Origin of the sequence: Lysobacter sp. H23M47, assembly GCF_015209765.1 — a bacterium.
Classification (GTDB): domain Bacteria; phylum Pseudomonadota; class Gammaproteobacteria; order Xanthomonadales; family Xanthomonadaceae; genus Novilysobacter; species Novilysobacter avium.
In genome coordinates, this window is sequence record NZ_CP063658.1 from 798358 (window position 1) to 1023493 (window position 225136).

Genomic DNA, 225136 nt, shown 5'->3' on the forward strand with positions numbered 1-225136 from the left:
CGCCCAGCTGGGCGACATTGCCCGTGGCGGTTACGTGCTGCGCGACGGCGGCGCCGACCCGGAGCTGATCCTGATCGCGACCGGCTCGGAAGTCGGCCTGGCGATGAAGGCGGCCGAGGAGCTGGGCGACGCGGTGCGCGTGGTGTCCATGCCCTCCACCGACGTGTTCGACCGTCAGGACGAGGAGTACCGCGAATCGGTGCTGCCGCGTGGCTGCCGCAAGCGCGTGGCGATCGAGGCCGGGGTATCGGACTTCTGGGCCAAGTATGTCGGCCTGGATGGCGCCGTGATCGGCATCGACACCTTCGGCGCGAGCGCACCGGCGGACAAGCTGTTCCCGCACTTCGGGTTCACCGTCGACCACGTGGTACGGGCGGCGCGCGCGCTGGGCTGAGGTCTGCCACGGGTACCGGGCGCCACTTGCGCGGTCCTACAACCCGTCGGCAGGCGATTCCAGTTGCAATGGCGTGCAAAGATAACGGCGACCGCCGGCACCTGCCGGGGGCAGGCGGCCGCCGCGGATGTTTACCTGGAGCGAGGGATACAGCAGCTTGGGCGCGGCGAGGCCGGCATCGCGCTCGGAGCGGACCTTGCGGAACGCCTCCAGCGAGGTGTCTGCTGAAAGCAACCGGTTGTCGCTGCGCGATTCCTCCACGGTGACGCTGGCACGTCGCTCGCGTCCTTCCGGTGGGTAGTCGTGGCACAGCCACAGCACGGTGTCTCCCGCCAGCGCGTGCAGGCGCGTGATGGACGCGTACAGCTGATCGATGCTGCCGCCGGGAAAATCGCAGCGCGCGGTGCCCAAGTCGGGTGCAAACAGCGTATCGCCGACGAACACGTTGTCGCCAATGCGATAGCTCAGGCTGTCGGCGGTGTGGCCGGGCGTGGCCATCACCTCGATTGACAGCGCGCCGGCGCTGAACACTTCGCCGTCGGCGAGCAGCCGATCGAACGCGTCCGCCAGCGCGGGGTCGGCGCGGTCCATCCCGAACACGGACGAGAAGTGATCCTGCACCGAGGCGATGCCGCTGCCGATGGCGACGGGAACGTCCAGCCGCGCGTGCAGGAATGCGGCCGAGCTTAGGTGGTCCGCGTGGGCATGGGTCTCCAGGATGAAATGCACGCGCAGATCGTTGGCGGCAATGAACTCGAGCACGTCGCGCGCTGAATCGGTCCGGATCCGGCCCGAGCTTTGGTCGTAGTCGAGCACCGGGTCAATCACCACCGCATCGCGGCCCTCATGGACGACGTAGGTCCAGGTGCCGGTCGACTCGTGGAAAAACGGTTCCACCTGTGGCTTGGAAGTCATCGGCTCTCTCCGTTTGGGGCGGCGTCCACGGCGCAGAAGATCCCGTGCAGGGTGTCGATGATCTGCCGTGCGGGGCCGTCGCTGAGCGAGTAATAGATGGTTTGCGCGTCACGACGGGTGTGCACCAGCCCGTCCGCGCGCAGAAGCGCGAGGTGTTGCGACAACGCCGACTGGCTCAGGTCGAGCTGGTTGTTGAGCTCGCTGACCGATTGCTCGCCACTGACCAGCATGCACAACAGCATCAGGCGGTTCTCGTTGCCGAGGGCCTTCAACAGCCGCACCGCGTCGCCTGCGTGGCTGCGCATCGCTTCCGGATCGATCGCGGCCATGGACTCGGTAGCCTCGGGCATTCGTGCCGCGCGCATCGACTGCTGAGTCAACGCGTCGTCACCGGCAGGCCGGCGTCGGTCCATCCGGTGATGCCGCCGCTGATCGAGCGCACGTCGGTGAAACCCATGCGCTGCAGGCTCACTGCGGACAACGCGGCGCGGCCGCCGGTCCGGCAATACACCACGATCGGGCAGGACTTGGAGGACAGCGCCGGGTCGCTGACATTGGCGACGGCGGGGTGGGCGTCGACCTGGAATTCGAGCACTCCGCGCGGGATGTTGATTGCGTCCTCGATGTGGCCGGTCTGGTATTCGGCCGGTTCACGGACGTCGATCAGCACCGCGCTGCGCCGATTGGCGGCCAGATCGCTCGGTGCGACTTCACGGATCTGCTTGCGTGCTTCTTCCACAAGCTGGTTGGCGGTCACATGCATGACAGGACTCCTGGGGATGGCACGCCACTATATCACTTGACGCTAATATAAGTAAAAGCTAATGTAATGACATAGCCGCCGCCGTGGGCACCCGCCCGGGCCGGATCGAGAAGGAGGGACCGATGAGCATCGAACGTGCCGTTTCCGCATTCGCCGGCGTGATGATTCTGATCAGCGTGCTGCTGACCCAGCTGGTATCGCCACACTGGTGGTGGCTGACCGCATTCATCGGCTTCAATCTGCTGCAGTCCAGCTTCACCGGGTTCTGCCCGGCCGCGATGGTCATGCGCAAGCTTGGCGTCGGCAGGAATGCCGGGGGCGAGAGTTGCCCACGTTGAGCCGGCTGGCGACCAGCCACGCCCGGCGCGTCAGCATGGTGATTGCCAGCGCGATGCTGGCAACACTGGCGGCGTGCGGCGGAGAGTCGGCGAGTCCGGAGCGCGCAACGCTGCCCGAGCTGCCGACGTTCATCGTCGCCGCTGACGGTGACGGTGCCAGCCGCAGCTGGGACGGCGTCGTGGAAGCCGTGCAGCAGGCGGAGCTGACCGCGCAGACCGCCGGACGTGTCACTGCAGTCAATGTCGACATCAATGATCGGGTGGCCGCCGGTGACGTGCTGTTGCGCCTGACCGCGGTGGAGCAGCAGGCGGGGGCGAACACCGCGCGAGCGCAGTTGCGTGCCGCCGAGGCCGCAGTTGCCGAGGCCACTGCCAGTTACCGGCGCCATGCCGCATTGGCCGATGACCAGTTCGTGTCCAAAGCGCAACTGGACCAGGTGCGGGCCGCACGCGACAGCGCGGTGGCGGCACGGGATTCCGCGCGCGCGCAACTCGCCCAGGCGGGCCAGCAAACCGAATACACCGTGGTACGGGCGCCCTTTGCGGGCGTGGTCGACGCGCGTCGGGTGGAACCGGGCGAGAGCGTTGCTCCCGGCCAGCCATTGCTGGCGATCCATGCCCCGGGGGCGCTGCGGATCCAGGTCCAGGTGCCACAGTCCGACGCCGCAGCGATCCGCGCCGCCGGACGTGCCCAGGTGCAGCTCGCCGATGGCCGCGCGGTCGATGCGGCTGACGTGGCCGTTTACCCGGCCGCCGATCCACTCACCCACAGCGTCGGGGTGCGGATAACGCTGCCGGAACTCGACGATGCGCCAACGCCCGGGGTGACGGCCAAGGTGGTCTTCCCCATCGCCGGCGCGAAGGGCGCGGCACCCATCAGCATTCCCCGATCGGCAATCGCCCAGCGCGGCGAACTCAGCATCGTGTACGTGCTCTCGGGCGACCGGCTTGTGCTGCGTCAGTTGCGTCTGGGGCGCCGCAGCGGTGAGAGCGTCGAGATCCTGGCCGGGTTGAAGGTGGGCGACGAGGTCGTGTCCGACCCGACCCGGGCGGTACAGGCCGTCGCGGCGCAGCGCCGCGCCGACGGGGGCTCCAATGACTGACAACGCTTCCCTCGCGCCGGCGAGGCTGGGCCTGTCGGGCTGGCTTGCCGCGAAGTTCCAGGCCAATCCGCTGACGCCGATCCTGGCGATCCTCGGCCTGTTGCTGGGCGTGGTCGCGGTGATGATCACGCCCAAGGAGGAAGAGCCGCAGATCGACGTCACCATGGCCAACGTGTTCGTGCCGTTCACCGGTGCCAGCGCGCGCGATGTCGAGCAGCTGGTCAGCTCGCCGCTGGAACAGAAGCTTTCCGAGATCGAGGGCGTCAAGCACGTCTACTCGATCAGTCGCCCGGGCATGGCGGTGCTGACGGTCGAATACACCGTCGGCGTCGAGCGCCAGGCTGCGATCGTGCGCCTCTACAACCAGGTGTTCTCCAACCAGGACTGGCTGCCACCGGGCCTGGGGGTCGGCCAGCCGCTGATCAAGCCCAAGGGCATCGACGACGTCCCGGTGATGGCGCTGACGTTGTGGACGGACGACCACGACCGCAGCGCGACCGACCTGGCGGAGGTCGCCCACACCCTGGAAACCGAACTCAAGCGGGTGTCCGGCACTCGGGACGTCTACACCCTGGGCGCGCCCGATCGCGTGGTCGCGGTCACCCTCGATCCCGCCAGCCTGTCGGCGCACGGCCTGACGGTCAATGATCTGATGCAGTCCCTGCAGGCGGCCAACGCCGTGCGGCATGTCGGCGAGCGCGTCGGGCCGGAGGGCGCCATTCCGGTCACGGCCGGCGAGTTCCTCGTGGACGCCGACACGGTTGCCGGGCTGGTGGTCGGGCTGCGCGAGGGCAATCCCTTGCGCCTGTCGGACGTCGCCACGATCCATGCCGGCGGCGACGTCGCCAGCCGCTACGCGTGGCATGGCACTCCGGCTGGCCAGGAGGGTCCAGCGAGCGCGATCGTGCCTGCGGTGACCATCGCGATTGCCAAGAAACCCGGCAGCAACGCCTCCGACATCACCAACGGCATCATCAAGCGGATTGCCCAGCTCGAGGGCGAGGTGATCCCGGAGGGCGTGAACGTCAGTGTCACCCGCGACAACGGCCGCACCGCCAACGACAAGGCGCAGAAGCTGATCCAGAAGCTGGTCTTTGCCACTGGCTCGGTGGTGTTGCTGATCCTGTTCGTGCTCGGCTGGCGCGAGGCGCTGGTGGTGGGCAGCGCGGTCGTGCTGACCCTCGCCCTGACCCTGTTCGCGTCCTGGGCGATGGGCTTCACCCTCAACCGGGTGTCGCTGTTCGCGCTGATCTTCTCCATCGGCATCCTGGTGGACGACGCCATCGTGGTGGTGGAAAACATCCACCGCCACATGGCGTTGCCGGGCCCGGACGGGAAGCCGCGAACGCTGTTCCAGGCCATTCCGCCAGCGGTGGACGAGGTCGGTGGCCCGACCATCCTGGCCACCTTCACCGTCATCGCCGCGTTGATGCCGATGGCGTTCGTGTCGGGCCTGATGGGGCCGTACATGCGGCCGATCCCGATCAATGCCTCGGTGGGCATGTTCCTGTCGCTGGCGATCGCGCTGATCGTGACCCCATGGCTGTCGCTGAAGCTGCTGCGCCGGCACGCACCGGATGCGCGCGATGTCGCGGCGGCCGGCACTGGCGCAACCCCTGCGCTTGAGCCGGAGACCTTCCTGCACCGCTGGTTCGGCACACTGATGAACCCCTTTCTGGACCCGCATCGGGGCGGCGGCCGGCGCGGCTGGCTGTTTGGCGGCATGGCATTGCTGGTATTGGCAGCGGCATCGCTGGCCGTCTTCCAGCTGGTAGTGATGAAGATGCTGCCGTTCGACAACAAGTCCGAATTCCAGGTCGTGGTCGACATGCCCGAGGGGCGGACCCTGGAGGACACCAACGCCGTGCTGGTGGAACTGGCGGCCACCCTGGACGACGTGCCCGAAGTGCTCGATTACCAGGGCTACGCCGGCACCTCTGCGCCGATGAACTTCAACGGGCTGGTGCGCCAGTATTTCCTGCGCAGCGGCAGCAATGTCGGTGACCTCCAGGTCAATCTGGTGGACAAGCACGAGCGCAAACGCCAGAGCCACGAGATCGCCCGAGAGCTGCGACCGGAGCTGGCCGCCATCGGCGAGCAGCACGGCGCGTCGGTCAAGGTCGTTGAAGTGCCTCCGGGGCCGCCGGTGCTTTCGCCGCTGGTCGCCGAGGTCTACGGACCGGACTACCAGCGCAGCCGTGAGATTGCATTGGCACTGGCGCAGCGCTTCCGCGCCACCACGGGCGTGGTCGATGTGGATACCACTGTTGAAAGCGATGCGCCGCGCGAGACGCTTGTGATCGACCGCGCCCGCGCCGCTCGCCTGGGCGTCCCCCAGTCGGCGATTGCCGACGCGCTGCAGGCCACGGTCAGCGGCATCGACGCGACCTGGGTCCACGACGGCGCGTCCAAGTATCCGCGGCCGGTGCGCCTGCGCCTGCCGGCTTCCGAGCAGGCGGACGTGGGTCGCCTGCTGGCGCTGCAAGTCCGCGGCGGCGAAGGCCAACTGGTGCCGCTGTCGGAGCTGGTGAGCGTGCGCACAGACCAGTGGGATGGTGCGATCCACCACAAGGACCTGCTGCCGGTGGTGTACGTGACCGGTGACGAGGCGGGCAAGCTCGACAGCCCCCTGTATGGGATGTTCGACCTGGTCGGTCAGCTCAACCGCGATGAGGTGGACGGTCAGCACCTCGCACAGACCTTCATCTCGCAGCCGCCGGATACCAGCGATTTTGCGATCAAGTGGGACGGCGAGTGGCAGATCACCTACGAGACCTTCCGCGACATGAGCATCGCCTACGCCGCCGGCATGGTGCTGATCTACCTGCTGGTGGTCGCGCAATTCCGCAGCTATCTGGTGCCGCTGGTGATCATGGCGCCCATTCCGCTGACCGTGATCGGCGTGATGCCCGGCCATGCCATCCTGGGCGCCCAGTTCACCGCGACCTCGATGATCGGCATGATCGCGTTGGCCGGCATCATCGTGCGCAACTCGATCCTGCTGGTGGATTTCATCAACCACTCGATGCACGGGGGGCGCTCGGTCGAGCAGGCCGTGGTGGATGCCTGCGCGGTGCGTGCAAAACCCATCCTGCTTACCGGTGCCGCCGCGATGATGGGAGCGTTCTTCATCCTCGATGACCCGATCTTCAACGGGCTGGCGGTGTCGCTGATCTTCGGCATCCTGGTCAGCACCGCGCTCACGCTGGTGGTGATTCCATTGCTGTACTACACCCTGCTGCATTGGCAGCAGCGAAAGGAGGACCACGCATGATTTCTTCAACCACCGACAACGCACCGGAGGCGGTGCTGGTTGTCTGCCCCCATTGCCATTCACCCAACCGGGTGCCGGACGCTCGACTGGCCGAGGCGCCTTCGTGTGGTCGCTGCCAGAAGCCGCTGTTTGACGGCAAGCCGGTGAGCCTGGGAGTGGATCATTTCACCGCCCACATCAGTCGCGGCGGCCTTCCCGTGCTGGTGGATTTCTGGGCGCCCTGGTGTGGCCCCTGCAAGGTGATGGCGCCGCAGTTCGAGCTCGCCGCCGCCGAGCTGGAGCCGCAGGTGCGCCTGGCCAAGGTCGATACCCAGAGCGAGCCCACCCTGGCCCAGCAGTACGCCATCCGCAGCATTCCCACCCTGGCCCTGTTCAAGGGCGGCCGGGAGCTGGCGCGGCAGGCCGGGGCGATGTCGGCGGCGGACATCGTGCGTTGGACGCGGCAGCACCTGCCGGCGTGAAGCGCGTCGCGCAGACGGGACAGATGGCGGCGATGGGGCCATCATCGACCGATGTTCAGCGAGGACGAATTGAAATGAAGCAGCCGTTTTGCAATGCCGTGGCGTTCCGGGCCGTCACCATCGCCGTGCTGACGGCGGTTGCGATGAGCGCCTGCGGTTACGGCGATCGTGTCGACGCGGCGGACGCTGCCGTACCGGTCCAGGCGTCCGCGAATGCGGGCGACACCACTGCGGATCCGAACGACGCGGTTTCCACCGACGCGACACCCGATGCGCCGTCACTGGAGGCGGCGATTTCCGGCCTGCACCAGCCGCGTCCCGGCCTCTACACCGCAGGCCAACCGGAGGACACGGCGTGGCAGGCGGCCGCCGAAGACGGCGTCACCACGGTGATCAACCTCCGGCCGGCGGCCGAGATGGGCGAGCGCGACGAGGCGACCGAGGTCGCCGCCGCCGGGATGGCCTATCACCAGCTTCCGGTCGCCGGCGCCGGGGACATCAGCATGGCCAACGCCATCGAACTGCGACGCCTGATCGATGAGTCGCCTGGTCCAGTGCTGGTGCACTGTGCGTCCGGCAACCGGGTCGGCGCGTTGCTCGCGCTGGGGGAAGTGGAGCGCGGCGCTGTCACAGCCGAGCAGGCGTTGGCCTTTGGCCGCAGCGCCGGACTGGCCAGCCTGGAGCCGCGCGTGCGCGAAGTGATCGAAATCACCCACGCGGAAGCCTGCAAGGCCGACGCCAGTTGCTGATGCGTCTCCCGTCCGCGGACGACTTGGCGAAAGCTAGCGCGCCGCCGGATTGAAGATCTCGTTGAGCACGATCGCCAGGCGTGCGCCACCCAGACGCAGTTGCTGCTCGGCTACGGGCAGCGAGGACTGCACGTAGTCATCACTGATCTTGCGATCCTGCGGATAGAATCCCGGCTCGACAACGATCGTGCAGGACTGCTCCGCCCATGTCGCGGCGCGGGCGATCAGCGGCTCGGGCTTCAACTCCACGGTCGGTGAATCCAGGGGTGCGGCGCGCAGCCGCTCCAGATATTGCGCGTCATCCAGCCTGTTCGTGCCCAGCAGACCGCTGTCCCACAGCTGGTGCAGGTTGCTGCCCTTGCCGTTGAGATTGACCTGATAGGTGTTGCCGCCCTTGTCTTCGGCGTGGCCGGCGTGCAGTGGCTGGTGGACGTCGCCGACGAAGTGCACCAGGAACTTCAGCGCCTGCGTGCGGGTGGCCAATGACAGGCTCTCGTCTGCCAGCAGCGCCGCCTGGGTCGGGATCGCTGCGACCACGCAATTGCCCTCGGGGCAGTCGCGCGGCGCCTCATAGACACACTGGTCGCCCCCGATGTTGACGTAATGCCAGGCCGCGCTGAGTCGTCCCAGATCCGGGTCAGACGCGCGCAGACGGTCGGCCCAGTTCGCGACGCCGGGCAGGGTGGGCTCGGGCTCGTCGTGCAGCAGCGGCGTGATCCGCGCCTGCGATTGCGGGGTGAGTCGTTCCCAGGCCAGCTCGGCGACCAGACGGTGGCCCTGCGGTCCCCACGCAGAGGCTATCGAGGGTGCAAGGAGAGCGAGGGTGACGATACCGGTACGGAGGGTGCGGGACGCGAAAGATGTATTCATGGGCGACAGGATATCTGCAGTGGAACGGAAGGGCCGCCATGCCGCCTCGCCGACAGCCGCGCGGCCCGGTTAGCCGAAGTCGCGCTTTCGCTGCAACGGCCGGCTCCAGCGCGAATGGGCTAAAATGGGGGGCTTTATTCCCACACGTGCCCGTCAGGAGCCCTGCAATGGCGATCAAGGTTGGTATCAACGGTTTTGGCCGTATCGGACGCAACGTCCTACGTTCGGCGATTGAGAATTTCGGCGACGACATCGAAGTGGTCGCGATCAACGACCTGCTGGAGCCGGATTACCTGGCCTACATGCTGCAGTACGACTCCGTCCATGGCCGCTTCAAGGGCGACGTGAAGGTCGACGGCGAGAACATCGTGGTCAACGGCAAGACGATCCGCCTGACACAGGAGCGTGACCCGGCCAACCTGAAGTGGGGCGAGGTCGACGTGGACGTGGTGATCGAATCCACCGGCCTGTTTCTGACCAAGGAAACCGCGCAGAAGCACATCGACGCAGGTGCGAAAAAGGTGATCCTCTCGGCACCGTCCAAGGACGACACGCCGATGTTCGTCTTCGGAGTGAACGACAAGACCTACAAGGGCGAGGCGATCATCTCCAACGCCTCGTGCACCACCAACTGCCTGGCCCCGGTGGCCAAGGTGCTCAACGACAAGTGGGGCATCAAGCGTGGCCTGATGACCACCGTGCACGCGGCGACCGCGAGCCAGAAGGTGGTCGACGGCCCGTCCAACAAGGACTGGCGCGGCGGCCGCGGCATCCTGGAGAACATCATCCCGTCCTCCACCGGTGCGGCCAAGGCCGTCGGCGTGGTCATCCCCGAGCTCAACAAGAAGCTGACCGGCATGAGCTTCCGCGTGCCGACCTCCGACGTGTCGGTGGTCGACCTCACCGTCGAGCTGGAGAAGGGTGCGACGTACGAGGAGATCTGCGCGGAGATGAAGTCGCAGTCCGAAGGCGCGCTGAAGGGCATCCTGGGCTACACGACCGACATGGTCGTCGCCACCGATTTCCGTGGCGACACCCGCACCTCCATCTTCGATGCCGGCGCTGGCATCGCGATGGACGACACCTTCGTCAAGCTGGTCGCCTGGTACGACAACGAGTGGGGCTACTCGAACAAGTGTCTGGAGATGGTCAAGGTGGTAGCGAAGTAAGCCGCCGCACAGCCGTTTTCTGAAATAAAAAGCCGGGCATCGCGCCCGGCTTTTTATTGTGCCTGCAAAATCCTGCGCGCAGACCCCTGTACTCGGAGTCCGGCGCGACGCGGCGGCACCCAGCGGTTTTTTGCGACTACCACTCGCGCTTCAGCAACGGGAGCTTGTTGGGGACGCCATCCCACTTCTCGGCATCCTCCAGCGGCTCTTTCTTGCGGTCGATCACCGGCCACAGCGGCGCCAGTTCGGCGTTGATGGCGAGGAAGTGCTCCTGGCCGAGTGGCACGTCATCCTCGGGATAGATCGCGCCGACGGGGCATTCATCAACGCAGAGGGTGCAGTCGATGCATTCATCCGGGTCGATGACGAGGAAGTTCGGTCCCTCGTGGAAACAATCGACCGGGCATACCTCGACGCAATCGGTGTGTTTGCAGTTGATGCAGTTTTCAGTAACGACGTGGGTCATGGGACTATTCCAATCGTATTGCTTCCGGCAGGGCCATTGTCTCGCGGATCGAACATCGCTGCCCCTGACATGGATCAAGGCGAGGGTGAGGCCGCGTGCGGACAATTGTCGCCATCACCCCACCATATGGAGTCAGTACCAATGATCCGCAAGCTTTCCGCTGTTGCCCTGTTTGCCGTTGCCGGCGTGTTCGCCCTCCCGGCGATGGCCGCCGACTGCGCCGCCACGGTCGACAGCACCGACGCGATGCAGTTCACGACCAAGACCCTGGAAGTGCCCGCGTCGTGCAAGGAGTTCAAGGTCACCCTGAAGCATGTCGGCAAGCTGCCCAAGAACGTGATGGGCCACAACTTCGTGCTCAGCAAGCCGGCTGACGTCAATGGCATCAACGCCGACGGCATGAAGGCCGGCGCCGACGCCAACTACGTCAAGGCCGGCGATTCGCGCGTGATCGCCGCCAGCAAGCTGATTGGCGGCGGCGAGTCCACCTCCGTCACCATCCCGGTGGCAAAGCTCAAGGCGGGCGAGGACTACACCTACTTCTGCTCCTTCCCCGGCCACGCCGCCCTGATGAAGGGCACCTTGACTCTGGCCAAGTAAGCCACCATCTGTAAGGAGGGCGGCCGTGGCGGTCGCCCTTTTCCGTTTCCGGGATCCAGGCTCCGCTCATGTCACGCGAAACCACCCAACTTACCGAGCAGCAGTTGTCCGATCTGGTCGATCGCTTCTACGACCGGATCCAGGTCCACCCGACACTGGGGCCGGTCTTCAACGCCGCCGTCGACGACTGGCCGGCCCATAAGCAACTGCTGACCTCGTTCTGGTCGTCGGTTGCGCTGGGCACGCGCAGCTACCGCGGCAATCCGATGGCGCAGCACCGCGGGCATGACATCCACGCGGGCCATTTCGACGAGTGGCTGGCGCTGTGGCGCGAAACCGCGGATGAAGTCCTCGACGCCGAACATGCCGCCCTGGTCCACGAGTACGCCAAACGCATCGGCCGCAGCCTGAAGTACGGGCTGGGCCTGCAGGAAGGCGTGCGATCACTCGAGCTGCCGATCGTCGGAGGCTGAGCCACACCCGCCCTGTCCCACAGGGCCGGAATGCAAACGCGGCCCTGCGACGGACTCACGGGTTGCTGCACGTTGTGGCGTCCGCCCCGCCTGCAGACAGCAGCGGTGACACCGGCGTGGGCTCGCCCTCGGCATTCAGCGCGACCATCGTGAAGCGTCCCCGGGTCGCCAGCAGCGCCTCCCCCGAGTGCAGGTCCTCGCTGTGCATTTCCACTTCGACCTGCAGCGACGTGCGTCCGGTTGCCACGATCCGGGCGACCAGTTGAACCAGCGCGCCCTGGTTGACCGCGGTATGGAAATCGACCTGCTCGGAGCGGGCGGTGACCACCGTGCAGCGGGCGTAGCGTGAAGCAGCGATAAAGGCGGCCTTGTCCATCCAGGCCAGTGCCTGGCCGCCGAACAGCGTGCCCAGGTGGTTGGTGTGGTCGGGGAAGACGATCTCGGTCATGCGCGCTTGGGTGGCGGGCCTGGTCGCGAAGTCGCCGGGCTGTGAACCCGGGAGCGAAGGGTTGGCGGCATCCCTGCCGCCGATCGGGTCGGTCCGTCTCCCCCTGTGGACTCCGCCACCTGTCGATGACCGTCCTGTCATCCCGTGGCTCCCTGCCGGTCCCGGCATTCCCTCGCCGGACGGCGCCTCCCTGTCGCCGATGCCGGCCCCATCCGTGGGGCGCGCGCATTCGTGGATCTTGTCGATGACTCTGGCATGAGGTTTGTGAAATGCATGGACAGAAGTCTCAAAATGCGGCGTCGAACGCCACCTCGCCCTCAACACCGACCTGATAGGCCGAGACGCGACGTTCGAAAAAATTGGTGACTTCCTGCACATCCTGCAGGGCCATGAAGCCGAACGGATTGGTCGCGCCAAAGTGCCGCGGCATGTCCAACTGGCCCAGGCGCTGGTCGGCGCAGTACTCCAGGTACTGGCGCATGTCCTTCAGCGAAAGCCCGGCCACGCCGCCGGACAGCGTGTCGCTGGCGAACTGCATCTCGCACTCCACCGCCTCGGTGAGCATCTCCACCACATCGCTCTGCAGGTCCTCGTCGAACAGGTCCGGCTCCTCTTTGCGTACGGTGCGGATGACCTCGAAGGCGAACTCCATGTGGCAGCTCTCGTCGCGGAACACCCAATTGGTGCCCGAGGCCAGCCCGTGCAGCAGCCCGCGCGAGCGCAGGTAGTAGACGTAGGCGAAGGCGCCGAAGAAGAACAGGCCCTCGATGCAGGCGGCGAAGCAGATCAGGTTGAGCAGGAACTGGCGCCGCTGCGCACGCGTCTCGATGCGCTTGAGGTCCTGGATGGAGTCGATCCACTTGAAGCAGAACTCGGCCTTGGCACAAATCGAGGGGATGTTTTCCACCGCGGCGAACGCCTGCGTGCGGGCCTTGTCGTCGGGCAGGTAGGTGTCCAGCAGGGTGAGGTAGAACTGCACGTGCAGCGCCTCCTCATACAGCTGGCGTGAGAGGTACATGCGCGCTTCGGGCGCGTTGATGTGCTGGTAGAGGTTGAGCACCAGGTTGTTGGCGACGATCGAATCGCCGGTCGCGAAGAACGCGACCAGTCGCTCGACCAGATGGCGCTCGGCCGGTCCGAGCTTGCCGCGCAGGTCGTTGACGTCCAGCGAGAAGTCGACTTCCTCCACCGTCCAGGTGTTGCGGATCGCATCGCGGTACATCGCGTAGAACTGCGGGTAGCGCATCGGGCGCAGGGTGAGGTCGAAACCGGGGTCGAGCAGGTGTTGGGTGGTCATGCGGATTCCTTGCAGATGCGGAGGGTGCGACCTGGCCTACTGGCAGGACTCGCAGCTCTCGGGGTTTTCCAGCGAGCAGGCGATCGCGTCGGCGTCTGGCGTCGGTGCGGAGGCGGGCGCCGGGGCGCTGACGGTGGACTTGGCGATCCGGGTCGCCGGCCGCGAGCGCAGGTAGTAGGTCGTCTTCAGGCCCTGCTTCCAGGCGTACATGTACATCGACGCCAGCTGGCCGATGTTCGGGCTCTCGATGAACAGGTTCAGCGACTGGCTCTGGTCGATGAAGGCGCCGCGGTCGGCCGCCATGTCGATCAGCGAGCGCATCGGCAGCTCCCAGGCAGTGCGGTAGACCTGGCGCAGCGTGTCCGGGATCGCCGTGATGCCCTGGATCGATCCGTCGGCCATCTTCACCGCGTCGCGCAGCTCCGCCGTCCACAGGCCCAGCGTCTTGAGCTCCTCGACCAGGTACTTGTTGATCACCAGGAAGTCGCCCGACAGGGTTTCGCGCTTGAACAGGTTGGACACCTGCGGCTCGATGCACTCGTAGCAGCCGGCGATCGAGGCGATCGTTGCGGTCGGCGCGATCGCGATCAGTAGCGAGTTGCGCAGGCCGTGCTCGCGGATGCGCGCGCGCAGCTCGTCCCAGCGCGCCGGATCGGACGGCGTAACATTCCACGCGTCGAACTGCAGCTCGCCGACCGAGGCGCGGGTGTCGCCGAAGGACGGGTGCGGCGTCTGCTCCACGGCCAATTCGCAGGAGGCGGACAGGGCGTGGAAATAGATCTCCTCTGCGATGCGCTGCGACAGCTCGCGGGCCGGCTCGGAATCAAACGGCAGGCGCAGCTTGAAGAACACGTCCTGCAGGCCCATCGCGCCCAGTCCGACCGGGCGCCACTTCAGGTTGGCGTGGCGGGCGGTGTCGATGGGGTAGAAGTTCAGGTCGATCACGCGATCGAGCTGGCGCACGGCCAGGCGCACGGTTTCGGCCAGCTTGTCGAAGTCGAACCGGGCCAGGTCGCCGGCGCTGCCGTCCTGCACGTGGTGGGCCAGGTTGATCGAGCCCAGGTTGCAGACCGCCGTCTCGTCCTGCGAAGTGACCTCCAGGATCTCGGTGCACAGGTTGGACAGGTGCACCACGTTGCCCTCGCGCAGCGTCTGGTTGCAGGCGCGGTTGGACTTGTCCTTGAAGTTCATCCAGCCGTTGCCGGTCTGGGCCAGCGTGCGGATCATGCGGGTGTACAGGTCGCGTGCCTTGACCTGTCGCGTCGCCAGCCCGGCCGCTTCGGCGACGCGATAGGCCTGATCGAAGGCCTCGCCGAACAGGTCGGTCAGCTGGGTGCCGTGGCGCGCCAGCACGGCCGGATCGAACAGCGACCACATCGCGTCGGCCTCGACCCGGCGCATGAATTCGTCGGGGATCCAGTTGGCCAGATTGAGGTTGTGGGTGCGCCTGGCATCTTCGCCGGTGTTGTCGCGCAGCTCCAGGAACTCCTCCACGTCGGCGTGCCAAGGCTCCAGGTAAACGCACGCCGCGCCCTTGCGCTTGCCGCCCTGGTTGACCGCCGCCACCGAGGCGTCCAGCGTTTTCAGCCACGGCACGATGCCGTTGCTCAGGCCATTGGTGGATCGGATCAGCGAGCCGCGCGAGCGCACCCGGCTGTACGACAGGCCGATCCCGCCGCTGAACTTGCTCAGCTTGGCCACGTCCATGTAGCGCCGGTAGATCGCCTCCAGCGAATCCTCCGGCGAGTCCAGCAGGAAGCAGCTGGAGAGCTGCTCGTGGGTGGTGCCGGCGTTGAACAGGGTCGGCGAGCTGGGGATGTAGTCCAGCTGGGCCATGCGACGGTACAGCGCCAGCGCGTCGGCAACGTCCTCGCTGAGCGCGCAGGCGATGCGCAGGAAGAACTGCTGCGGCGTTTCGATGACGGTGCGCGCCGTGGGGTGGCGCAGCAGGTAGCGGTCATACACAGTGCGCATGCCGAAATAGTCGAAACGGGCGTTGAGGCCGGTGTCGATCGCGTCGTTGAGCTTGCGCGCGTTGGCCTGCACGAAGTCCATCAGGCGCTGGTTGATCAGGCCCAGGTCGAAGCCGCGCTGGACGGACTGCGAGAACGCGTTGATGTCGATCGCCGCGACCTCCTTCTCGATGACGCCGGCAAGCAGGCGCGCGGCGAGCCGTCCGTACTCGGGCTCCTCGGCGGTGAGCAGGGCGGCGGTGCGGATCGACAGTTCGTCCAGCTCCGACGTGGTCGCGCCGTCGTACAGCCCGGAGATGGTGCGGGTGGCCACGCGCATCGGGTCGACCGCGTAGAGGTCCTGGCTGCAGCGGGCAACCGCGCGCACGATCTTGTTGAGGTCCACCGGCTCGCGGCCGCCGTTGCGCTTGGTCACCTGCATGCTCATCGCAGTGGCCGGCGGGGTGAGCGAAAAGCCCGGTGAGGCGTCCGGCTGGGCGGCGGTTGGCTCCACGTCGGCGTTGGGCGCCGCGAGGGTGTCGGGCTCCGCGGGTGCGGTGGCGAGGTCTGGCTGGGTCATCGAACAGCTCCGGTGCAGGGCGCACGGTCGTCGCCCTTCCCTCGAAGGTCGACGCGCGGAAGCAGTCCACGACACCGGCACCGCGGACAGGCGGCGTCGGACGGCGCGGCCATGCCCCCGCGGGCATCGGGTTTTCGTGAGGAGATCGCGGTGTCGTGCGGCGTCGATCCGACGCGCTCCCACCCGCCGCGTGGACGTGTGGCGACACCGGCCGTCTTCCCCCGAAGACTCGCAGGCCGGTCACCGCGCGGTGTGCTTCGCGCGGCTGTCGGCAGGTCTTCGGGCTCTGGACGCGGATGGCCGTGACCGGCCTTCCACCTACTGGTCGTCGCTTCCCAGGGCAGGGCGCCCCAGTGCAATGACGACGTTCGTTTCCAATTACCGCTGCGGGGCAGCGCCGGATTCCCACCGGCTTCCCGTTTTAAGCCAACCGCGAGGTCGGCACCGACGGGCACAACATAGTGGGGGCGACTGGATCCGTCAACACGACATGTGGGGTTTGGGCACGAATCAGTCGATCCGAGCACGCTTCCAATCGCCGCCCCGGCCCGCGACAATGCCGTCCTTCGCCAGCCGGCCATCGCGCCAGGAGTCTTCCGTGTCCATCCTCCGTATGTCCGACCTCGACCTTGCCGGCAAGCGCGTGCTGATCCGCGAGGACCTCAACGTGCCGATCGATGACAACGGTGCGATCACCTCCGACCAGCGCATCACCGCCGCGCTGCCGACCCTGCGCCTGGCGCTGGAGAAGGGCGCAGCGGTAATGGTGATGTCCCACCGCGGTCGTCCCACCGAGGGCCAGTGGAGCGAGGCGGATTCGCTGGCGCCGGTGGCGGCGCGGCTGTCGGACCTGCTGGGCATGGATGTGCCCCTGATCAAGGACTGGCTGGACGGCGTCGAGGTCGCCCCCGGCCAAATGGTGCTGCTGGAAAACTGCCGCATGAACGTCGGCGAGAAGGCCGACGACGAGGCGCTCGCCAAGCGCTATGCCGCGCTGTGCGATGTGTTCGTGATGGACGCTTTCGGTACCGCCCATCGCGCGCAGGCATCCACCCATGGCGTGATCCGCCAGGCCAAAGTCGCCGCCGGTGGCCCACTGCTGATGGCCGAGCTGGACGCGCTGGGCAAGGCGCTGCACGAACCTGCGCGGCCGCTGCTGGCCATCGTTGCCGGCTCCAAGGTCAGCACCAAGCTCGAACTGCTGTCCTCGCTGGTCGGCAAGGTCGACCAGCTGATCGTTGGCGGCGGCATCGCCAATACCTTCATCGCCGCGATGGGCCACGGGGTTGGCAAGTCGCTGGTGGAGATGGACCTGCTGGACACCGCCCGCCAGATCATCGACGACGCCAAGGCCCGCGGCGCGGACATTCCGCTGCCCAGCGACGTCGTGGTTGCGCCGGCCTTCGCCGCCGACGCCCCGGCCACCGTGAAGCCGGTGGACGCGGTCGGCGCCGACGACATGATCCTCGATATTGGGCCCGACACCGCCGCGCGCTACGCAGCGATGATCGCCAAGGCCGGCACCGTGGTCTGGAACGGCCCGGTGGGCGTGTTCGAGTTCGAGGCCTTCAGCCACGGCACGCAGACGCTGGCCGAAGCGATTGCCGACAGCGCGGCGTTCTCCATCGCCGGTGGCGGCGACACCCTGGCCGCAGTCGACAAGTACGGCATCGCCGATCGGGTGGACTACATCTCCACCGGTGGCGGCGCGTTCCTGGAGTTCCTGGAAGGCAAGGAGTTGCCGGCCGTAACCGCGCTGCAGGCGCGCAACTGAGCGATCCGGTGCCGCACCCCAGCCATATGCCGGGCGACGACCGGGCGAAGCCCACCCTGTTCTTCGACATGGACGGCACCCTGATCGACTCGGCGGTCGGCATCACCCGCTGCGTCGCCCACGCGCTGACACAGATGTCGGTGCCGGTGCCGCCGCAGGCCCAGCTGCGGCGCTGGATCGGCCCGTCGCTGCGGACCAGCTTTACCCCGCTGCTGCACGACCCGCTGCTGGTTGAGCGGGCCGTCGAGCATTACCGCGTGCGTTTCGAAAGCCATGGCTGGGCGGAGCACGAGATCTATCCCGGGATTGCCGAGGTGATCGAGAATCTGCACGCCGCCGGTCATCAGTTGGCCGTCGTCACCGCCAAGAACGAGCCGCACGCGCGCAAGATCGTCGAACACCTGCCGTTCGGCCACCTCTTCGATGACGTCATCGGAGCAACCGTCGATGGCCGGATCAGCGACAAACCCGACCTGATCAACGAGGCCCTGAGGCGCCTCGATCTAGCGCCGGAACAGTGCTGGATGATCGGCGACCGGCACATGGACATCGAAGGCGCCCGCCACCACGGCATGCGCAACATCGGGGTGCTGTGGGGCTTCGGTGGCGAAGCGGAACTGCGCGCATCCGGTGCCGGGCACCTTGCCCGATCGCCGGCCGAGATCCCCACCTTAATAGCGGGCTGAACCGGCGCAACGACGGAGTCCGGGCGGGGGGCGGCACCGACGATGAGCGATGTATCCCGATCGTGCTAGCGTCCACGGCTTGATCTTCAGGGAACCCAATTCAATGGCCGCGCTGCTGCGACGTACCAAGATCCTCGCCACCCTTGGCCCCGCCACCGACGCGCCCGGAGTGCTGGATGCGCTCATCGCCGCGGGGGTGGACGTGGTCCGGCTCAACTTCTCCCACGGCGACCCGGATTCCCACCGCTCACGCGCCGAAGCGGTGCGGGCCGCCGGGCAGCGCCTGGGACGGGAAGTCGGAATCCTGGTCGACCTGCCCGGTCCGAAAATCCGCATCGGCCACTTCGAGGAGGGCAAGGTCGTGCTGAGCGCGGGCGATCGCTTCGACCTGATCGCCCGTGAGGACGCCGCGCCCGGAACCAACCGCGAGGTCGGCGTCAGCTACCTCGGCCTGCCCGGTGATGTCGCGCCCGACGACGTGCTGCTGCTGGATGACGGCATGATGCAGTTGCGCGTCACCGCGGTCGACGGACAGCGCATCACCACCCAGGTGCTCAACGACGGCGAGCTGTCGGACCGCAAGGGGCTGAACAAACAGGGCGGCGGACTGTCACTGGGTGCGCTCACCGCGCATGACGCGGAGCTGATCGAGATCGCTGCGCAGATGGACGCGGACTTCATCGCGGTCTCGTTCTGCCGCACCGCCGAGGACATGCACCAGGCACGTCGCCTCGCCCGCGCCGCCGGCAGCGACGCCTACCTGGTGGCCAAGATCGAGCGCGCGGAGGCGATCGAGAACCTGGGCGACATCATCGATGCCAGCGACGTGGTGATGGTGGCGCGCGGCGACCTGGGCGTGGAGATCGGCGATGCCGAACTGCCCGGTTTGCAGAAGAAGATCATCCGCGAGTCGCTGGCCCGGCACCGGGTGGTGATCACGGCTACCCAGATGCTGCAGTCGATGGTGGAAAGTCCGATCCCGACGCGGGCCGAGGTGCTGGATGTCGCCAACGCGGTCATCGATGGCACCGATGCGGTGATGCTGTCGGCCGAGTCCGCCGCAGGCCGTTATCCCGTGCGCGCGGTTGAGGCGCTGGCGCGGATCTGCCTGGGCGCCGAGCGCCAGTTCGACCACGACACCGACTTCGAGGCCGCGCCGCGCAACCTGCAGCGCGCCGATCAGGCCATCGCGATGGCGGCGATGTTTGTCTCCGAGCACATCGGCGTGCGCGCCATCGTCGCGATCACCGAGTCCGGCGGCACCGCTGGGTTCCTGTCCCGGTTCCGCTCGCCGGTGCCGATTTTCGGCCTGTCGCGCCACCCGGGCACCCGCCGCAAGATGGCGATGATGCGTGGCGTGATCCCGCTGGATTTCGACAGCCGGGGCATGGACACCCGGGACGCGGTGCGCAATGGCGTGCGCATGCTCTACGACGCCGACCACCTGGCCGTCGGTGAGCGGGTCATCTTCACCAGCGGCGACCACATGGAGCATGAGGGCGCGACCAACACGCTGCGTCTGGTGCTGGTGGGCGATGCCGGCAGTTCCGAAGGCCTGGGCGAGCTTTGACCGTGTCAGCCTGTCTGGCTAGATTGCCGGGGAAGTAAACCTCTTTGACTCAAGGAAGATTGAGATGACAGGGAACTGGATAGTCCTTGGCGACGCCACCAGCAGTGGCGGTCGCATGATACCTGCACGCCGTTCACCGACGTAGACGGCAAAGGCGTATGCCGCAAGGGCGACAAAGCCACTTGCCCCCAACACAAGGGCGTGTTCCCGATTACGGGCGGCTACGACCCGACCACCATCATCGATGATCATGAAGTGGCCTTGCATGGCGCCACTCTCGCCTGTGGCTGCAAAGTTCTGTCTACCCAGCAGATGCGTGTGTTCCTGGATGGGGGCGGAGGTGCGGTCGCGGTGGGGTTCCCAGCAGCCGCCCAAGTGGCAACTGCGCTGACGCAAGCTGCCGCTAGTGGGTTGCTGCCGTACGACGAAGCTTTCGTCCTGATATCGGAGTTGACGGGTAAGCCGTTGGTAAATCGGCAATACAGATTGATCCGTATGGACGGCGCAATCGAAGACGGTACGACGGATGACGAAGGGAAGACTCACATAGCGACTTCGGACATGCCCGAAGGCCTGCACGTCGAGATAGGCGAGGAGAAGGTCGATGCCTAGCTTCAAGCACGTTGGTCAATCAACAACTTCCCCCGCTTCAAACTCGCAGCGCATGGTGATTCGAGTGCCCGCCTACGTAGATGACAAGGGCTATGTGCAAAATGCAGGGTTCACATTCAAGCCGATTCCCGCCCTCGAGAAGGGGGCGATCGATGGGCCGAAAGCCATCGTGCTGCATCGCACTGATTCGTACTCTGTCGATAGTGCCCTGCGGTCATTTCAAAGCGGCATAGGCACCCACTTCATCGTTGACAAGGATGGCACCGTCACTCAAACGGCGAGCCTGCTCAGGAGGACTGCCCGCGTGGGGAAAATAAAATCCCGGGCAGCGGAAGGTGGTAGCCCTGCCGGTGAAGCTGCCTTGATCAACGGTTGGGGGTGGGCGCCGACCAAGATCTACAACCATGAAAAGTCCAAGACCTATCCGGATCGTTATCCGATGAATCAAGACAGCGTGGGGATCGAAACGGTCGCCAAACATCGTGGTGAATCGGGATGGGAGGCACCAACTCCGGAGCAGTTGGCGTCCATTGCTACGATCATTCGCGTTTTGAAGGACGCATATGGCCTCGGAGAGAATGATGTTTATGAGCACGACAAGGTTTCGTACAAAACTGGCGGCGAAGGGACGGGTCTATACTCCGGCGACCCGATCGCATCACCCGGAATGCCTCCAGCCCTCGACTCCTCCTTGCCCGGACTGGAGGGCGTTGCGAACCGCTAGCCTGGTCGCCGCGACCAGCTTGTCGCTGCTGTCGTGCAGTTCTGCGCGTCCGCCTGGATTGGCCATCGTTGACGCGGGCCCCCAAGTCATCAGCGTTGCCCCGCCCCGTTACGATGGTCCGCCGGGCGATGCGCTGCAGGACGCCTGTCAGGCTTGGGAGCTGTCGGCGCAACAGGTTGAGCGCTTCTTTCAACTCAGCGAGCCATACTCGTCGAATGCCTACAGCGGGTTCTACCAACTGCCGTGCTCGGTTTCGGGAGAGCTTCAGGCCGAAGGCAAGGCCTGGACATTCGAGATCAACGGCGGTGGCACCGCAACATGGCGCGCGAAGGAGGAGACCCGCTACTGGGGATGCAGTGTCGAGGAATGCGGGCCACTCGTCTTGATGCCCACCGATTCCATGAATCCCGATGGTGTGGCTCAGCTGTGATTGACGGTAAGCCACTGTTTCGCAATGGCCTTTGCAGTGACCGCTGGCCTATACTATCGGGCTAACCCCGCCACTTCCTGCAGGAATTCCATGAGCATCGAACAGCTTGCCGACATCGCCCAGGCAATGGTCGCCCCGGGCAAGGGCATCATCGCGATTGACGAGTCCACCGGGACCATCCAGAAGCGTTTTGACGGCGTCGGTGTCGAGTGCACCGAGGAAAACCGCCGCGCCTACCGCGAGATGCTGCTTACCACCCCGAACCTGAGCCAGCACATCTCCGGCGCGATCCTGTTCGATGAGACCCTGCGCCAGTCCACCAGGGACGGCGTGCCGTTCGCCAAGGTGATGATGGACAACGGCATCATCCCCGGCATCAAGGTCGACAAGGGCACTCACGCCCTGGCCGGCTTCCCGGGCGAGGTGGTCACCGAAGGGCTGGATGGCCTGCGCGCCCGCCTTGAGGAGTATTACAAGCTGGGTGCCCGTTTCGCCAAGTGGCGGGCGGTGATCAACATCAGCGACGACATCCCGTCGGGTACCTGCATCGAAGCCAATTCCCACGCGTTGGCGCGCTACGCCGCGCTGTGCCAGGAGCAGGGCCTGGTGCCGATGGTGGAGCCGGAAGTGATCATGGACGGCAACCACGACATCGACACCTGCTACGACGTCACGGAAGTCACCCTGCGCTCGCTGTTCGGCTCGCTGTACGAGCACAACGTGATGCTGGAAGGCACCATCCTGAAGGCCTCGATGGTCCTGCCGGGCTCGACCTGCAGCGATACGGCGTCCGTCGAGGAAGTGGCTGCCGAGACCCTGCGCTGCCTGAAGTCCACCGTGCCGGCAACCCTGCCGGGCATCGTGTTCCTGTCCGGCGGGCAGTCCGATGAGGACGCCACCGCGCACCTCAACGCGATGAACCTCGCCGGCCCGAACCCGTGGCCGCTGTCGTTCTCCTACGGCCGCGCCATGCAGTCCGCCGCGCTGGCGATCTGGGCCAAGGACATCACCGGCAACATCGGCAAGGCGCAGGAGATGGTGTTCGAGCGCGCCCGCGCCAACGGCCTGGCCGCCCTGGGCGAGTGGAAAGCCTGATCTGACGGTCCAGCACGCGGTGGCCGAGGGTCGCCAACGCTGAGTCGACAACGCCGGCATCTGCCGGCGTTGTTGTATCCATCGCCACGGAGAGCGATCAGCAGGAGGGCGGGCTCACGGCAGGCCGGCCGCCAGCCACTCGTCGTCGGAGCCTTCGTTGATGTCCTCCATCAGGAAGGTGCTCAGGTAGCGCTCGCCGGTGTCGGGCAGCATCGCCAGGATCACCGCGCCTTCCTCGGCCCTGCGCGCGACGTCCAGCGCCGCGGCCACCGTGGCGCCGGCGGAAATGCCGACGAACACGCCTTCTTCCTGCGCCAAACGGCGCGCCGTGTCGCGGCCCAAGACGTCGTCCACCGGCAGGATCTCGTCGGCGATGTGCTGGTTCAGTACCTCGGGCAGGAAGTCGGGCGTCCAGCCCTGGATCTTGTGCGGCTGCCACGGATCACCGGCCATCATCGAGGCGCCGGCCGGCTCGCAGGCCACGATGCGGACCTCCGGGCGGGCGCACTTGAGCACCTCGCCGACACCGGTCAGGGTGCCGCCGGTGCCCCAGCCGCTGACAAACGCGTCCAGCCGTCGACCGGCGAAGTCCTGCAGGATCTCGGCGGCGGTCGTCTGGCGGTGCCAGGCGGGATTGGCGGGGTTGGCGAACTGGCTGGCGAGGAACCAGCCGCGCTCCTTGGCCAGTTCCGCGGCCTTGCGCACCATGCCGGTGCCGCGCTCGGCGGCCGGGGTCAAGATCACCTTGGCGCCGTAGGCCCGCATCAGCTTGCGCCGCTCCACCGAGAAGGTTTCCGTCATCACCGCCACGAACTTGTAACCACGCGCCGCGCAGACCATCGCCAGGGCGACGCCGGTATTGCCCGACGTGGCCTCGACCACCGTATCGCCGGGTTTCAGCACACCGCGCTTCTCGGCATCGAGGATGATCGCCAGTGCCAGCCGATCCTTGACCGAACCGCCAGGGTTGAACGACTCGATCTTCGCGTAGAGCTTGATCCCGGCCGGCGCCAGCCGGTGCAGGCGTACGATCGGCGTGCGGCCGATGGTGTCGAGGATGCTGTCATGGATCATCGGCCTTGCCTCCGCGGTTCTGCGCCCGCGTCCTGTGCGAATAAGCCACCAGCATGCGCCCGATCCCCGGCAATACCCCGTGAACAGCTGAAACACTGTATTGCACACGGCTTTGCCTGTTCGGCTGCTTGGCCGCCGCCGGGTCAACCAATGGCCCACGCGCGCGTTGCCAACCCCCACTAGACTTGCCGGTCGACCTGCACGCGGACGTCCCGCCGTCTGCGTTTACATCACCCGTTTGAACCTCCTCTGAGACAGCATGCGAATTTCCATCGGACCCCACGTGATCTGCGCCCTCTTGTTTGCCTTGGCGCTGACAGCGTGCGAGAAGGAGGCGGGGCAACCTCAACGCGCGTCCGCCGTCCCGGTGACCACTCAGACGGTGCGCATGCAGGAATGGAACGACACCGTGCAGGCGCTGGGGACGGTGAAAGCGCGCGAGTCGGTAACCATCACCGCCAAGGTCAGCGAAACGGTCCGTGACGTGCACTTTGACAGCGGCGACGTGGTCCAGGCCGGCGCGCCGCTCGTCACCCTCAGTGGCAACCAGCAGCAGTCCGCACTCGCCGAGGCGCAAGCCACCGCCTCCGAGGCGGACCAGATGTACCGCCGGATGGCCCAACTGGGCGAGCAGCAACTGGTGGCCCGCGCCACGCTGGAGACCCAGCGCGCCGTGCGCGACGCCGCCGTGGCACGAGTGGACCAGATCCGCGCCCAGCTGTCCGATCGCCAGATCCGGGCACCGTTTGCCGGCGTCCTGGGTCTGCGCCAGGTCAGCCCTGGCGCGCTGGTCACCCCCGGCACTGCGATCGCCACCCTGGACGACACCCAAAGGGTCTACGTCGACTTCCCGGTGCCCGAGCCAGCGCTGGCACACCTGGAGGCCGGGCAGGTCCTGCACGCGACCAGCGCGTCCTGGCCGGGCGAGACCTTCGATGGCGTGGTCCAGTTGGTGGACTCGAGGGTGGATCCGTCCACCCGTGCCGTGGTCGTTCGCGGCGAGTTCCCCAACGACAGCCGCATGCTGCGTCCCGGCATGCTGATGCAGGTGACCCTGGTGCGGCCGCAGCGACAGGCGCTGCTGGTACCTGAAATTGCCATCGTCCAGCTGGGCAACACGTCTTTTGTCTATCGCGTGCGCGACGACAGCACCGTGGAGCGCGTCGACGTGGTGGTGGGAAATCGCCGCAACGGCATGGCCGAAGTCGTCAGCGGCCTGGAGCCGGGCGATGAAGTCGTGGTCGACGGCACCGGCAAGCTGCGCGTCGGTGCGAAGGTGGAGGTGACGGAGACCTCAGAGGTCCAGGCGCCGGCGGCAGACACACCCGTGATTGAGGAAGCGCCTGGTGAGGCGGAAATCGAAGGCTCCGCCATCGGTCCCATCGGTGGTGACCGCAACGGCTCCGCCCCGGTGGTGGACGGCGCATGAGCATTTCCGATCTGGCCATCCGCCGTCCGGTGTTCGCCACCGTGATGAGCCTGCTGTTGATGGTGATCGGAGTGATGACGTTCTCGCGCCTCACCCTGCGCGAGCTGCCGGCGATCGATCCGCCGATCGTCTCGGTCAACGTGAACTACCCCGGCGCCTCGGCGGCGGTGGTGGAGACGCGTATCACCCAGGCGCTGGAAGACGCCCTGTCGGGCATCGAGGGCGTGGAGACGATCCAGTCGCGCAGCGTCAACGGGCGCTCCTCGGTCACCCTGGAGTTCACGCTTGATCGCGACATCGAGGCGGCCGCCAACGACGTGCGCGACGCGATCAGCAGTGTCGCCAGCCGGCTGCCCGACGAGGCCGATGCGCCCCAGGTGCGCAAGGCCGACAGCGATTCGGACACGCTGATCTGGCTCAACATGAGCTCCACCACGATGGACGCGCTGCAGCTGTCGGATTACGCGGAGCGCTACATCGTCGACCGGCTGTCGAGCCTGGACGGCGTCTCCCAGGTCCAGATCGGCGGCCGTCAGCGCTATGCGATGCGGATCTGGCTGGACAGCTCGGCGATGGCCGCGCGCGGCATCACCGCCACCGACATCGAAGCGGCGCTGCGCGCCGAAAACGTCGAGCTGCCGGCGGGCCGGATCGAGTCGGAAACCCGCGATTTCACCCTGCGCGTGGCGCGCCAGTACGAGAAGCCTTCCGACTTCGCCGAGATTCCCATCCGCGAGGGCAGCGATGGCTACGTGGTGCGCATCGGTGATGTTGCCCAGGTCGAACTGGCCTCGGCCGAGCGCCGCGCCTACTACAAGAGCAACGGCCAGCCCAACGTCGGTCTGGGCGTGGTCAAGACCTCGACCGCCAATGCGCTGGACGTGACCCGCGCCGCACGAGCAGAGGCGGTCGAGATCCAGAAAACGTTGCCCGAGGGCACCGACATCTTCGTGGCCTACGACTCCACGGTGTTCATCGACGAGTCGATCCGGCGCGTTTACCACACGCTGCTGGAGGCAATGGCGCTGGTCCTGCTGGTGATCTGGCTGTTCCTGGGCAGCTTCCGTGCCGCGCTGATCCCGGCGGTCACGGTGCCGGTGTGCCTGATTGCGGCCTTCATTCCGCTGTACCTGTTTGGCTATTCCATCAACCTGTTGACCCTGCTGGCGCTGGTGCTCTCGATCGGGCTGGTGGTGGACGATGCCATCGTGGTGCTGGAGAACATCCAGCGCCGCGCCGACCTCGGTGAGCCGCCGCTGGTCGCTGCGGTGCGCGGGACCAAGCAGGTCGCCTTCGCGGTGATCGCAACCACGACCGTGCTGGTCGCGGTGTTCCTGCCAGTGGGCTTCATGGAAGGCAATACCGGGCGCCTGTTCCGCGAGCTTTCGGTGGCGCTGGCCGGCGCGGTGGCGCTGTCGGCGTTCGTCGCCCTGACGCTGACCCCGATGATGTCGTCCAAGCTCGTGCGTGCGCGCACCGACGAGCGTTCCAATCCGATCCACCGCTGGAGCAACCGTCAGCTGACCCGCCTCAGCGGCGCCTATCAGGACTGGCTGGGCCGGCATGTCGGCAAGCGCTGGCTGGTGGGAGGCCTGATGCTCGGCGCGCTGGCGCTGAGCTACGGCCTGATCAAGCTGGTGCCGTCCGAGCTGGCCCCGGCCGAGGACCGTGGCTCGTTCTTCGTCTCCATCGTCGGCCCGGAAGGTGCGGGCTTTGACTACACCGTCGGCCAACTGGCCCAGGTCGAGGCGGTGGTCGCCGCCCACACCGGCGAGGACAAGGCGATCCGGCGCTACAACAGCCGCGCTCCCGGCGGCTGGGGCGCGACCGAGGAGATGCATACGGCCAACGTGATCGTGTTCCTGCAGGAATGGGACCAGCGCGACATGAGCACGGCCGAGGTCGCCGATTCGCTGCGCGCCGATCTGGGCAAGCTGACCGGCGTGCAGGCACAGCCGCGCGTGGGCGGCGGCCTGGTCGGCAGCCGTGGCCAGCCCATCCAGCTCGTCCTGGGCGGCCCGGAATATGCGGAAATCGCGCAGTGGCGCGACATGATGATGGAGAAGATGGAGGCCAATCCGGGCCTGTTCTCGGTGGATTCGGACTACAAGGAAACCCGCCCGCAGATGCGCGTGGAGATCGACCGCAAACGTGCGTCCGACCTGGGCGTCAGCGTGTCGGACATCGGCCATGCGCTTGAAACGATGATGGGCAGCCGCCGGGTGACCACCTTCGTCCAGGACGGCGAAGAGTACGACGTGCTGGTCCAGGCGGGTCGCGATGGGCGGGCCTCTCCTGCCGACCTGTCGGCGATCGAGGTGCGCGGCAAAGACGGCGTGCTGGTGCCGCTGTCCAACCTGGTGACCCTGTCGGAGCTGGCCGAGGCAGGCAGCCTCAACCGCTTCGACCGCATGCGTGCGATCACGATCACCGCCGGGCTGGCGCCGGGCTACACGATGGGCGAGGCGCTGGAGTTCCTCAACCAGACCGTCGCCACCACGCTGCCGGACTATGCGCAGGTCGCGTGGAAGGGCGAATCGCGGGAGTACCAGAAGGCCGGCGGCGCAGTGCTGCTGACCTTCGCGCTGGCGCTGCTGGTGGTGTTCCTGGTGCTGGCCGCGCAGTTCGAGAGCTTCATCCATCCCTTCGTGATCATGCTCACCGTGCCCCTGGCGGTGCTGGGCGCGCTGGTCGGTTTGGCGGTGACGGGTGGCACGCTCAACCTGTTCAGCCAGATCGGCATCGTCATGCTGGTCGGGCTGGCCGCGAAGAACGGCATCCTGATCGTCGAATTCGCCAACCAGTTGCGCGACTCGGGGCGGACGATCACCGAGGCGATCATCGAGTCGGCGGGCGTGCGACTGCGACCGATCCTGATGACATCCATCGCCACCGCGGTGGGCGCGTTGCCGCTGGTGCTCGCCGGCGGTCCCGGCTCGGCCAGCCGGGCGACCATCGGCGTGGTGATCATGTTTGGCGTGTCGCTGTCCACGCTGCTGTCGCTGTTCGTGGTGCCGGCGTTCTATGTCGTGCTCGCGCCGTTCACCCGCTCGCCGCATGCGGTATCGCAGGAACTGGACGCCCTGGCGGCGAAGACGCCGGAAGTCGGCGGACACGCCTGACGTCCGCAACCCCGGTCGATGTGACCGGGGTTTTTCGTGACGCCCGAATACGGTTAAGGTTCCACACTTGTCGCCGGCCACAGGCGGCGCGTCCAAGGCTCTGGGGAGACCGCACGTGGAAGACCTGATCAACCAGCTCAACGACATCCTGTGGAGCAAGGCGCTGATCGCCCTGTGCCTGGGCGCCGGCCTGTACTTCTCCATCCGCACCCGCTTCATGCAGGTGCGCAGTGTCCCGGAAATGATCCGGTTGCTGCTCAAGAACAAGAGCTCCGAAGCGGGCGTGTCGTCCTTCCAGGCCCTGGCCATGTCGCTGTCGGGAAGGGTCGGCATCGGCAACATCGCCGGCGTCGCCACCGCCATCGCCTTCGGTGGCCCGGGAGCGGTGTTCTGGATGTGGGTGATGGCCTTTCTGGGCGCCTCCACCGCCTATGTGGAGTCCGCCCTTGCGCAGATCTACAAGGAGAAGGATCCCAGCGGAAAGTACCGCGGCGGACCTGCGTACTTCATCGAGAAGGGCACCGGGCAGAAATGGTACGCGTGGATGTTCGCCGTGGTCACCATCGTGGCCACCGGCTTCCTGCTGCCCGGCGTCCAGGCCAACGAAATCGCCAAGAGCATTACCACCGCGTGGGGCGTAACCCCGGAAGTCACCGCCGCGTTCCTGGTCGTCGGACTGGGGTTCATCATCTTCGGTGGCGTGAAGCGCATCGCGCGCTTTGCCGAGATCGTCGTGCCGTTCATGGCACTGGCCTACATGCTGGTCGCACTGGTGATCCTGGCGCTGAACCTTGAGCAGGTACCGGCCATGTTCACCCTGATCATCAAGAGCGCGTTCGGCATGGAAGCCGGCCTGGGCGCCGTGCTCGGGCTCGCGATCGAATGGGGCGTGAAGCGGGGTATCTATTCCAATGAGGCCGGGCAGGGCACGAGTCCGCACGCGGCCGCGGCTGCCGAGGCCAACCATCCAGCGCAGCAGGGTTACGTGCAGGCGTTCTCGGTGTACGTCGACACCTTGCTGGTGTGTTCGGCCACGGCGTTCATGATCCTCTCCACCGGCATGTACAACGTTATCGGCAAGGGCGGGGAGATGTTCAAGGAGGCGCTGCCGGGCGTGGAGCCTGGCGCCGGATTCGCCCAGGCTGCGGTGGAGTCGATGCTTCCAGGCTACGGGGCAGGCTTCGTGGCGTTGGCGCTACTGTTCTTCGCCTTCACAACGATCATTGCCTACTACTACATGGCCGAGACCAATATTGCCTTCATCAACCGGAAAATCCACCGCCCCTGGCTGATCTTCGCCCTGCGCATCGCGATCCTTCTGGCGGTGATATTCGGTTGCGTACGCACCTCCAGCATGAGCTGGACGCTGGGTGACATCGGCGTTGGACTGATGGCCTGGCTGAACATCCTGGCGATCCTGTGGCTGCAGAAGCCGGCCTTGGCATCGCTGCGCGACTACGAGGCGCAGCACAAGGCGGGCGTCACCGACTACACCTTCGATCCGGTGGCGTTGGGGATCCGGCACGCCGAGTTCTGGGAGCGCCGGGCCAACGGCCTGGAGGATCTGCAGGCTGAAGCGCCCAACACCGCAGCCCAGCTCAACGACGGGAACCCAAGGTGACGGTGAATCCGTGGGGCGGGCGGGACCGCGGTAGCGGCCCGGGCAAGCCGCGTGGAGACGAGCCGCGACGTGATGGGGCGGGTCCGCACGATCGCGCGCCGAAAGCCCCGAATCCGTACGACCGGTCCGCGCGGGTCCAGCAGTCGACGCCGCCCACGCCGCCTGTGTCAGATGCGCAGGCGCCCGCCGGTGGCTGGCATGCCTCCAATCGGCCGGTCCGCGAGTTGCGCCTGCACGGTTTGAACGCGGTCCGGGCGGTTTTTGAGCGCCGCCCCGAAGCGATCCGCAAGGTGTATCTGACGCAGGCCAGGATTGCCTCGCTGCAGCCCCTTTTAAAATGGTGTGCGGCCAACCGCATCGGCTATCGCGTGGTGGAAGACGAGGACCTCAAGAAGCTCGCCGCCAGCTCGCATCACGAAGGCGTCGTCGCCGACGTGCTGCGCGCGGAGCCAGTGCCGCTTGTGGAGTGGCTGGGCCGGCTCGGCGAAGGCCCCCAGGGTGCGGTGTGGCTCGACGGGGTCGGTAATCCGCACAACTTTGGCGCGATCCTGCGCTCGGCGGCGCATTTCGGCATCGCCGCGGTGCTGCTGCCCGAGCATTCACCCCTGGCCCTGTCCGGGGCAGCCGCGCGGGTCGCCGAAGGCGGCGCCGAGGCGGTGACGCTGGTACGCCTGCCGGAAGTCGCCGAGGCGAGCTCCGCGTTACGCGAGGCCGGTTTCGGGCTGGCGGCCACCCTGGTCTCCGGTGGAAGCAACCTGTTTGCCACGCCACTTCCGCAACGGCTTGTCTACGTGCTCGGTGCTGAGGGCGAGGGCATGAACCGGACGCTTGCCGATTCGTGCGACCTGCGCCTGTCGATTCCCGGCAGTGGCGCGGTGGAAAGCCTGAACGTTGCCGCGGCGACCGCAGTGCTGTTGGCTACCTGGCGCCAACAGCACTGAAGTGAAGCGGTCCGTGCGAGCGAGCTAGTCGGCAGCGTCCGCCGCTTTCGCTTTGCTGCCAAAGTCGCCCTCGGCCGAGGCCGCCAGGTACGCGAACACCGCATAGGCGGCGACATTCTGCGCCAGTGCCTCGGGGTCGATCTTGTCGAAGGTGTCGTTGGGCGTGTGGTGGTAGTCGAAGTAGTCGGTGCCGTCCTGCATCAGGTTGCCCCAGGCGACGCCATCGCGCGCAAACGGGCTGACGTCCGGTCCCGGGCCGCCCTCACCGGGCATGTATTCGATGCCCAGCGGCGCAAGCGCCCTGGCGATCTGTTCGGCAGCCGCCTTGGCGTGCGCCGGAGCGGAGGTATCGAATCCGTAGATGCGGCCGGCCCCGAAATCACTCTCCGCCGCGATCAGGTGATTGCTGATCTGGTCAGCGTGCGCCTTTGCGTAGGCGTAGCCACCGTGCAGTCCCTGCTCCTCGTTGGCGAAGGCGATCACCCGGATGCTCCGGGCCGGACGCTGCTTCAGGTCGCCGATCAGCTTGCCCGCGGCCATGGTGATGCCAACGCCGGACGCATCGTCGATCGCGCCGGTGCCGGCGTCCCAGGAATCCAGATGGCCGCCGATCAGCACCACTTCATCGGGCAGGCTGCTGCCGGTCATCTCGCCGATCACGTTGTGTGAGGTGGCCTCGCCGTTCCAGCCGCAGTCCAGCGACAGGTTGACGCTTACGGGGCGTCCGAGTGCCAGCAAGCGGCTGAGCTGGTCGGCGTCGGGCAGCGACAGTGCGGCGGACGGAATCGGCGTCAGGCCCTCGTCGAACCGGGTGATGCCGGTGTGCGGCATGCGCTGGGAATCCGTGCCTGCCGAGCGCATCAGATAGGCCGATGCGCCGGCGCGGATTGCGGCGGAGGGACCGCGGCTGCGCACGCGCGAGCCGATACCGTAACCGCTGCCATCCCGGCTGCGCTCCATTTTCTGGTCGATGAAGGCGATCTTGCCGGCGAGAGAGCCTGGCTTGACGGCTTCCAGCGCTGCCAGGTCGTCAAAGCGCACCACCTGCGCTTCGACGGTGCCGCCTGGGCTGCCGCCAAGGGCGGTGAGCACCAGCGGCTGCGCATTGGCGCCGACCACGCGAGCGCTTTCGCTGCGTCGTTCCCATTTCGGGAAAGTGACCGGCTCGGTCCAGACCTTGTCGTAGCCCAGCTCGGCGAACTTTGCCTTCGCCCAGGCCACCGCGCGCGCGTCCGCCTCACTGCCGGCCAGCCGGGGGCCTACCTCGGTCGTCAGGGACTCCGTGATCCGGTAGCCCAGGTCGCTGTCCAGAGCCGTCTGCCGCAACGAAGGCGCAGCGCTGATCGCGGCGTCGGGGATGACGGTCTGCGGGGCATCCTGGGCGACGGCCACGCCGGTCAGCGAGCCGATGGCGAGGGTGAGCAGCAACGGCATGATTCGCATGCGGACAGTCCGGAAAACAAGGAAGCCACGAGCTTAGCAGCGCGTGGCCTCATTGCTTTGTGCCGCAAGTCACGCGCCGGTCGGGGCCAGCGCGCCGATGCCTCAGCGCTTCAGGGAGTCGCGGATCTCGCGCAGCAGGACCACTTCCTCGGTCGGCTCAGCAGCCGCCTCTTCCTCGGGCGGGGCGGCGTTGCGCATCCTGTTGTAGGTCCGCAGCATCAGGAAGATCACCAGCGCGATCAGCAGGAAATCGATGATCGTCTGGATGAATGCGCCGTAGGTAATGACCGGAGCGGCTGCTTCCTGGGCCAAGGCCAGGTTGGCGTATTCGTTGCCGTCCAGTGATACGAACAACTGGGAGAAATCCACGCCGCCCATGGCCATGCCGACCACCGGCATGATGATGCCATCGACCAGCGCGGTGACGATCTTGCCGAACGCCGCACCGATGACGACCGCGATCGCCAGATCAACAACGTTGCCACGAGCGATGAATTCCTTGAATTCGCTGGCCATGCCCATCAGCTTTTTCCTCAACCAGAAGCGGGATGGGTCGACTATAGACCCGAATCGCCGTCGGTCACTACACCACTGAGCTCAACGAGGCCGTCCAGGCGCGCAACGAACCGGTCGCCGGGCTGGAGCGCGCCGACACCCGCCGGGGTGCCCATGTAAACCAGGTCGCCCGCGCGCAGCGCGAACAGGCGCGACAGCTCGTGCAGGATCTCCGGCACGTTCCAGATCAGGTCCGACAGGGAGCCGTGCTGGCGTACGGAGTCATTCACCTTCAGGGTCAGCGTTTTTGCGTCCAGGGAGCCGACCTCCGCGGCCGGCACCAGGTAACTGACGGGTGCGGAGTGGTCGAATGCCTTGCCGGTGTCCCAGGGCAGGCCTTTTGACTTCGCCGCCGCCTGCAGGTCGCGCCGGGTCAGGTCCAGCCCCACGCCGTAGCCGAACACCAGCGCCTGAGCGTCGGCGACATCCAGGATGCCTGCGGGCGCATCCCGGCCGATCGCGACCACCAGTTCCAGCTCGTGATGCAACTCGGAAGTGCCACGCGGGTAGGGGACGACGCCATCGGTGACCAGGGCATCGGCGGGTTTGCAGAACAGGACCGGACGCCCGCGATCTGCCTTCGATGCCGGCGCGTCGGCGCCCATTTCCCGGGCGTGGTCGGCAAAGTTGCGACCCACGCAATAGATGCGGCGGACGGGGAAGTAGTTTTCGCCGTCCGCGCCCACGCGGACACGCACGGGTGCCTGTGGCGGAATGACGTCAACCATGGTCAGCGGGGTAGAGAGGTTTTGTCGACGACGCGGAACTCGCCTTCCATCACGTTCGGGTCGGCGCGACGTCCGGCGCTGAGGACCGTCGGTCCACGCTCGCGGAACAGGCGGACGAGCGTCCCGACGGCGAGCAGGGTGACCCCGACCACGGCGCCAAGGACCACCAGCGCCACCAGCACACCGAGCCCCAGCGCCCTCATCAGGAAGCGCAGCAGCCCGTTTCGGGGCGTGCGCGGCTCGAACGCGGCACGCATGCGCGACTGGAAGAACTGCTGGTTGAAGCGGAAGCTTTGACTGGTCATCTGGGGGATCGTGGCACAATGCGGCCGTTGGAGGGACAACCGATTATCCCGCGTGGAGTCGGCGGGTTTGTCACGGCTTCGTTAATCATGGTGTTGTCCGCCGGGTTTCGTACATACAGGGCCAGACTATGACCACCGCTGCACTGATCCACCTCGACCGGATCCCCGATGGCGGGTTCGCTGACGCCGCCGCGGACCTGCACGGCGACATGGAGCCGCTGGTGCTGTACCGCGACGGCAATGACGTGCGCGCCTGGGTCAATGTCTGTCCGCACGCCGGTCGCCAGTTGAATTGGGCGCCCGGGGAATTCCTCAAGAGCAAGGACGGCATGCTGGTCTGCGCTGCCCATGGCGCGAGCTTCGAGCTGCAGGACGGTGAGTGCGTTGCCGGCCCGTGCCGCGGCGAGTCCCTGCGCAGCGTCGATGTCGAAGTGCGCGACGGATCGGTCTGGCTCAGAACAGCAGGTTGACCATCAGCACCGCGACCAGGGTGTAGATCAGGGACAGCGGACCGCCTACCCGCCACAGCTCCTTGCTGGTGTAGCCCGCCGGACCGGTGACCATCGAGATCACCGGGTTGGACGCGGTCATGAAGTTGTTGGACGCAGAAAGCGCGATGATCAGCGCGAACGCCGTCGGGTTGCCGCCCGCGGCCAGTGCCAGGTTGATGCCCAGCGGCACCATCACGATCGCCGCGCCCACATGGCCGATGACCAGCGAGAACGCGGTCGTCAAAACGCCGAGCAGCAATTGCATCACCCAGGTCGGGGTGCCGTCGGGCAGCCGCTCGATGCTGTGCCCGGCGACCCAGGCGGCCGCACCGCTGGAATCCATCGCCCAGCCCAGAGGAATCAGGCAGGCCATCAGGAACACGGTTTTCCAGCTGATCGCCGCATAGGCCTCGTCGATGTGGATCACCCCGGCCAGCAGCATCCCGGCCACGCCGGTCATCAGCGCGACCGAGACCGGCAGCTTTGAGGACAGCGCCAGCAACATCGCCACGGCAAAGATGCCGAGCGCGATCTTGAGCTTGTGCGGACGCTGTTCGCCCTTGGGGTAGTCGGTCACGACCACGACATCCTTGCCCTTGGCAGCGTCGGCCAGGTTCGTCCAGATGCTGTGCAGCACCAGCATGTCGCCGGCGCGCAGCGGCAGGTTGCGGACGTCGTCGCGCAGCACCTTCTTGTCGCGGTTCACCGCCAGCAGGCTCAGGCCGAGCGACTTGCGCAGATGCAGGTCGCGCGCGGTCTTGCCGATGAACCTGGAAGTCGGCGGCACCACTGCCTCGGAGATGCCGGCCCGGCTGGGGTTGAACAGGTCGCCGAACACGCGCAGACGCGAGCTCATCCGCAGCATCTGGTTCTGGGCAAAGTCGGCAACCTGCTGCTTCGGGCCCATCGCGCCCAGCACGCTGCCTACCCATATGCGTGCATCCGCCGAAGGCGACACCCGGGCATCGTCGCGGGTCTTGATGGCCAGGATAAGCGGTGCATCGTGCAGGCTCTCCGCCTCGCCCAGCGGCATGCCCACCAGCGGGCTGTCCGCGCTGACGGTGAGCTCGTAGACATCGCCCTCGATGCCATAGGTGTTGGCAAAATAACTCTGCGTACGGGCCGGAGTCGCGCCCTTGCCGCCGCCTTCGTGCAGCCGATTGTTGCCATAGAAGCGGAAGTACAGCAGGCACACCGCGAGCATGGCCACGCCGATCGGAAACACTGCAAACATCTGCAGCGGCACCAGCGTCGCCGCGCCGGAGGGCAGGTTGCTGTTGGCGGCCAGCAGCAGGTCGTTGAGCAGGATCAGCGGCGAGGTGCCGACCATCGTCAGCGATCCGCCCATCACGATGGCGGTTGCCAGTGGCAGCAGCAGGCGCGGGAGGGTGAGCCCCGTGCGTGAGGAAAGCCGCGAGGCAACCGGCAGGTAGAGCGCCATGACGGCCGGGTTCTGCATCACCGAGGAGTTGATGCCGGCAACGGCTCCGGTCAGCATCACCAGCCGCTCCTCCATGCCATGCGCGCGGCGCAGCAGCCAGGACGCCAGGCGGTTGAGCGCGCCGGTACGGTCCAGCCCGGCGCCAAGGATCATCGTGGCGATGATGCTCATCACCGCGTTGGAGGAGAAACCGTTGAAGATCTCCTCCGGCGCCACCAGCCCGGACAGGCCCAGCAGCACCAGCACCACGAGGGCGACCACGTCGGCGCGGATGCGCTCGAAGACGAACATCACCATCGTGAACACCACCAGCGCGAGCACCAGTTTCATGTCGGTGGTGAGTGTCAGCGCGCTGTCGATGCCCTGGTCGAACACGTTGGTGGTTGCCCTGTCGGGTCAGCGATCCATCAGCAGCGATCGTAAATGAGGTCCCAGACACCGTGGCCGAGTTTCTGGCCGCGGGTCTCGAAGTGCGTTTGTGGGCGCCACGGCGGCCGCTCTACCGAACCGCGCTTGCCGGCGCGGTTGACGATGCCGGCAGTGGCGTCGAGCACGTCCCACATCTGCTGGGCATAGTCGTGCCAATCCGTGGCGAGGTGCAAGCGTCCCCCGGGCGCGAGCTTGCGAACCAGCAGCTCGGCGAAGGGTGCCTGGACCAGGCGCCGCTTGTTGTGGCGCTTCTTGTGCCACGGATCCGGGAAGTAGATGCGTACCTCGTCCAGGCTGCCGTCGGCAACCTCGTGGGTCAGCACCTCCACCGCATCGTGGTGGTAGACGCGCACGTTGCTTGCATCCGCGGCGGCGAGCGCGTTCAACAGCCGGCCAACGCCCGGGGCATGAACCTCGATGCCGATCAGGTCGCGTGCGGGGTCGTGCTCGGCGGCGAAGCGCAGCGCCTCGCCGTTGCCGAAGCCGATCTCGAGCACGCGCGGCGCATTGCGTCCGAAGATCGCGTCGAAGTCGCGCGGCTGGCCGGTGTAGTCGATGCCGAAGCGTGACCATTGCTCATCAAACGCGCGCTGCTGGGCCGGGGTGAACCGCCCCTGGCGCAAAACGAAGCTGCGGATCTGGCGGTGCCCTTCGCTGACGGTAAAGGGCTTGGCGGCAACCGATCTGGGGCTCGGAACGTGGGCGTCGGCTTGCGGCTTCTCGGGGTCCGCCATCAGTCGATGAGGCCGTCCACCGGGCTGGAGGCGCTGGCGAAGCGCTTGCGCGGAATGCGGCCGGCCTTGTACGCCGCGCGGCCGGCCTGGATCGCCAGTTTCATCGCGTGCGCCATCAACACCGGCTCGCGGGCGCCAGCGATTGCGGTGTTCATCAGCACGCCGTCGCAGCCCAGCTCCATCGCGATGGCCGCATCCGAGGCCGTTCCGACGCCGGCGTCGACGATGATGGGCACCTTCGCGTTCTCGATGATTTCCACCAGGTTCCACTTGTTCTGGATGCCCAGCCCGGAGCCGATCGGTGCCGCCAGCGGCATCACCGCGATGCAGCCGATTTCCTCCAGGCGCTTGGCCAGGATCGGGTCGTCGGAGGTATAGACCATGACGTCGAAACCGTCCTTCACCAGCGTCTCCGCTGCCGCCAACGTGTGCACCACGTCGGGATACAGCGTGCGCTGGTCGCCCAGCACTTCCAGCTTCACCAGATTGCGCCCGTCCAGCAGTTCGCGGGCCAGGCGCAGGGTGCGCACGGCGTCCTCGGCGTTGTAGCAGCCGGCGGTGTTGGGAAGGATGGTGAATCGGTCGGGCGAGAGCACGTCGAGCAGGTTGGGCTCGCCGGGGTTCTGGCCGATATTGGTGCGGCGGATTGCAACGGTGACGATCTGCGAGCCGGCGGCTTCGGTCGCGCGGCGGGTCTCGTTCAGGTCGACGAACTTGCCGGTGCCGGTCAGCAGGCGCGATGAATAGGAGACGCCGGCGATCACCAGCGGATCGGCGGCTTGAAGGTCGTTGACGTTGGGTGCGTTCATCCGGGGATTATCGCACCGCTCGCGCGCTGTGACCCGAGCATCCGGTCATGCGCTGTGGCACAGCTTTCCGGATCAGCCGCCACCAAGCGCGTGGACGATCTCGACCTTGTCGCCGTCGGCCAGTGTCCGACCGGCATGCTGGCTGCGCGGGACAATCTCGCCGTTGACCTCGACCGCGACACGGCGCTCGGCCAGCCCTTCGGAGGCCAGCAGATCCAGGACCGTCGTGGGTGCCGCGAGTGCGCGCGACTCGCCATTGAGAGTGATGTTCATCGGACCATTGTCGTGCGCGCGGACGCGGGAGGCCAGCGACCGGCTGAACGCCGTCGTTGGCGGATGTATCCTTGGGCGGCCCGGCGGTTGCGGCCGCTGAAACGACGCCATATCCAGGTCGCCGGCAGGATGCCGTTTCCCCTGACTTTCCCGATCGTCCGTTTGCAGGAGCTCGCCGATGAAACCCCTTCGTTCCGTTCTCGCCGTTTCGCTGGCACTGGCCGCCGCGCCCGCGCTCGCCCAGTCCGCCGCGCCGGCCAACTACACCCAGCCGTACTCGCAGACGATTTTCTTCGGTGACAGCCTGACCGACTCCGGGCATTTCCGGCCGGTGCTGGTGGGCGCGGTCGGTCCGCAGGCGGGGATCCTGGGCAAGTTCACCACCAACCCGTGGCTGGTGTGGTCCGAGTACCTGGCCGACATCTACGGCACCGACGCGAACGCGGCCAACCAGGGCGGCAGCAACTACGCCGTGGGCGGCGCCCGATCGGGCCAGGATGCGGTCGGGGCGCTGGGTTTCACCCCGTCCATGAGCACCCAGGTGAACACCTATCTGGCTGCCACCGGCGGTGTGGCGGATGGCAACGCGCTGTACACCGTGTGGGGCGGCAACAACGACCTGTTCGCCGTCGCTCAGGGCGCTCCGGTGCAGGCGACGATCGGTTCCGCGGTCGCCTCGCAGATCGGCGCGATCGGAGCCTTGCAGTCCGCCGGTGCCCGCTACGTGCTGGTACCGAGCATTCCCGACCTGGGGCTGACCCCGTCGGCTCGGGCGCAGGGCGCGGTGGCGCAGGGCCAGTTGACCCAGTTGGCAAGCGCCTACAACGACGCGCTTTATGGCGGCCTGTCTGCGAGCGGCCTGCGGGTGATTCCGCTGGACATGTTCCACCTGTTCCAGGAGGTGGCGGCCAATCCGGCCGACTTCGGTTTCACCAACATCACCGGGACTGCCTGCCAGCCGCAGATCAGCGCGCAGTCGGTGACCTGCCAGCCGGGCACCTATGTGACGCCGGATGCCGCGACGAGTTACGCCTTCGCCGATGGCGTACATCCCTCCGGCGCGGCACACGAGGTGATCGCCGACTACGCCACATCGATCCTGGACGCGCCGCGGCAGATGGCGGTGTTGACCCACTCGGCGGCAGTCACCGGGCGCGCGCGCGCAGACCGGGTCGCGGCGCAGGCCAGCGGCACCACGATGACCGACGGCAAGCGTTGGTGGGCGGACGTGCGCGGCGACTTCCAGCGCTACGACCATGGCGACATGTACGACGGTGCCGTTCCCGCGATGACGGTCGGCATCGACTGGCACAACAACGGCGTGACGTTGGGCGCCTTCGGCGGCTACGGCAAGGCCAGCCAGGACTGGGGCCGCAGCGGCGGCAGCTTCAACCAGAGCGAAGCCACTCTGGGCGGCTACATTGGCTGGGCGTCGACTACCGGTGCGTGGGTCAACGGCCAACTGAGCTACAGCCAGCTGGGCATGGACATCAAGCGCCAGGTCAACCTGGGCCGGTCCACCCGGATCCATCGCGCGGACGTGGACGGCAGCAATGTCACCGCTGGATTGAACGCCGGCTTCGAGTTCGGCGACGGCGCCCTGCGCCACGGTCCCGTGGTGGGCGTGCTCGCTCAGAAGATCCAGATCGACGGGTTTGCCGAAAGCGACTTGCAGCTCTCCACTTCGCTGGCGTATCCGGAGCACAAATTCGACTCGCTTATAGGCACCGCCGGCTGGCAGATGCGTTACGCCGCCAGCGAGCAGCTGCAGCCGTATGCGCGGCTGACCGTGGACCGCGAGTTCGAGGACGTGCCGCGCGAAGCCTTTGCGCGCCTGCAGTCGATGCCAGGCGCGGCACCCTTTGCGGTGCCCGGCGTGGCCTTCGACGACACCTACGGCACGCTTACCCTGGGCGCACGCACGCGATTAATGGGCCTGGAGACAAACCTGGGCACCAGCCTGACCGCCGGCCAGAGCGGCGGCAGCAACACCACGGTGTTCGCGACGCTCGGCGGAAACTTCTGACCGCGGATTCCCCGGGCGCCGGCAAACGCATTAAACTTTGCAGCACGCGGGTGTAGCTCAATGGTAGAGCTGTTGCTTCCCAAGCAACTGACGAGGGTTCGATTCCCTTCACCCGCTCCACATACGCGGCGGCCCGGTCCTGATGGACGGGGCCGCCGTTTTTATTGGTTCGTCATCTGGATCGGCGTTGGAGCGGAGAACGGGCATGACACTGCCGGTGGTGCTTGGTTGGCGCGAATGGGTGGATCTGCCTGGCCTGGGCCTGGACGGGATCCGGGCGAAGGTGGACAGCGGGGCGCGGACTTCGGCGCTGCACGTCGACGCGCAGTGGCGTTTTTTCGACGCCGGCCAGGCGTGGGTGGGTTTCCGGGTAACCCCCGGCGCGCACGGTACCGGAGCGGTCGAGGGCGCTGCGGTAATGGCGGATGAACGCGAGGTCACCGACTCGGGTGGTCACCGCACCCGCCGCGCGTTCATTCGTACCTCGCTGCGACTGGGCGGGATCGAGCGCGAGATCGAGATCAACCTGACCGATCGCCGGCGCATGCTGTTCCCGATGCTGCTGGGCCGAACCGCCATGGCCCGGGCCTTCACCGTCGATCCGGCACGGTCGTTCCTCCACGGGCGGCGGATCCTTGTTGCAACCGACGCTCCCAGCACCTCGCTACCGGCGCACCTTCCATGAAATTTGCGATCCTCACGCGCAATGCCAAGCTGTATTCGACCCGCCGACTGGTGGAGGCGGCGCGTGCGCAGGGCCACACCGTGCGCACGCTGGATCCGCTGCGCTGCTACATGCACATCTCCAGCGACGGATTTGCGATGCGCTACAAGAGCCGTCCCATTTCCGGGTTCCAGGTGGTGATCCCACGTATCGGCACTTCGGTTACCCGCTACGGGACCGCAGTGCTTCGCCAGTTCGAGCTGATGGGCACCCTCAGCATCAACTCCTCGGATGCAATCCTGCGTGCGCGCGACAAGCTGCGCAGCCACCAGATGCTGGCCGCGCGCGGCATCGGCATGCCGGTGACGGTGTTTGGCGACAACCCCGACGACACCGTCGACCTGCTGGAAATGCTCGGGCCGCCGCCGCACGTGATCAAGCTCAACGAAGGCACCCAGGGCGCCGGGGTGATGCTGACCGAGAAGCTGTCCGCCTCACGCGGCGTGATCGAGGCGCTGCGCGGGCTGTATGCGCAGTTCCTGGTGCAGGAGTTCATCCCGGAGGCCAATGGCGCCGACCTGCGCTGCTTCGTGGTCGGCAACAAGGTGGTCGCGGCGATGAAGCGGCAGGCACCGATCGGGGATTTCCGCTCCAACCTGCACCGCGGTGGCAGCGCGCAGGCCGCCAAGGCCACCCGCGCCGAGCAGGAGGCGGCGGTCCGTGCGGCGCGGGTGCTGGGACTGGGCGTCGCCGGCGTCGATCTGGTCCGGTCACACCGCGGACCGCTGGTGCTGGAAGTGAACGCCTCGCCGGGCCTGGAGGGTATCGAGAGCGTGAGCGGCGTGGACGTGGCGGGGGAGATCATCCAGTACGCGACGCATCGCTATCAGGCGCAGAAGGTCAAACCACGCGTGGTGAAAAACTTGACCGCGAAGTGAATCCGGTGAACATTGTGTGAACGTTGCTGATCCGCAGTTCGTCGGCAGCCAACATCAAAAACAGGGAATTGACAATGAAACGTTCCGCTTCACTCGCCGCAAGGATTGCGCTGCCGATGCTTTTTGCGATGCTCGCCGGGCCGCTGGTGGCTGCCGAGACGAGCGCGCCGCAGCCGCTCGATATCGAGACGATCGAGGATTTCAGCGTTTACGAGAAGGCGATCATCCATCAGCTCGACAACAGCAATACGTACGAGGAGATCACCCCCGAGCAGCGCAGCCGGGCGCTGACGTTGATGACAGAGATCAAGGCGATCATCGATCGCAGCGGGTCCATCGCCACGCTCCCGCCTCTGCCCCGGGTGGATGTATTCAATCGGCAGGAAGAGCTCAACCAAATACTCGCTCAAGCTGAGGAAGACAGTCGGGTGATCTGCCGGCGCGAGCGTCCCACGGGCAGCAAACTGCCGATCAACAAATGCATGACCCTGGCCGAGCGCCGCAAGACGCGAGAAGGCGGCAAGCAATATCTGCGCGAGATCATCCCGGCGGAAGGTCCGCTGGACCAGAGCGGAATGTAATAGCGATTTATTAACGCGTTTCTTAACAGTGACTTACGTTATCGCGCTGTAGCTTGGATTCACCGCAACAAGGCTTCAGGCGGTATCGGGGCAACAACCCTATTGACCCAGGCTCGGTGGCCCCGCGCCTGGGTTTTTTTATGCGGGCACGGCGCCTTCCAGGAGCAGAAGTTGGCGCTTGACCGGAAGCCCGCCGGAGAAGCCGGTCATGCTGCCGTCGGCACCCACAACGCGGTGGCAGGGGACCACAATTGGCACCGGGTTGCGACCCACGGCAGAACCGACAGCACGCACCGCGCCCGGATGTCCTGCGCGGCTCGCCACGTCGCCGTAGGTGACGGTCTGCCCATACGGAATCTGCGCCAGTGCCGCCCAGATATCGCGCTGGAACAAGGTTCCCTGCGGGGATAGCGGCAGGTCGAAACCGGTGCGCCGACCGGCAAAGTACTCGTCCAGTTGCGTTCGGGTCGCGTCCAGGGTCGGGTGCGAGCCCTCCTGCCATTGGGCGCCGCGGTTCACGGGGTGACGCGGTTCGCTGAATTCGATCAGGCGCAGCCCGTCCGCGTCCGCTGCGAGCAGAAGAGGCCCCACGGGGCTGTCGATGGTGGTGAATACGATCATCTCAGGAGCTTATCAGGGTGCGCCGGCCGCGATGCGCGCGCCGGGCTTGAGCGATTCCATCGCGCCGTCACCACCGTCGTTTGCCGCCGGTTCGACGTCCAATATGGACATCAGCAAAGGATAGACATCGATGTTGTCGAATGCCGGCACACGGGCGTTTTCGCGGAATGCCGGTCCGCGGGCCAGAAAGATCGCGCGCATCGACGGCAGGGCGGGATCGAAGCCGTGCGAGCCGCGGTTGGCGGTCCTGGAACGGGTCTCCAGCCAGGTGCGGCGCAAGGCGTCGTAGCCCTCGTGCATCTGGCAGACGATCGGCGGCACCCGGGGGTGGGTGCCGTAGTGCCAGCGCTCGGGAAGGTCACCCTTGCGCCAGCAGTCATAGTGTTCGTGCGCGCCCAGCAACTGCGATTCGGCCGCAGCGCTGCGACCGGGGCGGGGCGCGAATCCCACGGACTGGCCGGCGGTCACGAATTCGGCATCCGCGGGATCGACCATGTCCTCGATCACCACGAATTGGTCCGGCGTGACCGTTGCCATGCCATGGTCGGAAACCACTATCACGTTTAGCTCCCTCGTCAGGCCCAACGCATCGATACCGTCCAGCAGCCGGCCCATAGCGGCATCGACCTCACGGATGGCCGCATGCGCCTCCTCGGAATCAGGCCCGTTACCGTGCGCGGCGCTGTCGACGGCCTCGAAATACAGCGTGCTGAAACGGGGGCGGGTGGCCTCCGGTTCCGCCAGCCAGGCCAGCACGGTATCGACCCGGTCGTCCATAGGCATCTTGCCGTCGAACGGTTTCCAGTGGCTGGCCTGGACGCCGTCGATGGCGGCCTCCGAGCCGGGCCAGAACATCGTGCCGGCGCGCAATCCGGCCTTCTCCAAGGTGACCCAGATCGGCTCGCCCTGCCACCATTGACCGTCCGACACCGCCTCGCGGTTGCCCAGGCTGAACTTTCCCAGCTGCGGGTCGCGCATCGTGTTGTGGACGATGCCGTGGTGGTCGGGCCGCTTGCCGGTGACGATGGTGAAGTGGTTGGGGAAAGTCAGGCTGGGATAGGACGGTGTCATCCATTCCGCCTGCACGCCGTGCTCGCTGATGCGTTCCAGGTTCGGCGTCATGCCCAGCTCCAGATAGTCCGGCCGGAAGCCGTCCAGTGACACCAGCAAGACCTGCGGCGGCGGCGTCGTCGCGGCGGCATTGGGGTCGCCGTGGGGGAGTGAAGTACAGGCCAGCAGGGCCAGCGCGAAGAACGTCGTGAGTGCGGACCGGGCCGCGAATTTGAATGGGTGCATCAGCCCATCCTAGCGTCTGCACGCCGCGGTCGTGCGTGCCGGAAGTCCGTGTTTCCGCCGCGGGAAACCGCAGCCGGGCGCGATGCGATAATCCCGGTCCTATCGATTACCGACAGGGTTTGTCATGTCCAGTCCCGTGACCCACACGCGCACCGATCCCGGCCGCATCATCCGCTCCCCGCGTGGCAGCCAGCTCACCTGCAGGTCCTGGCTGACCGAGGCTGCGTTCCGGATGCTGCAGAACAACCTGGACGCGGAGGTGGCCGAGGACCCGACCAGCCTGGTGGTCTACGGCGGCATCGGCCGCGCCGCCCGCGACTGGGAGAGCTATGACGCGATCATCGCGTCGCTCAAGACGCTGGACGACGACCAGACCCTGCTGGTGCAGTCGGGCAAGCCGGTCGGTGTCTTCAGGACCCACGTGGATGCGCCGCGGGTGCTGATCGCCAACTCCAACCTGGTGCCGCACTGGGCGACCTGGGAGCACTTCAACGAGCTCGATAGGAAGGGCCTGATGATGTACGGCCAGATGACCGCGGGCAGCTGGATCTACATCGGCAGCCAGGGGATCGTGCAGGGCACTTACGAGACCTTCGTGGAAATGGGGCGCCAGCATTACGGCGGCAGCCTCAAGGGCCGCTGGATCCTGACCGCCGGGCTGGGCGGCATGGGCGGCGCCCAGCCGCTGGCCGCGAGCCTGGCCGGCGCGTGCAGCCTCAACATCGAATGCCAGCAGAGCCGCATCGACATGCGCCTGCGCACCCGCTACGTCGACGAGCAGGCCACCGATCTGGACGACGCCCTGGCCCGGATCGACCGATACACCAGGGCCGGCGAGGCCAAGTCCATCGCGCTGCTGGGCAACGCGGCGGTGATCCTGCCCGAACTGGTGCGTCGTGGCGTGCGCCCCGACGCGGTCACCGACCAGACCAGCGCGCACGACCCGGTGCACGGCTACCTGCCGATCGGTCTGACCGTGGAGGAGTGGCAGGAGGGACAGCGCGATTCTCCCGGCCGTATCCGCGACGCCGCGATGCATTCGATGCGCAAGCACGTCGAGGCGATGCTGGCCTTCCATGCGCAGGGCATCCCGACCTTCGACTATGGCAACAACATCCGCCAGATGGCGTTCGACGACGGCTGCAAGAACGCGTTCGACTTCCCCGGTTTTGTCCCCGCCTATGTGCGCCCGCTGTTCTGCAAGGGCATCGGCCCGTTCCGCTGGGTCGCGCTGAGCGGCGACCCGGAGGACATCTACCGGACCGACGCCAAGGTCAAGGAACTGATTCCCGACGACGCCCACCTGCACACCTGGCTGGATATGGCGCGCGATCGCATCGAGTTCCAGGGCCTGCCGGCGCGCATCTGCTGGGTCGGCCTCGGTCTGCGCGACAAGCTGGGCCTGGCGTTCAACGAGATGGTCCGCAACGGTGAGCTGAAGGCCCCGGTGGTGATCGGCCGTGACCACCTGGACAGTGGTTCGGTCGCCTCGCCCAACCGCGAGACCGAGTCGATGCGCGACGGCAGCGATGCGGTGTCCGACTGGCCGCTGCTCAACGCGATGCTCAACGTGGCCGGCGGCGCGACCTGGGTGTCACTGCACCACGGCGGTGGCGTGGGAATGGGCTACTCGCAACACTCCGGCGTGGTGATCGTCTGCGACGGCAGCGAGGCGGCTGACAAACGCATCGCCCGCGTCCTGTGGAACGACCCCGCGACCGGCGTGATGCGGCATGCGGATGCGGGTTACGAAATCGCCAGGGAGTGCGCGCGCGAGAAGGGCTTGGATCTGCCGATGCTGTAGCCCGTCGGGGTTTGTGTCGGGCTGTGGCCCGGGGCGCGTCGTGGGAGAGGCCGGCGCCGGTTAGGAACGCGCTTCGCTGATAGCGGAACGCGCGAATTACGCCGGGCGCGCACGCTCCGCGACGGCAGCCAGGGTGTCGGGCGTGATGTCCCATTGCTCCGGCGCGTCGTATTCGAAGTCGACCTTGATCTTGCCGGTGTCCCGGCGGATCCGCAGGATACAGGCGTCCCACGGCGCCTTGCCCGGGACGAGGGTCGCGGTACGCAACGCGTCGAACGTCTCGCCGATGGCGGGGTCGCGGGGCGTCGCGGCCTCGGCGGCAGCGCCGTCGTGGTAGCGGAAGCCGCTGAGGCGCCGTGCCAGCGCGCCGTCGCCGTAACGCGCGATCAGTGCATAGCCGTCCCAACGCCCGTCCGAGACCGCCGGGTCCGCCACCAGCAGTTGGCCGAGCCTGGCAATCAGTTCATTCCTGTCCATGCGAATACCCGTTCAGAGATGCGCGCCAGTCTGGCCTCAGGCCGTCGCTCTGTCGATCATCTCGTCCATGCCGGCACCGGCGATCGCGTCAAAGGCCTGGCCATCGGCGTTGGCGAAAGCGATCAGTGACGGGTCATAGACCACCGCGCCGCTGTCGGGATCGATGACCTTGTAGTCCACGTGGACCTCGTCGGGACGCTGGGACGTGCCGCCGACCAGTTCCACCTCGATCGACACCTCCATGCCCTTGGCCAGCCAGTCGCCCCATTCCTGCTCCAGACGCGCATAGGCACCGCGGTTGAACAGGCCGAACTGCGGAAACATGTTGACCGCGCCGTGCCCGTTGGCGAAGCGGTAGGCGATGATGTGCCCCACGTCGTCCGGCGTGCCCTTCATGTCGTTGTCCTTGCGGAAGCCGCTCTGCGCGTTGACCTCGATCCGGTCCGACGCGCGTCCCCGGCTGCTGGGCTCCCAGGTCAGGGTGGCTTCGGCGGAGGCCGGACGTCCTTCAGCGTCCAGCGTCCAGGTGATGTCGTTGACCTCGCCCGATCCGGCCTCGGTCACGGTGCCGTGGATCTCGTTGCCGTTGACCGTCTCGGCGAGTACCACCGTCGAGTCGGGGACCTTGCCGGTCAAAAGCATGCGCGAGTAGCCGCCCAGCTCGCTGCCCGTTGGATCGGCGAGCAGGGTCGTGTGGCGGGTGAAGTCCTGGCGGTCGGCGGGGTAGGAAGACGGCCCGCCGTCGCGCGGGGCGTCGAACAGGCGCTCCGATCCGCTCATGACCCGCAGCTTGCCCTTGTCGAGCATCTCCAGCGACAGGCGCAGGTCGCTGATGGACGCCAGCCCGTTGGCCTTGGCCAGCTCGCTGAAAGCCGGCTCCAGCGCGGTGCCGGCGTAGTCCTTGCCATGGATTTCGATCCGGGTCCGGTCGGGAATCGTGGAGGGATCAAACGGATTCACCGCACGCATCTGTTCGGGCGTCGCGTTCTCGTTGCGGAGGGTCACTTCGTAGCGCACCGGGACTTTAGTACTGCTGCCGTCCGGCGCTGCGATCGTCATGTCGGCCGTGGTCGTGTAAGTGGTGTTGGCGCCGCTTTCCCTGACGTCCTGAGTGCGCACCGACGCCTTGTCCAGATCGAAGCTCACCTCGGCCGGGTCGGCCGCGAGGATGCGCTTGTCCAGCCGCGCACCGTCACCGCTGTCGGGCCGGAGCGGGCACGGCAATCCGCGCAGGAAGCTGCCCCAGGGTTGCGCGGGCGACGGGAGATTCAGGCTGGGAGTGAGCGACATGGCGGCACGCTGGAAAGTGAGCGGGGCATTGCTCCGCTGAATCTAGCGTCCGCACTCCCCCAGCCGCCATTGGGGGAAACCCTTAAGCGCCGCCTGGCACTTTCCCGATTGGCGATTTTGTTGCGGGGTGCTTCGCGTTCGCACGCTTGCGTGTGCGGGGCTTCGCCGACGCGCCCGCACCCGGGTTGCCGGCGGCGGCGTCGAGCAGGCCGACCGGTTGCAGGCGCTCCATCCAGGTCAGTGCATCGGCATAGGCGAGGAAGTGCTGCAGGTAGCCGGGCGAGGTGTCGGCCATCAGCCGCATCGCGCGGTGGAGCAGGGCACTGGAATGTAGCGGGCCTGCGTCATCGAGGATCGGCGCCAGTGCCGCGCGCAACTGGCTTTCCGTGCGGATGCGGTCCCAGAGCTGGCGGAATTCTTCCAGCACGACCGGGGGTGACACCGTGGTGCTTTCCCTGTCTGTGGAGGTGGCGGAGTGGACCGCCCGTTTGTTTGCCTGGAGGTACTCGGACAGCCCGAGCAGGGTCCGTTGCGAACGGTCTGCGTTGGTCGGCGAGGCCGCGTGTGTCGCCGGCGTGGCAGCCACCTCGGCCGCCCGGGACTGCATGAGTTCCTCAAGCCTGGCCTGAAGCAGGGGTGCGACCGCTGCGTCTGCGAGGTCCAGGCGTCGCTGAAGTGCGGAGATCAGCGCGTCGCGCACACGGTTGGTGCGCGGGCGCTCATCGGGCAGCGGGTGGCCCTGCGCACCGGAGCGGGCAGCCTCAGTCGGCATCCGTGGCCGCGTCGGTTTTAGGCTTCGGGATCGGCGCAATTTCCACCCGCCGGTTCTTCGACCGCCCGGCTTCGTCCTCGTTGGAGCTCACCGGCTGCTCCGCGCCGAACGCGGCGGCAAACACCGATCGCGACGGCACGCCAGCGGCAATCAGGCCACGGGTAACCGTCATTGCGCGCGCCGCGGACAGTTCCAGGTTGTCGGCGAAGCGCATGTTGCTGTCCAGCACCGGCCGGTCGTCGGTGAAGCCGCTGACCATGAGCAGCTCGTCGCGCGATTGCAGGTACTCCGAGAGCGGTGCAGCCAGGCTCTGCAGCAGGTCGCGCCCCTCCGGCTGCAGGCGGTCCGAATTCAGCGCGAACAGGACGCTGCCACTGATGCCGATGCGGCCGTTGATCACCGTCACGCGGCCGCCGGCGAGCGGACCGGCCAGGGCCTGCTCCAGCGTCTTCAGCCGGGCTGCCTCGGACTCGCGTTGCCTGACGGTCTCGTCGAGCTGGTTGGACAGCTGGACCTGCATCGCGATCACGCCGGCCAGGATGAGCACGAACGCACCGAGCAGCACCGACATCAGGTCGCCGAAAGCCGCCCACGTCGTTGCAGTGGATTCGGATTCGAGCTCGATCTCGTCGCTCATGTCGGGGTCTTGCCGTGGGCGGGCGTGCCTGGCGTGCCCGCGAGTTGCTGAAGTTCACCGATGATCTGCTTCTGCGAGAGCATGCTCAGGTCGATCACCTCCCGCGCCTGCGCCACGTAATAGGCCAGTTGCTCGTCGCTGCGGGCCAATGAGGTTTCCAGTGCCGCCTCGATCTGCTCCAGGCGCCCGCCCAGCGCGTCGGTTGCGGAGCCGAATTGCTCGACCACCGCGCCCAGCACCTCGGCCAGGCTCGCAACTTCCACCGCGCCGCCACTGACCTGCGCGGCCGCGGCGCCGAGCGTGCCGGTCTGGGCGTCGACCTGCTCGCTGAAACGGGTGCCGACGCGTTCCAGCAGATCGGCCGAGGTGCTGACCAGCGCATCCACCGAGGTGCGCTGCTCGGTCGAGGCGTGGTTGACGGCGTCCAGCAGGGTTTCCAGGGTCGCCAGCAGCTGGTTGCGCTCCGCGAGCATCGCGTTGTCGCGCACGAGGCCGTCGGAAATGCTCTGGCGAAGTTCGGCGATGACCTCGGCCGCCGCCCGCGGCGCCTCGGCGGCGGTCTGCATCAGGCGGGCCACTTCGGCAATCGTCTCCTTCGCCTGCGCCTGCGCATGTTCGGCCATCTGTGCAGCCGTGCGGCCGAGGGTCTCGCAGATGTCCTTCTGCCGGTTTGCCGCATGCTCGCTGCTTTCGCGCCAACGGTTCTCCAGGCTGTCGTTCACAGCGGAGAGCGCGTCAGACCACTGCGCGAGGCGCTGCTGGTCACGGGATTCCAGCGCTGCCTGGGAGTCGTCGTGCGCCTTGCCCATTGCCTCGATCAGCGCCGCTGCACGCTCGTCGTAGGTCGCAGCGGCCGATGCCATGGCCTGCTGGTTGCTGGCCGCGAGCTGTTCGTTGAGCTCTTGCTGGCGCGCCAGGGCCGCGTCCCAGGCGTCGTCGCTGCGCTCGGCGCTTCGGTCCAGTCGTGTGGAGACGGTCTGGAGCAGGGCGCTCGTCTGTTGCTCAAACCCGGCCGTGAACTGCTCCAGCGAACCCTGCAGCGCGTGCACAAGGCCGTCGTTGGCAAGTTGTTGGCCGGCAGCGGCGTTCTGCCATGTGTCGGCGGCTGCCGAGGTTGCCGTTTGCAGGCTGGCGGACACACCGTCCAGCTGCCGCTGCACCGCATCGGTGACCGACGCCTGCAGCGCGGCATTGCCTCGGGTAACGTCCGCCAACGTGCTTTCCATCATCGGCGACAGCACGGCGCCGATACTGCGCGCACTTTCCTCCAAGCCGGCTTTCAGCGACTGCTCCAGATTCGCCGCCAAGCGCGCGTGGTGGGCATCGGCGCGGCTGTGGAACTCGTCCTGACTGGCCGACAGGCGCTCGCCGCTGGATTGCTGCAACTGCTGCAGGTTGGCACTCAAGGTGTCCAAGCGCTCGATCAGCGTCGGCATCAGGCCTGTTTGCTGTTGCAGCAGGCGGAACGCCTCCTCGCGCTGGTGGGCGTGCGAGTAGGGACGCAGCGTGCCGGCCAGTTGCAGGTCGAGCTGCTGCACTGCATGGACCCGCTCGCGGCGGCACAGCGCTGACAGCAGCCCCAGCATCGAGGAGGCTGCAACACCCGCGATCGAGGTGCCGAAGGCAAACGCCAAGCCGCTGACCGGAGCGCCCAACGACCCGCGGATGGCCTCCAGATCGGTCGCTCCCGCCAGCGCCAGTCCGGTGCCGCGCAGTGTCGCCATCATCCCCAGCAGGGTGCCGAGCATGCCGAGCAGCACCAGCAGACCCACCAGGTACGGAGTCAGCGCCGGTGCCGGCAGCGCGACGCGCTCGCCTTCCACGCGCAGGCGTACGGCATTGCGCAGGCTGTGGTGCAACCGCTGCAGCCAGCCGGACAGGTCGGACAACGCGGCGGCCGCATCGTCTGTGGCAGTCATCAATGTGACGGTGGCCTGTCGGTAGCGATGCAGCTCCAGCGCGCCGGCGACGTAGAACGCGCCGATGACAGCGGTGACCGCGAGCGCAGGCAGGTTGGAGCCGATGTAGCCCGCGCCAATCCACGCAACGGCGATCAGGCCTACCAGGAAGATGACAACGTAGAGCGCGTTTTTGTGCATTTGATCCAGCTATTGGTTGCGAAGGGCGGCCAGCAGCCCTTCGACGGGTTGAAAACGGATATCGAGCTCGGCAAGCAGGACGTCGCCCATGTCCTGGCGGAAGCGACCCAGCCACGCAGCGTCTTCCGGAGCCTGGGTCGATGGGAGGAGCGAGTCGCGCGACTCCACGGCGGCGTCTCGCAGGCGTTCAAAGTGCGCTGCAAGCAGCGCCTGAACCGACCCGAGCAGTGCGTGCTCGCGCGGGGTCAGGGTCAGTTCCATCACTGCGTCCACCTCCGCCAGACGCGCCATGTCGGCGGAGCCGGAAGCGAGCGTGTCACGCAGATGCCCGCGTAGCCGCCCGACTTCGGCCTGCATCGACTGTTGCAGGTCGCGGTAACGCTCACGGAGCGGGCCGAACTCTAGAGCCGGCTCATCCTTGGCGACGGCCGTCGCGCTCCGCGGGGGCGCCGACGCGGGCTCGGTCATCGCATGGATGCGCGCGACCAGGACCGCGCGAACCCGTTTGCATTCCTCGTGGTGGTCGTCGCCGGAAGCGCTCGAGGCGACATCGTGAGCCGACCGGCGGCCGTCCAGCGCCCTCGACAGCGCCACGGCACGGGTCCAGTCCAGCCATTCGCTGAGACGCTCGGAAAGGGATGTGCTGCTCGCGGCGGGCGCTGCGCTGGTGAGACCCGCCAGCAGGCGAATGAACGCCGGGCCCTGGAGCGGAGTCCGTTGAAGTGCCTTGGCCATCGTACGTCGCGGAAAACCGGCAATTTTACACGCGAACCACCCGACGCACTTCCGTGCGCTGTAGCTGTCGAGGGTTCCCGTCCCCCGCACAGGGATGACGGGACCTGGATTGGTCAGCTTGTATGCTCGGCAGACCTCCGTTGCACCAGATGCGCCGATGAGTGACTGGTTGAACAAGCACATCCCGATCTGGATCGACGCCCTGTCGCACCCCGGGCTCTGGTGGCAGGCGCTGGCGGTCGTGGCCGCGATGGTGCTGGCCTGGGCGGTGGACCGGCGCTATGACGCCTGGTTGCGTGGCTACCTGAAGACCGGGGACCACACGCGCGCCGGGCTGGTCGCTCTGGCAGCCAGCCGGCGCCTGGCGTTCCCGGCCGCGCTCTCGCTCGTGCTGGTGGTCGAGTGGGGGGTGTTCAAGCAGCTGGAGCTGCGCCACGCCTTGCTGTGGGTTGCGCTCAGCCTGTCGTTTGCGCTGCTTCTGGTGCGGCTGGCGGTGTACCTGCTGTCGGGCGCGCTGAAGCCGGGCTCGCTGCTGTCCGCCTCGGAGAATTTCATCGTCGCGGTGGTCTGGGTCGGCGTCGCGCTGCACCTGATCAACTGGCTTCCCAATGTGCTGGCAGCGTTGGACTCGGCGGCAATAACGGTCGGAACCACGCGCGTGTCGGCTTTGCTGGTGCTGCGCGCGGTGGCGGTCGCGGCGCTGGTGATGGTAATGAGCCTGTGGATCTCGCGCCTGCTGGAACGCAAGGTGCGCGATTCACAGCACCTGTCGCCCAGTGCGCAGGTGGGCATCAACAAGGTGATCAAGCTGCTGCTGTTGATCTTCGGCACCGTGGTCGCGTTGCAGGTGCTGGGGGTCAACCTGGCGGCACTGGCCGTTATCGGCGGCACGCTCGGCTTGGGCATCGGGCTCGGCCTGCAGCGCATCGTCAGCAACTTCATCTCCGGCTTCATCCTGCTGGTGGACGGCTCGATCAAGCCCGGCAACGTGATCACGGTGGAGGACCAGTCGGGCACCCGCTACGGCTGGGTCCATGAATTGCGCTCGCGCTACATCGTCATCCGCGACCGCGACGGCGTGGACACGCTGATGCCCAACGAGAACCTGATCATCAACCCGGTAATCAACTGGAGCTATGGCGGCGAGAGCATCCGGCTGAAACTGCCGATCCAGATCAGCTATGCCGATGATCCGGAACTGGCGATGAAACTGCTGGAGGAGTCGGCCAACGGGCAGGATCGCGTTCTCACCGACCCTGCGCCGGTGGCGCGCCTGCTGGGTTTCGGCGAAAACGGCATCGACCTCGATCTGCGCGTCTGGGTCACATCGCCGGAGCTGGGGATCAACAACGTCCGCTCCGACATCAACCTGGCGATCTGGCGGGCGTTCAAGGCGCACGGCATTACCCGGCCGCTGCCGCAACGCGAGCTGCGCATGCTGGAGGACGGCGCCGACTAGACGGGTGTCCGCGTTGCCCGACGCGCCAGGGTTACCATCGGCTACCCCTTTACTCGAAGCGACGGCGCCATGGCAGAGCTATCCGACTTCCCGATCACGACGCGCTGGCCGGCGCGCCATCCCGAGCGGATCCAGCTCTATTCCATGCCGACGCCCAACGGGGTCAAGGCCTCGATCATGCTGGAAGAGACCGGGCTGGACTACGAGGTCCACCTGGTCGACATCACCACCGGCCAGAGCCACACGCCCGAATTCCTATCGCTCAATCCCAACGGCAAGATCCCCGCAATCATCGACCCTGACGGTCCAGGCGGCAAACCACTTGGCCTGTTCGAGTCCGGCGCCATCCTGATGTACCTGGCGCAGAAGAGCGGTTGCTTTCTCCCTGCCGATGCCGCGCTGCGTTGGCAGACGATCCAGTGGGTGTTTTTCCAGGTCGGGTCGATCGGCCCGATGTTCGGCCAGCTCGGCTACTTCAAGAAATTCGCCGGCAAGGACATCGAGGATCCACGTCCATTGCAGCGCTACGTTGCCGAATCCAGGCGCCTGTTGGGCGTGCTGGATACCCAGCTGGAGGGTCGGACGTGGCTGGTGGGTGACGAGTACACGATCGCCGATATCGCCAGTCTGGGATGGGTCAACAGCCTGGTCGATTTCTATGGCGCCGGAGAGCTCACGGGGTATGCCGACTTCACTCACGTGCAGGACTGGCTTCAACGTGGTCTGGCGCGTAACGCCGTGCAGCGCGGACTTCAGATCCCGCCGGCCCCATAGCGTCATCGCACAACGACACGAAGGGTTCCGGGCGCGTGAAATCGCTGGAGCGTGGTGCTTGGGAGATTGGTCAGGCACTCTGCTGCGGCGCGCTATCCAAATTCCGGTCAAGGAGCGATCACAGGTGAGACGAATACTGAAATGGGCGGCGTGGATACTGCTCGCCGTTGTGGCAATTACCGTTGTGCTCTGGCTGGTATCGCGCTACCGCGGCCCGTCCGCGACGCAAACCGCGGCGCTGGCATTGATGCAGGACCGCGCGCCGTTGCCGCCGGGCGAAAATGCCTTTCCGGCGATCTGGCTTCTCGACTACGACGTGCCGCGCGAGCAGCTTCAAGCGGTTGCGGAAGCCGACGTTGCGCAATCAAGCGTGACGATGACGCCGGCGGGCGATGGGCTCGTTGTCGAATCCCAACGCGCGGCGTTGACCGGTTTTGAACAGCAGCGACCGTCGCGCGAAGACGCGCAACTGTTCTGCAACGGCGGCGACATCGATTGCCTGGCCAGGGTTCGTGCGGACCTGGGCGCCTACGAGGGTCTGATTGCGAGGCATCGCGGCTTGCTGGACCGCGTTGCGGCCCTGCAGGACTACGGGTATTACCGCAGCCCGCCATCCGCCCAGTCGCATGCGATGCTGCCGCCGCTGCAGCCGGCAGGCTACGAGCTCACTCGGGTCGCGTGGCAATTCGCCAACGGGGATGTGGATGGGGCGCTCGCTGGCGCTTGCAACGGAGTGCAGACCTGGCGACGCCTGGGTGCGAACTCGGACGCGCTGCTCATGCGCAGTGTTGCCGATGGCTACACCGATCGGTACATCCGGTTGCTGGCAGGTATGCTGAAAGAGGTCGGCCCGACCCACGAGCTGCCGACATCGTGCGCGACGGCATTCGCCGCACCGACGGTCGCGGACGCGTCTTTGTGCGAGGCGATGCGCGGCGAATTCGTCGTTTCCACCCACCACATCCGCCAGTTGGTAACTGACCCGGAAACAATCACAGGCAAGATCCCGGCTCCCTCGCCCAAGACGCTGGTGTGGGATCCGGACAAGTCGCTGGGGATTCTTGCAGAAGGCCACTCATGGGCGTGCTCGGAATCGACGGCCAGCAACCTGGTCAACGACGTCCGCGTGGATCATGGACAAAACCGCCAAAGTCTCTGGCGTCTCGAGTGCGTCGCCAACCCGAGCGGCTGCATCCTCGCCGATATCGCATTTCCGGCCTACTACAACTACCAGTGGAAGGCGCAGGACCACGCTGCGCGAATGGAGTTGATGGGCGCACTGCTGTGGCTGCGCACCAATGCCACGGCGGATGAGCCGCTTGAGCCCCAGCTGATGGCCTACTGGCAGCAGCACCGACGCGGCAACCGCGAACTCCGTCTTGCAGACGATGGGCGGACGGTTGCGCTGCAGCTGTACGCGGACGGCCCGGAGAAATGGTGGTCGCTGCCGCTCTTTCCCGCCGCCGAGTGAGCAGGGCGGAATCGGGAACCACGCATCAAAAAACGGCGGGCCGCCAGGCCCGCCGTTTTTGGTACATCGCCAGCGCGAGCGTCAGGAAATCGCGTGCTCACGCGCATCCAGCAACTCGAACTCCGACTCCGCCTTGTAACCTGCCGAGCGCAATTCCTCGGTATCGAAGTCATCGACGCTGATGGTCTCGATGGTCATCTCGCGCAGCGCCTGCAACTGACCGCGTTCGTCGGCGGTGATCCAGCCCTCGCGCACACCCTCGTCCAACTGTTCCGGGAAGGTCAGCGCTTCGATGTCGCTGTTCTTCATTGCCTTGAGGAACTTGCGCTCCACCGGTTCGGCCAGCACCACCGCGGCCAGGAAGCTGTTGATGCGGCCGGCGGGATTGTGCGCGGTCGGGCTCAGGTAGATGCCTTCGCCCATGCGGTCGCGCGCTTCGTTGGGCACCATCAACAGGGAGGCGGCGCGACGGCTGAGACGGTCGCCGGGCGGGGTCGCACGGCGTCCCAGAGGGAAGATCAGGGCCCACAGCAACCAGCCGACCGGGCGCACCGGGAAGTTGCGCAGCGCGTCCGACAGCGCCAGCTCGATCTTGTGCACGGCGTTGAGGATCGACCACGCCAGCAACGGCTGGTCCGCCTCTGGACGGGCCTGGTCCTCGTAGCGCTTGAGCAACGCACTGGCGATGTAGAGCTGGCTGAGCACGTCGCCCAGTCGTCCCGACAGCGACTCCTTGAACTTCAGCTTGCCGCCCAGGAGCAACATCGACGTGTCTGCGCATAGTGCCAGCGCCGCCGAATAGCGGTTGAGCTTGCGGTAGTAGCGGCGCGTGTACGCATCCCCCGGCGCCTTGCCGACGCTGGCGCCGGTGAGGCCGAACCACAGCGATCGCACGGCGTTGGAGATCGCGAAACCGATGTGTCCGAACAGGTTGCGGTCGAACTCGCGGACCTGCTCCGGACCCTCGGGCATCATCGCCGCCTTCATTTCCTTGAGCACCCACGGGTGGCACAGGATCGCGCCCTGGCCGAAGATCATCAGCGAGCGCGTCATGATGTTGGCGCCTTCGACGGTGATCGCGATCGGGGCTGCCTGCCATGAGCGGCCGAGGTAGTTCTTCGGCCCCAGGATGATGCCCTTGCCGCCGTGGATGTCCATGGCGTCCTGGGCGACCTGACGCCCCATCTCGGTGCAGTGGTACTTGGCGATGGTTGATGGCACGGCGGGGTTTTCACCACGCGCCACAGCCGCAGCGGTGGATTCCGACAGCGCGCTTATGGTGTAGGCGTTGCCGGCGATCCGCGCCAGCGCTTCCTGCACGCCCTCGAATCGCCCGATCGACAGACCGAACTGCTTGCGGATGCGCGCGTAGGCACCGGTTGCGATCGCGCCCATCTTCGCGCCACCGCTGGCGGTGGAGGGCAGGGTGATCGAGCGCCCGATCGACAGCACTTCGACCAGCATCTGCCAGCCCTTGCCGGCCTGCGCTTCGCCACCAATCAGCTGGCTCAGGGGAATGAAAACCTCGCGTCCATCCAAGGGGCCATTCTGGAACGGGCTGTTGAGCGGGAAATGGCGGCGGCCGATATTGATTCCGTCGGTGTCGCGCGGCAGCAGCGCCAGGCTGATGCCGATATCGCGCGTGTCGCCCAGGATGCCGTCCGGGTCATACATGCGGAAGGCCATGCCGATCAGCGTCGCGACCGGCGCCAGGGTGATGTAGCGCTTGTCGAAGGTCAGCTTGACGCCGACCACGTTGGCGCCGTTCCACTCGCCCATGCAGACGATGCCGAAGTCCGGGATGGAGGTCGCATCCGAACCCGCCCACGGACCGGTCAGGGCAAAACACGGAACCTCCCGGCCGTCCGCGAGGCGCGGCAGGTAGTGGTCCTTCTGCTCCTCGGTGCCGTAATGCATGATCAGCTCGGCCGGTCCCAGCGAGTTGGGCACGCCCACCGTCGAGCTCACCACCGAGGAGATCGAGGCCAGCTTCTGGATGACCTTGTGGTTGGCCAGCGCGGAGAATCCGAGCCCACCGTATTCCTTGGGCACGATCATCCCGAAGAAGCGGTTCTTCTTGATGAACTCCCACAGCTCCGGCGGCAGGTCGGCGCGGACGTGGGTGATGTCCCAGTCGTTGGTCATCGCGCACAAGTCTTCACACGGCCCGTCCAGGAACGCCTGCTCCTCGGCGGTCAGCGTGGGCGCCGGCTGGTCAAGGAGTACCGCCCAGTTCGGTCGACCCGAGAAAAGCTCACCCTCGAAACCGACCGTGCCGGCTTCCAGCGCCACGCGCTCGGTATCGCTCAGCGGCGGCAGGATCTTGGTGTAGAAGCCCAGCAGCGGCTTGGTGATGTACGGCAAACGGATCGCTGGCACCAGCAGCGGCACCGCAATCAGGGCGGTGATCAGCGCGACGATGGTCACGGCAACGGCGTTGGCGCCCAGCAGCGCGCATGCCACGAGGGCAGCGGCCGTCAACGCGACCCAGACCGGCAGTCTCAACCGGTGGTAGGCGGCGATGCCGGCAAGCAGCAGAAAAGCGATGAAGGGAAGGGCGATACTCATGATGACGCTCCAGCAGCGGTGCGACGGTGGGACTCAGGTTGGTTTGGACGCTGTGGGCGCTCCTGTGCAGGATGCGACCCAACAACATACGCTCGAGTATGGTGTTTGTCCCGCACGGCTGTCAACTGTGACGCACCAGAATAGTGGGCCTTCGCATACGGCTCCCGTCGCTGGCGTACGGTTGCTACACTCGCCCCCCTATGGCCACGTCCCCAGCAGCTTCCGCATCCAAGCCGGCCCGCGCCCGTGCCGCGCGCCTCAGTGCGACCGGCTGGGCTGAGGCTGCACTCGACCTCATCGCGGAGCAGGGGGTGTCGGCGGTGGCGGTGGAGCCGCTTGCCCGCCGCCTCGGTGTCACCAAGGGCAGCTTCTACTGGCATTTCCCGTCGCGCGACGCGTTGCTGGTCGCTGCGCTGGAGTTGTGGGAACGCATGGAGGAAGAGACCGTCTTCGGCCAGTTGGAGGCGGTTGCCGATCCGCGTGAGCGCCTGCGTGCGCTGTTCTCGATGGTTGCGCGCGAGTACAAGACGCACATCATCTACTCCGAGCTGCTCAAGGCGCTGGATCACCCGGCGGTGCAACCCGTCATCGGCCGTGTCTCCGAGCGCCGCCTGGACTACCTCACCGCTTCATTCCGCCAGGCCGGACTCGGCCGGGACGACGCCCGCAACCGCGCCCGCCTGGCCTATTCCGCGTACGTCGGTTTTCTGCAGTTGAACCTGCAGCTGAAACAGACGCGAATGCAACACGACGAGTTCGACAACTACGTCGAACACATGATGACGACGCTGATACCACCGACGGCTTGAAACCGGCTCGTCGGGAATGAGCGGACCTGCGTGAACCACATCCAGATCACGCCTCGCTGGAGGCGAACCACCAGTTGGAGACACTGCCCGTGAACGCATCTTTCATTGACATGTCCGCGCACGCGGGAAGCTCACTCCACTCACTCAACGAGTGGGTGGCGCAGGTTGCAGCGCTTACCCGGCCCGAAGCGGTGCAATGGTGCGACGGCAGCGATGCGGAGAATGATGCATTGACCGCCGCCATGCAGGCCGACGGCACGCTCATCAAGCTCAACGAGAAAACCCATCCCGGCAGTTGGCTGCACCGCTCCGATCCGCAGGACGTGGCGCGGGTGGAGCACCTGACATTTGTGTGTACCACTGACCGCGATGACGCCGGGCCGAACAACCACTGGATGTCGCCGGCCGATGCGCACGCGAAGATCGACGCGCTTTTCGACGGTTGCATGCGCGGCCGCACGATGTATGTCATTCCCTACTGCATGGGTCCGATCGACTCGCCGCTGTCGCGCTGCGGGGTCGAGATCACCGACAGCCCGTACGTCGTGGCCAACATGCGCATCATGACCCGGATGGGTGCACCGGCCCTGGCGCGGATCGAGCGCGAACGGCATTTCGTCAAGGGCCTGCACTCCACCGGCGAGCTGGATCCGGATCGGCGCTTCATCATGCACTTCCCCGAAGAGCTGGCGATCAAGTCCTACGGCTCGGGCTACGGCGGCAACGCCTTGCTGGGCAAGAAGTGCCACGCGCTGCGCATCGCCAGCCATCAGGCGCGCACGGAAGGCTGGCTTGCCGAACACATGCTGATCCTGGGCCTGGAGAATCCGCAGGGCGAAACCCACTACATCGCGGCCGCTTTTCCGTCCGCCTGCGGCAAGACCAACCTGGCGATGCTGATTCCGCCGGAGGGCTATCTCAAGGACGGCTGGAAGGTGACCACCGTGGGCGATGACATCTGCTGGATGCGCCCCGGCAGCGACGACCGCCTGTACGCGATCAACCCGGAAGCGGGCTTCTTTGGCGTCGCGCCGGGGACTTCGAAAAAATCCAACCCCAATGCGTTGGCGTCGATCCAGTCCAACACCATTTTCACCAACGTCGGCCTCACCGCCGACAACCAGCCGTGGTGGGAAGGCCTGGACGAAGGCGAACCGGTCACGGACTGGCGAGGCGAGCCGTACGACGCGACCAAGCGTCCGGCAGCGCATCCCAACTCTCGGTTCACCGTGTCCGCGCGCCAGTGCCCCAGCTATTCGCCGGAGAGTGAGAACCCGGTCGGGGTGCCGATTTCCGCGATCGTGTTCGGCGGACGACGGCCCTCGCTGGTGCCGCTGGTATTCGAAGCCCGCGACTGGACGCACGGCGTGCTGATCGGCGCGGCGATGGGCTCGGAAACGACGGCCGCAGCCACCGGCGCGGTAGGCGTCATGCGCCGCGATCCGATGGCGATGAAGCCCTTTTGCGGCTACAACTTCGCCGATTATTTCAGCCACTGGCTGGACTTTGACAACGGCAACAACAAGCTGCCGAAGATTTTCCACGTCAACTGGTTCCGCCGGGGTGCCGGAGGCGACTTCCTGTGGCCGGGCTTTGGCGAGAACCTGCGGGTGCTCGAGTGGATGATCGGCCGGGTGAAAGGAACCGCGGGCGCTGTGGAGACACCGATTGGCAACCTCCCGACCGCGTCCGACCTGAATCTGGAAGGCGTTGAGCTGAGTGGGGAGGCGATGGAGAAGCTGTTCGGCTTTGAGCGAACCGGCTGGCAGCAGGAGTTCGCCAGCATCGGCGAATACCTCGAAGAGTACGGCCCGCGGATGCCGCAGGCGCTGAGGGATGAGCAGCAGCGCATCGCGACCCTGCTGCAGGATTAGTGCAGACCGGCCGACCGGGCTCGGCAGGACGACGAAACCCCGGCATCGTCGGGGTTTTTACTGCTGCTGCAATACGCCATCAATACGCCATGTAAACGGCCCCGTTTCCGGGGCCGTCTGTTTACACACCAATGACCGATGTTTTGATCAGAAGCGCTGCACGTACTCCATGTAGAGGTACTGGGAGTCCGGGATGTCGTACTGCGGATCGAACGAATTGGCGAACGCCTGGAACGTCGTCGGCGCACGCTTCTTGAACACGTTGTTCACGCCCAGTTTGACGGTGCCGTCCCACGGCAGCTCGTAGCGCGCCTGCACATCGTGGTAGGTGGTTGCACCCAGCTTGTTGCGCGCCGCCAATCCATCGGCATCACGACGGGTATCGTCCGAGCAGAGACCGTCGCCCGGGAACGGGCAGTCCTCGACCAGGCTGGAGTAATAGCGGCTGATCCAGGTAACACCCAGATTGCCGTTGGTCCAATCCAGGGTCGCGTTGCCGCGCAGACGCCACTGGGGGTCGCGGTCAAAGTAACGACCGACCGCGCTTTCCACTTCCGAGTCCGAAGTGAACTGCGACTCCCACTGCGACATATACGACGCGCTCAATCCAGCGGTGAATCGTCCGTAAGCCGTTTCCGCCATACGGTAGTGCAGGTCCAGATCGTAGCCTTCTGCGTTGATCACGCTGAGGTTCTGCGGTCCCAACAACATGTAGTCGATCTGGAAATCGTTGGGACGGCGCGAGAACAGTGCGCAATACGCCTGGTCGCCCTGGGCGTAGCACTGGTCCAGGATGTAGGAAACCGACGGTGTGGCGAGGGCGTCCTTGATCTCGACACTCCACCAGTCCAGTTTGACCTCCAGGCCTTCCGCGTAGGACGGGCTGTAGACCAGGCCCAGGGTCTTCGAGGTGGACGTCTCCGGGCCGGCGTTGGGATTGCCGCCAAACGAGAACGGGAAGATCGTCTGACCGAAGTAGGCGTCCCCCGAGTTGGTCCGCTGGATGAAGTTCGCAGGCACCCCGTCCGCAAGGCAGTTGGCGGCAATGGTTGCGGTCCGGCCGCCGTAATCCGCCGAGCAGATGTCACCAAAGCTTTCATAGCTGTCCGCAAGTCCACGGAACAGGGTCTGGATGGGCGGTGCGCGGAAGCCCTCGGCCCAGCTTCCACGGACCAGGAGGTCGGCAAACGGTTTCCACTTGAAGCCGAACTTGCTGTTGGTCGTGTCACCGAAGTTGCTGTAGTCCGAGTAGCGCGAGGCCAGGCTGATTTCCAGCAGCTGTGCGCCAGGAACGTCGGCAAGGACCGGGATCAGGATTTCGCCGAAGATCTCGTTCAGATCGTAGGAACCGGCGGTAGCCTTGCGGCCGTTGCCCGAGGTGTAGCCGGCGGCAACGAAAGCGTCCGGGCGGTCAAAGCCGCTTTCCTTGCGCGACTCGATGCCGAGGGCGAAGCCCATCATCCCGGCGGGCAGTTCGAAGATATCGCCGGCGAGGTTTGCGGTGAAGCTCTCGCTGCGGTTCTGGAACGTGTCCTGCGCTGTGAACAGGATGTAGTCGAGCATCTCCTGGGTCACACCACCCGCTGGCGACAGCGGGTTGAACGGAACGCAGTCTCCGATCACGTTGCCCGGCGTTCCGCACTTGACTACGCCATCGCTGTCGAGGAACGACGGGCCGACGCCAGCGCGGACGTTGAGCATGTTGGCATCGCCGATCTGCGTGTCGTTCTGGTCAGACTTGTTGTACGCGTAGCCGATATCCCAGTTGAAGTACCGATCGGCAAAATTGAAGTTGCCTTCGAATCCGGCGTACGCGTGGAACGTCTTCACGTTCTGCTGGTAGACGCGAGCCTGCTCGGTAAGCCGGTGACTCCAGTTGACCTCGCGCCCATCCCCACCGTAGAGGGGATTATAGGGGTTGAAGTAGCTGTCGCCGCTCATGCCGGCATCGTTGCCGAACACTTCATCGCCGCCGTTGAGCGGGTAACCGGCGAGTTGCTGCTCCGAGCGCCGCTCGTTGTACAGCGCATCGCCGCGGAACGCGATCCTGTCGGTGAGATCGTAACGCCCCTTCAGGTACATCGCCGTACGGGTCTGCGGCGTAAGGAGGTAGTTGTCCTTGGCGTAGTTGTACGCGTACGCGCGGCTCCACGGAACGGTCTGGTCGATCCCGTAGCGCTGCTGGCCGTTGGGTCCGATGCCAACGGCATTGGGGGGGATGATGCTGAAGGTGCCGTCATAGTCACCGGTGGGACCGGCGTTCCAGATTTTGCCGTTGGACGAGTAACCGCTGAACATCGCCGAACCCAGACCGAAGACCGGGACGGCGGATTGTTCACGATCACCGGCCATTACGGCGCCTTCTTCGACGCGCGACAGGCTCATAACGATGTTGCCGCGCTCGCCGTTCGCGCCCAAGGTTGCTTCGATGGTCTTGCGGTCACCGTCGCCCTGGCTGTATTGGCCAATGTGGGTGCGGAATTCGGCGCCTTCGAAGTTGTCGCGGGTGATGATGTTGATAACGCCTGCAATGGCGTCGGAACCGTAAACCGAGGACGCGCCGTCTTTGAGTACTTCGATGCGCTCGACCACGGCGGACGGAATGGTGTTCAGATCAACGGTTCCGTCCAGCCCTGAAACCCACCGACGACCGTCGACCAGCACCAGGGTGCGCTGAGCGCCCAGGTTGCGCAGCGAAATGGTGGAAGAACCGTCACCGCCGTTGTTGAAGGTACGGTTGATCGATGGGCCTGCCGCGGAGATGCGGTTGAGCACTTCGGCCACAGACGTGACGCCCTGCTTCTCGATCGCTGCACGGTCGAGGACCAGCACGGGCTGGGAAGTTTCGGCGTCAACGGAACGGATGCGCGAGCCGGTGACTTCAATTCGATCAAGGGTGGTGGGGCTGGTGTCGGGGGGCGCGTCCTGTGCGAAAGCGGCGCCAGTAGCGGCCAGCGTCGTAGCACCTGCCACGAGCGCCAACGTGATTGCGTCGCGGAGTTGGGTGGTCTTGTAGGTCATGTGTGCCTCTCTCTCCAAGTGGGTCTTGGTAGCTGCCAAGGTCCCCGACCGAAAGCGCCAAGTGAACGGGCTCGTTCGGCAAGGTGAGTCGATCCTATAGTGGAATTGGAAAGAATTAAAGTCTTGTTAAGAAATCTACTGGCCTTTCCCGGAGTTTTGTCGGCAAGAATCGCGGTCGACATCCCAACGCAGAGGCGCGACGACATCCTCGACGCCCGAATCGGCACGCGCCATGCTGTGCGGGCGCGGCGTCAAAGCGACGCCCACGGACGAGTCCGCCGGGACGAGAGTGCGTCGTCAGCGAGACGGTTAAAAATGCTCGGGTAAGTAGCGGTTGCGGCCGGTTGAACACCGACGACCCGCGCTATCAGGGGAAGTTCGCGTCAGACCGGCTGATCGGCCTGCAGATTGCGCCTTAGAGGTCTTGCTCGTAGCGGACGTAGGGAACGGTGCCCTCGTCGGCGTCCGCGTTTGCCGCGAACGGATTGCTGCCACGGGTGATCTTCTCGGCGCCGACCGTCAGGCTGCCACTCCATGGGGTGCGCCAGGTCAGACCGATTCCGAGCCCTTCCCATCCGCCGGGCTGCGTGGGTGTATCCACGACGCGGCCTATGATGTTCGCGTCGAAGTCGCCGTACCCCGCACCCACGGTGAGGGTGCGGCTGCTCCAGCGGTCGGCGAGTGCTGCCGGGGCATCTCCGGCCGGAATCAGGCGTGCCCGCGCCCAGGTGCCACCAATGGACACGGTGGCTTCGCTGCCGATGTTCTGCTTGCCGTACACGGTCAGCGTGTTCTGGTTGACCTGGCTGCTGGGATTGCCCGGCGTCAGCCAGGCGGGCAGGGTGTCGCGGCTTTTGCCTACCGATACGCCGAAGCGCGTAGAGCGGTTGCCGATGCTGGTGCCGGCCGTCAGGCGTTCGTGGCGCTCATCGTCCATCGCGGCCAGCAGGCAGTGATTGGCGAGATTGCCTATTGTGCCGGCCAGGCCGCTGCTGCGGTCGCAGACCAGCCCGAGGGTGTTGCCACTCTCGAGTCCGAATGCGGCGTCCAGGGTTGTACTGCCAACACGCCAGCGCGCACCCGTGGAAGATGTTCCGGTTGGCTCCAGCAAAAGCAGGGCTTCCAGCTTGCCGCTGGTGTTGTTCCAGACCGGCAGGACGGTGGTGTCAGCGCGTTTGGCCTTCTTCGGCGACTGCGCATGCGCGCCCGCCGCCACGCCGAAGGCGAGGAGCAGGGTCAGCGACAGTTGGAAGAGGCGGCTATTCATGACACAGATTCGACCTGGCTGGGCAGGCTGAGTTCCCCCGTACTGGATCATCGATACTACGGTGTTTATGTTTCTTTAACAATCAAGATGGCGTGAAATCGTGGTCATTGCAACCGGTCCGGCGGAGCGACCTGCTGGGCATGGATATCGAGCAGATCCTGAATCCGGTCCCGGGTGAACCGGTAGTCCGCACCACAGAACTCACAACGTATCTGCGCCTCCCCATCATCCGCAGCCGCCATTGCCTCATCGCTCCCCAGCGATACCAGCATCGACTCTACCCGTTCAACCGAGCAGGAGCACGCGAACGACAAGGGCCGGTCGCCCATCATCTGGACACCATCCTCGTGGAACAGCCGGTTCAACAGTTCTTCGACCGGCACTCCCAGCAGTTCGTTACGGCCCAGCGTGTCAAAAAGGGCACCGGCACGGGTCCAGCCGTCCTGGTCACCTTCATCACCCGGGAGCTTCTGCAGCATCAGTCCTGCCACACGCTCGTCGTTGCCGGCCAGCAGCAGGCGCGTCGGCAGTTGTTCTGACTGGCGGAAGTGCCCTTCGAACGCATCGCCCAAAGAGTCGGCATCCAGCGCCACCATGCCCTGGTAACGGACGGGATCGCGCCCGCCCACAGAGGGGTTCTCGATCGTGATCGCCAGGACGGCGTCCTCGCCAAGATCACGCAGGTTGCCGGTGATGCCGCTGGCGTCGGGCGAATCGCCGCCCTCGTGTTCTGGATCCAGCCGGACGATGCCGCGCAGGGTTCCCGCCGATGTGCACTCCACGAACAAGGTCCGCAGCAGGCCGCTGCTGCGCAGTTGGACCGACAGCCGGCCGTCGATCTTGATGTGACCGGTGAACAACGCGGCAGCGGCGGTCGCTTCACCCAGCAATTCGACCGCGCCCGGTGCGTGTGCGGCGACATCAGCCATCAGCTTGCGGATGTGCTGCCATGTCTCCTGCAGGTCCACATGCGCGCCTCGCACCCCGGCGCGGTCGATCATGAAACGGGTAAGCCGGTCGCTGGCTGCGCCGGGCGTCAGATTTGGGGTATCGGTTGCTTGGGACATGGAATGCTCGCGTGACCGGGCACGTGGTCGATAATGCCGGCTAATTCGGGTTGACCATTCAAGGTGGGGGCGTGATGAGCAAGGCGCAAGACGGGGAACAGCCGAACGCCGGGCACCAATCTGAATCCCGGCCACGCAAGCGCCGGTGGCTGCGATGGGTGCTCGGGCTGCCCCTGCTCCTGCTGCTCGTCAGCGTGGTCCAGGTGGGTGCACTGCGGTTTTTGGATCCGCCCACCAGCGCTTTCATGCTGGCGCGGCAGATCTCGGCGTGGACCCGCGGCGAGGGAGATTTCCGCCTGTACTACGCGTGGCGAGACCGTGGCCACATATCCTCCAACCTACCGCTGGCGGTGATTGCCTCCGAGGATCAGCGCTTCGCCGACCACCACGGGTTTGATCTGGAAGCGATCCGCAAGGCGCGCGAGATCCACGAGGACGGCGGTCGTTTGCGCGGTGCAAGTACGATCAGCCAGCAAACGGCTAAGAACCTGTTCCTTTGGAGCGGGCGCAGCTGGGTCCGCAAGGGCCTGGAAGCCTGGTACACGGCGCTGGTCGAGCTGATGTGGCCGAAGGCGCGGATCATCGAGGTGTATGTGAACGTCGCCGAGTTCGGCGATGGCGTCTACGGTGCGCAGGCTGCGGCACAGAAATATTTCGGCAAGGACGCAGGCCAGCTGTCGGCGGCCGAGGCCGCGCGCCTGGCCGCGGTGTTGCCGAGCCCGAAGCGCTACAGCGCCGACCGGCCCGGTCCGTATGTCCAGCGCCGGACGCTACAGATCCAGCGGCAAATGCGGCAGATCGGCGGCCAGTCCTACCTCGATCAGTTCGAGTGAGGCACTCGCTGGATGCAGGGACGATGGGCGCAGTTGCCCATTGAGCATCCGGCGGTCGGCTACCATGCCGCGATGACCGTCCCTGCCAGTCCTGACAAGCACCTGACCCTTGTGGTGGCCGCCTTCAACGAGACGGACAGTCTGCCGTTGCTGCAACCCCGCCTGACCGGTGCGCTGGATGGCGTGCTGCACGACCACGGCATCAGCGGCGGGATCCTCTACGTCGACGATGGCAGCAGCGACGGGACATGGGCGGTGATGCAGGCGCTGGCGGCACTTGATGGCCGCGTCTCCCTGCTGCGCCTGTCGCGCAACTTCGGCAAGGAGTTGGCGCTGACCGCAGGCCTGGACCGCGTGGTCCGTGGTGCGGCCCTGATCCTTGACGCCGACGGCCAGGATCCGCCGGAGCTGGCGTCACAGTTCGTCGCGCTTTGGCTGGAGGGCTACGACGACGTCCACGGCACCCGCCTGGCGCGAGAGGGCGAGGGCTGGTTGAAGCGTGCCACGGCCCACGCCTTCTACCGGGTGATGGGGCGACTGTCCAAGACGCCCGTCCCAGCAGACACCGGCGACTTCCGGCTGCTGTCACCGCGCGCGCTGCACGCATTGGGACAGATGCGCGAACGTCACCGCTTCATGAAAGGCCTGTTCGGCTGGGTGGGCTTCAACCGCATCGCGCTGCCCTATCACCGCGGTCCGCGCGCCGCCGGCGAGACCAAGTTCAATTTCTGGCGTTTATGGAACCTTGCGCTGGAAGGCATCACCAGTTTTTCGACGGCGCCCCTGCGGCTGGCGACCTACCTGGGTCTGGCGACCGCTTTGCTGGCCTTCGGCTACGGCTCCTGGGTGATCGGGAAGGCCCTCCTGTGGGGCGACGCGGTGCAGGGCTGGCCGACCATGATGGCGGTGATCCTGTTCCTGGGCGGCGTGCAACTGATCGCCCTGGGACTGATCGGGGAATACCTCGGACGTCTGTACGAGGAGTCCAAGCAGCGCCCGCTCTACCTGGTGGATGCCTGGCAGCCGGCGGCGGGGGTATGCTCGGATCAGGCACCCGATATGGAAGGAGAGCGCCATGCGCAACGTAAGGCATCTGCTGGAAGCCAAATCCCCTGAGGTCTATGCGATCGCCCCGGACGCGCCGATGATCGATGCGATCCGGTTGATGGCGGAGAAGCGGATAGGGGCGCTGCTGGTCATCAAGGACGGCCGTCTGGCCGGAATCGTCTCGGAGCGGGATTACGCCCGCAAGATCATTTTGCAGGGCCGCTCCTCCAAGAGCACCGCGGTCTCCGAGGTGATGACCACCGACCCGCGCACGGTCGGCCTGGAGGATTCCGCGGAGCACTGCATGGCACTGGTGACCGATCAGCGTATCCGCCACCTGCCCGTCGTGGTCAACGACAAGGTTGTGGGGGTGGTGTCCATTGGCGACCTGGTGAAGGCGGTGATCGAGGACCAGCAGCAGGAACTGGTGCAGATGCAGCGCTACATCGAAAGCTGAGCCGCAGCGGCCGCGTCCACGCGGCTGCGCTCACTTGGCGTACTGGCCGCCGCAACCCGCGTCTTCACCCGGCCCAAGCTCCAGGGTGGCCAACAGGGCGGCGGGCGGCGCGATGCTCCCAAGCGCCAGTGCGATGGCCCCGCGCAGTCCCACGCGCTTGAGGTCCGGTCTGATGCCCGGATGCTTGAAGCTGCCGTCCACCAGCAGCGGCGCGCGGAAGGCGAGGATGCTGCGGTCCTTGGGACGCGGGCGGATAATCAAGTCCAGCTGTTCGTTCTTCAGATCTATGGTGCCTTCCCCCAGGAGCATGGTGTCGGTGGTGTCGAAGGCGAACGCGCCGGCGGTCATGGTGCCATCGGCCACCTTGAACTCACCGAAGGCGCAGCGGATCGGAATCAGTCGATCACCGGTCAGCTTGAACTTGATGATCTCGGCGATGTCGATGCCGGCCATTTCCATGAGCATGTTGCTGATCTTGCCGCTGCCCATGCCGATCTCGACCTGACCGTCGCTGCTGCCCAGCATCGCGGCGATCGAGTTGCCATGGCCGGTGAGGTCGACATGGCCGGAGATCTTGCCAATGGCGTTCTGCAGCGACTCCACCTTGGGCAGCATCCGGGACAGGTCCAGCCCGCGCACCTGCATTTTCGCGTGGGTGCGGATATCGGATTCGCGCGCGTCCATCCGCACCGTGGACTGGATCTTGCCGCCCGCGACGCCGAAGTCGAGCGGGTCAAGCACCAGCAGACCCGCATTCAGCGACAGGTGCGTGTTCATGTGCTCCAGCGGCAGGGAAGGTGCGTTGATGCGGTCGGCCTTCAGGCTGACGTCGGCATCCATCGCGCGCATCTTTTCCAGCTTGTAGGGGGTGTCGGGAAGCACGCGCTGGCGGGCTTTCATCTCCGCGGCTTTGGCGGTCAGTTCCGGGTTGCTGGTCTCTCCGGCACCGGTTTGCGGCGCGCCGCCGACCAACCCGGCCAGGTCGTCGAAGTCGAGCCGCTTGGAATGCAGATCGGCCTTCAGCAGCGGACGATCACCGCCAGTGGTGAAGGCTGCGCTGCCGGCAAGGTCGCTGTCGCCCACGGTTCCGCTGAACTTGTCGTAGTGCCAGGTGGTGCTGGATCCCTGGATGTCGCGGGTCAGCCGGCCCTCCAGGGTGTAGGGCGGGGTGGGCGGCAAGGCGACTCCGATCAGCGGATAGAGGTCGTCCAGATTCTTGCCTGACAGGTTGAGCTGGAGATCGAAATCGCGCATGCGAAGAGGGTCCAGCAGCGTCCCGCGTGCGTGGGCCTTGGTCGCGCCGGCCTGGGCGCGCGCGTCGATCTGGTAGGGCGACTCGACATCGCGCAGTTCCAGCGGCGACTCCGCGGTGCCTTCCACGGTGAATTCGTTGCCCCGCCACTGGCCGCCGCCCTTCACCTGGATCGGTGGTGCGTTGCCGGCCTCCTTGGCCGCCGCGCTGGTCACGCCCACCTTGATGTCGGTCTTGTCCGCCTCGTCGAGGAACACCAGCTCGCCACGGGAAATCCATACCCGCCGAAACTCGAGATTACTGTCGCCGCCGCCGCTGTTGCGCAGCTGCCAGTTGCCGCCGCCTTCCGGGTTGGCTTCCAGCGAGACGTGCGGTTGCGCCAGGCGCAGGTGGGGTATGCGCACCTTGCCGCGCAGGAGGCGCAGCAGGTCGATTGACAGCTCCAGCTGCTCGGCGCTGGCCATCTCGGGATCGCGCGCCCACTTGGCGTTCGCGAAGTGCACGTCATCGGCGCGGATTGTCGGCGTCCAGCCCAGGTCGACGTCGAGATCGCCCTTGATCCGGAACTCGCGTCCGGTGCGGTTCTCCACCTGGCGCTCGACCGGCCCCTTGAACCAGTTCCAGTCCCACAGCGCGACCAGCACGATCAGGCCAAGCACGACCACCGCAAGTGCGGTCCACCACGGGTGACGTCGGGGCAGCTGCCACCATTCGTCCGAGCCGGGTGCGCCTCTTGGGCCCGGCTCGGAATGGGGCGGGGTGGAACGCGGGGAATCGGGCATCGACGGGGTCGGGTGGCGTGGGATGGCCCAACCATCCGCACCCCACGGTAAAACGCCGGTGAAATGGCGTCGGCGCGGTTCAGGCCCCGGTGCGCGGTCGGGGCCCGAGCGCCGATGCGATCAGGTGTGGGCCTGCTCGCGGGTGGCCAGGAACTCCACGTCCGGGGCGCGCTCCTGCGCCAGCTGCAGGTTGACCCGCGTGGGCGCCAGATAGACCAGCTGGTCGGCGGCGTCGAGCGCGAGGTGGCTGGCGTTCTTGTCGCGGAACTCCTCCAGCTTGCGTTCGCTGGCGCAGCGGATCCAGCGCGTGGTGGAGATGCTGACCGGCTCGAAAATCGCATCCACGCCGTACTCGGCTTTCAGCCGGTAGGCGACGACCTCGAACTGCAGCACGCCGACCGCGCCCAGGATCAGGTCGTTGCTCATCAGCGGACGGAAGAACTGGGTCGCGCCTTCTTCGCTGAGCTGGGCCAGGCCTTTCTGCAGCTGCTTGAGTTTGAGCGGGTCGCGCAGGCGCGCGCGCCGGAACAGCTCGGGAGCGAAGTTGGGGATGCCGGTGAAGGTGATCGATTCGCCTTCGCTGAAGCTGTCGCCGATCGACACGGTGCCGTGGTTGTGGATGCCCAGCACGTCGCCCGAATAGGCGGTCTCGGCGATTTCGCGGTCGCTGGCCATGAAGGTCAACGCATTGGCCAGCTTGAGCTCCTTGCCGGTGCGCACGTGGAAGGCCTTCATGCCGGCGGTGAACTTGCCCGAACACACGCGCATGAACGCCACCCGGTCGCGGTGTTGCGGGTCCATGTTGGCCTGGATCTTGAACACGAACCCGGTGAGCTTCTCCTCGGTCGGATCGACATCGCGGGTCGTGGTTTCCCGGGGCTGCGGCGCGGGCGCGTTGTTGACGAAGAAGTCCAGCAGCAGCTGCACGCCGAAGTTGTTGACCGCCGAGCCGAAGAACACCGGCGTCTGTTCGCCGGACAGGTACTTCTCGATGTCGAACGGGTGGCTGGCGCCCTGGACCAGCTCCAGCTCGTCGCGCAGTTCGGCCAGCACGGCGGCGCCGATGCGCTGCTCGAACGCGGGATCATCGATCGATTTGAAGATCGTCGAATCCTGGCGGGTGAAATTACGCCCCGGCTCGTACAGGTGCACCTCGCCGGTCAGCAGGTGGACGACGCCCTTCAGGCGCTTGCCCATGCCGATCGGCCACGTCACCGGCGCGCACTGGATGTCGAGCACGCTCTCGACCTCATCGAGCAGCTCGATGGGCTCCTTGCCCTCACGGTCGAGCTTGTTGATGAAGGTCATGATCGGCGTGTTGCGCAGCCGGCAGACCTCCATCAGCTTGATCGTGCGCTCCTCCACGCCCTTCGCGACGTCGATCACCATCAGCGCGGAGTCCACGGCGGTCAGCACGCGGTAGGTGTCCTCGCCGAAGTCCGCGTGGCCCGGGGTGTCGAGCAAATTGACGATGCGCCCGTCGTAGGGGAACTGCATCACCGAGCTGGTCACCGAGATGCCGCGCTCCTGCTCCAGCTTCATCCAGTCCGAGGTGGCGTGGCGGGCGGCCTTGCGGCCTTTCACCGACCCGGCCATCTGGATCGCGCCGCCAAACAGCAACAGCTTTTCGGTCAGCGTGGTCTTGCCGGCATCGGGGTGCGAGATGATCGCGAACGTGCGGCGGCGCAGCGCCTGTTTGGAGACGTCGGATTTGCTGGAGACGTCGGATCTGGATGCGTCGGACATGGGCTTGGCGCGCACGGGCGCGCCGACAGAGCGGAAAGCCGCCAATTATAGGTGCTCAGCGCGCTGCCTATGCGCGAACCGCGGGCGATGGCCAGACGCAACCCCTCCAACCGGATATCAGCATTGTGACCGGGGTCCGGATGGCGCTCTAAAGCCGCCCGGCTTGCAGCCGTTATCTGGCATGGGCGGAGTGACCGCGCGACCTATTGTGGAGAAGGATCAGTGTTGATTGTGATTTCCGGCGGGGATGTCGCCCAGGCGAAGGAACTCGAAACCTCCCTGCGTGAATTTGGATTGGACTGGAGGATTGAATGTGTCCCCGTCAGTGACGCGGATCGCATCCAGTCACTGTCTCCCGACGTGTTCGTCGCCGAGGTGCACCCGCACAGCCCCGCCTTGTTGACACGTTTGCGCACGGACTGCCCGGACACCGTGCGGCTACTGCTGCTGGCGTCCGGCCAATGCGCGGACGCGCTGAGCGCGCTCGACTCGGCCCATCGCGTACTGACCAGACCGCTTGACGCTGGCGAGCTTGTCGACGCGGTGGAGAGCGTGACCGACCTGCGCTCGCTGCTCGACAACGAAGAGCTCAAGCTGACGATCGGTCGGATCGACTCGCTTCCGCCCGCGCCGCGCATGTACATCGAACTGGTGCGCCTGATGCGCAACCCCGACGTCAGCATGGCCGAGATCGCCTACGTGCTCTCCCAGGACCCGGCACTTGCCGCGAAAGTGCTGCGGCTTTGCAACTCGGCGATGTTCTCGGCCGGCCGGGAAATCACCGACATCCGCTCGGCCGTCACCCGCCTGGGGCTGGGCACGCTGCGGCAACTGGTGCTGGCCAGCGAAACCTTCGGGCAATCCGCGGGAGAGAGCGGGATCGATCGGGAAAGCATGCAGACGCGCGCCCTGGCGATCTCCCGTCTGGCGGGCAAGCTGCTCGCCGGACCCAGTGCGGACCTGGCCGTTACTGCCGGACTGCTCGCGGAAGTCGGGCTTCTGCTTCCCGGGATCGTCGACCACCTGGCCACAGACACCGATGAGACGTCCCCGGAATCGCGCCGGGCAGTCCGGGGTATGCCGAGGCGGGCGCCTACCTGTTGGGCCTTTGGGGCCTGCCGACACCGATCGTCGAGGCGGTCGCCCACCAGTTCCGTCCGCGACGCATGCGCTCCACCGGCTTCTGGGTGACCGGCGCGGTCCATGTCGCGTCGGCGCTGGTCAAGGGCATTCCGGTTGATGAGAGCTACCTGCATTCGGTAGGGATGCTGGACAAGCTCCCACAATGGCGCGCGATGGCCGAGCAGATGGATCAGGGGCTGAAGGCGGCTTGAGGCGGGGTAGTGTGGCCGAGGCAGCAGGTGTTGACAGCTCTGAAGCATCGTGGTAACTGGAAAATTCCCATCGGAAGGGTAAACAGCGTGCACGGACGCCGTAGGTTCTTGTTCGCCGAAAGAAAAGGAACTTCTTATGTCCGCAAATGGTTATGCGATGCGGCGGCTTGCTCTCGTTTTTCTTTGCCCATTCGTCCTGGGTTATGCCCACTCCGCTGTTGTGGCCCGAGCCCGAGTTCCGCCGACATACAATGGAACCTTTGTCACATGCAATGCTCCGACTCGATTGGTATCGATAGTTCGTGGCAAAGACAGTACAACGGCTCTCCAAACCATGCCCAGCGGCATCCGCGGAAAAGCCCTCCTGCCGGCGATGGAGAGTGCATTCGATCAGTACTGGGCGGCGGCGGATGGGTCGGCGGCGGTGGTGGCCACGTCCGTGCGATCCCCGGGGCTTATCCACCTGGTAACGTGGACGAACCGCCCGGTAGAGCTGGTGGGTGTGGTTCTGGACGTTGATTTCCAAAAGGATCAAGTGCTGGTCGCGACGGCCTTGGACGGAGACCGGGTACGCGTCCGTATATTGGACAGTCGCAGCGGGGATATTGTCGCAGACTCCATGCTCCATGATTCAATCGGGACCGATATCGGCTATTTTTCGATGCGCCTGACGGAAGACGGTCGGAGTTATTACTACATAAAATTCTCGGACGCGGGAGCTCGTGTAGTTATGATCAGGGATGTGGTTACGGGAGAGGTTGTCGCAACGTCTCCAGCCGGCATCGGTGATGTTGATGACGTATCCATGTTCTCGAAAAAACGTGGCATCCTCGCCGCCGGCGGAAAGGCATATCTGTGGGGGGAAGGGGCCCCGGAGATGGTTCGGCTCGAGCCGGCTATCGGTTGGATCAATGAAATTATCGAGCCCGGTGGAAGCGGGATATATGCGGTGCGGGGGCGCGCCGGATGGGGAGTAATTGACCCGAGGACTGCAGACTGGAAGCTCGTGGTTCCAGGCCTGGCGCAGAACCTGATGGTTGACTCCAGCTATTTGACTCACCTAAGTCTGGTCGGTGAAACACCCACATTGAGTGTTTACGATTTTTCAGGCGTCGATCCAAGGTTGGTACGCCGGATCGGGAGTAGTTCCGCTGTTCAGGGGGAGATCGCCTGTACAAACGCGTTCGGAATGATGATCAGCAGAGATGCCAAATTTAGCTGGCAGAAGGCCTTACCCATAGCGGTTCCGTAAAAGCCGAGTTGATGAGTATCAAGGAACGTACCATGACCGGAAATCATAGAAGTAGATTTTGCGTAGCTGTATCCGTAGCTGGAGTGCTTCTATGCCAAGCCACTGCCGGTGTCGTGGGGCACGCTGGATTGCCACGCTCCGCCAGCGGCGTGGCGATGAGTTGCGATCATCCGTTCAAAACGATCGCGGTTGTCCGCGCGAAGAGCGCTACAACCGTGTTTCAGTCCACACCCAAGGGGATCGCTTGGCAGGTGAAACTCCCACCAATGCAGAGCGATTTTGACCAGTACTGGATGGCCCCGGACGGCGACGGGGCCGTCGTGGCGGTCTCGATGAGCGATGGCGGCCGGGCCTACCTCGTTTCACCCAGTCACAAGCCCGTTGAAGTAGCGGGAGTGTTGAGCGCGGTTGATTTTCAGCCTGGGCTTGTACTCGTCGCCACGGAGGGAGATGCCCCGGGCATTCGCATCCGTGTTTTCGACCGAACAGACGGGGCGGTTGTCGGGGACAGCGTTGTCAAGGATTTTCCGGGCGACGGTTTCAGGCGCTTCCTGTTTCGGCTGACAGGTGACGGGAGGGCTTACTACTACCTGGGTTTAAACAAGACGGGCGGTGAGCTGCCGGTAGTCCGCAACGTGGTGGACGGGACACGCTACCCACTGGGTTTCGTTGTGCCCGGTCAGGTCGAGGACATGGTGCTGCAGTCCCTCGACAGCGGAGTGCTGGCCGTGTCAGGGAACGCATACGTCGTGAAAAACAACCAGGTGTCCAAAGTGCCAGCCAACAGCGCCGTCGGTTGGATAGACCAGGTAATGGAGCCCAACGGTAGCGCCATCCATGCGGTGAAGGGACAGCGGGGATGGGGTGTGGTGAATCCCGAGACCGGGGCCTGGCGGATGTCGGCGCCGGGTGGCGGTCACTTGTACGTCGGGGAAGCTGGCGTGGCGATGATCGACAATTCCAGTCGATCGGTTGGAATGACGAGCTACCAGTTTTCCGGTATGAAGCCCGCGAAAACATGGCCCCGTCGCCAGATATCCGGTGCTGCGCCCGAAATTGCCTGCGTGAACGTGTTCGGCGCCATGACGTACGAGAATGGCGAATTCATTTGGAACCGGTCCTTCTGAACTGATAGGCCTGCCTCGGACAAAAAAATGCCCGCAAATCTGCGGGCATTTTCTTTGCATTTCAGGCATTGGTTCTTCAGGTGGACAGCAACACGCGATTCATTCGCTGCACGAACGCGGCCGGATCGGGCAACGGCGCGCCGGCAGAGATCTCGGCCTGCTCCAGCAACAGGGTTGCAAGATCGGCGGCCTTGGCATCATCGCTTTCGGCCTCGACGCGCTTGAGCAGCGCGTGCTGCGGGTTGATCTCCAGGGTCGGCTTGCTCTCGGGCATCTGCTGGCCGGCTTCGCGCAGCAGGCGGGCGAAGTGCGGGGCCATGTCGAAATCGGCCAGCGCCAGGCAGGACGGCGAGTCGGTCAGTCGCGCCGATACCCGGACATCGCTGACCCGGTCACCGAGCAGGGTCTTCAGCCGGGCGACCAGCGGTTCAGCTGACTTGGCCGCCTCTTCCTGTTTGGCCTTGTCCGCCTCGTCCAGCGGAAGCTCGCCCTTGGCGACGTTCTGCAGCTTCCTGCCGTCGTACTCCGTCAGCGAGCCGAGCATCCACTCGTCGATACGGTCGGACATCAGCAGCACCTCGATGTCCTTGGCCTTGAACGCTTCCAGCTGTGGGCTGCCGAACGCGGCGGCATGGCTTTCCGCGGTGATGTACCAGATGGTGTCCTGGCCGGTCGCCATGCGGCCGATGTAATCGTCCAGCGACACGACCTGCTTGCCGGCCTCGCCCTTGGTGGACGCAAAACGCAGGAGCTTGGCGATGCGCTCGCGGTTGGCGTGGTCCTCGCCGATGCCTTCCTTGAGCGTGTTGCCAAAGGCCTTGTAGAAAGTGGCGAACTTCTCCGGCTCGTCGCGGGCCAGCGTCTCGATCAGGTCGAGCACGCGCTTCACGCAGGCCGACTTGATCCGGTCCAGCTGGCGGTTCTGCTGCAGCAGCTCGCGGCTGACGTTGAGCGGCAGGTCGTCGGCGTCGATCACGCCGCGCACGAAGCGCAGGTAGTTGGGCAGCAGCTCCTCGGCGGCGTCCATGACGAACACGCGCTTGATGTACAGCTTCAGGCCCTTGCGCTCGTCGCGTCCGCCCATCATCAGGTCGAACGGCGGCTGCGAGGGCAGGTAGAGAAGGGTGGTGAAGCTCTGGCTGCCCTCCACGCGGTTGTGGGTCCAGGCCAGCGCATCGTTGAAATCGTGGCCCAGGGACTTGTAGAAGCTCTGGTAGTCCTCGTCGCTGATCTCGCTCTTGGACTTGGTCCACAGCGCCGAGGCGGCGTTGATGGTTTCCCACTCCGGCGCGGCGCTGTCAGCTTTTTTGGTGTCCTCTGAGTCGCCGTCGTCGGAGGCATCGGCCGGCTTCTGCATCCGGATCGGGAAGGCAACGTGGTCCGAATAGCGGCTGATCAGCGAGCGCAGCTTCCAGTCGGCGAGGAATTCGTCCTCATCGGACTTCAGGTGCAGGGTGACGGCGGTGCCGCGCTCGGGCAGCTCGACGGTCTCCAGCGTGTACTCGCCCTTGCCGTCGCTTTCCCACTTCACGCCCTCGCTGGCCGGCGCGTCGGCGCGGCGGCTGAGGACGGTCACCTTGTCGGCGACCACGTAGGCGGAATAGAAGCCCACGCCGAACTGGCCGATCAGGCGCGCATCGGCCTTCTGCTCGTTGCCCATGGCTTCCAGGAACCGGCGCGTGCCCGAGCTGGCGATGGTGCCGATATTGGCAACCGCCTCGTCGCGGCTCATGCCGATGCCGTTGTCGGCGATGGTGATGGTGCGCGCGTCCTTGTCCCAAGTGATGTCGATGTGCAGGTCGCCCTCGCCGGCATTCAGCGCGGGGTTGGCGATCGCCTCGAAGCGCAACTTGTCGCAGGCGTCGGAAGCGTTGGAGATCAGCTCGCGCAGGAAGATCTCCTTGTGCGAGTAGAGCGAGTGCGTCACCAGGTGCAGGACCTGGGCAACCTCGGCTTCGAATTTGCGGGTTTCTGTCGTAGTGCTCATGCGTGGCTGTCCCTTGGCGCAAAACGGTTGACTGCCCTTCAGCTGGGGCGGCGCATGCACTAAATCAAGCCCTCGGGCTGGTTTCCGCGCGTGCGCGCAGCCGTGCGTGCACCGACGTGACAGGGGATGGCGCCGATTGGGCCAGTGCGTATCGTATCCACCATTGAGCCCATCGCGGTCATCGGAGCACACCATGACGCTCTCCGCCGGTCCGTCCCATTCGCGTCGCTGGCGGATAGCAGTCTGTCTGCTGTTGATCGCCGCGACAGCGTGGGGAGCTCTTGCGCTGTGGTATCCGTTGCATCTTGGTCCGGCGGTACGCGGCGTGCTGGTTGCCGGCTGGGTCGCGCTCGGCTTGGCCACACTTTCCGTAGTGTCTCGTCCAGACACGTGGGGTTCCCGCGCCGGCCGAACGTTGCTGGCCCTCTTCGCCGCCGGTTTCGCCCTGGTCCTCGGAAGCTGGCTCTCGCTGACTCCGCAACACGATCGCGAGTGGGCGGATGACGTATCCCGTTTGCTGGCGTCGGAGGTGGCGGGAGACCGGGTAACCCTGCACAACGTGCGCAACTTCGACTGGCGCACCCCGACGGACTACACACCGCGCTGGGAAACGCGTGAGTACGACCTTGCGAAGCTCGTGTCGGCCGACCTGGTGATGTCCTACTGGATGGGACCGGCGATCGCGCACACATTGGTGTCCTTCGGCTTCGAGGATGACAGCCGGGTGGTGTTCTCGCTGGAGATCCGCAAGGAGCGCGACGAGTCGTTCTCGGCGCTGGGCGGGTTGTTCCGCAAGTTCGAGCAGGTGATCGTGGCGGCCGACGAGCGCGATATCGTGCGTGTTCGCAGCAATGTCCGCCGCGAGGACGTCTATCTGTACCGGCTTGATATCCCGCCGGCGCAGTTGCGGCAGGTGTTTCGCGGCTACCTGCAACAGGCGGCTGCATTGCAGCACAGGCCGGCGTTCTACAACACGATGACCAGCAACTGCACCACGATCCTGTTCGTTCTCGCACGGCAGATCGCCCCGGGGCTGCCGCTGGACTACCGCTTGCTGCTGTCGGGCTATTTCGCCCGTTACGCCTATGACCAGCACGCACTGGTCCCAGGCCAGACCATGCAGGCGTTAAGGATGCGCGGACGCATCACCGAACGCGCTCGCGCCGCTGACGACGCCGTCGACTTCTCAGTCCGGATCCGTGAGGGCATACCGGGAATGCGAAGAACAGGCGAAATGGAGCGCACCCGATGAGAATTTCGACTGAACCCGGTTGGAAGGGCACCCTGGCACGGGTGATTTTCGCCTCCGCGCTGCTGCTGTCCATCGCCGGGTGCGCGATGGTCAAGGTCACCTCCCTTGGACCGCGCGACTACATCGCCATGAAGCGCGGCGACGTCCTCAGTTCCGGCAAGCTGGGCGATGTCAGCAAGGAGACCCTGCGGGTGGCAGGCATCGAGCCGGATGAATGCGCCAGGGATGTGCCGGAGTGCACGCAACGCCTCGAGCAGCTAAAGGGCCTGGAGGATGAGCGCCGAATCTCGGCGCTGGCGGAGATCTGGACGCAGCGCGCGATCGGGCTCACCCCCAAGAATCCGCAGGCCATTGACGAAGCCGCGTTGGCTGCGTGGCTGGAGGCGGCGCGCAACGCCTATGCCTATCTGTTCTTTACCGAGCGCAGCCCGGATGAGAGGGTGTTTGAGGACCGCCAGACGCAGGTCCGCGATTACTACAACTACGCCGTGCAGCAGATCGTCACCCAGCTTTTCGCGGGCTGGAAGGCGGATGCCGGGGTCACATTCGGACCGCAGGTGGCCGCGACGGTGGGCGAGTGGCGGATTGAAATGGACGACGAAGGTTTGCGACTGCCGGGCCATACCACCCAGGTGGAGGCCATGGTGCCGGCGTCCACGTTGCGTTTTGCAGGCCTTCGCAGCACCTATCGGCGTGACGGCTTCGGCGCCGAGATGGTCGCCCAGGTGCCGGCGCAGGTGTTGGGTGAGGTGGTCGCGCCGGCGGCCGCATCCGCTGGATCGTACGGCAGGCAGACGTCCGGAGGCGCGCCCGTGACGCCGGGATTCAGCGAAATGCCGTTCGCACCGGTGTCGGTACTGGTGCGCTTTGAGGGCGGCAACCTTGCACAGGTTTTGCACACCCGCAACGCCGTGGTCGAGCCGCACGATCCCTTCCGGGTGACCGGGATCGACATCGGTGGCCAGCCAATCCCGCTGGCAGCCAACTTCACGGCTGGATACGGGCTTTGGCTGGCGCGCTCGGGTTTCGCCGAGCAGGCGCTGCGATCGATGCTGGGGCGGGAGCGCGGCATTGATCGGCCGCACCTGTACCTGATGCAGCCCTACGATCCGCAGCGTCGGATTGTGCTGATGCTGCACGGGCTGGGCAGCAGCCCGGAGGCGTGGGTCAACGTCGCCAACGAGCTGACCGGGGACCGGCAGCTGCGGCAGCGGTACCAGATCTGGCAGGTGTATTACCCGACCAACATGCCGATTGCGTGGAACCAGGCGCAGATCCGCAATCTGATCACGGACACGCTCGCCCAATTCGATCCGGCCGGGGATGCGCCCGCCTCGCAGCACATGGTGCTGATCGGACACAGCATGGGCGGCGTGATTGCCCGCCTGTTGGTGTCCGCCAGCGGCGACCACCTGACCGATACCTTGCTGGACGAGCGTCGACTCAAGGGTGAACACGGCGCACGCCTGCGCCAACGTTTGCAGGCGATGCTGCATTTTCAGCCGCTGCCCAATGTCGACCGGGCGATCTTCATTGCGGCCCCGCATCGGGGTACCCCGGTGGCCAGTGGCCGAGTGGGACGTCTGATCGGCCGACTGGTCCGCTTGCCGGTTACGTTGCTGGAGCAGTTTGGCGAGGCGCTACAGGATCTGGCGGAAGGCCAGGGCGAAGATGCAAGCGTCGCCCGGAGCATTCCCAACAGCATCGACAACCTGCGCGATAGCGATCCATTCGTCCGCGCGGCCGCGGATCTGCCGATCTCACCACGGGTCCGCTACCACACCATCGTCGGGCAGGACGACATGAGCCTGCCCCTGGTCGAATCCAGCGACGGCGTGGTGCCCTACCGCAGCGCCCATCTGCAGGGCGCGCAGTCGGAGGAGGTGGTCCACTCGGGGCACAGCGTGCAGGAGACGCCGCAGGCGATCCTGGAGATCCGCCGCATTCTCCACGAGGAGGCTCTCCAGAATCACTGACTTGGATGGCGTCGACGTTGGCAACGGCAGCGCCCAGGGCGCGCCATCGACAGTGCCGCTCAGTCCGCGCAGGTGCCGAAGATCTTGTCGCCTGCATCCCCCAGCCCGGGCAGGATGTAGCCGCGCTCGTTGAGACGCTCGTCGATGGACGCGGTGTAGATTTCCATATCCGGGTGCGCCGCTTCCGCAGCCCGCAGCCCTTCGGGCGCGGCGACCAGGAACAGTCCCTTGATGCGGGTCGCCCCGGCGGCCTTGAGCATGTCCACCGTGGCGATCAGGGTGCCGCCGGTGGCCAGCATCGGATCAAGGATCAACGCTGTCCGGTCGTGCATGTTGCCGACCAGCTTCTCGTAGTAGGCCACGGCGCCCAGCGTCTCTTCGTTGCGCGCCATGCCGACCACGCTGACCTTGGCGGCCGGGATCAGTTCCAGCACGCCCGGCAGCATGCCGATGCCGGCTCGCAGGATCGGCACCAGGGTGATCTTGCGGCCCTTGATCCGCCGCACGGTAAGCGACGTTCCGGCCCAGCCTTCAATCTCGACCGCCTCGGTTTCCAGGTCCGCCGTGGCCTCGTAGGTCAGCAGGGTGGCCACTTCGGATGACAGCTCGCGGAAGGACTTGGTGCTGTTGTCGGCGCGGCGCATCAGCCCGAGCTTGTGCTGCACCAAGGGGTGGCGGACTTCGACAATCTTCATGTGCGGACCAGTGGCGGGAGTGTTGCAAGTGTGGCCCAAACGACTTCGCCGGATCCACGCGGTTTTGCGCGCAAAAAACACCCGGGTCCGGCCCGGGTGTCTCGTGGTTCCTCAAGCGGGCCGGGTCGGGCCGCGCCTGGCAGTGCGTTATCTGACCTTTTTGTAGACGGTCATGCCGAGCAGGAACAACACAACAGCAATCACGATCGCGGCGATGAACAGGAACTTGGCAATGCCCATCGCTGCGCCGGCCATGCCGCCGAAGCCGAGCACGCCTGCAATCAGGCCGATAACGGCAAATATGATGGCCCACTTGATCATTGGTTGGTCTCCTCGTCGTCGAGCGATTCCGGTGATCCGACCGTCATGGCCGATACCGCCGCTCCCGAAACCAACGCTACCGATGCGGATGTGCGATGCAGGTGAACAGGGGAGCATCCACTCGGCCACGTCTTGCACAGTGCGCGCTTTGCTGCCGGCGGCAAGCGTTTGATCGCACACTCCGTGCGGCTGGCGCTGCTGCGGTCAGGGCAGGCAAAATGTCCGAGCACCCGCAGGGGCGGGTTCGATCGCGTGTAGCGCGCGCCTTTTCCCGCTGCGTGCTGTGCAAAGCGACGCTGGACGTCGGTGGTAATACCGGTGTAAACGCTGCCGTTGCGGCACTCCAGCAGATAGACAAACCAGGCCATGGCCGCAGTGTAGCGGCGGTGACAGCAGAACGAATGTTCATGCGCGGTTGAGCCGTTCGCCCTCAAGCGGCCCTAGACTGATTGCTCATATCCGCTGTGGTCCCACACATGCCTTCGCACTGGCGCATTCCCGCCGTCTTCCTTGCGCTGATGCTCTCCGCCTGCAGTCCGCAGCAGGGCGGGGAGAAGACCAGCGGCGAGGTGATCCAGACCCAGGGAGAGTCGCGTGGCGGGGCCGTATCGGACGCCGAGGTGGTGGCAAACGATCCCTATGTCACTGTCACGACCGACCGCTCAAGCATCGACTGGCAGCCCATGGCGCTGGAAGCCGGGCAGGCGTGGATCAGTTGCGATCACGACTACGTCAATGGCGAGGGCGTGCCGCTGGCGTCGCCGGGTTACACCGAGATCCGCGCGGCACTGGAGCCTTGTGGCGCTGGCGGGCTGATGCGCCTGCGCTACGAGGGCAAGATATCGGCCGAGTTCACCGCCCTGATCGAGCGTACGGTGGAGGTCGCCGACACGCTCGGCATCCACAAACGCATCCTCGACATCGACTCCACCGGGGGCCAGATCGAGGAGGCGATCCGTTCCGGCGACATGATCGGCGCGTCCCGGTGGACCATCTGGGTACGCGAGGATGCGGTCTGCCACAGCTCTTGCGTGCTGGTCCTGGCCGCCGGCGACATGCGCATGATCGCCGGCAAGGTTGGCATCCACAGGATGATCCGGATCAGCTCCAAGGCCACCTCACGCGCGGAGCTGCAGGAAGAACTGCAGGCCGTCCACGCCGATGTCCGCGAGTACCTGCAGCGCAACGGTGTGGCGTTCGCGATCGCCGACCTGATGATGACCGTACCCAACCGCAGCCTGCGCCTGCTCACCGCACAGGAGATGGATCTCTACGGTCTGGACGGGCGTAATGCGGCCGAAGACGATCTGCAGCGCATCGAACTGACCCGTCGCTGCGGGGCGGACTTCGTCCAGCGCAAGGACGCCTTCTTCCGCGCGTTTGACCGCGAGTGCCAGGCGCCGTCGGAGGATGTGGGCAGCATGGGTGACTGCGGTCTGCAGTTGCGCAAACGCTTCGGCTTCCCCGATGCACAATGCCCTTTGCAGAGCCCATTGTCGGAGTTCGACTCTGCGGTAAATGTCTCCATGCGCAACCGCAGCGACACGTCGACCGGCTGAACAACAAACGGCGGCTGATCGCGTCCCTCTCACGGTTTGCCCACGCCTCCTTAATGCCAACCCGCGCACTCTGATCGGCACACGCGCCGCCGGCGCCGGTGAAAAAGGAGGTCTGTCGTGACAGGCAAGAACGTCGGAGATGATCTTAAATCCATGGCCCAGGACGTGGCGGATCTGGGTGCGGGGTACATGCGCATCGGCCGCCGCTGGCTGGAAATGCAGAGGAACCAGGTGGTTGAGGCCTACGACGACATGGGCGAGCGCGAAGGGTCGCCCGCGTCGGATGAATCCCGCGCTCGTCGCGGTGGCCGTGGGCCCCACGGGCGACGCGGTCGTTGGCAGGGCAGGGCAGGAGCTGGACCGGACAGCTATCTGGACGACACCCAGGGCCCGGGCTACGCCGAACCGGGCAGGACCCAGCCGCCCTTCGGCGGTACGGCCGCCGGCGATGATTCCGACTTCCTGCCGCCGGGGAATCAGACCTATGGGCGCTCGAGTTACCGCGGCGTTGGCCCGAAAAACTACACGCGCTCGGATCAGCGCATCACCGAGGATCTATGTGAGAGCCTCACCCGCTGCAGGCATGTTGATCCCAGCGACGTATCGGTCAATGTCTCCGGTGGGGTTGTCACCCTGACGGGCACCGTGCGCGAGCGCTGGATGAAACACCGGATCGAGGACCTGGCGGCGGCATGCGATGGCGTGCGCAGCGTCGAGAACAAGATCCAGGTGCCCTCGGCGGAACGCGCTTCGGAGGGTGTCTCCGCGGGTGATACCACGCTGCCCGATACGGACGTCTAGATCGCAGGAGCTAACACGAGGACCTCGACCCCTTCCAGGGTGACCACCTGGCCGGGTCGAATTTTGCAGGTCTTGCGAAGTTCGACCTTTCCGTCGACAGCCACCGCGCCGCTGGCCACGATCTGCTTGCCAATGCCGCCGCTGTCGCAAAGGCCGACCAGCTTCAACAGCTGGTTCAGTTCCACATACTCGTGACCGTCATCGAGTGCGAATTCCAGTGATTCCATCGGGGCGGTCGCTGCGGAAGGGTGGGTCAGGGTCGCAGTGGCTTGAACAGGACGCAAGCCGGGATGAACCGTGAATCGCGGATGCAGCGCTGCAACCTGCGATCATGGCGCAATGACCAGCAACGACCACGAGCACTCCTTCGCCACCCTCGATCTCTCCGCCCAGCTTTTGCAGGGTGTCGAAGCGCTGGGCTATACCAAGCTCACTCCGGTACAGGCGCAGGCCTTGCCCGCAATCCTGGAGGGGCGCGACGTCATTGCGCGGGCCCCGACCGGAAGCGGCAAGACCGCGGCGTTCGGACTCGGTGTCCTCAGCCGGGTGGATGCGACCCGGATCCAGACCCAGGCACTGGTGCTTTGTCCGACCCGTGAGCTCGCCGACCAGGTCGGACGGCAGCTGCGGAAGCTGGCGCTGGGTATTCCCAACCTGAAGCTGTCGGTGCTGTGCGGCGGGATGCCGCTCGCGCCCCAGCTGGCGTCGCTGGCCACCCACGATCCCCAGGTCGTGGTCGGCACGCCGGGGCGGATCCAGGAGCTGCTGCGCAAGAAGGCGCTGCACCTTCGTGGCGTGCATACGCTGGTGCTGGATGAGGCGGACCGGATGCTGGACATGGGCTTCGAGGACCAGATCCGCGAGATTGTCGGCAAGCTTCCCGTCGATCGGCAGGGACTGATGTTCTCGGCCACGTTTCCCGATGCCATCCGCACGCTGGCCGGGACGATGCTGCGCACGCCGCTGCAGGTTACCGTCGAATCGGCGGAAAGCCCGACCCGCATCCGCCAGCTGTTCTATGAAGTCGAGCCCGGACGCAAGACGCCGCTGCTGGCCGCGCTGCTGCTGCAGTTCCGCCCGGAATCGTGCGTGGTGTTCTGCAATATGCGTCGCGACACCGAGGAGGTCGTGGCTTCGCTCGCCCACTACGGCTTCACGGCGCTGGCGCTGCACGGCGACATGGAGCAGCGCGACCGCGACGAGATCCTGCTGCGCTTTGCCAACCGCAGTTGCAGCGTGCTGGTCGCCAGTGACGTCGCCGCGCGGGGGCTGGATGTCGAGGACCTGGCCGCGGTGGTCAATTACGAGCTCCCGACGGACGCGGATACCTACGTGCACCGCATCGGTCGCACCGGCCGCGCCGGTCGGGAAGGGCTGGCGCTGAGCCTTTGTTCCCCCGCGGAAGTGTCGCGCGCCGACATGATCGCCCTGCATACCGGCACGCCGCTGGAATGGATGCGCGCCACGCCGCTTGCCGGCAAGGCGACTGGTGTCGCTCCGGCGGCGATGGTCACCTTGCGCATCGACGGCGGCAAGACCGACAAGCTGCGCCCGGGCGACATCGTCGGCGCGCTGACCGGAGATGCGGGCCTGCCGTCCTCGGCGATCGGCAAGATCGACGTGTTCGCCAGGCGCTCCTATGTCGCCGTCGCCCGCGGCAAGGCCGACGCGGCGCTGGCACGCCTGCGCGAAGGCAGGATCAAGAACCGGCGCTTCCGCATCCAGCGCATCTGATCCCGGGGCTAATCGACGACGATCTTCGACTCGGCGGTGGCCAGCATCTCCGGATGTCCACCGCGACGCGGTTTGCCCAGCAGCGGATAGATGAAGACCGCGATCAGGATGATCGCCACCCCGAGGTAGAACTGCAGGCTCAGCTCGTGCTGCTCTCCCAGCAGGAGGATGGCGAGCGCGATGGCGTACACGGGTTCCAGATTGACCGCCAGCTGCGCCGAAAACGCGCTCATGTGGCGCAGGGCCGCCAGTGACAGCGCGAAAGGCAACAGCGTGCAGCCCAGCGCCAGCACCAGCAGCCAGCCGATGTCGCGCGCGCTGGGCAAAGTGAGCAGATCGGTATCGCCAAGGACTGGCAGGACATAAGGAAGCACGGGTGCCAGCAGGGTCAGCGCCAGGGTTCCCGCGCCCAGTTCCAGCGCGGTCACGGTCAGCGGATCAGCATGTTCGACAAGGCGCTTGTTGAGCGAACCGAACAGCGCCACCAGCAGCGCCGACACGGCGCCGACGACAATCCCGATGCGCATGCCGTCGGGCACGCCGCCAACGACCAGCGCGACACCCGGCAGGACGGCCACGCCGAGCATGAAGTCGCGCCGCGAGAACCGGCTGCGCGCCAGCCACGGTTCAACCAGCGCAGTGAACACGGTGGCCAGCGCGATGCAGGTCGCGCCGATGGAGGCGTTGGACAGCTTGATCGCGGCGTAGAAGGTCAGCCAGTGAAGTGCCACCAAAACGCCGATGCCGGCGTAGGCCCACAGCAGCCGTGCGGGCATCGCGCGCAGTCCGCGCCACACCCGCGGCACCAGCGCCAGCGCTGCCGTGACCATCAGCATCCGCCACCACACCAGAGGCAGCGCGGCGAGCGTGATCACCTTGCCGAGGATGGCCGTGAAGCCCCACAACAGGACGCAGAAGTGGATCTGCAGGAAGGCTTTGTTGGTAGGGGTCATGGCGTTCGGCCGGATCAGCCGCCCATTGTGCGCAATGGCGTTCGCCAAAGGCGAGCATTATTTGCTTGCGTCCGGCGCTCCGCGTGCCCGGGTGACAGGCGATGCGTCTAGTGGACGTTCCGGCTGGCGCGCTCACCGGCGTCGGCGCTCGAACGCCACGGGTCATAACTGGCGAACCACCACATATGGCCTTCGATATCGAGGCAACCATAACCGCGCCCGCCGTATTCCTGATCGGCGATATCGCGGATGATTTCCGCACCGGCGGCCACGGCGCGGGCGTAATGCGCGTCCGGATCCTGCACGATCACGGAGGTGGTCTGGGTCTCGCGGCCGCCGATCTGGTCGGGCTGGACCATCCGCCGCTGCCAGCGATCCACCGGCTTGCCAGGAACGAGTTCGTCGCGCGCCGAGCCCAGCATCACCATGCCACCCTCCAGCACTAGCTGCGCATGGTGGACGATGCGTTCGTCGGCGTGGACCGTCAGGCGCTCGAAACCGAACGCTTCACACAGCCAGTCGATCGCGACGTGGGCGTTGCGGTACTGCAGGCACGGAATGATGGTGCTGTTGGGCATGGGACTACTCCCCGATGCCGGACTCGTTGCTTTCGAATTCGGCCAGGACATCCAGCTTGAAAGCGAGGGCTTCGACCGTCTCGCGGACACGCTCGGCGGCAGCGTCGTCAGGCGCTTCGACCTCGATCACGCGCATGCCTGGGCCTTCGTCTTCAGACAGGCCGGCGGAGCTGGAGTCGGGGTCGTCCATGTGCGGCATGAGGTCCTGGATTTCCTCCACCCGCTCTATACCGGGGAGGCTTGTCAGCAGGTCGCGGATGGCACGGCCGGCATCGTCACTGCCGGTAATCCTGATGCGTATCTGTGGCATGGAATGAACCTTTGGGGGGAAGGTCGACTCAGGCTAGGCAGCGCACGCGCAAAAGCACGTGACGGACGCGCGCTACCAGCACCAGGCATTCATCCATTGCCGGCGTGCATTCGCGGCGATCCCGCTCAGCGAAGAGGCGAAGGCGCTTCACGCACGGGCAGCGGGATATTGCACAGGTCGATATGTCCCGCGCTCGCCTTGTACCAGTCATCGCGGCGGTTGCGGCGCGCCTCGGTCACGGCGGCAAAGGTGGCGCTGTCGGTCCGCAGCAATTGCAGGTGCTCGCGTTGCCCGATCGGCACCTCGGAGGCCAGGCGGATCGCCTTGATTGGCGTGCGTTGCGCGGCATCCTCGTAGACGCCCATCGGCTCGGGACCACGTTGTGTCGACGAAAGCAGCTCCATGCCTCGCACGACCCGGCCAAGCACGGTGATATTGCGGTCAAGCTGTCGCGGCGACTGGCCGATGACGACGTAAAGCTCTGCACCATTGCTGGAATCGGCCGCCATGTCGCGCCCGGCACCGAGGGTGCCGTAGCAATGGGTCATCCAGGCCTGGCCACTGGCCGGGTCCTGCGCGGCAGGGAAGCCGTCAACGAATCCCACCTGCGGCGCCCAGCCATCGGGGTCGGGAATCGCGGTGAAAGACAGGCCTGCGGCGGGGCGTTCAAACTCGGCCGGGAGCCGGGCGCGCGCATCGCCCAGTGATCGTGCTCCGGCTTCTCCGGCGTCGGGATCGCCGAACTGGACGACAAAATTGTCCTGCGCACGGTAGATGCTCAGACCGTCCCAGAAGTGGCCGCGGGCAAGGGCGCGGATATTGGCGACGTGCTCGGGAGCGAACCGGGGCGCCAGTTCGATCACCACGCGTCCGCCGGCCAGGTCCATGTAAAGGGTGTTGGCTGGATCGGGCGCGCGCCAGTCCGCGTCCGGTGAGGCGGCGAGGATCTCGCTGACCGAGAGGGCTTTGAGCGGGGCTTCCGACGTGCTTGGTGTTGTCTTGTTGGCCGCGTGCGCCATTGGCATGGTGATGCAGATGCCCAGCAGGGTGCACGAGGACAAGGTGCACGAGAGCAGGGCGGACGAGAGCAGAGCGGGCAAGGGCAGGCGTGGGGTAGGCAAGGGCGGCTCCAGTGGGACAGACGTTCGGCGCTCGCCTGAGTCTGGCGGATTCCGCGCGCGCCAGCCAATGTCGCCGGCGCGGGCAATCCGCGTCCCAGCCCAGCGTCCGCCCATCAACCCGGCGGTGGGTTCGCGGACTCAGTCGGCGTACTTGGCGATGAAGTCGCGCAGTTGCGGGTAGACCTGCCCGCGCCAGCGGCGGCCGCTGAAGATGCCGTAGTGACCGGCGCCCTCGATGGTGGTGTGCAGGTGGTCGGCTTCGGCGATGCCGGTGCACAGTTCGTGCGCCGCACGGGTCTGCCCCTGACCGGAAATATCGTCCAGTTCGCCTTCGATTGTCATCAGCGCCGTGCCGGTGATGGCCGCCGGATCGACGCGCTCACCTGCGACGTCCCACAGGCCACGTGGCAACAGATGGTCCTGGAACACGGTCTGGATGGTGTCCAGATAGTAAGCCGCCGGCATATCCAGCACCGCGTTGTAATCGTCGTAGAACTTGCGGTGCGACTGGGCATCGTCCAGGTCGCCGTTGAGCACGTCCTGGTAGAACTTCATGTGCGACTGCGCGTGGCGCTCGGGATTCATCGCCATGAAGCCGGTGTGCTGGAGGAAGCCCGGATACACCCGGCGGCCGCGGCCCGGGTAGTTCTGCGGTACTTCATGGATCAGGTTTTCGCTGAACCAGGAAAGTGGCTTGTGCGTGGCCAGCTCGTTGACCTGAGTGGGACTCTCGCGGGGGTCGATCGGCCCGCCCATCATCACCATCGAGCGCGGCGTCTGCTCGCCGCGCGAGGCCATCAGCGAAATCGCGGCAAGCACGGGCACCGTGGGCTGGCACACGCTGACGACGTGAAGGTTCTCCGCGCCGATGAAGCGGATGAACTCCTGGATGTAGGCGATGTAGTCGTCCAGGGTGAACTCGCCCTCGCTGACCGGGATCATGCGCGCATCGGTCCAGTCGGTGATGTAGACCTTGTGGTCGCGCAGCATCGTACGCACGGTGTCGCGCAGCAAGGTGCTGTGGTGACCCGAAAGCGGGGCGACCACGAGGACCGGCGGCTGGCCGCGCATCTCGGTGAGGTCGCCGGCATCGTCGGTGTAGCGCTTGAAGCGCAGCAGCCGGCAGAACGGCTTGTGCACCATCTCGCGCTCGATCACCGGATGCTCGACACCGTCGAACTCGATGGAATGGATGCCGAACTCGGGTTTCTCGTAGTCCTTGCCGATACGGTACATCAGCTCGCAGGCCGCTGCGAACTGGTCGGCGCCGGGAAGCTTGCCCAGCCACGTGTTGGAGCCGCCGAAAATCTTCGCGCACGCATCGGCCCAATAGGTCATCGGTGCCATCCACGCGCGGTTGAACTCGTGCATCTGGTAAAGCAGCATGTGAAGCCTTGGCAGAAAATTGGTGCGTTGCAGCGTAACGGAAACACCGCGGCGGTACGTGAATCAACGTCGCGGTTGTGCTCAGTCGACCGCCTCCAGCGCGGCCAGGCCGGCCCTCATCGCGGGTCCCAGCCACAGGTGTGAACCCAGCGGATGCAGGCCGATGCGGGCGAAGCGCTCGCGATAGAACTTCTCCGGTCGGGCCTGGAATCCCACCGTGTCGCCATCGATGCCGTCGCTGCGGGTGAAGGTCTCCAGGAACGCGACCCCTCCGCAGAGGGCCGCCAGCGCCGGAAGCCCACGATCCAGCTCGCGCGTGGGCAGGTAGTGCAGCACGTCACTGCAGACCAGCAGGTCCACCGGGCCACACGGTCGCAGGTACTCGAAATCGCCGAAGCGGGCCAGGTGCAGATTGCGGCGGGCGCCGAAGCGGGTGACCGCATACTCGCTGCTGTCAAACCCCAGGTAGTCGAGCTTCGGCCGCAGCTTCAACAACGGGGCGCGCCACGCTCCCTCGCCGCAACCGATGTCCAGCACGCTGCGGATTGGCCGCTCAAGGTGGTATTCCGCCGTAGCCACCGCCAGGGCGACCTTGCGCGCGAGTCTCGCCGGGCCGCCGATCGCAGCGCCACGCGTCGACGGATCGCGGTACCACTGGTCGAAATAGGCCTGGTCGTATTGTTTGCTCATCGGGATTGCTGCATCGGGGTCGGAGCGCATGGCGCTGCGCGGCGTGCCATCCTAGCGCGCGAACCACTCAGCCAAGGATCCGCCCGCCACATGAACGCCTATCTCTGGACCAAGACCTTCCATCTCGTTTTCGTGATTGCCTGGATGGCGGCGGTGTTCTATCTGCCGCGGATCCTGGTCAACCTGGCCGAGGCCGGGGACGAGCCGGCAGTGCGCGCGCGGCTGGGGCTGATGGGCCAACGCCTGTACCGGTTCGGTCACGTCATGTTCGGCCTGTCACTGGTCCTTGGCATCGTGCTGTGGCTGGGTTATCGCTTCCTGCCGGACTTCCCGACCATGGTGGCGTCGGGCACCGGCTGGCTGCATGCCAAGCTGCTGCTGGTGGCCGCATTGTTTGCCTATTACATCTTCAGCGGGCGCTGGCTGAAAGGCGTGCTGGCCGGCCGTCCGCTGCCCTCGTCCAAGGCGCTGCGCTGGTTCAACGAGATACCTGTTTTCGGCCTGATCGTGATCGTCTGGCTGGTGCTGGCAAAACCGTTTTAGGCAACGCTCAGCCGCCGGCGCGGGACTTGAACCGTTCCTGCGCCGGCAGTTCCACCGGCACGCCGTCCGCATTGCAGCTACCGGCCGCGCACACCGCTGCACGCAGGTAGGGCGTGGACTGCAGCATGAAGTGGAAGATCGCGTTCTGCTCGACGCTGCCACGCACCGCGGCGCTGCCCGGTCCGCGGGCCCAGATGCCGACGTCGTCGCCACCGTGCGACTCCGAGGTCGTCGGGACGAGCGCCTCCTGCATGTAGTCCGGCGCCGTCGTGTCCACCGAGCTCAGGTCGGGACGTCCGGCGGCCGGCTGGTAGCCCCTGGTCTTGTGCGGAAATCGCTTGGGCCCGGCGGGTTGCGTGTCGCTGGCACCCGTGTAGCCCGGGCCATTGGAGTAGCTCAGGGTGGTGTAGGGCATGTTGCGCGCGTCGCGCGCCAGCACGCGCTCACCATCCTTGTCCTCGCGGACCTTGTCCAGGATCGGGTTGCCGCGGGTCGGGTAGCCGACGAAGCTCAGCGTGTGGGCGTGGTCGGCGGTGACCAGGATCAGGGTATCGTCGGCGGAGGTGAGCCGGTTGGCGACCTCAACGGCCTCGGCCATCGCAATGGTGTCGGTCAGCGCGCGGTAGGCGTTGCCGTCGTGATGGGCGTGGTCGATGCGCCCCCCTTCCACCAGCAACACGAAGCCGTTCGGATTGCGCGACAGGCGGGTGATCGCCGCCGCTGTCATCTCCGACAGGCTGGGCTCCCCCGCCGCGTCGCCGGGGCGGTCGTGCTCGTATTGCATGTGGCTGGGCTCGAACAGGCCCAGCAGCGGCTTGTCGGTCGGCGCGGCGGCAAACTGCTCGGCGTTCCAGACATAGCTGCCGTCCGGGCGGCGCTGCTTCCAGCTCGCGATCAGGTCGCGTCCATCATCGCGACGTCCTGATTCCTGCGGATATTCGGGATCGCTCTGCGTGGAGGGCATGAAGTTGGTCCGGCCACCGCCCATCAGCACGTCCGGGCCGTTGCCGTAGGGAGACTCGATCAGCTGGCGCGCAATGTCGACGCAGCCCGCGGCGAGCGCCTCGGCAGGCATCGCCGAATCCGATTCCCAACCGCGGTTGGCAGAGTGGCTGAAGGTGGCGGCCGGCGTGGCGTGGGTGACGCGCGTGGTGGTGACCACGCCGGTTGCCATCCCGCTGCCCGCGGCGAGCTGCCACAGCGTGATCATCGGCGCGTCCAAGGCGCCCTTGCAGTCGCCGAAGTCCGCAGACTGGCCGATGCTGATCACTCCCGCACGGGTCTTCACGCCGGTCGCCATCGCACTCATCGTGCCCGCGGAATCGGGGGTCTGCATGTCGGTGTTGTAGGTCCGGCTCAAGGCGGTCGCCGGAAAGCGTTCCCAGCTCAGGCGGTTGTCCTCGCCGGCGCCGCCCTTGCGCTGGCCGTCCAGGATGCGGGCCGCCGCAACGGTGGGCAGGCTCATGCCGTCGCCGACGAAGAGGATCACGTTCTTCGCCTGTCCGCCCATCGCGCCGCGCTCGGCAGCCTGCGCCGCACCGTCGCGGAACCACCACTGTGCGCTCTCTTCCTGCGGCCGCTGGATCGTCGGCACCGCCACTTTTACTGCGTGGTTTGCGGCGGGCGCCGATCCGGGTACGGCCGACGGCGCCGTCGTCGCGCACGCGGCGACCAGCAGGGCGGGGGCGATGAGCAGGCAAACGGTTCGCAGCGGGGCGTTGTGGTGCATGGAGTCGTGACCGGGAGTTGCGGAACGCTCCATTATGGCGCAACTGTTGCGCCAGCTGTGCCGGTTCGTTTTGCTGGTGGGTTCGCAGGCACGCGCCCGCTCCGCTATCGTGCGATTCGACCCTTGATTGGCAATGCGATGACGATGGTTTCCTGGTGGCTGTCGATTCCCTTCTGGAAGCGCGTGCTCGCGGGCTTTGTGTTTGGCGCACTGGCCGGCTGGCTGTTCGGACCGGCCGCAGAACCCTGGTTCGGCCCGCTGGGCACGGTGTATGTGACCCTGATCCGGATGATCGCGGTGCCGCTGGTGCTGTTCGCGGTGATCAACGCGGTGGCGTCCCTGCACGGGCAGAAATCCGTTGCCGCGCTGGGCGGGCGCACGTTCGCCTGGTTTGCCGCGACCGCGGCGCTGGCTGTCTGCGTGGGGCTGGGCGTCGGGTGGGTGCTGCAGCCGGGCGCGGGCGTGACCGGGCTGACCGTCGCCGCCGATTACGAGGTGCGGGTCGTGCCGTCGGTGGTCGAAGTGCTGCTGGACGTGGTCCCGGGCAACCCGTTTGCCGCGCTGGCGGAGGGCAAGATCCTCCAGGTGATCGTGTTTGCCGGCTTGGTGGGGTTCGCGCTGGTGAAACTGGGCGAGCGCACCACCGGTCTGCGCAAACTGGCCGGCGAGGCCAGCGAGACGATGATCCAGGTAACCCGCTTCGTGCTGGAAATGACGCCGCTGGGGACCTTCGGCCTGATCGCGGCGCTGGTGGGCGCCTACGGCTTCGAGAAGTTGCTGCCGCTGGGCATGTTCGTGTTCGCGCTGTATCTGGCCTGCGCGCTGCATATCGTGGTCGTCTACGGCAGCCTGCTGCTCAGTCACGGGCTCAATCCGCTGCGCTTTTTCCGCGGCGCCGCGCCGGCGATGCAGGTGGCGTTCGCGAGTTCATCGAGTTTCGCCTCGATGCCCGCGGCGATGCGCGCGGTGACCCACAACCTGGGCGTGGACAAGGATTACACCGCGTTCGCGGTGCCGCTGGGTGCCAGCATCAAGATGGACGGCTGCGGGGCGATCTACCCGGCCCTGACCAGCCTGTTCGTGGCCCAGTACTTCGATCTGCAGCTGGAGCCGACGCAGTACCTGGTGATCATGCTGGCCTCGGTGCTGGGCAGCTTCGGCACCGCGGGCGTGCCGGGCACCGCGATCGTGATGGTCACCCTGGTGCTGTCGGCCGCGGGCCTGCCGCTGGAAGGCATCGGCTACCTGGTGGCGATCGACCGCGTGCTGGACATGGCGCGCACGACAACCAACGTCACCGGGCAGATGCTGGTGCCCGTGTTGGTGGCGCGTGAGACCGGCATGCTCGACATGGAGATCTACAACCGCGCCTCGACCAATATCGGCATGCTGGAGGGCGATCAGCCCCGCGAGTAGCTCCACGACACCAGCCGGCCGCCCTGGTAGGGCATCACGCCGTGGAAGGGCTGCGGGTTGTCGTCGAACACCATCGGCAGGAACTCGCGGTCGCCCTCCCACATCGGCACCTCATGCAGGCGGTCCAGCGGCACCCACTCCAGGCTGCCTTCGTGGTTTTCGGTGAACGCGGTGCCGCTGTAGCGGGGGATCAGGAACACGAAGCCGAGCCAGTCCTCGCCCTGCTTGCCGAGCCCCGGCCAGTTGATCGTTCCGCGCAGCTGCATCTCCTCACACTCGATGCCGGCTTCCTCGAATATCTCCCGACGCATCCCGGCGGCGATGTCCTCGCCGCTTTCCAGCTTGCCGCCCAGGCCGTTGTACTTGCCCAGGTGCTGGTCATCCGGGCGCGCGTTGCGGTGGATGAGCAGCACCTCGCGCCCGTCGTGGGAGAGGACGTAGCCCAGGGTGGCGGCAATCGGGGTGTACGGCATCAGCGCGCGGCCTGTTGCTTCGCCAGTTCCTGCTCGAACGCCTGCTCCGCCTGGACGGCGTACTCGCGGCAGCTCGTCGGTCGCGGATGCGGATTGTCCGCGTCGGCGGGTGCCCAGCCCACGCCTTCCGGATGTGGCGCGATCAGCAGGTCGCACGGGAGAGCGGCCACGGTGGCGAAGCCCTGCCGGTACGCCTCCACGATGCGCGGGAAACGCGGGTTGTCGAGCAACTGGTAGCCCGGTGCGCTGAGGCTGTCGGCGTAGGCGATCTGCAGCGGTTTGGAGTCGCGCGTGTCGGTCCAGGTCCAGCTCATCGAGCCGGGGGTATGCGCGGGCGTGAAGTGGACGGTGAACGAGGTGCCGCCCAGTTCGACGCTTGCGCGGTCCTGCAGCAGCCGGTCGGCCTGCACTGGCGGGAAAAGGATCCTGTCGCCGTAGTGGATGTCGTCGCTGCCGCCGCGCGCCAGCAGCACCGCGGACTCCGCATTGCTGACCAGCGTCGCGCCGGTGGCACGCTTGAGCGCCGCCAGTGGGCCGGCGTGGTCGGCGTGGGCGTGGCTGTGCAGGATCAGTTTGACCGACTCGATCGGGGTGCCGGTGGCCGCGATGTTTTCCAGCAGCATGTCCGCCGCCTGTGAGACGCCGCCATCGATCACCACCGCACCCTCGGGCGTCACGGCCAGCAGCGCGCTCAGACCCTCGGTGCCGATGTACCAGGTGTGGTCGGCGACACGAAACGGGGTGACCGGCTGCCGCCATGCTTCGCGGGTCTGGTAGCCGGTCGCCTGGGGCAGGACCGGCGCGGCGGCAAATGCAGAGCCGAAGGTCAGCGCGGCGCAGGCGAGCACAAGCGGGCGGAGCAGGTGCATGGTGAAATCTGTTGGCGGCAGGAGTGGGGCAGTGTCGATGACTGAACCGCGCAAGTCCATGCCGGGGCGGCCTGCCGGCGATTGCACCACTGCACGACTGCCGCAAGACCGCGCCAACCCCCGGAACGCAAGCAATGCCAAGCTGCGCATAATTGCCGATCGATCCGATTGAGGAGTACCCCATGCCCGCAAACGCGCACGTTTCATTTTGCCTGACCCCAGCCCGGCGCCGACCGGCAGCGGTGGCTATCCTCGGGGCCGCGGCGTGATCGGCAGCCAGCGCGAGCTGACCCTGCGTTTCCTCGCCGAACCGGCTGATGTGAACTACGGCGGCAAGGTGCACGGCGGCGTGGTGATGAAGTGGATCGACCAGGCCGGATACGCCGCCGCGGTCGGCTGGAGTGGCACCTACAGCGTGACCGTCGCCGTGGGCGGCATCCGCTTCATGGCGCCGATCCGGATCAGTGACCTGGTAACGGTGCGCACCAAGCTGGTCCACACCGGCACCAGCAGCATGCATTTCTCGGTGGAGGTCGCCGCCCGCGACCCGATGGGCGGCGAACCGCGCCTGTGCACTCACTGCGTGATCGTGTTCGTCGCCCTGGATGGCGTGGAGGGAAAGCCGACCGCGGTGCCTGCCTGGGAGCCGGTGAGCGAGGACGATCGCGAGCTGGCCGAGTACGCGCAGCAGGTCATGGCGCTGAGCAAGGGAATCGAGCAGACCGTGGAGCGCTATCGGCAGGCGCACGACGCCCACGACGCCGACGCCTGAGTACCGTCACGCGCGCCGGTTCACAAACCCCGATCCCGGAAACGAATCAGCCGCCCGGAGGCGGCTGATTCTGCAAATGCGGGTCGGTTCGGCGTATTGCCCGGCGAATCAGCTGCCGGCCAGTCGCCGCGCCTGCATGTACTTGCCGCTCCAGTAGCCCTTTTCCAGGCTGGAGACCATCACGTCCTTGCCAGTGCTCGGGGCATGTACGAAACGGCCTTCACCGACGTAGATGCCGACGTGGTCGATCCGGCCCTTGCGCCCGAAGAACACGAGGTCGCCCTCGGCGAGCTCCGTCTTGCTGGCCACCAGCTCGCCGGAGTTGGCCTGGTCGCGCGATACCCGCGGGAGGTCGATGCCCATCGCATTGCGGAACACGTAGCTGACCAGCCCGCTGCAATCAAAGCCCTTGTCGGGCGTGTTGCCGCCCCAGCGGTACGGGGTGCCCAGCAGGGTCAGGGCGCGCTGCAGGATGTTGCGTGCGCTGTGGTCGGGTGGGGTGTAGTCCTCGGCGACCGCCGCTGCCTTGCCTGAAGCCAACATGCCGCTGATGTCGCTGGCCAGACTCAGGGCCCGGTCCGGCATGCTCATGGCATCCGGCATCATCACCGGCATGTCGGCCATCGAAGGCATGGGCGCCTCCGTGGACTGTGTCGCCAGCGCCGGCAGCGAGGGAAGCGCCAGCAGTGCGGCAAGGAAGAGGGAGAAACCTGCCGGCCGACGTCGGGCGGAGGTGGCTGTGGTGCGCGCTGGGCGGCTTGATAGGAGTGTCGTCACGCGGTCATCACTGAAACAGGACGGGGCGATCATGCACTCCAAACGCTGCCGTGACGTTTAGATTCCGTAAAAGTTTCGTTAACAGGCGTGAAGGGAATGCGAAAACTGCGCATTCAGTTCACTCAATCACCCGCTTGGCGCCGGTGTAGTGGTCACGCCAGTAGGCGCCGTCCAGATGATCCAGGCGGACCGTGCCACCGCTGCTGGGAGCGTGCACGAAACGCCCGTCGCCGACATAGATGCCGACGTGGCTTACCTGCCCGCGGCTGCCGAAAAAGACCAGGTCGCCTGCCGTGAGCTGGCGTGGATTGATCTTCTGTCCCTGGTAGGCCGCCAGCGCGCTCGAGGACCGCGGGAGCTTCTTGCGCAGCATGTCGTCGTACACGTAGTTGACCAGGCCGCTGCAGTCAAAGCCGGACTGTGGCGTGTTGCCACCGTAGCGGTAGGGCGTGCCGACCAGGCTGATCGCCCGCATCAGCACCGAATTGGACGCCTCCGGATCGACCGGCGCATTGCGCCCCCAGTCACGGCTGGGTACCGGTGTGGCTGCCTTGGATCGAACCGATTTGCCGCCACCGCCGCAACCCGCCAGCACCGCGGCGAGGGCAAGGAGCAGCAGCCAACGCCCGGTTGCCTGCAGGATCGCTGCTGGCGTGTGGGCGGGGATGCCGGGATAATGCGCGGCTTTCGTCACGGTACATAGCTTCCCTGCTTCTCCCGTTGACGGCAACCTGCCTTTTGCCTTGCTTCCCACCGAGTACCGCCATGAAAATCGAGAAAGACCGCGTCGTCAGCTTCCATTACTCCGTTGCCGAGCAGGGCAGCGATGTGATCGAAACCTCCGAAGGCCGCGAGCCGCTGGTGATCCTGGTAGGCCACGGCAACGTCATCCCCGGCCTGGAAAAGGCGATGGACGGCCATGAGGCGGGTGACAAGTTCACCGCCGACGTGACGGCGGCAGACGCCTATGGCGAAGCGCAGGAAGGCATGATCCAGCGCGTGCCGAAGAAGTACTTCAAGGGCACCCGTCTTGCCCCGGGCATGCAGGTGACCCTGCAGACCAAGTTCGGCCCGCGTCCGGTGACGGTGCAGAAGGTCGGCATGAGCGTGGTCGACGTCGACCTCAACCACCCGATGGCCGGCAAGGACCTGAGCTTCAACATCGAGATTGTCGATGTGCGCGAGGCGCAGGCCGAAGAGATCGAGCACGGCCACGTGCACGGCGACGGTGGCCACCAGCACTGATAGCGGCGTTGATGGATACCTTCGAACTGCATCGCGGCACCGCGGCGTTACTGGTCAGCCTGCCGCACGACGGCAGCCGTATCCCTGAGCAGCTGGCCGAGCGCATGACCCCGGTCGCGCGCACCGCGCCGGACACCGACTGGCACGTGTCCCGCCTGTACGCGTTCGCCCGCCAACTGGGCGCATCGGTGTTGGTGCCGCGCTACTCCCGCTACGTGGTCGACCTGAACCGGTCCTCCGATGATGTGTCGCTGTATCCGGGACAAAACACCACCGGCCTGTGTCCGGCCGTGCGTTTCAATGGCGAACCGGTGTATCTGGATGGCCAGGCGCCGACCCAGGCGGAGATTACCGACCGCGTGCGGCGCTACTGGCAGCCCTACCACGACGCCCTGCAGGCCGAGCTTGAGCGGCTGGTGTCAGCGCACGGCCGGGCGCTGCTGTGGGAGGGCCATTCGATCCGCGGCAGCGAGCTGCCTTTCCTGTTTCCCGGCCGGCTGCCCGACCTCAACCTGGGCACCGCCGATGGCGCCAGCTGTTCGCCGCAGGTTCAACTCGGCCTGGAGGCGGTGCTGGGCGAGCAGCGTGAGTTCGACTGGGTCGCCAACGGCCGCTTCAAGGGCGGCTACATCACGCGCCACTACGGCGCGCCGGCGAAGGGCGTGGACGCGGTGCAGCTGGAGATCAGCCAGCGCTGCTACATGGACGAGGACTCCACGCGCTACCTGCCCGAGCGCGCCGCGCCCCTGCAGCGCCTGCTCGAGGACCTGCTGGTGAATGCGCTGGCAATGACTGCCCAGCGCTGATTGGCTGGCCTGCCTAGACCTCTAGCGTCGCCAGATCGCCCTTGTCTTCCAGCCAGGCCTTGCGGTCGCCGGCTCGCTTGCGTGCCAGCAGCATGTCCATCAGCGCGTGGGTCTGCGTGCCTTCCTCCACGGTCAGCTGGACCAGCCGCCGCGTGTCGGGATGGATGGTCGACTCGCGCAGCTGCGAGGGGTTCATCTCGCCCAGGCCCTTGAAGCGGGTGACGTTGACCGTGCCGGCCGAGCCTTTCTTGCGCTCGGCCTTCTCGCGCTCGATCTTCTCCAGCAGGATCCGCTTCTCCTCCTCGTCCAGGGCGTAGAACACCTGCTTGCCCAGGTCGACCCGGAACAGCGGCGGCATCGCCACGAATACGTGACCGGCCGCCACCAGCGCGGGGAAGTGCTGCAGGAACAACGCGCACAGCAAGGTGGCGATGTGCAGGCCGTCCGAATCCGCGTCGGCCAGGATCACGACCTTGCCGTAGCGCAGCCCGCTCAGGTCGTCCTTGCCGGGATCGCAGCCGATCGCCACGGCGATGTCGTGCACTTCCTGCGAGGCCAGCACGCTGCCCGACGCGACCTCCCAGGTGTTCAGGATTTTGCCGCGCAGTGGCAGGATCGCCTGGAAGTCCTTGTCGCGCGCCTGCCGCGCACTGCCACCGGCCGAGTCGCCCTCGACCAGGAACAATTCGGTGCGTGAGAGGTCCTGACTGATGCAGTCCGCGAGCTTGCCGGGCAGGGCGGGTCCCTGGGTGACCTTCTTGCGGGTGATCTGCTTCTCGGTCTTGAGCCGCGCACTGGCGCGTTCGATCGCCAGCTGCGCGATCCGCTCGCCCAGTTCGACGTTCTGGTTGAGCCACAGGGTGAAGGCATCCTGCGCGGCGGCCTCCACGAAGCCGGCGGTCTGGCGCGAGCTCAGGCGCTCCTTGGTCTGGCCGCTGAACTGCGGGTCCAGCAACTTCACGCTGAGCACGAAGGCGACCCGGTCCCAGACATCCTCCGGGGCCAGCTTGACCCCGCGCGGGAGCAGGCTGCGGAAATCACAGAATGCGCGCAGGGCATCGGTGAAACCGCTGCGCAGGCCATTGACGTGGGTACCGTGCTGCGCGGTCGGGATCAGGTTGACGTAGCTCTCCTGGACCAGCTCGCCGTCAGGCGCCCAGGCCACCGCCCAGTCGACCGTCTCCGAATCCTTCTCCAGCTTGCCGACAAACAGCTCGGGCGGAAGCAGCTCGCGCGCGGGGTGATCGGCGCGCAGTTCGTCGAGCAGGTAATCGCTCAGGCCGTCAGCGTAGTGCCATTCCAGGCGCTCGTTGGTGGCCACGTCCAGCAGCTTCACGGTCAGGCCGGGGCAGAGCACCGCCTTGGCGCGCAGCAGGTGCTTGAGGGCCCGCAGGTTGAACTTCGGGGTGTCGAAGTATTTGGGATCGGGCCAGAAGTGCAGGCGCGTGCCCGTGTTTCGGCGACCCACGCTGCCGAGGGTTTCAAGCTCGGTGACCCGCTCGCCGTCGGCGAACCCCATCCGCTGCTCGACGCCGTCGCGCTTGATGGTGACGTCCAGCCGCGTCGACAGGGCATTGACCACGCTGACGCCCACGCCGTGCAGGCCGCCGGAGAAGGTGTAGTTCTTGTTGCTGAACTTCCCGCCGGCGTGCAGGCGGGTCAGGATCAATTCCACCCCGGGCACGCCTTCATCCGGGTGGATGTCCACCGGCATGCCGCGTCCGTCGTCGCTGACCTCGCAGCTGCCGTCGGCGTGCATCACCACCTCGATGGTCCTGGCATGCCCGGCCAGCGCCTCGTCCACGGCGTTGTCGATGACCTCCTGGGCCAGGTGGTTGGGCCGGGTGGTGTCGGTGTACATGCCGGGGCGACGCTTGACCGGGTCCAGCCCGGAGAGGACTTCGATGTCGGCGGCGTCGTAGCGGTTGTTCATCAGGCAGCGGTTCGCGTTGGGTCGGGGAAGTCAGCTCGCCAGAATGGCGGGCGGCACCGTGGATGGTCAAGGAAGCAAAGGTCGGAAGCCGATTGGACGGGCGTCACGAGGCGGTGGTGAAAGCGGTCCCGGACTTGGCGGCTTCCATAACGGGGCGTGAAATCGGGCCGCGTAAAGGTCCCGTTATTCAGTATTTGGCAGGGTCGGCGTCGGTAGGTTCGTGGGCGTCGCTGAGGGGAGCGGCAGTGATCCAGGACGGCAGTCGCCATCCGCACACCCCACCAAGGAGATGTACCCAGATGAATATCCGCAAGCTTGTGTTGCCGACCATGATCGCCGCCCTGATGGCCGCTCCGGCCGCGTTCGCCCAGTCCGCCGATCTCGACGCCCAGGCCCAGGCCCAGCAGGCGCAGGCCGCTGCCGCCCAGGCAGAAGCCCAGGCCGTGCAGGCCGAGGCGCAGGCCGCCGCTGCCGCCGAGCAGGCCAATGCTGCTGAGCAGAGCGCCGACGTCGCGCAGGACCGTGCGGACTTCAGTGCCGAAGCCGCCGCCCAGGAGCAGGCCGTCGAGCCTGAAGAGGAAGACGAGCGCAACTGATCGCGCCACCTGGTGATGCAACCGACGCCCCGGCTTGCCGGGGCGTCTTTTCTTCCGGCTTCGCAACGGTCTGCCGGCGCTGCAGGGCCGTCACCGCGTCCGCAAAGGTCGCAGCAATTGCATGCAGCCGGTAAACTGGTGCTTTCCAGCGGCAGCAAAACAATGACTCCCCTGATCTTCGTCACTGGTGGCGTGGTGTCCTCGCTCGGCAAGGGCATTGCCGCCGCCTCGTTGGCGGCCATCCTCGAAGCGCGCGGCCTGCGCGTGACGATGATGAAGCTCGACCCCTACATCAACGTCGACCCGGGCACGATGAGCCCGTTCCAGCACGGTGAGGTGTACGTCACTGATGACGGCGCCGAGACCGACCTGGACCTGGGCCATTACGAACGCTACGTGCGCACCCGGCTCGGTCGCAAGAACTCCATCACCACCGGTCGCATCTACGAGAACGTCATCCGCAAGGAGCGCCGCGGCGATTACCTGGGCGGCACGGTGCAGGTCATCCCGCACATCACCGACGAGATCAAGCGCGGCATCTTCGCCGCCACCGACGGCTTCGATGTGGGCCTGGTGGAGATTGGCGGCACCGTGGGCGACATCGAGTCGCTGCCATTCCTGGAGGCGATCCGCCAGATCCGCGCCGAACGCGGGCCGGACAAGGCGCTGTTCATGCACCTCACCCTGGTGCCGTTCATTGCCGCCGCCGGCGAGCTGAAGACCAAACCCACCCAGCACTCGGTCAAGGAACTGCGCTCCATCGGTATCCAGCCCGACATCCTGATCTGCCGCTCCGAGCAGCCGTTGCCGGATTCGGAACGGCGCAAGATCGCGCTGTTCACCAGCGTGTCCGAGCGCGCGGTCATCTCGGCGGTGGACCTGCACAACATCTACGACATGCCCGCGCGTTTCCAGGAGCAGGGTCTGGACGAGCTGATCGTCGAGCGCCTGCGGCTGGACGCCAGGCCCGCCGACATGCACGAGTGGGACGCGGTGGTAGACGCGGCCGAGAATCCCGAGGACGAGGTCACCATCGCGATCATCGGCAAGTACGTGGACCATCAGGACGCGTACAAGTCGGTTGCCGAGGCGCTCAAGCACGGCGGCCTGCGCCAGCGCACCAAGGTCCATCTGCAATGGCTGGAGTCCAGCGACGTCGAGAAGCGCGGCCCCAGTGCGCTGGAGGGCGTCGACGGCGTCCTGGTGCCCGGCGGATTCGGCGACCGCGGTTTTGAAGGCAAGATCGCCGGCGCTCGCTACGCCCGCGAAAACGGCGTGCCGTATTTCGGCATCTGCTACGGCATGCAGGCGGCGGTGATCGAGTTCGCCCGCAACGTGGCCGGGCTGGAAAACGCCAACAGCACCGAGAACGACAAGGCCACCCCGCACCCGGTGGTCGGCCTGATCACCGAGTGGCGCACGGCCAGCGGCGAGCTGGAGCGTCGCAGCGAGGACAGCGACCTGGGCGGCACGATGCGCCTGGGTCTGCAGGAGCAGCGGCTCAAGCCCGGCACGTTGGCCCACGAGCTGTACGGCAAGGACGTGGTCGGCGAGCGTCATCGCCACCGCTACGAGTTCAACAACCGCTACCGCACCCAGCTCGAGGATGCCGGCCTGGTCATCAGCGCCAAATCCATCGACGACCTGCTGGTGGAGATGATCGAGCTGCCACGCGACGTCCACCCGTGGTTCCTGGCCTGCCAGGCCCACCCCGAATTCCTGTCCACGCCGCGCGACGGACATCCGCTGTTTGTCGGATTCATCCGCGCCGCGCGCGACTACAAGGCGGCCCACACGACGGCAAACGCCCGCCTCGACGAGGCCGAGGCATGAGCGCCCCGCGCATCAGCGCCGTTTGCATGAATGGAGAAGTGCAATGAAGTTGTGCGGTTTCGACATCGGCCTGGACCGGCCGTTCTTCCTGATCGCCGGGCCGTGCGTGATCGAGTCGATGCAGTTGCAGCTCGACACTGCCGGCACCCTGAAGCAGATCACCGACGAGCTGGGCATTCCCTTCATCTTCAAGTCCAGCTTCGACAAGGCCAACCGCACCTCGATCTCCGGCTTCCGTGGCCCGGGCATCGAGGAGGGCCTGAAGGTGCTGGCCGAGGTGAAGAAGCAGATCGGCGTGCCGGTACTGACCGACGTCCACGAGTACACGCCGATGGACGAGGTCGCCTCTGTGGTCGATGTGCTGCAGACCCCGGCGTTCCTGTGCCGGCAGACCGACTTCATCCAGAAGGTCGCCAGCGCCGGCAAGCCGGTCAACATCAAAAAGGGCCAGTTCCTGTCGCCGTGGGAGATGAAGCACGTGGCCGACAAGGCGCTGGCCACCGGCAACACCGACATCATGGTCTGCGAGCGCGGCGCCAGCTTTGGTTACAACAACCTGGTCAGCGACATGCGCAGCCTGGCCGTGATGCGTGACACCGGTTGCCCGGTGGTGTTTGATGCGACCCATTCGGTGCAGTTGCCCGGCGGCGCGGGCGGCAAGAGCGGCGGCCAGCGCGAATTCGTGCCGGTGCTGTCGCGCGCCGCGATGGCGGTGGGCATTTCCGGCATCTTCATGGAAACCCATCCCAACCCGGACGAAGCGCTGTCCGACGGCCCCAACGCCTGGCCGCTGGACCGGATGCGCGCGCTGCTGGAGACGCTGATGGCCATCGATGAAGTCACCAAGCGCCACCCGTTTCTTGAATCCCAAACCTGAGAGCCCTGCAGAGCCGACATGACCGAAATCGCCAAAGTCCACGCCCGCGAAATCCTCGACAGCCGCGGCAATCCGACCCTTGAGGCCGAGATCACCCTTGCCGATGGCAGCTTTGGCCGGGCGATGGTGCCTTCCGGTGCGTCCACCGGCTCCAAGGAAGCCGTGGAGCTGCGCGACGGCGACAAGACCCGCTACCTGGGCAAGGGCGTGCGCACCGCGGTGGAGAACGTCAACACCACCATCGCCAAGGCACTGGTCGGGCTGGATGCGGCTGACCAGGGCGGCATCGACCGGCGGCTGATCGATCTGGACGGCACCCGCAACAAGGGCCGCCTGGGCGCGAACGCGTTGCTGGGGGTGTCGATGGCCAACGCCCACGCGATGGCGGCCAGTCGCCGTCTGCCCCTGTGGAAGTACCTCGCGGGCGAGCGCCGCGGCGTGTTGCCGGTGCCGATGATGAACATCATCAATGGCGGCGCGCACGCCGACAACAACGTCGACCTGCAGGAGTTCATGATCCTGCCCGTCGGCTTTGACAGCTTCTCCGAGAGCCTGCGCGCCGGCACCGAGGTCTTCCACGCGCTCAAGTCGGTGCTCAAGGGACGCGGCCTGAGCACGTCGGTGGGCGACGAGGGCGGGTTCGCGCCGGACCTGCGCAGCAACGAGGAAGCGCTGGAAACCATCCTGGAGGCGATCGGCAAGGCGGGCTACAAGGCCGGCGACGACATCCTGCTGGGCCTGGACGTTGCCTCCAGCGAGTTCTACGAGAACGGCAAGTACCACCTGACCGGCGAGGGGAAGCGCCTGACCTCGGAGCAGTTCGTCGAGTTCCTGGGCGGCTGGTGCGCGCAGTACCCGATCATCAGCATCGAGGACGGCATGGACGAGAACGACTGGGACGGCTGGAAGCAGCTGACCGCCGCGCTGGGCAGGAAGGTCCAGCTGGTCGGGGACGACCTGTTCGTGACCAATCCGGAGATCTTCCAGCAGGGCATCGACCGCCACATCGCCAATGCGATCCTGATCAAGGTCAACCAGATCGGCACCTTGACCGAGACGCTGGAAGCGATTTCCATGGCCGACCGGGCCGGGTATGCCGCGGTGGTGTCGCACCGTTCCGGCGAGACCGAGGACACCACCATCGCCGACATCGCGGTGGCGACCACGGCGACCCAGATCAAGACCGGTTCGCTGTGCCGCAGCGACCGCGTCGCCAAGTACAACCAGTTGCTGCGGATCGAAGAGCAGCTCGGCGACGCGGCGACCTACGCCGGCCGCGACGCGTTTGTATCGCTGAAGGGCTGACACCCGCGCATGCGCTGGATGGTGGCATTGCTGGTGGCACTGGTGGCGCTGCTGGTGTTCCTGCAAGACCGCCTGTGGGACGGCGAGGGCGGCCGTGACTCGGTCGCCGCGCTGGAGCAGCGCGTGCAGCAGCAGGCCCGCGAAAACGAGGGCCTGCAGCAGCGCAACGATGCGCTGTCCGCCGAAGTGGAAGACCTCAAATCCGGCGAGGCGGCGGTCGAGGATCGTGCCCGCAGCGAGCTGGGCATGATCCGCCCCGGCGAGACCTTCTACCGCGTGGTCGAGCCGGATCCGGCAACGCCTGCGGATCCGGATCCGGTCCCCCAGTGAGCCGGCATGGCACGCCGTCGGTGTGGGCAATCCTTCCCGCCGCCGGTCGTGGTGCGCGCTTTGGCGGCGACGTGCCCAAGCAGTATCTGCAGATCGCCGGACAACCCCTGATCGCGCACGCACTGGACGCGCTGCTCTCGCATCCACAGGTTGCGGGCGCGATGGTGGCGCTGGCCGCCGATGACCGGCACTGGCCGGGCTGGACCACCCGCCACGGCAAGCCGGTCCTGCGCTGCGCCGGTGGCGGCGTGCGGGCGGATTCGGTGCTGGCGGCCTTGCAGGCACTGCCGCCCGGCCCGGCAGACAGCCTGGTACTGGTCCACGACGCAGCGCGTCCCAACCTGCACCCATCCGATCTGGAGCGGCTGTTGCGTGCCGCGTCCGAAGACCGCCACGGCGCAATCCTCGCTGCGCCGGTGCGCGACACCCTCAAGCGCGGCGACGCGGAGGAACGTATCGCCGCGACCGAGCCGCGCGCCGCGCTCTGGCGCGCATTGACCCCGCAGGCGTTCCGTCGCGGCCTGCTCACTGGCGCCTTGCTGGCCGCCCGGGACGATGGCGTCCAGGTGACCGACGAGGCCATGGCGGTGGAACGCGCGGGCCTGCGGCCGCGGCTGGTCGAAGGGCGCGAGGACAACCTCAAGGTCACCACGCCGGCCGATCGCGACCTGGCCGAGTTCCTGCTCTCGCAGCGCCAGCGCTGACCGCCGGGTCGAACGCAACCCGAGCGCGCCAGAGGTCACCCGAGGCGGCGTAGGCGACAATGTCGCCCCCAATTCGTTGCAGCAGGACCGGCATCAATGAGCATCCGCATAGGCCAGGGTTACGACGTCCACGCATTCGGCGACGGCGATCACGTCGTGTTGGGCGGGGTCCGGGTTCCGCACGACCGCGGCGTGCTCGCCCATTCCGACGGCGATGTGGTCATCCATGCGCTGTGCGACGCCATGCTCGGGGCGCTCGCGCTTGGCGATATCGGCACCCATTTTCCGCCCAGCGATCCGCGCTGGAAGGATGCCGACAGCCGCACGTTCCTGCGCCATTGCCGTCAGCTCGCGTCCGAGCGCGGCTGGGCGTTGGGCAACGCCGACGTCACCGTGATCTGCGAGCGCCCGAAAGTCGGTCCACATGTCGCGGTGATCCGCGCCCTGTTGGCGGCCGACCTCGGCGTCGATGTCGATACCGTCAGCGTAAAGGCGACCACATCGGAGCAGCTCGGCTTTACCGGCCGCGGCGAAGGGCTTGCCGCGTTGGCGGTGTGCCTGCTGGTGCGCGGATGAGCGAGGCCGGCGCGGCGGGTCCCGCGGACAGTGCGCCCGCCGCTGACACGCGTGCCCACGGCGAGCCCGTGCTGTCCGCCCGGATGCGCGTCACGCCGGAGGACTTCTTCGTCGAGGAGCGGGCCGGCTTTGAACCCTCCGGCAGCGGTGAACACCTGCTTCTGACGGTGCAGAAACGCGGCATGAACACCGCGTTCGCCGCCCGCAGCATCGCCCAGTGGGCCGGCGTGGACGAGATGGCGATCGGCTACGCCGGGCTCAAGGATCGCCATGCGGTGACCCGCCAGCGCTTCAGCGTGCACCTGCCGCGCAAGGTCGCCCCGGACATCGCCGCGCTGCAGGTGGACGGTCTGCAGGTGCTGGAACAGGCGTGGCACGCGAAAAAGCTGCCTCGCGGTGCGCTGGCCGGCAACCGCTTCGTGCTGGTGCTGCGCGACGTCGTCGGCGACCCCGCCGCGATCGAGGCGCGCCTGCAGCAGATTGCCCGGCGCGGCGTGCCGAACTTCTTTGGCGAGCAGCGATTTGGCCGCGATGGCAACAACCTGGGCAAGGCGCTGGCGATGTTCGAAGGCCGCCGGGTCCGTCGCGACGAGCGCGGGATGCTGCTCTCGGCCGCGCGCTCGGTGCTGTTCAACCAGGTGCTGCAGTCCCGGGTCGAGGCGCACTGCTGGGATACGCCGTTGACGGGCGAGGTGTGGATGCTGGATGGCAGCCGCAGCGTGTTCGGGCCCGAGCCGGTCACTCCGGAGATCGAACAGCGGCTGTCGGCGTTCGACGTCCATCCCAGCGGCCCGCTGTGGGGCCGCGGCGACCTGCGCAGCCAGGCCGGTGCGCTGGAGCTGGAGCAGGGCGCACTGGCCGACCCGGTATCGATGCGCCTGCGCGCCGGTCTGGAGCAGGCCGGCCTGAAGCAGGGGCGGCGATCGCTGCGCCTGCGCGCCGACGCCCTGCGCTGGCACTGGCTGGACGCCGCGACGCTGGAGCTGTCATTCAACCTGCCGCCGGGCACCTACGCCACGGTGGTGCTGGCGGAACTGGGCGCGGTCTTCGACGGCTCCGGCCCGTCCGGCGCCTGATCAGCCGCAGCCCTCGCAGTGCCGGGCTCGCGTCAACGACGCCGCGGCGCCAGCAGGACGACCACCGCGCCGCTGCCGCCCTGGGCGGGCAATGGCGAATGGAAAGCCAGCACGCTGGAGCGCTGCCGCAGCATGCGGTCGACCAGGTTCTTCAGTACGGGCGCGCCGCTGCGGCCGATATCGGCCCCGCCACGTCCGCCCTTGCCATGGATGATGCGCACACAGCCCAGCCCATGGCGCTGTGCATCGCTCAGGAACGCGCGCACCAGCGCCTCGGCGGTCGTCGCGTCGGTTCCGTGCAGGTCGAGTTCCTCCTGCGCCGACATCTCGCCCCGGCGCAGGCGCTGCCACGCCTCCTGGCTGACATCGCCGCGCCATGCCAGCGGGTCGTCGGCTTCCAGCAACGTGGATTCCAGCGCGTGGCGGAGATCCTCGCGCGCATCGGCATCGTCGCGCTCGGCCATCTTCGCGCGCGGTTTCGGACGCGGCGCGGACGGCGGCGCCGGCCGTTCGGGCAGCTTGCGAACCGGTCCGATCGCGCTGCGGAACAGCGCCGCATCGTCGTCATCGGCGCCGTTCAACGGGGTGTTCCGGTATCCATCGTCCTAGCCTAACGCGCCGCGGCGGAGACGGACATCGCGGTCGTGCAATTGCCTGCAGCCAGGCGGCGTCGAGTGCTCGCCATCGGCTATCATGACCGCTTTGACGGGATCGAACCCGCCGCACTGTCGGCGCCTCCGATCCGCCCCGCGACCGGCCGCGCCGGTCCGTGCCACTACTGCATTGCGCCCCCGTGGCGCTCGCCAAGGGAGATCATGCGAGTTCTGGTCAGCAACGACGACGGCGTCGATTCACCCGGTATCCGCGCCCTCGCCGAGGGATTGCGCGCCGCCGGTCACGAAGTAGTGGTAGTCGCACCGGACCGGGATCGCTCCGGCGCCAGCAACTCGCTCACCCTGGACATGCCGATTCGGGTGTTCCAGCAGGACGAGCGCACCTGGCGCGTCGCCGGCACGCCCACCGACTGCGTGCACGTCGCCATCACCGGCATGCTCGAAAAAGAGCCCGACATCGTGGTGTCCGGGATCAACGACGCCGCCAACCTGGGTGATGACGTCATCTATTCGGGCACCGTCGCCGCCGCGATGGAGGGCCGTTTTCTCGGCCTGCCCGCGGTCGCCGTATCGCTGGTGACCAACGGCGAGCTTGGCCGGCACTACGACACTGCGGCGCGTGCGGCGGTGGAGATCATCGCCCGTCTCGCGATTGATCCGCTGCCGGCCGACACCATCCTCAACGTCAACGTGCCCGACCTCGCGTGGGAAGACGTGCGCGGGTTCCAGGTGGGTCGCCTGGGCAACCGCCACCGCGCCGAAGCCTGCGTGCCGCAGGAGGACCCGCGCGGTCGCCAATGGTGGTGGATCGGCGCGGCGGGTCCCGAGCAGGACGCCGGGCCGGGCACGGATTTCCATTCGGTGCGCAGCGGCTACATTGCCATCACCCCGATCAAGGTGGACCTGACGCGTTACCAGGCGCTGGAGCAGGTGGCGAACTGGGTCAGCGGACTTGAAGCCTCTTTGGAATCCGCGCCCGGGGAGAACGGTCGATGAGCCTGAAGATGCGCCTGCAGCCCACCGACCTGGGTTCCGGCCTGACCTCGCAGCGTGTGCGCGACCGGCTGGTCGACCGCCTGCGCGCCACCGGCATCACCGATGAGCGCGTGCTCAACGCCGTGCGCAACGTCCCCCGCCACCTGTTCGTGGACGAGGCGCTGGAAAGCCGGGCGTACGACGACACCGCGTTGCCGATCGGCCACGGCCAGACCATCTCCCAGCCCTGGGTGGTGGCGAAAATGACCGAAACCCTGATGCAGGTCCAACCCGCCAAGGTGCTGGAGATCGGCACCGGCTCGGGCTACCAGGCCGCCATCCTTGCCGCCCTCGGGCTGGAAGTGCACACCGTGGAGCGCATCGGCGAGTTGCTGCGCACCGCTCGCAAGCGCTTTCGCCAGTTGGGCATGAATATCCGCAGCAAGCACGACGACGGCCGCATCGGCTGGCCGGAGAACGGTCCGTTCGATGCCATCCTGGTCACCGCGGCCGCCCCGGCGCTGGTGGACGCGCTGACCGCACAGCTGGCGCCCGGTGGCGTGCTGGTCGCGCCGGTGGGCGCGTCGGACGGGCAGTCGCTGCTGCGCCTGAGCAAGGACGCCGACGGGCGGATCACGCAGGAGACCATCGGTTCGGTCGTCTTCGTACCATTGCTGTCGGGCCTGATCGACTGAAGGACACCTGCGTTTGAAACTATTCGGCCCCATGTACGACCGCTGCCTGGTGTGGGCGAGCCATAGGCGCGCGCCTGCTTTGCTGGTCGGTCTGAGCTTCGCCGAGGCGGTGGTGTTCCCGATCCCGCCCGAGGTCATGCTGGGGCCGATGTCCCTGGCGCGCCCGACGCGCGCATTCTGGTTCGCCTTCCTCAGCCTGCTCGGCTCCCTGGCTGGCGCCGTGCTGGGATACCTGCTCGGTCACTACGCGTTCGAGCTGGTCCGCCCGCTGCTGGTGAGCCTGGGCTGGATGGATCGGATCGATGTTGAGGTGTCGGCGCTGCGCGAGATCGCCGCCAACTCGCCGTGGAAGGCGTTCTGGGTACTGGTGCTGGTCGGCTTCACACCCATCCCCCTGAAGATTTTCACCTGGGCTTCCGGCATCGTCGGGGTACCTTTGCTGCCGTTTATCGCCAGCATGTTCGTTGGCCGCGGCAAGCGCGTGTTCCTGCTCGCGCTGGCGATCCGACTGGGCGGCCATCGCGCAGAGGCGGCATTGCGACGCTACATTGAACCCGTCGGCTGGGTCGCTACGGCCCTGTTGCTGGCGGTATTCACCTGGCTGATCTGGAGGACACAACAAGGCGCATGAGCATGATGACTCCCGAAGGCAACACACTCTTTCGCACGGTTGCGGCCCGCCTGATCGTGGCCGCTGCGGTTGCTACGACGTTGGCGGCGTGCTCCAGCGCGGTCACCCGCGAAACCAGTCCGGTCTCCACGCCCAAATACGGTGCGACCCGGGTCGTGCAGCGTGGCGACACGCTGTACCGGATTGCGGTCGAAAACGGCATCGCGATGCGGGATCTCGCGGCCTGGAACGGTCTGGGCGCGCCCTACACGATTTACCCCGGGCAGCAGCTGCTGCTGTATCCAAGATCCGGTGGTGCCGTGGCAACCACGCCGCGCGCACCGTCGAGTGGTGGCACGCGCGCGCCGGCGGCCAGTGCGCCGGTCGCTTCGGCTCCGAGCGCAGCGCCGCTGGCCAGTGGTGTTGCCTGGCGCTGGCCGGTGGATGGTGCGTTGCTGAGCCGCTTTGTCGCCGGCGAACCGACCAAGCAGGGCATCGACATTGCCGGGACCGCGGGCACCGCGGTCAAGGCGGCGGGCGACGGCACCGTGGTCTATTCCGGCTCCGGCCTGGTGGGTTACGGCGAGCTGGTCATCATCAAGCACAACGAGCAGTGGCTGTCGGCCTATGGCCACAACCGCAACCGGCTGGTGGAGGAGGGCGCCAGGGTGAAGGCGGGCCAGCAGATCGCCGAGCTCGGTCGCACCGGCGCGTCGCGCGACATGCTCCACTTCGAGGTGCGCTACAACGGCAAACCGGTCGATCCACTGCTCTACCTGCCGAAAAAGTAGGCTCGCGTGCTGCGTCGCTGCCGCGGTTCAGCCCGGCAGCACGAATCCGGCGACCACGCGGCGGTTTTCGCTGGCCAGCACGCTGAAGGTCCGCGCCGCGGCGGCATTGGTCATCACTTCGATGCCTATTCCGCGACGCAGGCAGACGGCCATCACCTTCGCCGGCGCGAATACCTGCTGGCCGCCACCGCCGATGATCACCACTTCCGGCTCCAGCGCCAGCAACGGGTCGAGATCGGACGGGTCCAGGTCCTGCATGCCGCGCACGCCCCAGTCCTCGGACAGGTGGTTCGGCGTGATGACGAAACTCCGGGTCAGGCGGCGGTCATTGACCAGCGCCATGCTGCCGTCGGCAGCGCGAAGGAAGAATTCGTAGTCCGGGCGTTCCAGGGTCAGTTCCATCGCGCCATGCTAGCAAGCGCGATGAGGACTAAAAAGGCGCGGTGCGCTCAGGCGCGGGGCAGCACGATGTGGCGCTTTTCTTCGCTGGGACGGTAGAGCGCCACCGTGTGGCCGATTTTCTGCACCAGTGCCGCGCCGGTGCGCTGCACCAGCTGGGCGATCATCACGTCGCGGACTTCTCGATCCGCCGCGCCCACCTTCACTTTCACCAGCTCGTGGTTCTCCAGTGCGAGCTCCAGCTCCGCCACCAGCGCATCGGAAATGCCCTTTCCGCCGACCTGGATCATGGCCTTGATGTCGTGTGCCTGGCCGCGCAGGAAGCGGGTCTGGGCACTGGTCAGGACGGTTGCCATCGATGCACGCAAATGAGGTTGGGGAGGGCCCGCAGGGTATCATGGCCGGCCCGTCCTCCAACGGTTTTCGTCCGATGGCTACCCGCAGCAAAAGCAGCCAGCGCTGGCTCAAGGAGCACCACTCCGACCCGTTCGTGAAGCGCGCACGGGCGGAAGGACTGCGCTCGCGGGCCGCCTACAAGCTGGAGGAACTGGTCAAGCGGGACCGCCTGCTGAAGCCGGGGATGGTGGTGGTCGACCTGGGCGCCGCGCCCGGTGGCTGGTCGCAGTGGGTGCGTCAGGCTCTGGGCGACAGCGGGCGCGTGATCGCGCTGGACATCCTGGAGATGCCGACCCTGGCCGGGGTGGAGTTCCTTCATGGCGATTTCAGGGAGGATGCGGTCTTATCGGAGCTGGTGCGCACTCTGAATGACAAGCCGGTGGACCTTGTTCTCTCCGATATGGCCCCCAATAAGAGTGGTGTGGATGCGGTCGACATGCCGCGTGCGCTGTACCTGGCGGAACTGGCGATGGATTTTGCCGACCACCACCTTCGCGTCGATGGCACGTTCCTGATCAAGCTTTTCCAGGGTGTGGGTTTCGATGATTACGTGCGGGAGCTGCGGCGGCGCTATGCCAAGGTGGTCATCCGCAAGCCGGAAGCGTCGCGCAAGCGCTCACCGGAGGTCTACGCCCTTGCACAGGGCAAACGCGCACAAATCAAGTGATCCGGTCCTCGCTACGCGCCGTATACCAAGCGTCGCTGCTTCTTTCCGATGTCTGCCGTGGCAGGCCGTCCGCACAAAAAAGTGATCCGTAACCTATGAACGACATGGCCAAGAATCTGATGCTGTGGGTGATCGTCGCCGTGGTTCTCATGGTGGTGTTCCAGGCATTCGGCCCGCGTACCCCCGGCGCCGCCGGCCCCCTTGCCTACGACCAGTTCATCCAGCAGGTCCAGGCCGACCGCATCGACAAGGTCCGCATTGACGAGGATCGGACGACGATCACCGGCAAGCGCAAGGACGGATCCGAATTCACCACCTTCAGCCCCGGTGACAAGGACCTGGTCAACGACCTGATGCAGCACAACGTCGGCATCGAGCAGGTGCCGCCGGGCGGCCCGTCGTTCTGGTCGGTGCTGCTCAATTTCCTGCCGATCCTGCTGATCATCGCCTTCTGGCTGTTTGTGATGAAGCAGATGCAGCAGGGCGGCGGCAAGGGCGCGATGAGCTTTGGCAAGTCGCGCGCCAAGTTGCAGGGCGAGGACCAGATCAAGGTGACCCTGGCCGATGTCGCCGGCTGCGATGAGGCCAAGGAGGAAGTCGGCGAGCTGGTCGAGTTCCTGCGCGATCCGACCCGTTTCCAGAAGCTGGGCGGCAAGATTCCGCGCGGCGTGCTGATGGTCGGCCCTCCCGGTACGGGTAAGACCCTGCTGGCGCGCGCCATCGCCGGCGAGGCCAAGGTCCCGTTTTTCGCGATCTCCGGCTCGGACTTTGTCGAGATGTTCGTCGGCGTCGGCGCCAGCCGCGTGCGTGACATGTTCGAGCAGGCCAAGAAAAGCGCGCCGTGCATCATCTTCATCGACGAGATCGACGCGGTCGGTCGCCATCGCGGCGCCGGTCTGGGCGGCGGTCATGACGAGCGCGAGCAGACGCTGAACCAGTTGCTGGTCGAGATGGACGGCTTCGAGGGCGGCGAGGGCGTGATCGTCATCGCGGCGACCAACCGCCCGGACGTGCTGGATCCCGCGTTGCTGCGCCCGGGCCGGTTCGACCGCCAGGTCGTGGTCGGGTTGCCGGACGTGCGTGGCCGCGAGGAGATCCTGCGCGTGCACATGCGCAAGGTGCCGCTGTCGGATGACGTCGTGCCGATGACCATTGCGCGTGGCACGCCGGGCTTCAGCGGCGCGGACCTGGCCAACCTGGTCAATGAGGCGGCGTTGTTTGCCGCCCGCGAGAACGCGAAGGAAGTCCGCATGGACCACTTCGACAAGGCCCGCGACAAGATCATGATGGGCGCCGAGCGCCGCTCGATGGCGATGAGCGACGACGAGAAGAAGCTCACCGCCTACCACGAGGCCGGCCATGCCATCGTCGGTCGCGTCGTGCCCGAGCACGATCCGGTCTACAAGGTCACCATCATTCCGCGCGGCCGTGCGCTGGGCGTGACCATGTACCTGCCCGAGGGTGACAAGTACAGCTACAACCGCACCGCGATCGAGTCGCAGCTGGCCTCGCTGTACGGCGGCCGCGTCGCCGAGGAGCTGATCTTCGGCGCCGACAAGGTCACCACCGGCGCGTCCAACGACATCGAGCGGGCGACCAAGATGGCCCGCAACATGGTCACCAAGTGGGGCCTGAGCGACGAGATGGGCCCGATCTCCTACGGCGAGGAGGACGACGAGGTCTTCCTGGGCCGTTCGGTGACCCAGCACAAGAGCGTCTCCGACGACACCGCGCGCAAGATCGACGAGGTGGTGCGCGGGATCCTCGACAAGGCCTACCAGCGCGCGACCGAGATCCTGCACAAGCACCTCACCGAGCTGCATGCGATGGCGGACGCGTTGCTGGAGTACGAGACCATCGACGCCCTGCAGATCGACGACATCATGGCCGGGCGCAAGCCCAACCCGCCGGCGGACTGGGGCAAGACCGACAACCTGCCGCCGCCGCCCAAGGACACCCCGCGCTCGCCGGGTCCGATCGGTGGGCCGGCCGAGCAGCTTTAAGAGGCAGAACATCGCGATGAAACAGGAACGCCCCTGACCGGGGCGTTTCTGTTTCCGGCGATCGCGCTTTCCCCGGCCGGGGCGGGTGTAACAATGGGTCCCCGCACGTATTCCCCGGAGCCCGCCGTGTTCGATACCGCCACCGTCCTGGACTGCAACGGCCGCCTGCTCAGGCTGGACCGCGCCAGGGTCATGGGCATCGTCAACGTAACGCCCGATTCGTTTTCCGAGAGCGGCGCCCATCAGGGCACGGAGGCCGCGGTCGCCCACGGACTGCGTCTGGCCGCCGAGGGCGCCGACCTGCTCGACGTCGGCGGTGAGTCGACGCGCCCTGGCGCGGAGGAGGTGGATGCTGAGGAGGAACTGCGGCGCGTCATCCCCGTCATCGAGCGCCTGGCCGCCGAGACCACAGTGCCGATCAGCGTGGATACCTCCAAGCCCGAGGTCATGCGCGCCGCCGTGGCCGCCGGTGCCGGGATGATCAATGACATCCACGCGCTGCTGCGCGAGGGCGCGCTGGAGGCGGCCGCTGCGCTCGGCGTGCCGGTGGTGCTGATGCACATGCAGGGCCGGCCGCGCGACATGCAGGACGCGCCGCACTACGAGGACGTCGTCGGCGAGGTGCACCGGTTCCTTGCCGAGCGGGTGTTCGCCGCGGAAATGGCCGGCATCGCCAAGAAACTTCTCGTCATCGATCCCGGCTTTGGTTTCGGCAAGAACCTGCAGCACAACCTGTCCTTGCTGGCGGGACTGCAGCGCTTCTCGGACATTGGCGTGCCGGTGCTGGCCGGCCTGTCGCGCAAGCGCTCGATCGCCGAGTTGACCGGTCGCGATGGGATGGATGAGCGCGTCCACGGATCGGTCGCGGCACACCTGATCGCCGCCCAGCGCGGTGCCCTGCTGCTGCGGGTGCATGACGTCGCCGCCACGGTGGACGCGCTGAAGGTCTGGCAGGCGGTCGCGGAGCAGCCGATGCCGCAGCAGCGTCCGGCCGGCGCCGCGATCCGTTGGCCGGATGATGACTGACAGCTGCGTTTTCATCGCCGCGCCCACGTGGTCAAAAATTGACCAACGTAAGCCCGGCCCTTGCCGGCTATCGCGCTGCGTAAGTTGTCCACAGCTTGATGCCGATGCTTGTCCACAGGGTCTGTGAACAAGTCGCCCGGGATCCCTGTGCGATGCCGGGTTAGGCTTCGCCGATGACCGCCTGCCTGCCGCTCACTGTTGCGCTTTATTTCGGATGATTTCCCACCGACCACTCGCGATCGCGCTGATGGGCCCGACGGCGTCGGGCAAAACCGCGCTTGCGCTCGACTGGGCCGAGCGCCTGGGCGGGGAGATCATCAGCGTCGACTCGGCGCTCGTCTATCGCGGCCTGGATATCGGCGCTGCGAAACCGGACGCGGCGGAGATGGCGCGCGTGCCCCATCACCTGATCGATATCCGCGACCCGTGGCAGCCGTACTCGGCCGCCGAGTTCGCACGCGATGCACGCGCCGCGCTGGAGGCGGTGAGCGACCGGGGCCGGGTACCGATCCTGGCGGGTGGCACGGGTCTGTACTTCCGCGCGTTGCTGCACGGCCTGTCGCCCATGCCGGAAGCCGATCCGCACATCCGCGCGCAGATCGTCGCCGAGATCGCCGAGCGCGGCCTGCCCGCACTGCACGGCGAGCTGGCCGCGCTGGACCCGGCCGCAGCCTCCCGCATCCATGCCACTGATGCCCAGCGGATCCAGCGCGCGCTGGAGGTATATCGCGCTTCGGGACGGACCATCACCTCCTGGCGTCACGAAGCGTCGGCACCGCGCCTGCCGTTCCGCGTATTGAAACTGGTCCTCGCGCCGCGCGACCGCGCGGTGCTCCATCAGCGCATCGAGCAGCGTTTCGACGCGATGCTGGCGGCGGGTTTCCTCGAGGAGGTGCAGAAGCTGCGTGCACTGCCACAGTTGCGCGACCATCCGGCGCCGCTGGACCTGCCCGCGGTCCGCGCGGTTGGATACCGCCAGGCTTGGGAGTATCTGGACGGATGCGGGGAGGCGACCGACTTCCGCGACCGCGGCATCCATGCGACCCGGCAGCTGGCCAAGCGCCAGATCACGTGGTTGCGCGGCGAACTGGACGCGCGCTGGTTCGACACGATGACCCAGCGCCAATCGCTGGAAGAGGCGCTGGCCCTGTTCCTTCCCTGAGTGTCCTCGCGCGCGCTGGCGTGATTGGCCCGATCCGCTATCTGCAGCACGTCTGCGCAGCGCGCGTTGCGCTACCATCGCCCCAGCGCCGGCTGGGGAAATGCCGGCGACAGGCAGTGCCGGACACGGCATGCCACCCATAACTAGAAAAACCAAGCGGGGAATTCAGATGTCCAAGGGACAGTCTTTGCAGGATCCTTTCCTGAACGCGTTGCGCCGCGAGCGCATTCCAGTCTCGGTCTACCTGGTCAACGGCATCAAGCTGCAGGGCACGATCGAATCCTTCGACCAGTTCGTGGTGTTGCTGCGCAATACCGTCAGCCAGATGGTCTACAAGCACGCCATCTCGACCGTGGTGCCGGCGCGCAACGTGCGCGTGGGTCCCAGCGGCGGGCAGGTGCAGGCGGCGGACACCGATGAAGGCGCGGGGTCGCCCTGACTCGCCATCCGTTCGGGCCATGGCTTGTGTTTGGCGATCCCGCACCCATCTCATCGGGCATGATCCCAAATACCGCAAAGGCCCTGCCTCTTGTTTGAACGCTCCCGCAAGGGTGAAAGTGCGCTCCTGATCCAGCCCCACGCTGGCGGTCCCGTCGATGAGGACCAGTTGGAGGAATTCACCGAGCTCGCCCGCTCGGCTGGTGCCACCGTGGTCGCGACACTGAATGCCCGCATCGACCACCCCAACGCCTCGATCCTGATCGGCACCGGCAAGCTTGAGGAAGTGCAGGCCGCCGTCGCCGCCACCGAAGCGGACCTGGTGCTGGTCAACCACCCGCTGAGCCCGGTCCAGGAGCGCAACCTTGAGCGCATCCTGGGCTGCCGCGTGGTCGATCGCACCGGCCTGATCCTTGACATCTTCGCCCAGCGTGCGCGCAGTCACGAGGGCAAGCTGCAGGTCGAGCTGGCCCAGCTCAAGCACATGTCGACCCGGCTCGTGCGCGGCTGGACCCACCTGGACAGCCTGCGCGGTGGTTCCATCGGCCTGCGTGGCCCGGGTGAGACCCAGCTGGAAACCGACCGCCGGCTGCTGCAGAAGCGGCTGGAGCAATTGCAGAAGCGGCTCGAAAAGGTCGAGGTGCAGCGCACCCAGATGCGCCGTGCCCGGGTCCGCAACGAACTGCCCAGGGTCGCGCTGGTGGGCTACACCAACGCCGGCAAGTCGACGCTGTTCAATGCCCTGACCGGCGCGGACGCCTACGCCGCCGACCAGCTGTTCGCCACGCTGGATCCCACCGTGCGCCGCATCGAGCTGTCCGGACACGCGATGGTGCTGGCCGACACGGTGGGCTTCGTCCGCGATCTGCCGCACGAGCTGGTGGCGGCCTTCCGCTCCACGCTGTCGGAAGCGCGCGAGGCCGACCTGCTGCTGCATCTGGTGGACGCCGCCGACCCGCTGCGCGAGGAGCGCATCGCCCAGGTCGACGAGGTGCTCGCCGAGATCGGTGCGGGCGATATTCCGCAACTGCTGGTCTACAACAAGATCGATCAGCTCGAGCAGGCAAAGCCCAGGGTCGACCGTCCTGCCGAAGGCCACCCGCGGGTCTGGGTGTCGGCCAAGGAACGTGACGGGCTGGACCTGCTGCCCGAGGCGATCGGCGAGATCCTCGATCTGCAGCGGGTCACCGGCTCCATCGAGGTGCCCTCGCGTGCGGGCAAGCTGCATGCCAAGCTGCACGAGCTGGGCGCGGTGCGTGACGAGGAGTCCGTCGAGGATGGCTGGCGGATGCAGGTGGACATGTCGCTTGCCGACGCCGCGCGCCTGCACGAGCAACCCGACGGCGATGTGTTGCACGCACTGCTGCCCCCGCCCGAGGCGGACCACGACCTTCATTGACCGCGCTTGCTTGAGGCAGGCGTCCCTCCCACCTAGAATCATCGGCTGCCCGCGACAAAGGGGCGCTGTTCACCTTCCTTAGGAGCAGGCATGGCCTGGAATACCCCTGGCAGTGACAATTCCGGCAGCGGTCGTGGCCGCCCGCCGCGTCGGCGCCCCGGCGGCAACGGGATCGACGACGTGCTGGATCGGCTGCGCGGCCTGTTTGGTGGCCAAGGCGGTGGCAGCGGTGGTGTCGGCCGCTGGGTGTTGCTGGTGCTCGCCCTGTGGCTCGCCTTCAACAGCTTCCTGTTGGTGAACGAGCAGCAGCGCGCGGTGGTCCTGCGCTTCGGCCAGTTCTCGCGCATCCTGCAGCCCGGCCCGCACTTCAAGCTGCCGTGGCCGTTTGAGACCGCGATCAAGATCAACGCCACCGAGATCAAGACCTTCGGTACCAACGTGCCGGTCCTGACCAGCGACGAGAACATCGTCCAGGTCGAGATCAACGTGCAGTACCGCGTCAGCGATCCGCAGAAGTACGTGTTCGGCAGCCGTGACGCCAACGCCATGCTTCAGCAGGCGGCGCTGAGCACCGTGCGCGAGCAGGTCGGCCGTTCAACACTGGATACCGTGCTGGGCGCGCGTAATGCCCTGGCCGTTTCGGCCCGCGAGCAGTTGCAGAACTCGCTGGACGCGTACCGCACCGGACTGGTGGTGACCGAGCTCAACCTGCCCAACGCGCGACCGCCCGAAGAGGTCAAGCCGGCCTTCGACGACGTCAACAGCGCCCAGCAGGACAAGGACCGCCTGATCAGCGAGGCGGAAGCCTACGCCGCCCAGGTCGTGCCGGAGGCCCGAGGCCAGGCCGCCCGCGTGCGTACGGTCGCCGAGGGTTACCGCGACGCATCCGTATCGCGCGCCGAAGGTGACGCCGACCGCTTCTCGCTGCTGGTGGACCAGTACAAGGACGCGCCGGAAGTCACCCGCAAGCGCCTGTGGCTGGAGACCGTGCAGGAAGTGCTGTCGGGCAACCGCAAGATCGTCGGCGGCGATTCGCGCCAGCTGATCTACGTGCCGATGGACGGCGCCCCGGAAGGGTCCGGCCGCTCCTCGGGCTCGACCAATACCTCCTCCGCACCGCTGCTGACACCCGAGATGCTGTCGCCCGATACCTCATCGGCCACGCAGCCGCCTTCCCGCACTGAACGCACCCCGCGGCCCGCTGGCCGTCCGGAGGTAAACCGATGAGACATTCCATCTGGATCGCCGTCGCCGTAGCCGTGCTGCTGGGCCTGATGGGCTCCACCTACGTGGTCCGTGAGGGCCAGGTCGGCATGGTGCTCAACCTGGGCCGCGTGGCCAGGACCGGCATCGGCCCGGGCCTGCACTTCAAGGTGCCGCTGGTGGAGACCGCGCTGGTGTTCGATCGCCGCCTGACGGTGTTCAACGCCGAGCCCGAGCGCTACCTGACCTCCGAGCGCAAGGACGTCAGCGTGGACTTCTTCACCGTGGGCATGATCGAGGACGTTCGCGCGTTCTACCGGGCGACCGGTGGTGATGAAAGCCTGGCAGTGGACCGCCTGGCACCGATCATCAAGGACTCGCTGCGCAACGAGATCAACTCACGGACGCTGAAGGAGCTCGTCTCCGGTGACCGCGCCGAGATCATCGACCGCCAGCTGGAGTCGATCAACAAGGGCGCCAGCACGGTCGGCGTGAAGATCATTGACCTGCGCCTGAAGCAGATCGACCTGCCGACCGACAGCCAGGTCATCCAGGACGTCTATCGCCGCATGCGCGCCCAGCGTCACCAGGTGGCCAGCCGCCTGCGCGCGGAGGGTGCCGAGCAGGCCCAGACCATCCGCGCCGGTGCCGACAAGCAGCAGGCGGTGATCGTGGCCGAGGCCGAGCGTGACGCCCAGCGCCTGCGCGGTCAGGGCGATGCGGAAGCGGCGGCGCTGTATGCCAGGGCGGCCAACAAGGATCCGGCGTTCTACGCCTTCCAGCGCAGCCTGGAGGCCTATCGGGAATCATTCAACGACGGCCAGGGCGTGATCATGCTGGAGCGCAACGACGACTTCCTGAAGTACTTCGGCAACGATCGTTGAGCCTCGGCAATGCGGGCAGGAGCGCGGCATGACCGTCGAGCTCCTGTCGGCCCTCTCGCTGGTCGCCGTGCTGGAAGGCCTGTTCCTGTTCGCCGCCCCCGGCCGCTGGCGGCAGACCATGGAGCAGCTGCGCCAGCTCGATGACCGCCAGCTGCGCCAGATCGGCGGCGTGGTGCTTGCGGTTGGCGTGGTTTCGCTATGGCTGGTGCGGGTTCTGTAAGCGCTTGTCGTTCCGCACTGGCCCGGACCCCCAAAAACCCGGATAATGCGCAAAAGCCGGAGGGGCGAAAACCTCCCGGCTTTTTCTATGTGCGGAACTCTCCGCCCGGGTCGGCGTGCGCTGGCCCTCAAATGCTTCAGGAGCATATGCAATGGGTCAGTCAGTCGTCGTTCTCGGTGCCCAGTGGGGCGATGAAGGCAAGGGCAAGATCGTCGACCTGCTGACCGAGGAGATCGGTGCGGTCGTGCGCTTCCAGGGCGGCCACAACGCCGGCCACACCCTGGTCATCAACGGCAAGAAAACGGTCCTGCACCTGATTCCCTCGGGCATCCTGCGTGAAGGCGCGCTGTGCCTGATCGGCAATGGCGTGGTGTTGCACCCCGGCGCGCTGCAGAAGGAAATCGGCGAGCTCGAGGCCGAAGGCGTCGAGGTCCGCTCGCGGCTGAAGATCAGCCCGGCCACGCCGCTGATCATGCCGTACCACATCGCCCTGGATCAGGCCCGCGAGAAGGCCGCCGGCGGCAAGGCCATCGGCACCACCGGCCGCGGAATAGGCCCGGCGTACGAGGACAAGGCCGCCCGTCGCGGCATCCGCGTGGCCGACCTGCATTACCCCGAGCAGCTGGCCGAGCTGCTGCGCAGCGCGCTGGATTACCACAACTTCGTGCTGACCAAGTACTTCAACGTCGAAGCGATCGACTTCCAGCAGACGCTGGACGATGCGCTGGCCTTCGGCGACTACGTCGAGTCGATGAAGTCCGACGTCGCAGGCATCCTTCACGACCTGCGCAAGCAGGGCAAGCGCGTCCTGTTTGAAGGCGCGCAGGGCTCGCTGCTGGATATCGACCACGGCACCTACCCGTACGTCACCTCGTCCAACACCACCATCGGCGGCGCGTTGGCCGGCACCGGCGTCGGCGCCGGCGCGATCGACTACGTGCTGGGCATCGCCAAGGCCTACGCGACCCGCGTGGGCAGCGGCCCGTTCCCGACCGAGCTGCACGACGAGGTCGGCCAGGCCCTGCGCGACAAGGGCCAGGAGTACGGCGCCACCACCGGCCGCCCGCGCCGCTGCGGCTGGATCGATATCGTCGCGCTCAAGCGGGCGGTCGCGATCAACGGCATCAACGGCCTGTGCATCACCAAGCTGGACGTGCTGGACGGTCTGGAGAAGCTGAAGGTCTGCATCGGCTACCAGTACCGCGGCAAGCAGACCGAGTACGCCCCGCTGGACGCGCAGGGCTGGGACGAGTGCGAGCCGGTGTACCTGGAGCTGCCGGGCTGGCAGGAAAGCACCCACGGCGTCACCCAGTGGGACAAGCTGCCGCCGGCCGCGCGCGCCTACCTGCGTGCGCTGGAAGAACTGGCCGGCTGTCCGCTGGCGATCGTCTCCACCGGCCCGGACCGCGACCACACGATGATCCTGCAGGATCCGTGGGCGTAACTGCCGCGCTGCGCTGACAGAAAAAGCCCCGCGCATGCGGGGCTTTTTTGTTGGATGTGAGATGCGGATTGCCGCGTTCGTGCGGAGTCGCCACTCGGTTAGCCGGTTGGGCAAACTTCCCAAGCGGGTTTCCCACTCCGCCTTGGTACAAAAATCGCCTCTAACGATGCGTTCGCGGAGCGGCTGAGACAAAAGTCACGAAGGTAGCGGCGATTTTGAATCTTGTCGGGCTTGCCTTGCGGAGACTCTATAAACGCATTTATCGACACTGAGTAGTGCTCGCCAATCTTAAGTGGTTCAGGCGCCTTTACCTCAATCGCGTCCGGTATTTCGGCGGCATATCTTATGCACTGATCAGGCGCCAATCTAAAATGAGGGGTCGCCGCGGTAAGATCTACGCCCCATACAATATCGCTCTGGCTCGAGCCGTGTTTGCGCACGGTCACTGAAGCGATCTCGGGTGGTGATGTTCTCGCCTCGTGGGTGTCATTGATCGAGAAACAGGGCTGAGCGTTCTCCATGCGAACCTCCGCTTGCTGGTACGTCTCCCGCGGCTGAGTACAACTCCCGACAAGTGGTAAGGCCGAGACCAGAAAGAAGATGCAAGGTCTCATCATTTGGTCACCTTAGGAAGATTGGATTTGTCAGCGGGCCTGTCAATCAGTGGGGACGTTACACAGTTGCCACTGTGTCACGCCCTTGAACGCCGGAACCAGAAGGACTTCCTGCGACCCGTCGGAATTCTCGCGCAGACAGAAGTATTGGCCATACATACGGCCCAGAGTGCGATCGCCCCGGCGCGATGGATTCGGTATTCCGGCATTGATCGATAGGCCATATCGCTCGCCTGGCCGGAGTTCCTCATAAATTTGCTGCTGTGAGTCATTGACTGGCCGGTATCCGTATGGGATGCAATCATCCGGATGTAGCGTCGTTTCCGGTTCCAGTGGAGTGATCCAACCCCATATCCGTTCCCATTTAGAATCCACGAACTTGCTAACGGAAATTGCAGCGATCGTTGGAGGTGTTTTCCGTGCTTCCTTGCTATCGGCGACGGAGAAGCACAGGCGGGAGTCTACAATACGGATCGTTGCGTCCTGATACATGCCGGCTGGCTGAGTGCAACCGCCAACGCCGGGAGCAAGCAGTAGCGGTAGGAAGACAGCTCCGATTCTCATTTGGTTACCTGCGGTAGGTTGTTCGAATCATCCGGTGTTATAAGGAAGTCACGCAATGTGCCTTCATAGAGTGCAAGAAGGTTGGCTCTATGGCGATACTTGGAATCATACAGGTCGTCAGTGTTTTGCCGAAATCTGAGAAGGTAATAATCCGCAATTATATTTCCCTGTGCTTCCATGTTGTAGTCGCAAAGGCGCTTAGTTCTGTCGAGCGTATACTCATACGTCATGTTGGGACGAGGACCTCGAACGCGCTTGATCGGGTAGCCAAGCTGATACTGCCAAACATGTGTCATTTCATGTACGAGAAGTCGCTGCTCCCGATCCAATTCGAGCGAAAAGTCTATTGAGAACAGCTTGCCCGGTAGGTAAATATCACCGTTAGGTGCAGTCGCCGTGTTATCTGGTTGAAAGCCGAAGAGCAGCCAGTATCCATGGTTGTGAAGCTTGACCGACTTGTAGTCCACGGAATTTCCAAATACTTGCCGCAGCATCGCGACCTCGCCGCTGGTCAGCCCACGGTCTTCGGCTTTGGCTACGGCCTCATGCACGGAAGATCCAACGGCGGTCGCATTGGTGCGTGCGCCGGCCAATGCCACTTCAACTGTTTGCGACGGAAGGCCAAAGGCAGCACAGCAACTGGCTTCCTGCTCGGGGGCGACCAGCTCGGCCCCGGTAATGCCGAGCGGAGCGGAGGACGCGACGCGCTGTGTCCGGCCGTCGTCATCGGTTACGCCGTCGACCTCGGTCCCGTCTTCCAGCTGCAGCACATACCGGATATTGGACAGCGCCGAACCGGTTGGGCCGACGAACCGGATCTGCTCATCGAATGCACTGTCCCTAATCGTGCGGGCTGCAGGACTCGGTCCGCCATTATGGTTCGCCTTCGCAGCATTGGCGTTGGCTGCTGCGTCCGCCGCGACGGCTGCGGTCGATGCTCCAGACCCTGCGTCCACAAACACCCGCATCTGTTTCACCGCCAGCACCTTGCAGCCACACGCAATCGAACTTCCATGCAGGGCCACCGCCTGGCCGTCGATGATGGTTGTCGGGTCCCCATCTACGATCGGGAACGTGCCCTTGTGGGTGGGGCAAGTCGCCATGTCGTTGATTCGCGCGACAGGCTTGCCGTCGATGTCGGTGAAGGGTGATCCGCTGATCACGGTGCCGCCGCTCGAAGTGGCGTCACCAAGCACAATCCACATCCTTGTCATGTTTTCTCCTTGTCCTTGATGGGACATCGCGGATTCTACGTCTCCTGGTGATACGGCGCTGCTTCGCTTGGTTCTGGGTGCGCGAGTCTCATTCGTCTCGGACCGGCAGGTAGGGATTCCGTTTGCCTGCTGCCGGCGCGTGAGTGGGCTCGGCGGTAACGGGTTTGTTCAGTTCCAGCGCCCATCAAGAGATTGCATTCACGCCCGACGCTTTAGGTTGCTGCACAGCACCCCCAACGAGTCCGGCATCCCCATGACCCAGTCCCTGAATTCCAAGACCCTTGCCCGCGCCCTGATGGTCGCGTTGTTGCCCGTCGCGATGTCGGCGGCCTGCAGCCAGTCATCGATTCCGGCGGCGGAGCTTGACGCCAGCGTTTCTCCCAACGCCGCCACCGTCCAGGACCCGGCCACCGCCGGCACCACCGGCAATGCCGATATGACGGGCGTCCAGGACGCCGACCCCGCCAACCCGAAGCCGGTCGCGCCGATCGCACCGGATGATCGGGTGCCGCCGCCGGATGACGAGAAATCCTCCGAGACACTGCCCGCCGACAAGAAGGCCGAGCCTGAGCCGCTGCCGCCGGTGACTGCCGCGTCCGCCGATGCGGAGCTGGCCAAGGACAGCACGCTGCGCGCGCAGGTGCTGCTGGAGCGGGCGTTCTTCTCGCCCGGCGAGATCGACGGTGCCGTGGGCAGCAACATGGGCCGCGCGGTGGACGCATTCCAGCGTGCGAATGACATCAAGCCGACCGGCACGATGGACGCCGCCACGTGGGAGCTTCTGGACAAGGACGACGCGCCCATCCTGATCGAATACACCCTCACCGCCGACGACGTGGCCGGCCCGTTTGCCGCCACCCCTAGCGGCCACGCCGCCATGGCCAAGGTGGACGCGCTGCCCTACGAGTCGGTGGAGGAGAAGGTGGCCGAGCAGTTCCACTCCAGCCCGGCGCTGCTGGCCAAGCTCAACCCCGGTGTGAAGCTCGCCTCTGGCGAGACCATCACCGTACCCAACATCCAGGCCGCTACCCGCCTGCCGACCCCGGCCAAGGTGGTGATCGACAAGTCCGACTCCGCCCTGCTGCTGATGGACGAGTCGGGCAAGGTAATCGGGCATTACCCGGTGACCACCGGCAGCGCCCAGTTCCCGTTGCCGATCGGCGACTGGAAGATCAACGGCGTCGCCCGTGACCCCGTGTGGTACTTCGATCCGAAGCTGATCGCGGGCACCACGGCCTCCGACAAGAAAGCCGAGATCCCGCCGGGCCCCAACAACCCGGTCGGTACCACGTGGATCGACCTGAGCAAGGAGCACTACGGCATCCACGGCACGCCCAACCCGGCCAAGATCGGCAAGACCGAATCCAACGGCTGCATCCGCATGACCAACTGGAGCGTCGCCGCGCTGGCCGATGTGGTGAAGCCGGGCGTCCCGGTCAAGATGCGCGAGTAATGCGGTCGCGTTCTTAAAGACGCGGAGCGTTAACTTTGGACAGGGCCGCCCGCGGGCGGCCTTGTCGTGTCCGGGACAGCAGGGGGGCCCGGAATGCAGCGCGCGACCGCCGATGAGCGCTTGAGCGCGATGCAAGTGACTACCAGCGGCTGTGCCGGTGGCCAAACCGCCGTTGTGGGAGGTTTGACCGGCGCAGGCGGCGCCATAAGCACGAACGCTGCCGGGGAAAGCCGCATCAATGCCGGGGCGTGCCTGTGCGGTAGGGCTCAAAGCCCCGACGTCGCCGCCCCAGGGGGCAACGGTGCCGCAAAAAGCGGCGTCGCTGCCCCGGTTCCGTCCTCGACTGCCGCTCCACACGGCGCGTGCGCCATCGGAAGTGCCAACGATGGCGAAATTTTCGGCATCGGCACCACTTTTTCCGGCGAACAAAAAAGGCCGCCCGAAGGCGGCCTTTTCACACATCGCGGCCTTACGCCATCTCAGGCTTTTCCTCTGTCGAGCGGCTGGTTTTGGCGAAGCGCGCGCCCAGCTCCTTGCGCAGCCCTTCCAGCCCCTGATTGCGGCCAGCCACCTTCAGCAGCGCGTAACCGTCCAGCGCACACCGCATGATGTCGCTGCCCAGCGCCGTCTCGCTGTCGGCACCGCGCTCGGCCAGGCGCTGCAAGCGCTGCATCCGCGGACGCAGCCGGTCCAGCGCGGCCAGGTCTTCCAGCGCCTCGGCCAGCTTCAGGCTTGGCGGCACCACCTGCGGGTTCTGGCTGAGCACGTTCAAGGTCTGCCGGCAGAACGTCTCGGACTTGTCGCCCATGCGCGCCAGCTTGCGGCGCTGGGCGGCGTTCATCGCCACCAGCGCGACCAACTGCGTCTCAAGCTCGGTCAAGGCCTGGTCCACGGCATCCAGCTGGGCGTCGGACAGGGTGAGGTTGATCAGGTTCTGGCTCATTGCAACTCCTTTGCATTCCAGTGAGGCGCCGGGGCCGGCACGCCATGCGCGCCTGCAAGCCCACCAACACCGCCCCGCCGCATTCCCTGTGGCGTGAGTCGTGCGTGCCGGCGAGGCCGGCGGCTGGGGTGTGGGAAGTGTGGCGGATGCGGACCGACCTAGGTGGATGAGAAGCTAAGCAGGTGCCGCAAGTAAATGTAGGACTACAACACTGTGGCGGGTCAGTACACATGAAGGTGAGCCTGGAAAAATGCAGGGCGAGCTAAGCAACCGTTGAGCGCCCTTACGCGCACGCGCTTTACCTGGCCAAAGCGCTGCCAGTTCGATCTTTCAAAAACGCCTGCATCTCCGGGTCGACACAGTAGACGTAACAACCCTTCATTCCACGCGTCATAAGGGTCCGATACGTATTTCGAATTATGCGATCGACCCGCTCGCGGGTTGCGGCCGGGTCGACCTTCATTTGCTTTTTGTAGCCGCGTATCGAACGGTCTCGACTAGATCTATTTTCGGGCGCGGTTACCAAGGTGCCGCCCCGAGCGAGTAGGTCGGGGCCAACAATAACGCCCACGTAGTCGAGTTCTAATCCTTGACAAGTGTGTATGCAGCCAACTTCGTTAATTGAGTTCGCCGCAATCAGCCACAGGCTTCCATCTTTATTCAAATTCCATTGCTTTTCATAGGAGTGCTCAGGAATCACAATGTCAAAGGCGTCGGGGATTTTTTGCTCGGCCAGTCCCAGCAATAGCCAGCTACCACGCGTGACTTGTTGTTAGCTTGGTTCTTCTTCGATATTTGCCTGTGGAGTTCGGTTGGTGAGTCGATCACACGGAAGTCAAACGCGTCGGGATCGAAGTCCTCGTTGGCTGTCTCGCGGATGCCTAGCAAGTTATCAAGCCAAGCGAGATAGCCATCCGACCCATTGCACCTAAATTGTGAAGCAAGCTCAAGGTGCGTGACCTGTGCTCCTAGCTCGATCGCCCATCGCTCCAGTTCGCTCGAGTGTCCGATGTCGTTGATTGTTACGATCTGGTCGTCATCAACGAACAGGATGGTGCACTTGGCGCTATTGATTATCTCCTTTATTTGGTTCTCACCAAGATTCCCGTAGAGTCCGGAATGTTTGTTAAGTCGATGGGCCTCGTCTACGATCAGGGCGTCAAATATATTTGGCTCGGTTGTGGTAAACGCGCCTGAGCCGCTGAAAAGGCTGGATATCTCTACCTGGGTGAAGCTCCCCGTGAGTCGCTGCTTGTACACGCTTCGAGGGGCAGGGTTTTTGGACACATACTTAGTAAGAAGCCCAAGCTGGGTTAATGCCACAATCAAGTTGATCGCGACGACAGACTTCCCGGTGCCCGGTCCCCCTTTGATGATAGCGACCAGCTTTTTGTCAACGCGTGCAGCCCGGGCCAGAACGAGTGCCGTTTCGTAAACCACCTTCTGCTCATCTATCAAAACGAACTCTCGGTTGCCCTTGAGCATTTTGGCCAAGCTGTCGGAAAGCATTTTCGATGGGCGGATACGACCGTTTTCTATTTTGTAGAGTAGCTCTGCCTTGTCCCCGTGTTTCACTTGGCTTTTTATGAAGTCCCTAAGGCGCTCGCGTTCGTCATCTCCGCGTAAGAACAGCGGTGCTTTTTCAATGTATGCTGCGTAGTGTTGGTTGCTTATTATTCCATCGTCATTGTAGTTGTGAAGATATGCGCAAGGTTTGAGTGTGACGTCACCATCGTATACCGCCTCGTTAAACCCTTCGAGTAGCGCCGCGTAAGACCAGGCTTGGTAGCAGGGATGAGCTCCTTCGCGCTCATGCGCGCCTCCCCTGTGGGCTATAATTATGCCGTCCTTGTCAGTGAGTTTAGACGAGGACCACTGCTTTAGTTCCACTACAATCAGGCGTGGTCGGTTGTCCGAGCCGCGGCCAGAGAGAATAAAATCTATCCTCTTGGATGTTTGCGGAATCCCGTATTCGATACCGACACCCATATCATCGGGCATGTCCTTGTCGCGAAGCACCTTTGCCATCTGTCCCAGAGATTCGCGCCAGGATCGAATCTCAGCGTGGGGAACATATTTTCCGGTAGCGGCCAGATACGCACTGGACACCACATCCTCGATGTCCCTGTTGTCCGTGTCGTGCAGGAAGCGTGTTTTGGTACCTTGGTAGATGATCAAGGCTTCCGATCTCCTGGCCGCGGCGAAGGTAGATCGGTGTACTTTGTACTTTGCCCTTTCGCTAGATCTACTGGGTATTTCTCTCCGTTTTTTTTCATCTTGCGCCAAGCAGCCGCGACCGGATCAACACTTAACTTGTCCGCCAACTGTAAAACGTAGATAAAAACGTCGGCTATCTCGTCGCTTACTTGTTCGTGCTTTTTGCTGGATAAAGATCGACTCTGTTCGTCGGTGAGCCATTGGAAATGCTCCAGCAGTTCGGCAGCTTCGACGGACAACGCCATTGCGAGATTCTTGGGGGAGTGAAATTGCTTCCAATCGCGCGCTTCTGCGAATTCGCGCAGGGCGTTCCTCAGCGTTTCGATGTCCTGGGTCATATAGGGTTCCTCGGCTAATCCCAATGCTAACCCCATCCCTACAAGGGCGTTGGGCTATTAGCCGCTCAGTGCATGTGGTGCGCTAGGCTCCCTCTCTAACCTCATCGGCGCGGCTCATGCCCATCCCCTTCACCCTCCAGCGCCTCGACCACGTGGTCCTGCGCGTACGCAACATCGCCGCGATGCAGGCGTTCTATTGCGACGTGCTCGGCTGCACGATCGAGCGGCGGCAGCACGAGATCGGCCTGGTGCAGTTACGGGCCGGGGACTCGCTGATCGACCTGGTCGATGTCGCCGGTGAGCTGGGTCGCCAGGGCGGTGCGGCACCGGGCGCGGAGGGCCACAACATGGACCACCTGTGCGTGCAGGTGCTGCCGTTTGACCGCGCCGCCATCGAGGCGCATCTGCGCGCGCATGGCGTCGAGGTGGGCGAGTTCGGGTCGCGCTACGGCGCGTTGGGGCAGGGGCCGTCCCAGTACCTGTTTGATCCGGAAGGCAATCGGGTCGAGCTCAAGGGGCCTCCGGCGGGGTAATGCCGACCGCCTGCGGCTATGCTGCGGGCACTGCAAGTCAGCAGCGGCGTCGATCGCGACGACCGGAACCACACACGGAGAGCCGCAATGCACGGATCGATGAAGAATGTCCTGGGGAAGTTGGGGATCTTGCTCTGCTTCGGGCTGTTGTCTGCCTGCGCGGAGCCCGGTGCACCATCTGCCGAGGGGAGCGCGAGCGACCGCGCACCGGCGGCGGCCAAGTCGGCGGACGGGCTCAGCTTCACCATCAGTGGACCGGCGTTTGCCGAACCGGCGACGTTCGAGGTCCCCGCCGATAGCCGGGAGCTGCGCACCTATCTGTCCGACAGCATGTTCAGCCTCACCGTGTCCCCCAACGAGCGGCTGCGCTCGACGGATGGCAAGCACGTGTTGACCGGGGCGATCCTCGGCACGCAGCCGGCAGGCGTGGGCGAGTCCACCGAGGCCAGCGGCGTGACGGAGGCCACCTTCAACTTTGATACCGATGCCGGCACCGAGCGCCAGCAGGGTCCGTCGATGGCGTTCTCCTCCAACGGCGAGAAGCAGCCGATGCGCATCGTGATGGAGACCTTCGAGGATGGGAAACGCGCTGCGGGACACTTCAGCGGGAAGTTGCAGCGGCTCAACATCGACCACACGCAAGAGATCTACGACGTGGACGGCAAGTTCGACGTCGAGAATTGATGCCGCTCAGCTGATCGCCGACACGCCGCCCGCCGCCTGCGCAACCCGCGCGGCGGCGGCGCGCACGCGCTGGATGTCGTCAGGCAGGCTGAGCGCGTTTTCGCAGCGCGCCAGGGCGCTGCGTGACTGTTGCAACGCCGCTTGCCGGTAGCGCGGCTGGTCCACCGTGGCCAGCATGTGCAGCACCTTCTGCAACTGGATCGCCACCTCCACGGTGGCGGCGCCGTCGCGGGCGATGGCCACGAAGAAGTCATCGAACAGTTCGTAAGCTTCCCCGTCAAGTAGACACTTCAAAAGTAGAGTTTCCAGCTTGGCGTTGGCGGTACTCCGCCGGCGTCAAATCGCCGAGGGAATCGTGGGGGCGTTCTTCGTTGTACTCGAGCATCCACCAGTACGCCGCCTCGCGAACATCGTCGAGGCGGGCGAAGAGGTGCTGGTCCAGAACCTCTTCGCGGAGGGTCCGGTTGAAGCGTTCGATGTAGGCATTCTGGTTGGGCTTGCCGGGCTGGATATACCGGATGGCCATGCCGTTGGCCTTTGCCCACTGGATGAACGTCTCGCCCAGGAACTCGGGGCCGTTGTCGGTGCGCAGCACCTGCGGCAGGCCGTGGTCGCGCTTGAGCTGCTCGAAGATGCGCACCAGGCGGGCGGAGTTGATCGATGTGTCGACTTCAATGTGCAGCGCCTCGCGGTTGAAATCGTCGACCACGTTGAAGGTGCGGAATCGCCGACCGCACGCCAGTGCGTCAGACATGAAGTCCGCCGACCAGACCATATCTGGCAGCCGTGGCACGTACAGCGGCACCCGCTGGCGTTTGGGCAGGCGGCGCTTCACGGGCCGTCGCAGGTTGAGTTTCATGGCCTTGTACACCCGATAGATTCGCTTGTGGTTCCACTCCGGCCGGCGACGGTGCAGCAGCTTGCGGCACTTCCAGAAACCGCGGGCCGGGCGCTCCTCGACCAGTTCCGCCAGCGCGGCGATCACTTCGGCATCGCGCACCGTCCAGTCCAGCGGCGGGCGGTACCAAGCCGCACGCGACAGGCCCACGCATGCACAGGACCGGCGCAGTGGCCGCGCGTGCACCTCGACCAGGTACCGCACCGCCTCGCGCTTCTGCTCCGGCCCTACAGTTTTTTTGCAATCAGATCCTTCATCGCCGCGTTGTCCAGCGCCAGCTCCGCATACATGCGTTTGAGCCTGCTGTTCTCGGCCTCCAGATCCTTTACCCGCCGCAGCTCCGACGCCTCAAGGCCGCCGTACTTCGACTTCCAGTTGTAGTACGTCGGCGTGCTGATGCCGGCCTGCCGGCAGATGTCCTTGACGGGCAAGCCGGCATCGGCCTGCTTGAGGATCGAGACGATCTGGGACTCGGTGAAACGGGACTTCTTCATGGAACCTCCTGGCTGAGGGGAAGATGCCAGAAAGCTCTACTTATGGGTTGTCTACTGAATGGGGAAGCTTACGAGTTCGTCCAGCTTCACTCCCGGCACGCGGATGCGGGGAAACCGGACTTCTTCGTCCTCGTCCAGTTCGTCGGAGTACGGCGAGGACCATTGGGCGAGGACGCGCGCGCCGCGGCTGAGGATCTCGATGGCGGTGCCGGGGTCATTGACGGCGGCGGACAGCGCGCGCGAGGCGATTTCCGCCATGACGCACAGCCCCAGCCGCGGATCCTGGTCGAAAGATCGCTCCGAGGAGATGTTGAACGCCCTGGCCAGCTTGCGCATTGTCTCTTCATCGTGGGTGCCGGTGACCGATGCGACGGGCCTGCCCGGTCCGGCGAGTTCACCGGGCAGCAGGTGGACCACCACGTGCAGGTCCGATTCTTCGGCCAGTTCCTGCAGGGCGCCCATGTCGATGTACTGGACGTAGCCGATCTTGCGCGCGGTCAGCGGCATTCCCGGCTTGTCGGTTGCATCGCTGTGCTCGTGGAGCGGCGCGCCGCCCAGGTAGGGCAGCTTGTAGCGGGCACGTATGGACTTGGTGGCTTCCTTTTCCACCCGCTCGCTGGTGGGGCCCACCCGGCCAAGCTCGAGCACGTAGTCGATCCAGCGCAGCAGGGTGATCACGATGATCACCAGCACGCCGAGGGTCACCGCGTACAGGATCACCCGTCCGCTGTCGCCGTACAGGCCGGTGTGCAGCCCAATGATGCCGACCACGCTGAAAAGGAACGAGCCCACGAAGGTCGCCAGCGCGTTCTGCGCCGTTGCATCCGCGCTCAGCAACCGCGTGGCGCGTGGGGTGACGTTGTTGGTCGAGGACGCGAACGCCGCGACCATCGTGCTCAATGAGAAAATCGTCACCGCCAGCATGCTGCTGGCGATGATGTTGAGCAGGCTGCCGACGGCGGTCGCGCCGATCTGGGTTGTCACCTCCGGCGGGATGAAACGCTTGAGCACGATCGCCGCCAGCGCGGTTACGACCCCCAGCAGGGAGAACGCCGTGGCCCGCAGCCACATTTGGCGGGAGAGCTGGAGGACGAGCCACTGCAGGCGCGAAAACATGGTCAACAGCTCCCACCGGAATTCGAAGGCAGCTTAGCAGCGGCGTCCGCGCTGTCCGTCCTCAACGCAGCAACACCAGCGTGGCCAGGCCCAGGAAGCTCAGGAAACCCATTACGTCGGTGATGGTGGTCAGCACGACGCCACCGGCCAGGGCGGGGTCAAAGCCCATGCGCTTGAGTGTCACCGGTACCATCACGCCGCCGGCGGCGGCGGTGAGCAGGTTGATGGTCAGCGCGGTACCGATCACCGCCGACAGCAGCGGGTCGTGAAACCACAGCAGCACGATCAGGCCCAGGCCAATGCCCAGGCAGACGCCGTTGATCAGCGCCACGCGCAGCTCCTTGCGCAGCAGTGCGCCGATGTTGGACGAGCCGATCTGGTCCAGCGCCAGCGCCCGGATCATCAGCGCGAGTACCTGGGTGCCGGCATTGCCTCCCATGCCCGCGACGATCGGCATCAGGATCGCCAGCGCCACGATCTTGTCGATGGAGCCCTCGAACTGGCCGATGACACCGGCGGCCAGGAACGCGGTGCACAGGTTGACCCCCAGCCACACCAACCGGCGGCGGAACGCGCGCCGCGCCGGGCTGAACATGTCCTCGTCCTCGGCCAGGCCGGCGGCGCTGAGCGCCTGGTGTTCGGCGCGGTCGCGGATGATGTCGACCACGTCGTCGATCGTGATCCGTCCCAGCAGGGTGTGGTTGTTGTCGACCACCGGCGCGCTGAGCCAGTCGTGGTCGGAGAACTGGCGCGCGACCTCGTCGCTGGAGTCCTCCACGTCGAACGCCGGCTGTTCCGAATCCAGCAGCCGGTTGATGGGCGTTGAAGGGTCGTGCGTCAGCAGGGTCGCCAGTCCGAGGCGGCCGCGGTACTGGTGGCGCCGGCTGACGACGTACAGGTAGTCGGTGTGTTCGGGCAGCTCACCGCGCAGGCGCAGGAAGCGCAGCACCACGTCCACGGTGGCGTCGGCTCGCACGGTGACCACGTCGGGGTTCATCAGTCGCCCGGCGGTGCCTTCGGGGTAGGAGAGTGCCTGCTCCAGCCGCTCGCGGTGCTCGCGGTCCATCGACTTGAGGACTTCATCCAGCACCGTGGCCGGCAGATCACCGACCAGATCGGCCAGGTCGTCGATGTCCAGGTCTTCGACCGCGGCGACGATTTCATCCGCGTCCATGTCCGCCAGCAGGCTTTCGCGGACCTCGTCACCGACGTGCAGCAGTACCTCACCGTCATCTTCGGGATCGACCAGGCCCCAGACCACGACGCGCTCGTCCAAAGGGAGCGACTCGAGCAGGTTGCCGATTTCCGCCGGCGACAGGGTGTTGACCAGGCGCCGGATCGGGCCCAGTCGGCCGCTGTCGAGCGCGTCCGCCAGCAGGCGCAACTGGTGCGACGTCTTGTCCAGGCGGACGGTCTCGGCCATGCGTGCTCCTTGTGCGGAAGCCGCATCCGAGGTGGATGCGATCAGTGTTCTGGGTCGTGCCCGATTATCCGCGCTGCGGCCGGCGCTGCACAGCCGCGGGTGCTTCATGGTATTGGTATGCCGCTTTCACCACCGGACATCCACCATGACCCCACGCTCCATCTTCGTTGCGACATCCCTGGCACTGGTTGTTGGTCTGGCCGCGTGCAGCGCGCCAGCCACGCCCGAGCAGCTGCCGTTTTTCGAGCCGGGCGTGGAGTTCACCGTCAACCAGGTGGGCACCGGGTGCACGGCCGACGGCGCGTACCGGGCCAAGGTCAGTTGGGAGGTTCCGCCGTCGATGTCGTCCAAGATCGAGGTGCAGGTGGGCGACGACCGCGCGGGGATTTTCGCGCGCAGCAACGATTCCATCGGCAGCGAAGAGACCGGGGACTGGGTTCGCGACGGCACGCTGTTCGTGATGGTCGACCGCGATTCGAAGATGGTGTTGGCGGCACTGAAGGCCGGGCCGGGCAACTGCACCGCGCCGGCCATGGAGACTGTCGGCGACTGACCCTCGCCGAACCACGGACTGACGCGCGCCTGACCCGCGCCAGCCCCGGCCTAGCTGGCGAGCTGGCGCTCCATCCAGTGCTCGATCTGGGCGCGGTCGCGTGCCCGCATCAGGGCCGGTGCGCGGGCACGCAGCGCGTGCACATCGCAGGAGCGGATCGTGCGGCGCACTTCCAGCAGGCTGCTGGGGTGCACGCTGAACTGCTCGAGCCCCAGCGCCAGCAACAGCGGACTGAAACGCGCATCGCCGGCGATCTCGCCGCACACCGACGCCGGGATCGCGTGCTTTTTTGCCAACAGCAACACGTCGCGCATCACCCGCAGGACGGCGGGGTGGAGCAGGGTATGCAGCTCGCCGAGTGCGTCGTTGTTGCGGTCGGCGGCGAGCAGGTACTGGATCAGGTCGTTGGTGCCGATCGCGACGAAATCGATGTCGCTGATGAAGCCCGACAGGGCGATCGCCGCGGCGGGCACCTCGATCATCGTGCCCAGGGCCACACGCGGGGCGATCTCGTGGCCCTCGCCGCGCAGCTCGGCGGCGATGCGGTCCAGCTCCGCGCGCACCGTGCGCACTTCTTCGCGCATGGTCACCATCGGCAGCAGGATGCGTACCGGTCCGTAACCGGAGGCGCGCAGGATGGCGCGCAGTTGCGTCTCCAGCAGCCCGGTGCGGGCCAGCGAGAGGCGGATGCCGCGCACGCCCATCGTCGGGTTGGGCTCATCGCGCAGCGCCAGGCCGGTGCGGTCGGCCTTGTCCGCGCCCAGGTCCAGGGTGCGGATCGTGACCGGGCGACCGCTCATGCCCAGCACGACATCCCGGTAGGCGTGGAACTGCTCCTGTTCGTCGGGCAGGTCGTTGCTGCGCAGAAAGAGGAACTCTGTGCGGTACAGGCCGATCCCGGTTGCGCCCAGGGCGTGGGCCTCGGCGACGTCCTCGCGCGATTCGGCGTTGGCGTGCACCTCGATGCTGACATCGTCGCGGCTGCGGTTGGGCTCGCTGCGCAGGCGGTTGAGCGCGCGCTGGTCGCGTGATTGCGCGCGCAGTTGGGCCCGGTGGTTGCGCAGGTCCGGGGCGCGCGGTTCGATCACCACGGTGCCGGCGCTGCCGTCCACGATCAGCGCATCGCCGTCGTTGACCCGCTGCAACAGCCCCGGCACGCCCACCACCATCGGCAGGTGCAGGCTGCGGGCAAGGATCGCACTGTGCGAGAGCGCGCTGCCGGAGGACGTCACGATGGCGACCACCCCCTGCTGCTGCAGCTGGGCCAGCTCGGCCGGGGCGACGTTGTCGGTCACCAGGATTTCCCCGGCGACCCCGGCGGTGTCGTTCAGGCGGCGATGCAGGCTCGCGTGTACGCGCGCGATGACCTGGTCGATGTCATCCATGCGGCTGCGGAAGTAGTCGTCGTCCATCCGCGCGAACACGGCCGCGATACGGTCTCGTTGCTGGCGCAGGGCGTAGTCGGCGCTGCTGTGGTCGGTGCGGATCAGCTCGTCCAGGCCGTGCAGCAACTCCGGGTCGTCCAGAAGCAGCGCATGCAGGTCGAGGAACTCGCCGACCTCATGCGCCAGTGCGCCCTGGAGGCGGTCGCGCATGGCGTGCATCTCGGTGCGGACCCGGTCGATGGCGTCGTGCAGGCGCGCCAGCTCCGCATCCACATCCGCCGGGTCGATGTACTCGGCGACCACATCGACCACGTGTGGCAGGCGCACGCGGGCACGTCCAAGGGCGCTGCCCCGCGATGCTGCCAGTCCGGACAGTTCCTGCCGCATGCCGGCTTACTGGTCCTCGTCGAAGCGGCGGTCGAACAGCGCGGCCACCGCGTCGGCGACATTGGATTCGTCCTCGCCTTCCACCCGCAGGCGCACCTGGGTGCCCTGGCCGGCGGCCAGCAGCATGACGCCCATGATGCTCTTCGCATTCACCTCGCGGCCCTTGGCGATCAGGGTGGCATTGGACTGGTAGCCCGACAGCAGCTGGACCAGCTTGGCGGTCGCGCGCGCATGCAGGCCCAGGCGGTTGGAGACGGTCAAATCGCGTTCGATCATGGCAGTGTTCCGGAAACCGTCATCAAGAGGAGCCGCTGCGGGTGGCGCTGGTCACCAGTCGTCCTGACGCACGCCGTTGCGCGCGCCAGCGGCGGCGACCGCTGGCAGTTCATCCAGCCCCAGCTCGGCGTAGTTCAACACGCGCAGCAGCATCGGCAGGCTGAGCCCGGAGACGCGGTGGACCCGCGTGCCCAGGTGCGCCAGCGCAGCCGCCAGGTTGCTCGGCGTCGCACCGTACATATCGGTCAGCACCAATACGCCATCACCATCGTCCACGCGGCGCATCGCCGCACTGGCCTTTGGCAACATCGCATCGGGGTCACTGTCGAAGCCGACCTCCAGCGCTTCCACCCGCAACGGGAGTGGATTGAGCAGGCCCGACGCGACCGCAAGAATGGTGCTGCCGATACCTTCGTGGGTGAGCAGGAGAATACCGACAGACATGCGACAAAGTTAACAGACGGCGGTGCGCTGCCGGTAGCCGGCGTCGTTGCAATGTAGCGGCGCGGCGCTCTAGTCCAGTTCGCGGTGGTGCACGGCGACTTCGTCCCAGCCCTGCTCGCGCGCGGCACGGGCCATGCGCTCGGCCAGATACACCGAGCGGTGGCGGCCGCCGGTGCAACCAAAGGCGACGGTGATGTAGCTGCGGCTGGTGTCGGTGTGCAGGCGCGGCAGCCAGGTTTCCAGCAGTGCGCCGACCTGGTCGGCGAACTCGTTCACCAGCGGCTGGTTGGCAAAGAACTCCGCCACCGGAGCATCCCTTCCCGACAGCGGTCGCAGGCCGGGATCCCAATGCGGATTGGGCAGGCAGCGCGCATCGAACACGAAGTCGGCATCCGCCGGCACGCCGTGGCGGTAGGCGAAGGACTCGAACAGCAGCGAGACAGTGCTGGTGTCACCCAGCGCGAAGCGGGTGATGATGTGCCGCCGCATCTGGTGGACGTTGAGATCGCTGGTATCCAGCTGGGAATCGGCCAGCTGGCGCAGCGGACGCAGCACCTGGCGCTCCAGCGCGATCGCATCCGCCAGCGCCAGGCCCAGGTGGCTGAGCGGGTGGCGGCGGCGGGTGTCGGCGTAGCGCTTGATCAGGATGTCGTCACGGGTCTCCAGGAAAATCACCCGCGGGTCCATGCCCAGCTTGCCCAGCTCGGCGAGCCATCCCGGGATGCTGGCCAGGTCGCGGTGACTGGTGCGTACGTCGATGCCGACGGCCAGTTTTGCGGTCTCCGTTTCGGCCAGGTTGGCGGTGGCGGCGCGGACAAATGCCGGCAGCAGCTCGGCCGGGAGGTTGTCGACGCAGTAGTAGCCCAGATCCTCGAAAGTCTTCAGGGCTACGGATTTGCCCGAGCCGGACATGCCACTGACGATCACCAGCGCCGCTTCAGCGAGCGGTTTCTCATCGGTGGGGGGCGTGGGGAGGTCGTTTTCCGTCTTGTCCATGGGCTCAGGGGGTACCGCGTTCCAGGAAGTTGCTGTGGCGGGCGATGAACGCCGCGGCGGGGTCCATGCCTTTCATGCGCAGGCTGTGCAGGCGGGCCGCCGCTTCGGCGAGGACGGCCAGGTTGCGCCCGGGCATGACCGGCAGGGTCGTCATCGGCACGTCGAGATCGAGCACGCGGCGCGCCGAATTGTCACCGATCAATCGTTCAAGGCCGCCGGAGTCGGCGGGGACGTCGCCGGGCTGGGTCAGGTGGGTGATCAGGCGCAGGTACTTGTTGCTCTTGACCGCGGTGTCGCCGAACATCTGGCGGATGTTCAACACGCCCAGGCCGCGCACCTCCAGCAGGTCCTGCAGCAGCTCCGGACAGGTCCCGTCCAGCACATCAGGCGCGATCTGGGTGAACTCGGGCGCATCGTCCGCAACCAGCCGGTGGCCGCGGGTGATCAGCTCCAGCGCGAGTTCGCTTTTACCAACACCCGAATCCCCCGTGATCAGCACACCGATCGAATAGATCTCCATGAACACGCCATGCAGGGTGACCCGCGGCGCGAGCGTGCGCGCCAGTTGGTACTGCAGGTGGTTGAGCAGCTCATGGCCGCGCAGCGGAGATCCCCACAACGGCGTCATCGATTCCTCGGCCGCCTCCAGCAGGTCGGCCGGGCAGTCCTGCGCCTTGCTGATGACCATCGCCAGCGGACGGAACTGGATGATCCTCTCGATGGTCTCCCAGCGGTGGCGTGAGTCCAGCGAGTCCAGCCAGGCCAGTTCCTCGGCGCCCAGGATCTGCACCTTGTTGGGATAGATGGCGTTGAGGTAACCGGCCAGCGAGGGGCGCCGGTCCAGGGTATCGACCGCCTCGAGCACGCGTCCCCGCCCGGCCTGGCCGGCGTACCAGCGCAATTGAAGCCGTTCGCGCTGCCGTTCAAACAGATCCTCGGCGCTGATGCGGGCACTGGACATCGGCATGTCAGGCGACGCTGGGGCAGGCGGGGGCGGCCAGCAGGCAGCGGGTCAGCTCGAGGGTATCGCCCGCCTCGCGCAGGCGCAGCCGAAACGCGGGATCGGAGAAGTATTCGGCAAGCTCCGCCAGCTGTTCCAGGTGCTTCATGTTCGAGTGCAGCGGTACCACCATGGCCATGACCAGGTCGACCGGGATGCCGTCGGCGGCACCGAAGTCGACCGGCTCGGCCAGGCGAAGGAAGGCGCCACGGCTGTCGTCGATGGAATCCAGGCGGCCGTGCGGGATGGCGACGCCGTGGCCGATGGCGGTGCTGGCCAGCTGTTCGCGCGCGTGCAGGCTGTCACCGATCAGCTCGGAAGCGGGGGTGGCCACGCCCTCGGGCGTCGCGTCATCGCTCGCTGGCGTGGCCAGCAGGCGCGCCGCGGTCTCGATCACCGCGGCACGGTCCCGGCTGCCGGACACGATGGCGACGCGTCCGGCGCTCAAAAGATCAATCAGGGGCATCTTGGCTAACCGGTTTCACCGATTCGGGAGAGGCTTTCGGCGCGGCGCGACTGGTCGACCTGCTTGCCCTTGTGCTTGAGCAGCAGGCGGTCGAGTTTATCCACGAGCAGGTCGATCGCCGAGTACATGTCGGGTGCTGCCGCATCGGCGTGGAGCGTGCGGCCGGCACAGACGATGTTCGCCTCGGCGCGATGGTCGGGCTTGTCCAGTCCCAGCTGCACGCGCACCTCGAAGGGCTGCTCGAAATGTCGCTGCAGGCGGCCGAACTTGGTCTCCACGTATTCGCGCAGGGCGGGGGTGACGTCAAGCTGCTGGCCGTAGATTTCAATCCGCATGGAAAGACTCCTTTACCTGGCGACGGGAGACCAGCATAGCCCAGCCCGGGCTCCGTGAATCCGCCCGTTCAGGCCATGCGCACCCGATCCTGGGAGGACACGATCCCCATCGCCTCCCGGTACTTGGCGACGGTGCGGCGGGCAACCGGGATGCCGGCGGCCTTGAGTGTTTCGGCCAGGCGCGCATCCGACAGCGGCTTGCGCGGGTTCTCGGCCTGGATCAACTCGCGGATCATCGACTGGATGGCGATGCTCGACGCCTCGCCACCGCTGCCGGTGTCAATGCCGGAGGCAAAGAACGCGCGCAGCGGGATGGTGCCGCGTGGTGTGCGGGCGTACTTGCGCGCGATGGCGCGCGACACCGTCGATTCGTGCATGCCGATCTCGGCTGCCACCTCACGCAATGTCAGCGGACGCAGCGCCGCGTTGCCGAACTCCAGGAAGCCGGCCTGCTGGCTGATCAGGCAGCGGGCGACTTTCAGCATCGTCACCCCGCGTGCCTCCAGGCTCTTGAGCAACCAGCGCGCTTCCTGAAGGTGCCCCTTGAGGTAGTTGGCGTCGGCGGAGTCGGCGTGGCGGATCATGTTCTCGTAGCCGCGATGGATGCCGATGCGTGGCCGCATGCTCTCGGAAAGGGCCACCCGCCACATGCCGTGCTGGCGCCAGATCACGACGTCGGGAGCGACGTAGGTGTCCTCGGCGATATCGCCGATCCCCGCGCCCGGACGCGGCTCCAGCGAACGCAGCAAATCGACGGCCGTTTCCACCTCGCTCACGGCCAGCTTCATCTCGGTCGCCAGACCCGCAGCGCCCATCCGCGGCAGCCGCTCGAGGTGATCGCGCACCAGGGTGAGGGCCAGCTCGCGCCCCGGGATGCATTCGTCGAGCTGCCGCAGTTGCAGGCTGAGGCATTCGGCGAGGTCGCGTGCACCGACGCCGATCGGGTCGAAACGCTGGATCTGGTGCAGCACCGTGAGGACTTCTTCCTCGTCTACGATCAACTCGGGCGCAAGGGTCGCAGCGACCGACTCCGGCGATTCCCGGAAATACCCGGCCTCGTCCATGGACTCGACCGCGATCTGGCGGTCGCGCGGTGACAGGTGGCTCAGGTGCAGCTGCCACAACAGGTAATCCTGCAGGCTTTCCGACTCGGCCACCTGCTCGGCCGGGTCACGCTCGCTGTCGGGATCGGCCGGGCCGACGCGCTGATACCAGACCTCGCCGTCGTCGGGGCCCCAATCCGCCTCGGGGGGCGCCGGGGTGTCGTTTTCGTGGACCGCTGCCTTGTCGCCAGATGCATCGTCACCGCCGGCCGGATCCGGGATCGCGGCATCCGTGGTGTGTTCGGTCCAGTCCAGCAGCGGGTTGGACTCGACCGCAGCCGCCAGTTCCGCCTCGAGTTCAGCCGAAGACATCTGCAGCAGCCGGATGGCCTGCTGCAGCTGGGGTGTCATGACAAGGCTCTGGCCGAGTGATGTCTGCAGTTGGGGCTTCATGGTCACCGTATGGTTGCGGCGCAGACACGGTTCCGCGCGGCGGCCTTACATCATGCCCGCAATGGTCGGCTTCGATGTGTGATGCAACGCTACAGGCGGAAGGTGTCGCCCAGATAGACCCGGCGCACGTCCGGGTTGGCGAGCAGCGTGTCCGGCGCCCCCTGCGCGAGCACGCTGCCTGCGTTGAGGATATACGCGCGGTCGCAGATGCCCAGGGTTTCGCGCACGTTGTGGTCGGTGATCAACACGCCGATGCCGCGATTCTTGAGATGGCGCACGATGCGCTGGATGTCCGCCACGGAGATCGGGTCGACGCCGGCAAACGGCTCGTCGAGCAGCATCAGTCGCGGATTGCCGGCCAGGGCGCGTGCAATCTCGACCCGGCGGCGTTCACCGCCCGAGAGGCTGGCGCCCAGCTGGTTGGCGACGTGGTTGACCTGCAGCTCCTCCATCAGCGAGGCGAGTTCGCGCTCGCGGCCGGCCTTGTCCAGATCCTCGCGCAGCTCCAGCGCGACGCGCAGGTTGTCGGCCACGGTGAGCTTGCGGAATACCGACGGCTCCTGGGGCAGGTAGCCCATGCCGTATTTGGCCCGGGCATGCATCGGCTCGCCGGTGATGTCCTTGCCGTCGAGCAGGATCTGCCCGGCATCGGCCGGCACCAGGCCGACGATCATATAGAAGCAGGTGGTCTTGCCCGCGCCATTCGGCCCGAGCAGGCCGACCACTTCCCCGGCGTCGAGCGTCAGGCCGAAATCGCTGACGACCTCACGCGAGCCGTAGGACTTGCGCAGGCCCTTGGCAACCAGCATCAATCGGTCTCCGCTTCGCCGGAGGCTTTGTTCTTTTCGGCAGGGGCGGCGTTGCGCGGCATGATCCGCATGTTGACGCGGCCGTTGCCTTCACCGCCGCTGGTCACCTGACCGGTGGTCATGTTGTAGACCACGCGTTCGCCGCTCAAGGTGCCGCGCGGCTGCTTGATGTTGACCTTGCCGGTGAACACGACGGTGTCGGTGGTGACGTTGTAGTCGATCTTGCTCGCGACGGCGTTCATGCGGCTGCCGTCGTCCATCTGCTGGGAAAGCGTGGCCGGCGAGCCGGTCAGCACGACCTGGGCGATGTCGCCGCCGCGCGCGCGGATCTCCGCCCGGACGGCTTCGGCGTGCAGGGTGCCCTGGTCGATCACCACACCGCCGGAAAGGACCGTCGGCGTGCTGTCATCCAGGCTGCCTTCCTGTTTGCCGGCGCTCACGTCCATCGGTTGGTTTCGATCGGATTTCTTCGCCATGGCCATCGGGGTGGCGGCGGCAACAAGGATGATGAGCAGGCCGACGAGCGCCTTGGTGTGGTTAGCGGGCATAGCTGGATTCAACCTCCGATTGGAGCGTGTACTGCTTGGTGGCCAGATTCACGTCCAGCCCGTTGCCGCGGAGTATAGAGCCCGGCCGGTTGATGGTGACCTGCACCGGCGAATCGATGCGGTCCGCATCCGGGAATACGTTCAGCTCCTGGGTGTCGATGTTGACCTTGTCGGAGTGGCGTCCGTCGCTGACCGCATTGACATCGCCGCGCAGGCGCAGCTCATCGCCGTCGGCGCTGATCCAGCCGGTCTTGGACGTCACTTCCCACGCGTCGGCGTTGTCCTGCCTGGGCGGAATCAGGAAGCGGGGCGTGGTCACGTCCATGGTTTCCAGCACCGGGTCACGCGCGAGCCGCGGGGCGCGCAGGGTGAAGGATTCCTTGCCCGTCGCGTCCAGCACGACCAGCTCGAAGTCGTTGAGCAGATAGTCCGGCCGGCCGCCGATTTCCTGCCGCAGTTCCGGACCGGTGGTCATGCGGGTCAGCAACGCCCAACCACTGGCGACCGCTCCCAGCAACAGCACAATGCCCACGGGGATGCGCCAGTTCATGCGTTGTGCCCCGTTATGCGTGCGGTCCGATCGGCCTGTTCAAGCGCCGCGGCGTTGATCAACGCGTCGACCTTGCCGTGGGCGTGCAACAACAGGTCGCACAACTCCCGTCCGGCTCCCTCGCCGGCGCGAGCCGTTGTAATCCAGTGGGCGCGTTCGCGGATCCAGACGTGGGCGCTGGCCGGTGCCACGGCAAATCCGACCTGCTGCATGGCGCCCAGGTCAGGGAGGTCATCACCCATGAAGGACACCGCGTCCAGGCCGATGCCCAGGCGCGTGGCAATCGCGCGCACCGTGGCGAGTTTGTCGCTGACTGCGGTGTGGACTTCGCTCAGCCCGAGCTCGGCGCCACGGCGCTCCACGATGGTGCTGGCGCGGGCGGTAATGAAGGCGACCTCGATCCCGACCTTGCGCAGCATCACCAGGCCCAGGCCGTCATGGACGTGGAAGGCCTTGGTTTCTCGGCCCTCGCTGTCGAACCGCAGCCGGCCGTCGGTCAGCGTGCCGTCGATGTCGAAACAGGCCAGCTGCACGCGTCGCGCGCGTTCCACAACGGCGGTGCCGGTCGCGGTGTGAACCAGGGGCGTGGACATGCTCATACGACCCGAGCCCGCAGCAGGTCATGGATGTTGAGTGCACCGACCAGGCGGCCATCCGCGTCGACGACCAGCAGGCCGCTGATCTTGTGGGTTTCCATCAACTGGGCGGCCTCTACCGCCAGTGCGCCCTGGTCGATGGTGCGCGGATTGCGTGTCATGACCTCGTCGATGCGCGTGGTGCGCAGGTCGACCTCATCGTCGTCCAGGCTCCGGCGCAGGTCACCATCGGTGTAGAGGCCGAGCAGGCGGTCATCGGCCAGGTCGACGATCGCAGTCATGCCCAGCCGCTTATGGGTCATCTCCACCAGCGCCTCGCTGACGCTGGCCTGTGCGCCCACGCGTGGGACGTCCGCGCCCACATGCATGATGTCGGCGATGTGCAGCAGCAGCCGACGCCCCAGCGCGCCGGCGGGGTGGGAGCGGGCGAAATCGTCGGCGGTGAAGCCGCGCGCCTCCAGCAGGGCGACGGCGAGCGCATCGCCCATCGCCAGCGAAGCCGTCGTGCTGGAGGTCGGCGCCAGATGCAGCGGACAGGCCTCGGTCGGCACGCTCACGTCCAGGTGGACGTCAGCGGCGCGCGCCAGGGTGGAGCCGGCGCGGCCGGTCATCGAGATTAGCTTGTTGCCCTGCCGCTTGAGACCCGGCAGGAGCATGGCGACTTCGTCGCTTTCCCCCGAATAGGACAGCGCCAGCACGACATCGGCGTCGGTGATCATGCCCAGGTCGCCATGGCCGGCCTCGCCGGGATGCACATAGAACGCCGGTGTGCCGGTGGAGGCGAGGGTGGCGGCGATCTTGCGCGCGACATGGCCGGATTTGCCCATGCCGGTGCAGACCACGCGCCCTTGCGCTGCCAGCATCAAGCGGCAGGCCGCACTGAACTCGCCGTCCAAACGGGTGGCAACCGCGGTCAGGGCCTTGGCTTCGATGTCGAAAACGCGGCGGCCGCTGGCGGCGTAGTCGAATTCGTGCAGGTTTTCGGGAAGTTCGGGAGATGTGGCCATTTCGGAGCAGTGGGCTTTCCGCTAGGCTAGATCGGCTGATTTTACGCAGATTGCGGGCTGGCGTATCCCGTCCGCTGAACCATCACCGACCGCGGCGCGTGCGCTTGCCCGAGTCGGGCGGAACTCCGCGCTTCACCTTCCGGCGAGCCTGCCTCGCCGCTCCGATTGCGAGACCCCATACGTGAACCCCCACACCATCAAAACCCTCATCGAACAAGGCCTGCCCGGCGCCAGCGCGGATGTGCGCGGGGAAGACGGCGTGCACTTCGAGGCGACCATCATCTGCGAGGCGTTTGCCGGCAAACTGCCGCTTGCGCGCCATCGTCTGGTCTACGCCACGCTGGGCGAGTTGATGGGCCGGGAAATCCACGCCCTGAGCATTGACGCCAAGACGCCTGCCGAAGCCGGGCAGGGATGAGCATGCAGAAAATCGTGGTCGAGGGCGGAGTGCCGCTGCAGGGCGAGGTCCGCATTTCCGGGGCCAAGAATGCGGTGCTGCCGATTCTGTTCGCCACCCTGCTTGCCGACGAGCCGGTGGTGATCAGCAACGTGCCGCACCTGCACGACGTGGTGACCAGCGTGAAGCTGCTGGCTGAAATCGGTGCGGGCATCAGCATCGATGAGCGTTACGGGATCACCGTTGACCCGACCACCGTGCACAGCCAGGTCGCGCCCTACGAGCTGGTGCGCACCATGCGGGCTTCGGTGCTGGTGCTGGGACCGCTGCTGGCCAAGTACGGCCACGCCGAAGTGTCCCTCCCGGGTGGCTGCGCGATCGGTTCGCGCCCGGTGGATCTGCACATCAAGGGCCTGCAGGCGCTGGGCGCGCAGATCACGGTCGAGAACGGCTTCATCAAGGCCACCGCGACGCGTCTTAAAGGCGCCCGCCACGTGTTCGAGATGATCAGCGTCGGCGCGACCGAGAACGTCATGATGGCGGCTACCCTGGCCGAAGGCACCACGGTGCTGGAGAACGCGGCCATGGAACCGGAGATCGTCGACCTGGCCGAGTGCCTGCGCGCGATGGGCGCGCAGATCGAGGGCGAGGCCACCGGCAGGATCACCATCCATGGCGTGGAGCGTCTGCACGGCGGCAATCACTCGGTGGTGCCCGACCGCATCGAGACCGGCACCTTCCTTGTGGCAGCTGCCATGACGGGGGGTCGGATCACCGCGCATCATGCGCGACCCGACACGATGGACGCAGTGCTCGACAAGCTGGTCGAGGCCGGAGCCACGGTGGAGTGCTCCGGCGACCGCATCACCCTTGACATGGAGGGCCGGCGACCGCGGGCCGTCGATCTCACCACGGCGCCACATCCTGCGTTTCCCACCGACATGCAGGCCCAGTTCATGGCCATGAACTGCATCGCCGACGGCGTTGGCGTGATCAACGAGACGATCTTCGAGAACCGCTTCATGCACGTCAACGAGCTGGTCCGCCTCGGTGCGGACATCCGCGTGGACGGACACATGGCCGTTGTGCGGGGCGTGGAAACCCTGAGCGGAGCCCCGGTGATGGCGACCGACCTGCGCGCTTCGGCCTCCTTGATCCTGGCCGGCCTGGTGGCGCAGGGTGAGACCGTGATCGATCGCATCTACCATCTGGATCGCGGCTACGAAAACATCGAGGAAAAGCTGTCCGGCCTGGGTGCCAGGATCCGCCGGATCAGTGACTGATCAGCAAAAACCCCGCTCAAGGCGGGGTCTTTGTTTGAAACTACAGGGGGTCCTGATCAGCAGGTGACGATCAGTTGACCGACTTCACCCGCAGGTCGATGTCGTCCTTCCCACCCTTGCGCTGGAGGATCCGCGCCGGGATCGGCATGCCTTCCACCAGCCAGGCGATGGTCTGCTTGTCACCGTCGGTATTGACGACCTTGGTCGCTTCGACCTGCTTGCCGTCGACGGTGATGATTTCCTTGCCACTGACCTTGTAGCTGAGCTGCTTGACGCGGCCGTCGTCGACCATGCGGTACTTCAGCGGTTTGCCCGCGGCGAGGTCGCGCACCAGCGCCAGGTTGATCAGCAACGCGTCCATGTCGCCAGCCTGCAGCTTGATCGGCTTGGACCGCTCCGGCTTCACATCGCCGGACCAGGTAGCGATCCCCTGGCCCCAGTCGTACGTCGCGGTCTTGGAGGAACGCTTGACCAGGACCTGGTTGCTGTCCTCGCTCGACAGCGGACGCCAGGTACCGTTGTTCTCGTCGAACACGGTGCTCTGGTTGAGGTTTGCGAGCGGCGTGCTGATTGCCAGGGTGTAGCGCCAGCGCTCGCCGGACTCCGGGGCCAGGGTCATCTTGCCGGTCGCCTGCATGCCCTTGTAACTGGCCAGGTAGTCGGCGCTGAAGGCCTCGATCGCCCATGCCGGGGAGGCGGCCAGCAGCAATGCTGCGGCCGCGCCGAGCATGCGCCAACGGGGCGTCCGGGCGGAAGCGGGGGATTTCATGCGGGGGTCGGAAAGCATCTATTCAACTCCTTTGTATTCGACCAGACGCAGGTCGTACACGTCTTTGCCGTTCTCACGTTTCAACATGCGGATAGGGCTGGGTACGTTGCGGACGACCCAGATGATCGTGTCTTCGTTGTCCTTGCTGCGGGTGGCCTTCATCGCGTTGTAGGGCATGCCCGCCACGGTGATGCTTTCGCGCTCGTCGGCAACGACATAGCGGTGGTCACGCACGCGGCCATCATCGACAAACCGGTAGTCGAGCGTCTTGCCCGGGGCGGCATCGCGTATCACCGCCAGGTTGATCAGCAGACCGGTCATGTCGCCGTCCTGCAGCGGCACCGGACGGCGACGGCTTTCCTTGATATCGCCCTGCCAGTTGGCCGCGCGGGAGTTCCAATCGTAGATGCCGACGGTCTGCTTGCGCGTGAATACGCTCTTGTTGACGGTCGCCTGGGTAATCGGCCGATACACCTCGCCCAGGTCGTCAAAGACGCTGCTCTGCTCGGCGTTGAGGCCGACAAAACCCATCAGGCCACGCGTGCCATGCATGACCAGGTCGGTGCGCCAGCGCGGCGCCTGCTGGCGGACCAGCTGCATGGTCGCCTCGCCCAGCAGCTTGCCGTCCTTGTACACCGCGTAGGTGGCCAGGAAGGGTTCCAGCACGTGCGGGCTCGTGTCGGTCTCCGCTCCAGTCAGCGGCGCCGGCGGAGTGGTGGAGGGCACGGCGGTTTGCTGCTGCGCGAGTGCCGCGACCGGCAGTAACAGGGCAAGCAGCAGGGAGCGGTGCAGGATGGTGGCGATCGGTCGCATGTGGGCGGAAGGCTCAAGTGGTCGTCAGCAGCGGAGGATGCAGGTTGTTGTCTGAATCCAGCTTCATCGGCGCCTCGAGCCGGAGGCCGTCGATGTGGATCGCCTCGTCCCGCAGCTCGATCCGCCGGGCGGCGAACAGCCGCAGCGTGGCGACCAGCAGGGGATGTTCACGCTGCAGCACCCGCGCCGCCAGCCTTTCAGCATCGTCGCCGGGCAGGACCGGCAGGCAGGCGTGCGCGATCACCGGCCCACCGTCCAGCTCGGCGGTGACGTAATGCACGCTGGCGCCGTGTTCGGAGGCGCGCGCGTCGAGCGCCTGCTGATGCGTGTGCAGGCCCTTGTGGGCGGGCAGCAGCGATGGATGGATGTTGATGATTCGCCCGGCGTGCGCGTCGACCGCCGCGGCGCCGAGCAGGCGCATATAACCGGCGCAGACGATCAGGTCGGGGCGGGTGGCGTCGATCCGGGAAAAAAGTTCGGTCTCGTAAGCCTGGCGATCCGGAAATCGCTTCCGTTGCACTGAAACGGCGGGGACGCCGGCGCGTTCTGCGCGCTCCAGGACCGGAGCGCGGCGGCGGTCGGAAAAAACGCCAACCATCTGCGCATCCAGCGTCCCGGCCGCAATCGCGTCCATGATCGCCTGCAGGTTGCTGCCGCGTCCGGAGGCGAGCACCGCGATACGCAGCGGGGACGTCATAGGGGGATCACCGGGCGGTCGGATCAGCCGATCCGGACGCGCTCGTCAGCGCCGGCCGCCACCACCTCACCGATCCGCCGGTGCGACAGCGCGAGGCCATCGAGGGTGGATTCAACGGCTGCCGCCGTGTCCTGTCGCACCACTAGCACGAAGCCGATGCCGCAGTTGAAGGTGCGCCACATTTCCGCGTCGGCCACGACGCCTTCGCGCTGCAGCCACTCGAACACGGGCGGCAGGACGATGGTCGACGCCTCGATGCGAACGCCAAGGCCTTCCGGCACCACACGGACGATGTTCTCGGTCAGGCCACCGCCGGTGATGTGGGCCATGGCATGCACCGCGCGGCCGTGTTCGCCGCGCAGCAGCGCCAGGACGGGTTTGACATAAAGCGCGGTGGGCGCCATCAGTGCATCGATCAGCGACGTGCCGTCAAAGTCCACATCGTCCGGACGCCCGGCGCGATCGAAGATGCGACGGATCAGCGAATAGCCGTTGGAATGAGGGCCCGAAGACGCGATGCCGATCAATACGTCGCCCGCAGCGACGCGGCTGCCGTCGCGCAGCTCGGACTTCTCGACCGCGCCGACGGTGAACCCGGCCAGGTCGTATTCGCCCGGGGCATACATGTCCGGCATCTCCGCGGTCTCGCCGCCGATCAGGGCGCAGCCGGCCAGTTCACAGCCGCGCGCGATGCCACCGACCACGGCAACCGTGGTCTCGATGTCGAGCTTGCCGGTGGCGAAGTAGTCCAGGAAAAACAGCGGTTCGGCGCCCTGCACCAGCACGTCGTTCACGCACATGCCGACCAGATCGATGCCGATCGTGTCGTGGCGGCTGAACTGCTGGGCCAGCTTCAGCTTGGTGCCCACGCCGTCGGTGCCCGACACGAGTACAGGCTCGCGGTACTTGCCGGACAGGTCGAACAGGGCGCCAAAGCCGCCCAGCCCGCCCATCACTTCGGGCCGGAAAGTTCGCTTCACCAAGGGTTTGATGCGCTCGACCAGCTCATTGCCCGCGTCGATGTCGACTCCGGCATCGCGATAGGTCATGGGGGCGGCAGCAGGTGTGAACGGTGCGGTCACGGCAGGCTCGAGGGCGCGGGTAGCCGCTGATTTTAGCAGTCAAGCGCGCCCGTGGCCCGTGTGAATGGACGCCGCGGCGGCGGTGCGGCACCATTTCGAACTGGCATCGAGTTGACGGGAACCACCATGGCGTATGCGACGGGCACAAAAAACGACGGCGAACGCCGCGGTGCGGTCTTGCGACGAGGGAATCGGACGCCCGCCGGATGGCTGATCTGGGCGTGCATCGCCATGTTGGTGACCGCCAGTTTCGGCGCGTCCGCGCAGCGCGTGGAAGGCGATCGTGCCGTCGCGCAGGGAGCCTACAACGCCGAAGTGGCGGTCAAGGGGCAGGGCGCGGACGAGCGTCGCCGGGCATTCTCGCGGGCGCTTGTCCAGGTTCTGGGCAAGCTTTCGGGCGACCGCGGCGCGGCGTCGCGACCCGGCGTGGGCGCCGAACTGCGCCAGGCCGAGAAATACGTGCGCAGTTTTGACTACCGCCAGGACGAGGGCCGCTCCGCCAGCGGCGCGCCAAGCTTCAAGACGATGCTGGTGGTCCGGTTCGATGAAGCCGCCGTTGATGACCTGGCATTGACGCTGGCGCTGCCGGTCTGGCCACAGCCGCGACCGAAACCCGTGCTGTGGCTGGCCATCGATGATGGCAGCGGACCGCGCCTGGTGGACGTCAAGAGCGCCGATGCCGCGCGCTCCACCCTGGACCGGGCCATCGAGCGTGGCTACCGGCTGGGGCTTCCAGGCGGCAGCGCGGCCGAGAAGGCCGTGGTGGGAGCTATCTGGCGCGGCGACACTGCAGCCGTGGCGCGTGCCTCGCAGCGCTACAGCCCGCCGATGCAATTGATCGGCAAGCTCTACCGCAGCAGTGGCGGCTGGACGGCGGACTGGATCTTCGTGGACAACGGCAAGGTGTTGTCGCGCTGGTCGGAGAGCGGCGCCAGCGCCACGCAATTGATGGCGACCGGTGCCGATGGCAGCGCTGATGCGCTGATGAAACGCTATGCCAAGCGTCCTGACACCGGTCCGGCCGGTACCTACCGTATCGCCTTCACGGGGCTGCGCAGCGCCGACGACTATGTGCGCCTGTCCGGTTATCTGCAAGGTCTCACCGTGGTGCGCGGCATGCGCCCGGCGCTGGCGACCGCCCAGCGCATGGAGTTCGACCTGGACCTGCTGTCGGGCGTGCGCGGGTTCAACATGATGGTGGAGCGCGATGGCGTTCTTGCCGCGCTCGACAGCGGCCGGGACACATCCATCGGGGCGGTCGGCATGCCAGGAACGAACGCCACTGACGGTCAGCCCGTGACTGCCTCGGGTTCCGTGCCGGTCTATACGCTCCACTGATGGAAGACACGGATCCGCTGGTCGAAATCGCCCGCTTCCTGCGGCGGCTGCAATGGGCGGCACTCGCGGTGGCGCTGTGCTGGCTGGTGTGGCTGCTGTCGCCGGTGCTGTCCCCGTTCGTGCTGGGCGCTTTGCTGGGCTGGCTGGGCGACCCGTTGGTGGACCGGCTGGAGCGGGCCGGGCGTTCGCGCAACACCGCGGTGTTGCTCGTGTTCACTGCGATGACGCTCTTTGTGGTGCTTGGCCTGGTGCTGCTGGTGCCGCTGATCCAGGAGCAGATCATGACCCTGATCGACTCCATCCCCGGCTACCAGCACTGGATCATCAGCACCGCCATGCCGTGGGTCGAGATGCGCACCGGCATGGAGATCACCGGGTGGCTGGACCTCAATCACCTGATTGAACTGATCCGGTCCAACTGGGAGAGTGCGGGCGGATTTGCCAGCAACCTGCTGGGCTACATGTCGCGCTCCAGTTTTGCCCTGATCGCGCTGGCGGCCAACATCGCGTTGCTGCCGGTGGTGACGTTTTTCGCCCTGCGCGACTGGGACCTGCTGGTCGCGCGCGTGGCGTCCTTGATCCCGCGTGATCATCTGCAGACCGTCACCCGGCTGGTCACCCAGTCAAGCGATGTGCTGAGTGGATTCCTGCGTGGGCAGTTCCTGGTCATGCTTGCGCTGGGCGTCATCTACGCCGTAGGACTGTGGGGCGTTGGCCTGGACCTGGGCATCCTGATCGGCATCATCGGCGGCATCCTGACCTTTGTTCCCTACGTTGGGCCGGCCACGGTGCTGGTGCTGGGCTGCATCGCTGCGGTCGTGCAATACGGGGACTGGCAGCACTTTCTGGCGGTCCTGGTGGTGTTCGGCGTCGGCCAATTGGTGGAAAGCTACTGGCTGACGCCGAAGCTGGTCGGCGATCGCATCGGCCTGCACCCGGTGGCGGTGATCTTTGCCGTGCTTGCGGGCGGCCAGTTGTTCGGCTTCCTCGGCATGTTGATTGCCCTGCCGTGCGCAGCGGTGGTGAACGTGTTGCTGCGCTACGCGGAGGAACGCTACACCCACAGCCGCCTCTACGCCGGCGCTCCTTCACCGATGATCATGGTCGGCGACGAGCCGACGGTCCCGGTGGTCGCCTCGGAGCCAAGGGGCGAGTGAATCCGGGTTCTCCAGCCTGCCCTGCGCCAGGTTCTCCGGGTGCGGCACTGCCGGATTCGGGCGTACCGCAATTGCCCTTGGCGTTGCGCTATCCCGCCGACCAGCGACTGGATACGTTCGTTGATCCGCCGGCGGGCGCACTCGAGCAGTTGATCGCGCTGGCGACAGGCGAGGCTGACGACTGGCTGTATCTCGCCGGTCCGGCCGGTGCCGGCAAGACCCATCTGTTGCTGGGCACATGCGCCGCGGCAGAAGCGGCTGGCCGCCGTGCGGCCTACTTGCCGCTTGCAGTGGCGGCCGGTCGCCTGCGCGATGCGCTGGAAGCCCTGGAGGGCAATGACCTGTTGGCTCTGGACGGACTGGATGCGGTCGCCGGTCAGCGCGAGGACGAAATCGCCCTGTTCGATGTCCACAATCGCGCCCGCACCGCCGGAACCTGCATTGTCTATGCCGCGCGTGGGAATCCTGATGAGCTGGCGCTGGTTCTGCCTGACCTGCGCTCGCGGCTGTCCCAATGCAGCCGGATCAATCTGCAATCGTTGGACGAGGATGGGCGCCGGGAGGTGCTGCGCCAGCGCGCGCGCCGTCGCGGCTGGGTGTTGGAGGATGCGGCGCTGGAATGGTTGCTCAAGCGCGTCGAGCGCGACCTGCTTGGCTTGACCGCCTTGCTGGACCGGCTGGACCGCGCGTCACTGGCCGCCCAGCGACGGATTACCGTGCCATTCCTGCGTCAGGTCCTCAACGGCTGAGCGATACGTCCAGTTCGGCCAGTCGCTGGGGCGTGCCCACGTCCGTCCACTGGCCCGCGTGATGTTCACCGGTGACTGCGCCCGTGCGCATTGCATGGCGCAGGAGCGGCGCCAGAGGAAACCGCGCGGGCTGGGTGGCGGGGGAGGTCCCGGCAGCGTCGATCACGTCGCGCCAGTTCGCCAGCAGGGACGGCCGGTAGACACCGATGCCGGCGAAGGTCAGCCGTTTGGGGCCGTCGATCGACAGCTGGCCCGTGTCACCCAGTGAAAAGTCCCCCTCCGGGTTGTGTTCCGGGTTGTCGACAAGCACCAGGTGGGCCTCGCCCGTCGGCTGTCCTGGCAATAATGCGGGGTCGAAATCGCTCCACACATCACCGTTCACGGCGATAAACGGAGACTCGTGACCCAGCAGGTCGAGCGCACGCAGCATGCCGCCGCCGGTTTCCAGCGGTTCCGGCCCCTCGTAGGAGTAGCGCAGTTTCAGTCCCCATTGGCGTCCATCGCCGAGCGCCGGCTCGAACCGGTCCGCCAGCCAACTGGTGTTGATCACCACCTCGCGCACGCCGATGCCGGCAAGTCGCTCCAGATGCCACACGATCAACGGCTTGCCACCGACGCTGAGCAGCGGTTTCGGCACGCGGTCGGTCAGCGGCCGCATGCGCTCGCCGCGGCCGGCGGCCAGGACCAGCGCCTTCATGCCGGCGGCTGGAACGGGCGGGCTGCCATCGCCGGTTTGACATGCCGATCGATGATCCCGGCCAACCCGGCAAGTTGCGGATATTGCGGCAGCACGGCATCCAGGTAAGCAATGAAGCGCGGCGCGTCGGCGAGGTAGCGCGGCTTACCGTCGCGATGCCAGAGGCGGGCGAAGATGCCCAGTATTTTCAGGTGACGCTGGACGCCGATCAGGTCGGCATCGCGGCGGAAGCGGTCCAGTCCCGGCACCGGCAGGCCGGCGGCGACTGCGCGCGCGTGGTAACGGCCAAGCCACTCCTCGACCTTCGCTTCCGGCCAGCTCAGGAACGCATCCTTGAACAGGCTGATCGGGTCGTAGGCAATCGGACCGCGGACCGCGTCCTGGAAGTCGAGCACGGCCGGTCCCGCGTCCACGGGCATCAGGTTGCGCGGCATGAAATCGCGGTGGACGAACACCTGCGGCTGGGCCAGCGCGGCATCGACCAGGAAGCGGTTGGCTTCAGCCAGCGCCACCTGCTCGGCTGCGGACAGTTGGATGCCGAGGTGGCGATCAAGGAACCAGTCCTGGAACAGGGCCAGTTCGCGTGTCAGCAGGGAATCATCGTAGGCGGGCAGGTCGGCGGCGCACGGCACCGCCTGCAGCTTCAGCAACTCGCCGATCGCCGCATCGAACAGGGCATCGGCGTTGCCGGCGGTGATCACCTGCAGATAGGTCGGCCCACCCAGGTCTTCCATCAGCACGAAGCCCGTGCGTTCGTCCTGGGCGAGGACGTGCGGCACCCGAACGTCGTGGCTTTCCAGCAGGTCGCGCACGCGCAGCCACGGCCCGACATCCTCCTTGTCGGGCGGCGAGTCCATCACGATCCAGGGCTTGCCGTCGTGTCCTGCGCTGCGCCAGTAACTGCGGAAACCCGCGTCCATCGATGCGCGCTGAAGCGTCAGCGCGGGCTGGCCGGACGCGTGGCGTGCCCAGCCGAGACGCGCATCCGCACGCTCGCGGGACTCGGCAACAACCTGGTTCATGCAGTCTCCGATGGCCGCCAGGAGTGGCGGCAGGCGATGAGGTTAATGGGGTCGAGGTGGATCAGCGACGCGTCGATCGGCGGCGTTCGCGGACCATATCCTGCGCCACCAGCAGGGCCATCGCGGCGATGATGGCCAACGCCCACACCAGCAAGCGGCTGGTGACGCCCATCTCGGTCGCCAGCCAGCTGCCGGACAATGCGCCGACGATGCCCAGGACGATGGTCATTATCCAGCCCATCGGGTCCGGGCCGGGTTTCAAAAGCCGGGCGAGGATTCCGATGACCGCGCCGCCGGCGACGTAACCCAGTACTCCGTTGAACATGGCGTTCTCCGTTACAGCGCAGATGGGTGCAGCGCCCGCGTTGGCGTGCTGCCCGTCACTCAGCAGCAGCCATGATCGCCGCGTTCCTGCGCGCTGCCGGCCGCGGCCACACCGGTGGTCTCCCCGCGCTGTCCGGCTTCGTGGTGACGGGTGATCACGTGGGCGACGCTGGCGGTGACCCGCTTGCCCATCGGAATATGCAGGAATTCATTGGGACCGTGGGCATTGGAGTGGGGTCCGAGTACGCCGGTGATCATGAACTGCGCGCCGGGGAACTTCTCGCCCAGCATGCCCATGAACGGGATCGAGCCGCCTTCGCCCATGTACATCGCCGGCCTGCCGAAACAGGCCTGGCTGGCGCCTTCGATCGCCTGGGTGAGCCACGGCGACTGCGCCGGCGCGTTCCAGCCGGTCGAGGATTTCTCCAGTTCCAGCTCGACATGCGCGCCGTTGGGCGGATTGTCGAGCAGCGTCTGCTTGAGGATCTCACCGGCGCGCTTGCCGTCCAGAGTGGGCGGGAGGCGCAGCGACAACTTTACCGCCGTGTGCGGGCGCAGCACATTCCCCGCCGAGTCCAGCGAGGGCATGCCATCGATCCCGGTGACCGAGAGTGCCGGCCGCCAGGTCCGGTTGAGCACCAGTTCGGCCAGATCCTCGCCCATCGGTTGCATCCCGTCGAGCAGCGGGAACTTGTCGTACACCGCGGTGCCCAGCACGCCGGCCGCCTGCCGCGCCTGCTCCAGACGTTCGGCAGGAACCTCCGCATGCAGACCTTCGACGATGATCCGGCCGCTGTTCTCGTCTTCCAGTCGCGACAGCAACTGGCGCAGCAGGCGGAAGCTCGACGGCACCACGCCGGACGCGTCGCCGGAATGGACGCCTTCGCTGAGGACCTTGACCGTAAAGTTGCCGCCGGCCAGGCCGCGCAGCGAGGTGGTGCACCACAGCTGCTCGTAGTTGCCACAGCCCGAATCCAGGCAGACGACCAGCGACGGCTTGCCGATGCGCTCGGCAAGGTGGTCCACGTAGGCCGGCAGGTCGTAGCTGCCGGACTCCTCGCAGGCCTCGATCAGGACCACGCAGCGGGCATGCGGCAGCTTCTGCTCGTGCAGCGCCATCACCGCGGTCAACGAGCCGTAGATCGCGTAACCGTCGTCTGCGCCGCCACGCCCGTAAAGGCGGTCGCCCTTGATGACGGGCTTCCACGGGCCGAGGTCGTCATCCCATCCGGTCATCTCCGGCTGCTTGTCCAGATGACCGTAGAGCAGCACGCAATCCTCGTCGCTGCCGCCATTGGCGGCCGGAATCTCGATGAATATCAACGGTGTACGCTCTTCCAGCCGCACCACCTCGACCTGCATGCCCGGGATCGACTGCGCACGCGCCCAGGTCTCCATCAACGTGACGGCCTGCTCCATATAGCCGTGCTCGACCCAGTCGGCGTCGAACATCGGCGACTTGTTCGGAATGCGGATGTATTCCACCAGTTGGGGGACGATTTCAGCGTCCCACTTGTCGGCCACGAAGCGGTCGATGGCAGCGGAATCGATCTGGTTGGCATCCATGTTGGGCACCCGAATCTGTAGGGGGAGCCATTGTACCGCCGGCGCTCGCGTCGGAATTTCCCTACCCCATGACGGGTTGTGTTCCTACGCGTGCCTGACGACTTGGTTGATTCTCCCAGATAGGGCGCTGGGTCAAAGTTCATCCACCGGCACCGATCACGTGCCTTCGGGGATGGAACCCCACACACCACCAACAGGAGTCAGGTCATGAAGTCACTGCTGATGATTGCAAAAACGCTGGTGCTGTCGATCCTGCTTACCGGCATCGCCTGGGCGCAGGAGACGGTGAACATCAACACCGCCGAGGCAGCGGAAATCGCCCAGGTGCTGACCAACATCGGTCCGGCCAAGGCACAGGCAATCGTGGAATACCGCGAAGCCAACGGCGCGTTCCGCAGCGTCGAACAGCTGGCCATGGTCAAGGGTATCGGCCTGGCGACCATCGAAAAGAACCGCGACCGCATTGCGCTCTCTGCTGCCGGCAAGACACCCGGGAACATAGCCCAGCGCTGACTACACACCACCTGCGTAGACACCGGGATGTCGAAACAGGTGGAGTCGTGGGCAAGGACTGCCCACGCTCAGGGGAGAACCCTGGACAGGGATGTACGCCACCCGCTGCAGAGGGATCTGCAGCGGGTGGCACTGCTTTGGCAACGACGGAACCCGCGCAGATGGCAGACTGTCGTTCCGCCTCGATCTTCGCGCCATGAATCCGCATGTCATTCCAGCCGCCGATTACCGCCGCGAGCGCTGGCGCAACGGCCTGGGCTGGACAAGGGAAATCAGTCGGGCTGGAGGTGAGTCGGACTGGGCGTGGCGCATGTCGATCGCGGAAGTCGATGCCGACGCCGCGTTCTCGCGTTTTCCCGGCGTCGACCGGGAAATATGCCTGCTGTCGGGGAAAGGTGTCGACCTGTGTTTCGATGACGGAGCGCGCGAGGGGCTGGAGCCGCCGCACGGGCGGCATCGCTTCGAAGGTGAGCGGGTAGTGCGTGCCGCGCTTCGCGACGGACCGGTGCAGGTGTGCAATCTGATGTGGCGACGCGACCGGGTCGGCCTACGAGTCTGGCATCGTCCGCTGGTGGGGTCGATGGTGCTGTTTGCCGAGGTGGGAGACACATGGCTGCTGCATCTGCTGGCCGGACAGGCCCTGTTCTCGGGGGGCAGCGGACTCACCGGCTTGTCGGGCGGCGACACGGCTGTGCTCCGTTCCAACGTGGACGAGCGGGCGCGTTATGCCCTCGAGGGCGGCGGCGAGGCCTTGGTAGCACGCATCACCCCGGCGGCGTCCGGTGCGCGGGACGGCCATGTAATCGGGTGCGCGAGTGGCTCAGTAGACGTCCCGCCGGTATCGACCCTCGGCGAGGATGGCTTGCCATAGCGGCTCGCCCGCGATGGAAACCAGTGCAGCGTCCACCGCGGGCGCCATGCCTTTCAGGCTGCCGCAGACGTAAACGGACGCGCCCCGGTTCAGCCATTCCCGAAGGGCCTCGGCGCGCTCTGCGAGCAGGTGCTGGACGTAGCGTCGTGTCGCAGTGTCGCGCGAGAACGCGATGTCCAGCCGTTCGATCTGCCCGGAGCGGTGCCACGACTCGATGTCCTCACGGTAGTGGAAGTCGTGTGCCCTGCTGCGTTCGCCAAACAGCAGCCAGTTGTTGTGTCGACCGGTGTTGATCCGCTCCTGCAACAGTGCGCGCAGACCTGCCAGGCCGGTGCCGTTGCCAATCAGGATCAGCGGGCACGCGTCGTTCGGCGCGTGAAAATTGGCGTTGCGGCGGATGCGCAGATGGATCGCCCCCGGAGCTTCGGCGTATGTCGTCAGCCAGCCACTTCCGAGGCCGAGCGCGCCCCGCTCATCGCGGGTCTGGCGCACCAGCAAACGCAGGCAGCCTTCGGCCGGGGTGGACGCGATGGAATAGGCGCGATGGGGCAGGGGAAGGAGCTCATCGGCGACCTGCTGCGCGTCCTTGCCCTGCACGTCGGCCTTCGAAGGCAAGCGGCTGGATGCGAGCAGTTCGGCCAAAAGCAGGCGGCGCTGCGCGTTCCTGGGGCCGGCGGTGACCGGTAAATCGCCGTCGAGGCCGCAGGCAGCAAGCCAGTCGCGGACGTGGTCGGCGGGGTTCTGCGGGCCTATCTCGACCACGTCACCGGCCTGCCATCGCAGGTGGTCGGGGCTTTCGGGGGACATGCGCAGATCGAATACCGGTGCGCCGGGGCTGCCGTCGTTGAGGTGCCGACGCTGGTCCAATGACCAGCGTGCGTACGTGGGCGGCTCCCAGTCAACCTGGTCGGCTGCCCCGCAAAACCGGCCCAACAGGTACTGCCAGTGGCGCAGGGCGCCGGGATCGCCGTCGTCCACTTCGACCACGTCAAACAGCGGCTGGGCGCCGGCGCCGCGAAGCCAGCGATCAATGTGGTGGCCAAACGCGCAGAAGTGCTGGTAGTCGCTGTCGCCAAGGGCCAGGACGCCGTAACGCAGATGGTCGAGCCGTGCGTCGCCGGGATCCATGCATTGGCGAACGAAGTTGAAAGCGGGGTCGGGCGCGTCGCCTTCGCCGGTGGTGCTGGCGACGAACAGAACGTTGCGCGCGGCTCGCAGGGTTGGCAGGTCCAGATCCTCAATACTCGCCAGCCGGGCGGTTTGTCCCCCCTGCCGCAGCGAAACAGCGCTCCGCTCGGCGAGCGATTCCGCCTGTCCGAACTGGCTGGCGTGAACCACCAGCCATTGCGCCTCGTCCGCGGCCTCCGCAAACGTCGCGACGGCAGCCGAGGACACTGCTTGACGAGGTCGCGACCCGCGAAGCAGACGCACGAAGCCCGCATATCCGGCAATTACTGCGCCGGAGCCAAGTAGCGTGGATGTGCGCCACACCGGCGCGCTCCAGGTGTCGAGCTGCCATCGCGCCAGCGCAGCGGCGATCGCGGCGAAGCCCAGGATCAGCAGACCGTTGCCGAGCGAGCCGGCGCTCACCGATCGGCGGTAACGGTGTGCCCGAGACGATGCGACAGATGTCGGAATGCTGTTCATGGCTGAGCGAGCGCGGCGCGGAATTGCGGAGTCATGCGCGTCTTGAAGCCGTCCCCGTCGTGCCATACGAAGAACGCGGCAAGCTTGCGGCGGCGGGCGTAGTCCCAGCCCTGCGCGGGACCGAGCACGGTAAGCGCGGTCGCCAGCGCGTCGGCATGCATGCACTCGGCGTGCAGTACCGATACCGACGCCAGGCCATGCGAGACCGGCTGGCCATTGCGGGGGTCAATGGTGTGCGAGTAACGCCGCCCGTTCTCAGCGAAAAAATGCCGGTAGTCCCCCGAGGTCGCCATGGCCATGCCGTCCAGCGCGACCACCGGTTGCGCGGCCGCTGCGCGCTCGTTGAAGTCGGCCGACGTGGGCTGCTCCACGGCAATCCGCCACGGCGTGCCCTCCGGCTTGTGGCCGTGGCTGCGCAGTTCGCCGCCCACCTCCACCAGGAAAGCCGGTACTTCCTGCGCCAGCAGATACCGCGTGACCTGGTCGACCGCGTAGCCCTTGGCGATTCCTGACAGATCAACATACGCGTCGCCCGGCTGGGTCATGACGCCAGAGGGGTCAAGCTTCAGGCGTTGCCAGCCCACGCGTGTCATGGTCCGATCAAGCAATGCGGCATCAGGCGCCCTGCGTTCCCCATCCGGCCCGAAACCCCACAGGTTGACCAGCGCGCCGACAGTCGGATCAAACGCCCCGCCGGTGTCGTGGGCCAGTGCAAATGCGGCGTCCATGACCTGGCGCATTTCCGGCGGCAGCGGCTGTCGGGTGCCGGCCGCCGCGCGATTGAAACGACTCAGGTCGGAACCGGGCTCCCAGGTGCTCATCTGCGCGACCACAAGGTCGAGTTGCGTCTGCACACCGCGCTGAAGGTCGGGGATCGCCGCCGCATCGGCCTGCAGCCTCACCGACCACGTCGTGCCCATCGTCAGCCCGTTCATGCTTTGCATCGACTGGGCCGCGGACGGCGCGACCGTCGCCGTCTCCGCTGCTGTCGCTGAAGCCGTCGACGCCAGCGCCGCGTTTGCACACGCGGCTACAGGCATCCCGCAGGCGAGCACCAACGCTGACAGGGCAGTCGCGAGACGCATGCCTACTGCGGCAGCACTTCAAGGGTGGCGACGTAGCTCAGGCGCCGCTTGCTGGCCTCGGGGAGCGAGGTCAGCTCGTCGGTGCTGGTGGTCTCCAGCCAGTACATGCCCGCGTGCGGCCACTTCACCTGGAAGTTGCCGTCTGCACCGGTCACCACCTTGATCTCCTCGGGCTGATCGCGGTAACGGCTCGCGCCGGGGATGATCTCGACCTCCAGCCCGGCGGCGGGCTTGCCGTCGAGCAGCAGCTGGAAGGTCGCCGTCTCGCCGGCATACAGGTCATTGGGATGCGTCACCGGAACCATCTCGATGCCCTTGCCAGACGGCTTGAACACGCTTGTGGTCGGCGAGCCGACGGTGGCGAAGGTCTCGACGCTGCCGAGCGACTCGGACACTTCAACGTCGGTCGCGGCGGCCGGAATCCCGGTCTTGAACTCGGCAGGGGTGCCGCGCCAGCGCTTGTTCTCACCGTCCAGCTGGTACTGGGCGAACATGCCGTGGTTGACCACCGCCAGCTTGTAGGTGCCTTGCTGGGTCAGCTCGAGATCGAACACGCTGCGGTACTTGCCCGTCGCGCTGTTCTGCGGCGCCAAGCGACTGCCGTCGGGCGCGGTGACCTGCAGGCCGTCCAGGCGCAGCGGCACGTGGTTGAAATAGAACAGGTCGTTGGAAACCGCCGCGTCGACGGTCATCCACGCGCCGGTGTCGGAAAACACGGTGGCGGAGGGGTGCAGCCAGGTCTTGTGCGCGGAGGCAGCCGATGGCGCCAGGCACAGCGTGAGGGCAGTGGCGATGCCGATGAGCTTGAGGTTCATTGCGGATTCCTTTGGGGATCGGTGTGGATGTGGCCGGCGCAGGCTCAGGGCGTTATCGAGACGCGCACCTGACCCAGCTCGGAAGTGCCTTTGGCCTTCAACTGCTGCGGGGACGAGCCGGGCCAGGTGATGGGCACGCTGACGACTTCGCGGCCGCCGACTTCCCGCGCGGCCTCGATGACCAGTTCGTACTTGCCGGGCGGCAGGCCCTTCAGCGGCCCTTTTGCGTCGTTGAAGCGCAGCTGGTGCTGTCCGGCCGGGCGCGTCGCGCCGCTTACCCCGTCCACTGGCATAGGCGTGGAGCGTCCGCTGCGGCGCCACCACTGGCGCATGTCCTTCAACCACTTGCTGCCTTCGCCGGCTTTCATCTCGACGTCGTACCAGACCGCCAGGTTGGCGGCGACGCTGTGGTCAGGCCGCTCCAGCCACATGGCCACGTACGGGCGGTGGTACTCGGACACGTTCAGGCGTGGAATCTCGACGCTGATCTCCAGCTCGGCGGCTGGCAACGCGGCGGGCAGGACCAGCATCGCGAACAGCGCGGCTGTGGCGATTGCACGCAAGCGCGCAGGTGGCTTGCTGAAGAGACGGTGCGGCATCGGGCAGGACCTCTGGGTGTCAATGCATGAAAAGGATGATCAGCAGCGCCGGCAGCGCCACGCCGAGGCCGACCATCGGCCAGGTTTTTCCGCGCTGGCGCGAATGCATGTGCAGCAGCCACAGGCCGGTGAGGGCGAACAGCAGGCACGCCACCGCGAACAGGTCGATGAACCAGCGCCAGGCCGCGCCGGTGTTGCGGCCCTTGTGCAGGTCGTTGAGCCAGGCGATGACGCCGCGGCTGGTCTGTTCGTATTCCAGCTCGCCGGTGGCGCGGTCGATCGCCAGCCAGGCATCGCCGCCCGGGCGGGGCAGGGAGACATACACCTCGTCGTCCGCCCACTCGGCGCTGCGGCCCTTGGCAAGGACGTTCATCTCCGTTGCCAGCCAGTCGACGACGCTGGCCGGCAGGGGCGCTCCCTCGGTGTAATCCCCCGAAAGGCTGCGCAGGACACTCGCCGGCAGCGTGTCGGTGCGGGTGTCCACGCGCGGGGTCGCCTCGATCTGGGCAGCATGGTTGAGGGTGATGCCGGTGGCCGAAAACACCAGCAAGGCCGCCAGGCTGACGGCCGCGCTCATCCAGTGCCATCGGTGCAGCGTCTTCAGCCACCAGCCCCGGGTGGAGCTGGCACTGCTGGTGGTTTTGGCAGTGGCGGTCATGGAGTCGCGGTCACCGGGATTGGCACGATCGGCAATCATATTGCAGATGAGAATCAGTCGCAATTGATCATTCGGCCGCCCTCATGCGCACGCTCAGAAGTCCACGTTCACCGACAGCCACAAGCGTCTGCCGGCCTCGCTGGTGCTACGGGTGTTGGCGTAGGCCACGGTGCCGTTGTCGTCATACGGCAGGTAGTCGACGAAGTCCTTGTCGAACAGGTTGTACACCGCCGCGTTGAGGCTGATCGCGTCGGTCACCCGGTAGCGCCCGCCCAGGTGGAACTGGGAGTAGGGCTTGTAGTCGCCCAACTGGTCCTGCGCGGCGCCCGCACCCCTGTAGCGCGCGCTGCGGTACTCGCCGCGCAGGTACAGGGCCAGCGCGTCGGTCGCCTGCCAGTTCACGCTGCCGTTGAGCAGGTTCCTGGGCGTGTTGGTCAAGGGCGTGCCCCTGCCGCTGCCGCTTTTCTGCTCGCTGTCGGTGCGGGTGTAGTTGAGTTGCAGCTTCCATGCCTCGGCCAGCGGAACCTGCATGGCGAATTCCGCTCCGCGGGTCACGGCCTTGTCGATGTTGACGGTCTGGCCCAACGTCGCCGAGCGCGGAAACCAGCCCACGTCGACGCAGCTTGAGCCGGAGAAGTCCGCGGCGATGTAGGCGGCCTGGCTGAGCCCGAATGCGCAGTTGGCTACCGGCGTACCGCTGGCGATCTTGTCGCTGAAATCGTTGTTGAACACGGTCAGGCTGGAGCTGAAGCCGTTGTCGGCCGCGTAATAGACGCCCAGCTCGGTGGTGGCGCTGGTTTCCGGCTTGAGCGTCGGGGTGCCGATCAACGGGATGGTGCCCTGGCCGCCGAAGCCCTTGATGCCCGGGGTCAGGTCCTCGATGTTAGGCGATCGGTAGCCTTCGCTGTAGCCGCCCTTCACCACCCAGTTCGCGTTGGCGTTCCAGACCAGGTACGCACGGGGGCTGAGGTGGCTGCCAAAGGTGCTGTGGTCGTCGTGGCGCGCGCCGACGGTGAGATTCAGCGCGTCGTTGACGCTCCACTCGTTTTCGGCGAACAGCGCCCACTGGTGGAACTCGAATCCGTCGCTGGCCACGCCGTCGACCAGTCTTGCGTCCAGGTACTGGCCACCCACGGTCAGCTTGTTGCTGCCGATGTCGGTAACCAGTTTGGTGTCGAAGACGCGATTGCGGTTTTCCAGCTCGCGCGGGCTGCCGGCGCCCGCCGTGCCGGCCGGCAGCAGCCGCCCGATCGTCTCGGTGGTGGTTTGCTGCAGGCTGCTCTCAAGTGCGCCCAAGTCGTAGCGCGCGTCCCACGCCAGGGTGGCCTGGTCGCGGGTGAAGCGCAGGCTCGGAGCGTATCCGCCGCTGCCCAGGGTGCCCATCTGGCCGGTGCTGTTGTCGTACTCCTGGCGTCCGCTGGTGACGTCCAGCCACAGGTCGTGGTCGTCCGATGGCGTCAGCGCCAGCCGCGCGCCCACGTTGTGGCTGTCGTAGCTGACCGGGTTGGCGCCCATCCAGGGAACGATCTCCCCGCCGGTCAGGTCCGTGTATGCGATGTCGGAGGCGTCGCGCTTGAACCAGCCACCACGCAGCGACAGGCCGAGCAGATCCTGGACCAGGGGACCGTCAACGAAAAAGTTCGCGCCATACAGGTCGCCGAAGGACGAATCCTCCTGACGGGTGGTCTCCATCCCGACCGAGCCTGCCCACGCCGCGCCGACCTTACGGGTGATGATGTTGATCACCCCGCCCATCGCATCCGATCCGTACAGGGTCGACATCGGGCCGCGGATCACCTCGATGCGGTCGATCGCCGACATCGGCGGGATGAAGTTGTTCGCGGTGTTGCCAAAATTGTTCGGCGCGACGTTACCGGAAGTGTTCTGGCGGCGGCCATCGATCAGCACCAGGGTGTAGCTGGACGGCATGCCGCGCAGGCTGATCTGGGGCGCGCCGGTCTTGTCCACGCCGACCCCGATGTCCACGCCCTCCACGGCGACCAGCGCGTCAGCCAGGCTGTGGATGGGCTGCTGGACCAGTTCCTCGCGGGTGAGCACGGTGATGCTGGCCGGCGCCTCGCGCACCATCTGCTCGAAGCCGGCGGCGGTGACGACAACCGCATCCAGGTCGGTGGGACCGGCCGTGGCCGCGTCGCCGGCCACTCCGGCCGCTGCACTGGCGATGAGCGGAGACGACAGGGCAAGCAGCAGCGCCAGTCCAAGGCCGGCACGACGGTGATGGGCAAGGGGTGCGATGGAACGGTTCGGACGGGGCGCGGTCATGATCTGGAAGGGATTCCCATAGGACGTGCAAGGCGAAGCCGCCGACTTTTGCCGGCGAGAGCGCTAGCGGAAAGGTGGTGAAATTTGCAGCGCGTGGGGCGGTAACGAAGGCGCCGCTGTTTCATGAACAGGGCGATCGTAGATGATAATGGTTCTCAGTTGCAAGCGCTGCGAGCGCCATCCCTTCGCCTCACGGCCGCGCAGCCGTCGGCTCGGCTCAGGTTTCCGCCCAGAGCCGCAGCAGGTTGTGGTAAACCCCCGTGAGCTGAAGCAGCGCGGCGGAATTCTCCCCCGAAGCGGTCAGGGCCTGGATCGCGGTATCCATCTCGAACAGCATCCGGCGCTGGGCGTCATTGCGGATCAGGCTCTGGATCCAGAAAAAGGCGGCCAGCCGGGCGCCCCGCGTCACCGGCTGGACCATGTGCAGGCTGCTCGACGGATACAGGATCAGGTCACCCGCGGGCAGCTTCACTTCGTGCGTGCCATAGGTGTCGTGGATCACCAGCTGGCCGCCGTCGTACTCGTCGGGTTCGGACAGGAACAGCGTGCAGGAGATGTCGGTGCGCATCGTCGCGGCGACCTGCCCCGGCGGGGCGGCCGGGGTCATCACTGCGCCGTCGACGTGGAGGCCGTAGGTGCCGCCGCCCTGGTAGCAGTTGAAACGCGGCGGCAGCGCACGCAGGGGCAGGGCGGCGGCGAAATACAGCGGGCTGGCGGCGAGTGCGGCAGTGACGAGCTGCCCCAACTCGTGGCGCACCGGCGAGCCATCAGGCAACTGCAGGTTGCGCTTGACCCCGGCGCCCTGGGGGCCGACGGTCTCGCGACCATCGGTCCAGGCGGCGCTTTCCAGCGTCGCGCGGATCCGGGACAGGGACGCGTCGTCCAGTACGCCGGGGACATGCAACAGCATCGCGGGCTCCGATCAGAAGTCGTAGTTGACGGTGAACATCATCGAGCGCGGCGTGCCGGGGGTGTAGCGGTAGCCGCTCTTGTTGATCGCGGCCACATAGTCCTTGTCCAGCAGGTTGTACAGGTTCAGGCGCAGATCCAGATTGGGCGATACGGCATAGCTGGCGACGGCGTCGACCACCCAGTAATCCTTGGTGTACGCCGGGGTGCCCACCGCGCCGTCCACGCCGCGCTTGAGCTCGCCGGAGTAGCGCGCGCCGCCGCCGATGGTCAGCCCGTTGGGGAAATCGTAGGTCGACCATGCGGTGAATGCGCGCTTGGGCGTGTAGGTCAGGTCGGTGGATCCGTCAGTGCTTACCGCCGGACCAGACAGCACGTCGGTGTCCATCACGGTGAACCCGGTCGACACCGACCACGCATCGGTCACCTGGCCAACCGCGCTGAGCTCCACGCCGCGGACCCGCTTGCGACCGGTCTGGTAGTACTGTTGATCGACCGGATCGCGGATGAGCTCGTTGCTGATGCGGGTGTCGTAGAGCGCGGCCGTCAGCATCAGGCGCTGGTCGAGAACGTTCCACTTGGTGCCGATCTCGGCAGTGCGGGCTTTTTGCGGGTCGAGTGCCGGGTTGTCTGGACTGCGCTCCGCGTCGCTCAATTCCAGGCTCCCACCGCCGGGCGGTTGCTGGGCGACCGCGTAGTTGGCGTAGAAGCTGCCGTTGGCCACCGGTTTGTAGAGCGCACCGAGCTTCCAGTTCAGCAGCGTGTCGGAGATGCGCGCATCCACCCCGGGCACGATGGAGCCTTCATCGAGCAGTCCGCAATCCGGGCCGCGACGACCACCGCAGGGCACGGTGCTCTGGAATTGCGTCTTGTAACGGTCGGCGCGCACACCGCCGTTGAGCTGCCATTGCTCGTTGAATGCAATGGTGTCGAACACGTACGCCGCCACGGTGTCGGTGCGACCCTCGCCGCGGGCGCCGCTGCGCTCCCACTGCAGGCCGGTCACGTCGGGGTTCGGTCGATACAGGTTGACTGCCGGCCACGCCGTGCCAGTCACAGCACGCATGCCGTAGGTGTCGAGCTCTTCGCGGGTCAGCTCAATCCCGGCGCTGAGGTCGTGCCGCAAGCCGCCGGCGTCGAACCGGGTCGCCAGCGCGGTCTGGTTGGTCATGATCGTGTTGCGCTGGTTCTTGAACGTCGGCAGCGAGCGCGCCACGGTCCAGCCCGACGGGTCATCAAGGTCCGGCGTGACCAGATTGGCGGCCGAACCCATGAACGCCGTCAGCAGGTAGTCCTGCTTGGTGCTGCCCCAGCGGGTGGTGTTGATGAGTTGCGTCGCCTCGGACAGGTCGTGCTCGATGCGCAGCGTCGCCATGTCGGCGGTGACGTCGTCGTAGTCTGACAGCGTGCCGTAGAAGTTGCTGGACGCGACCGGGTCGGCATCGCCGAGCTGCGGACGGCTCGGATCGGGCGAGCTGTAGCCGGGCAGACCGATCGTTGGCACGCCGCCGTCGGGAAGGTTGTCCTGCTGGACGTGCAGCAGATTCAGGGTGGTGCGCGTCGGGGTGCCCAGGCCGAAAGCCAGCGATGGAGCGATCGCCCAGCGCTTGTTCTCAATCGTGTCGCGACCGGGAACGCCGCTGTCCTGCGCCATCAGGTTCAGGCGCAGCGCGCTCGTGCCGCCCAGGGTCTGGTTCCAGTCCGCGGTGACGCGCTTCTGGTCGGCGCTGCCGTAGGACGCACTGACCGAGGTACGGTCGTGGCCGTGGGCCTGCTTGCTGACCAGGTTGATCGCGCCGGTCGGGGCGGTGCGGCCGTTGTCGGTGCCCGCGGGTCCCTTGGCCACCTCGATCTGTTCGATGTTGAACACGTCGCGCGAGATCGATCCGAGATCACGCACACCGTCTACAAAAATGCTGCCGGAGGTGTCAAAACCGCGCAGGTAGATCGCATCGCCGGTCGTCGTGTTGCCGTTCTCGCCCGCGTAGAACGTGCCGACGCCGGGGCTGTTGCGGAGCGCTTCGGTGAGGTTGGTCGCACCCTGCTCGTTGAAGAGGTCGCTGCCGATCACGTTGATGGTCTGGGTGGTGTCCAGCAGCGGCTGGCTGAACTTCGGCGAGGACAGTTGGCCCGAGGAATAGACCTTGCCGCGCTTGCCCTCGACGTGGACCGTCTCGAAATCCTTGGCGTCGGCGGCAGGGCCACCGTTCGACTGGGCCGTTGCGGCCAGCGGTGCGGCGAGCACGAGCCCGGTGAGCAGCGAGACCGACAGGCTGGAGTGTTGGGTCGAGCCCGGTTTGCGGAGTGATACGGCGTGCTTGCGACTGGTGATCGGGGACATTCGGGTGCCTGAATGGGGAGCCAGGCGTGACGCGACCTCGTGGGCGCATCGCCACTCTGGTTTGATTGAAGGGGAGCCCCGCGGAGGCACCGGATCGGGGGACCCGCCGACCTAAAGGCCGGTCGCGCACCGCTGCAGGAACGGCGCAATGGTAAACGCAATCGAGAATCGTTCGCAATAGCGAAAGTCGAAACGCGATGATGGGTCGGCGCTTGGCGAGCGTTTGTCGAACGGCGAACCTTGGCGCCGACTCAGCGGTCGTCGCGGGTCCAGACCTTGTCGTCTTCGACCTTGACCGGGAAATTCACCACCGGCTCGTAAGCAGGCGCACACAGGGCGCTGCCGTCGCGTACATCGAACTTCGCGCCGTGGAGAACGCATTCCACGGTCGCCGTCTCGCCATCGAAACGGCCGGCCGAGAGCTCGAAGTCTTCATGCGAGCACTTGTCTTCAAATGCGTAGAACGTGCCATCAAAGTTGACCACCATGATCGGCGTGTCGCCGTCCCAGGCGACGGTGGATTCGCCGGGAAGCAGCTCGGCGGTGCTGCAGACCAGGGTCCATTCACTCATTGCCGGGCGCCTCCGTGTTGGGCGCAGCGCGAAGGCGCTTCTCCAGGATTTCGAAACGCAGGTCCGCGCGGCGGGGAAGGCCAAAGCGCTCGTCGCCGTAGGGAAACGGCTTGTAGATACCGGTGCGCCGGTAGCCGCGACGCTCATAGAAGCCGATCAGTTCCTCGCGCACGTCGATCACGCTCATGCGCATCAGCGGCAGCTGCCATTCGTCGCGGACGAGGCGCTCTGCCGCTTCGATCACGGCCTTGCCGACACCGCTGCCCTGCAACTGCGGCCGAACCGCGAACATGCCGAACTGTGCGGCTTCAGAGGGGTTGTCATCATCGGGAGCGATATACGCGCAGGCGACGATACCGGTCGGGTCGGTGGCGACGTCGCCCTGCCTCTCGGCCACCAGCAGCATGCTGTCGCTGCGGGCCAGGCAGGCCTGAAGGTCGGCGACGTCGGTGCGCTGGCCGTCCAGCAGGTCAGCCTCGGTGGTCCAACCGGTGCGACTGGATTCGCCGCGGTAGGCCGACTGGACCAGCGCCAGCAACCGGTCGAGGTCGGCAGCCGTCGCCGCGCGGAAGTGCAGGGCGGCTGTGCTCATGCCAGCAGGTTTCTCACCTTGCCCAGCGCGGCAACGAAGACGTCGATCTCCTCGAAGGTGTTGTAGAACGCAAACGATGCCCGGCAGGTGGCCGGAACGCCGAAGTGGTGCATCAGCGGGTGCGCGCAGTGGTGTCCCGAGCGCACGGCGACGCCTTCCAGGTCCAGCAATGTGGCCAGATCGTGGGCGTGGGCGCCTTCGACCAGGAAGCTGATCACCGCGGCCTTCTCGCGTGCCTTGCCGAAGATCCGGACGCCCGGCACTTTTTCCAGCGCGGCGGTGGCGTAATCGAGCAGTGCCTGTTCGCGTGCCGCGATGTTGTCCATCCCGATCGAATCCAGGTAATCCACCGCGGCGCCGAGTCCGACGAAGCCGGCGATATTGGGGGTGCCCGCCTCGAACTTGTGTGGCGCATCGTTGAACACGGTGCCCTCGAAGCTGACCTCGCGGATCATCTCGCCGCCGCCGAGGAAGGGCGGCATGGCCTTCAGGTGCTCGGGGCGCGCCCACAGCACGCCGGTGCCGGTTGGGCCGGCCATCTTGTGGCCGGTGAGGGCGTAGAAGTCGCAACCCAGCGCAGCGACGTCAAGCGCCAGATGCGGCGCGGCCTGGGAGCCGTCCACGAGCGTCGTGATGCCGCGCTTGCGCGCCTGCCTGCAGATCTCGCGCACCGGGTTGACCGTCCCGAGCACGTTGGAGACGTGGGTGAAGGCGAGCAGCTTCACCTCGGGTGTCAGCAGCGAATACAGATGCTCCAGGTCCAGGTCACCGCGCTCGTCCAGGTTGGCGACCTTGAGCACGGCGCCGGTGCGCTCGGCGACCAACTGCCACGGCACGATGTTGGCGTGGTGCTCCATCCGCGTCAGCACGATGGCATCGCCCGGTTGCAGCCGCGGCAAGGCCCAGCTGTAGGCGACCAGGTTGATCGCGAAGGTGGTCCCGCTGCACAGCACCAGCTCGTCGCTGCGCACGTTGAGGAAGCGGGCCAGCTTGCGGCGGGCCCCCTCGTAGGCTTCGGTGGCCTCCGAGCCGAGCGCATGCACCGCCCGGCTGACGTTGGCGTTGTGGTGGCGGTAGAAGTCGTCGACCGCCTCGATCACCGCCGCCGGCTTCTGGCCGGTGTTGGCCGAATCCAGGTACACCAGCGGCTTGCCGTGGACCTGGCGGGTCAGCAGCGGGAAGTCGGCGCGGATCCTCGCCCAGTCGACCGCACCCGAACCGGCTGCATGCGTCGTGGGTGGCTGTGGCGCCGTGCCTGAGGCCGCGGCGGTCATGCCGGAATGGACCGTTCGAGCGCGTGGTCGAGTCGGGCCAGCGCCGCATCGCGCATGCCGGTGTCCTCCAGCACGGACAGGGTTTCGCGGCAGAACGCGGCGGTCAGGATCTGCCGCGCCTGCTCGGACGGCAGGCCCCTGCTGCGCAGGTAGAACATCGCGGTTGGGTCCAGCTGGCCCACCGTGGCGCCATGGGCGGCCTGGACCTCGTCGGCGTGGATGACCAGCACCGGTTGGGTGTCGATCTCCGCGCCCTCGCTGAGTAGCAGGTTCTTGTTGGACAGCATGGCATCGCTACCATCCGCGCCCTGGCGGATCTGGATTCCGCCGTGGAAGACCACGCGCGAGCGCCCCGAGCCGATGCCGCGCCAGACCAGTTCGCATGTGCTGTCGCGGCCTGCATGATCAATTCCCAGACGGGTGTCCAGATGGCGCTTGCCGTCGGCCTGCAACACGCCGTTGGCGTGAACGTGCGAGCGCTGGCCCAGCAGCACCACGTTGAGCTCGTGGCGCGACAGGCCGGCACCCAGTTCCAGGTCGATGCGGCGGTACTCGGCGTCCTCGCCCACGACGGCATCGGTGCGGTGGATCAGGGTCGCGCCGGCCGACTCGTCCTGGAGGCGCGCGTGCGACAGGTGGGCACCCTTGCCCAGTTGGACCTGCAGGATTGAGTTGGCGAAGTGGCGATGCTCGCCGGCCATCAGCTGGTGCTCGACCACGTTCAGGCGCGCGCCCTCGCCAAGCTCGATCAGGTGACGCAGGTGCCAGGCCTGGTCGCTGTCATCGCCGGTGCCGACGAAGACCAGATGAACCGCCTGGGCTGGCTGCTCGTTGGCCTCCACCCGCAGGACCACGCCCTCGGCGGCGAGCGCCGCATTGAGCCGGGCGAACACTTCGTCGCTGCGATCGTAGCTGCGCTGCATGAAGCCTGCGGCGTCGGCTTCACCTTCGTCAAGCACCTCGGACAGACGCTGCAGGGTGACACCCGCGGGCAGCCCTGCGATGTCGGAGCCGGCCTCGTGGTAGCGACCGTTGACGAACACGATGCGCGGCGAGGGGATCGCCTCAAGCAGCGCAGGATCGATCGCGGGAGCCACGTCGACAGACTCGAACGTCCGCCGCTCAAGCGCGCGCAGTGGCGTGTACTTCCACGCCTCCACACGGGCGTGCGGCAGACCATCACGCATCGCGGCGTCGAGCGCCGCACGTCGCGCCCCGCCGAGGCCGGCGGCGTCGCGCGACGGCAGGGTGTCGAAAGGGGCCGCCAGCGAATCCAGCAATGCGCTCATCAGGCCACCGCCTCCGGTGCGTCGTCAGGGGCGATGCGTCCCTTGATCCACTCGTAACCGTGCTCTTCCAGCTGCAGCGCCAGTTCCGGCCCGCCGGATTCCACGATCCGGCCGTTGGCCAGCACGTGCACCACGTCGGGCTTGATGTAGTCCAGCAGCCGCTGGTAGTGGGTGATCACCAGGAACATCCGGTCCGGCGAGCGCAGCGCGTTGACGCCTTCGGCCACCGTCTTCAGGGCGTCGATGTCGAGGCCCGAATCGGTCTCGTCGAGGATCGCCAGCTTCGGCTCCAGCAGCGCCAGCTGGAAGATCTCGTTGCGCTTCTTCTCGCCGCCGGAGAAGCCCTCGTTGACGCCGCGATGCAGCAGTTCGTCCTTCAGGTGCAGCACGGCGAGCTTCTCGCGCACCAGTTTGAGGAACTGCATCGAGTCGATTTCGGTCTCCCCACGCGCCTTGCGCTGGGCATTCAAGGCCGTGCGCAGGAAGTAGGTGTTGTTCACGCCCGGGATCTCGACCGGGTACTGGAACGCCAGGAACACGCCCAGTGCGGCACGCTCCTCGGGCTCCATGATCAGCAGGTCCTGCCCCATGAAGGTCACCGAGCCGGCGGTGATGTCATAGCCGTCGCGGCCGGCGATGACGTTGCCCAGCGTGGACTTGCCCGAGCCGTTGGGGCCCATGATCGCGTGCACCTTGCCCGGCTGCAGCTCCAGGTCCAGGCCCTTGAGGATTTCCTTGTCGCCGATGGAGACGTGGAGGTTTTCAATTTTCAGCATGATGGTTTTCTCGTGTCCCGCAGCGCGGGAAAAAATGTCGGGTCCGGCAGGGGTTGCCGTCGCAGGCGGTGTCGGAATCAGCCGACTGCGCCTTCCAGGCTCACTTCCAGCAAGGCCTTCGCCTCCACCGCGAACTCCATCGGCAACTCGCGGAAGACCTGCTTGCAGAAGCCGTCGACGATCATCGACACCGCGTCTTCCTCGCCGATACCGCGCGCGCGGCAGTAATACATCTGGTCGTCGCTGATCTTGGAGGTGGTTGCCTCGTGCTCGACGGTCGCGGTGGGGTTGCGCACCTCGATATACGGGAAGGTGTGCGCGCCGCATTTCTTGCCGATCAACAGCGAGTCGCACTGGGTGTAGTTGCGCGCACCTTCGGCGCTGGAGGTCATCTTGACCAGGCCGCGGTAGGTGTTCTGGCCGCGGCCGGCGCTGATGCCCTTGCTGATGATCGTCGACTTGGTGCGCTTGCCGATGTGGATCATCTTGGTGCCGGTATCGGCCTGCTGGCGGTGGTGGGTCAGGGCGACGGAGTGGAACTCGCCGGTGGAGTCATCGCCGATCAGCACGCACGACGGGTACTTCCAGGTGATCGCCGAGCCGGTCTCGACCTGGGTCCAGTGGATCCGGCTGCGCGCGCCGCGGCACTCGCCGCGCTTGGTCACGAAGTTGTAGATGCCACCAACGCCGTTCTCGTCGCCCGGGTACCAGTTCTGCACGGTGGAGTACTTGATGTCGGACTCCTCCAGCGCGACCAGCTCGACCACCGCCGCGTGCAGTTGGTTCTCGTCGCGCATCGGCGCGGTGCAGCCTTCCAGATAGGAGACCTTGCCCCGGTCCTCGCAGATGATCAGCGTGCGCTCGAACTGGCCGGTATGGCCGGCGTTGATGCGGAAGTAGGTGCTCAGCTCCATCGGGCACTTAACGCCGGCCGGGATGAACACGAAGCTGCCATCGGAGAAGACCGCCGAATTCAGCGCGGCAAAGTAGTTGTCGCCCGGCGGAACCACGCTGCCGATGTACTTGCGCACCAGCTCGGGGTGGTTCTGGATCGCCTCCGACATCGAGCAGAAGATGATGCCCTTCTCGGTCAGCTCCTTGTGCACCGTGGTGCCCACCGAGACGGAGTCGAACACCACGTCGACCGCCACGCCAGCCAGCTTGGCGCGCTCGTGCAGCGGAATGCCGAGCTTGTCATAGGTATCGATCAGTTCCTGCGGCACCTCGTCCAGCGACTTGTACTTGGGGCCCTTGGGCGCGGAGTAGTAGCTCAACGCCTGCAGGTCGATCGGCGCGATGTCGAGCTTGGCCCAGTCGGGCATCGGCATCGTCAGCCAGTGGCGGTAGGCTTCCAGGCGCCACTGTGTCATCCACTCGGGCTCTTCCTTGATCGCGGAAAGCTGGCGGATGATGTCCTCGTTCAGGCCCGGCGGCAGGCTGGTCGTCTCGATGTCGGTGATGAAACCGGCTTCGTAGGTCCGTCCAAGCTGCGCGTGGATCTCGCGGTTGGTGTCCTCGCCCGGCGGTCGCGCCGGTGCGGTCGGAGTGTCGATTGTCTGGGTGGCCATTGGCTGCCTGTCCTGTGTTCAGATACGGGTGTGTCGAATTCGGGGTTCAGAGGTTGGCCAGTCGCACGTCAATGCGCCTGGGACCGGGAGCCGCGACACTGGCGGGACGCGGTGGAACCAGCATCTGCGCCAAGCTGACCGAGCGCAGCGCGTCGGCGACCACATCGTTGATGTGGCGCCAATTTGCACGTACGTGGCAGGAGTCCTGGATGCCGCAGTTGCCTTCGTGGATGCTGCACTCGGTCATCGCGAGCGGGCCTTCCATCGCCTCGACGATTTCGACCAGGCTGATGGATTCCGGCGCGCGGGTCAGGCGATAGCCGCCATTGGCGCCGCGGAAGCCTTCCACCAATCCCGCCTGGGCCAACGGCTTGAGGAGTTTGCTGACGGTCGGGGTCTCCAGTCCGGCACGCTCCGCCAGCTCCGGCGCACTGAGCACCAGCGACGGATTCGCCGCGAGCACGGTCAGCACCACGGTCGCGTAATCGGTGAGTTTGGTGACCCGCAACATGGGTTCTCCTTAATCAGTACCGTTATTGTACGGATTGTTGATCGGGCTTCCAAGCGCATTGACGATGGCGGCGTTCGGACGCCCGAATCCGCACCAGCCTTCCACCGGGCGTCGTTCCAGCTATGGCGTGCAGGGGCAGCTGGGCCACAATACGCAACTGTCTCCCGCTGGAAGCCTTGCATGCCGCGCAAGATCATCGCCCGCCATTCCGCCATCCACGGCACTGGGGTGTTCGCCGTCGCACCGATCGCCAAGGGCGAGCGGATCGTGGAATACACCGGTACGCGCCGCACCCACGCAGACGTCGATGCCGGCGACAGCGGCGATGCGTCGTCCGGGCACACGTTCTTTTTCACCCTCAACGACGAGTACGTGATCGACGGCAACTTCAAGGGCGGGGTGGCGCGCTGGATCAACCACAGCTGCGAACCCAACTGCGAGGCGCTGCTGGTCGAGCACGAAGGCGATGACCGCAGCCTGGATCGCGTGTTCATCGAGGCGATCAGCGACATCGAGCCGGGCGACGAACTGGTCTACAACTACGGCATCACCCTGGCCGAGGCGCATACGCCCAGGATGAAGCGGATATGGGCCTGCTACTGCGGCGCCGATACCTGCACCGGGACGATCCTGCAGCCCAAGTCCAAGCCGCGCGGCAAGCGCAAAAGCTGACGGCCCAGCGGCGGTGCAATTGGACATAGGTGCACCCCACCGGCACGCGTGAGGCGGGCGCTGACTGGTTAAGATCGACGGTCCCTATGCACTGTTCCAGGAGTCCGGCATGAGTTCGATCCAAGGCAAGGTCGCCGTTGTTACCGGCGCGGCCAGCGGCATCGGCAAGGAAATCGCTTTTGATCTTTCCCGTGCCGGGGCCCGGGTTGCGATTGCGGACATCAACCTGGACGGCGCGAGTGCGGTGGCCGAGGAAATCCGGGGTGCCGGCGGCGATGCGATGGGCATCGCGATGGACGTCACCGACGAAGCTGCGGTCAATGCCGGCGTCGAGGCGGCAGTGGCCGCGCTGGGTCCGATCGACATCCTGGTATCCAATGCGGGCATCCAGATCGTGAATCCGATCGAGAGCTACGCGTTTGCCGACTGGAAGAAGATGCTCGCCATCCACCTGGATGGCGCCTTCCTGACCACCAGGGCGGTGCTGCCGCACATGTACCGCGACGACGGCCAGGGCGGAAGCCGCGGTGGCGTGGTGATCTACATGGGCTCGGTGCATTCCCATGAGGCGTCGAAGTTGAAGGCGCCCTACGTCACCGCCAAGCACGGGCTGCTGGGACTGGCGCGCGTGCTGGCCAAGGAGGGCGGCAGCCGAGGGGTGCGCAGCCACGTCGTCTGCCCGGGATTTGTGCGTACGCCGCTGGTGGACAAGCAGATTCCCGAGCAGGCAAAAGAGCTCGGTATCAGCGAGGAGGAGGTCGTCAAGAAGGTCATGCTGGGACAGACCGTCGATGGCATCTTCACTACGGTCGAGGATGTGGCGCAGACGGTGCGCTTCCTGGCCGAGTTCCCCAGCGCGGCGCTGACGGGGCAGAGCGTCGTGGTCAGCCACGGCTGGTACATGCAGTAACAGGACGAACTTGGTCTGCACCTGCCTGCGGCGGCTATGACACAAGCGGCAGGGTGAATTCACTCGTCCAGGCCTGCGGGGTCATCACGGAAAAGAGCCCGAGCCGCCGGCAGCGTTTCGCCAGCACGAGGAGGTCGTGATCGCGGCTGAGCAACCAGCGCGCACCCGCGTCCCGGGCCAGTTCGAGAAACTTCTGGTCGTCGGGATCGCTGCAGCGTGGCAGCGGCGGATCTGCCGTCAGTGATCTGGCAGCCGCGGGAGCAGCGGCGACATCCGCAACCAGGGCGTCAAACGAATCGATCAATTCCGCCTGGCGCCGCGGATCCAGACGCAGTGAGGGGTAGGCGAGTACGCGCCGCCACTCCGCGCGCGTGTCGGCGTTGACCACCGCGATGAGCCTTCCCGATAGCAGTGCCTGCGCCAAGGTGGCGACACCCGGATCGTCGAACAGCAGCAGGTCGAGGCAGACGTTTGTGTCCAGAACGATCCGTTCTGCGCCGCACAATCGGCCCATTGGGACATCCGGCCTGTTCAAGCCAACGCGCGAACCGAACTACTGCGAGACATCCAGCACCACCACGCCGTTGTCGATCCGCGCCGCACCGATGCGGCGCGCCACCAGTCGCTGGACCAGTTCGTGGTCCAGCCGGTAGATCGGCTCTTCGATCGCGAATGCGGCCAGCCACCCATTGATGAGTTCCCGCGAAGCGTCATTCAACGAGCCACCGGCACTGTCGATGGTTTCAATCACTGGATCCTGGAGGTGAAGGCCAAGGGTCTGGGGGTCGAAGCGCAGGCCACTGGTGATCAGGATGCGTCCAAGCTGACGGGGCTCGGCGCGCGCACCAGTCACCGCGCTCGCGTTCAGGCTAAGGCGAAGCCGGTTGCTGTCGTAGGGGATGGAAAGTCCCGGCTTCTCCAGCCGCAAGGTGGCAAGACCCGCCAGTTTGTCGAACTCCCGCGGAAAGTTCCGGTCCAGCGAACGCTGCAGTTGCGGCTGGGTGAACGTTACCTGGCTGCTGAGCATGGAGCCGAAGGTGTTGAGTGTGGAGCAGCCTGCAATCACGATCGCGGCCAAGGCAAGGGACATGACGACAACGGCTGTACGCATGGAAGCTCCTGCAACGATTACCGGACCGTCAGCCAGTCGTTGATGACCTGCCGGGTCGCCGGTGACGGGATCGCCGGCTTGCTGATCCTAGCGCCTGGCGGGGATGGTTGCGTGTATGGATCCACGACTGGTGCTACCAGTCGATCATGCCGCTGACGATCGGGCAGACCCTGCCTCCCGACCAGATCTCGCCGTCCTCGTCGACCCGCAGGTTCAGCCGGGCGTCGAATCCCACCTCGCGGCCCTGACTGGCCACGTAGCGGCCGTTGCGGCCGGGCAGGGCATCGTTCTCGCGCAGCCAGGCGGCGAGGACCGCATTGGCCGCCCCGGATGCGGCGTCCTCGAACGGGGTGCCGGCACCGACGAAAGCACGCACCGCCAGGTCGTGGTCAGCACCGTCGGAGCGCGCGAATGCCAGCAGCCCCATCGAATCGGTGCTTGCCGCCAGTTGCGCGATGGCCGTCCAGTCCGGATTCGCCGAGCGCAGCGCGTCTTCACCCGTCAGCTCCGCTACCCACCAGCGACGCCCGCCGTCCATCAACGCAGGCGGCAACCCGCCCACTGGCAGGCCACGCAAGGCGGGAGCCAGCTTGGTGTCGTCAGCACGCCCGACCTCAGCCACCCGCGCGGTTGGCGTGCGGACAGCGATCGAGCGTTGGCCGTCGTGGTCGTCCACCTGCAGCGGCAACAGGCCCGTCATGCCTTCCTGCACGATGCGGCCGTCAGTCAACCCGGCCATCCCCGCCTGCAGCACCGCATACGCCGTGCCGATGCTGGGGTGACCCGCGAAGGGGACCTCGCGGTCGGGGGCGAACATGCGGATGCGGTAATCCGCGCCGGCGCTGACGGGCGCGAACACGAAGGTCGTCTCCGGGCGGTCCGACCAGCGGGCGATCGCCTGCATCGTTGCTGCATCCAGGCCGTCGGTGTCGAGCACCACGGCCAGTGGATTGCCGGCGCCCGGCCGGTCGGCGAACACATCCAGTTGCAGATAGCGGCGCTGGGTCATCGTTGCTGGCGTCCTTTGTTGAACAAGTGCTGGATTGCACGGCCTTGGCTGGGCGCGGCCGGGCAGTGGAGTCTAGTGGGTATGCCGCGGTCCCGGTTTCTTTGCAGCCGCGGTTACGCCGCGCGCGGCAGAGGCGATAGGATGCACATCGTTGTTTTTTCCCTTTCCGGTCGTCGGCTGGAACCAGGAGATCGGATTGATGGCTGCAAGGCAGAAGTGGCTGGTGCTGAAGTTCGGTGGAACCTCGGTATCCAGGCGTGACCGTTGGGACACGATCGGGCGCATGGCGGTGGAACGCGGCGCGGCCGAAGGCGCGCGCGTGCTGGTTGTCGTGTCCGCCATGTCCGGGGTCACCAACGAGTTGCAGGCCATCTGCGACGGCGACGATGCGGTGGCGCGGGTGGCCGCGCTGGCCCATCGCCATCGCGTCTTCTGCGAGGAACTGGGGCTGGATCCGGAACAGGCGCTCGGTCCGCGCCTGGCGGAGCTGGAAGGTCTGCTGCAGGATCCCCGCGCCGCCGGGCGCGCCCTCGCCTGGCAGGCAGAAGTCCTGGCGCAGGGAGAACTGCTGTCGTCGAGCATCGGCGCCGCCTACCTGTGCAGCCAGGGCCTGGATTTTGGCTGGTGCGATGCGCGCGACTGGCTGCAGGCCGGGCACGTGCCCAATCGCACCGAATCGGCATTGCGGCTCTCGGTGCATCCGCGGCGCGAGATCGAGCCCGGCTTCAACGATCGCTTCACGCAGAACCCCCGCGCGTTCGTGCTGACCCAGGGCTTCATCGCCCGCCACGACGACGGCGGCACGGCGGTGTTCGGTCGCGGTGGCTCGGACACCTCGGCGGCCTGTTTTGGTGCGCTGCTGGGCGCGGTGCGCGTGGAGATCTGGACCGACGTGCCCGGCATGTTCAGTGCCAATCCGCGCGAGGTGCCTGATGCGCGCCTGCTTACCCGCCTGGACTACGCCGAAGCGCAGGAGATCGCGACGACCGGCGCCAAGGTCCTGCATCCGCGCTCGATCGGACCATGCCGGCGGGCGGGCGTGCCGATGATGATCCTGGACACCTCGCGCCCCGAGCTTCCGGGCACGCGGATTGACGCCACGGCCGCCGCCATCCCCGGCGTCAAAGCGATCAGTCGCCGCGACGGCGTGGTGCTGGTGTCGATGGAGAGCATCGGCATGTGGCAGCAGGTCGGCTTCCTGGCCGACATCTTCGAGCTGTTCAAACGCCACGGCCTGTCGGTCGACCTGATCGGCTCCTCGGAGACGAACGTCACCATATCGCTGGACCCGGCCGACAATCTGGTGACCAGCAATGTGCTGGAAGCACTGGCCACCGACCTGGCGAAAGTGTGCCGGGTCAAGGTGATCGCCCCGTGCACCGGCATCACCCTGGTGGGGAGGGGCATGCGCTCGCTCCTGCACCGCCTGTCCGACGTCTGGGCGACCTTCGGACGCGAGCGCGTGCATTTGATATCGCAGTCTTCCAACGACCTCAACCTGACCTTCGTGATCGACGAGGCGGACGCCGACGGCCTGCTGCCGTTGCTGCACGCCGAATTGATCGCCAGTGGAGCAATGCCCGTGATGGATTCCGACGTGTTTGGCCCGAGCTGGCGTGAGATCGAGTACGGCCGCCCGCAGCGGCGGGAGCCCTGGTGGATAGGGCAGCGGGAGGACCTGCTGGCCCGCGCGAAAGCAGGCACGCCGCGCTATGTCTACCACCTGGCGACGGTTCGGGAGCGGGCCCGCGACATGCTGGCGACGGACGCCGTCGACCGGTGTTTCTTCGCCATCAAGGCGAACCCGCATCCGGCCATCCTGCGCACCGTGACCGACGAGGGCCTCGGTCTGGAATGCGTGTCGCTGGGTGAGCTGGAGCACGTGTTCGCGACCCTGCCGGAACTGCCCGCCTCCCGTGTGCTGTTCACGCCCAGCTTTGCGCCCCGGCGCGAATACGAGGCGGCGCTGGCGCGGGGCGTAACCGTCACCCTGGACAACATCGAGGCGTTGCAGCGCTGGCCGGAGGTCTTCCGCGGCCGCACGATCTGGCTGCGGCTGGACCTGGGTCGGGGCGACGGGCACCACGAGAAGGTCCGCACCGGCGGCGCCGCGGCCAAGTTCGGCCTGCCGCTGGCCCGCTTCGACGCCTTCCTGGCCCATGCGCACGCGCTGGATATCCGCATAAGCGGCCTGCACGCCCACCTGGGCAGCGGGATCGAGGACCCGCGTCATTGGCGCGAGGTGTACGCGCACCTGGCCGGGCTGGCCGACACGGCCGGCGACGTGGACACCATCGACATCGGCGGAGGCATGCCGATTCCGTATACCCCCGACGCCCAGGATTTCGACCTAGCGGTCTGGCGCGCCGGCCTGGATGAGATCAAGGCAGCGTTTCCGCGCTACACGCTGGTGGTGGAGCCGGGACGTTACCTGGTCGCCGAAGCCGGCGTGCTGCTGCTCTCGGTCACCCAGGTGGTCGAGAAGGACGGCGTGCACCGCATCGGCTGCGATGGCGGCATGAACGTGATGATGCGTCCGGCGTTGTACGACGCCTGGCACGGCATCCACAACATCAGCCGGCCCGGCGACACGTCGACGACCGCGTTCGAGATTGTCGGCCCGATCTGCGAAACCGGCGACGTGCTCGGCCGCAAGCGACTGCTGTCCAGCGCCACGGCCGAGGATGACGTCATCCTGGTCGCCGATACCGGCGCCTACGGCATGACGATGGCCAACACCTACAATCTGCGCGCCCTGCCGGCAGAGGACATCATCGAATGAGCAACTGGACGTTCCAGCGCGATGCGATCGACGCATTCCGATTCGTGCGCTGTGACTTTGACCCGATCACCGGCACAGCGAGGCTGGTGTACGCCTTCGATGACGGTCCGGAACTGGTGGAGACGGTCACCGTCCCCGGTGCCCCGTTCGAACTGGATGACGCGCGCGCCGCGGCGGTGGAACGGGCGCTCCGGCTGCTGCACCTCGTGGCGGGCGTGAGCTACTACAAGGCCGCCACCCCGTCGAAGATCCTGATCGACTCGTATGCGATCGATGCAGCCACCGCCGGGTTGATGGAGACCATCTACCTCAACGGGCTGGGCGAGTTCGCCTACCGCAACGGGCTCGATCTACACGACCGGATCCGTTTTCCGTCCGACGCCGCAGATGCAGCGCCGGCGGAAAGAGCAGGTCTGCGCGGGCATGCGCTGGTGGCTATCGGCGGCGGCAAGGACTCGCTGGTCAGCATCGAGGCCTTGCGCGCGCTCGGAATCAGACAGACGGTGACCTGGATCGGTGGTTCACAGCTGATCAAGGCCTGCGCCGAGCGCACCGGCCTGCCGACGCTGAATATCGGCCGCGCGCTGGCGCCGCAGTTGTTTGATTTCAACCGCCAGGGGGCCTGGAACGGCCATATCCCGGTCACCGCGGTGAACTCGGCGATCCTGGTGCTGGCGGCGCTGCTGCGCGGCGTCGACCAGGTGGTGTTCTCCAACGAGCGCTCGGCCAGCTACGGAAGCCTGATCCGCAGCGAGGACGGCCAGACCACGACCGAGGTCAACCATCAATGGTCCAAGGGCTGGGCGTTCGAGTCCGCGTTTGGCGACTACGTCGCCCGGCACGTCGCCGCCGACCTGAGTTACTACTCGCTGCTGCGTCCGCTGAGCGAGTTGGCGGTGGCCCGGCAGTTTGCGCGGATCGACCATTACGACGCGTGGTTTTCCAGTTGCAACCGCAACTTCCACATCCTCGGCGAGCGCCCGGTCAACCGCTGGTGCGGGGTCTGTCCCAAGTGTCATTTCGTGTTCCTCGCGCTGGCGCCCTTCATGCCCAAGGCACGGCTGGTGGGCATCTTCGGCCGCAACCTGCTGGATGATCCGGCGCAGACGGCAGGTTATGACTCGTTGCTGGAGTACCACGACCACAAGCCGTTTGAATGCGTCGGCGAGGGCATCGAGTCGCGTGCCGCGATGGCGGCGCTGGTGGATCGCGCGGAGTGGCGCGAGGACGCGCTGGTAAAGCGCTTCGCCGAGGAGATCCGGCCGCGGCTGGAACCGACGGACCTCGGCATCGAGCCGTTGCTGGTGCTCGATGCTGAGCACCGCATTCCGGCGCCTTTGTGGGAACGTCTGCGTGCGCATCTCGCAGCTTGAAGGTCGGCGCGTCGCGCTGTGGGGCTGGGGGCGGGAGGGAAAGGCCGCGTGGCGTGCGGTGCGCTCCCGGTTGCCGACCCTGCCACTGACCCTGTTTTGCATGCGCGACGAAGTGGCGGCTGCCCGCGGTTGCGGTGACATCCTCCTGAATGTCGAGGTCGAAGCGTCCGCAGACCGGCTGGCGGCGTTCGACGTCGTCATAAAGTCCCCCGGCATCAGCCCCTACGGGGCAGAAGCGGCCGCGGCAGCCGCGCGCGGCACGCGGTTCATCGGCGGCACCGGCCTGTGGTTTGCCGAGCACGGCGACGCGGCAGGCATGGCCCGCAACACGGTGTGCATCACCGGGACCAAGGGCAAGAGCACCACGACGGCCTTGCTCGCCCATCTGCTGCGCGCCGCAGGCCGCCGGACCGCGCTCGCCGGGAATATCGGCCTGCCGCTGCTGGAGCTTCTGGACGTGACGCCTGCCGAGTCCCCCGCGAGCTGGGTCATCGAGTTGTCCAGCTACCAGACGGCCGACGTCGCAGCCAGCGGCGTGCGCCCGGATATCGCGGTGGTGCTGAACGTGTTTCCGGAGCACCTGGACTGGCATGGCAGCGAAGCCCGGTACGTGGCGGACAAGCTTCAGCTGGTCACCGCGGCCCGGCCCCGTGTTGCCGTGTTGAACGCGGCCGACCCGCGGCTTGCGGCCCTGGATCTGCCCGACAGCGAGATCCGCTGGTTCGGCGACGAATCCGGCTGGCATCTCCGCGGCGAGATCCTCTTCGACCGCGACACACGGGTGATGGACAGCTCCTCGCTACCGCTACCGGGACGGCACAATCGCGGCAACCTCTGTGCAGCCCTGACCGTGCTGGATGCGATGGGCCTGGATGCGGCGGCTCTGGCGACAAGCGCAAAAGACTTCATTCCGCTGCCGCACCGCCTGCAGACGCTTGGTACCCGCGACGGCCTCAGCTGGGTCAACGACTCCATCAGCACCACGCCCTACGCAAGCCTGGCGGCATTGGAATGCTTCGCCGAGAGGCGCGTCGCGATCCTGCTGGGTGGTCACGACCGCGGCGTGGACTGGTCGGAGTTCGCCAAAGCGCTCACCGGACATGCGCCGCAGGTGGTGGTCACGATGGGAGCCAATGGCCCGCGCATCCATGCGCTGCTGGCCCCGCTGGCCGCCGATGGCGAATTTGTCCTGCTGCAAGCCGAGGGCCTGGCGGATGCCGTCGGCAAGGCGCGGGCGGTGCTCGATGGTGATGGCGTGCTACTGCTCTCGCCTGGCGCGCCTAGTTTCGGTCCGTATCGCGACTACGTTGCGCGCGGCCGGCATTTCGCCGAGCTGGGCGGATTCGATCCGCAGGCGATCAGCGCAATCAACGGATTGGGAATCGCCTGAGCCTCAGGCGCGAGGCGAACGGAAATTCAGTGGTCGCGGTTGACCGCGTAGTCCGCCAACCCGCGCAGCGCCCCCAGATGGGCGTTGTCGTCCAGCCCTTCCAGCGCAGCCACGGCGCGGGCCGCATAGTCGCGCGCCAGCTGGCGGCTGTAGTCCAGCCCGCCGGTGGCGTTTATCGCGGCCAGCACGGCCGGCAGGGCGCCGGTGTCGCCGTCCTGGATCGCCGCGCGCAGCGTCGCCGCGGTGTCCGGATCGCTATGGCGGATGGCGTGGATCAGCGGCAGCGTCGCCTTGCCTTCGGCGAGGTCGTCGCCCAGGTTCTTGCCCAGGGTTTCCGCATCCGATGCGTAATCCAGGACATCGTCGGCAATCTGGAAGGCGAAGCCGAGGTTCAGGCCGTAATCGTGCAGCTTGTTCTGGGTTGCCTCGTCGGCGCCGGCCAGCAGTGCGCCCAGGCGCGTCGCCGCGGCAAACAGCACCGCGGTCTTGCGCTCGATGACCCGGATGTAGGCCGCCTCGTCGGTGTCGGGGTTGCGCACGTGCAGCAGTTGCAGCACTTCGCCCTCCGCGATCCGGTTGGTGGTGTCGGCCAGAATCGTCTGCACCTGCATCGACTCCAGCTCGACCATCAGCTGGAAACTGCGCGAATACAGGAAGTCGCCGACCAGGACGCTCGCCGCATTGCCCCAGACCGCGTTGGCCGTTCTGCGGCCGCGGCGCAGGTCGGACTCGTCGACGACGTCGTCGTGGAGCAGCGTGGAGGTGTGGATGAATTCCACCACCGCCGCCAGCTGGTGAGCATCCGGCCCGCGGTGGTCCAGCGCCCCGGCTGCCAGCAGGAGCAACATCGGCCGCAGGCGCTTGCCGCCCGCGTTGATGATGTACTCGGAGACCTGGTTGATCAGCACGACGTCGGACGCCAGGCGACGCCGGATCAAGGCATCGACGGCCGTCATGTCGTCGCTGGCCAGCGCCTGGATCTCATCAAGGCCGGGAGTCGCGCGTTGGGGGACGGAAGCGTGCATGGATGACCAGAATGCGGGGGACCGGGGATTATAGGCGTTCGCGGCGGACGTAAATCCGAGGGCAGCGTAGGGCGTGTCCTGACCGTGCCCGCCCGGTGGGCCGGTATACTTGCATGCCCGTCGCCGCCGGCGACCTCATAGGACCGCATTCATGGCACGTGGCATCAACAAGGTGATCCTGGTCGGCAATCTCGGCAACGATCCCGACATGAAATACACGCAGGGCGGCATGGCTATCTGCACCCTGTCGCTGGCAACCACCAGCGTGCGCAAGGACAAGGACGGCCAGCAGATCGAGAAGACCGAATGGCACCGCGTGAAGCTGTTCGGCAAGCTTGGCGAGATCGCCGGCGAGTACCTGAAAAAGGGCCGCCAGGTCTATATCGAAGGCTCGATCCGCTACGACAAGTTCACCGGCCAGGACGGCGTGGAGAAGTACTTCACCGACATCGTCGCCGATGAGATGCAGATGCTGGGCGGCGGCGGTGGCGGCGCCGAGGGCGGTGGCCGTGATTTTGACCGCGAGGAGCGGACCTCGCGCCCCGCACCCCGCCAGGCGGCCGCGCCGCGTCGTGAAGCCACTCCCGCGAAGTCCAACGACTTCGGCGATGATTTCGCGGACGACGATATCCCGTTCTAGCAGGCATCCGCGTTTTATCCGATGCATCGGATCGAGGACGCTAGTAGGATGCGACCGCGATATCGCCGCGCTGCGGTCGATCGATAGGCCTTTCGAACTTGGAGCGTTGCATGCCGACGTGGTTGGTGACCGGCGGGGCCGGTTTTATTGGCGGAAATTTCGTCCTTGATGCAGTAGAGCGCGGGATCAAGGTGGTCAACCTTGACGCCCTGACCTACGCGGGCAACCTGGACACCCTGTCATCGCTGGATGGCAATCCGTCGCACGTGTTCGTCCACGGCGACATAGGCGACGCCGCGCTCGTGGCTCGGCTGTTGCGCGAGCACCAGCCCGACGCGGTAGTCAATTTCGCCGCCGAAAGCCATGTGGATCGCTCCATCGATGGCCCCGCCGAGTTCGTCCAGACCAACGTGGTGGGCACGCTCAGCCTGCTGGAGCAGGTCCGCGATTACTGGAAGTCGCTGGACGGCGCGCGCGCGGCGGATTTCCGCTTCCTGCACGTCTCCACCGACGAGGTCTACGGCACCCTGGGCGATACCGGGAAGTTCACCGAAACCACGCCGTATGCGCCCAACTCGCCGTACTCCGCGTCCAAGGCCGCGTCCGACCATCTGGTACGGGCGTTTCACCATACCTATGGCCTGCCGGTGCTCACCACCAACTGCTCCAACAACTACGGGCCTTACCAGTTCCCGGAGAAGCTCATTCCGCTGATCATCGCCAAGGCGCTGGCCGGTGAGCCGCTGCCGATCTACGGGGATGGCCTCAACGTGCGCGACTGGCTGTTCGTGTCCGACCACTGCGCGGCGATCCGACGTGTACTGGAGGCAGGTCGGGTGGGCGAGGTCTACAACGTCGGCGGTGAGGCGGAACGCACCAACATTGTCGTGGTGCAGACAATCTGCCGGCTGCTCGACCAGCGACGACCGCTGGCCGACGGTCGCAAGCGCGAATCGCTGATCACCTACGTCCAGGACCGCCCCGGGCACGACCGCCGGTATGCGATCGATGCCAGCAAACTGCACGGTCAGCTGGGCTGGGAACCGGCGGTGACCTTCGATGAAGGCATGGCCCGGACCATCGACTGGTATCTGGAAAATGCGCCCTGGGTGCAACGGGTGATGGACGGCAGCTACCGGCTCGAGCGCATCGGTGGCGTCGCATGATGGCGGCATCCGGACGCAAGGGCATCATCCTCGCCGGTGGCTCGGGCACGCGCCTGTATCCCGTGACCCAGGCGATCAGCAAGCAGCTGCTGCCGATCTTCGACAAGCCGATGATCTACTACCCGCTCAGCGTGTTGATGCTGGCCGGGATCCGCGAGGTGCTGATCATCAACACCCCCCACGAGCAGGCCCTCTTCCGGAACCTGCTCGGTGACGGTTCGCAGTGGGGGATGAAGATCGAGTACGCGGTGCAACCCAGTCCTGACGGACTAGCGCAGGCGTTCCTGATCGGGCGCGATTTCCTGGCCGGACAACCCAGCTGCCTGGTGCTGGGCGACAACATCTTCCACGGTCCGGGCCTCACCGCGATGTTGAAGCGCGCCGACGCGCGCCCGCACGGCGCCACGGTGTTCGGCTATTGGGTCCGCGATCCGGAGCGCTACGGGATTGCCGAGTTCGATGCCGACGGCAAGGTCGTCGGTCTGGAGGAGAAGCCCGAGCAGCCGCGCTCGAACTATGCCGTTACCGGCCTGTATTTCTACGACGGTCGCGCCAGCGATTACGCCGCGCAGATAAAGCCCTCGGCGCGCGGTGAACTCGAAATCACCGACCTCAACAAGCGCTATCTTGATGAGGATGCATTGCACATGGAGCGTCTGGGCCGTGGCTATGCCTGGCTGGACACCGGCACCCACCAGTCCCTGCTGGAGGCGTCGAACTACGTGGAAACCATCGAGGCCAGGCAGGGCCTGCGGGTCTGCTGTCCCGAGGAGATCTCCCTCCACAACGGCTGGATCGACAACGACCAGCTGCGCGCGCTTGCCCAGCCGCTGGTGAAGAACGGCTATGGCGAATACCTCCTGTCGCTGATTGATCGCGGGTACGTGGAATGAAGGTGATTCAGACCGAACTTCCGGGGTGCATGGTTTTCGAGCCGCGGGTATTCAGCGACGACAGGGGATTCTTCTTCGAGACGTTCAATCACGACAAACTCATCGAGCACGGATTGCAGCCTTCATTCGTGCAGGGCAACACCTCCCTGTCACGTAAGGGCGTTCTGCGGGGTCTGCATTACCAGTGGCCGAACCCGCAGGGCAAGTACGTGTCGGTGGTGGAGGGCGAGGTCTGGGACGTCGCCGTCGACATCCGCCGCGGCTCACCCCACTTCGGTCGTTGGACAGCAGTCGTCCTGAGCGGCGACAACAAGCGCCACTTCTGGATCCCGGAAGGCTTCGCCCACGGGTTCGTGACCCTGAGCGAGCAGGCGGTATTCACCTATCTTTGCACTGCCACATACGATCCCGACGCGGATGCAAGCCTGCGCTGGGACGACCCACGGCTGGCAATCGATTGGCCGGTCGCCTCGCCGGTGCTGTCGCCAAAGGACGCCGGTGCGCCGCTGCTGGAAGACGTCGCCGACGACCGCCTGCCGGTTTTCGGGGGCTGACTGCCGTGCGCCTGCTACTCATCGGGGGCAATGGCCAGGTCGGTCATGAGCTCAGGCGCGCATTGCTGCCGCTGGGTGAGGTGGTCGTTACCAGCCGCGATGGCCGGTTGTCCGACGGCGGTCTGTGCGATTCGCTGGATCTCGGCCAGCCGGACACCGTCGGGGCACTGGTTGAGCGTATTGCTCCCGACGTGGTCGTCAACGCGGCCGCCTACACTGCGGTGGACCGCGCCGAGGACGAACCCGGCCTGGCGCATCGCGTCAACGCCGAGTCGCCGGCCCGCATTGCGGAGGCCTGCGCGCGCATGGGCGCAAGTCTGGTGCATTACTCCACCGACTATGTCTTTGATGGCCAAGGGCTCCGGCCCTACCGGGAAGACGACCCGACCGCTCCGCTGGGCGTCTACGGCGCGAGCAAACTAGCAGGCGAAGAGGCGATCGGGGGCAGCGGCGCTCAGCACGTCATCCTTCGCACGGCTTGGGTTTACGGGCTGCACGGCAGCAACTTCCTGCGCACCATGTTGCGTCTGGCGGGTGAGAGGGACGAGCTGCGCGTGGTGGCCGACCAGATTGGCTCACCGACGCCCGCGTGGCTGATCGCGGACGTTACCGCGGCGCTGCTGTGGGGGGGTATCGACACCTCGGGGGTGTTTCATCTCGTCGCGGGCGGTCAGACCAGTTGGCATGGGTTTGCCGAGGCAATCATGCATGACGCCGGTAAAGCGGGTCTGTTGACACGTGAGCCGCGTGTGCTGCCGATCACCACGTCCGAATTTCCCACTCGCGCCGCCCGGCCTGCGTATTCGGTACTGGACACGGCACGCCTCGTTGAGCAGTTCCAACTGGAGCTTCCCGACTGGCGCAGCGCGTTGGCAGCAACGCTTCCGACCACGGCCGGCTGTACACGCTGATCGGTCACGCGGCGTGCGCTGATCTGGCGTTCAAACCGCTTGATGCAGTACGCTTCGCCGCGGGGAGCAACCATCAGGGGATGGACCGTCTATCTCGGATGTCCGCAAGGCTGCGGTTTCTGCATGCGTGTGCGTGCGGGTCGGCAGATTGCGGGGCACGCCCGCTTTTCCACCCAGATTTTCACTTCCGAACAGGAGTTGGACTTGAACCGCATTGTCCTGGCAACACTGGCCACCGCGATGTTCGCGGCACTGACGCTGTCACCCGTTTCCGCACACGCCGAATCCACGACTGCAAAGGCGCGCCCGGCCAACATTTCTGCTGGCCAGGTCGATGTGGATCGATACGTCCGCGCTGATCTCTTCGAGTCGATCAAGATCTCGCCCAAAGGCGACTACCTCGCCGCCACGGTGCCGCTGGATAACGGCCAGCGCACCGGCCTGGTCATCATGAGCCGCGCCGACAAGACTATTACCGGCACCTTTTCGCAGGGCAAGAATACCCACATCGATGACTTCCACTGGGTCAACGATGAGCGGGTCCTCATCGGTATCGCCGAGAAACTCGGAGCGCTGGAGGCGCCCCAATCCACCGGCGAGCTGGTGGCGATCAATGCCGATGGCGGCAGGCCGCAGTTCCTCGTTGGCCAACGGATGATGGGCGAGGGTGCCGGGACTCGCATCCAGCCGCGCAAGGTCGAGCGCGTGGCGGCCTATCTTGTTGACCCCCTCCTGAGCGACGACAAGCGGGTGATCATTTCGGTGATGCCGTTCTCGGCTGATCCGTACACGCGGGCCGAGTCGATGGACGTGTACACCGGCCGCAGGGTTCAGGTGGCGAAGGCGCCAGTGCGCAATGCGAGCTTCATCACCGACAACCACGGTGTCGTCCGTTTCGCCGCTGGCGCCGGCACGGACCGACGCCAGCGGGTTTACTACCGTGATGGCGACGGTTCCGACTGGCAACTGATCAACGACGAAAGCGCTAGCAACCTGGTGTGGTATCCGCTGGGTTTTGCCGCCGATGACAGCGTCGCCTACATCGGCAGCACCACGCTGGACGGCCCCGACGAAGTGCTGGCTTTTGATCCCGCTACCGGCAAGACCAAGCGTGCATTGCGCGACAACGACGTCGATCCTGCGATGGTCCTGCAAAGCGTGGGTGGCGCTGCTCCCGTCGGCGTACTGCTGCACGACGGCAAGCCCCGCACGGCATTCTTCGACGAGCAGTCCGAAGACGCACGCCTGTATCGCAGCCTGGAGGCGGCGTTTGCAGGCGATGCGGTTCGCATCACCTCGCAGACCGCCGATGGCAACCTCACCCTGGTCAAGACCTGGAGTGACCGCAGCCCGGGCGACTACTACCTGTTCAATCGCGAGACCAAGAAAGCGGATCACCTGCTGAGCCAGCGCGAGTGGTTCGATCCGCGCGAGATGGCCGAGCGACGCCCGATCACCCTGAAGGCGCGCGACGGTCTGACGCTGCACGGTTACCTGACGCTTCCCAAGGGTGTAGCGGCAAAGAATCTGCCGATGGTCGTGCATCCCCATGGCGGACCGTTCGAGATCCAGGATACCTGGGGATTCGAGAACGATTCGCAGCTGCTGGCCGAAGCGGGATACGCAGTATTGCAGCTGAATTTCCGCGGTTCCGGTGGCTACGGCAAGCCCTTCATCAACGCCGGGCAGCGCCAGTGGGGCCTGGCGATGCAGGACGACCTGACCGACGCTACTCGTTGGGCGATCAAGGAGGGGGTCGCGGACGCCGGAAGGATCTGCATCTATGGCGGCAGTTACGGTGCGTACGCGTCGTTGATGGGTGTCGCCAAGGAGCCGGACCTCTACCGCTGCGCGGTGGGCTACGCCGGGGTGTACGACTTGCCCACCATGCACACCCATGGCGACATCCAGGGGCATGGCTCGGGCGAGACCTACCTGCGTGAATGGATTGGCGAACGCAATGAGCTCGCTGCCGTGTCGCCCAGCAACATGGCTGACCGGATCAAGGCGCCGGTGTTCCTGGCGGCAGGTGGCGAAGACCAGCGCACCCCGATCGAGCACAGCAAGATGATGGAACGGGCCCTGCGCAGCAATGGGGTTCCGGTCGAGACGCTGTACTACAAGAACGAGGGTCACGGCTTCTATCTCGAGGCCAATCGCCGTGAGTACTACACACGTCTTTTGGACTTCCTGTCGCGCCATATTGGTGGAGCGCGCGCCAAGCTCGACTGACCGTCCTGACACCCGCCGCAGCGACGCCAGACGTTTGCTGCGGCGTTGTCACGCATCGTGACGACAGGCCCGGGTGATAGGGCGGATTTTCAGGCTATCCTCCCCGGGTTGCGTTATCCACGGGCCACGCCCACTTCCCGACCGGAGCCGTCGATGAGTACTCCAGCACCCGTCCCCGCCCAGGCGCAACTGACCGTTCGTGCCGTGGTGCTGGCGATTGTCCTCGCGGTGATACTGGCGGCCGCCAACGCCTACCTGGGCCTGTTTGCCGGGCTGACCATCGCCACTGCGATTCCGGCCGCGGTGGTCTCGATGGGTGTGTTGCGCCTGCTCGGCGGCGGCACGATCCTGGAAAACAACATCGTCCAGACCGGTGCATCTGCGGGTTCCTCGATCGCCGCGGGGGTGATCTTCACCATTCCGGCGCTGGTGATCATGGGCTACTGGCCCGACTTCAAGTACTGGTGGGTGCTGGGCATCGCCGGACTGGGCGGTCTCCTGGGCGTGCTGTTTTCGGTGCCGCTGCGCCGCTCGATGATCGTGGAGGATCCGCTGCCATTCCCAGAGGGGAAGGCGGCAGCGGAAGTGCTCAAGGCCGGTGACAATCCCGGCCCCGGCATGCGGATCCTTGCGATCTCCGGTGCGATCGGTGCGGTGGTGAAACTCGCCGCGACCAGCGGCCTGCGCCTGATTCCGGATACCTGGACCCAGTCCACCTATCTGGGGAGTTCCAACATCACCGCGTTCATCGGCACCAACCTCTCGCCGGCACTGCTGGGAGTGGGATACATCGTCGGTCTGAATGTCGGCATCGTGGTGTTGTCGGGCGCCGTCCTCTCCTGGCACATCGCAATCCCGCTGTACCAGGCGTTCTTCATGGGCACCGATCCGGGATTGGCGGCCTCGTTGGCGAATGCCTCATCGGCTGACGCGGCGTTTGCCATCTGGGGCGCCAAGATCCGCTACCTGGGGGTCGGTGCGATGCTGGTCGGTGGTATCTGGACCCTGTTTTCGTTGCGAAAGTCGTTGCTCAACGGGGTCAAGAGTGGGTTCGCCGCGGCACGCAAGAGCACCGGCCCGGCGCTGGCGGAAACCGAGCGCGACCTGCCGATGAAGTGGATGCTGATCGCGCTGGTGCTCTTCACCCTGCCGCTGCTGGCGCTGTACCAGATGATCGTCGGCCAGTGGCTGGTGAGTATCCCGATGACGATCATCATGATCGTTGCCGGCTTTCTGTTTGTCTCGGTGTCGGCGTATCTGGCCGGGCTGATCGGATCGTCCAACAACCCGGTGTCGGGCATCACCATCTCGACCATCCTGTTCGCATCGGCGGTGCTGGTCGTGCTGCTGGGTCCAAGTGGACTGGAGCCGGTGGGTGTGGGTGGCGCACCGTTGGGAGCGGTGGCTGCGATCATGATCGGCGCGGTGGTGTGCTGCGCGGCCGCCGTGGGTGGCGACAATCTGCAGGACCTGAAAGCCGGCTACATCGTCGGCGCGACGCCGTGGAAGCAGCAGTTGATGCTGGGCATCGGCGCCTTCTCGTGCGCCTTGATCATGGCGCCGGTGCTCAACCTGCTCGCCACCGCCTACGGCATCGGCGAGCCCACCCTCGAACACCCCAACGCGCTGGCGGCCCCGCAGGCGAACCTGATGGCATCCGTCGCCCGCGGCATGTTTGGCGGGGACCTGCCGTGGACCATGATCGGTATCGGCGTGGCGGTGGGCGCGGCGATCATCGCCTTCGACGAATGGCTGAAGGCCCGCGGCGCACGCTTCCGGGTGCCTGTCCTGGCTGCGGCCATCGGCATCTACCTGCCACTGGAACTGATGGTGCCGATCTTCCTGGGCGGCCTGCTGTCCTACGCCGTGGAGCGCTTCCACAAGGTTGGCCCGGATGACCATGAAGGCCGCGATCGCGTACACCGGCCGGGCGTGTTGTTTGCCGCGGGCCTGATCACCGGCGAGGCATTGATGGGCATCGCGATCGCCGTTCCCATTGTGCTCTCGGCCCGCGCGGACGTGCTTGCGCTGGCGGTCCAGGTGCCTGCCTCGCAGTGGATCGGGCTTCTGGTGCTGGCGCTCGTGGGCTGGTACCTCTATCGCACCGGTGTTCGCGCTCCCGCAACCGGGAGCTGACGGGACCTGACGGAAGCCGGCACCTCACATGCCAGCGCTGCCGCGCAGCGCCCAAGAACACAACAGGAGTTGTCCATGCGTATTTTCCCTGCTGCCCTGCCGCTGTTGCTGGTACTGGCGTCACCTGGCACCGCATTTGCCGCCGACGTGGCCGATCGTGGCCTGCAACCGCAGGATCTGGCGACGCTTGACCGCTTCGCTTCGCCCATCCTGTCGCCCGACGGCAGCCTGGTCGTGTTCGCCAGGACCGTCACCGACTATGACGCGAACAAATCGTCCACCTCCCTGTGGGTGCGCAACCTGCTGACCCGCGACCTGCGCCCACCTTCCCGGCTCACGCCGGAGGACTGGAACGTCAATTCCCCGGTGTTCGCACCCGATGGCAAAAACGTGTATTTCCTGAGCTCAAAGTCCGGTAGCTCCCAGCTGTACGCGATCGCCGCCAACGGTGGCAAGCCGCGGCAGATCAGCAAGTTTCCGCTGGATGTCGGGAGCTTCCTCATCTCTCCCGATGGCCGGCACGTGGCCTTCAGCGTCGAGGCTTTCGTTGATTGCGGCAGTGACCTGGCCTGTACCAGGAAACGGGTCGACGAGCGCGAGGCGAGCCCCGCGACCGGCACCGTCTATGACCGGATGTTTGTGCGTCACTGGGATACCTGGAGCGATGGGCGCCTGAACCGTGTGTTCGTCGCTGATCTCCCGACCGCACGCGGGACGGTCACCACGGCCACCGCGATCGCTGGCGATGTCATCGGCAACGTGCCCTCCAGGCCATTCGGCGACAACGGCGATTACGCGTGGTCGCCGGACGGCAAATCCCTGGTGCTCAGCGCCCGCAAGGCCGATCGCACCGAGCCGTGGTCGACCAACTTCGACCTCTATCAGGTCAACGCCGACGGCAGTGGCGCGGCACGCAACCTCACCGCCGACAATCCGGCCACCGACTCGGGGCCGGTGTTCAATGCCGACGGCAGCAAGCTGTTCTACCGCGCGATGAAGCGCCCCGGCTTCGAGGCCGACCGTTATGGGGTGATGGAGCTGGACATGGCCAGCGGGCAGCGTCGCGAGATCGCGCCCAAGTGGGACCGTTCCGCCGACAGCATCGCCGTGTCCGCTGATGGCCGCACCTTGTACGTCACCGCGCAGGACGTGGGCGAGCATCCGCTCTTTGCTCTCGACGTGGCTGATGGAGCGGTGTCCCGCATCGCGGCAGAGGGCAGCATCGGTTCGGTCCAGGTCGCCGGCGAGACCCTGGCCTTCACCCGCAACAGCCTGACCAGCGGCAACCAGGTGGTTACCGGCAGCACCGACGGAAGTTTCGAGCGGGCGATCACCCCGGATGCCGGCGAGCTGTTGCCTCAGGTGAAGTTCGGCGAGTTCGAGCAGTTCAGCTTTCCAGGCTGGAACCGCGAAACCGTCCATGGCTATGTGCTCAAGCCATGGAACTACGAGGAGGGCAAGCAGTACCCGGTCGCCTTCCTGATCCACGGCGGTCCGCAGGGCAGTTTCGGCAACAGCTGGAGCACGCGCTGGAACCCGCAGACGTACGCTGGGCAGGGCTACGCGGTCGTCATGATCGACTTCCACGGATCCACCGGCTACGGCCAGGCCTTCACCGACGCGATCAGCGAGCACTGGGGCGACCGGCCGCTGGAAGACCTGCAGAAGGGCTGGAAGGCCGCGCAACAGAAATATGCGTTCCTGGACGGCAGCAACGCCTGCGCACTGGGCGCGAGCTACGGCGGCTACATGGTCAACTGGATCGCCGGCAACTGGCACACGCCCGCGTCGGGCGCCTGGAAGTGCCTGGTCAACCACGACGGCGTGTTCGACACCCGCATGATGGGCTTCGTCACCGAGGAGCTGTGGTTCACGGAATGGGAGAACGGCGGCAGCCCGTGGGACAAGGGCGCGAACCATGAGAAGTTCAACCCCAGCCGCCACGTCGACAAGTGGCGGGTACCGATGCTGGTGGTGCATGGCCAGCAGGACTTCCGCATTCCGGTCAGCCAGGGCCTTGGGGCATTCACCGCGCTGCAGCGGCGCGGGATCGAGTCCAAGTTCCTGTACTTCCCCGACGAGAACCACTGGGTGCTCAAGCCGCACAACTCGGTGCAGTGGCATGACACCGTCAATGGCTGGCTGAAAGCGCATCTGGCTCCTTAAGCCGTATGTGCGACGGCCGCGGTGCTTGCCGCCGCGGCCGGTTTTTCGATGCCTGTAATTTTTCCGGAGTTCCACGATGCCTGACGCAAGCACCGCACTGATCACCGACGACGCCGTCGTCCTGGGGCTGCTTGCGGTCACGTTGGGGGCGGTGTTCTGGACCGCCTCGCGTCCGGGCGGGTTCTGGAAAAAGTTCTACAACATCGTGCCGGCGCTGCTGGTCTGTTACCTCGTCCCCGCCCTCTACAACAGCTTTGGCCTGATCGACGGGGCGGCTTCGGGCCTGTACCCGATGGCGCGCGATTACCTGCTGCCCAGCGCGCTGGTGCTGTTCTGCGTGGCGATGGACATCGGCGCGATCCTGCGGCTGGGACCCAAGGCGGTGATCATGTTCCTGACCGGCACCGTCGGGGTGGTCATAGGGGCGTGGGTCTCGTTCTGGGCAATGGGCCTGATCCATCCCGAAACCGTGGCCGGGGAAACCTGGCGCGGCATGACGACGGTGGCTGGAAGCTGGATCGGCGGCGGTGCCAACCAGGCGGCGATGAAAGAGGTCTTCGAGGTCGAGCCGACGCTGTTCGGCCAGTTCATCGCGATCGACGTGATCGTGGCCAACCTCTGGCTCGCGGTCCTGCTGTTCCTCGCGCCGCGCGCGGACGCATTTGACCGCTGGGTCAATGCCGATACCTCGGCCATCGAGAGCCTGAAGCAGCAGATCGCCAGCTACCAGGCCGAACACGCCCGCATCCCAAGCATGGCGGATTTCATGCTGATCTTTGCAATCGCGCTGGGCATCACCGGCCTGTCGCACTTCCTTGCCGCGCCACTGGTGGACTGGGTGCGTTCGCTGCCGCTGGAATGGCGCCTGCAGGATTACAGCCTGGATTCGCGCTTCTTCTGGATCGTCGTGTTCGCCACGACGTTCGGCGTGCTGCTCAGCTTCACCCGCGCCCGCCAGCTGGAGGGTGCCGGTGCGTCCACGATCGGGTCGGTGTTCCTGTACGTACTGATCGCGACGATCGGCATGCAGATGGATCTCAAATCGCTGGCGGACAGGCCGACGCTGCTGGCACTCGGGGTGATCTGGATAGCGGTGCACGCGGTGCTTCTCATCGGCGTTGCCAAACTGATCCGCGCGCCGCTGTTCTTCCTCGCCGTCGGCTCGCAGGCTAATATCGGGGGTGCGGCGTCGGCGCCGGTCGTGGCGAGTGCCTTCCATCCATCACTGGCCCCCGTGGGCGTGTTGCTCGCGGTGGTCGGGTACGCCCTGGGCACGTATTTCGCCTATCTCACCGGCATCGGCCTGCAGTTCATGGCCGGCTGACCAGGACTTTCCTGGTCGGACGTGCCTGGCATGCCTGCTTGACCTGTTTCGGCTAGAGCCAGCCAGAGCGCTTGAACGCGCGATACAGGGCGAAGACGCCGCCTGCTACCAGCGCCGCGAGCACGGGGTAGCTCCAGCGACCCTGCAACTCGGGCATGACCGCGAAGTTCATTCCGTACCAGCCCGTCACCAGCGTGGGTACGGCAAGCAGTGCCGCCCATGCACCCATGCGCTTGACCACCTCACCCTGGCGCACCGTGACCAGCGCGAGGTTGACGTTGACCGCGGCAGTGAGCATTTCGCGCAGGGTGTCGGTGTTCTCGTTGATACGTACCGCGTGGTCCAGCACGTCGCGGAAATACAGGCGCATCTCCTCGTCGATCAGGTCGGCGCGCGGGCGGGCGAGATGGGACAGCACGTCCTGCAGCGGCGCCACCGCCAAGCGCAGGCGGGTCAATTCCCGCTTGAGATCGTAGAGTTTCTGCACCGTTTGCTTGTCGAACTCGTCGGCGAAGATGTCGGTCTCCAGTGCGTTGAGCGCGTTGCCGAACTCATCCACGATCGGCAGGAGACGGTCCACGACCATGTCGAGCACGACGTAGAGGGCCGCCGCCGGTCCGTGCTTGAGCAGTTCCGGCTCGCGCTCCATTCGGGCGCGCGCGTCGCCGTAGCTGCTGGAGGCACCATGGCGGACGGTCACCAGGTAGCGCGGACCGATGAAGAGGTGCGTCTCACCAAAATTGATCGACCCCTCCATGTTCTGCGCCGTGTGCAGCGCAATGAACAGGGAATTGCCGTAGGTCTCGATCTTTGGCCGCTGGTGCGCGTTGCGCGCATCCTCGATCGCCAGGTCGTGCAGACCGAATTCTTCCTGCAGTTTGTTCAGCACGCGGCTGTCGGGTTCGTAAAGGCCGACCCAGACGAAACTGCCGTCATCCACATCAAGCACGTCGCTGATCGAATCCAGATCAATGTCGCGTCGCTCGCCGTCGGCCGAATACGCGGCGCAGTTCATCACGCTGGCCGGCAGGCTCACGCGTGGAGGTTGCGAGGGTGCAGCCATCGTCAATGTTCCATCCGCGCGCGCTTGCGCAAACCGAGCATCAGGCCGAGGTGGATGGGCAGCAGGAGCACGATCCAGTGGCCGTTCTGTTGGGGAAGTGACTGCAGCCAATGGGTGAACAGGGCGATGATGGCCAGCACGGGCATCGCCTGCAGGAGGATGTCGAACCAGCGGCCCGCCGCGCGGCCCCGTGCCAGACGCCAACCACCGGGCAGCAGCCCCCATGCCAACGGGCTCATCAGCAGCAGGTTGTAGTTGGCCCATCCAAAGCGGTGCGCGGTGGCGAACCATATGAAAAGCATCAGCGCGCCAAGCACGCCTGAAATCATCCAGAACGGCAGCGCCAGGCCGGCAACGGGACGTGGCCGGACGCGTCCGGTCAAGGCGAGCGCGCCACCGATGATCCCTCCGGCCAGCAGCCACAGCCACCAGCGCCGGGGGGTTGCCACGGGCTCCGGATCAAGGCGGTGGGGCAGCAGCTCCAGTTCTTCCACGACCAGCGGCGCGCCGTCAGGACTGTGCGCGTCGCGCAGCGATGCAGCCAGGCGCATGGGTACGAATGCGTCGCCCCAGTTTGACAGTGGCTGGTCTGCGGCCGGACCAAGGCCAAGATCGAAACCCAGCCACATCCAGAAGTCCGGAGAGGCCAGGCGAGTAGCTTCGCTGCGGAAGGTGTCCCCGCGCGACCCACCCATCTGCCGCGCAAGCCCACCATCGAGCGCCCGGTCGAGTGCGTCGCGCACGCGCGTCGAGCAGTTGTCGAGGAAGTAGTCGTAGCGGTAGTGCGCATTTTCGGGGCGTGCGTTCTCGGCCAGCGCCGCTGCCAGCTCCGCTGCATCCGCGGGATCCAGATCGAGCCATTGCAGGCTGACGCCGCGGCCTACATCGCCGTAGTAGGACAGGTCATCCTGCAGCGGCAAGGCGACCAGCTGGTAGCTCATCTCGCCGCGGATGAACCTCGCGATGAAGTCCGGTTCGCTCGGGTCGAAGTAACCGAAGTTGTAGGAAATCGCGGTGTCGTCTGCCGGGTCTTCCACCAGGATTGCGTTGTGGCCGAAGCGCTCGAAGAAGATTTCCCCGGGCTGCATCGTCACCACGCCGATCCGTGGACTCGCAGCGGCGGTGAACGCGCACAGCATGAGCGCGATCAGCGACAGCAGGGCCGGTATGCGGTTGGCGAGGGACGCGGCCGAGGGCGCCCGGCGCGAGGGCGGGGCACCCGCCTCAGGCATCGCCGAGCACGCTGACGTGGAAGGTGTGCACGCGGCGCGCATCGGCACTTGCGACACGGAACACGAAGCGTCCCAGCATCAGTTCCTCGCCCGCTTCGGGCAGGTGGCCGATCGCGGCAATCACCAGCCCGCCGATGGTGTCGTATTCGTCGTCGTCGAAATCGGCACCGAAGTGGTCGTTGAAATCTTCGATCGGTGCCAGTGCGTCGACGATGAAGTGCCCGTCGGCCTGGGCCGATATCAGCGCGTCGGGGTCCTCTGCTTCGTCGTGTTCGTCGTCGATGTCACCGACGATCTGCTCCAGCACGTCCTCGATGGTCAGCAGGCCGGCCACGCCGCCGTGTTCGTCGATGACGATGGCCATGTGGTTGCGGGACTGGCGGAACTCGCGCAGCAGGATGTTCAGCCGCTTGGACTCGGGAATCAGCACCGCCGGCCGCACCAGCGCGTGCAGGCTGGGTGCGCCATTGTCGGCGACCACGCCCTGCAGCAGGTCCTTGGCCAGCAGGATGCCGATGATCTGGTCCTTGTCCTCGCCGTGCACGGGGAAGCGCGAATGGCCCGACTCGACCACCTGCTCCACCAGCGCCTGGAAGGGCATGTCCGCCGGCAGCATCACCATCTGCGAGCGCGGAATCATGACATCGCCCACGCTGAGGTCGGAGATCGCGATCGCGCCCTCCATCATCGTCAGGGTGTCGGCTTCAATCAGCCCGTCGGACTGGCAGTCGCGGAGAAGCTCGAGCAGATCCTCGCGTGAGGTAGGCTCGCCGGACAATGCGGAACTGATGCGCTCGAACCAGGATCGGCGCTTGTCATTGCGATCCGGCGTCTCGTGCGCGGAGGCGGAGGTGGAAGTACTACTGTCGTCCTCGGACATTGCTCGCATTCGGGATACGCCCGGGGGATGGACGTCAGCGCGAGTCTAACGCATGCCATCGTCGCGGCTGCGTCATTTGACGGCGCTAATCTCCAGCCAGATAGGGGTCTGAGATATCCAGGGTGGCGAGGATCTCGCGCTCCAGCTGCTCCATGCACTCGGCCTCGCGCTCGTCCTCGTGGTCCCAGCCCAGCAGGTGCAGGATGCCGTGAACGGTGAGGTGGGCGAAGTGGGCGTTGAGCCGCTTGTTCTGCTCGGCGGCCTCGCGCGCGACCACAGGCGCACAGATCACCAGGTCCCCCAGCAGCGGCAACGTGACCCCTTCCGGCAGGTCCGCCGGGAAGCTGAGCACGTTGGTCGGGTATTCCTTGCCGCGGTAATGGCGGTTGAGCGCCAGGCCTTCGCGGTCGTCCACCAGGCGGATCGCCAGGTCGGCTTCACGTATGCGGCCGTCCAGCGCAGCCGCCGCCCAGCGCCGGAAGCTGCGGGCCGCGGGAAGCCCGCGCCGCGGTAGTCCGTAGCTGATGGAGACCTCGAGAATGGTGGGACCCAGTGTCATCGCCATGGATTCTGATCGGTTCGATCCTGATCGCTTCAGGTGTTGCCAGCGTCGCCGGCTTCGCGCGCGTCGCGCGCCTCGTACGCATTGACGATGCGCGCAACCAGCGGATGCCGCACGACATCATGTGATTCAAAGAACGTGAAACTCACTTCCTCCACTTCGCGCAATACCTCCACCGCATCCTTCAAGCCCGACTTGACGTGTTTCGGCAGGTCGTTCTGGGTCAGGTCGCCGGTCACTACCGCCGTGCTGCCGTAGCCGATCCGGGTCAGGAACATCTTCATCTGCTCGATGGTCGTGTTCTGCGCTTCATCGAGGATCACATACGCATCGTTAAGCGTGCGTCCGCGCATGTACGCCAGCGGCGCGATCTCGATGACGTTGCGCTCCAGCAGCTTGAGCACCTTCTCCACACCGAGCATCTCGTAGAGCGCGTCATAGAGCGGCCGCAGGTACGGATCGACCTTCTGCGACAGGTCGCCCGGCAGGAAGCCCAGCTTCTCGCCCGCCTCGACCGCAGGACGCACCAGCACCAGTCGCTGTACGCGGGATTCGTTGAGCGCCTCCACCGCGCTGGCCACCGCCAGGAAGGTCTTGCCGGTTCCCGCCGGGCCGATCCCGAAGTTGATGTCGTTGGTGGCGATCGCGTGCAGGTACTTCTGCTGGTTCGCCCCACGCCCGCGTATCGTTCCGCGCTTCACGCGGATGACCACTTCCTGCGGCTCCACGTCAGCCTCCGCCGCGCGGGGCGCGTCGGTGCCCGATAGCGCGAGGTGGATGGCGTGCTCATCGAGCGTGTCCTCTTCGGCCTCGCGCCAGAGCTGGCGCAGCACCTTCTCGGCCGTGCGCACACCCGCCTTGGCACCGGTGAGGCGGAAGATGTTGCCGCGGTTGGCAATCTCCACCCCGGTACGCAGTTCGATCATCCGCAGATGGGCGTCAAAGGGACCGGCCAGGTTGGCCAGTCGTTCCACGCCGGGTGGGTCCAGTGCAAACTCGGAGACAGTCGGTGGCGCCATGGGATCAAGGTCCTGCGAGGGCTGGTCAGCTTGCACCGGCGGTCGTCTTTTCGCAAAGTGGCAGAATTCATCCAGCAAGGGGCACGACATGCGGGCACTGCACGCGATCCAGGGGAAGCTGTTGATCGCCGCCATCGCGGCTTGCGTGATGCCCTGCGCCCCAGCCGATGCCGCGCAGGCACGCGCCGATTCGGCGGATATCACGGTGCTGGTCGCCGGTCGCATCCACACCATGGATGCAGCGCGTCCGCGCGCGCAGGCCATGGCATTCGACGGTGAAGGCCGGATCCTCGCCGTGGGCACGCGCGAGGCTGTGCAAGCGGAGTTTCCCAACGGCGCTTTGCTGGATGTCGGACCGACCACGGTGGTACCGGGCCTGATCGATGCCCACGGGCACGTGGCCGGGCTGGGTCTGAACGCGATGCGTGCTGATCTCGCCGGAACCACGAGCAAGGATGAGGCCGTACGGCGATTGCGCGATTTCGCCGCCGATCTGCCGCCGGGCACCTGGTTGCTTGGACGTGGCTGGGACCAGAATCGGTGGACGGAAAAGCAGTTCCCCTCGGCCCGGGACCTGGACGCGCTGTTCCCTGACCGCCCGGTCTGGCTGCGCCGGGTGGACGGGCATGCTGCCTGGGCCAACAGCGCGGCGCTGGCCCTGGTCGAGCGTGACCTGAGCGGCGACTGGCAGCCCGACGGCGGCAGGATCGAGCGCGACGTCCAGGGCCAGCCGACCGGCATCTTCATCGACGAGGCCATGGCGTTGGTCGATGCCCAGGTGCCCGAGCTGGAGGATGAAGTGGCATCGCGGGCGCTGGCGCTGGGCATGCAAGCGGCTGTCGCGCACGGCTTGACCGGCGTCCACGATGCCGGCGTGTCGCTGTCGACGTTGAAGCATTACCAGCAACTGGCCGACCGCGGCGAGATGCCCATTCGGGTATACGCGATGGCCGACGGCGACGGCGAAGCACTCGAAATGCTCTGCCGTGACGGCCTCTACGCGCACCCGGGCGGCCGCCTGCAGATGCGTGCCGTGAAGGTATTTGCGGACGGCGCACTGGGCAGTCGCGGCGCGGCATTGCTGGCCGATTACAGCGACGATCCGGGCAATCGCGGTCTGATGCTGGCATCGGAGCAGCAGTTGGCCAAGGTCACGGCCAAGGCCGAGCGCTGCAATGTGCAGGTCGCTACCCATGCGATCGGTGATCGCGGCAACCGGGCCGTGCTGGATGCCTACGCCGCAGCCCTCGCCAACAAGGTGGGTTCCGATCACCGCTGGCGGATCGAGCATGCGCAGGTTTTGGCCGCCACGGACCTGCCGCGCCTGGGGAGGATGGGTGTGGTCGCATCGATGCAGCCGACCCACGCCACCAGCGACATGGCCTGGGCGGGGGACCGACTGGGCCCGGAAAGGATCCAACATGCCTACGCCTGGCGCGAATTACGCGACAGCGGTGCGCGTCTCGCGCTGGGCTCGGATTTTCCGGTGGAGTCGGTCGGTCCGCGCCTTGGCCTTTACAGCGCCACCACCCGTGCGGACGCCGACGGCGCGCCCGCAGGCGGCTGGCAGCCCGAGGAGAAGTTGACCGCCTTCGAGGCGCTGCGTGGATTCACGCTGGATGCGGCGTATGCGGGCTTCGACGAGGACGCGATCGGCAGCCTCGAAGTCGGCAAGCGGGCAGACTTTGTCGTGCTGGCAGAGGATCCGCTGCAGATCGAGCCGCGGCAGTTGCGCGAGCTGACGGTGCTGGGAACTTACGTTGACGGCGAGGCCGTGTACATCGGCAGGGTCGAGTAAACCGCATCGTAGTACCGGCGCTCGGCGCTCGGCGGTTACCTAATCGGTGGCGAGGTCGGTGTGGGGCTGGCGCCGATCTGCAGGCTTGAAAGCCAGCCGGCGACGGCCTGGATCGCGTCATCATCCAGCGTTTCGGCCACGCCTGTCATGACGAAGCCCGACGTCGAGTCGTCCATGTCTCCATCCCGATAGCCGGCCAGTTTGGTCTGCAGATAGCCGTAATGCTGGCCACGCAGGGCAGGGTAGGCGGCGTAGGGAGCCTGGCCGCCCGGCAGAATACGGTGCGCTGCGGCGGGACCTCGGGCATCGGCGCCATGACACCCCTGGCAGGCGGGAATGCCGCGGGCAGGATCGCCGGCCAGATACAGTTGCTTGCCTTTGTGCAGCAGCGCCGGAGTCAGGTCGCCAGCGGGCTCCTCGTCTCCGGCAGGTACTGCGGATGGGACAGGAAGCGATGCGTAGTACACGGACAGATCGCGCATGTCCTGTTCCGACAGGTCGGCGACCAGCGGCGTCATCGGCGACGGGTTCACGCCGCGCTTGTAGCGGATCAGCTGCCAGTACATGTAGTCGGCTGAAAGACCGGCCAGATTCGGAAAGTCGGTCACCACGGCGATGCCATCGGGCCCATGGCAATTGGCACAGATCTGGGTTTTTTCCCTGCCTGCTGCCGCGTCGCCGCTGATGAGGTCCACGCGACGCAGATCGAGAAAAGGCAACTCCGGTGAATCGGTGTTGCCATCGTCCCCGCTCTGCGCCGGCAGAAGCGGTGTGTACAAAAGTGCCGCCACAGCGAGGATTATCCCGCGCATCTTCATAGCCGCACCTCCACCATCGCCCCGAACATGTTGACGCCATAATCCATCGGCCCACCGTCGGTGTAGACGCGGTGGTCGTGGACGCGGGTCTGGTCGAAGCCCAGGTAGTGCCAGTCCGACAGCCGGGCGCGCTCATAGGTATTGAACAGGCGCAGTCCGACGCGCTGGTTGATCGGAATCGACAGCGACAGGCTCAGCGCATTGGAGCGATAGATCATCGGCGGGTAGGCACCCGTCGCGCTCGCGACGAGTTGCGGATAGGCAAGCGCGTCTGCGGAGGCGAAGTCATAACGGGTCATGCCGCGCGTGTAGGTCCAGTTCCATGACGCATCAAGTCGCGCCCGGCCGATCGATTGGGACCAGTTGGCACCGGCATAGTGGTTGCGCTGCTTGTCGTTGGTGCTCCAGCGGCCGCTGTCTGGATAGGTCGGGCCGCCGAGGTTTGGATCGGCCGTGATGGCCACGTCGTTGGCGTTGGCAAAGACCAGTTCCGATTCGTCATAGCCGTACCATGCGCCGGCCACCTTTCCCGCGGCCGGTTGCCATTCCCACTGCACGCTGGTTCCGAGGGTGTCGAGCTTTTGCCGTCCAACGCGCGCGTCGTAGTCGTTCCAGTTGCCACGGATGGTGCCGCTGAGAGTCATCTGCCGCGGCAGGGCTGCGGTCGCCATTACGCTGAGTTTGTGCTGTTCGCGCTCACCGACGTCGTACTTGCGAAGCTGCGCGATGGTATGTGCGGCGTTGCCGCCCGGCGGCGTGACATAGCCGGGCAGGTCCATTGAAAACGTGAATTCGTAAGGGTTGTACTGGTAATCGTTACCGGAGCGATCGAGGAATGAATAATTCGCGCGGACGTTGAGCCAGTCGATCGCGCGATTGGTCCAGCTGAGGTCGAGCACGTTGTCGCGCGTGGTCGCGAACTCGCGATGGGTGCGTTCGGTCCGGGTAAACGTGAAACCCGCGCCGAGGGTGTTCTTGCTGTTCGGACGCCAGGTGAGGGCCGTAGCCGCCTCCCAGATTTCCTTGTCCAGCGGAAGGTTGCGCACCCGGGTCGGGACCGATGCATTCGGCCCGGGGCCCCAGACGCCCATTTCGCCCGGCACCACGCTGCCCTGGGCACCATTCTCGGCGATGTAGCCGTACTGGCCGGTCAGCGGGTTGTATGCCCAGTAGGTTCCCGAATAATCGTGGCGGTGGAACTTCGCGGTGTTCTGCCAGCTCAGGTTGTTGCCCGGCTGGAGCACCCAGCGCAGATCCAGCCTCTGCGTATTGATCGCCAGATCGGCCTTCTGTTGCGACAGCGATGCCGTGGTGTTCCAGTCGGCGCAGTCGTAGAGAAAGCCCGGAATCGGGATGCCGATCTGGCCCTGGCAGTTGGTGGGCGGCAGGAGACGATCGGACTGCCGCGACGTGCCGAATGCGGCCTTCACCGAGAAATCGCCCTGCCACCGTGTCCGCCTGCTCAGGGTCGCGGAGACGTGGTGGTAATCGTTGTCGGGCTCATAGGAAAACTGCCCGAGCGGGATCTGCGGGGTAACCACTCCGGGGACGACCGCCCACGTGCTGAGGGGAATCTCGTAGTCGAAGCCGGTATAGGCGTTGCGGAAGAAGGATCCCGAATAGCTGAACTGCATCCGCCAGTCCTTGCCGACAAAACGCAGTCCGGCGTTCACGTTGACCGTGCTGTCGTCGACCGGTCGCGGAATCTCGTAGATGCCGCCGTTGTCGGGGAACGGGAAGTTGAAGAAGAACGGCCCGCCGAACGGGCGCGCTCCTTCGCGCGATTCATGGCTGGCATTGAAAGTCGCGACCCACTGACGGGTCAGCAGGTACTCGATCCCGAGTCCCTGTTTGTCGCGCACCACTTTGAGCGTCTCCAGCGGTTGGGCGGCTGACACCTGGCTGACCTGGGCGGAGGTGCTGCCATTGACCGTGAGTCCGTCCTTCAAGGTCAGATGCCTGCTGCCGACGCCGTCCCAGATTGATCGCGCGTTGCCGCTAAGCACGTTTGGCTGGGAGCGAACGAAGGCCTGCACCCTGAATTTCCCGGCCTGGCCGAATACGCCGCGGTAGTACTGGCTGTCCGCGCCGATCCGGTTGGCCCGGAATTCCGCATAGCGTCCCTGATCGCGGCGCACCCAACGAAAGTCGGCGGCGAGGACGAAGCCGTCCTCCCAACTGCTGAATCGTCGCCACTGGGCGTTGGTCTCGTCGCCGTTGAGGTGCAGGTAGCCAAGCGAGAAGATCCCGCCCCCGTGCCAGATATTTTCCGACCCGGTGTCAAGTCCGTAGGGTGCCGGGACGCATCCATACGAATGGCCGGTGGGCGTACGCTTCGCATCGCCAGCCAGCCACGTCATTCCTGCGCGGTCACATTGCCTCGCCCACAGGCCTGCCGGATCCAGCTCGCTCCCGAACTGCAGGTCGATGCCGGTCCCACTGCTCTGCGCGTGCGCGGCAGGCGGAGCACCCAGCCACAGTGCAAGTCCGGCCAATGCCAGCAGCAGTGCTCTTGGATGTCCGTGCATGGCGCGGCCCTCCCTTACTTGTGGAGTCGTGGTCCGGATGGATTGTTGGAACCGTGGATCTGCGCGTGACAGGAAAGGCAGCCGCGGCCCATCAGACGCTCGTCAGGTGCGGCGCCGGTCCCCAGCGACTGCGCGGTGAGCAGATCGTTGGGATGCCGCACGTGCGAGTGGCACTGCTGGCACAGCATGGGCACCGGCGCGACCAGCAGCGCGTGCTGGTTGGAGCCGTGAGGCAGTTCAGGCAGTTGTCGCGTACGGGCGCGTGCTCGAACAGGAAAGGGCCACGTTTTTCCGCGTGGCACTGGTAACAGGTCTCGTTGACCGTGTCGGTCTTGATAAGCGCGTTGTTGAATCCGCCGTGCGGGTTATGGCAATCCACGCAGGCCATCTGCCCTTCAGGCAATGGCATGTGGGACCGGCGGTTGAACTGCTGGCGGATATCGGTGTGGCAGGTGGCGCATGTCTCGTTGATCGAGGGCTTGGCCATCAGGCCTTCCGCCGACAGCCGGGCCATCGGATTGTGGCAGTCACTGCAAGACAGCTCGTTGCGCTGGTGCACTGAGCCGGTCCACTGGTCACGCGGGCCGCCGGAATGGCACCCCAGGCAAGTGGCGGTCTGGGTCTCGATGGGGCTGCCGCCTTCATGGCTGAAGGCGATGATCAGGCCCTTGGCGGTGGGATCCTGCGCATGCCTGGAGCCCGGGCCATGGCAGGTCTCGCAAGTGGGGGTCTGGGGATCGGCAGCCTCGGCGACCTGCATGCCCAGCGCGTGGGTTGTGTGGGCGAAATTCTGTGCTTCGCGGGAGTGGCAGGCGGTGCACGTGGCCGCTCCGATCGGCGTCGCATCCATGGCCAGCGGGTTGTTGGCAACCCTCGCACCGGCGAAGCCCGGTGGAACATCGAAGCCGTGGGCCGCGACCGGACCGTCGCTGCCAAAGTGCGTGGAAGGGAGTCGATGCGGGTTCTCGGCGCTCACACTTTGGGCCGCGACGGGAGCCCGCCAGCCGGCCATGACGAGTGCAGCGATCGCTACTGCCACGAGGGTCAGGAACATGCGCATCGAATTCCACCTTTACTGGCGCGCCGCATCGCGGCGGTTGGCTCGCGTAATCGGAATTACAGCCTAACCATAAAGGCAACATTCAGCTTTCGTCAATCGCAAAAACTGCCCTGCGGGCCAAGGCTCAGCGGGGCAGGGCGCCATAGAGAAAGGTATCAACGCCTGCGAGGGCCGCTTTTACCGCCTCGCCGATATCGGGCGTCCCCAGGTGTCCGCTGGACATCCGCAGCACCAGATCGCCGGTCATCAGCATTCCCAACTGCTGTGCCGCGACATCCGCTCCTTGCGGAAGGACCAGGGCCCCGGTGTCCCTGTGGTGGCGCAGATAACCCGCCAGCAGCTGGTTGTTGGGAACCACGGCGTGGTCGAAATACCAGTCGCGCAGCGCCGGAAACGCCGGGCCCTCGCCAACGATCAACCGATGGAGCACTTGCGATTCGGGCGACAGCATCGCCTCCACGAAGTGCTTCGCCAAGCGATGCAAGCCTTCGTCGGCCGGCAGCGTGGTCAGGCAGACGTCGTGGAAGACGAGGGTGAAGCGATCGGCCTGGCGCTCGATGATGGCGTGTGCGAGGCCTTCCTTGTTGCCGAAGGCAGCGTAGAGGGTCGACAGCGAGCCTCCTGCGAGGCTGACGATGTCGCTCAGGCGCGCCTGGCGGTAGCCCTTCTCCAGGAATATCCGGGTCGCAGCCTCGACGAAGCGGTCCACCCGCTGCTCGCCGCGTTTGCGCAGCCCGGCGCTCGCCCGCGAAAGCGACGCCGGCGGCGGAGCGCTGCGGCCTGTTGGAGGCACGACTGGAGAGTTCATGTTGGCTGGCCGGTCATCTCGACTGGCCGCCGAGGCATCGACAAATCGGGTCTGGTCACGGGAAACCGCTTACGGGGTGAGTTTGATCGCACCCTTCATCATCGCCGAATGCCCCGGGAAGCTGCAGAAGAACGAGTAAGGTCCATCCGCCAGCTTCGCAGGGTCAATGCTCACGGACGTGGTCTCGCCGCCTCCGATCAGCTTGGAATGCGCGATCACGCGGGAGTCGCCAGCCTTGACGTAATCGGCATCGATTCCTGCTTTCATGCCATCGGCGTCGATTCCCTTCATGTCGGCCGGTTTGGCAATCACCACGTTATGGCCCATCACGTTCCTGGGCAGCTTGCCGGTGTGTTTGAGATTGATGGTGAATGACTTGCAGGACTTGCTGACGTCAATCTCGGAGAGGTTGTATTTCATCGCGTCGGTGCCTTCAAGATCCACCGAACAGGTGGCGGCCCATGCCGAGGGCGCGGCCAGCGACAAAACCATTGCGAGGGCGAGGGGACGGATCATGACGGTTTCCCTTCACGTCGAGATGGCGGGAGTGCCACCTCGGGGAGCTAGCGTAACGCCGATTACATTGCTGTCGGATGAAGCCGGGGTTGCGGGACCGCCTGGCTTCAGCGGCTCAGATCTCCGCCACCCTTCCGCGCAGCGAGTTGGCCATCACTTCGGTCACCACGATGTCGACGAACTGTCCGATCATCGCCGGATCGCCGGCGAAGTTGACCGAACGCATGTTCTCGGTCTTGCCGGTCAGCTCGTTGGCATCGCGGCGCGAGCGTCCTTCCACCAGCACCCGCTGGGTGCTGCCGAGCATCGATCCGCTGATCCGTCGCGCGTTGTCGTTGATCGCCGCCTGCAGGCGGGCCAGCCGCGCATGCTTTTCGGCGTCGGTCGTGGTGTCCTCCAGGTCCGCCGCCGGCGTCCCGGGACGGCGCGAGTAGACAAACGAGTAGGACTGGTCGAACCCGACGTCCTCGATCAGCTTCATCGTCTTCTCGAAGTCAGCCTCGGTCTCGCCGGGAAAGCCGACGATGAAGTCCGAGGAGATCGAGATGTCCGGTCGCACCGCACGCAGCTTGCGGATCTTCTGCTTGAACTCCAGCGTCGTGTAGCCGCGCTTCATCGCCGCCAGGACGCGGTCGCTGCCGGCCTGGACCGGCAGGTGCAGGTAGTTGGCCAGCTCCGGGACGTCGCGGTAGGCCTCCACCAGCGAGTCGGAAAACTCCAGCGGATGCGAGGTTGTGAAGCGGATCCGCTCGACGCCTTCCATCTGGGCGATCGTCCGCACCAGCAGGCCGAGGTCGGCTATGTCCGCCTGGCCGTCCTCGCCGCTGATCATTCCCGCGTAGGCATTCACGTTCTGTCCGAGCAGATGGATTTCGCGCACGCCTTGCGCAGCGAGCTGGGCGACCTCCACCAGCACATCCTCGAACGGCCGGCTGACCTCTTCGCCGCGGGTGTAGGGCACCACGCAGAAGCTGCAGTATTTGCTGCAGCCTTCCATGATTGACACGTACGCGGAAGGTCCTTCTGCTCGGGGCTCGGGCATCCGGTCGAACTTCTCGATCTCCGGAAAGCTGATGTCGACCTGGGGGAGGCCGGATTCACGCCGGTTTCGGATCAGCTCGGGCAGGCGGTGCAAGGTCTGGGGTCCGAACACCAGATCCACATAGGGCGCGCGCTTGACGATGGCGTCGCCTTCCTGGCTGGCCACGCAGCCACCCACGCCGATCAGGACCGGCTTGCCATCCTTCTTCAGCGACTTCCACCGCCCCAGCCGACTGAATACCTTGTCCTGCGCTTTCTCCCGGATCGAGCAGGTATTGATCAGGATCACGTCGGCGTCGGCGGCGTTGCTGGTCAGCTCCAATCCGTCCGAGGCGGCGAGCACGTCAGCCATCTTGGCCGAGTCGTACTCGTTCATCTGGCAACCGTGTGTCTCGATGAACAACTTGCCGCGCGGCGCAGTTGCCGCAACGGGTTCTTCGGCAATCGGGCTTGAGGGGGTGGAATCGGTCATGGCGGTCCGGGACCGGCGCGGAAACTGGCTTCAGAACCTCGAAGCCGGGCGCCCGCGTCGGGCCTCTAAAAAGAAGGAATGCGTCAGTCTAACGGCCGAAGAGCGCGAAGGGTGTCCCGTTTTCGCTAGCGCACACTTGGCAAAGACGCCGTGAAAGGTGAAACTGCCGTTCATGAGGGGGTCAAGTCTAGTCATCGGTCTGGCGTTTGCGCTGGCCGCAGTCCCTGCCGTTGCCGGCAGCGTCTACCGCTGTGAGACGCCTGACGGGACGCGCAGCTACGTCAGCAAGCGCATTTCCGGTGCGCAGTGCCGCGCGGTCAGCACTGACCCGGCCCCGTCCCGCACATCGGCACCGGCCATCGCCAGCCAGGCACGAGCTCCGGCCGCGATCAGCGCGACAGCGACCTCCGCACCGGATCCTTCTGCTCCGGCGACATTCCTGACCAATGCGGCTCCTGTCAGTCCGGTGAAAGCCGGCGCTGGCAGCTCGCGCACGGTGCAGGGGCAGGTCTACTCCTACATCAAGGATGGCGTGCGTCATTACACCAGCACGCGGCCCAAGGGTGTTGCGAGTGCAGGCCAGGTGCGGACCATTGCCTACAGCTACGTGGAAACCTGCTTTGCCTGTGGCGCAGCGAAGGGTGTCAACTTCGGCAACGTGCGCTTGAACCGGGAGGCTTACCGGGACGAGATCGCCGCGGCCGCCAGCTCGCACGGCATCGACGAGGCGATCGTGCGCGCGATCATCCATGCCGAGTCGGCGTTCAATCCCAATGCGCTGTCCCGCGTCGGCGCCCAGGGCCTGATGCAGCTGATGCCGGCCACAGCACGCCGCTTCAAGGTCAGCAATGCATTTGACGCAGGCCAGAACATCCAGGGCGGGGTGGAATATCTCGCCTGGCTGCTGAAGCGCTTCGACGGCAACCTCACCCTGGCCGCCGCCGGATACAACGCGGGCGAGGGCGCGGTCGACAAGTACAAGGGCGTTCCGCCTTACAGCGAAACGCAGCGCTACGTCCAGCGCGTGGGTGTATTGGCCGAGCGCTACCGCGCAACCAATTGATGGTTCGTAGGCACCGGGTGCGGGCGGTGGGCGCTTTCGATTGTCGGGCTGTTCATCCATCCGTTACACTTCCACGTCTTTATGAGCCGCCAACCGTCGCCAGTGGTGCCGGGTGCGCGGTGGAGCTTCGATTACCAGCTTTGCGGAGTGCCGGATGACCAACCCAGGGGTCAATGATCCTCAACACGTGCCTGTCGGTGATCCCGTCGGCGATCCCGTCTACGAGCCCGTCAACAAGGGTCGTCGCCGTTTCCTTACCGCAACCACCGCCGTGATCGGCGCCGTGGGCGCTGGCGTTGCGGCTGTGCCGTTCATCAAGTCGTGGAACCCCAGCGAGCGGGCCAAGCAGGCCGGCGCGCCGGTGACCGTCGACATCACCCCGTTGGAAGCAGGCCAGCGCCTCGTGCGCGAATGGCGGGGCCAGCCGATCTGGATCGTGCGCCGGACCGAGGCCATCCTTGAGGCGCTGCCGACCCTGGATGACCATCTGCGTGATCCCATGTCGGAGAACCCCGACCAGCAGCCGGAATATGTGCTGGAAGAGTTCCGCGAGCTGCGCTCGATCAAGCGTGAGGTCTCCGTGCTGGTAGGCCTGTGCACGCACCTGGGCTGCTCCCCGGAGATGAAGGCGGAAATCCGCCCCGAACCCTTCGACACGGCCTGGAAAGGCGGCTATTTCTGCCCGTGCCACAAGTCCAAATTCGACATGGCCGGGCGCGTGTACGAGGGCGTTCCGGCACCGACGAACCTGCTGGTGCCGCCGCATTTCTATGCCGACGACAACACCATCGTGATCGGCCTCGATCCCTCTTCCAACCAGGGAGCAGCCTGAGCCATGGCGAACATCTTCACCCGCAGCGCCAATGGCGTGATGGACTGGGTCAACGAGCGCGCGCCCGGCATGATGCCGGTGTACCGCAAGCACATGACCGAGTACTACGCGCCGAAGAACTTCAACGTCTGGTACTACTTCGGCGTGTTGGCGATGGTGGCGCTGGTCAACCAGATCCTCACCGGCGTCTTCCTGACCATGCACTACAAGCCCAGTGCCGCCGAGGCGTTCTCCTCGGTCGAGTACATCATGCGCGACGTGGAGTGGGGCTGGCTGATCCGCTACATGCACTCCACCGGTGCCTCGCTGTTCTTCATCGTTGTCTACATCCACATGTTCCGCGGCCTGATGTACGGCTCCTACCGCAAGCCGCGCGAGCTGGTGTGGATCCTGGGCATGCTGATCTACCTGGTCCTGATGGCCGAAGCCTTCATGGGTTACGTATTGCCGTGGGGCCAGATGTCGTTCTGGGGCGCCAAGGTGATCATCTCGCTGTTTGGCGCGATTCCGGTGATCGGCCCTGAGCTGACCGAGTGGATCATGGGCGACTACCTGCCCTCCGATGCCACCCTGGGCCGGTTCTTCGCCCTGCATGTGATCGCTTTGCCGCTGGTGTTGTTGCTGCTGGTCGTGCTGCATCTGGGCGCGCTGCACGAAGTCGGCTCCAACAACCCCGACGGCGTGGATATCAAGAAGGGTCCGAAGGGCAACCGCTGGGATCCCAACAAGCCCGCGGACGGTATTCCGTTCCATCCGTATTACACCGTCCACGACCTCGTCGGGATCGGCTTCTTCCTGATGGTCGCGGCGTTCATCATCTTCTTCGCGCCGGCCTTCGGTGGCTGGTTCCTGGAGCACGACAACTTCGTCGAGGCCAACCGCCTGGTGACGCCGGAGCACATCAAGCCGGTCTGGTATTACACCCCGTTCTACGCGATGTTGCGGGTCATCCCCGACAAGCTGGGTGGCGTGATGGTCATGTTCGGTGCAATTGCGATCCTGTTCGCGGTGCCGTGGCTCGACCGCAGCAAGGTCAACTCGGTCCGCTACAAGGGCTGGATCACCAAGGCGATGCTGACCATGCTGGTGGTGTGCTTCATCTGGCTGGGCAAGATCGGCGCCGGTCCGGGTACCGACCCGGTGGAGACGCAGATCGGTCGGGTGCTGACCTTCCTGTACTTCGCGTTCTTCATCACGATGCCGCTGTGGACGAAGATCGACAAAACCAAGCCGGTGCCAGAGCGGGTGACGACCCATGAGTAGTCCGTCGATCTCCCTTACTGCGCGCTCTACCACGGTCAAATCGAACATGGTTGCCAAAGTTGCCCTCTTCTTCGCCGGCCTGCTGGTGTCGGCCGCCGCTTTCGCCGCCGGTGGCGGCGCGCTGCAGCAAGCAGACACCGATCTCAACGACCGCGGGTCGCTGCAGCGCGGTGCCAAGCTTTACCTGAACTACTGCGCCGGCTGTCACTCGTTGAAGTACCTGCGCTATTCGCGCATGGCGACCGACCTGGGCCTGACCGAAGACGAGGTAATGGAAAACCTCGTGTTCACCGATGCCAAGTTTGGCGACCACATCGAAACCGCCATGCCCGCGGCAGGCGCCACCGAGTGGTTCGGCAATGCACCGCCGGATCTGAGCGTCATTTCCCGCGTGCGCGGTGCGGACTGGCTGTATACCTACCTGAAGTCGTTCTATCTGGATGAGACGTCGGCGCTGGGCTGGAACAACAGCCTGTTTCCAAACGTGGCCATGCCCAACCCGCTGTGGGAGATGCAGGGCCTGCAGCACGCGGAATATGGCGCGGCGGATGCCACCGGCGCCCGCGCGATCACCGGTTTGACGGTGACCCAGCCCGGCACGATGGACGCCAAGGAGTTCGACCAGTCTGTACGCGACATCACAGCATTCCTCGAGTACGCCGGAGAGCCGGCAATCCTCAAGCGCCCGGGTATCGGCGTGTGGGTGATCCTGTTTCTTGCGGTGTTCACGTTCTTCGCCTGGCTGCTCAACAGGGAGTACTGGCGGGACGTGCACTGACAGTAGTTGGGGCCGTGACGACTGTCCACGCTGGGTGGTCAGCGTCTTGCGTCCGGCGGATTCCGGGCGTTGGAGAGGTCGAAAATGGCGTCAAGCCCACGTATGCGTAATGCCCTTACCCTGTTTTCCTCGAATGACTGCGTGTTGTGTCATCGAGTCCGGCTGGTATTGGCGTCCAAGGGCGTTACCTACGACCTGATTTCGGTGGATCCGCAGAATCCGCCGGAGGACCTCATCGACCTCAACCCCTACCACTCGGTGCCGACCCTGGTCGAGCGCGACCTTGTGCTGTACGCGGCCAGCGTGGTCAGCGAATACCTGGATGAGCGTTATCCGCACCCGCCGCTGATGCCGGTTGATCCGTTGTCGCGGGCGCGCCTGCGCCTTGCGACCCTGCGCCTGGAGCACGACTGGGTGCCGCAGGTGCAGGCGATCCAGATGGGCACCAAGGCCCAGGCCGATGCCGCGCGCAAGCGCCTGAAGGAACTGCTGACCGCATCGGTTCCCCTGTTCAACGCCTTCAAGTTCTTCCTCAACAACGAGATGAGCCTGGCCGATTGCGCGATGGCACCGATCATCTGGCGCTTGCCCTCGCTTGGCGTTGCCCTGCCAAAGGATGGCAAGTCGCTGGAGGATTACGGCAGCCGCATTTTCCGCAACCCCGGTTTCGCGCGCAGCCTGACCGAGCAGGAGCGGCGCCTGAACGAACTGCCGGTCTGAGGCGACAGGTGTACGAGCGGGGCACGACGGCGGCCCCGGAATCGGGTCTCTGCTCTAAACTGGCCGTATGAACGACGAAACCCCAGTGATGACCAGTCACCGCCCGTACCTGCTGCGGGCGCTGTATGAGTGGATCGCAGACAACGAAATGACCCCGCACCTGCTGGTCGACGCGACCCGCAGTGGGGTGCAGGTGCCGCTGCATGCCGTGAGCGAGGGACGCATTGTTTTGAACGTCGCCCAGCAGGCCGTCTCCGGGCTGGAGATGACCAACGAGCTGATCCGTTTCAGTGCGCGCTTTGGCGGCGTGAGCCAATCGATTTCCGTGCCGACGCACGCCGTAGTTGCCATCTACGCCCGCGAGACCGGGCAGGGCATGGTGCTGCCGGAAGAAACCGGCGAGGAAGCGGGCGCTGGCGACAACGCGCCGGCTCCGTCCGCCGCAGGGGGCACCCCGCGGCCGGCGCTGAGCGCGGTTCCCAGTGACACGTCCAGCACTGAGGACCGTGAGGGCAACGGCCATGATCCCGGCCCGGACGGCGACGGAACCGATCCGGGCCCGCGACGCGGCGGGCACCTGCGGGTCGTCAAATAGTCTGGTCCACGGGCCCGACGAAGGACACCATGCGCCAACCGCGCAGCACCAGACGGCCGACATGGCGGTCCTCGCCGTCGCGCGAGTAGTCGAAGCGGAAGGTCCGCTCCCATCCCAGCCAGCCGTCATCGCCGCGGTACAGACGCATGCCCATCACATGCACGGTCTGGTCAAGCAGTTGCACGCCGGCCGCCGTGCAGGCCTCCCGACCCAGCACTTCTGCCCGTTCGGCGGCCCCGCGGCCCGCGCTCCAGAAAGCAAACGCCACTGATCCGACGATCATCACGATCAGCATCGTGGGCACGGTCAGCCGGCCATCGGCGGCGCGCCGAGCTTGAGCGAGAGGTCGATGGCGTGAATGTGCTTGGTCAGTGCGCCAATGGAGATGAAGTCCACGCCGTCCTGGGCGATCGCGCGCAGTCCGGCAAGGTCGACGCCGCCTGAGACTTCCAGCGGCGCGGGGCGTGCATGCGCGGCGTTGATACGCACCGCCTCGCGCCGGGTCGCTGCGCCGAAATTGTCGATCAGGATGCGGTCGCAGCCCTCGTCCAACGCCTCGCCCAGCTCCACCAGTGTCTCCACCTCGACAATGAGCGGCAGGTCGGGCTGCAACCTCCGCGCGGCCCGGATTGCCGCGCCGATCGAACCGGCGGCGCGCACGTGGTTTTCCTTCAGCATGACGGCGTCGAACAGGCCGATCCGATGATTCACCCCGCCCCCGGCGCGCACGGCGTATTTCTGCGCCAGGCGCAGTCCCGGGATGGTCTTGCGGGTGTCAAGGATCCGGGTGCCCGTCCCTTCGACGGCGGCGACATGAAGCGCTGTCGTCGTCGCAGTGCCGGAAAGCGTCTGCATGAAGTTGAGCGAGGTGCGCTCGGCGGTGACCAGCGCCTGCGCACGGCCTTCCAGAATGGCCAGCACGGTTCCGGTCGTAACGCGATCGCCCTCTGCAACGTGCCACTGGATGCGGACGTCGGGATCCAGCGCGCGGTGGCAGGCATCAAACCACGGACGGCCGCACACCACGGCGTCTTCCTTGCACAGCAGGTAGGCGGAGTCGGCGTGGTCCGACAACAGCGCGGCCGTGACGTCACCGCCGCGGATGTCCTCCGCCAGGGCGCGCGATACATCGTCGGCCACGCAGTCAGGGGCGCGCAGCGTCTCGCTCATGCCGGCGGAAATCCTTCGACCTGCCGGGATGCGATCGCTTCCTCTGCCAGCAGGACCGGGATGCCGTCGTCCACTCGGTAGACATGCGCACGATCGCGGGTAACCAGGGCCTCGCGAAGCGCTTCTGTCTGTGGGCTGCCGTCAGCGCGCAGCACGCCACCACCCGCTATCGCCTCGTTGAGCGACTTCAGGCTTCGGCTGTCGAGCATCGCCAGGGGTTGGCGGGTCGTCGGGCAGACAAGCAGGTCGAGCAGTTTGCGGTCCATCGGGCCGGTGTCTCCAGTGGTCGGTCCGCGGGTACGCGGCGGACGGCATTGTCGGGACGCGCGCGCTCATGGCGCTTGCGTGTGTGCCCGGTAGAATACCGTTTTGCCGTAGGGTCCAACCATGACAGACACCGTGCAGGCGCCGCTGGTCGGCCTTGTGATGGGCTCCCGTTCCGACTGGGAGACGATGCAGCATGCGGCCGCGCGCCTTGAGGCACTTGGGATCTCCCATGAGGTTCGGGTGGTTTCGGCGCATCGCACGCCGGATGTCCTGTTCGACTATGCCGCCACCGCGGCCGGGCGGGGCCTGCGGGCGATCATCGCCGGCGCGGGCGGCGCGGCGCACCTGCCAGGCATGCTGGCGGCGAAGACCGCGGTGCCGGTGCTCGGCGTTCCGGTCCAGAGCAAGGCGCTCAATGGCATGGACTCGCTGCTGTCGATCGTGCAGATGCCGGCGGGCGTGCCCGTAGCCACGTTTGCCATCGGCAATGCAGGGGCCATCAACGCGGCGCTGTTTGCCGCGGCGATGCTGGCCGCCGATCATGCCGACGTCGCCGCGGCGCTGGATGCCTTCCGCACCCGCCAGACCGCCGATGTCGCCGGCAGCGACGATCCGCGCCAATGAAGACGGTCGGCATTCTTGGTGGCGGCCAGCTCGCGCGCATGATGGTGTTGGCGGGAGCACCTCTGGGCGTGCGGTTTATCGTCCTCGATCCGGCGCCCGATGCGTGCGCATCACAGGTGGCGCCGATGGTGAACGGCGGTTTCGCCGATGCGAACGCGCTTGACGAATTCGCGGCGCGCGCAGATGTGGCCACGTTCGATTTCGAGAACGTGCCCGCCGCGTCGGCCGACTCGCTGCTCCAGCGCCTGCCGGTGTACCCGAATCCCCGCGCGCTCGGCGTCGCCCAGGATCGACTGGCGGAAAAGACCCTGTTCGGCGAACTGGATATTCCCGTTGCACCGTTCGCGGTGGTCGACAATCGTGCACAACTGGACGAGGCGATTGCCAGCGTCGGCACGCCCTGCATCCTGAAGACCCGGCGCCTGGGCTACGACGGCAAAGGGCAGTTCCGCCTGCTCTCGCCCGCCGATGCCCAAGCCGCATGGGACGCGCTGGGCGCCCAGGCGTCAAAGGTCGGACTGATCCTGGAGGGCTTCGTCGAGTTCGAGCGCGAGCTCAGCGTGGTTGCGGTGCGCGATCGCCACGGCGAGTTCCGCAGCTGGCCGGTGACAGAGAACTGGCACGTCGACGGCGTGCTGTCGGCCAGCCTGGCGCCAGCCAGCGTGAGTGATGCTCTGGCCGAGCAGGCAACCAGCCACGCCCGCAAGGTCGCCGATGCCCTGGACTATGTCGGCGTGTTCGCGCTTGAGCTGTTCTGTCGCGACGGTGAGCTGCTGGCCAACGAGATGGCGCCGCGCGTGCATAACTCCGGTCACTGGACCATCGAAGGTGCGGAGACGAGCCAGTTCCAGAACCATCTGCGCGCAGTGCTGGGCCTGCCATTGGGGGCGACCCGGATGCTGGGCCACGCCTGCATGCTCAACTGGATCGGCGCTATGCCGGCGCCGGAAGCGGTGCTGGGTGAACCCTCCGGCCATTGGCACGACTATGGCAAGGCCGCCCGCGAAGGCCGCAAGGTCGGACATGCGACGTTGCGCGCCGATTCCGCCGCCGAACTGGCTGCCGCGCTCGAGCGCGTCGGCGATTCACTCGATCGCGCGGGGCAGGTGACGCCGGTGGTGGAACGGTTGCGGAAGCTGGATCGCGCGTAGCCAACGCACCCGGGTAGCCGGGGGCGAGGCGGTTGGAACCTGGCGCGCCCTCAGGAGGTGCGCTGCAGGACCAGCTCGAGCACGAACTTGCTGCCGAAGAACGACAGCACCAGCAGCACCATCGCCACCAGGGTCCAGCGGACGGCAACCGCGCCCCGCCAGCCGTACCGCCAGCGACCCACCAGCAACGCGCCGAAGGTCAACCAGGACAACACGCTGAGCACCGTCTTGTGGACCAGATGCTGCGCGAGCAGGTCGTCAACGAACAGCACGCCGGTGAGCAGGGTCGCCGAAAGCAGCACGAAGCCGACCTTGATGGTGCGGAACAGCAGCGTCTCCAGCTCCACCAGTGGCGGCAGCGCACGAAGCCAGCCGTGGATGCTGCGGCGGCGCAGTGCGCGTTCCTGCAGCCAGAGCATGATGGCCAGCAGGGCCGCCAACGCCAGCGTGGCGTAGGCCAGCAGCGCCGTCCAGGCGTGCAACTGCAGTCGCCAATCGAGCGATTCCGGCGCCGCATGGCCGTGCAGGTGATAGCCAATCAGGGTGGCCAGCGCCAAGGGGAAAACCACCACACCCAGCGCCGCCATCCGGCCTTTTGCGCCGACCACCACGGTCATCGCGGCCATCCCCAGGGAGACCAGCGAGAGCGCCGCGTAGAAGTGCATATCGGCGCCACCGATGCCACGCCAGGCCGCCAGGTGCGTGCCGGCGTGCAGCAGCACCGCGCCGATCGCCGGTGCCAGCCAACCGCGCCCAGCCGCTTCCCTGCTGGCGAAGTTCGCGACCAGCAGGCCGGTGGCAAGCAGGTACAGCAAAACGCTGATGAGAACGATTGTCATCGGCAAAGTGTCTCACGACGCGATCGCCGCTGGCTCACGCCAACCGCGCCGCACAAGGGATTTTGAGGGTGCCGCCCGACCACGCGGCCTGAGGCGCAGGCGTGATCTTCGCATGGGACGTGCAAGCCCGTGACAGCCCGACAAGCCTGGGTTGTGCAAGCCCGTGAAGGCCGGGACAGGCCCCGGGCGCGCACCCATACATGCGGGCGCTGCCGCCCGGTGGAGGCGGGCTATACTTGGCGACCATCTTTCCACCGTCCTTCTCCGGGTACCTCCGCATGTTCGAATCCCTGACCCAGCGCCTGTCCGGCACCATCGAGCGGTTGCGTGGCCGCGGCCGCCTGTCGGAGGAGAACATCCGCGAATCGCTGCGCGAGGTGCGCATAGCCCTGCTGGAAGCCGACGTGGCGTTGCCGGTCGTGCAGGCGCTCATCGAGCGCATCAAGGTGCGCGCGGTGGGTCAGGAAGTGCTCAAGTCGCTGACCCCGGGGCAGGCGCTGATCAAGGTCGTGCGCGACGAGATGACCGCGGTGATGGGCTCGCAGGCCAACGAGCTCAACCTCAACGTGCCTGCACCGGCGGTGATCCTGATGGCCGGCCTGCAGGGCGCGGGCAAGACCACCACCACCGCCAAACTGGCCAAGCACCTCAAGGACAAGCGCAAGAAGAAGGTCATGGTGGTCAGCGCGGACGTCTACCGCCCGGCCGCGATCGAGCAGCTGAAGACCCTCGCCGAGCAGGTCGAGGTCACCTTCTTCCCGTCCAGCACCGACCAGAAGCCTGAAGCGATCGTGCGCGCCGCGATCGAGGACGCGCGCAAGTCCTTCATCGACGTGCTTATCGTCGATACCGCCGGTCGCCTCGCGATCGACGAGGCGATGATGGCCGAGATCCAGGCCCTGCACGCGGCGGTGAACCCGGTGGAGACGCTGTTTGTGGTCGATTCGATGACCGGCCAGGACGCGGCGACCACGGCCAAGGCCTTTGGAGAAGCGTTGCCGTTGACCGGCGTCGTGCTGACCAAGACCGACGGCGACGCACGCGGCGGCGCCGCGCTGAGCGTGCGCTACATCACCGGTAAACCGATCAAGTTCATCGGTGTCAGCGAGAAGCCCGACGGTCTGGACGTGTTCCATCCCGACCGGGTGGCCAGCCGGATCCTCGACATGGGCGACGTGCTCTCGCTGGTGGAGCAGGTCGAGGGTCAGGTCGACCAGGACAAGGCGCAGAAACTCGCCGAGAAAGTCGCCAAGGGCAAGAAGTTCAACCTGGAGGACATGCGCGACCAGCTCGAGCAGATGCAGAGCATGGGCGGCATCTCCAGCCTGATGGACAAGCTGCCGGGCATGGGCCAGGTCCCGGAGTCGGTGAAGTCGCAGGTGACCGGCAAGGAAGTGCCGCGCCTGGTGGCCATCATCAACTCGATGACCGCCAAGGAGCGCCGCAATCCGGCGCTGCTGAACGGCTCGCGCCGTGCCCGCATCGCCCGCGGCGCAGGCACCACGCCGGCCGAGGTCAACAAGCTGATGAAGCAGTACCAGCAGATGGAAAAGATGATGGGCAAACTCGGCCGCGGCGGCATGAAGGGCATGATGCGCGGCATGAAGGGAATGATGGGCGGACGCGGCGGGATGCCCTTCGGCTGAGCCACTTCCCTTTGCTGTACGCGATCCCCTACAATTGCAGGCTTACCTCGCCATTCCGGCGACTGGGCAACACAGGACATCACAGACCATGGTCAAGATTCGACTGACCCGCGGCGGCGCCAAGAAGCGTCCCTTCTACCACATCATCGTTACCGACAGCCGCAGCGCCCGCGACGGCCGCAACATCGAGCGCC

At 66.0% G+C, this 225136-nt stretch carries 218 protein-coding genes, 1 tRNA gene, 2 pseudogenes and 1 riboswitch (2 of these 222 running past the window's edge); of the genes and pseudogenes, 107 read left to right on the forward strand and 114 right to left on the reverse strand.

From position 1 onward, the window contains the following. Positions 1 to 394 carry the 3' end of a transketolase gene (tkt, locus tag INQ43_RS03550; protein WP_194037121.1) on the forward strand. Its footprint begins 1598 nt before the window's first position, so only the last 394 of its 1992 coding nucleotides appear in the window; the start codon falls outside the window, past its left edge; the stop codon is at positions 392 to 394. Between the two features lie 36 nt (positions 395 to 430). Here the strand turns inward: tkt and INQ43_RS03555 are convergent, their stop codons facing one another. Genes INQ43_RS03555 through INQ43_RS03565 form a run of 3 tightly spaced genes read right to left on the reverse strand, consistent with a single transcriptional unit; the run spans position 431 to position 2072 of the window. Next, entirely contained in the window at positions 431 to 1309 is an 879-nt protein-coding gene (locus tag INQ43_RS03555; protein ID WP_194037122.1) for an MBL fold metallo-hydrolase, read from the reverse strand. After that, positions 1306 to 1638, reverse strand: coding sequence for a metalloregulator ArsR/SmtB family transcription factor (locus tag INQ43_RS03560; protein WP_228062606.1), 333 nt, complete (start codon positions 1636 to 1638; stop codon positions 1306 to 1308). The genes INQ43_RS03555 and INQ43_RS03560 overlap by 4 nt, the downstream gene beginning before the upstream one ends. A gap of 47 nt (positions 1639 to 1685) precedes the next feature. Continuing rightward, positions 1686 to 2072: a rhodanese-like domain-containing protein gene (locus INQ43_RS03565; protein ID WP_194037124.1), complete on the reverse strand. Its 387-nt coding sequence runs from the start codon at positions 2070 to 2072 to the stop codon at positions 1686 to 1688. Between the two features lie 122 nt (positions 2073 to 2194). On the opposite strand from INQ43_RS03565, the gene INQ43_RS03570 reads away from it, so the two are divergent. The 5 genes from INQ43_RS03570 (at position 2195) to INQ43_RS03590 (ending at position 7997) form a co-directional block, all read left to right on the forward strand. Then, on the forward strand, positions 2195 to 2410 hold the full coding sequence (locus INQ43_RS03570; protein ID WP_194035126.1) for a DUF2892 domain-containing protein: 216 nt from the start codon (positions 2195 to 2197) through the stop codon (positions 2408 to 2410). Continuing rightward, positions 2407 to 3513, forward strand: coding sequence for an efflux RND transporter periplasmic adaptor subunit (locus INQ43_RS03575; protein ID WP_194037125.1), 1107 nt, complete (start codon positions 2407 to 2409; stop codon positions 3511 to 3513). Before INQ43_RS03570 ends, INQ43_RS03575 begins: the two co-directional genes overlap by 4 nt. After that, the gene (locus INQ43_RS03580; protein WP_194037126.1) at positions 3506 to 6787 is read left to right on the forward strand and encodes an efflux RND transporter permease subunit; all 3282 of its coding nucleotides are present in this window, start codon (positions 3506 to 3508) and stop codon (positions 6785 to 6787) included. The genes INQ43_RS03575 and INQ43_RS03580 overlap by 8 nt, the downstream gene beginning before the upstream one ends. Next, positions 6784 to 7248 (forward strand): thioredoxin TrxC, encoded by a 465-nt coding sequence (gene trxC / locus INQ43_RS03585; protein WP_194035129.1) that lies wholly within the window; start codon positions 6784 to 6786, stop codon positions 7246 to 7248. Before INQ43_RS03580 ends, trxC begins: the two co-directional genes overlap by 4 nt. 74 nt (positions 7249 to 7322) lie before the next feature. Next, entirely contained in the window at positions 7323 to 7997 is a 675-nt protein-coding gene (locus tag INQ43_RS03590) for a protein tyrosine phosphatase family protein (RefSeq protein ID WP_194037127.1), read from the forward strand. A 33-nt stretch (positions 7998 to 8030) separates the two neighbouring features. On the opposite strand, the gene INQ43_RS03595 is transcribed toward INQ43_RS03590, so the two are convergent. Beyond that, a complete protein-coding gene (locus INQ43_RS03595) occupies positions 8031 to 8867 on the reverse strand; it encodes a S1/P1 nuclease (RefSeq protein ID WP_194037128.1) in 837 nt (278 codons plus the stop codon). A 167-nt stretch (positions 8868 to 9034) separates the two neighbouring features. Here INQ43_RS03595 and gap point away from each other — a divergent pair, with 167 nt between their 5' ends. Beyond that, entirely contained in the window at positions 9035 to 10036 is a 1002-nt protein-coding gene (gap, locus tag INQ43_RS03600; RefSeq protein WP_194035132.1) for a type I glyceraldehyde-3-phosphate dehydrogenase, read from the forward strand. Positions 10037 to 10172: 136 nt separating this feature from the next. Here gap and fdxA read toward each other — a convergent pair whose 3' ends face one another. Next, a complete protein-coding gene (gene fdxA / locus INQ43_RS03605; protein WP_194035133.1) occupies positions 10173 to 10502 on the reverse strand; it encodes a ferredoxin FdxA in 330 nt (109 codons plus the stop codon). A gap of 144 nt (positions 10503 to 10646) precedes the next feature. On the opposite strand from fdxA, the gene azu (INQ43_RS03610) reads away from it, so the two are divergent. After that, entirely contained in the window at positions 10647 to 11102 is a 456-nt protein-coding gene (gene azu, locus INQ43_RS03610; RefSeq protein ID WP_305058369.1) for an azurin, read from the forward strand. A 68-nt stretch (positions 11103 to 11170) separates the two neighbouring features. Beyond that, positions 11171 to 11575, forward strand: a complete 405-nt coding sequence (locus tag INQ43_RS03615; RefSeq protein ID WP_194035135.1) for a group III truncated hemoglobin — start codon at positions 11171 to 11173, stop codon at positions 11573 to 11575. 55 nt (positions 11576 to 11630) lie between these two features. Here the strand turns inward: INQ43_RS03615 and INQ43_RS03620 are convergent, their stop codons facing one another. From INQ43_RS03620 to INQ43_RS03630, 3 genes are all read right to left on the reverse strand, one after another. After that, positions 11631 to 12023, reverse strand: coding sequence for an acyl-CoA thioesterase (locus INQ43_RS03620; RefSeq protein WP_228062607.1), 393 nt, complete (start codon positions 12021 to 12023; stop codon positions 11631 to 11633). Between the two features lie 286 nt (positions 12024 to 12309). Beyond that, a complete protein-coding gene (locus INQ43_RS03625) occupies positions 12310 to 13320 on the reverse strand; it encodes a ribonucleotide-diphosphate reductase subunit beta (RefSeq protein ID WP_194037130.1) in 1011 nt (336 codons plus the stop codon). A gap of 36 nt (positions 13321 to 13356) precedes the next feature. Continuing rightward, positions 13357 to 15720, reverse strand: coding sequence for a ribonucleoside-diphosphate reductase subunit alpha (locus tag INQ43_RS03630; protein ID WP_228062659.1), 2364 nt, complete (start codon positions 15718 to 15720; stop codon positions 13357 to 13359). A 384-nt stretch (positions 15721 to 16104) separates the two neighbouring features. Then, positions 16105 to 16316: riboswitch (cobalamin riboswitch) on the reverse strand. A 134-nt stretch (positions 16317 to 16450) separates the two neighbouring features. On the opposite strand from INQ43_RS03630, the gene INQ43_RS03635 reads away from it, so the two are divergent. From INQ43_RS03635 to INQ43_RS03665, 7 genes are all read left to right on the forward strand, one after another. Further along, a complete protein-coding gene (locus INQ43_RS03635; protein ID WP_194037132.1) occupies positions 16451 to 17626 on the forward strand; it encodes a phosphoglycerate kinase in 1176 nt (391 codons plus the stop codon). Between the two features lie 26 nt (positions 17627 to 17652). Next, the gene (locus INQ43_RS03640; protein ID WP_194037133.1) at positions 17653 to 18312 is read left to right on the forward strand and encodes an HAD hydrolase-like protein; all 660 of its coding nucleotides are present in this window, start codon (positions 17653 to 17655) and stop codon (positions 18310 to 18312) included. A 103-nt stretch (positions 18313 to 18415) separates the two neighbouring features. Continuing rightward, positions 18416 to 19882 (forward strand): pyruvate kinase, encoded by a 1467-nt coding sequence (gene pyk / locus INQ43_RS03645; protein WP_194037134.1) that lies wholly within the window; start codon positions 18416 to 18418, stop codon positions 19880 to 19882. Between the two features lie 75 nt (positions 19883 to 19957). Beyond that, the gene (locus INQ43_RS03650; RefSeq protein ID WP_194037551.1) at positions 19958 to 20494 is read left to right on the forward strand and encodes a PAAR domain-containing protein; all 537 of its coding nucleotides are present in this window, start codon (positions 19958 to 19960) and stop codon (positions 20492 to 20494) included. Further along, a complete protein-coding gene (locus INQ43_RS03655; protein WP_194037135.1) occupies positions 20487 to 21218 on the forward strand; it encodes a peptidoglycan recognition family protein in 732 nt (243 codons plus the stop codon). Before INQ43_RS03650 ends, INQ43_RS03655 begins: the two co-directional genes overlap by 8 nt. A 19-nt stretch (positions 21219 to 21237) precedes the next feature. Beyond that, entirely contained in the window at positions 21238 to 21648 is a 411-nt protein-coding gene (locus INQ43_RS03660; RefSeq protein WP_228062608.1) for a hypothetical protein, read from the forward strand. 90 nt (positions 21649 to 21738) lie between these two features. Then, positions 21739 to 22743, forward strand: a complete 1005-nt coding sequence (locus tag INQ43_RS03665; protein ID WP_194035147.1) for a class I fructose-bisphosphate aldolase — start codon at positions 21739 to 21741, stop codon at positions 22741 to 22743. Between the two features lie 114 nt (positions 22744 to 22857). On the opposite strand, the gene cysK is transcribed toward INQ43_RS03665, so the two are convergent. Beyond that, positions 22858 to 23817: a cysteine synthase A gene (gene cysK, locus INQ43_RS03670; protein WP_194037137.1), complete on the reverse strand. Its 960-nt coding sequence runs from the start codon at positions 23815 to 23817 to the stop codon at positions 22858 to 22860. A gap of 259 nt (positions 23818 to 24076) precedes the next feature. On the opposite strand from cysK, the gene INQ43_RS03675 reads away from it, so the two are divergent. From INQ43_RS03675 to INQ43_RS03690, 4 genes are all read left to right on the forward strand, one after another. Beyond that, positions 24077 to 25246, forward strand: coding sequence for an efflux RND transporter periplasmic adaptor subunit (locus tag INQ43_RS03675; protein WP_194037138.1), 1170 nt, complete (start codon positions 24077 to 24079; stop codon positions 25244 to 25246). Further along, positions 25243 to 28368, forward strand: coding sequence for an efflux RND transporter permease subunit (locus INQ43_RS03680; RefSeq protein ID WP_194037139.1), 3126 nt, complete (start codon positions 25243 to 25245; stop codon positions 28366 to 28368). Before INQ43_RS03675 ends, INQ43_RS03680 begins: the two co-directional genes overlap by 4 nt. Before the next feature lie 115 nt (positions 28369 to 28483). Then, the gene (locus tag INQ43_RS03685; RefSeq protein ID WP_194035151.1) at positions 28484 to 29989 is read left to right on the forward strand and encodes an alanine/glycine:cation symporter family protein; all 1506 of its coding nucleotides are present in this window, start codon (positions 28484 to 28486) and stop codon (positions 29987 to 29989) included. A gap of 164 nt (positions 29990 to 30153) precedes the next feature. Further along, a complete protein-coding gene (locus tag INQ43_RS03690) occupies positions 30154 to 30930 on the forward strand; it encodes a TrmH family RNA methyltransferase (protein ID WP_228062660.1) in 777 nt (258 codons plus the stop codon). 24 nt (positions 30931 to 30954) lie between these two features. Here INQ43_RS03690 and INQ43_RS03695 read toward each other — a convergent pair whose 3' ends face one another. The 4 genes from INQ43_RS03695 to INQ43_RS03710 form a co-directional block, all read right to left on the reverse strand. Beyond that, positions 30955 to 32373, reverse strand: coding sequence for a M28 family peptidase (locus INQ43_RS03695; protein WP_194035152.1), 1419 nt, complete (start codon positions 32371 to 32373; stop codon positions 30955 to 30957). 102 nt (positions 32374 to 32475) lie between these two features. Further along, entirely contained in the window at positions 32476 to 32895 is a 420-nt protein-coding gene (gene mscL / locus INQ43_RS03700; protein ID WP_228062610.1) for a large conductance mechanosensitive channel protein MscL, read from the reverse strand. Between the two features lie 35 nt (positions 32896 to 32930). After that, positions 32931 to 33656 (reverse strand): fumarylacetoacetate hydrolase family protein, encoded by a 726-nt coding sequence (locus INQ43_RS03705; protein WP_194035153.1) that lies wholly within the window; start codon positions 33654 to 33656, stop codon positions 32931 to 32933. 2 nt (positions 33657 to 33658) lie between these two features. Next, on the reverse strand, positions 33659 to 33961 hold the full coding sequence (locus INQ43_RS03710; RefSeq protein ID WP_194035154.1) for a hypothetical protein: 303 nt from the start codon (positions 33959 to 33961) through the stop codon (positions 33659 to 33661). A 128-nt stretch (positions 33962 to 34089) separates the two neighbouring features. Between INQ43_RS03710 and INQ43_RS03715 the strand changes: the two genes are divergently transcribed. Further along, positions 34090 to 34431: a Rieske (2Fe-2S) protein gene (locus tag INQ43_RS03715; RefSeq protein ID WP_194035155.1), complete on the forward strand. Its 342-nt coding sequence runs from the start codon at positions 34090 to 34092 to the stop codon at positions 34429 to 34431. Here INQ43_RS03715 and INQ43_RS03720 read toward each other — a convergent pair. The 4 genes from INQ43_RS03720 to thiS all read right to left on the reverse strand — a co-directional run bounded on the left by INQ43_RS03720 (position 34415) and on the right by thiS (position 38138). Next, the gene (locus INQ43_RS03720) at positions 34415 to 36253 is read right to left on the reverse strand and encodes an SLC13 family permease (RefSeq protein WP_194037553.1); all 1839 of its coding nucleotides are present in this window, start codon (positions 36251 to 36253) and stop codon (positions 34415 to 34417) included. The two genes, INQ43_RS03715 and INQ43_RS03720, sit on opposite strands and share 17 nt — an antisense overlap. Positions 36254 to 36300: 47 nt before the next feature. Beyond that, positions 36301 to 37056 carry a tRNA (guanosine(46)-N7)-methyltransferase TrmB gene (trmB, locus tag INQ43_RS03725; RefSeq protein WP_194035156.1) on the reverse strand — a complete coding sequence of 252 codons (756 nt, stop codon included), beginning with the start codon at positions 37054 to 37056 and terminating at the stop codon, positions 36301 to 36303. Further along, a complete protein-coding gene (locus INQ43_RS03730; protein ID WP_194037140.1) occupies positions 37056 to 37865 on the reverse strand; it encodes a thiazole synthase in 810 nt (269 codons plus the stop codon). Before INQ43_RS03730 ends, trmB begins: the two co-directional genes overlap by 1 nt. Before the next feature lie 72 nt (positions 37866 to 37937). Continuing rightward, a complete protein-coding gene (thiS, locus tag INQ43_RS03735) occupies positions 37938 to 38138 on the reverse strand; it encodes a sulfur carrier protein ThiS (RefSeq protein WP_194035158.1) in 201 nt (66 codons plus the stop codon). A 178-nt stretch (positions 38139 to 38316) separates the two neighbouring features. Here thiS and INQ43_RS03740 point away from each other — a divergent pair, with 178 nt between their 5' ends. The 5 genes from INQ43_RS03740 to INQ43_RS03760 all read left to right on the forward strand — a co-directional run bounded on the left by INQ43_RS03740 (position 38317) and on the right by INQ43_RS03760 (position 42347). Then, positions 38317 to 40164, forward strand: a complete 1848-nt coding sequence (locus INQ43_RS03740) for an autotransporter domain-containing protein (protein WP_194037141.1) — start codon at positions 38317 to 38319, stop codon at positions 40162 to 40164. A gap of 46 nt (positions 40165 to 40210) precedes the next feature. Continuing rightward, positions 40211 to 40284: transfer RNA gene (locus INQ43_RS03745), tRNA-Gly, on the forward strand. An 85-nt stretch (positions 40285 to 40369) separates the two neighbouring features. After that, a complete protein-coding gene (locus INQ43_RS03750) occupies positions 40370 to 40849 on the forward strand; it encodes a RimK/LysX family protein (protein ID WP_194037142.1) in 480 nt (159 codons plus the stop codon). Further along, positions 40846 to 41766 carry a 30S ribosomal protein S6--L-glutamate ligase gene (gene rimK, locus INQ43_RS03755; RefSeq protein WP_194037143.1) on the forward strand — a complete coding sequence of 307 codons (921 nt, stop codon included), beginning with the start codon at positions 40846 to 40848 and terminating at the stop codon, positions 41764 to 41766. The genes INQ43_RS03750 and rimK overlap by 4 nt, the downstream gene beginning before the upstream one ends. 23 nt (positions 41767 to 41789) lie before the next feature. Next, positions 41790 to 42347 carry a hypothetical protein gene (locus INQ43_RS03760; protein ID WP_194037144.1) on the forward strand — a complete coding sequence of 186 codons (558 nt, stop codon included), beginning with the start codon at positions 41790 to 41792 and terminating at the stop codon, positions 42345 to 42347. Positions 42348 to 42485: 138 nt separating this feature from the next. Here the strand turns inward: INQ43_RS03760 and INQ43_RS03765 are convergent, their stop codons facing one another. Continuing rightward, on the reverse strand, positions 42486 to 42968 hold the full coding sequence (locus tag INQ43_RS03765) for a methylated-DNA--[protein]-cysteine S-methyltransferase (RefSeq protein ID WP_194037145.1): 483 nt from the start codon (positions 42966 to 42968) through the stop codon (positions 42486 to 42488). A gap of 12 nt (positions 42969 to 42980) precedes the next feature. After that, entirely contained in the window at positions 42981 to 44264 is a 1284-nt protein-coding gene (locus INQ43_RS03770) for an ectonucleotide pyrophosphatase/phosphodiesterase (RefSeq protein ID WP_194037146.1), read from the reverse strand. Positions 44265 to 44388: 124 nt separating this feature from the next. On the opposite strand from INQ43_RS03770, the gene hutU reads away from it, so the two are divergent. Further along, entirely contained in the window at positions 44389 to 46068 is a 1680-nt protein-coding gene (hutU, locus tag INQ43_RS03775) for a urocanate hydratase (RefSeq protein ID WP_194037147.1), read from the forward strand. A 96-nt stretch (positions 46069 to 46164) separates the two neighbouring features. Here hutU and INQ43_RS03780 read toward each other — a convergent pair whose 3' ends face one another. The 6 genes from INQ43_RS03780 to INQ43_RS03805 all read right to left on the reverse strand — a co-directional run bounded on the left by INQ43_RS03780 (position 46165) and on the right by INQ43_RS03805 (position 52078). Continuing rightward, complete coding sequence (locus INQ43_RS03780; RefSeq protein ID WP_194037148.1) at positions 46165 to 46545, reverse strand: hypothetical protein; 381 nt, start codon at positions 46543 to 46545, stop codon at positions 46165 to 46167. Between the two features lie 36 nt (positions 46546 to 46581). Further along, positions 46582 to 47835, reverse strand: a complete 1254-nt coding sequence (locus INQ43_RS03785; protein WP_194037149.1) for a DNA/RNA non-specific endonuclease — start codon at positions 47833 to 47835, stop codon at positions 46582 to 46584. A gap of 82 nt (positions 47836 to 47917) precedes the next feature. Continuing rightward, positions 47918 to 48607, reverse strand: coding sequence for a DUF2894 domain-containing protein (locus INQ43_RS03790; RefSeq protein ID WP_194037150.1), 690 nt, complete (start codon positions 48605 to 48607; stop codon positions 47918 to 47920). After that, the gene (locus INQ43_RS03795) at positions 48597 to 49244 is read right to left on the reverse strand and encodes an OmpA family protein (RefSeq protein WP_194037151.1); all 648 of its coding nucleotides are present in this window, start codon (positions 49242 to 49244) and stop codon (positions 48597 to 48599) included. Before INQ43_RS03795 ends, INQ43_RS03790 begins: the two co-directional genes overlap by 11 nt. Next, the gene (locus tag INQ43_RS03800) at positions 49241 to 51343 is read right to left on the reverse strand and encodes a DUF802 domain-containing protein (RefSeq protein ID WP_194037152.1); all 2103 of its coding nucleotides are present in this window, start codon (positions 51341 to 51343) and stop codon (positions 49241 to 49243) included. Before INQ43_RS03800 ends, INQ43_RS03795 begins: the two co-directional genes overlap by 4 nt. 9 nt (positions 51344 to 51352) lie before the next feature. After that, the gene (locus INQ43_RS03805) at positions 51353 to 52078 is read right to left on the reverse strand and encodes a DUF3348 domain-containing protein (protein WP_194037153.1); all 726 of its coding nucleotides are present in this window, start codon (positions 52076 to 52078) and stop codon (positions 51353 to 51355) included. Positions 52079 to 52235: 157 nt separating this feature from the next. On the opposite strand from INQ43_RS03805, the gene INQ43_RS03810 reads away from it, so the two are divergent. From INQ43_RS03810 to INQ43_RS03820, 3 genes are all read left to right on the forward strand, one after another. Further along, on the forward strand, positions 52236 to 53537 hold the full coding sequence (locus tag INQ43_RS03810) for a mechanosensitive ion channel domain-containing protein (RefSeq protein ID WP_194037154.1): 1302 nt from the start codon (positions 52236 to 52238) through the stop codon (positions 53535 to 53537). Positions 53538 to 53606: 69 nt separating this feature from the next. After that, positions 53607 to 54311, forward strand: coding sequence for a glutathione S-transferase N-terminal domain-containing protein (locus tag INQ43_RS03815; protein ID WP_194037155.1), 705 nt, complete (start codon positions 53607 to 53609; stop codon positions 54309 to 54311). Next, entirely contained in the window at positions 54256 to 55782 is a 1527-nt protein-coding gene (locus INQ43_RS03820) for a hypothetical protein (protein ID WP_194037156.1), read from the forward strand. The genes INQ43_RS03815 and INQ43_RS03820 overlap by 56 nt, the downstream gene beginning before the upstream one ends. 81 nt (positions 55783 to 55863) lie before the next feature. Here INQ43_RS03820 and INQ43_RS03825 read toward each other — a convergent pair whose 3' ends face one another. Next, on the reverse strand, positions 55864 to 58350 hold the full coding sequence (locus tag INQ43_RS03825; protein ID WP_194037157.1) for an acyl-CoA dehydrogenase: 2487 nt from the start codon (positions 58348 to 58350) through the stop codon (positions 55864 to 55866). Between the two features lie 200 nt (positions 58351 to 58550). Between INQ43_RS03825 and INQ43_RS03830 the strand changes: the two genes are divergently transcribed. Together INQ43_RS03830 and INQ43_RS03835 are read left to right on the forward strand one after the other, a co-directional pair. Continuing rightward, positions 58551 to 59159, forward strand: a complete 609-nt coding sequence (locus INQ43_RS03830) for a TetR/AcrR family transcriptional regulator (protein WP_194037158.1) — start codon at positions 58551 to 58553, stop codon at positions 59157 to 59159. Positions 59160 to 59269: 110 nt separating this feature from the next. Beyond that, complete coding sequence (locus INQ43_RS03835; RefSeq protein ID WP_194037554.1) at positions 59270 to 61033, forward strand: phosphoenolpyruvate carboxykinase (GTP); 1764 nt, start codon at positions 59270 to 59272, stop codon at positions 61031 to 61033. Between the two features lie 147 nt (positions 61034 to 61180). Here the strand turns inward: INQ43_RS03835 and INQ43_RS03840 are convergent, their stop codons facing one another. The 3 genes from INQ43_RS03840 to INQ43_RS03850 form a co-directional block, all read right to left on the reverse strand. Then, complete coding sequence (locus tag INQ43_RS03840) at positions 61181 to 64054, reverse strand: TonB-dependent receptor (protein ID WP_194035177.1); 2874 nt, start codon at positions 64052 to 64054, stop codon at positions 61181 to 61183. 415 nt (positions 64055 to 64469) lie between these two features. After that, positions 64470 to 65321 carry a hypothetical protein gene (locus INQ43_RS03845; protein ID WP_194035178.1) on the reverse strand — a complete coding sequence of 284 codons (852 nt, stop codon included), beginning with the start codon at positions 65319 to 65321 and terminating at the stop codon, positions 64470 to 64472. A 104-nt stretch (positions 65322 to 65425) separates the two neighbouring features. Beyond that, positions 65426 to 66388: an Hsp33 family molecular chaperone HslO gene (locus tag INQ43_RS03850; RefSeq protein ID WP_194037159.1), complete on the reverse strand. Its 963-nt coding sequence runs from the start codon at positions 66386 to 66388 to the stop codon at positions 65426 to 65428. Between the two features lie 74 nt (positions 66389 to 66462). On the opposite strand from INQ43_RS03850, the gene mtgA reads away from it, so the two are divergent. The 3 genes from mtgA (at position 66463) to INQ43_RS03865 (ending at position 68725) form a co-directional block, all read left to right on the forward strand. Continuing rightward, positions 66463 to 67221 (forward strand): monofunctional biosynthetic peptidoglycan transglycosylase, encoded by a 759-nt coding sequence (gene mtgA / locus INQ43_RS03855; protein WP_194037160.1) that lies wholly within the window; start codon positions 66463 to 66465, stop codon positions 67219 to 67221. A 72-nt stretch (positions 67222 to 67293) separates the two neighbouring features. Then, on the forward strand, positions 67294 to 68337 hold the full coding sequence (locus INQ43_RS03860; protein WP_194037555.1) for a glycosyltransferase family 2 protein: 1044 nt from the start codon (positions 67294 to 67296) through the stop codon (positions 68335 to 68337). Beyond that, positions 68297 to 68725 carry a CBS domain-containing protein gene (locus tag INQ43_RS03865; protein WP_194037161.1) on the forward strand — a complete coding sequence of 143 codons (429 nt, stop codon included), beginning with the start codon at positions 68297 to 68299 and terminating at the stop codon, positions 68723 to 68725. Before INQ43_RS03860 ends, INQ43_RS03865 begins: the two co-directional genes overlap by 41 nt. A gap of 30 nt (positions 68726 to 68755) precedes the next feature. Here INQ43_RS03865 and INQ43_RS03870 read toward each other — a convergent pair whose 3' ends face one another. Continuing rightward, positions 68756 to 70759, reverse strand: a complete 2004-nt coding sequence (locus INQ43_RS03870) for an AsmA family protein (RefSeq protein ID WP_194037162.1) — start codon at positions 70757 to 70759, stop codon at positions 68756 to 68758. 120 nt (positions 70760 to 70879) lie between these two features. Beyond that, the gene (locus tag INQ43_RS03875; protein WP_194035183.1) at positions 70880 to 72505 is read right to left on the reverse strand and encodes a peptide chain release factor 3; all 1626 of its coding nucleotides are present in this window, start codon (positions 72503 to 72505) and stop codon (positions 70880 to 70882) included. 222 nt (positions 72506 to 72727) lie between these two features. Here INQ43_RS03875 and INQ43_RS03880 point away from each other — a divergent pair, with 222 nt between their 5' ends. The 4 genes from INQ43_RS03880 (at position 72728) to INQ43_RS03890 (ending at position 76218) form a co-directional block, all read left to right on the forward strand. Continuing rightward, positions 72728 to 73696 carry an HDOD domain-containing protein gene (locus INQ43_RS03880; protein ID WP_228062611.1) on the forward strand — a complete coding sequence of 323 codons (969 nt, stop codon included), beginning with the start codon at positions 72728 to 72730 and terminating at the stop codon, positions 73694 to 73696. Then, complete coding sequence (locus tag INQ43_RS12865; RefSeq protein ID WP_228062612.1) at positions 73672 to 73839, forward strand: hypothetical protein; 168 nt, start codon at positions 73672 to 73674, stop codon at positions 73837 to 73839. The genes INQ43_RS03880 and INQ43_RS12865 overlap by 25 nt, the downstream gene beginning before the upstream one ends. Positions 73840 to 74173: 334 nt before the next feature. Then, positions 74174 to 75091: a hypothetical protein gene (locus INQ43_RS03885; RefSeq protein WP_194037163.1), complete on the forward strand. Its 918-nt coding sequence runs from the start codon at positions 74174 to 74176 to the stop codon at positions 75089 to 75091. 128 nt (positions 75092 to 75219) lie between these two features. Further along, entirely contained in the window at positions 75220 to 76218 is a 999-nt protein-coding gene (locus tag INQ43_RS03890; RefSeq protein WP_194037164.1) for a hypothetical protein, read from the forward strand. Positions 76219 to 76294: 76 nt separating this feature from the next. Here the strand turns inward: INQ43_RS03890 and htpG are convergent, their stop codons facing one another. Continuing rightward, entirely contained in the window at positions 76295 to 78205 is a 1911-nt protein-coding gene (gene htpG, locus INQ43_RS03895; protein ID WP_194037165.1) for a molecular chaperone HtpG, read from the reverse strand. Between the two features lie 193 nt (positions 78206 to 78398). On the opposite strand from htpG, the gene INQ43_RS03900 reads away from it, so the two are divergent. Further along, on the forward strand, positions 78399 to 79457 hold the full coding sequence (locus INQ43_RS03900) for a DUF4105 domain-containing protein (protein ID WP_194037166.1): 1059 nt from the start codon (positions 78399 to 78401) through the stop codon (positions 79455 to 79457). Between the two features lie 86 nt (positions 79458 to 79543). Continuing rightward, the gene (locus INQ43_RS03905) at positions 79544 to 81433 is read left to right on the forward strand and encodes an alpha/beta hydrolase (protein ID WP_228062661.1); all 1890 of its coding nucleotides are present in this window, start codon (positions 79544 to 79546) and stop codon (positions 81431 to 81433) included. A 59-nt stretch (positions 81434 to 81492) separates the two neighbouring features. On the opposite strand, the gene upp is transcribed toward INQ43_RS03905, so the two are convergent. The 3 genes and pseudogenes from upp to INQ43_RS12870 all read right to left on the reverse strand — a co-directional run. Further along, a complete protein-coding gene (gene upp, locus INQ43_RS03910; protein ID WP_194037168.1) occupies positions 81493 to 82128 on the reverse strand; it encodes a uracil phosphoribosyltransferase in 636 nt (211 codons plus the stop codon). A 147-nt stretch (positions 82129 to 82275) separates the two neighbouring features. Next, the gene (locus INQ43_RS03915) at positions 82276 to 82449 is read right to left on the reverse strand and encodes a DUF1328 domain-containing protein (protein WP_043957803.1); all 174 of its coding nucleotides are present in this window, start codon (positions 82447 to 82449) and stop codon (positions 82276 to 82278) included. A gap of 140 nt (positions 82450 to 82589) precedes the next feature. Beyond that, positions 82590 to 82817 (reverse strand): annotated as a pseudogene (locus tag INQ43_RS12870) (GIY-YIG nuclease family protein); the annotation flags it as partial. A 108-nt stretch (positions 82818 to 82925) separates the two neighbouring features. Between INQ43_RS12870 and INQ43_RS03925 the strand changes: the two are divergent. Continuing rightward, a complete protein-coding gene (locus INQ43_RS03925; RefSeq protein WP_194035189.1) occupies positions 82926 to 84008 on the forward strand; it encodes a hypothetical protein in 1083 nt (360 codons plus the stop codon). Between the two features lie 117 nt (positions 84009 to 84125). Next, positions 84126 to 84809 carry a BON domain-containing protein gene (locus INQ43_RS03930; protein ID WP_194037170.1) on the forward strand — a complete coding sequence of 228 codons (684 nt, stop codon included), beginning with the start codon at positions 84126 to 84128 and terminating at the stop codon, positions 84807 to 84809. Here INQ43_RS03930 and INQ43_RS03935 read toward each other — a convergent pair. After that, positions 84806 to 85036, reverse strand: coding sequence for an RNA-binding S4 domain-containing protein (locus tag INQ43_RS03935; RefSeq protein WP_194035191.1), 231 nt, complete (start codon positions 85034 to 85036; stop codon positions 84806 to 84808). The two genes, INQ43_RS03930 and INQ43_RS03935, sit on opposite strands and share 4 nt — an antisense overlap. A gap of 112 nt (positions 85037 to 85148) precedes the next feature. Here INQ43_RS03935 and dbpA point away from each other — a divergent pair, with 112 nt between their 5' ends. Further along, positions 85149 to 86543, forward strand: a complete 1395-nt coding sequence (gene dbpA / locus INQ43_RS03940; RefSeq protein WP_194037171.1) for an ATP-dependent RNA helicase DbpA — start codon at positions 85149 to 85151, stop codon at positions 86541 to 86543. 8 nt (positions 86544 to 86551) lie between these two features. Here dbpA and INQ43_RS03945 read toward each other — a convergent pair whose 3' ends face one another. From INQ43_RS03945 to INQ43_RS03970, 6 genes are all read right to left on the reverse strand, one after another. Then, a complete protein-coding gene (locus INQ43_RS03945; protein ID WP_194037172.1) occupies positions 86552 to 87496 on the reverse strand; it encodes a DMT family transporter in 945 nt (314 codons plus the stop codon). Positions 87497 to 87603: 107 nt separating this feature from the next. Beyond that, a complete protein-coding gene (locus INQ43_RS03950; protein WP_194037173.1) occupies positions 87604 to 88074 on the reverse strand; it encodes a VOC family protein in 471 nt (156 codons plus the stop codon). A 4-nt stretch (positions 88075 to 88078) separates the two neighbouring features. Then, the gene (locus tag INQ43_RS03955; RefSeq protein WP_194035195.1) at positions 88079 to 88384 is read right to left on the reverse strand and encodes a hypothetical protein; all 306 of its coding nucleotides are present in this window, start codon (positions 88382 to 88384) and stop codon (positions 88079 to 88081) included. 125 nt (positions 88385 to 88509) lie between these two features. After that, a complete protein-coding gene (locus INQ43_RS03960; protein ID WP_228062613.1) occupies positions 88510 to 89505 on the reverse strand; it encodes a peptidylprolyl isomerase in 996 nt (331 codons plus the stop codon). A 138-nt stretch (positions 89506 to 89643) separates the two neighbouring features. Next, entirely contained in the window at positions 89644 to 90888 is a 1245-nt protein-coding gene (phaZ, locus tag INQ43_RS03965; protein WP_194037557.1) for a polyhydroxyalkanoate depolymerase, read from the reverse strand. Between the two features lie 84 nt (positions 90889 to 90972). Further along, positions 90973 to 91581, reverse strand: a complete 609-nt coding sequence (locus INQ43_RS03970) for a class I SAM-dependent methyltransferase (protein ID WP_194037174.1) — start codon at positions 91579 to 91581, stop codon at positions 90973 to 90975. Positions 91582 to 91671: 90 nt separating this feature from the next. Between INQ43_RS03970 and INQ43_RS03975 the strand changes: the two genes are divergently transcribed. Then, a complete protein-coding gene (locus INQ43_RS03975; protein ID WP_194035197.1) occupies positions 91672 to 92124 on the forward strand; it encodes a CopD family protein in 453 nt (150 codons plus the stop codon). A 7-nt stretch (positions 92125 to 92131) separates the two neighbouring features. Here the strand turns inward: INQ43_RS03975 and INQ43_RS03980 are convergent, their stop codons facing one another. Further along, on the reverse strand, positions 92132 to 93853 hold the full coding sequence (locus INQ43_RS03980; RefSeq protein ID WP_194037175.1) for an alkaline phosphatase: 1722 nt from the start codon (positions 93851 to 93853) through the stop codon (positions 92132 to 92134). Between the two features lie 138 nt (positions 93854 to 93991). Between INQ43_RS03980 and INQ43_RS03985 the strand changes: the two genes are divergently transcribed. Further along, the gene (locus tag INQ43_RS03985; protein WP_194037176.1) at positions 93992 to 95269 is read left to right on the forward strand and encodes a dicarboxylate/amino acid:cation symporter; all 1278 of its coding nucleotides are present in this window, start codon (positions 93992 to 93994) and stop codon (positions 95267 to 95269) included. Here INQ43_RS03985 and INQ43_RS03990 read toward each other — a convergent pair. Beyond that, positions 95254 to 95742, reverse strand: coding sequence for an 8-oxo-dGTP diphosphatase (locus tag INQ43_RS03990; RefSeq protein ID WP_194037177.1), 489 nt, complete (start codon positions 95740 to 95742; stop codon positions 95254 to 95256). The genes INQ43_RS03985 and INQ43_RS03990 overlap by 16 nt on opposite strands. Then, the gene (bla, locus tag INQ43_RS03995; RefSeq protein ID WP_194035201.1) at positions 95742 to 96611 is read right to left on the reverse strand and encodes a subclass B3 metallo-beta-lactamase; all 870 of its coding nucleotides are present in this window, start codon (positions 96609 to 96611) and stop codon (positions 95742 to 95744) included. The genes INQ43_RS03990 and bla overlap by 1 nt, the downstream gene beginning before the upstream one ends. Before the next feature lie 265 nt (positions 96612 to 96876). On the opposite strand from bla, the gene INQ43_RS04000 reads away from it, so the two are divergent. Beyond that, positions 96877 to 97383: an acyl-CoA thioesterase gene (locus tag INQ43_RS04000; protein WP_194035734.1), complete on the forward strand. Its 507-nt coding sequence runs from the start codon at positions 96877 to 96879 to the stop codon at positions 97381 to 97383. A gap of 108 nt (positions 97384 to 97491) precedes the next feature. On the opposite strand, the gene INQ43_RS04005 is transcribed toward INQ43_RS04000, so the two are convergent. Further along, positions 97492 to 98160: a C40 family peptidase gene (locus tag INQ43_RS04005; protein ID WP_343221409.1), complete on the reverse strand. Its 669-nt coding sequence runs from the start codon at positions 98158 to 98160 to the stop codon at positions 97492 to 97494. 118 nt (positions 98161 to 98278) lie between these two features. Beyond that, positions 98279 to 98755 carry a C40 family peptidase gene (locus INQ43_RS04010; protein ID WP_228062662.1) on the reverse strand — a complete coding sequence of 159 codons (477 nt, stop codon included), beginning with the start codon at positions 98753 to 98755 and terminating at the stop codon, positions 98279 to 98281. A 170-nt stretch (positions 98756 to 98925) separates the two neighbouring features. Here INQ43_RS04010 and INQ43_RS04015 point away from each other — a divergent pair, with 170 nt between their 5' ends. Both INQ43_RS04015 and hutG read left to right on the forward strand, forming a co-directional pair. After that, positions 98926 to 99405, forward strand: a complete 480-nt coding sequence (locus tag INQ43_RS04015) for a peptidylprolyl isomerase (protein ID WP_194037179.1) — start codon at positions 98926 to 98928, stop codon at positions 99403 to 99405. A gap of 11 nt (positions 99406 to 99416) precedes the next feature. Continuing rightward, complete coding sequence (hutG, locus tag INQ43_RS04020) at positions 99417 to 100211, forward strand: N-formylglutamate deformylase (protein WP_194037180.1); 795 nt, start codon at positions 99417 to 99419, stop codon at positions 100209 to 100211. A 13-nt stretch (positions 100212 to 100224) separates the two neighbouring features. Here the strand turns inward: hutG and parE are convergent, their stop codons facing one another. Then, positions 100225 to 102144: a DNA topoisomerase IV subunit B gene (parE, locus tag INQ43_RS04025; protein ID WP_194035206.1), complete on the reverse strand. Its 1920-nt coding sequence runs from the start codon at positions 102142 to 102144 to the stop codon at positions 100225 to 100227. A gap of 299 nt (positions 102145 to 102443) precedes the next feature. Here parE and INQ43_RS04030 point away from each other — a divergent pair, with 299 nt between their 5' ends. The 8 genes from INQ43_RS04030 (at position 102444) to truD (ending at position 109441) form a co-directional block, all read left to right on the forward strand. Next, positions 102444 to 102740, forward strand: a complete 297-nt coding sequence (locus INQ43_RS04030; RefSeq protein ID WP_193986403.1) for a hypothetical protein — start codon at positions 102444 to 102446, stop codon at positions 102738 to 102740. Between the two features lie 162 nt (positions 102741 to 102902). Next, a complete protein-coding gene (locus INQ43_RS04035) occupies positions 102903 to 104573 on the forward strand; it encodes a CTP synthase (RefSeq protein WP_194037181.1) in 1671 nt (556 codons plus the stop codon). 43 nt (positions 104574 to 104616) lie between these two features. Continuing rightward, entirely contained in the window at positions 104617 to 105450 is an 834-nt protein-coding gene (gene kdsA, locus INQ43_RS04040; protein WP_194035208.1) for a 3-deoxy-8-phosphooctulonate synthase, read from the forward strand. 18 nt (positions 105451 to 105468) lie between these two features. Further along, on the forward strand, positions 105469 to 106755 hold the full coding sequence (eno, locus tag INQ43_RS04045; RefSeq protein ID WP_194037182.1) for a phosphopyruvate hydratase: 1287 nt from the start codon (positions 105469 to 105471) through the stop codon (positions 106753 to 106755). 9 nt (positions 106756 to 106764) lie between these two features. Continuing rightward, on the forward strand, positions 106765 to 107085 hold the full coding sequence (gene ftsB / locus INQ43_RS04050) for a cell division protein FtsB (protein ID WP_194035210.1): 321 nt from the start codon (positions 106765 to 106767) through the stop codon (positions 107083 to 107085). Beyond that, entirely contained in the window at positions 107082 to 107789 is a 708-nt protein-coding gene (gene ispD, locus INQ43_RS04055) for a 2-C-methyl-D-erythritol 4-phosphate cytidylyltransferase (protein ID WP_194037183.1), read from the forward strand. Before ftsB ends, ispD begins: the two co-directional genes overlap by 4 nt. Positions 107790 to 107885: 96 nt before the next feature. Continuing rightward, on the forward strand, positions 107886 to 108365 hold the full coding sequence (gene ispF, locus INQ43_RS04060) for a 2-C-methyl-D-erythritol 2,4-cyclodiphosphate synthase (protein ID WP_194037184.1): 480 nt from the start codon (positions 107886 to 107888) through the stop codon (positions 108363 to 108365). Next, entirely contained in the window at positions 108362 to 109441 is a 1080-nt protein-coding gene (gene truD, locus INQ43_RS04065) for a tRNA pseudouridine(13) synthase TruD (RefSeq protein WP_194037185.1), read from the forward strand. Before ispF ends, truD begins: the two co-directional genes overlap by 4 nt. Before the next feature lie 32 nt (positions 109442 to 109473). Here the strand turns inward: truD and INQ43_RS04070 are convergent, their stop codons facing one another. Then, on the reverse strand, positions 109474 to 110022 hold the full coding sequence (locus INQ43_RS04070) for a Smr/MutS family protein (RefSeq protein WP_194035214.1): 549 nt from the start codon (positions 110020 to 110022) through the stop codon (positions 109474 to 109476). Between the two features lie 234 nt (positions 110023 to 110256). Between INQ43_RS04070 and surE the strand changes: the two genes are divergently transcribed. From surE to INQ43_RS04090, 4 genes are read left to right on the forward strand one after another with little or no spacing between them, the layout of a single operon-like run. Continuing rightward, positions 110257 to 111051: a 5'/3'-nucleotidase SurE gene (gene surE, locus INQ43_RS04075; RefSeq protein ID WP_194035215.1), complete on the forward strand. Its 795-nt coding sequence runs from the start codon at positions 110257 to 110259 to the stop codon at positions 111049 to 111051. Beyond that, positions 111048 to 111725: a protein-L-isoaspartate(D-aspartate) O-methyltransferase gene (locus INQ43_RS04080; protein ID WP_194035216.1), complete on the forward strand. Its 678-nt coding sequence runs from the start codon at positions 111048 to 111050 to the stop codon at positions 111723 to 111725. The genes surE and INQ43_RS04080 overlap by 4 nt, the downstream gene beginning before the upstream one ends. Before the next feature lie 13 nt (positions 111726 to 111738). After that, on the forward strand, positions 111739 to 112356 hold the full coding sequence (locus tag INQ43_RS04085) for a YqaA family protein (protein WP_194035217.1): 618 nt from the start codon (positions 111739 to 111741) through the stop codon (positions 112354 to 112356). 5 nt (positions 112357 to 112361) lie between these two features. Further along, positions 112362 to 113126, forward strand: a complete 765-nt coding sequence (locus tag INQ43_RS04090) for a peptidoglycan DD-metalloendopeptidase family protein (protein WP_228062663.1) — start codon at positions 112362 to 112364, stop codon at positions 113124 to 113126. A gap of 27 nt (positions 113127 to 113153) precedes the next feature. On the opposite strand, the gene INQ43_RS04095 is transcribed toward INQ43_RS04090, so the two are convergent. Together INQ43_RS04095 and yhbY are read right to left on the reverse strand one after the other, a co-directional pair. Then, on the reverse strand, positions 113154 to 113528 hold the full coding sequence (locus INQ43_RS04095; RefSeq protein WP_194037186.1) for an Mth938-like domain-containing protein: 375 nt from the start codon (positions 113526 to 113528) through the stop codon (positions 113154 to 113156). A gap of 47 nt (positions 113529 to 113575) precedes the next feature. Next, complete coding sequence (gene yhbY / locus INQ43_RS04100; RefSeq protein WP_194037187.1) at positions 113576 to 113881, reverse strand: ribosome assembly RNA-binding protein YhbY; 306 nt, start codon at positions 113879 to 113881, stop codon at positions 113576 to 113578. 74 nt (positions 113882 to 113955) lie between these two features. Here yhbY and rlmE point away from each other — a divergent pair, with 74 nt between their 5' ends. The 10 genes from rlmE to INQ43_RS04150 all read left to right on the forward strand — a co-directional run bounded on the left by rlmE (position 113956) and on the right by INQ43_RS04150 (position 124367). After that, the gene (gene rlmE / locus INQ43_RS04105) at positions 113956 to 114588 is read left to right on the forward strand and encodes a 23S rRNA (uridine(2552)-2'-O)-methyltransferase RlmE (protein ID WP_194037188.1); all 633 of its coding nucleotides are present in this window, start codon (positions 113956 to 113958) and stop codon (positions 114586 to 114588) included. Between the two features lie 95 nt (positions 114589 to 114683). Then, entirely contained in the window at positions 114684 to 116591 is a 1908-nt protein-coding gene (ftsH, locus tag INQ43_RS04110; RefSeq protein WP_194037189.1) for an ATP-dependent zinc metalloprotease FtsH, read from the forward strand. Between the two features lie 126 nt (positions 116592 to 116717). Continuing rightward, entirely contained in the window at positions 116718 to 117617 is a 900-nt protein-coding gene (gene folP / locus INQ43_RS04115) for a dihydropteroate synthase (protein WP_194037190.1), read from the forward strand. Between the two features lie 214 nt (positions 117618 to 117831). Next, positions 117832 to 118779, forward strand: coding sequence for a tRNA (adenosine(37)-N6)-dimethylallyltransferase MiaA (gene miaA / locus INQ43_RS04120; protein ID WP_194037191.1), 948 nt, complete (start codon positions 117832 to 117834; stop codon positions 118777 to 118779). Positions 118780 to 118948: 169 nt separating this feature from the next. Further along, positions 118949 to 119218 carry an RNA chaperone Hfq gene (gene hfq / locus INQ43_RS04125; RefSeq protein WP_194035224.1) on the forward strand — a complete coding sequence of 90 codons (270 nt, stop codon included), beginning with the start codon at positions 118949 to 118951 and terminating at the stop codon, positions 119216 to 119218. A 90-nt stretch (positions 119219 to 119308) separates the two neighbouring features. Beyond that, positions 119309 to 120616 carry a ribosome rescue GTPase HflX gene (gene hflX / locus INQ43_RS04130; RefSeq protein WP_194037192.1) on the forward strand — a complete coding sequence of 436 codons (1308 nt, stop codon included), beginning with the start codon at positions 119309 to 119311 and terminating at the stop codon, positions 120614 to 120616. Between the two features lie 90 nt (positions 120617 to 120706). Next, positions 120707 to 121843, forward strand: a complete 1137-nt coding sequence (hflK, locus tag INQ43_RS04135) for an FtsH protease activity modulator HflK (protein WP_194037193.1) — start codon at positions 120707 to 120709, stop codon at positions 121841 to 121843. Further along, entirely contained in the window at positions 121840 to 122703 is an 864-nt protein-coding gene (locus INQ43_RS04140) for a protease modulator HflC (RefSeq protein WP_194035227.1), read from the forward strand. Before hflK ends, INQ43_RS04140 begins: the two co-directional genes overlap by 4 nt. Before the next feature lie 28 nt (positions 122704 to 122731). Continuing rightward, positions 122732 to 122923, forward strand: a complete 192-nt coding sequence (locus INQ43_RS04145) for a DUF2065 domain-containing protein (RefSeq protein ID WP_194035228.1) — start codon at positions 122732 to 122734, stop codon at positions 122921 to 122923. Between the two features lie 151 nt (positions 122924 to 123074). Further along, the gene (locus tag INQ43_RS04150) at positions 123075 to 124367 is read left to right on the forward strand and encodes an adenylosuccinate synthase (protein ID WP_194037194.1); all 1293 of its coding nucleotides are present in this window, start codon (positions 123075 to 123077) and stop codon (positions 124365 to 124367) included. 1174 nt (positions 124368 to 125541) lie between these two features. Here the strand turns inward: INQ43_RS04150 and INQ43_RS04155 are convergent. Then, complete coding sequence (locus INQ43_RS04155) at positions 125542 to 126786, reverse strand: PAAR domain-containing protein (RefSeq protein WP_228062615.1); 1245 nt, start codon at positions 126784 to 126786, stop codon at positions 125542 to 125544. 226 nt (positions 126787 to 127012) lie between these two features. Here INQ43_RS04155 and INQ43_RS04160 point away from each other — a divergent pair, with 226 nt between their 5' ends. After that, positions 127013 to 128212 (forward strand): L,D-transpeptidase, encoded by a 1200-nt coding sequence (locus tag INQ43_RS04160; protein WP_194037195.1) that lies wholly within the window; start codon positions 127013 to 127015, stop codon positions 128210 to 128212. A 469-nt stretch (positions 128213 to 128681) separates the two neighbouring features. Here INQ43_RS04160 and INQ43_RS04165 read toward each other — a convergent pair whose 3' ends face one another. The 3 genes and pseudogenes from INQ43_RS04165 to INQ43_RS04175 all read right to left on the reverse strand — a co-directional run bounded on the left by INQ43_RS04165 (position 128682) and on the right by INQ43_RS04175 (position 131710). Next, the gene (locus tag INQ43_RS04165) at positions 128682 to 129155 is read right to left on the reverse strand and encodes a hypothetical protein (RefSeq protein ID WP_194037196.1); all 474 of its coding nucleotides are present in this window, start codon (positions 129153 to 129155) and stop codon (positions 128682 to 128684) included. A gap of 298 nt (positions 129156 to 129453) precedes the next feature. Beyond that, a pseudogene (locus tag INQ43_RS12990) lies at positions 129454 to 131183 on the reverse strand (DUF2075 domain-containing protein). A gap of 146 nt (positions 131184 to 131329) precedes the next feature. Next, positions 131330 to 131710 carry a nucleotide pyrophosphohydrolase gene (locus INQ43_RS04175; RefSeq protein ID WP_194035231.1) on the reverse strand — a complete coding sequence of 127 codons (381 nt, stop codon included), beginning with the start codon at positions 131708 to 131710 and terminating at the stop codon, positions 131330 to 131332. Positions 131711 to 131826: 116 nt separating this feature from the next. On the opposite strand from INQ43_RS04175, the gene INQ43_RS04180 reads away from it, so the two are divergent. Next, positions 131827 to 132243 (forward strand): VOC family protein, encoded by a 417-nt coding sequence (locus tag INQ43_RS04180; RefSeq protein ID WP_194037197.1) that lies wholly within the window; start codon positions 131827 to 131829, stop codon positions 132241 to 132243. Positions 132244 to 132330: 87 nt separating this feature from the next. Then, positions 132331 to 132927 carry a hypothetical protein gene (locus INQ43_RS04185; RefSeq protein WP_194037198.1) on the forward strand — a complete coding sequence of 199 codons (597 nt, stop codon included), beginning with the start codon at positions 132331 to 132333 and terminating at the stop codon, positions 132925 to 132927. 6 nt (positions 132928 to 132933) lie between these two features. Here the strand turns inward: INQ43_RS04185 and INQ43_RS04190 are convergent, their stop codons facing one another. The 4 genes from INQ43_RS04190 to mgtE form a co-directional block, all read right to left on the reverse strand. Next, entirely contained in the window at positions 132934 to 133221 is a 288-nt protein-coding gene (locus INQ43_RS04190; RefSeq protein WP_194037199.1) for a hypothetical protein, read from the reverse strand. Next, positions 133205 to 134319, reverse strand: a protein-coding gene (locus INQ43_RS04195; protein ID WP_194036671.1) for an IS3 family transposase whose coding sequence is annotated in 2 segments (ribosomal slippage) — positions 133205 to 134067 and positions 134067 to 134319 — 1116 coding nt in all. Because the reading frame shifts where the segments join, the coding sequence is not laid out codon by codon here. Before INQ43_RS04195 ends, INQ43_RS04190 begins: the two co-directional genes overlap by 17 nt. A 51-nt stretch (positions 134320 to 134370) precedes the next feature. Then, complete coding sequence (locus INQ43_RS04200) at positions 134371 to 135435, reverse strand: DUF2254 domain-containing protein (protein ID WP_194037200.1); 1065 nt, start codon at positions 135433 to 135435, stop codon at positions 134371 to 134373. Between the two features lie 61 nt (positions 135436 to 135496). After that, positions 135497 to 136858 (reverse strand): magnesium transporter, encoded by a 1362-nt coding sequence (gene mgtE / locus INQ43_RS04205; RefSeq protein WP_194037201.1) that lies wholly within the window; start codon positions 136856 to 136858, stop codon positions 135497 to 135499. Between the two features lie 145 nt (positions 136859 to 137003). On the opposite strand from mgtE, the gene INQ43_RS04210 reads away from it, so the two are divergent. Next, positions 137004 to 137411 (forward strand): hypothetical protein, encoded by a 408-nt coding sequence (locus tag INQ43_RS04210; protein WP_194037202.1) that lies wholly within the window; start codon positions 137004 to 137006, stop codon positions 137409 to 137411. A gap of 50 nt (positions 137412 to 137461) precedes the next feature. On the opposite strand, the gene ptsP is transcribed toward INQ43_RS04210, so the two are convergent. The 13 genes from ptsP to INQ43_RS04275 all read right to left on the reverse strand — a co-directional run bounded on the left by ptsP (position 137462) and on the right by INQ43_RS04275 (position 147706). Beyond that, positions 137462 to 139183, reverse strand: coding sequence for a phosphoenolpyruvate--protein phosphotransferase (ptsP, locus tag INQ43_RS04215; RefSeq protein WP_194037203.1), 1722 nt, complete (start codon positions 139181 to 139183; stop codon positions 137462 to 137464). Between the two features lie 6 nt (positions 139184 to 139189). Then, positions 139190 to 139459: an HPr family phosphocarrier protein gene (locus INQ43_RS04220; protein ID WP_194035238.1), complete on the reverse strand. Its 270-nt coding sequence runs from the start codon at positions 139457 to 139459 to the stop codon at positions 139190 to 139192. 51 nt (positions 139460 to 139510) lie between these two features. Beyond that, positions 139511 to 139903 (reverse strand): PTS fructose IIA subunit family protein, encoded by a 393-nt coding sequence (locus INQ43_RS04225; RefSeq protein WP_194035239.1) that lies wholly within the window; start codon positions 139901 to 139903, stop codon positions 139511 to 139513. A 69-nt stretch (positions 139904 to 139972) separates the two neighbouring features. Beyond that, complete coding sequence (gene rapZ, locus INQ43_RS04230) at positions 139973 to 140815, reverse strand: RNase adapter RapZ (protein ID WP_248285396.1); 843 nt, start codon at positions 140813 to 140815, stop codon at positions 139973 to 139975. An 88-nt stretch (positions 140816 to 140903) separates the two neighbouring features. Beyond that, positions 140904 to 141860: an HPr(Ser) kinase/phosphatase gene (gene hprK, locus INQ43_RS04235; RefSeq protein ID WP_194035738.1), complete on the reverse strand. Its 957-nt coding sequence runs from the start codon at positions 141858 to 141860 to the stop codon at positions 140904 to 140906. Positions 141861 to 141867: 7 nt separating this feature from the next. After that, positions 141868 to 142365, reverse strand: a complete 498-nt coding sequence (locus INQ43_RS04240; RefSeq protein WP_194035241.1) for a PTS sugar transporter subunit IIA — start codon at positions 142363 to 142365, stop codon at positions 141868 to 141870. 5 nt (positions 142366 to 142370) lie between these two features. Next, positions 142371 to 142700, reverse strand: coding sequence for a ribosome-associated translation inhibitor RaiA (gene raiA, locus INQ43_RS04245; RefSeq protein ID WP_194035242.1), 330 nt, complete (start codon positions 142698 to 142700; stop codon positions 142371 to 142373). A 68-nt stretch (positions 142701 to 142768) separates the two neighbouring features. Beyond that, on the reverse strand, positions 142769 to 144154 hold the full coding sequence (locus INQ43_RS04250) for an RNA polymerase factor sigma-54 (RefSeq protein ID WP_255518487.1): 1386 nt from the start codon (positions 144152 to 144154) through the stop codon (positions 142769 to 142771). A gap of 131 nt (positions 144155 to 144285) precedes the next feature. Continuing rightward, the gene (gene lptB, locus INQ43_RS04255) at positions 144286 to 145005 is read right to left on the reverse strand and encodes an LPS export ABC transporter ATP-binding protein (protein WP_194035244.1); all 720 of its coding nucleotides are present in this window, start codon (positions 145003 to 145005) and stop codon (positions 144286 to 144288) included. After that, the gene (lptA, locus tag INQ43_RS04260) at positions 145005 to 145553 is read right to left on the reverse strand and encodes a lipopolysaccharide transport periplasmic protein LptA (RefSeq protein WP_194035245.1); all 549 of its coding nucleotides are present in this window, start codon (positions 145551 to 145553) and stop codon (positions 145005 to 145007) included. Before lptA ends, lptB begins: the two co-directional genes overlap by 1 nt. After that, positions 145543 to 146103, reverse strand: a complete 561-nt coding sequence (gene lptC, locus INQ43_RS04265) for an LPS export ABC transporter periplasmic protein LptC (RefSeq protein ID WP_194035246.1) — start codon at positions 146101 to 146103, stop codon at positions 145543 to 145545. The genes lptA and lptC overlap by 11 nt, the downstream gene beginning before the upstream one ends. Then, positions 146100 to 146696 carry an HAD hydrolase family protein gene (locus tag INQ43_RS04270; protein WP_194035247.1) on the reverse strand — a complete coding sequence of 199 codons (597 nt, stop codon included), beginning with the start codon at positions 146694 to 146696 and terminating at the stop codon, positions 146100 to 146102. Before INQ43_RS04270 ends, lptC begins: the two co-directional genes overlap by 4 nt. Positions 146697 to 146698: 2 nt before the next feature. Next, positions 146699 to 147706, reverse strand: coding sequence for a KpsF/GutQ family sugar-phosphate isomerase (locus INQ43_RS04275; RefSeq protein ID WP_194035248.1), 1008 nt, complete (start codon positions 147704 to 147706; stop codon positions 146699 to 146701). Between the two features lie 181 nt (positions 147707 to 147887). On the opposite strand from INQ43_RS04275, the gene INQ43_RS04280 reads away from it, so the two are divergent. Both INQ43_RS04280 and murA read left to right on the forward strand, forming a co-directional pair. Then, a complete protein-coding gene (locus tag INQ43_RS04280) occupies positions 147888 to 148124 on the forward strand; it encodes a BolA/IbaG family iron-sulfur metabolism protein (protein ID WP_194035249.1) in 237 nt (78 codons plus the stop codon). Between the two features lie 2 nt (positions 148125 to 148126). Continuing rightward, positions 148127 to 149386 (forward strand): UDP-N-acetylglucosamine 1-carboxyvinyltransferase, encoded by a 1260-nt coding sequence (gene murA / locus INQ43_RS04285; RefSeq protein WP_194035739.1) that lies wholly within the window; start codon positions 148127 to 148129, stop codon positions 149384 to 149386. A gap of 70 nt (positions 149387 to 149456) precedes the next feature. On the opposite strand, the gene INQ43_RS04290 is transcribed toward murA, so the two are convergent. From INQ43_RS04290 to purM, 4 genes are read right to left on the reverse strand one after another with little or no spacing between them, the layout of a single operon-like run. Then, a complete protein-coding gene (locus tag INQ43_RS04290) occupies positions 149457 to 150116 on the reverse strand; it encodes a DUF3108 domain-containing protein (protein WP_194035740.1) in 660 nt (219 codons plus the stop codon). 57 nt (positions 150117 to 150173) lie between these two features. After that, positions 150174 to 150968 carry a DUF3108 domain-containing protein gene (locus INQ43_RS04295; protein WP_194037205.1) on the reverse strand — a complete coding sequence of 265 codons (795 nt, stop codon included), beginning with the start codon at positions 150966 to 150968 and terminating at the stop codon, positions 150174 to 150176. 13 nt (positions 150969 to 150981) lie between these two features. Then, positions 150982 to 151665 carry a phosphoribosylglycinamide formyltransferase gene (gene purN, locus INQ43_RS04300; RefSeq protein ID WP_194037206.1) on the reverse strand — a complete coding sequence of 228 codons (684 nt, stop codon included), beginning with the start codon at positions 151663 to 151665 and terminating at the stop codon, positions 150982 to 150984. Between the two features lie 23 nt (positions 151666 to 151688). Continuing rightward, the gene (gene purM, locus INQ43_RS04305; protein WP_194035252.1) at positions 151689 to 152714 is read right to left on the reverse strand and encodes a phosphoribosylformylglycinamidine cyclo-ligase; all 1026 of its coding nucleotides are present in this window, start codon (positions 152712 to 152714) and stop codon (positions 151689 to 151691) included. A 264-nt stretch (positions 152715 to 152978) separates the two neighbouring features. Between purM and INQ43_RS04310 the strand changes: the two genes are divergently transcribed. From INQ43_RS04310 to hda, 3 genes are all read left to right on the forward strand, one after another. Further along, positions 152979 to 154085, forward strand: a complete 1107-nt coding sequence (locus INQ43_RS04310; RefSeq protein ID WP_194037207.1) for a DUF2066 domain-containing protein — start codon at positions 152979 to 152981, stop codon at positions 154083 to 154085. Further along, positions 154085 to 155242 carry an AI-2E family transporter gene (locus INQ43_RS04315; RefSeq protein ID WP_194037208.1) on the forward strand — a complete coding sequence of 386 codons (1158 nt, stop codon included), beginning with the start codon at positions 154085 to 154087 and terminating at the stop codon, positions 155240 to 155242. Before INQ43_RS04310 ends, INQ43_RS04315 begins: the two co-directional genes overlap by 1 nt. Before the next feature lie 77 nt (positions 155243 to 155319). Then, positions 155320 to 155991, forward strand: a complete 672-nt coding sequence (gene hda, locus INQ43_RS04320) for a DnaA regulatory inactivator Hda (protein WP_248285389.1) — start codon at positions 155320 to 155322, stop codon at positions 155989 to 155991. Here the strand turns inward: hda and murU are convergent. The 4 genes from murU to INQ43_RS04340 form a co-directional block, all read right to left on the reverse strand. Continuing rightward, entirely contained in the window at positions 155981 to 156688 is a 708-nt protein-coding gene (gene murU / locus INQ43_RS04325; RefSeq protein ID WP_194037209.1) for an N-acetylmuramate alpha-1-phosphate uridylyltransferase MurU, read from the reverse strand. The two genes, hda and murU, sit on opposite strands and share 11 nt — an antisense overlap. Next, positions 156685 to 157710 (reverse strand): phosphotransferase, encoded by a 1026-nt coding sequence (locus INQ43_RS04330; protein WP_194037210.1) that lies wholly within the window; start codon positions 157708 to 157710, stop codon positions 156685 to 156687. Before INQ43_RS04330 ends, murU begins: the two co-directional genes overlap by 4 nt. A 61-nt stretch (positions 157711 to 157771) precedes the next feature. Next, positions 157772 to 158035: a GlsB/YeaQ/YmgE family stress response membrane protein gene (locus tag INQ43_RS04335; protein ID WP_194037211.1), complete on the reverse strand. Its 264-nt coding sequence runs from the start codon at positions 158033 to 158035 to the stop codon at positions 157772 to 157774. 59 nt (positions 158036 to 158094) lie between these two features. Further along, positions 158095 to 159585 (reverse strand): M20 family metallopeptidase, encoded by a 1491-nt coding sequence (locus tag INQ43_RS04340; RefSeq protein ID WP_194037561.1) that lies wholly within the window; start codon positions 159583 to 159585, stop codon positions 158095 to 158097. Positions 159586 to 159807: 222 nt separating this feature from the next. Between INQ43_RS04340 and INQ43_RS04345 the strand changes: the two genes are divergently transcribed. After that, the gene (locus INQ43_RS04345; RefSeq protein ID WP_194035258.1) at positions 159808 to 160113 is read left to right on the forward strand and encodes a ComEA family DNA-binding protein; all 306 of its coding nucleotides are present in this window, start codon (positions 159808 to 159810) and stop codon (positions 160111 to 160113) included. Between the two features lie 196 nt (positions 160114 to 160309). After that, positions 160310 to 160984, forward strand: a complete 675-nt coding sequence (locus INQ43_RS04350) for a HutD family protein (protein ID WP_194037562.1) — start codon at positions 160310 to 160312, stop codon at positions 160982 to 160984. Here INQ43_RS04350 and INQ43_RS04355 read toward each other — a convergent pair. From INQ43_RS04355 to INQ43_RS04425, 15 genes are all read right to left on the reverse strand, one after another. Further along, positions 160934 to 162574 (reverse strand): sulfite reductase flavoprotein subunit alpha, encoded by a 1641-nt coding sequence (locus INQ43_RS04355; protein WP_228062616.1) that lies wholly within the window; start codon positions 162572 to 162574, stop codon positions 160934 to 160936. The genes INQ43_RS04350 and INQ43_RS04355 overlap by 51 nt on opposite strands. Before the next feature lie 53 nt (positions 162575 to 162627). Continuing rightward, entirely contained in the window at positions 162628 to 163566 is a 939-nt protein-coding gene (locus tag INQ43_RS04360; protein ID WP_228062617.1) for an FAD:protein FMN transferase, read from the reverse strand. A gap of 152 nt (positions 163567 to 163718) precedes the next feature. After that, positions 163719 to 164531, reverse strand: coding sequence for a DUF4198 domain-containing protein (locus INQ43_RS04365; RefSeq protein ID WP_194037213.1), 813 nt, complete (start codon positions 164529 to 164531; stop codon positions 163719 to 163721). Between the two features lie 44 nt (positions 164532 to 164575). Beyond that, on the reverse strand, positions 164576 to 165094 hold the full coding sequence (locus tag INQ43_RS04370) for a DUF2271 domain-containing protein (protein WP_228062664.1): 519 nt from the start codon (positions 165092 to 165094) through the stop codon (positions 164576 to 164578). Positions 165095 to 165149: 55 nt separating this feature from the next. Then, the gene (locus tag INQ43_RS04375; RefSeq protein ID WP_194037565.1) at positions 165150 to 165788 is read right to left on the reverse strand and encodes a PepSY-associated TM helix domain-containing protein; all 639 of its coding nucleotides are present in this window, start codon (positions 165786 to 165788) and stop codon (positions 165150 to 165152) included. 93 nt (positions 165789 to 165881) lie between these two features. Continuing rightward, complete coding sequence (locus INQ43_RS04380) at positions 165882 to 168071, reverse strand: TonB-dependent receptor (protein ID WP_194037214.1); 2190 nt, start codon at positions 168069 to 168071, stop codon at positions 165882 to 165884. A 217-nt stretch (positions 168072 to 168288) separates the two neighbouring features. Then, on the reverse strand, positions 168289 to 168981 hold the full coding sequence (locus INQ43_RS04385; protein WP_194037215.1) for a Fe2+-dependent dioxygenase: 693 nt from the start codon (positions 168979 to 168981) through the stop codon (positions 168289 to 168291). A 12-nt stretch (positions 168982 to 168993) separates the two neighbouring features. Next, positions 168994 to 171321, reverse strand: a complete 2328-nt coding sequence (locus INQ43_RS04390; protein WP_194037216.1) for a catecholate siderophore receptor Fiu — start codon at positions 171319 to 171321, stop codon at positions 168994 to 168996. Positions 171322 to 171572: 251 nt separating this feature from the next. Further along, positions 171573 to 171893 carry a non-heme iron oxygenase ferredoxin subunit gene (locus tag INQ43_RS04395; RefSeq protein ID WP_194037217.1) on the reverse strand — a complete coding sequence of 107 codons (321 nt, stop codon included), beginning with the start codon at positions 171891 to 171893 and terminating at the stop codon, positions 171573 to 171575. Beyond that, the gene (locus INQ43_RS04400; RefSeq protein ID WP_194037218.1) at positions 171886 to 172485 is read right to left on the reverse strand and encodes a GNAT family N-acetyltransferase; all 600 of its coding nucleotides are present in this window, start codon (positions 172483 to 172485) and stop codon (positions 171886 to 171888) included. Before INQ43_RS04400 ends, INQ43_RS04395 begins: the two co-directional genes overlap by 8 nt. Then, positions 172482 to 173759 (reverse strand): cysteine desulfurase, encoded by a 1278-nt coding sequence (locus INQ43_RS04405; RefSeq protein ID WP_194037219.1) that lies wholly within the window; start codon positions 173757 to 173759, stop codon positions 172482 to 172484. The genes INQ43_RS04400 and INQ43_RS04405 overlap by 4 nt, the downstream gene beginning before the upstream one ends. Then, positions 173756 to 175048 carry a Fe-S cluster assembly protein SufD gene (sufD, locus tag INQ43_RS04410; protein WP_194037220.1) on the reverse strand — a complete coding sequence of 431 codons (1293 nt, stop codon included), beginning with the start codon at positions 175046 to 175048 and terminating at the stop codon, positions 173756 to 173758. The genes INQ43_RS04405 and sufD overlap by 4 nt, the downstream gene beginning before the upstream one ends. Further along, positions 175048 to 175824 (reverse strand): Fe-S cluster assembly ATPase SufC, encoded by a 777-nt coding sequence (gene sufC, locus INQ43_RS04415; protein WP_194037221.1) that lies wholly within the window; start codon positions 175822 to 175824, stop codon positions 175048 to 175050. The genes sufD and sufC overlap by 1 nt, the downstream gene beginning before the upstream one ends. Positions 175825 to 175901: 77 nt before the next feature. Beyond that, the gene (gene sufB, locus INQ43_RS04420; RefSeq protein ID WP_194037222.1) at positions 175902 to 177392 is read right to left on the reverse strand and encodes a Fe-S cluster assembly protein SufB; all 1491 of its coding nucleotides are present in this window, start codon (positions 177390 to 177392) and stop codon (positions 175902 to 175904) included. A 46-nt stretch (positions 177393 to 177438) separates the two neighbouring features. Beyond that, a complete protein-coding gene (locus tag INQ43_RS04425; RefSeq protein ID WP_194037223.1) occupies positions 177439 to 177903 on the reverse strand; it encodes an SUF system Fe-S cluster assembly regulator in 465 nt (154 codons plus the stop codon). 180 nt (positions 177904 to 178083) lie between these two features. Between INQ43_RS04425 and INQ43_RS04430 the strand changes: the two genes are divergently transcribed. Both INQ43_RS04430 and INQ43_RS04435 read left to right on the forward strand, forming a co-directional pair. Next, the gene (locus tag INQ43_RS04430; RefSeq protein WP_194035272.1) at positions 178084 to 178575 is read left to right on the forward strand and encodes an SET domain-containing protein-lysine N-methyltransferase; all 492 of its coding nucleotides are present in this window, start codon (positions 178084 to 178086) and stop codon (positions 178573 to 178575) included. Between the two features lie 109 nt (positions 178576 to 178684). Further along, the gene (locus INQ43_RS04435; RefSeq protein WP_194035273.1) at positions 178685 to 179485 is read left to right on the forward strand and encodes a 3-hydroxybutyrate dehydrogenase; all 801 of its coding nucleotides are present in this window, start codon (positions 178685 to 178687) and stop codon (positions 179483 to 179485) included. Positions 179486 to 179519: 34 nt separating this feature from the next. On the opposite strand, the gene INQ43_RS04440 is transcribed toward INQ43_RS04435, so the two are convergent. From INQ43_RS04440 to INQ43_RS04450, 3 genes are all read right to left on the reverse strand, one after another. After that, a complete protein-coding gene (locus INQ43_RS04440) occupies positions 179520 to 179990 on the reverse strand; it encodes a putative toxin-antitoxin system toxin component, PIN family (protein ID WP_228062618.1) in 471 nt (156 codons plus the stop codon). Positions 179991 to 180038: 48 nt separating this feature from the next. Beyond that, positions 180039 to 180596: a DUF1439 domain-containing protein gene (locus tag INQ43_RS04445; RefSeq protein WP_194035274.1), complete on the reverse strand. Its 558-nt coding sequence runs from the start codon at positions 180594 to 180596 to the stop codon at positions 180039 to 180041. A gap of 133 nt (positions 180597 to 180729) precedes the next feature. Beyond that, positions 180730 to 181605, reverse strand: coding sequence for a PhzF family phenazine biosynthesis protein (locus INQ43_RS04450; protein WP_194037224.1), 876 nt, complete (start codon positions 181603 to 181605; stop codon positions 180730 to 180732). Between the two features lie 199 nt (positions 181606 to 181804). On the opposite strand from INQ43_RS04450, the gene INQ43_RS04455 reads away from it, so the two are divergent. From INQ43_RS04455 to murD, 3 genes are read left to right on the forward strand one after another with little or no spacing between them, the layout of a single operon-like run. After that, a complete protein-coding gene (locus INQ43_RS04455) occupies positions 181805 to 184387 on the forward strand; it encodes a bifunctional aspartate kinase/diaminopimelate decarboxylase (RefSeq protein WP_194037225.1) in 2583 nt (860 codons plus the stop codon). Next, positions 184384 to 185760, forward strand: a complete 1377-nt coding sequence (murL, locus tag INQ43_RS04460) for a UDP-N-acetyl-alpha-D-muramoyl-L-alanyl-L-glutamate epimerase (RefSeq protein ID WP_194037226.1) — start codon at positions 184384 to 184386, stop codon at positions 185758 to 185760. Before INQ43_RS04455 ends, murL begins: the two co-directional genes overlap by 4 nt. After that, positions 185741 to 187150, forward strand: a complete 1410-nt coding sequence (gene murD, locus INQ43_RS04465) for a UDP-N-acetylmuramoyl-L-alanine--D-glutamate ligase (RefSeq protein WP_194037227.1) — start codon at positions 185741 to 185743, stop codon at positions 187148 to 187150. The genes murL and murD overlap by 20 nt, the downstream gene beginning before the upstream one ends. Before the next feature lie 26 nt (positions 187151 to 187176). Here murD and INQ43_RS04470 read toward each other — a convergent pair whose 3' ends face one another. After that, positions 187177 to 188175 (reverse strand): polyprenyl synthetase family protein, encoded by a 999-nt coding sequence (locus INQ43_RS04470; protein ID WP_194037228.1) that lies wholly within the window; start codon positions 188173 to 188175, stop codon positions 187177 to 187179. Between the two features lie 151 nt (positions 188176 to 188326). On the opposite strand from INQ43_RS04470, the gene ssb reads away from it, so the two are divergent. The 9 genes from ssb (at position 188327) to INQ43_RS04515 (ending at position 200197) form a co-directional block, all read left to right on the forward strand. After that, positions 188327 to 188815: a single-stranded DNA-binding protein gene (ssb, locus tag INQ43_RS04475; RefSeq protein ID WP_194037229.1), complete on the forward strand. Its 489-nt coding sequence runs from the start codon at positions 188327 to 188329 to the stop codon at positions 188813 to 188815. Between the two features lie 110 nt (positions 188816 to 188925). Beyond that, complete coding sequence (gene rfbB / locus INQ43_RS04480; protein WP_194037230.1) at positions 188926 to 189981, forward strand: dTDP-glucose 4,6-dehydratase; 1056 nt, start codon at positions 188926 to 188928, stop codon at positions 189979 to 189981. Next, on the forward strand, positions 189981 to 190874 hold the full coding sequence (gene rfbA, locus INQ43_RS04485; protein ID WP_194037231.1) for a glucose-1-phosphate thymidylyltransferase RfbA: 894 nt from the start codon (positions 189981 to 189983) through the stop codon (positions 190872 to 190874). The genes rfbB and rfbA overlap by 1 nt, the downstream gene beginning before the upstream one ends. Next, the gene (gene rfbC / locus INQ43_RS04490; protein ID WP_194037232.1) at positions 190871 to 191428 is read left to right on the forward strand and encodes a dTDP-4-dehydrorhamnose 3,5-epimerase; all 558 of its coding nucleotides are present in this window, start codon (positions 190871 to 190873) and stop codon (positions 191426 to 191428) included. The genes rfbA and rfbC overlap by 4 nt, the downstream gene beginning before the upstream one ends. A 5-nt stretch (positions 191429 to 191433) precedes the next feature. Next, the gene (rfbD, locus tag INQ43_RS04495) at positions 191434 to 192339 is read left to right on the forward strand and encodes a dTDP-4-dehydrorhamnose reductase (RefSeq protein ID WP_194037233.1); all 906 of its coding nucleotides are present in this window, start codon (positions 191434 to 191436) and stop codon (positions 192337 to 192339) included. A gap of 204 nt (positions 192340 to 192543) precedes the next feature. Further along, positions 192544 to 194571, forward strand: coding sequence for a S9 family peptidase (locus INQ43_RS04500; RefSeq protein WP_343221402.1), 2028 nt, complete (start codon positions 192544 to 192546; stop codon positions 194569 to 194571). Positions 194572 to 194724: 153 nt separating this feature from the next. Beyond that, positions 194725 to 196707 (forward strand): oligopeptide transporter, OPT family, encoded by a 1983-nt coding sequence (locus tag INQ43_RS04505; RefSeq protein WP_194037234.1) that lies wholly within the window; start codon positions 194725 to 194727, stop codon positions 196705 to 196707. A 75-nt stretch (positions 196708 to 196782) separates the two neighbouring features. Continuing rightward, positions 196783 to 198873, forward strand: a complete 2091-nt coding sequence (locus INQ43_RS04510) for a S9 family peptidase (RefSeq protein WP_194037235.1) — start codon at positions 196783 to 196785, stop codon at positions 198871 to 198873. A 76-nt stretch (positions 198874 to 198949) separates the two neighbouring features. Further along, positions 198950 to 200197: a DUF819 family protein gene (locus INQ43_RS04515; RefSeq protein ID WP_194037236.1), complete on the forward strand. Its 1248-nt coding sequence runs from the start codon at positions 198950 to 198952 to the stop codon at positions 200195 to 200197. Positions 200198 to 200249: 52 nt separating this feature from the next. On the opposite strand, the gene corA is transcribed toward INQ43_RS04515, so the two are convergent. From corA to INQ43_RS04540, 5 genes are all read right to left on the reverse strand, one after another. Continuing rightward, positions 200250 to 201260, reverse strand: a complete 1011-nt coding sequence (corA, locus tag INQ43_RS04520; protein WP_194037237.1) for a magnesium/cobalt transporter CorA — start codon at positions 201258 to 201260, stop codon at positions 200250 to 200252. A 2-nt stretch (positions 201261 to 201262) separates the two neighbouring features. Continuing rightward, complete coding sequence (locus INQ43_RS04525) at positions 201263 to 202399, reverse strand: DUF4105 domain-containing protein (protein WP_228062666.1); 1137 nt, start codon at positions 202397 to 202399, stop codon at positions 201263 to 201265. Between the two features lie 85 nt (positions 202400 to 202484). After that, entirely contained in the window at positions 202485 to 203372 is an 888-nt protein-coding gene (locus INQ43_RS04530; protein ID WP_194035288.1) for a transporter associated domain-containing protein, read from the reverse strand. Between the two features lie 85 nt (positions 203373 to 203457). Further along, positions 203458 to 203931, reverse strand: a complete 474-nt coding sequence (ybeY, locus tag INQ43_RS04535; protein ID WP_194035750.1) for an rRNA maturation RNase YbeY — start codon at positions 203929 to 203931, stop codon at positions 203458 to 203460. A 35-nt stretch (positions 203932 to 203966) separates the two neighbouring features. After that, entirely contained in the window at positions 203967 to 204953 is a 987-nt protein-coding gene (locus tag INQ43_RS04540; protein ID WP_194037239.1) for a PhoH family protein, read from the reverse strand. An 88-nt stretch (positions 204954 to 205041) separates the two neighbouring features. Between INQ43_RS04540 and INQ43_RS04545 the strand changes: the two genes are divergently transcribed. After that, on the forward strand, positions 205042 to 206751 hold the full coding sequence (locus INQ43_RS04545; protein WP_228062619.1) for an amidohydrolase: 1710 nt from the start codon (positions 205042 to 205044) through the stop codon (positions 206749 to 206751). A 35-nt stretch (positions 206752 to 206786) separates the two neighbouring features. Here the strand turns inward: INQ43_RS04545 and INQ43_RS04550 are convergent, their stop codons facing one another. From INQ43_RS04550 to miaB, 6 genes are all read right to left on the reverse strand, one after another. Beyond that, a complete protein-coding gene (locus INQ43_RS04550; protein ID WP_194037240.1) occupies positions 206787 to 207569 on the reverse strand; it encodes a c-type cytochrome in 783 nt (260 codons plus the stop codon). Next, positions 207566 to 210097 (reverse strand): MtrB/PioB family outer membrane beta-barrel protein, encoded by a 2532-nt coding sequence (locus INQ43_RS04555; RefSeq protein WP_194037241.1) that lies wholly within the window; start codon positions 210095 to 210097, stop codon positions 207566 to 207568. Before INQ43_RS04555 ends, INQ43_RS04550 begins: the two co-directional genes overlap by 4 nt. A 91-nt stretch (positions 210098 to 210188) precedes the next feature. Then, positions 210189 to 211151: a DmsE family decaheme c-type cytochrome gene (locus INQ43_RS13035; RefSeq protein WP_343221403.1), complete on the reverse strand. Its 963-nt coding sequence runs from the start codon at positions 211149 to 211151 to the stop codon at positions 210189 to 210191. 130 nt (positions 211152 to 211281) lie between these two features. Next, the gene (locus tag INQ43_RS04565; protein WP_194035294.1) at positions 211282 to 211965 is read right to left on the reverse strand and encodes a TetR/AcrR family transcriptional regulator; all 684 of its coding nucleotides are present in this window, start codon (positions 211963 to 211965) and stop codon (positions 211282 to 211284) included. Positions 211966 to 212034: 69 nt separating this feature from the next. Continuing rightward, entirely contained in the window at positions 212035 to 212481 is a 447-nt protein-coding gene (azu, locus tag INQ43_RS04570; RefSeq protein WP_194037242.1) for an azurin, read from the reverse strand. A 115-nt stretch (positions 212482 to 212596) separates the two neighbouring features. Beyond that, positions 212597 to 213994, reverse strand: coding sequence for a tRNA (N6-isopentenyl adenosine(37)-C2)-methylthiotransferase MiaB (gene miaB / locus INQ43_RS04575; protein ID WP_194037243.1), 1398 nt, complete (start codon positions 213992 to 213994; stop codon positions 212597 to 212599). A gap of 172 nt (positions 213995 to 214166) precedes the next feature. Between miaB and INQ43_RS04580 the strand changes: the two genes are divergently transcribed. The 6 genes from INQ43_RS04580 (at position 214167) to INQ43_RS04605 (ending at position 219245) form a co-directional block, all read left to right on the forward strand. Beyond that, positions 214167 to 215057, forward strand: coding sequence for a lytic transglycosylase domain-containing protein (locus INQ43_RS04580; RefSeq protein ID WP_194037244.1), 891 nt, complete (start codon positions 214167 to 214169; stop codon positions 215055 to 215057). Between the two features lie 154 nt (positions 215058 to 215211). Beyond that, positions 215212 to 215889, forward strand: coding sequence for a ubiquinol-cytochrome c reductase iron-sulfur subunit (gene petA / locus INQ43_RS04585; protein WP_194037245.1), 678 nt, complete (start codon positions 215212 to 215214; stop codon positions 215887 to 215889). Positions 215890 to 215892: 3 nt separating this feature from the next. Next, the gene (locus tag INQ43_RS04590) at positions 215893 to 217152 is read left to right on the forward strand and encodes a cytochrome bc complex cytochrome b subunit (RefSeq protein ID WP_194037246.1); all 1260 of its coding nucleotides are present in this window, start codon (positions 215893 to 215895) and stop codon (positions 217150 to 217152) included. Between the two features lie 46 nt (positions 217153 to 217198). Then, entirely contained in the window at positions 217199 to 217930 is a 732-nt protein-coding gene (locus INQ43_RS04595) for a cytochrome c1 (RefSeq protein WP_194035300.1), read from the forward strand. 84 nt (positions 217931 to 218014) lie between these two features. After that, complete coding sequence (locus tag INQ43_RS04600; RefSeq protein WP_194037247.1) at positions 218015 to 218650, forward strand: glutathione S-transferase N-terminal domain-containing protein; 636 nt, start codon at positions 218015 to 218017, stop codon at positions 218648 to 218650. A gap of 67 nt (positions 218651 to 218717) precedes the next feature. Further along, positions 218718 to 219245, forward strand: coding sequence for a ClpXP protease specificity-enhancing factor (locus INQ43_RS04605; protein ID WP_194035302.1), 528 nt, complete (start codon positions 218718 to 218720; stop codon positions 219243 to 219245). Here the strand turns inward: INQ43_RS04605 and INQ43_RS04610 are convergent. From INQ43_RS04610 to INQ43_RS04620, 3 genes are read right to left on the reverse strand one after another with little or no spacing between them, the layout of a single operon-like run. Continuing rightward, on the reverse strand, positions 219238 to 219549 hold the full coding sequence (locus tag INQ43_RS04610; RefSeq protein ID WP_194037248.1) for a DUF3301 domain-containing protein: 312 nt from the start codon (positions 219547 to 219549) through the stop codon (positions 219238 to 219240). The genes INQ43_RS04605 and INQ43_RS04610 overlap by 8 nt on opposite strands. A 2-nt stretch (positions 219550 to 219551) precedes the next feature. Next, positions 219552 to 220415 (reverse strand): carboxylating nicotinate-nucleotide diphosphorylase, encoded by an 864-nt coding sequence (gene nadC / locus INQ43_RS04615; protein ID WP_194037249.1) that lies wholly within the window; start codon positions 220413 to 220415, stop codon positions 219552 to 219554. Beyond that, positions 220412 to 220681 (reverse strand): Trm112 family protein, encoded by a 270-nt coding sequence (locus INQ43_RS04620; protein WP_194035304.1) that lies wholly within the window; start codon positions 220679 to 220681, stop codon positions 220412 to 220414. Before INQ43_RS04620 ends, nadC begins: the two co-directional genes overlap by 4 nt. 121 nt (positions 220682 to 220802) lie before the next feature. Here INQ43_RS04620 and purE point away from each other — a divergent pair, with 121 nt between their 5' ends. Beyond that, the gene (gene purE, locus INQ43_RS04625; protein WP_194037250.1) at positions 220803 to 221306 is read left to right on the forward strand and encodes a 5-(carboxyamino)imidazole ribonucleotide mutase; all 504 of its coding nucleotides are present in this window, start codon (positions 220803 to 220805) and stop codon (positions 221304 to 221306) included. Further along, the gene (locus INQ43_RS04630) at positions 221303 to 222457 is read left to right on the forward strand and encodes a 5-(carboxyamino)imidazole ribonucleotide synthase (protein ID WP_194037251.1); all 1155 of its coding nucleotides are present in this window, start codon (positions 221303 to 221305) and stop codon (positions 222455 to 222457) included. The genes purE and INQ43_RS04630 overlap by 4 nt, the downstream gene beginning before the upstream one ends. A gap of 50 nt (positions 222458 to 222507) precedes the next feature. Here the strand turns inward: INQ43_RS04630 and ccsA are convergent, their stop codons facing one another. Further along, a complete protein-coding gene (gene ccsA, locus INQ43_RS04635; RefSeq protein WP_194037252.1) occupies positions 222508 to 223296 on the reverse strand; it encodes a cytochrome c biogenesis protein CcsA in 789 nt (262 codons plus the stop codon). 278 nt (positions 223297 to 223574) lie between these two features. Here ccsA and ffh point away from each other — a divergent pair, with 278 nt between their 5' ends. Then, positions 223575 to 224942 carry a signal recognition particle protein gene (gene ffh, locus INQ43_RS04640; RefSeq protein ID WP_194037253.1) on the forward strand — a complete coding sequence of 456 codons (1368 nt, stop codon included), beginning with the start codon at positions 223575 to 223577 and terminating at the stop codon, positions 224940 to 224942. An 88-nt stretch (positions 224943 to 225030) separates the two neighbouring features. After that, positions 225031 to 225136, forward strand: partial view of a 30S ribosomal protein S16 gene (rpsP, locus tag INQ43_RS04645; protein WP_194037254.1) — the beginning only. Its footprint extends 179 nt past the window's final position; only the first 106 of its 285 coding nucleotides appear in the window; it begins with the start codon at positions 225031 to 225033; the stop codon falls past the right edge of the window.

Excerpts from the sequence above, each read along its gene's own strand:
- ybeY (WP_194035750.1), bottom strand. The coding sequence starts at position 203,931 with ATGACACTGGGTCCCACCATTCTCGAGGTCTCCATCAGCTACGGACTA.
- INQ43_RS03845 (WP_194035178.1), bottom strand. The coding sequence starts at position 65,321 with ATGAATAGCCGCCTCTTCCAACTGTCGCTGACCCTGCTCCTCGCCTTC.
- INQ43_RS04090 (WP_228062663.1), top strand. The coding sequence starts at position 112,362 with ATGACTCCCGAAGGCAACACACTCTTTCGCACGGTTGCGGCCCGCCTG.
- INQ43_RS04515 (WP_194037236.1), top strand. The coding sequence starts at position 198,950 with ATGCCTGACGCAAGCACCGCACTGATCACCGACGACGCCGTCGTCCTG.
- INQ43_RS04035 (WP_194037181.1), top strand. The coding sequence starts at position 102,903 with ATGACTCCCCTGATCTTCGTCACTGGTGGCGTGGTGTCCTCGCTCGGC.
- ispF (WP_194037184.1), top strand. The coding sequence starts at position 107,886 with ATGAGCATCCGCATAGGCCAGGGTTACGACGTCCACGCATTCGGCGAC.
- INQ43_RS04470 (WP_194037228.1), bottom strand. The coding sequence starts at position 188,175 with ATGCACGCTTCCGTCCCCCAACGCGCGACTCCCGGCCTTGATGAGATC.
- lptC (WP_194035246.1), bottom strand. The coding sequence starts at position 146,103 with ATGAACTGGCGCATCCCCGTGGGCATTGTGCTGTTGCTGGGAGCGGTC.
- INQ43_RS03950 (WP_194037173.1), bottom strand. The coding sequence starts at position 88,074 with ATGCCCAACAGCACCATCATTCCGTGCCTGCAGTACCGCAACGCCCAC.
- upp (WP_194037168.1), bottom strand. The coding sequence starts at position 82,128 with ATGAAGATTGTCGAAGTCCGCCACCCCTTGGTGCAGCACAAGCTCGGG.
- INQ43_RS04565 (WP_194035294.1), bottom strand. The coding sequence starts at position 211,965 with ATGAACTCTCCAGTCGTGCCTCCAACAGGCCGCAGCGCTCCGCCGCCG.
- INQ43_RS03800 (WP_194037152.1), bottom strand. The coding sequence starts at position 51,343 with ATGCACAAAAACGCGCTCTACGTTGTCATCTTCCTGGTAGGCCTGATC.
- pyk (WP_194037134.1), top strand. The coding sequence starts at position 18,416 with ATGGCCGCGCTGCTGCGACGTACCAAGATCCTCGCCACCCTTGGCCCC.
- htpG (WP_194037165.1), bottom strand. The coding sequence starts at position 78,205 with ATGAGCACTACGACAGAAACCCGCAAATTCGAAGCCGAGGTTGCCCAG.
- INQ43_RS04200 (WP_194037200.1), bottom strand. The coding sequence starts at position 135,435 with ATGTTTTCGCGCCTGCAGTGGCTCGTCCTCCAGCTCTCCCGCCAAATG.
- INQ43_RS04310 (WP_194037207.1), top strand. The coding sequence starts at position 152,979 with ATGTTGGTGACCGCCAGTTTCGGCGCGTCCGCGCAGCGCGTGGAAGGC.
- sufC (WP_194037221.1), bottom strand. The coding sequence starts at position 175,824 with ATGCTGAAAATTGAAAACCTCCACGTCTCCATCGGCGACAAGGAAATC.
- INQ43_RS03970 (WP_194037174.1), bottom strand. The coding sequence starts at position 91,581 with ATGAGCAAACAATACGACCAGGCCTATTTCGACCAGTGGTACCGCGAT.
- lptB (WP_194035244.1), bottom strand. The coding sequence starts at position 145,005 with ATGCTGGTTGCCAAGGGCCTGCGCAAGTCCTACGGCTCGCGTGAGGTC.
- INQ43_RS03900 (WP_194037166.1), top strand. The coding sequence starts at position 78,399 with ATGACGCTCTCCGCCGGTCCGTCCCATTCGCGTCGCTGGCGGATAGCA.
- INQ43_RS03985 (WP_194037176.1), top strand. The coding sequence starts at position 93,992 with ATGACGATGGTTTCCTGGTGGCTGTCGATTCCCTTCTGGAAGCGCGTG.
- yhbY (WP_194037187.1), bottom strand. The coding sequence starts at position 113,881 with ATGGCAACCGTCCTGACCAGTGCCCAGACCCGCTTCCTGCGCGGCCAG.
- INQ43_RS03740 (WP_194037141.1), top strand. The coding sequence starts at position 38,317 with ATGAAACCCCTTCGTTCCGTTCTCGCCGTTTCGCTGGCACTGGCCGCC.
- mtgA (WP_194037160.1), top strand. The coding sequence starts at position 66,463 with ATGAGCAAGGCGCAAGACGGGGAACAGCCGAACGCCGGGCACCAATCT.
- eno (WP_194037182.1), top strand. The coding sequence starts at position 105,469 with ATGACCGAAATCGCCAAAGTCCACGCCCGCGAAATCCTCGACAGCCGC.
- INQ43_RS04080 (WP_194035216.1), top strand. The coding sequence starts at position 111,048 with ATGAGCCTGAAGATGCGCCTGCAGCCCACCGACCTGGGTTCCGGCCTG.
- raiA (WP_194035242.1), bottom strand. The coding sequence starts at position 142,700 with ATGCGGATTGAAATCTACGGCCAGCAGCTTGACGTCACCCCCGCCCTG.
- INQ43_RS03765 (WP_194037145.1), bottom strand. The coding sequence starts at position 42,968 with ATGATCGTATTCACCACCATCGACAGCCCCGTGGGGCCTCTTCTGCTC.
- INQ43_RS04600 (WP_194037247.1), top strand. The coding sequence starts at position 218,015 with ATGGCGTCAAGCCCACGTATGCGTAATGCCCTTACCCTGTTTTCCTCG.
- INQ43_RS03805 (WP_194037153.1), bottom strand. The coding sequence starts at position 52,078 with ATGGCCAAGGCACTTCAACGGACTCCGCTCCAGGGCCCGGCGTTCATT.
- INQ43_RS03935 (WP_194035191.1), bottom strand. The coding sequence starts at position 85,036 with ATGGAATCACTGGAATTCGCACTCGATGACGGTCACGAGTATGTGGAA.
- dbpA (WP_194037171.1), top strand. The coding sequence starts at position 85,149 with ATGACCAGCAACGACCACGAGCACTCCTTCGCCACCCTCGATCTCTCC.
- INQ43_RS03710 (WP_194035154.1), bottom strand. The coding sequence starts at position 33,961 with ATGACCAGTCAAAGCTTCCGCTTCAACCAGCAGTTCTTCCAGTCGCGC.
- INQ43_RS13035 (WP_343221403.1), bottom strand. The coding sequence starts at position 211,151 with ATGTTCCTGACCCTCGTGGCAGTAGCGATCGCTGCACTCGTCATGGCC.
- INQ43_RS03945 (WP_194037172.1), bottom strand. The coding sequence starts at position 87,496 with ATGACCCCTACCAACAAAGCCTTCCTGCAGATCCACTTCTGCGTCCTG.
- ffh (WP_194037253.1), top strand. The coding sequence starts at position 223,575 with ATGTTCGAATCCCTGACCCAGCGCCTGTCCGGCACCATCGAGCGGTTG.
- INQ43_RS04150 (WP_194037194.1), top strand. The coding sequence starts at position 123,075 with ATGGGTCAGTCAGTCGTCGTTCTCGGTGCCCAGTGGGGCGATGAAGGC.
- hutG (WP_194037180.1), top strand. The coding sequence starts at position 99,417 with ATGGATACCTTCGAACTGCATCGCGGCACCGCGGCGTTACTGGTCAGC.
- INQ43_RS03810 (WP_194037154.1), top strand. The coding sequence starts at position 52,236 with ATGAGTGACTGGTTGAACAAGCACATCCCGATCTGGATCGACGCCCTG.
- INQ43_RS04165 (WP_194037196.1), bottom strand. The coding sequence starts at position 129,155 with ATGAGCCAGAACCTGATCAACCTCACCCTGTCCGACGCCCAGCTGGAT.
- INQ43_RS03780 (WP_194037148.1), bottom strand. The coding sequence starts at position 46,545 with ATGGACAGGAATGAACTGATTGCCAGGCTCGGCCAACTGCTGGTGGCG.
- INQ43_RS03830 (WP_194037158.1), top strand. The coding sequence starts at position 58,551 with ATGGCCACGTCCCCAGCAGCTTCCGCATCCAAGCCGGCCCGCGCCCGT.
- INQ43_RS03905 (WP_228062661.1), top strand. The coding sequence starts at position 79,544 with ATGGTCAAGGTCACCTCCCTTGGACCGCGCGACTACATCGCCATGAAG.
- INQ43_RS04145 (WP_194035228.1), top strand. The coding sequence starts at position 122,732 with ATGACCGTCGAGCTCCTGTCGGCCCTCTCGCTGGTCGCCGTGCTGGAA.
- INQ43_RS04590 (WP_194037246.1), top strand. The coding sequence starts at position 215,893 with ATGGCGAACATCTTCACCCGCAGCGCCAATGGCGTGATGGACTGGGTC.
- INQ43_RS04405 (WP_194037219.1), bottom strand. The coding sequence starts at position 173,759 with ATGACCGCCGCGGCCTCAGGCACGGCGCCACAGCCACCCACGACGCAT.
- INQ43_RS03695 (WP_194035152.1), bottom strand. The coding sequence starts at position 32,373 with ATGCGAATCATGCCGTTGCTGCTCACCCTCGCCATCGGCTCGCTGACC.
- INQ43_RS04345 (WP_194035258.1), top strand. The coding sequence starts at position 159,808 with ATGAAGTCACTGCTGATGATTGCAAAAACGCTGGTGCTGTCGATCCTG.
- INQ43_RS03675 (WP_194037138.1), top strand. The coding sequence starts at position 24,077 with ATGCGAATTTCCATCGGACCCCACGTGATCTGCGCCCTCTTGTTTGCC.
- hutU (WP_194037147.1), top strand. The coding sequence starts at position 44,389 with ATGTCCAGTCCCGTGACCCACACGCGCACCGATCCCGGCCGCATCATC.
- INQ43_RS03815 (WP_194037155.1), top strand. The coding sequence starts at position 53,607 with ATGGCAGAGCTATCCGACTTCCCGATCACGACGCGCTGGCCGGCGCGC.
- INQ43_RS04030 (WP_193986403.1), top strand. The coding sequence starts at position 102,444 with ATGAATATCCGCAAGCTTGTGTTGCCGACCATGATCGCCGCCCTGATG.
- INQ43_RS03925 (WP_194035189.1), top strand. The coding sequence starts at position 82,926 with ATGCCTTCGCACTGGCGCATTCCCGCCGTCTTCCTTGCGCTGATGCTC.
- cysK (WP_194037137.1), bottom strand. The coding sequence starts at position 23,817 with ATGATCCATGACAGCATCCTCGACACCATCGGCCGCACGCCGATCGTA.
- INQ43_RS03680 (WP_194037139.1), top strand. The coding sequence starts at position 25,243 with ATGAGCATTTCCGATCTGGCCATCCGCCGTCCGGTGTTCGCCACCGTG.
- INQ43_RS04335 (WP_194037211.1), bottom strand. The coding sequence starts at position 158,035 with ATGTTCAACGGAGTACTGGGTTACGTCGCCGGCGGCGCGGTCATCGGA.
- INQ43_RS04360 (WP_228062617.1), bottom strand. The coding sequence starts at position 163,566 with ATGAACGGGCTGACGATGGGCACGACGTGGTCGGTGAGGCTGCAGGCC.
- mscL (WP_228062610.1), bottom strand. The coding sequence starts at position 32,895 with ATGGGCATGGCCAGCGAATTCAAGGAATTCATCGCTCGTGGCAACGTT.
- azu (WP_194037242.1), bottom strand. The coding sequence starts at position 212,481 with ATGATCCGTCCCCTCGCCCTCGCAATGGTTTTGTCGCTGGCCGCGCCC.
- bla (WP_194035201.1), bottom strand. The coding sequence starts at position 96,611 with ATGCACCTGCTCCGCCCGCTTGTGCTCGCCTGCGCCGCGCTGACCTTC.
- INQ43_RS03850 (WP_194037159.1), bottom strand. The coding sequence starts at position 66,388 with ATGTCCCAAGCAACCGATACCCCAAATCTGACGCCCGGCGCAGCCAGC.
- INQ43_RS03655 (WP_194037135.1), top strand. The coding sequence starts at position 20,487 with ATGCCTAGCTTCAAGCACGTTGGTCAATCAACAACTTCCCCCGCTTCA.
- INQ43_RS04395 (WP_194037217.1), bottom strand. The coding sequence starts at position 171,893 with ATGAGTGAATGGACCCTGGTCTGCAGCACCGCCGAGCTGCTTCCCGGC.
- INQ43_RS04400 (WP_194037218.1), bottom strand. The coding sequence starts at position 172,485 with ATGAGCACAGCCGCCCTGCACTTCCGCGCGGCGACGGCTGCCGACCTC.
- INQ43_RS03615 (WP_194035135.1), top strand. The coding sequence starts at position 11,171 with ATGTCACGCGAAACCACCCAACTTACCGAGCAGCAGTTGTCCGATCTG.
- INQ43_RS04295 (WP_194037205.1), bottom strand. The coding sequence starts at position 150,968 with ATGCGACCGATCGCCACCATCCTGCACCGCTCCCTGCTGCTTGCCCTG.
- rimK (WP_194037143.1), top strand. The coding sequence starts at position 40,846 with ATGAAATTTGCGATCCTCACGCGCAATGCCAAGCTGTATTCGACCCGC.
- INQ43_RS04450 (WP_194037224.1), bottom strand. The coding sequence starts at position 181,605 with ATGACCCAGCGCCGCTATCTGCAACTGGATGTGTTCGCCGACCGGCCG.
- ftsB (WP_194035210.1), top strand. The coding sequence starts at position 106,765 with ATGCGCTGGATGGTGGCATTGCTGGTGGCACTGGTGGCGCTGCTGGTG.
- INQ43_RS04250 (WP_255518487.1), bottom strand. The coding sequence starts at position 144,154 with ATGACACCCCAGCTGCAGCAGGCCATCCGGCTGCTGCAGATGTCTTCG.
- ftsH (WP_194037189.1), top strand. The coding sequence starts at position 114,684 with ATGAACGACATGGCCAAGAATCTGATGCTGTGGGTGATCGTCGCCGTG.
- miaB (WP_194037243.1), bottom strand. The coding sequence starts at position 213,994 with ATGACCGATTCCACCCCCTCAAGCCCGATTGCCGAAGAACCCGTTGCG.
- rfbB (WP_194037230.1), top strand. The coding sequence starts at position 188,926 with ATGCCGACGTGGTTGGTGACCGGCGGGGCCGGTTTTATTGGCGGAAAT.
- INQ43_RS03590 (WP_194037127.1), top strand. The coding sequence starts at position 7,323 with ATGAAGCAGCCGTTTTGCAATGCCGTGGCGTTCCGGGCCGTCACCATC.
- INQ43_RS04365 (WP_194037213.1), bottom strand. The coding sequence starts at position 164,531 with ATGAACCTCAAGCTCATCGGCATCGCCACTGCCCTCACGCTGTGCCTG.
- INQ43_RS03840 (WP_194035177.1), bottom strand. The coding sequence starts at position 64,054 with ATGACCTACAAGACCACCCAACTCCGCGACGCAATCACGTTGGCGCTC.
- INQ43_RS03620 (WP_228062607.1), bottom strand. The coding sequence starts at position 12,023 with ATGACCGAGATCGTCTTCCCCGACCACACCAACCACCTGGGCACGCTG.
- rapZ (WP_248285396.1), bottom strand. The coding sequence starts at position 140,815 with ATGTCCGGCTCGGGCAAATCCGTAGCCCTGAAGACTTTCGAGGATCTG.
- thiS (WP_194035158.1), bottom strand. The coding sequence starts at position 38,138 with ATGAACATCACTCTCAATGGCGAGTCGCGCGCACTCGCGGCACCCACG.
- lptA (WP_194035245.1), bottom strand. The coding sequence starts at position 145,553 with ATGCCCGCTAACCACACCAAGGCGCTCGTCGGCCTGCTCATCATCCTT.
- INQ43_RS04435 (WP_194035273.1), top strand. The coding sequence starts at position 178,685 with ATGAGTTCGATCCAAGGCAAGGTCGCCGTTGTTACCGGCGCGGCCAGC.
- sufB (WP_194037222.1), bottom strand. The coding sequence starts at position 177,392 with ATGGCCACCCAGACAATCGACACTCCGACCGCACCGGCGCGACCGCCG.
- INQ43_RS03795 (WP_194037151.1), bottom strand. The coding sequence starts at position 49,244 with ATGAGCGACGAGATCGAGCTCGAATCCGAATCCACTGCAACGACGTGG.
- INQ43_RS04350 (WP_194037562.1), top strand. The coding sequence starts at position 160,310 with ATGAATCCGCATGTCATTCCAGCCGCCGATTACCGCCGCGAGCGCTGG.
- INQ43_RS04315 (WP_194037208.1), top strand. The coding sequence starts at position 154,085 with ATGGAAGACACGGATCCGCTGGTCGAAATCGCCCGCTTCCTGCGGCGG.
- petA (WP_194037245.1), top strand. The coding sequence starts at position 215,212 with ATGACCAACCCAGGGGTCAATGATCCTCAACACGTGCCTGTCGGTGAT.
- INQ43_RS04095 (WP_194037186.1), bottom strand. The coding sequence starts at position 113,528 with ATGGAACTGACCCTGGAACGCCCGGACTACGAATTCTTCCTTCGCGCT.
- INQ43_RS04210 (WP_194037202.1), top strand. The coding sequence starts at position 137,004 with ATGACCCCACGCTCCATCTTCGTTGCGACATCCCTGGCACTGGTTGTT.
- INQ43_RS04540 (WP_194037239.1), bottom strand. The coding sequence starts at position 204,953 with ATGGCGCCACCGACTGTCTCCGAGTTTGCACTGGACCCACCCGGCGTG.
- INQ43_RS03980 (WP_194037175.1), bottom strand. The coding sequence starts at position 93,853 with ATGCACCACAACGCCCCGCTGCGAACCGTTTGCCTGCTCATCGCCCCC.
- INQ43_RS04330 (WP_194037210.1), bottom strand. The coding sequence starts at position 157,710 with ATGAACCAGGTTGTTGCCGAGTCCCGCGAGCGTGCGGATGCGCGTCTC.
- parE (WP_194035206.1), bottom strand. The coding sequence starts at position 102,144 with ATGAACAACCGCTACGACGCCGCCGACATCGAAGTCCTCTCCGGGCTG.
- murA (WP_194035739.1), top strand. The coding sequence starts at position 148,127 with ATGCAGAAAATCGTGGTCGAGGGCGGAGTGCCGCTGCAGGGCGAGGTC.
- INQ43_RS03665 (WP_194035147.1), top strand. The coding sequence starts at position 21,739 with ATGAGCATCGAACAGCTTGCCGACATCGCCCAGGCAATGGTCGCCCCG.
- INQ43_RS03885 (WP_194037163.1), top strand. The coding sequence starts at position 74,174 with ATGCCCAGCGGCATCCGCGGAAAAGCCCTCCTGCCGGCGATGGAGAGT.
- fdxA (WP_194035133.1), bottom strand. The coding sequence starts at position 10,502 with ATGACCCACGTCGTTACTGAAAACTGCATCAACTGCAAACACACCGAT.
- sufD (WP_194037220.1), bottom strand. The coding sequence starts at position 175,048 with ATGAGCGCATTGCTGGATTCGCTGGCGGCCCCTTTCGACACCCTGCCG.
- INQ43_RS04185 (WP_194037198.1), top strand. The coding sequence starts at position 132,331 with ATGCACGGATCGATGAAGAATGTCCTGGGGAAGTTGGGGATCTTGCTC.
- rfbA (WP_194037231.1), top strand. The coding sequence starts at position 189,981 with ATGGCGGCATCCGGACGCAAGGGCATCATCCTCGCCGGTGGCTCGGGC.
- INQ43_RS03955 (WP_194035195.1), bottom strand. The coding sequence starts at position 88,384 with ATGCCACAGATACGCATCAGGATTACCGGCAGTGACGATGCCGGCCGT.
- INQ43_RS03580 (WP_194037126.1), top strand. The coding sequence starts at position 3,506 with ATGACTGACAACGCTTCCCTCGCGCCGGCGAGGCTGGGCCTGTCGGGC.
- INQ43_RS04580 (WP_194037244.1), top strand. The coding sequence starts at position 214,167 with ATGAGGGGGTCAAGTCTAGTCATCGGTCTGGCGTTTGCGCTGGCCGCA.
- nadC (WP_194037249.1), bottom strand. The coding sequence starts at position 220,415 with ATGAGCGAGACGCTGCGCGCCCCTGACTGCGTGGCCGACGATGTATCG.
- INQ43_RS04550 (WP_194037240.1), bottom strand. The coding sequence starts at position 207,569 with ATGAAGATGCGCGGGATAATCCTCGCTGTGGCGGCACTTTTGTACACA.
- INQ43_RS03625 (WP_194037130.1), bottom strand. The coding sequence starts at position 13,320 with ATGACCACCCAACACCTGCTCGACCCCGGTTTCGACCTCACCCTGCGC.
- rfbC (WP_194037232.1), top strand. The coding sequence starts at position 190,871 with ATGAAGGTGATTCAGACCGAACTTCCGGGGTGCATGGTTTTCGAGCCG.
- INQ43_RS04220 (WP_194035238.1), bottom strand. The coding sequence starts at position 139,459 with ATGATCGAACGCGATTTGACCGTCTCCAACCGCCTGGGCCTGCATGCG.
- INQ43_RS03555 (WP_194037122.1), bottom strand. The coding sequence starts at position 1,309 with ATGACTTCCAAGCCACAGGTGGAACCGTTTTTCCACGAGTCGACCGGC.
- miaA (WP_194037191.1), top strand. The coding sequence starts at position 117,832 with ATGATTTCCCACCGACCACTCGCGATCGCGCTGATGGGCCCGACGGCG.
- kdsA (WP_194035208.1), top strand. The coding sequence starts at position 104,617 with ATGAAGTTGTGCGGTTTCGACATCGGCCTGGACCGGCCGTTCTTCCTG.
- INQ43_RS03860 (WP_194037555.1), top strand. The coding sequence starts at position 67,294 with ATGACCGTCCCTGCCAGTCCTGACAAGCACCTGACCCTTGTGGTGGCC.
- INQ43_RS04290 (WP_194035740.1), bottom strand. The coding sequence starts at position 150,116 with ATGCTCGGCGCGGCCGCAGCATTGCTGCTGGCCGCCTCCCCGGCATGG.
- INQ43_RS03975 (WP_194035197.1), top strand. The coding sequence starts at position 91,672 with ATGAACGCCTATCTCTGGACCAAGACCTTCCATCTCGTTTTCGTGATT.
- INQ43_RS04380 (WP_194037214.1), bottom strand. The coding sequence starts at position 168,071 with ATGACCGCGCCCCGTCCGAACCGTTCCATCGCACCCCTTGCCCATCAC.
- trxC (WP_194035129.1), top strand. The coding sequence starts at position 6,784 with ATGATTTCTTCAACCACCGACAACGCACCGGAGGCGGTGCTGGTTGTC.
- INQ43_RS04270 (WP_194035247.1), bottom strand. The coding sequence starts at position 146,696 with ATGTCCACGCCCCTGGTTCACACCGCGACCGGCACCGCCGTTGTGGAA.
- ssb (WP_194037229.1), top strand. The coding sequence starts at position 188,327 with ATGGCACGTGGCATCAACAAGGTGATCCTGGTCGGCAATCTCGGCAAC.
- truD (WP_194037185.1), top strand. The coding sequence starts at position 108,362 with ATGAGCGAGGCCGGCGCGGCGGGTCCCGCGGACAGTGCGCCCGCCGCT.
- INQ43_RS04525 (WP_228062666.1), bottom strand. The coding sequence starts at position 202,399 with ATGCTGTGCGCGTTCACCGCCGCTGCGAGTCCACGGATCGGCGTGGTG.
- INQ43_RS04445 (WP_194035274.1), bottom strand. The coding sequence starts at position 180,596 with ATGCGTACAGCCGTTGTCGTCATGTCCCTTGCCTTGGCCGCGATCGTG.
- INQ43_RS03630 (WP_228062659.1), bottom strand. The coding sequence starts at position 15,720 with ATGAGCATGCAGGTGACCAAGCGCAACGGCGGCCGCGAGCCGGTGGAC.
- surE (WP_194035215.1), top strand. The coding sequence starts at position 110,257 with ATGCGAGTTCTGGTCAGCAACGACGACGGCGTCGATTCACCCGGTATC.
- ccsA (WP_194037252.1), bottom strand. The coding sequence starts at position 223,296 with ATGACAATCGTTCTCATCAGCGTTTTGCTGTACCTGCTTGCCACCGGC.
- INQ43_RS03730 (WP_194037140.1), bottom strand. The coding sequence starts at position 37,865 with ATGAACGCACCCAACGTCAACGACCTTCAAGCCGCCGATCCGCTGGTG.
- INQ43_RS03790 (WP_194037150.1), bottom strand. The coding sequence starts at position 48,607 with ATGCCGACTGAGGCTGCCCGCTCCGGTGCGCAGGGCCACCCGCTGCCC.
- INQ43_RS03915 (WP_043957803.1), bottom strand. The coding sequence starts at position 82,449 with ATGATCAAGTGGGCCATCATATTTGCCGTTATCGGCCTGATTGCAGGC.
- INQ43_RS04505 (WP_194037234.1), top strand. The coding sequence starts at position 194,725 with ATGAGTACTCCAGCACCCGTCCCCGCCCAGGCGCAACTGACCGTTCGT.
- INQ43_RS03640 (WP_194037133.1), top strand. The coding sequence starts at position 17,653 with ATGCCGGGCGACGACCGGGCGAAGCCCACCCTGTTCTTCGACATGGAC.
- INQ43_RS04015 (WP_194037179.1), top strand. The coding sequence starts at position 98,926 with ATGAAAATCGAGAAAGACCGCGTCGTCAGCTTCCATTACTCCGTTGCC.
- INQ43_RS03785 (WP_194037149.1), bottom strand. The coding sequence starts at position 47,835 with ATGTCGCTCACTCCCAGCCTGAATCTCCCGTCGCCCGCGCAACCCTGG.
- INQ43_RS04425 (WP_194037223.1), bottom strand. The coding sequence starts at position 177,903 with ATGTTGCGGGTCACCAAACTCACCGATTACGCGACCGTGGTGCTGACC.
- INQ43_RS04530 (WP_194035288.1), bottom strand. The coding sequence starts at position 203,372 with ATGTCCGAGGACGACAGTAGTACTTCCACCTCCGCCTCCGCGCACGAG.
- INQ43_RS04175 (WP_194035231.1), bottom strand. The coding sequence starts at position 131,710 with ATGACCCAGGACATCGAAACGCTGAGGAACGCCCTGCGCGAATTCGCA.
- INQ43_RS04155 (WP_228062615.1), bottom strand. The coding sequence starts at position 126,786 with ATGTCCCATCAAGGACAAGGAGAAAACATGACAAGGATGTGGATTGTG.
- INQ43_RS04620 (WP_194035304.1), bottom strand. The coding sequence starts at position 220,681 with ATGGACCGCAAACTGCTCGACCTGCTTGTCTGCCCGACGACCCGCCAA.
- INQ43_RS03750 (WP_194037142.1), top strand. The coding sequence starts at position 40,370 with ATGACACTGCCGGTGGTGCTTGGTTGGCGCGAATGGGTGGATCTGCCT.
- rlmE (WP_194037188.1), top strand. The coding sequence starts at position 113,956 with ATGGCTACCCGCAGCAAAAGCAGCCAGCGCTGGCTCAAGGAGCACCAC.
- INQ43_RS04555 (WP_194037241.1), bottom strand. The coding sequence starts at position 210,097 with ATGCACGGACATCCAAGAGCACTGCTGCTGGCATTGGCCGGACTTGCA.
- INQ43_RS04510 (WP_194037235.1), top strand. The coding sequence starts at position 196,783 with ATGCGTATTTTCCCTGCTGCCCTGCCGCTGTTGCTGGTACTGGCGTCA.
- hflK (WP_194037193.1), top strand. The coding sequence starts at position 120,707 with ATGGCCTGGAATACCCCTGGCAGTGACAATTCCGGCAGCGGTCGTGGC.
- INQ43_RS03705 (WP_194035153.1), bottom strand. The coding sequence starts at position 33,656 with ATGGTTGACGTCATTCCGCCACAGGCACCCGTGCGTGTCCGCGTGGGC.
- INQ43_RS04595 (WP_194035300.1), top strand. The coding sequence starts at position 217,199 with ATGGTTGCCAAAGTTGCCCTCTTCTTCGCCGGCCTGCTGGTGTCGGCC.
- INQ43_RS04390 (WP_194037216.1), bottom strand. The coding sequence starts at position 171,321 with ATGTCCCCGATCACCAGTCGCAAGCACGCCGTATCACTCCGCAAACCG.
- INQ43_RS04160 (WP_194037195.1), top strand. The coding sequence starts at position 127,013 with ATGACCCAGTCCCTGAATTCCAAGACCCTTGCCCGCGCCCTGATGGTC.
- purM (WP_194035252.1), bottom strand. The coding sequence starts at position 152,714 with ATGACCTATCGCGATGCCGGAGTCGACATCGACGCGGGCAATGAGCTG.
- INQ43_RS04375 (WP_194037565.1), bottom strand. The coding sequence starts at position 165,788 with ATGACCGCCACTGCCAAAACCACCAGCAGTGCCAGCTCCACCCGGGGC.
- hfq (WP_194035224.1), top strand. The coding sequence starts at position 118,949 with ATGTCCAAGGGACAGTCTTTGCAGGATCCTTTCCTGAACGCGTTGCGC.
- trmB (WP_194035156.1), bottom strand. The coding sequence starts at position 37,056 with ATGGCGGACCCCGAGAAGCCGCAAGCCGACGCCCACGTTCCGAGCCCC.
- INQ43_RS03595 (WP_194037128.1), bottom strand. The coding sequence starts at position 8,867 with ATGAATACATCTTTCGCGTCCCGCACCCTCCGTACCGGTATCGTCACC.
- mgtE (WP_194037201.1), bottom strand. The coding sequence starts at position 136,858 with ATGGCCGAGACCGTCCGCCTGGACAAGACGTCGCACCAGTTGCGCCTG.
- INQ43_RS03865 (WP_194037161.1), top strand. The coding sequence starts at position 68,297 with ATGCGCAACGTAAGGCATCTGCTGGAAGCCAAATCCCCTGAGGTCTAT.
- INQ43_RS03715 (WP_194035155.1), top strand. The coding sequence starts at position 34,090 with ATGACCACCGCTGCACTGATCCACCTCGACCGGATCCCCGATGGCGGG.
- gap (WP_194035132.1), top strand. The coding sequence starts at position 9,035 with ATGGCGATCAAGGTTGGTATCAACGGTTTTGGCCGTATCGGACGCAAC.
- INQ43_RS04630 (WP_194037251.1), top strand. The coding sequence starts at position 221,303 with ATGAAGACGGTCGGCATTCTTGGTGGCGGCCAGCTCGCGCGCATGATG.
- INQ43_RS03560 (WP_228062606.1), bottom strand. The coding sequence starts at position 1,638 with ATGGCCGCGATCGATCCGGAAGCGATGCGCAGCCACGCAGGCGACGCG.
- INQ43_RS04605 (WP_194035302.1), top strand. The coding sequence starts at position 218,718 with ATGAACGACGAAACCCCAGTGATGACCAGTCACCGCCCGTACCTGCTG.
- INQ43_RS03825 (WP_194037157.1), bottom strand. The coding sequence starts at position 58,350 with ATGAGTATCGCCCTTCCCTTCATCGCTTTTCTGCTGCTTGCCGGCATC.
- purE (WP_194037250.1), top strand. The coding sequence starts at position 220,803 with ATGACAGACACCGTGCAGGCGCCGCTGGTCGGCCTTGTGATGGGCTCC.
- INQ43_RS04180 (WP_194037197.1), top strand. The coding sequence starts at position 131,827 with ATGCCCATCCCCTTCACCCTCCAGCGCCTCGACCACGTGGTCCTGCGC.
- INQ43_RS04275 (WP_194035248.1), bottom strand. The coding sequence starts at position 147,706 with ATGGCCACATCTCCCGAACTTCCCGAAAACCTGCACGAATTCGACTAC.
- hprK (WP_194035738.1), bottom strand. The coding sequence starts at position 141,860 with ATGTCCAGTGCCCGCATCAGCGCCGAGGATCTGTTTGAACGGCAGCGC.
- murL (WP_194037226.1), top strand. The coding sequence starts at position 184,384 with ATGAGCAACTGGACGTTCCAGCGCGATGCGATCGACGCATTCCGATTC.
- INQ43_RS04430 (WP_194035272.1), top strand. The coding sequence starts at position 178,084 with ATGCCGCGCAAGATCATCGCCCGCCATTCCGCCATCCACGGCACTGGG.
- INQ43_RS03875 (WP_194035183.1), bottom strand. The coding sequence starts at position 72,505 with ATGTCCGACGCATCCAGATCCGACGTCTCCAGCAAATCCGACGTCTCC.
- purN (WP_194037206.1), bottom strand. The coding sequence starts at position 151,665 with ATGACGTCCCCGCTGCGTATCGCGGTGCTCGCCTCCGGACGCGGCAGC.
- INQ43_RS04455 (WP_194037225.1), top strand. The coding sequence starts at position 181,805 with ATGGCTGCAAGGCAGAAGTGGCTGGTGCTGAAGTTCGGTGGAACCTCG.
- INQ43_RS03770 (WP_194037146.1), bottom strand. The coding sequence starts at position 44,264 with ATGCACCCATTCAAATTCGCGGCCCGGTCCGCACTCACGACGTTCTTC.
- INQ43_RS03990 (WP_194037177.1), bottom strand. The coding sequence starts at position 95,742 with ATGCCGTACACCCCGATTGCCGCCACCCTGGGCTACGTCCTCTCCCAC.
- ptsP (WP_194037203.1), bottom strand. The coding sequence starts at position 139,183 with ATGCGGCAGGAACTGTCCGGACTGGCAGCATCGCGGGGCAGCGCCCTT.
- INQ43_RS04545 (WP_228062619.1), top strand. The coding sequence starts at position 205,042 with ATGCGGGCACTGCACGCGATCCAGGGGAAGCTGTTGATCGCCGCCATC.
- INQ43_RS12865 (WP_228062612.1), top strand. The coding sequence starts at position 73,672 with ATGCGCTCCACCGGCTTCTGGGTGACCGGCGCGGTCCATGTCGCGTCG.
- INQ43_RS04240 (WP_194035241.1), bottom strand. The coding sequence starts at position 142,365 with ATGCCCCTGATTGATCTTTTGAGCGCCGGACGCGTCGCCATCGTGTCC.
- INQ43_RS04385 (WP_194037215.1), bottom strand. The coding sequence starts at position 168,981 with ATGCTGTTGCATGTCCCCGGCGTACTGGACGACGCGTCCCTGTCCCGG.
- INQ43_RS03870 (WP_194037162.1), bottom strand. The coding sequence starts at position 70,759 with ATGCCCGATTCCCCGCGTTCCACCCCGCCCCATTCCGAGCCGGGCCCA.
- INQ43_RS03570 (WP_194035126.1), top strand. The coding sequence starts at position 2,195 with ATGAGCATCGAACGTGCCGTTTCCGCATTCGCCGGCGTGATGATTCTG.
- INQ43_RS03835 (WP_194037554.1), top strand. The coding sequence starts at position 59,270 with ATGTCCGCGCACGCGGGAAGCTCACTCCACTCACTCAACGAGTGGGTG.
- murU (WP_194037209.1), bottom strand. The coding sequence starts at position 156,688 with ATGAAGGCGCTGGTCCTGGCCGCCGGCCGCGGCGAGCGCATGCGGCCG.
- INQ43_RS03565 (WP_194037124.1), bottom strand. The coding sequence starts at position 2,072 with ATGCATGTGACCGCCAACCAGCTTGTGGAAGAAGCACGCAAGCAGATC.
- INQ43_RS04225 (WP_194035239.1), bottom strand. The coding sequence starts at position 139,903 with ATGTCTGTCGGTATTCTCCTGCTCACCCACGAAGGTATCGGCAGCACC.
- INQ43_RS04140 (WP_194035227.1), top strand. The coding sequence starts at position 121,840 with ATGAGACATTCCATCTGGATCGCCGTCGCCGTAGCCGTGCTGCTGGGC.
- corA (WP_194037237.1), bottom strand. The coding sequence starts at position 201,260 with ATGGCTGCACCCTCGCAACCTCCACGCGTGAGCCTGCCGGCCAGCGTG.